212 protein-coding genes, 7 tRNA genes and 1 pseudogene (2 of these 220 running past the window's edge) are annotated in these 230686 nt (G+C 63.2%); 117 read left to right on the top strand and 103 right to left on the bottom strand.

Annotated features, from left to right (window positions below):
• Positions 1-914 carry the 5' portion of an ATP-binding cassette domain-containing protein gene (locus tag ACBG85_RS12695; protein ID WP_030535578.1) on the bottom strand. 1126 nt of this gene lie to the left of the window's left edge, so the window shows 914 of its 2040 coding nt (coding positions 1-914); its start codon is at positions 912-914; its stop codon lies beyond the left edge, outside the window.
• Positions 915-1025: 111 nt separating this feature from the next.
• On the opposite strand from ACBG85_RS12695, the gene dapB reads away from it, so the two are divergent.
• A complete protein-coding gene (dapB, locus tag ACBG85_RS12700) occupies positions 1026-1781 on the top strand; it encodes a 4-hydroxy-tetrahydrodipicolinate reductase (protein WP_007735114.1) in 756 nt (251 codons plus the stop codon).
• Positions 1778-2242 (top strand): hypothetical protein, encoded by a 465-nt coding sequence (locus ACBG85_RS12705; protein WP_003942246.1) that lies wholly within the window; start codon positions 1778-1780, stop codon positions 2240-2242. Before dapB ends, ACBG85_RS12705 begins: the two co-directional genes overlap by 4 nt.
• 34 nt (positions 2243-2276) lie before the next feature.
• Here ACBG85_RS12705 and ACBG85_RS12710 read toward each other — a convergent pair whose 3' ends face one another.
• Positions 2277-2933, bottom strand: coding sequence for a DUF3105 domain-containing protein (locus ACBG85_RS12710; RefSeq protein WP_003942235.1), 657 nt, complete (start codon positions 2931-2933; stop codon positions 2277-2279).
• Between the two features lie 48 nt (positions 2934-2981).
• The gene (locus ACBG85_RS12715; RefSeq protein ID WP_030535576.1) at positions 2982-3929 is read right to left on the bottom strand and encodes a hypothetical protein; all 948 of its coding nucleotides are present in this window, start codon (positions 3927-3929) and stop codon (positions 2982-2984) included.
• A gap of 200 nt (positions 3930-4129) precedes the next feature.
• Here ACBG85_RS12715 and ACBG85_RS12720 point away from each other — a divergent pair, with 200 nt between their 5' ends.
• The gene (locus ACBG85_RS12720) at positions 4130-4528 is read left to right on the top strand and encodes a DUF1801 domain-containing protein (RefSeq protein ID WP_007735116.1); all 399 of its coding nucleotides are present in this window, start codon (positions 4130-4132) and stop codon (positions 4526-4528) included.
• 7 nt (positions 4529-4535) lie between these two features.
• On the opposite strand, the gene ACBG85_RS12725 is transcribed toward ACBG85_RS12720, so the two are convergent.
• Positions 4536-5693 carry an isochorismate synthase MenF gene (locus ACBG85_RS12725; RefSeq protein ID WP_020969440.1) on the bottom strand — a complete coding sequence of 386 codons (1158 nt, stop codon included), beginning with the start codon at positions 5691-5693 and terminating at the stop codon, positions 4536-4538.
• Between the two features lie 200 nt (positions 5694-5893).
• On the opposite strand from ACBG85_RS12725, the gene ACBG85_RS12730 reads away from it, so the two are divergent.
• From ACBG85_RS12730 to ACBG85_RS12770, 9 genes are all read left to right on the top strand, one after another.
• Positions 5894-6124, top strand: coding sequence for a phosphopantetheine-binding protein (locus tag ACBG85_RS12730; protein ID WP_003942230.1), 231 nt, complete (start codon positions 5894-5896; stop codon positions 6122-6124).
• Positions 6112-6912 (top strand): 2,3-dihydro-2,3-dihydroxybenzoate dehydrogenase, encoded by an 801-nt coding sequence (locus ACBG85_RS12735; protein WP_003942103.1) that lies wholly within the window; start codon positions 6112-6114, stop codon positions 6910-6912. Before ACBG85_RS12730 ends, ACBG85_RS12735 begins: the two co-directional genes overlap by 13 nt.
• Before the next feature lie 41 nt (positions 6913-6953).
• Positions 6954-8618, top strand: coding sequence for a (2,3-dihydroxybenzoyl)adenylate synthase (locus ACBG85_RS12740; protein ID WP_042450693.1), 1665 nt, complete (start codon positions 6954-6956; stop codon positions 8616-8618).
• Positions 8619-8654: 36 nt separating this feature from the next.
• The gene (locus tag ACBG85_RS12745) at positions 8655-9302 is read left to right on the top strand and encodes an isochorismatase family protein (protein ID WP_003942132.1); all 648 of its coding nucleotides are present in this window, start codon (positions 8655-8657) and stop codon (positions 9300-9302) included.
• A 47-nt stretch (positions 9303-9349) separates the two neighbouring features.
• Positions 9350-9802 carry a flavodoxin family protein gene (locus ACBG85_RS12750; RefSeq protein WP_003942217.1) on the top strand — a complete coding sequence of 151 codons (453 nt, stop codon included), beginning with the start codon at positions 9350-9352 and terminating at the stop codon, positions 9800-9802.
• Between the two features lie 207 nt (positions 9803-10009).
• Positions 10010-22471: an amino acid adenylation domain-containing protein gene (locus ACBG85_RS12755; protein WP_372027641.1), complete on the top strand. Its 12462-nt coding sequence runs from the start codon at positions 10010-10012 to the stop codon at positions 22469-22471.
• A gap of 40 nt (positions 22472-22511) precedes the next feature.
• The gene (locus ACBG85_RS12760; RefSeq protein ID WP_003942170.1) at positions 22512-23525 is read left to right on the top strand and encodes a Fe2+-enterobactin ABC transporter substrate-binding protein; all 1014 of its coding nucleotides are present in this window, start codon (positions 22512-22514) and stop codon (positions 23523-23525) included.
• Complete coding sequence (gene entS / locus ACBG85_RS12765; RefSeq protein ID WP_007735127.1) at positions 23522-24823, top strand: enterobactin transporter EntS; 1302 nt, start codon at positions 23522-23524, stop codon at positions 24821-24823. Before ACBG85_RS12760 ends, entS begins: the two co-directional genes overlap by 4 nt.
• Positions 24820-25665 (top strand): siderophore-interacting protein, encoded by an 846-nt coding sequence (locus ACBG85_RS12770; protein ID WP_161120997.1) that lies wholly within the window; start codon positions 24820-24822, stop codon positions 25663-25665. Before entS ends, ACBG85_RS12770 begins: the two co-directional genes overlap by 4 nt.
• On the opposite strand, the gene ACBG85_RS12775 is transcribed toward ACBG85_RS12770, so the two are convergent.
• Complete coding sequence (locus ACBG85_RS12775) at positions 25614-27062, bottom strand: MFS transporter (protein WP_372027644.1); 1449 nt, start codon at positions 27060-27062, stop codon at positions 25614-25616. The two genes, ACBG85_RS12770 and ACBG85_RS12775, sit on opposite strands and share 52 nt — an antisense overlap.
• Before the next feature lie 522 nt (positions 27063-27584).
• Between ACBG85_RS12775 and ACBG85_RS12780 the strand changes: the two genes are divergently transcribed.
• The gene (locus ACBG85_RS12780) at positions 27585-27998 is read left to right on the top strand and encodes a hypothetical protein (RefSeq protein ID WP_372027646.1); all 414 of its coding nucleotides are present in this window, start codon (positions 27585-27587) and stop codon (positions 27996-27998) included.
• Between the two features lie 84 nt (positions 27999-28082).
• On the opposite strand, the gene ACBG85_RS12785 is transcribed toward ACBG85_RS12780, so the two are convergent.
• From ACBG85_RS12785 to ACBG85_RS12900, 24 genes are all read right to left on the bottom strand, one after another.
• Positions 28083-29708, bottom strand: a complete 1626-nt coding sequence (locus ACBG85_RS12785) for an ABC transporter permease (RefSeq protein ID WP_372027648.1) — start codon at positions 29706-29708, stop codon at positions 28083-28085.
• The gene (locus ACBG85_RS12790; protein WP_019748159.1) at positions 29705-30496 is read right to left on the bottom strand and encodes an ABC transporter ATP-binding protein; all 792 of its coding nucleotides are present in this window, start codon (positions 30494-30496) and stop codon (positions 29705-29707) included. The genes ACBG85_RS12785 and ACBG85_RS12790 overlap by 4 nt, the downstream gene beginning before the upstream one ends.
• Positions 30497-30616: 120 nt before the next feature.
• Positions 30617-30687 (bottom strand) — tRNA-Cys (locus ACBG85_RS12795).
• A gap of 103 nt (positions 30688-30790) precedes the next feature.
• Positions 30791-31417, bottom strand: a complete 627-nt coding sequence (locus ACBG85_RS12800) for a trans-aconitate 2-methyltransferase (RefSeq protein ID WP_372027650.1) — start codon at positions 31415-31417, stop codon at positions 30791-30793.
• Between the two features lie 20 nt (positions 31418-31437).
• Positions 31438-32178: a hypothetical protein gene (locus tag ACBG85_RS12805; RefSeq protein WP_372027652.1), complete on the bottom strand. Its 741-nt coding sequence runs from the start codon at positions 32176-32178 to the stop codon at positions 31438-31440.
• Positions 32175-32759, bottom strand: a complete 585-nt coding sequence (locus ACBG85_RS12810; RefSeq protein ID WP_003942139.1) for an RNA polymerase sigma factor — start codon at positions 32757-32759, stop codon at positions 32175-32177. The genes ACBG85_RS12805 and ACBG85_RS12810 overlap by 4 nt, the downstream gene beginning before the upstream one ends.
• 30 nt (positions 32760-32789) lie before the next feature.
• Positions 32790-33473: a lysoplasmalogenase gene (locus tag ACBG85_RS12815; RefSeq protein WP_054781270.1), complete on the bottom strand. Its 684-nt coding sequence runs from the start codon at positions 33471-33473 to the stop codon at positions 32790-32792.
• A 4-nt stretch (positions 33474-33477) separates the two neighbouring features.
• Positions 33478-35073 (bottom strand): NADH-quinone oxidoreductase subunit NuoN, encoded by a 1596-nt coding sequence (gene nuoN / locus ACBG85_RS12820; protein ID WP_003942161.1) that lies wholly within the window; start codon positions 35071-35073, stop codon positions 33478-33480.
• Positions 35070-36674, bottom strand: coding sequence for an NADH-quinone oxidoreductase subunit M (locus ACBG85_RS12825; protein ID WP_083057335.1), 1605 nt, complete (start codon positions 36672-36674; stop codon positions 35070-35072). Before ACBG85_RS12825 ends, nuoN begins: the two co-directional genes overlap by 4 nt.
• A complete protein-coding gene (gene nuoL, locus ACBG85_RS12830) occupies positions 36668-38560 on the bottom strand; it encodes an NADH-quinone oxidoreductase subunit L (protein WP_372027657.1) in 1893 nt (630 codons plus the stop codon). The genes ACBG85_RS12825 and nuoL overlap by 7 nt, the downstream gene beginning before the upstream one ends.
• Position 38561: 1 nt before the next feature.
• Entirely contained in the window at positions 38562-38861 is a 300-nt protein-coding gene (nuoK, locus tag ACBG85_RS12835) for an NADH-quinone oxidoreductase subunit NuoK (protein ID WP_003942238.1), read from the bottom strand.
• Positions 38858-39655, bottom strand: coding sequence for an NADH-quinone oxidoreductase subunit J (locus ACBG85_RS12840; protein ID WP_165638337.1), 798 nt, complete (start codon positions 39653-39655; stop codon positions 38858-38860). Before ACBG85_RS12840 ends, nuoK begins: the two co-directional genes overlap by 4 nt.
• Positions 39652-40209 carry an NADH-quinone oxidoreductase subunit NuoI gene (gene nuoI, locus ACBG85_RS12845; RefSeq protein WP_003942192.1) on the bottom strand — a complete coding sequence of 186 codons (558 nt, stop codon included), beginning with the start codon at positions 40207-40209 and terminating at the stop codon, positions 39652-39654. Before nuoI ends, ACBG85_RS12840 begins: the two co-directional genes overlap by 4 nt.
• Positions 40202-41542, bottom strand: coding sequence for an NADH-quinone oxidoreductase subunit NuoH (gene nuoH, locus ACBG85_RS12850; RefSeq protein ID WP_054827146.1), 1341 nt, complete (start codon positions 41540-41542; stop codon positions 40202-40204). Before nuoH ends, nuoI begins: the two co-directional genes overlap by 8 nt.
• Complete coding sequence (locus ACBG85_RS12855; protein WP_372027661.1) at positions 41539-43968, bottom strand: NADH-quinone oxidoreductase subunit G; 2430 nt, start codon at positions 43966-43968, stop codon at positions 41539-41541. The genes nuoH and ACBG85_RS12855 overlap by 4 nt, the downstream gene beginning before the upstream one ends.
• Positions 43965-45284: an NADH-quinone oxidoreductase subunit NuoF gene (gene nuoF, locus ACBG85_RS12860; protein WP_007735149.1), complete on the bottom strand. Its 1320-nt coding sequence runs from the start codon at positions 45282-45284 to the stop codon at positions 43965-43967. Before nuoF ends, ACBG85_RS12855 begins: the two co-directional genes overlap by 4 nt.
• Before the next feature lies 1 nt (position 45285).
• A complete protein-coding gene (gene nuoE, locus ACBG85_RS12865) occupies positions 45286-46110 on the bottom strand; it encodes an NADH-quinone oxidoreductase subunit NuoE (protein WP_003942123.1) in 825 nt (274 codons plus the stop codon).
• Entirely contained in the window at positions 46107-47438 is a 1332-nt protein-coding gene (gene nuoD, locus ACBG85_RS12870) for an NADH dehydrogenase (quinone) subunit D (protein WP_372027664.1), read from the bottom strand. Before nuoD ends, nuoE begins: the two co-directional genes overlap by 4 nt.
• The gene (locus ACBG85_RS12875) at positions 47438-48100 is read right to left on the bottom strand and encodes an NADH-quinone oxidoreductase subunit C (RefSeq protein ID WP_003942167.1); all 663 of its coding nucleotides are present in this window, start codon (positions 48098-48100) and stop codon (positions 47438-47440) included. Before ACBG85_RS12875 ends, nuoD begins: the two co-directional genes overlap by 1 nt.
• Positions 48097-48651: an NADH-quinone oxidoreductase subunit B family protein gene (locus ACBG85_RS12880; protein ID WP_003942234.1), complete on the bottom strand. Its 555-nt coding sequence runs from the start codon at positions 48649-48651 to the stop codon at positions 48097-48099. Before ACBG85_RS12880 ends, ACBG85_RS12875 begins: the two co-directional genes overlap by 4 nt.
• Positions 48652-48731: 80 nt before the next feature.
• A complete protein-coding gene (locus tag ACBG85_RS12885; RefSeq protein ID WP_003942165.1) occupies positions 48732-49091 on the bottom strand; it encodes an NADH-quinone oxidoreductase subunit A in 360 nt (119 codons plus the stop codon).
• 211 nt (positions 49092-49302) lie between these two features.
• A complete protein-coding gene (locus ACBG85_RS12890) occupies positions 49303-49695 on the bottom strand; it encodes a response regulator transcription factor (protein WP_042450864.1) in 393 nt (130 codons plus the stop codon).
• 180 nt (positions 49696-49875) lie between these two features.
• Positions 49876-50310 carry an SRPBCC family protein gene (locus ACBG85_RS12895; RefSeq protein ID WP_003942203.1) on the bottom strand — a complete coding sequence of 145 codons (435 nt, stop codon included), beginning with the start codon at positions 50308-50310 and terminating at the stop codon, positions 49876-49878.
• Between the two features lie 87 nt (positions 50311-50397).
• Positions 50398-50877, bottom strand: a complete 480-nt coding sequence (locus ACBG85_RS12900; RefSeq protein WP_003942206.1) for a toxin-antitoxin system HicB family antitoxin — start codon at positions 50875-50877, stop codon at positions 50398-50400.
• A gap of 154 nt (positions 50878-51031) precedes the next feature.
• Between ACBG85_RS12900 and thyX the strand changes: the two genes are divergently transcribed.
• The 6 genes from thyX (at position 51032) to ACBG85_RS12930 (ending at position 59348) form a co-directional block, all read left to right on the top strand.
• Entirely contained in the window at positions 51032-51784 is a 753-nt protein-coding gene (gene thyX, locus ACBG85_RS12905; RefSeq protein WP_003942250.1) for an FAD-dependent thymidylate synthase, read from the top strand.
• A gap of 43 nt (positions 51785-51827) precedes the next feature.
• Complete coding sequence (dapA, locus tag ACBG85_RS12910) at positions 51828-52733, top strand: 4-hydroxy-tetrahydrodipicolinate synthase (protein WP_003942142.1); 906 nt, start codon at positions 51828-51830, stop codon at positions 52731-52733.
• On the top strand, positions 52734-54743 hold the full coding sequence (locus tag ACBG85_RS12915) for a ribonuclease J (RefSeq protein ID WP_050655788.1): 2010 nt from the start codon (positions 52734-52736) through the stop codon (positions 54741-54743). It abuts the gene before it with no gap.
• Positions 54744-54802: 59 nt separating this feature from the next.
• Positions 54803-55426: a TIGR03085 family metal-binding protein gene (locus tag ACBG85_RS12920; protein ID WP_003942175.1), complete on the top strand. Its 624-nt coding sequence runs from the start codon at positions 54803-54805 to the stop codon at positions 55424-55426.
• 124 nt (positions 55427-55550) lie between these two features.
• Complete coding sequence (locus tag ACBG85_RS12925) at positions 55551-58322, top strand: DNA translocase FtsK (RefSeq protein WP_030535561.1); 2772 nt, start codon at positions 55551-55553, stop codon at positions 58320-58322.
• A 45-nt stretch (positions 58323-58367) separates the two neighbouring features.
• Entirely contained in the window at positions 58368-59348 is a 981-nt protein-coding gene (locus ACBG85_RS12930) for a TerC family protein (RefSeq protein ID WP_019748181.1), read from the top strand.
• A 16-nt stretch (positions 59349-59364) separates the two neighbouring features.
• On the opposite strand, the gene ACBG85_RS12935 is transcribed toward ACBG85_RS12930, so the two are convergent.
• Positions 59365-59649: a YciI family protein gene (locus tag ACBG85_RS12935; RefSeq protein ID WP_003942124.1), complete on the bottom strand. Its 285-nt coding sequence runs from the start codon at positions 59647-59649 to the stop codon at positions 59365-59367.
• Positions 59650-59707: 58 nt separating this feature from the next.
• Entirely contained in the window at positions 59708-60232 is a 525-nt protein-coding gene (locus ACBG85_RS12940; RefSeq protein ID WP_007735157.1) for an amino-acid N-acetyltransferase, read from the bottom strand.
• Between the two features lie 120 nt (positions 60233-60352).
• On the opposite strand from ACBG85_RS12940, the gene pgsA (ACBG85_RS12945) reads away from it, so the two are divergent.
• The 5 genes from pgsA (ACBG85_RS12945) (at position 60353) to ACBG85_RS12965 (ending at position 63805) form a co-directional block, all read left to right on the top strand.
• Complete coding sequence (gene pgsA / locus ACBG85_RS12945; protein WP_003942125.1) at positions 60353-60994, top strand: CDP-diacylglycerol--glycerol-3-phosphate 3-phosphatidyltransferase; 642 nt, start codon at positions 60353-60355, stop codon at positions 60992-60994.
• Complete coding sequence (locus ACBG85_RS12950; protein ID WP_030535560.1) at positions 60991-61488, top strand: CinA family protein; 498 nt, start codon at positions 60991-60993, stop codon at positions 61486-61488. The genes pgsA (ACBG85_RS12945) and ACBG85_RS12950 overlap by 4 nt, the downstream gene beginning before the upstream one ends.
• Positions 61489-61578: 90 nt before the next feature.
• The gene (locus ACBG85_RS12955; RefSeq protein ID WP_003942191.1) at positions 61579-61959 is read left to right on the top strand and encodes a helix-turn-helix domain-containing protein; all 381 of its coding nucleotides are present in this window, start codon (positions 61579-61581) and stop codon (positions 61957-61959) included.
• A 156-nt stretch (positions 61960-62115) separates the two neighbouring features.
• Positions 62116-62928, top strand: coding sequence for a phage shock protein PspA (gene pspA, locus ACBG85_RS12960; protein WP_003942098.1), 813 nt, complete (start codon positions 62116-62118; stop codon positions 62926-62928).
• Positions 62929-62959: 31 nt separating this feature from the next.
• A complete protein-coding gene (locus ACBG85_RS12965; RefSeq protein WP_372027672.1) occupies positions 62960-63805 on the top strand; it encodes a hypothetical protein in 846 nt (281 codons plus the stop codon).
• 38 nt (positions 63806-63843) lie between these two features.
• On the opposite strand, the gene ACBG85_RS12970 is transcribed toward ACBG85_RS12965, so the two are convergent.
• The 3 genes from ACBG85_RS12970 to ACBG85_RS12980 are packed head-to-tail and all read right to left on the bottom strand — an operon-like array spanning position 63844 to position 65729.
• Positions 63844-64449: an energy-coupling factor transporter transmembrane protein EcfT gene (locus ACBG85_RS12970; protein WP_042450682.1), complete on the bottom strand. Its 606-nt coding sequence runs from the start codon at positions 64447-64449 to the stop codon at positions 63844-63846.
• Positions 64446-65126: an energy-coupling factor ABC transporter ATP-binding protein gene (locus tag ACBG85_RS12975; RefSeq protein WP_007735161.1), complete on the bottom strand. Its 681-nt coding sequence runs from the start codon at positions 65124-65126 to the stop codon at positions 64446-64448. Before ACBG85_RS12975 ends, ACBG85_RS12970 begins: the two co-directional genes overlap by 4 nt.
• Before the next feature lie 6 nt (positions 65127-65132).
• On the bottom strand, positions 65133-65729 hold the full coding sequence (locus tag ACBG85_RS12980; RefSeq protein ID WP_007735162.1) for a biotin transporter BioY: 597 nt from the start codon (positions 65727-65729) through the stop codon (positions 65133-65135).
• Between the two features lie 237 nt (positions 65730-65966).
• On the opposite strand from ACBG85_RS12980, the gene ACBG85_RS12985 reads away from it, so the two are divergent.
• From ACBG85_RS12985 to recX, 8 genes are all read left to right on the top strand, one after another.
• Positions 65967-66143 carry a hypothetical protein gene (locus ACBG85_RS12985; protein ID WP_003942133.1) on the top strand — a complete coding sequence of 59 codons (177 nt, stop codon included), beginning with the start codon at positions 65967-65969 and terminating at the stop codon, positions 66141-66143.
• A 17-nt stretch (positions 66144-66160) separates the two neighbouring features.
• Entirely contained in the window at positions 66161-66874 is a 714-nt protein-coding gene (locus tag ACBG85_RS12990) for a PIG-L deacetylase family protein (RefSeq protein ID WP_372027675.1), read from the top strand.
• Between the two features lie 73 nt (positions 66875-66947).
• A complete protein-coding gene (locus tag ACBG85_RS12995; protein ID WP_372027678.1) occupies positions 66948-67586 on the top strand; it encodes a TetR/AcrR family transcriptional regulator in 639 nt (212 codons plus the stop codon).
• A gap of 2 nt (positions 67587-67588) precedes the next feature.
• A complete protein-coding gene (locus ACBG85_RS13000) occupies positions 67589-69124 on the top strand; it encodes a glycerol-3-phosphate dehydrogenase/oxidase (protein ID WP_372027681.1) in 1536 nt (511 codons plus the stop codon).
• A gap of 12 nt (positions 69125-69136) precedes the next feature.
• Positions 69137-70300 carry a glycosyltransferase gene (locus ACBG85_RS13005; RefSeq protein ID WP_042450679.1) on the top strand — a complete coding sequence of 388 codons (1164 nt, stop codon included), beginning with the start codon at positions 69137-69139 and terminating at the stop codon, positions 70298-70300.
• 52 nt (positions 70301-70352) lie between these two features.
• The gene (locus ACBG85_RS13010) at positions 70353-70547 is read left to right on the top strand and encodes a DUF3046 domain-containing protein (RefSeq protein WP_003942185.1); all 195 of its coding nucleotides are present in this window, start codon (positions 70353-70355) and stop codon (positions 70545-70547) included.
• A 289-nt stretch (positions 70548-70836) separates the two neighbouring features.
• On the top strand, positions 70837-71874 hold the full coding sequence (recA, locus tag ACBG85_RS13015) for a recombinase RecA (RefSeq protein ID WP_007735170.1): 1038 nt from the start codon (positions 70837-70839) through the stop codon (positions 71872-71874).
• Positions 71875-71882: 8 nt separating this feature from the next.
• The gene (gene recX / locus ACBG85_RS13020) at positions 71883-72458 is read left to right on the top strand and encodes a recombination regulator RecX (protein WP_372027685.1); all 576 of its coding nucleotides are present in this window, start codon (positions 71883-71885) and stop codon (positions 72456-72458) included.
• A 115-nt stretch (positions 72459-72573) separates the two neighbouring features.
• Here recX and ACBG85_RS13025 read toward each other — a convergent pair whose 3' ends face one another.
• From ACBG85_RS13025 to gluA, 4 genes are all read right to left on the bottom strand, one after another.
• Complete coding sequence (locus ACBG85_RS13025) at positions 72574-73470, bottom strand: amino acid ABC transporter permease (protein ID WP_007735172.1); 897 nt, start codon at positions 73468-73470, stop codon at positions 72574-72576.
• Positions 73467-74147 carry an amino acid ABC transporter permease gene (locus ACBG85_RS13030; RefSeq protein ID WP_003942105.1) on the bottom strand — a complete coding sequence of 227 codons (681 nt, stop codon included), beginning with the start codon at positions 74145-74147 and terminating at the stop codon, positions 73467-73469. Before ACBG85_RS13030 ends, ACBG85_RS13025 begins: the two co-directional genes overlap by 4 nt.
• A 98-nt stretch (positions 74148-74245) precedes the next feature.
• Positions 74246-75076: a glutamate ABC transporter substrate-binding protein gene (locus ACBG85_RS13035; RefSeq protein ID WP_003942146.1), complete on the bottom strand. Its 831-nt coding sequence runs from the start codon at positions 75074-75076 to the stop codon at positions 74246-74248.
• Between the two features lie 124 nt (positions 75077-75200).
• Positions 75201-75929 carry a glutamate ABC transporter ATP-binding protein GluA gene (gene gluA, locus ACBG85_RS13040; protein WP_007735175.1) on the bottom strand — a complete coding sequence of 243 codons (729 nt, stop codon included), beginning with the start codon at positions 75927-75929 and terminating at the stop codon, positions 75201-75203.
• Positions 75930-76160: 231 nt separating this feature from the next.
• On the opposite strand from gluA, the gene miaB reads away from it, so the two are divergent.
• Both miaB and ACBG85_RS13050 read left to right on the top strand, forming a co-directional pair.
• Entirely contained in the window at positions 76161-77708 is a 1548-nt protein-coding gene (gene miaB, locus ACBG85_RS13045) for a tRNA (N6-isopentenyl adenosine(37)-C2)-methylthiotransferase MiaB (protein ID WP_063316727.1), read from the top strand.
• Positions 77705-78295 (top strand): hypothetical protein, encoded by a 591-nt coding sequence (locus ACBG85_RS13050; RefSeq protein WP_063316728.1) that lies wholly within the window; start codon positions 77705-77707, stop codon positions 78293-78295. Before miaB ends, ACBG85_RS13050 begins: the two co-directional genes overlap by 4 nt.
• 94 nt (positions 78296-78389) lie before the next feature.
• Here ACBG85_RS13050 and ACBG85_RS13055 read toward each other — a convergent pair whose 3' ends face one another.
• The gene (locus ACBG85_RS13055) at positions 78390-79775 is read right to left on the bottom strand and encodes a DUF349 domain-containing protein (protein WP_003942193.1); all 1386 of its coding nucleotides are present in this window, start codon (positions 79773-79775) and stop codon (positions 78390-78392) included.
• A gap of 139 nt (positions 79776-79914) precedes the next feature.
• Here ACBG85_RS13055 and ACBG85_RS13060 point away from each other — a divergent pair, with 139 nt between their 5' ends.
• From ACBG85_RS13060 to ACBG85_RS13090, 7 genes are all read left to right on the top strand, one after another.
• Positions 79915-80661, top strand: coding sequence for a class III extradiol dioxygenase subunit B-like domain-containing protein (locus tag ACBG85_RS13060; protein WP_372027688.1), 747 nt, complete (start codon positions 79915-79917; stop codon positions 80659-80661).
• Positions 80649-81584, top strand: coding sequence for a tRNA (adenosine(37)-N6)-dimethylallyltransferase MiaA (gene miaA / locus ACBG85_RS13065; protein WP_372027690.1), 936 nt, complete (start codon positions 80649-80651; stop codon positions 81582-81584). Before ACBG85_RS13060 ends, miaA begins: the two co-directional genes overlap by 13 nt.
• An 84-nt stretch (positions 81585-81668) precedes the next feature.
• Positions 81669-82340 carry a class F sortase gene (locus ACBG85_RS13070; RefSeq protein ID WP_372027692.1) on the top strand — a complete coding sequence of 224 codons (672 nt, stop codon included), beginning with the start codon at positions 81669-81671 and terminating at the stop codon, positions 82338-82340.
• Between the two features lie 32 nt (positions 82341-82372).
• A complete protein-coding gene (gene dapF / locus ACBG85_RS13075) occupies positions 82373-83242 on the top strand; it encodes a diaminopimelate epimerase (protein WP_192712481.1) in 870 nt (289 codons plus the stop codon).
• 75 nt (positions 83243-83317) lie between these two features.
• Positions 83318-84793 (top strand): GTPase HflX, encoded by a 1476-nt coding sequence (gene hflX / locus ACBG85_RS13080; protein WP_372027695.1) that lies wholly within the window; start codon positions 83318-83320, stop codon positions 84791-84793.
• Positions 84786-85793 (top strand): hypothetical protein, encoded by a 1008-nt coding sequence (locus tag ACBG85_RS13085; RefSeq protein WP_372027697.1) that lies wholly within the window; start codon positions 84786-84788, stop codon positions 85791-85793. The genes hflX and ACBG85_RS13085 overlap by 8 nt, the downstream gene beginning before the upstream one ends.
• Positions 85794-85849: 56 nt before the next feature.
• A complete protein-coding gene (locus tag ACBG85_RS13090; RefSeq protein ID WP_007735188.1) occupies positions 85850-87175 on the top strand; it encodes an esterase family protein in 1326 nt (441 codons plus the stop codon).
• 39 nt (positions 87176-87214) lie between these two features.
• Here ACBG85_RS13090 and ACBG85_RS13095 read toward each other — a convergent pair whose 3' ends face one another.
• The 4 genes from ACBG85_RS13095 to ACBG85_RS13110 all read right to left on the bottom strand — a co-directional run bounded on the left by ACBG85_RS13095 (position 87215) and on the right by ACBG85_RS13110 (position 91417).
• Positions 87215-87472, bottom strand: coding sequence for an HPr family phosphocarrier protein (locus tag ACBG85_RS13095; RefSeq protein WP_003942144.1), 258 nt, complete (start codon positions 87470-87472; stop codon positions 87215-87217).
• A 97-nt stretch (positions 87473-87569) separates the two neighbouring features.
• Complete coding sequence (locus ACBG85_RS13100; protein ID WP_372027700.1) at positions 87570-89639, bottom strand: fructose-specific PTS transporter subunit EIIC; 2070 nt, start codon at positions 89637-89639, stop codon at positions 87570-87572.
• An 18-nt stretch (positions 89640-89657) separates the two neighbouring features.
• Complete coding sequence (locus ACBG85_RS13105; RefSeq protein WP_042450660.1) at positions 89658-90653, bottom strand: 1-phosphofructokinase family hexose kinase; 996 nt, start codon at positions 90651-90653, stop codon at positions 89658-89660.
• Positions 90650-91417 (bottom strand): DeoR/GlpR family DNA-binding transcription regulator, encoded by a 768-nt coding sequence (locus tag ACBG85_RS13110; protein WP_003942134.1) that lies wholly within the window; start codon positions 91415-91417, stop codon positions 90650-90652. The genes ACBG85_RS13105 and ACBG85_RS13110 overlap by 4 nt, the downstream gene beginning before the upstream one ends.
• Before the next feature lie 191 nt (positions 91418-91608).
• Between ACBG85_RS13110 and ACBG85_RS13115 the strand changes: the two genes are divergently transcribed.
• From ACBG85_RS13115 to ACBG85_RS13125, 3 genes are all read left to right on the top strand, one after another.
• Complete coding sequence (locus tag ACBG85_RS13115; RefSeq protein ID WP_064688803.1) at positions 91609-93282, top strand: putative PEP-binding protein; 1674 nt, start codon at positions 91609-91611, stop codon at positions 93280-93282.
• A gap of 75 nt (positions 93283-93357) precedes the next feature.
• Positions 93358-94638: a uracil-xanthine permease family protein gene (locus tag ACBG85_RS13120; RefSeq protein WP_372027852.1), complete on the top strand. Its 1281-nt coding sequence runs from the start codon at positions 93358-93360 to the stop codon at positions 94636-94638.
• A 189-nt stretch (positions 94639-94827) separates the two neighbouring features.
• Positions 94828-95970: an acyl-CoA dehydrogenase family protein gene (locus tag ACBG85_RS13125; protein ID WP_007735194.1), complete on the top strand. Its 1143-nt coding sequence runs from the start codon at positions 94828-94830 to the stop codon at positions 95968-95970.
• Positions 95971-96062: 92 nt separating this feature from the next.
• On the opposite strand, the gene lexA is transcribed toward ACBG85_RS13125, so the two are convergent.
• The gene (gene lexA, locus ACBG85_RS13130; RefSeq protein WP_007735195.1) at positions 96063-96791 is read right to left on the bottom strand and encodes a transcriptional repressor LexA; all 729 of its coding nucleotides are present in this window, start codon (positions 96789-96791) and stop codon (positions 96063-96065) included.
• Between the two features lie 263 nt (positions 96792-97054).
• On the opposite strand from lexA, the gene ACBG85_RS13135 reads away from it, so the two are divergent.
• Positions 97055-97768 carry a LysM peptidoglycan-binding domain-containing protein gene (locus tag ACBG85_RS13135; protein ID WP_003942242.1) on the top strand — a complete coding sequence of 238 codons (714 nt, stop codon included), beginning with the start codon at positions 97055-97057 and terminating at the stop codon, positions 97766-97768.
• A 194-nt stretch (positions 97769-97962) separates the two neighbouring features.
• On the top strand, positions 97963-98460 hold the full coding sequence (gene nrdR, locus ACBG85_RS13140; RefSeq protein ID WP_030535543.1) for a transcriptional regulator NrdR: 498 nt from the start codon (positions 97963-97965) through the stop codon (positions 98458-98460).
• 286 nt (positions 98461-98746) lie between these two features.
• Here nrdR and hrpA read toward each other — a convergent pair whose 3' ends face one another.
• Positions 98747-102652 carry an ATP-dependent RNA helicase HrpA gene (gene hrpA / locus ACBG85_RS13145; RefSeq protein WP_050655801.1) on the bottom strand — a complete coding sequence of 1302 codons (3906 nt, stop codon included), beginning with the start codon at positions 102650-102652 and terminating at the stop codon, positions 98747-98749.
• Between the two features lie 101 nt (positions 102653-102753).
• Between hrpA and ACBG85_RS13150 the strand changes: the two genes are divergently transcribed.
• A complete protein-coding gene (locus ACBG85_RS13150) occupies positions 102754-103383 on the top strand; it encodes a Pr6Pr family membrane protein (RefSeq protein WP_054188523.1) in 630 nt (209 codons plus the stop codon).
• On the opposite strand, the gene ACBG85_RS13155 is transcribed toward ACBG85_RS13150, so the two are convergent.
• Positions 103354-103671 carry a DUF2322 family protein gene (locus ACBG85_RS13155; protein WP_054188522.1) on the bottom strand — a complete coding sequence of 106 codons (318 nt, stop codon included), beginning with the start codon at positions 103669-103671 and terminating at the stop codon, positions 103354-103356. The genes ACBG85_RS13150 and ACBG85_RS13155 overlap by 30 nt on opposite strands.
• A gap of 132 nt (positions 103672-103803) precedes the next feature.
• Here ACBG85_RS13155 and ACBG85_RS13160 point away from each other — a divergent pair, with 132 nt between their 5' ends.
• A complete protein-coding gene (locus ACBG85_RS13160) occupies positions 103804-105027 on the top strand; it encodes an aspartate aminotransferase family protein (protein ID WP_197487741.1) in 1224 nt (407 codons plus the stop codon).
• Positions 105028-105029: 2 nt separating this feature from the next.
• On the opposite strand, the gene ACBG85_RS13165 is transcribed toward ACBG85_RS13160, so the two are convergent.
• Entirely contained in the window at positions 105030-105296 is a 267-nt protein-coding gene (locus ACBG85_RS13165) for a hypothetical protein (protein WP_063316512.1), read from the bottom strand.
• Between the two features lie 17 nt (positions 105297-105313).
• On the opposite strand from ACBG85_RS13165, the gene ACBG85_RS13170 reads away from it, so the two are divergent.
• Positions 105314-106012: a hypothetical protein gene (locus ACBG85_RS13170; protein ID WP_003942163.1), complete on the top strand. Its 699-nt coding sequence runs from the start codon at positions 105314-105316 to the stop codon at positions 106010-106012.
• On the opposite strand, the gene ACBG85_RS13175 is transcribed toward ACBG85_RS13170, so the two are convergent.
• From ACBG85_RS13175 to ACBG85_RS13185, 3 genes are all read right to left on the bottom strand, one after another.
• Positions 105998-106678: a PhzF family phenazine biosynthesis protein gene (locus ACBG85_RS13175; protein ID WP_054782297.1), complete on the bottom strand. Its 681-nt coding sequence runs from the start codon at positions 106676-106678 to the stop codon at positions 105998-106000. The genes ACBG85_RS13170 and ACBG85_RS13175 overlap by 15 nt on opposite strands.
• Positions 106679-106758: 80 nt before the next feature.
• The gene (locus ACBG85_RS13180) at positions 106759-107298 is read right to left on the bottom strand and encodes a carboxymuconolactone decarboxylase family protein (protein ID WP_003942122.1); all 540 of its coding nucleotides are present in this window, start codon (positions 107296-107298) and stop codon (positions 106759-106761) included.
• A gap of 2 nt (positions 107299-107300) precedes the next feature.
• A complete protein-coding gene (locus tag ACBG85_RS13185; RefSeq protein ID WP_003942119.1) occupies positions 107301-107888 on the bottom strand; it encodes a peroxiredoxin in 588 nt (195 codons plus the stop codon).
• A 229-nt stretch (positions 107889-108117) separates the two neighbouring features.
• Here ACBG85_RS13185 and ACBG85_RS13190 point away from each other — a divergent pair, with 229 nt between their 5' ends.
• Positions 108118-109038 carry a hydrogen peroxide-inducible genes activator gene (locus ACBG85_RS13190; RefSeq protein WP_047269357.1) on the top strand — a complete coding sequence of 307 codons (921 nt, stop codon included), beginning with the start codon at positions 108118-108120 and terminating at the stop codon, positions 109036-109038.
• A 28-nt stretch (positions 109039-109066) separates the two neighbouring features.
• Here ACBG85_RS13190 and ACBG85_RS13195 read toward each other — a convergent pair whose 3' ends face one another.
• Together ACBG85_RS13195 and ACBG85_RS13200 are read right to left on the bottom strand one after the other, a co-directional pair.
• The gene (locus ACBG85_RS13195; protein WP_372027705.1) at positions 109067-110467 is read right to left on the bottom strand and encodes an FAD-binding oxidoreductase; all 1401 of its coding nucleotides are present in this window, start codon (positions 110465-110467) and stop codon (positions 109067-109069) included.
• A 122-nt stretch (positions 110468-110589) separates the two neighbouring features.
• Positions 110590-111438, bottom strand: a complete 849-nt coding sequence (locus tag ACBG85_RS13200; RefSeq protein ID WP_003942255.1) for a LysR substrate-binding domain-containing protein — start codon at positions 111436-111438, stop codon at positions 110590-110592.
• A gap of 56 nt (positions 111439-111494) precedes the next feature.
• Here ACBG85_RS13200 and ACBG85_RS13205 point away from each other — a divergent pair, with 56 nt between their 5' ends.
• A complete protein-coding gene (locus tag ACBG85_RS13205) occupies positions 111495-111902 on the top strand; it encodes a DUF5997 family protein (protein ID WP_007732807.1) in 408 nt (135 codons plus the stop codon).
• 53 nt (positions 111903-111955) lie between these two features.
• On the opposite strand, the gene ACBG85_RS13210 is transcribed toward ACBG85_RS13205, so the two are convergent.
• The 3 genes from ACBG85_RS13210 to ACBG85_RS13220 all read right to left on the bottom strand — a co-directional run bounded on the left by ACBG85_RS13210 (position 111956) and on the right by ACBG85_RS13220 (position 116665).
• Positions 111956-114460 (bottom strand): RNA helicase, encoded by a 2505-nt coding sequence (locus ACBG85_RS13210; protein WP_003942173.1) that lies wholly within the window; start codon positions 114458-114460, stop codon positions 111956-111958.
• Positions 114461-114486: 26 nt separating this feature from the next.
• On the bottom strand, positions 114487-115524 hold the full coding sequence (locus ACBG85_RS13215) for an alpha/beta fold hydrolase (protein WP_007732813.1): 1038 nt from the start codon (positions 115522-115524) through the stop codon (positions 114487-114489).
• Between the two features lie 181 nt (positions 115525-115705).
• Positions 115706-116665 carry a proteasome assembly chaperone family protein gene (locus ACBG85_RS13220; RefSeq protein ID WP_003942198.1) on the bottom strand — a complete coding sequence of 320 codons (960 nt, stop codon included), beginning with the start codon at positions 116663-116665 and terminating at the stop codon, positions 115706-115708.
• 355 nt (positions 116666-117020) lie between these two features.
• Between ACBG85_RS13220 and ACBG85_RS13225 the strand changes: the two genes are divergently transcribed.
• On the top strand, positions 117021-117776 hold the full coding sequence (locus tag ACBG85_RS13225; protein ID WP_042919947.1) for a sensor domain-containing protein: 756 nt from the start codon (positions 117021-117023) through the stop codon (positions 117774-117776).
• A gap of 155 nt (positions 117777-117931) precedes the next feature.
• Positions 117932-119065: a DUF4192 domain-containing protein gene (locus ACBG85_RS13230; RefSeq protein ID WP_372027709.1), complete on the top strand. Its 1134-nt coding sequence runs from the start codon at positions 117932-117934 to the stop codon at positions 119063-119065.
• Here the strand turns inward: ACBG85_RS13230 and galE are convergent.
• Together galE and ACBG85_RS13240 are read right to left on the bottom strand one after the other, a co-directional pair.
• On the bottom strand, positions 119062-120051 hold the full coding sequence (galE, locus tag ACBG85_RS13235) for a UDP-glucose 4-epimerase GalE (RefSeq protein WP_372027711.1): 990 nt from the start codon (positions 120049-120051) through the stop codon (positions 119062-119064). The two genes, ACBG85_RS13230 and galE, sit on opposite strands and share 4 nt — an antisense overlap.
• A gap of 8 nt (positions 120052-120059) precedes the next feature.
• Entirely contained in the window at positions 120060-120746 is a 687-nt protein-coding gene (locus ACBG85_RS13240; RefSeq protein ID WP_003942150.1) for a metal-dependent transcriptional regulator, read from the bottom strand.
• Positions 120747-120922: 176 nt separating this feature from the next.
• Here ACBG85_RS13240 and ACBG85_RS13245 point away from each other — a divergent pair, with 176 nt between their 5' ends.
• Together ACBG85_RS13245 and ACBG85_RS13250 are read left to right on the top strand one after the other, a co-directional pair.
• Positions 120923-122194 (top strand): acetoin utilization protein AcuC, encoded by a 1272-nt coding sequence (locus ACBG85_RS13245; protein ID WP_165638343.1) that lies wholly within the window; start codon positions 120923-120925, stop codon positions 122192-122194.
• A complete protein-coding gene (locus ACBG85_RS13250) occupies positions 122187-124898 on the top strand; it encodes a bifunctional GNAT family N-acetyltransferase/acetate--CoA ligase family protein (protein ID WP_030536893.1) in 2712 nt (903 codons plus the stop codon). Before ACBG85_RS13245 ends, ACBG85_RS13250 begins: the two co-directional genes overlap by 8 nt.
• 124 nt (positions 124899-125022) lie before the next feature.
• Here ACBG85_RS13250 and ACBG85_RS13255 read toward each other — a convergent pair whose 3' ends face one another.
• The 3 genes from ACBG85_RS13255 to ACBG85_RS13265 form a co-directional block, all read right to left on the bottom strand.
• The gene (locus ACBG85_RS13255) at positions 125023-125994 is read right to left on the bottom strand and encodes a sigma-70 family RNA polymerase sigma factor (RefSeq protein ID WP_003942639.1); all 972 of its coding nucleotides are present in this window, start codon (positions 125992-125994) and stop codon (positions 125023-125025) included.
• 159 nt (positions 125995-126153) lie between these two features.
• Positions 126154-127653, bottom strand: a complete 1500-nt coding sequence (locus ACBG85_RS13260) for a methyltransferase (protein WP_372027714.1) — start codon at positions 127651-127653, stop codon at positions 126154-126156.
• Positions 127654-127679: 26 nt separating this feature from the next.
• Positions 127680-128039, bottom strand: a complete 360-nt coding sequence (locus tag ACBG85_RS13265) for a DUF3099 domain-containing protein (protein ID WP_003942638.1) — start codon at positions 128037-128039, stop codon at positions 127680-127682.
• Positions 128040-128122: 83 nt separating this feature from the next.
• Between ACBG85_RS13265 and ACBG85_RS13270 the strand changes: the two genes are divergently transcribed.
• Positions 128123-128359, top strand: coding sequence for a DUF3039 domain-containing protein (locus ACBG85_RS13270; protein ID WP_003942602.1), 237 nt, complete (start codon positions 128123-128125; stop codon positions 128357-128359).
• Here the strand turns inward: ACBG85_RS13270 and ACBG85_RS13275 are convergent.
• Positions 128332-129594, bottom strand: a complete 1263-nt coding sequence (locus ACBG85_RS13275) for a YihY/virulence factor BrkB family protein (RefSeq protein ID WP_030536891.1) — start codon at positions 129592-129594, stop codon at positions 128332-128334. The genes ACBG85_RS13270 and ACBG85_RS13275 overlap by 28 nt on opposite strands.
• 256 nt (positions 129595-129850) lie before the next feature.
• Here ACBG85_RS13275 and ACBG85_RS13280 point away from each other — a divergent pair, with 256 nt between their 5' ends.
• Positions 129851-131629 (top strand): DEAD/DEAH box helicase, encoded by a 1779-nt coding sequence (locus ACBG85_RS13280; protein WP_003942642.1) that lies wholly within the window; start codon positions 129851-129853, stop codon positions 131627-131629.
• A gap of 133 nt (positions 131630-131762) precedes the next feature.
• On the opposite strand, the gene ACBG85_RS13285 is transcribed toward ACBG85_RS13280, so the two are convergent.
• Entirely contained in the window at positions 131763-131954 is a 192-nt protein-coding gene (locus tag ACBG85_RS13285) for a hypothetical protein (protein ID WP_003942643.1), read from the bottom strand.
• Between the two features lie 234 nt (positions 131955-132188).
• On the opposite strand from ACBG85_RS13285, the gene ACBG85_RS13290 reads away from it, so the two are divergent.
• From ACBG85_RS13290 to ACBG85_RS13305, 4 genes are all read left to right on the top strand, one after another.
• Positions 132189-132566, top strand: a complete 378-nt coding sequence (locus ACBG85_RS13290) for a DUF952 domain-containing protein (protein ID WP_064112866.1) — start codon at positions 132189-132191, stop codon at positions 132564-132566.
• 86 nt (positions 132567-132652) lie between these two features.
• On the top strand, positions 132653-133135 hold the full coding sequence (locus ACBG85_RS13295) for a cation:proton antiporter regulatory subunit (RefSeq protein ID WP_021344116.1): 483 nt from the start codon (positions 132653-132655) through the stop codon (positions 133133-133135).
• A 7-nt stretch (positions 133136-133142) separates the two neighbouring features.
• Positions 133143-134315, top strand: a complete 1173-nt coding sequence (locus ACBG85_RS13300; RefSeq protein WP_003942634.1) for a cation:proton antiporter — start codon at positions 133143-133145, stop codon at positions 134313-134315.
• 21 nt (positions 134316-134336) lie between these two features.
• Positions 134337-135146: a tyrosine-protein phosphatase gene (locus tag ACBG85_RS13305; protein WP_042449914.1), complete on the top strand. Its 810-nt coding sequence runs from the start codon at positions 134337-134339 to the stop codon at positions 135144-135146.
• Between the two features lie 69 nt (positions 135147-135215).
• On the opposite strand, the gene ACBG85_RS13310 is transcribed toward ACBG85_RS13305, so the two are convergent.
• Entirely contained in the window at positions 135216-136640 is a 1425-nt protein-coding gene (locus ACBG85_RS13310; protein ID WP_370333980.1) for an RNA polymerase sigma factor, read from the bottom strand.
• A 112-nt stretch (positions 136641-136752) separates the two neighbouring features.
• A complete protein-coding gene (ppgK, locus tag ACBG85_RS13315; protein ID WP_064688893.1) occupies positions 136753-137520 on the bottom strand; it encodes a polyphosphate--glucose phosphotransferase in 768 nt (255 codons plus the stop codon).
• Positions 137521-137689: 169 nt separating this feature from the next.
• Here ppgK and ACBG85_RS13320 point away from each other — a divergent pair, with 169 nt between their 5' ends.
• Positions 137690-138568, top strand: coding sequence for an inositol monophosphatase family protein (locus tag ACBG85_RS13320; protein WP_007732836.1), 879 nt, complete (start codon positions 137690-137692; stop codon positions 138566-138568).
• Between the two features lie 6 nt (positions 138569-138574).
• On the opposite strand, the gene cei is transcribed toward ACBG85_RS13320, so the two are convergent.
• Positions 138575-139258 (bottom strand): envelope integrity protein Cei, encoded by a 684-nt coding sequence (gene cei, locus ACBG85_RS13325; protein ID WP_003942618.1) that lies wholly within the window; start codon positions 139256-139258, stop codon positions 138575-138577.
• A gap of 533 nt (positions 139259-139791) precedes the next feature.
• On the opposite strand from cei, the gene ACBG85_RS13330 reads away from it, so the two are divergent.
• The gene (locus tag ACBG85_RS13330) at positions 139792-140094 is read left to right on the top strand and encodes a DUF4193 domain-containing protein (protein ID WP_003942593.1); all 303 of its coding nucleotides are present in this window, start codon (positions 139792-139794) and stop codon (positions 140092-140094) included.
• A gap of 80 nt (positions 140095-140174) precedes the next feature.
• On the opposite strand, the gene ACBG85_RS13335 is transcribed toward ACBG85_RS13330, so the two are convergent.
• On the bottom strand, positions 140175-140672 hold the full coding sequence (locus tag ACBG85_RS13335; protein WP_003942596.1) for a DUF3093 domain-containing protein: 498 nt from the start codon (positions 140670-140672) through the stop codon (positions 140175-140177).
• A 41-nt stretch (positions 140673-140713) separates the two neighbouring features.
• Here ACBG85_RS13335 and dut point away from each other — a divergent pair, with 41 nt between their 5' ends.
• Together dut and ACBG85_RS13345 are read left to right on the top strand one after the other, a co-directional pair.
• A complete protein-coding gene (gene dut, locus ACBG85_RS13340; protein ID WP_003942635.1) occupies positions 140714-141208 on the top strand; it encodes a dUTP diphosphatase in 495 nt (164 codons plus the stop codon).
• A gap of 3 nt (positions 141209-141211) precedes the next feature.
• Positions 141212-142051, top strand: a complete 840-nt coding sequence (locus ACBG85_RS13345) for a DUF3710 domain-containing protein (protein ID WP_003942585.1) — start codon at positions 141212-141214, stop codon at positions 142049-142051.
• 11 nt (positions 142052-142062) lie between these two features.
• Here ACBG85_RS13345 and ACBG85_RS13350 read toward each other — a convergent pair whose 3' ends face one another.
• Complete coding sequence (locus ACBG85_RS13350) at positions 142063-142788, bottom strand: alpha/beta fold hydrolase (protein WP_065352419.1); 726 nt, start codon at positions 142786-142788, stop codon at positions 142063-142065.
• 138 nt (positions 142789-142926) lie between these two features.
• On the opposite strand from ACBG85_RS13350, the gene ACBG85_RS13355 reads away from it, so the two are divergent.
• Both ACBG85_RS13355 and ACBG85_RS13360 read left to right on the top strand, forming a co-directional pair.
• Positions 142927-143301 (top strand): OB-fold nucleic acid binding domain-containing protein, encoded by a 375-nt coding sequence (locus ACBG85_RS13355; protein ID WP_372027720.1) that lies wholly within the window; start codon positions 142927-142929, stop codon positions 143299-143301.
• 52 nt (positions 143302-143353) lie between these two features.
• Complete coding sequence (locus tag ACBG85_RS13360; protein ID WP_003942611.1) at positions 143354-144067, top strand: DUF3159 domain-containing protein; 714 nt, start codon at positions 143354-143356, stop codon at positions 144065-144067.
• On the opposite strand, the gene ACBG85_RS13365 is transcribed toward ACBG85_RS13360, so the two are convergent.
• From ACBG85_RS13365 to ACBG85_RS13375, 3 genes are all read right to left on the bottom strand, one after another.
• A complete protein-coding gene (locus ACBG85_RS13365) occupies positions 144060-144353 on the bottom strand; it encodes a GNAT family N-acetyltransferase (RefSeq protein WP_166502237.1) in 294 nt (97 codons plus the stop codon). The genes ACBG85_RS13360 and ACBG85_RS13365 overlap by 8 nt on opposite strands.
• Positions 144354-144386: 33 nt before the next feature.
• The gene (locus ACBG85_RS13370; RefSeq protein ID WP_003942632.1) at positions 144387-145049 is read right to left on the bottom strand and encodes a TrkA family potassium uptake protein; all 663 of its coding nucleotides are present in this window, start codon (positions 145047-145049) and stop codon (positions 144387-144389) included.
• A gap of 86 nt (positions 145050-145135) precedes the next feature.
• Positions 145136-145801, bottom strand: coding sequence for a TrkA family potassium uptake protein (locus ACBG85_RS13375; protein ID WP_003942587.1), 666 nt, complete (start codon positions 145799-145801; stop codon positions 145136-145138).
• Positions 145802-145972: 171 nt separating this feature from the next.
• On the opposite strand from ACBG85_RS13375, the gene ACBG85_RS13380 reads away from it, so the two are divergent.
• The 4 genes from ACBG85_RS13380 (at position 145973) to ACBG85_RS13395 (ending at position 151579) form a co-directional block, all read left to right on the top strand.
• Complete coding sequence (locus tag ACBG85_RS13380; protein ID WP_007732857.1) at positions 145973-147967, top strand: APC family permease; 1995 nt, start codon at positions 145973-145975, stop codon at positions 147965-147967.
• 48 nt (positions 147968-148015) lie between these two features.
• Positions 148016-149284: a TRAM domain-containing protein gene (locus ACBG85_RS13385; protein WP_312638464.1), complete on the top strand. Its 1269-nt coding sequence runs from the start codon at positions 148016-148018 to the stop codon at positions 149282-149284.
• A 154-nt stretch (positions 149285-149438) separates the two neighbouring features.
• Positions 149439-149927: a MarR family winged helix-turn-helix transcriptional regulator gene (locus ACBG85_RS13390; RefSeq protein ID WP_003942624.1), complete on the top strand. Its 489-nt coding sequence runs from the start codon at positions 149439-149441 to the stop codon at positions 149925-149927.
• Between the two features lie 5 nt (positions 149928-149932).
• Positions 149933-151579: an MDR family MFS transporter gene (locus ACBG85_RS13395; protein ID WP_007732863.1), complete on the top strand. Its 1647-nt coding sequence runs from the start codon at positions 149933-149935 to the stop codon at positions 151577-151579.
• A gap of 51 nt (positions 151580-151630) precedes the next feature.
• On the opposite strand, the gene ACBG85_RS13400 is transcribed toward ACBG85_RS13395, so the two are convergent.
• Both ACBG85_RS13400 and glsA read right to left on the bottom strand, forming a co-directional pair.
• Entirely contained in the window at positions 151631-152296 is a 666-nt protein-coding gene (locus ACBG85_RS13400; protein WP_283543006.1) for an SIMPL domain-containing protein, read from the bottom strand.
• A 9-nt stretch (positions 152297-152305) separates the two neighbouring features.
• A complete protein-coding gene (glsA, locus tag ACBG85_RS13405) occupies positions 152306-154132 on the bottom strand; it encodes a glutaminase A (RefSeq protein WP_054188510.1) in 1827 nt (608 codons plus the stop codon).
• Between the two features lie 252 nt (positions 154133-154384).
• On the opposite strand from glsA, the gene dxs reads away from it, so the two are divergent.
• Entirely contained in the window at positions 154385-156331 is a 1947-nt protein-coding gene (dxs, locus tag ACBG85_RS13410) for a 1-deoxy-D-xylulose-5-phosphate synthase (RefSeq protein ID WP_372027725.1), read from the top strand.
• 88 nt (positions 156332-156419) lie between these two features.
• Here the strand turns inward: dxs and ACBG85_RS13415 are convergent, their stop codons facing one another.
• Both ACBG85_RS13415 and ACBG85_RS13420 read right to left on the bottom strand, forming a co-directional pair.
• A complete protein-coding gene (locus ACBG85_RS13415; RefSeq protein ID WP_372027727.1) occupies positions 156420-157862 on the bottom strand; it encodes a sugar porter family MFS transporter in 1443 nt (480 codons plus the stop codon).
• A gap of 350 nt (positions 157863-158212) precedes the next feature.
• The gene (locus ACBG85_RS13420; RefSeq protein ID WP_054828247.1) at positions 158213-159229 is read right to left on the bottom strand and encodes an iron-siderophore ABC transporter substrate-binding protein; all 1017 of its coding nucleotides are present in this window, start codon (positions 159227-159229) and stop codon (positions 158213-158215) included.
• Between the two features lie 123 nt (positions 159230-159352).
• Here ACBG85_RS13420 and ACBG85_RS13425 point away from each other — a divergent pair, with 123 nt between their 5' ends.
• Together ACBG85_RS13425 and ACBG85_RS13430 are read left to right on the top strand one after the other, a co-directional pair.
• A complete protein-coding gene (locus tag ACBG85_RS13425) occupies positions 159353-159904 on the top strand; it encodes a TetR/AcrR family transcriptional regulator (protein WP_003942617.1) in 552 nt (183 codons plus the stop codon).
• A gap of 102 nt (positions 159905-160006) precedes the next feature.
• Positions 160007-161578: a GMC oxidoreductase gene (locus ACBG85_RS13430; protein WP_081557794.1), complete on the top strand. Its 1572-nt coding sequence runs from the start codon at positions 160007-160009 to the stop codon at positions 161576-161578.
• Positions 161579-161644: 66 nt separating this feature from the next.
• Here the strand turns inward: ACBG85_RS13430 and ACBG85_RS13435 are convergent, their stop codons facing one another.
• From ACBG85_RS13435 to ACBG85_RS13455, 5 genes are all read right to left on the bottom strand, one after another.
• Positions 161645-163750, bottom strand: a complete 2106-nt coding sequence (locus ACBG85_RS13435) for a 3-hydroxyacyl-CoA dehydrogenase NAD-binding domain-containing protein (RefSeq protein ID WP_007732875.1) — start codon at positions 163748-163750, stop codon at positions 161645-161647.
• The gene (locus ACBG85_RS13440; protein ID WP_003942598.1) at positions 163751-164971 is read right to left on the bottom strand and encodes a thiolase family protein; all 1221 of its coding nucleotides are present in this window, start codon (positions 164969-164971) and stop codon (positions 163751-163753) included.
• Positions 164972-165132: 161 nt separating this feature from the next.
• Positions 165133-166422 (bottom strand): HRDC domain-containing protein, encoded by a 1290-nt coding sequence (locus ACBG85_RS13445; RefSeq protein WP_372027732.1) that lies wholly within the window; start codon positions 166420-166422, stop codon positions 165133-165135.
• An 11-nt stretch (positions 166423-166433) separates the two neighbouring features.
• Positions 166434-167840, bottom strand: coding sequence for a wax ester/triacylglycerol synthase family O-acyltransferase (locus ACBG85_RS13450; RefSeq protein WP_003942594.1), 1407 nt, complete (start codon positions 167838-167840; stop codon positions 166434-166436).
• Positions 167841-167900: 60 nt separating this feature from the next.
• Positions 167901-168491 (bottom strand): DUF3000 domain-containing protein, encoded by a 591-nt coding sequence (locus ACBG85_RS13455; protein WP_003942604.1) that lies wholly within the window; start codon positions 168489-168491, stop codon positions 167901-167903.
• A gap of 168 nt (positions 168492-168659) precedes the next feature.
• Between ACBG85_RS13455 and hemE the strand changes: the two genes are divergently transcribed.
• The 7 genes from hemE (at position 168660) to ACBG85_RS13490 (ending at position 175926) form a co-directional block, all read left to right on the top strand.
• On the top strand, positions 168660-169757 hold the full coding sequence (hemE, locus tag ACBG85_RS13460) for a uroporphyrinogen decarboxylase (RefSeq protein ID WP_030536874.1): 1098 nt from the start codon (positions 168660-168662) through the stop codon (positions 169755-169757).
• On the top strand, positions 169754-171115 hold the full coding sequence (locus tag ACBG85_RS13465) for a protoporphyrinogen oxidase (RefSeq protein WP_372027735.1): 1362 nt from the start codon (positions 169754-169756) through the stop codon (positions 171113-171115). Before hemE ends, ACBG85_RS13465 begins: the two co-directional genes overlap by 4 nt.
• A gap of 4 nt (positions 171116-171119) precedes the next feature.
• Positions 171120-171815, top strand: a complete 696-nt coding sequence (gene hemQ, locus ACBG85_RS13470; RefSeq protein ID WP_003942644.1) for a hydrogen peroxide-dependent heme synthase — start codon at positions 171120-171122, stop codon at positions 171813-171815.
• 54 nt (positions 171816-171869) lie between these two features.
• Entirely contained in the window at positions 171870-174146 is a 2277-nt protein-coding gene (locus tag ACBG85_RS13475; protein ID WP_042449932.1) for a molybdopterin guanine dinucleotide-containing S/N-oxide reductase, read from the top strand.
• Positions 174147-174228: 82 nt separating this feature from the next.
• On the top strand, positions 174229-174702 hold the full coding sequence (locus ACBG85_RS13480; RefSeq protein WP_244993305.1) for a YbaB/EbfC family nucleoid-associated protein: 474 nt from the start codon (positions 174229-174231) through the stop codon (positions 174700-174702).
• Entirely contained in the window at positions 174695-175006 is a 312-nt protein-coding gene (locus ACBG85_RS13485) for a WXG100 family type VII secretion target (protein ID WP_165638347.1), read from the top strand. The genes ACBG85_RS13480 and ACBG85_RS13485 overlap by 8 nt, the downstream gene beginning before the upstream one ends.
• Positions 175006-175926 carry a hypothetical protein gene (locus tag ACBG85_RS13490; RefSeq protein WP_372027739.1) on the top strand — a complete coding sequence of 307 codons (921 nt, stop codon included), beginning with the start codon at positions 175006-175008 and terminating at the stop codon, positions 175924-175926. Before ACBG85_RS13485 ends, ACBG85_RS13490 begins: the two co-directional genes overlap by 1 nt.
• 54 nt (positions 175927-175980) lie before the next feature.
• Here the strand turns inward: ACBG85_RS13490 and msrB are convergent, their stop codons facing one another.
• Genes msrB through ACBG85_RS13510 form a run of 4 tightly spaced genes read right to left on the bottom strand, consistent with a single transcriptional unit; the run spans position 175981 to position 180088 of the window.
• Positions 175981-176412, bottom strand: coding sequence for a peptide-methionine (R)-S-oxide reductase MsrB (gene msrB, locus ACBG85_RS13495; protein WP_003942631.1), 432 nt, complete (start codon positions 176410-176412; stop codon positions 175981-175983).
• 9 nt (positions 176413-176421) lie between these two features.
• Positions 176422-177705 carry a glycosyltransferase family 87 protein gene (locus ACBG85_RS13500; protein ID WP_065455691.1) on the bottom strand — a complete coding sequence of 428 codons (1284 nt, stop codon included), beginning with the start codon at positions 177703-177705 and terminating at the stop codon, positions 176422-176424.
• 60 nt (positions 177706-177765) lie between these two features.
• The gene (locus ACBG85_RS13505) at positions 177766-179319 is read right to left on the bottom strand and encodes an alpha/beta fold hydrolase (protein WP_311094781.1); all 1554 of its coding nucleotides are present in this window, start codon (positions 179317-179319) and stop codon (positions 177766-177768) included.
• Between the two features lie 19 nt (positions 179320-179338).
• A complete protein-coding gene (locus tag ACBG85_RS13510; RefSeq protein ID WP_166502245.1) occupies positions 179339-180088 on the bottom strand; it encodes a pyrimidine reductase family protein in 750 nt (249 codons plus the stop codon).
• A gap of 43 nt (positions 180089-180131) precedes the next feature.
• Here ACBG85_RS13510 and zapE point away from each other — a divergent pair, with 43 nt between their 5' ends.
• A complete protein-coding gene (gene zapE / locus ACBG85_RS13515) occupies positions 180132-181148 on the top strand; it encodes a cell division protein ZapE (protein WP_003942629.1) in 1017 nt (338 codons plus the stop codon).
• Between the two features lie 12 nt (positions 181149-181160).
• Here zapE and ACBG85_RS13520 read toward each other — a convergent pair whose 3' ends face one another.
• Positions 181161-181694 (bottom strand): N-acetyltransferase, encoded by a 534-nt coding sequence (locus tag ACBG85_RS13520; RefSeq protein WP_003942603.1) that lies wholly within the window; start codon positions 181692-181694, stop codon positions 181161-181163.
• A 67-nt stretch (positions 181695-181761) separates the two neighbouring features.
• Positions 181762-182958: an MFS transporter gene (locus tag ACBG85_RS13525; protein ID WP_372027742.1), complete on the bottom strand. Its 1197-nt coding sequence runs from the start codon at positions 182956-182958 to the stop codon at positions 181762-181764.
• 116 nt (positions 182959-183074) lie between these two features.
• On the opposite strand from ACBG85_RS13525, the gene ACBG85_RS13530 reads away from it, so the two are divergent.
• Together ACBG85_RS13530 and ACBG85_RS13535 are read left to right on the top strand one after the other, a co-directional pair.
• Positions 183075-184460 (top strand): GH1 family beta-glucosidase, encoded by a 1386-nt coding sequence (locus ACBG85_RS13530; protein WP_003942640.1) that lies wholly within the window; start codon positions 183075-183077, stop codon positions 184458-184460.
• 174 nt (positions 184461-184634) lie between these two features.
• Positions 184635-185111 carry an alpha-isopropylmalate synthase regulatory domain-containing protein gene (locus tag ACBG85_RS13535; RefSeq protein ID WP_003942597.1) on the top strand — a complete coding sequence of 159 codons (477 nt, stop codon included), beginning with the start codon at positions 184635-184637 and terminating at the stop codon, positions 185109-185111.
• 146 nt (positions 185112-185257) lie between these two features.
• Here ACBG85_RS13535 and ACBG85_RS13540 read toward each other — a convergent pair.
• From ACBG85_RS13540 to ACBG85_RS13560, 5 genes are all read right to left on the bottom strand, one after another.
• Positions 185258-185332, bottom strand: a tRNA-Val gene (locus ACBG85_RS13540).
• A 16-nt stretch (positions 185333-185348) separates the two neighbouring features.
• Positions 185349-185424, bottom strand: a tRNA-Gly gene (locus ACBG85_RS13545).
• A 92-nt stretch (positions 185425-185516) separates the two neighbouring features.
• Positions 185517-185591, bottom strand: a tRNA-Val gene (locus ACBG85_RS13550).
• A 1-nt stretch (position 185592) separates the two neighbouring features.
• Positions 185593-185663, bottom strand: a tRNA-Cys gene (locus ACBG85_RS13555).
• 25 nt (positions 185664-185688) lie between these two features.
• Positions 185689-185761 (bottom strand) — tRNA-Gly (locus tag ACBG85_RS13560).
• A 293-nt stretch (positions 185762-186054) separates the two neighbouring features.
• Between ACBG85_RS13560 and ACBG85_RS13565 the strand changes: the two genes are divergently transcribed.
• From ACBG85_RS13565 to pdxS, 9 genes are all read left to right on the top strand, one after another.
• Positions 186055-186126 (top strand) — tRNA-Val (locus tag ACBG85_RS13565).
• Positions 186127-186313: 187 nt separating this feature from the next.
• Positions 186314-186766, top strand: coding sequence for a TIGR02611 family protein (locus tag ACBG85_RS13570; protein WP_030536868.1), 453 nt, complete (start codon positions 186314-186316; stop codon positions 186764-186766).
• Positions 186767-186899: 133 nt separating this feature from the next.
• Entirely contained in the window at positions 186900-188957 is a 2058-nt protein-coding gene (gene thrS / locus ACBG85_RS13575) for a threonine--tRNA ligase (RefSeq protein ID WP_007732914.1), read from the top strand.
• On the top strand, positions 188954-189508 hold the full coding sequence (locus tag ACBG85_RS13580; RefSeq protein WP_003943307.1) for an HIT domain-containing protein: 555 nt from the start codon (positions 188954-188956) through the stop codon (positions 189506-189508). Before thrS ends, ACBG85_RS13580 begins: the two co-directional genes overlap by 4 nt.
• Before the next feature lie 81 nt (positions 189509-189589).
• Positions 189590-190267, top strand: a complete 678-nt coding sequence (gene pgsA / locus ACBG85_RS13585; protein ID WP_372027745.1) for a phosphatidylinositol phosphate synthase — start codon at positions 189590-189592, stop codon at positions 190265-190267.
• The gene (locus tag ACBG85_RS13590) at positions 190264-191166 is read left to right on the top strand and encodes a phosphatidylinositol mannoside acyltransferase (protein WP_030536867.1); all 903 of its coding nucleotides are present in this window, start codon (positions 190264-190266) and stop codon (positions 191164-191166) included. The genes pgsA (ACBG85_RS13585) and ACBG85_RS13590 overlap by 4 nt, the downstream gene beginning before the upstream one ends.
• A complete protein-coding gene (locus ACBG85_RS13595) occupies positions 191163-192290 on the top strand; it encodes a glycosyltransferase family 4 protein (protein ID WP_003943332.1) in 1128 nt (375 codons plus the stop codon). The genes ACBG85_RS13590 and ACBG85_RS13595 overlap by 4 nt, the downstream gene beginning before the upstream one ends.
• Complete coding sequence (locus ACBG85_RS13600) at positions 192287-193309, top strand: NUDIX domain-containing protein (RefSeq protein ID WP_042449941.1); 1023 nt, start codon at positions 192287-192289, stop codon at positions 193307-193309. The genes ACBG85_RS13595 and ACBG85_RS13600 overlap by 4 nt, the downstream gene beginning before the upstream one ends.
• A gap of 171 nt (positions 193310-193480) precedes the next feature.
• Entirely contained in the window at positions 193481-194389 is a 909-nt protein-coding gene (gene pdxS / locus ACBG85_RS13605; RefSeq protein ID WP_003943338.1) for a pyridoxal 5'-phosphate synthase lyase subunit PdxS, read from the top strand.
• Between the two features lie 101 nt (positions 194390-194490).
• Here the strand turns inward: pdxS and ACBG85_RS13610 are convergent, their stop codons facing one another.
• Positions 194491-194967, bottom strand: a complete 477-nt coding sequence (locus tag ACBG85_RS13610) for a RidA family protein (protein WP_050656607.1) — start codon at positions 194965-194967, stop codon at positions 194491-194493.
• Positions 194968-195471: 504 nt separating this feature from the next.
• Here ACBG85_RS13610 and ACBG85_RS13615 point away from each other — a divergent pair.
• Both ACBG85_RS13615 and ACBG85_RS13620 read left to right on the top strand, forming a co-directional pair.
• A complete protein-coding gene (locus ACBG85_RS13615; RefSeq protein ID WP_372027748.1) occupies positions 195472-196983 on the top strand; it encodes a DUF222 domain-containing protein in 1512 nt (503 codons plus the stop codon).
• 113 nt (positions 196984-197096) lie between these two features.
• Positions 197097-197918, top strand: coding sequence for an acyl-CoA thioesterase II (locus ACBG85_RS13620; RefSeq protein WP_003943337.1), 822 nt, complete (start codon positions 197097-197099; stop codon positions 197916-197918).
• A 35-nt stretch (positions 197919-197953) separates the two neighbouring features.
• Here ACBG85_RS13620 and ACBG85_RS13625 read toward each other — a convergent pair.
• A pseudogene (locus ACBG85_RS13625) lies at positions 197954-198577 on the bottom strand (hypothetical protein).
• 79 nt (positions 198578-198656) lie between these two features.
• Between ACBG85_RS13625 and tesB the strand changes: the two are divergent.
• Positions 198657-199526, top strand: a complete 870-nt coding sequence (gene tesB, locus ACBG85_RS13630; RefSeq protein ID WP_007732935.1) for an acyl-CoA thioesterase II — start codon at positions 198657-198659, stop codon at positions 199524-199526.
• Positions 199526-200131, top strand: coding sequence for a pyridoxal 5'-phosphate synthase glutaminase subunit PdxT (gene pdxT, locus ACBG85_RS13635; RefSeq protein WP_007732937.1), 606 nt, complete (start codon positions 199526-199528; stop codon positions 200129-200131). The genes tesB and pdxT overlap by 1 nt, the downstream gene beginning before the upstream one ends.
• 25 nt (positions 200132-200156) lie before the next feature.
• On the opposite strand, the gene ACBG85_RS13640 is transcribed toward pdxT, so the two are convergent.
• A complete protein-coding gene (locus ACBG85_RS13640) occupies positions 200157-200834 on the bottom strand; it encodes a response regulator transcription factor (RefSeq protein WP_054826058.1) in 678 nt (225 codons plus the stop codon).
• Entirely contained in the window at positions 200789-202003 is a 1215-nt protein-coding gene (locus ACBG85_RS13645) for a sensor histidine kinase (RefSeq protein ID WP_372027752.1), read from the bottom strand. The genes ACBG85_RS13640 and ACBG85_RS13645 overlap by 46 nt, the downstream gene beginning before the upstream one ends.
• Before the next feature lie 111 nt (positions 202004-202114).
• On the opposite strand from ACBG85_RS13645, the gene ACBG85_RS13650 reads away from it, so the two are divergent.
• Entirely contained in the window at positions 202115-202315 is a 201-nt protein-coding gene (locus ACBG85_RS13650; protein WP_003943331.1) for a hypothetical protein, read from the top strand.
• Between the two features lies 1 nt (position 202316).
• The gene (locus ACBG85_RS13655; RefSeq protein WP_372027754.1) at positions 202317-203018 is read left to right on the top strand and encodes a GAP family protein; all 702 of its coding nucleotides are present in this window, start codon (positions 202317-202319) and stop codon (positions 203016-203018) included.
• Positions 203019-203048: 30 nt separating this feature from the next.
• Here ACBG85_RS13655 and ACBG85_RS13660 read toward each other — a convergent pair whose 3' ends face one another.
• Both ACBG85_RS13660 and ACBG85_RS13665 read right to left on the bottom strand, forming a co-directional pair.
• Positions 203049-203969 (bottom strand): hypothetical protein, encoded by a 921-nt coding sequence (locus ACBG85_RS13660; protein ID WP_054826060.1) that lies wholly within the window; start codon positions 203967-203969, stop codon positions 203049-203051.
• A complete protein-coding gene (locus tag ACBG85_RS13665; protein ID WP_047269313.1) occupies positions 203966-204322 on the bottom strand; it encodes a GntR family transcriptional regulator in 357 nt (118 codons plus the stop codon). Before ACBG85_RS13665 ends, ACBG85_RS13660 begins: the two co-directional genes overlap by 4 nt.
• A 145-nt stretch (positions 204323-204467) precedes the next feature.
• Here ACBG85_RS13665 and ACBG85_RS13670 point away from each other — a divergent pair, with 145 nt between their 5' ends.
• From ACBG85_RS13670 to ACBG85_RS13715, 10 genes are all read left to right on the top strand, one after another.
• The gene (locus tag ACBG85_RS13670; RefSeq protein ID WP_007732951.1) at positions 204468-205220 is read left to right on the top strand and encodes a YebC/PmpR family DNA-binding transcriptional regulator; all 753 of its coding nucleotides are present in this window, start codon (positions 204468-204470) and stop codon (positions 205218-205220) included.
• Between the two features lie 124 nt (positions 205221-205344).
• The gene (gene ruvC, locus ACBG85_RS13675; protein WP_003943325.1) at positions 205345-205914 is read left to right on the top strand and encodes a crossover junction endodeoxyribonuclease RuvC; all 570 of its coding nucleotides are present in this window, start codon (positions 205345-205347) and stop codon (positions 205912-205914) included.
• A complete protein-coding gene (ruvA, locus tag ACBG85_RS13680; RefSeq protein ID WP_007732953.1) occupies positions 205911-206510 on the top strand; it encodes a Holliday junction branch migration protein RuvA in 600 nt (199 codons plus the stop codon). The genes ruvC and ruvA overlap by 4 nt, the downstream gene beginning before the upstream one ends.
• Complete coding sequence (ruvB, locus tag ACBG85_RS13685) at positions 206507-207604, top strand: Holliday junction branch migration DNA helicase RuvB (protein ID WP_003943304.1); 1098 nt, start codon at positions 206507-206509, stop codon at positions 207602-207604. The genes ruvA and ruvB overlap by 4 nt, the downstream gene beginning before the upstream one ends.
• A gap of 138 nt (positions 207605-207742) precedes the next feature.
• Entirely contained in the window at positions 207743-208090 is a 348-nt protein-coding gene (gene yajC, locus ACBG85_RS13690) for a preprotein translocase subunit YajC (RefSeq protein WP_003943339.1), read from the top strand.
• A gap of 197 nt (positions 208091-208287) precedes the next feature.
• Positions 208288-210009 (top strand): protein translocase subunit SecD, encoded by a 1722-nt coding sequence (gene secD / locus ACBG85_RS13695; protein WP_007732956.1) that lies wholly within the window; start codon positions 208288-208290, stop codon positions 210007-210009.
• On the top strand, positions 210006-211229 hold the full coding sequence (gene secF, locus ACBG85_RS13700) for a protein translocase subunit SecF (RefSeq protein ID WP_007732958.1): 1224 nt from the start codon (positions 210006-210008) through the stop codon (positions 211227-211229). The genes secD and secF overlap by 4 nt, the downstream gene beginning before the upstream one ends.
• 2 nt (positions 211230-211231) lie before the next feature.
• Complete coding sequence (locus ACBG85_RS13705) at positions 211232-212962, top strand: ABC transporter substrate-binding protein (RefSeq protein WP_070160287.1); 1731 nt, start codon at positions 211232-211234, stop codon at positions 212960-212962.
• On the top strand, positions 212959-213537 hold the full coding sequence (locus ACBG85_RS13710; protein WP_007732962.1) for an adenine phosphoribosyltransferase: 579 nt from the start codon (positions 212959-212961) through the stop codon (positions 213535-213537). Before ACBG85_RS13705 ends, ACBG85_RS13710 begins: the two co-directional genes overlap by 4 nt.
• A gap of 98 nt (positions 213538-213635) precedes the next feature.
• Positions 213636-216047: a bifunctional (p)ppGpp synthetase/guanosine-3',5'-bis(diphosphate) 3'-pyrophosphohydrolase gene (locus ACBG85_RS13715; protein ID WP_003943344.1), complete on the top strand. Its 2412-nt coding sequence runs from the start codon at positions 213636-213638 to the stop codon at positions 216045-216047.
• 52 nt (positions 216048-216099) lie between these two features.
• On the opposite strand, the gene ACBG85_RS13720 is transcribed toward ACBG85_RS13715, so the two are convergent.
• Positions 216100-216912 carry a peptidylprolyl isomerase gene (locus ACBG85_RS13720; RefSeq protein ID WP_372027759.1) on the bottom strand — a complete coding sequence of 271 codons (813 nt, stop codon included), beginning with the start codon at positions 216910-216912 and terminating at the stop codon, positions 216100-216102.
• A complete protein-coding gene (locus ACBG85_RS13725) occupies positions 216912-217793 on the bottom strand; it encodes a peptidylprolyl isomerase (RefSeq protein ID WP_003943303.1) in 882 nt (293 codons plus the stop codon). Before ACBG85_RS13725 ends, ACBG85_RS13720 begins: the two co-directional genes overlap by 1 nt.
• A gap of 195 nt (positions 217794-217988) precedes the next feature.
• On the opposite strand from ACBG85_RS13725, the gene ACBG85_RS13730 reads away from it, so the two are divergent.
• The 4 genes from ACBG85_RS13730 (at position 217989) to ACBG85_RS13745 (ending at position 221631) form a co-directional block, all read left to right on the top strand.
• The gene (locus ACBG85_RS13730; protein WP_058227934.1) at positions 217989-218669 is read left to right on the top strand and encodes an MBL fold metallo-hydrolase; all 681 of its coding nucleotides are present in this window, start codon (positions 217989-217991) and stop codon (positions 218667-218669) included.
• A gap of 15 nt (positions 218670-218684) precedes the next feature.
• Positions 218685-219956 (top strand): histidine--tRNA ligase, encoded by a 1272-nt coding sequence (hisS, locus tag ACBG85_RS13735; protein ID WP_007732972.1) that lies wholly within the window; start codon positions 218685-218687, stop codon positions 219954-219956.
• A complete protein-coding gene (locus ACBG85_RS13740) occupies positions 219946-220575 on the top strand; it encodes a hypothetical protein (RefSeq protein ID WP_007732974.1) in 630 nt (209 codons plus the stop codon). Before hisS ends, ACBG85_RS13740 begins: the two co-directional genes overlap by 11 nt.
• Positions 220576-220641: 66 nt before the next feature.
• Positions 220642-221631, top strand: coding sequence for a malate dehydrogenase (locus tag ACBG85_RS13745; RefSeq protein ID WP_042452093.1), 990 nt, complete (start codon positions 220642-220644; stop codon positions 221629-221631).
• Between the two features lie 12 nt (positions 221632-221643).
• Here the strand turns inward: ACBG85_RS13745 and ACBG85_RS13750 are convergent, their stop codons facing one another.
• Both ACBG85_RS13750 and ACBG85_RS13755 read right to left on the bottom strand, forming a co-directional pair.
• Positions 221644-222879, bottom strand: coding sequence for a hypothetical protein (locus ACBG85_RS13750; RefSeq protein ID WP_372027764.1), 1236 nt, complete (start codon positions 222877-222879; stop codon positions 221644-221646).
• Positions 222876-223205, bottom strand: coding sequence for a type VII secretion target (locus ACBG85_RS13755; RefSeq protein ID WP_372027766.1), 330 nt, complete (start codon positions 223203-223205; stop codon positions 222876-222878). Before ACBG85_RS13755 ends, ACBG85_RS13750 begins: the two co-directional genes overlap by 4 nt.
• Before the next feature lie 173 nt (positions 223206-223378).
• Here ACBG85_RS13755 and otsB point away from each other — a divergent pair, with 173 nt between their 5' ends.
• Positions 223379-224167, top strand: coding sequence for a trehalose-phosphatase (otsB, locus tag ACBG85_RS13760; protein ID WP_372027768.1), 789 nt, complete (start codon positions 223379-223381; stop codon positions 224165-224167).
• Between the two features lie 199 nt (positions 224168-224366).
• Here the strand turns inward: otsB and ACBG85_RS13765 are convergent, their stop codons facing one another.
• The 3 genes from ACBG85_RS13765 to ACBG85_RS13775 form a co-directional block, all read right to left on the bottom strand.
• On the bottom strand, positions 224367-225158 hold the full coding sequence (locus tag ACBG85_RS13765) for an ABC transporter permease subunit (RefSeq protein WP_003943323.1): 792 nt from the start codon (positions 225156-225158) through the stop codon (positions 224367-224369).
• Positions 225158-226132 (bottom strand): ABC transporter ATP-binding protein, encoded by a 975-nt coding sequence (locus ACBG85_RS13770; protein ID WP_064075363.1) that lies wholly within the window; start codon positions 226130-226132, stop codon positions 225158-225160. The genes ACBG85_RS13765 and ACBG85_RS13770 overlap by 1 nt, the downstream gene beginning before the upstream one ends.
• An 81-nt stretch (positions 226133-226213) precedes the next feature.
• A complete protein-coding gene (locus tag ACBG85_RS13775) occupies positions 226214-227269 on the bottom strand; it encodes a serine/threonine protein phosphatase (protein WP_372027769.1) in 1056 nt (351 codons plus the stop codon).
• A gap of 466 nt (positions 227270-227735) precedes the next feature.
• Here ACBG85_RS13775 and ACBG85_RS13780 point away from each other — a divergent pair, with 466 nt between their 5' ends.
• The 3 genes in view from ACBG85_RS13780 to ACBG85_RS13790 are tightly spaced (at most 15 nt apart) and all read left to right on the top strand, a layout consistent with a single transcriptional unit that may run on beyond the window.
• Entirely contained in the window at positions 227736-228356 is a 621-nt protein-coding gene (locus tag ACBG85_RS13780) for a TetR/AcrR family transcriptional regulator (protein WP_039972893.1), read from the top strand.
• Positions 228356-230119: a 3-oxosteroid 1-dehydrogenase gene (gene kstD, locus ACBG85_RS13785; RefSeq protein ID WP_372027771.1), complete on the top strand. Its 1764-nt coding sequence runs from the start codon at positions 228356-228358 to the stop codon at positions 230117-230119. The genes ACBG85_RS13780 and kstD overlap by 1 nt, the downstream gene beginning before the upstream one ends.
• 15 nt (positions 230120-230134) lie before the next feature.
• Positions 230135-230686, top strand: the 5' portion of a protein-coding gene (locus tag ACBG85_RS13790; protein ID WP_372027773.1) for an ATP-binding cassette domain-containing protein. The gene runs 1131 nt beyond the window's last position; 552 of the gene's 1683 nt are visible here — the first part of the coding sequence; its start codon is at positions 230135-230137; its stop codon lies off the right edge, out of view.

The raw sequence follows: 230686 nt of genomic DNA on the forward strand, positions 1-230686 counted from the left end.
ACGACGGCGGTTCCGCCGTGTCGGCCGAGACCGGCGGACCCGGGTCTCGTCAGCGTCCCGACAGTCGGCGCGCGACCGGCGAGCAACCGGGTGAGTGTGGACTTGCCCGAGCCGTTGTGGCCGACGACGGTGACGAACTCTCCTCGTCGCACGGTGAAGTTGACGTCGACGAGGGCCGGTGTCGTTGCACCCGGATAGGTGAAGCCCACGTGATCGAAAGTGACCGGCAGCGGATCGATCGGACGGTCGTCGGGTGCTGTCTGGAGCGGGTCGGCCGAAGGGAGTGCAGCCAATCGGTCGAGGACGGCGCCGAGGACGAAATAGGAGACGACGGTACTGAGGACGATTCCGGAGATGATGGACACGCCGATCCACAACCACCAGTAGTCGATGATCGAGCCGATGCTGTTCTCGATCCATTCGGCTGCGCCGACCAGTGTGGGGGCACGCTTCAAGATCTCGGCCACGCCCAACGCGGTGTTCTCGAGCGAGGTCAACAACAAGGTGCGCAGCGGAGCGAGAACAAGCAACAGGACTATGGAGAACAACGCCAGCGCGGGCCCGATGACCAATGACGACAGCAATGCGGAGACGAAGCCGAGACCGCGCCGCTTGACCGTACCGATGATTCCGCCGAGGAGAGCGCTCAATGCGACCGCCGCCGCAGATCCCGAACCCGCCGCGACAAAGGCGACTGCCGTGGCCGAGATACCGGCCGTCGTCACGGCGCGGACTCGGAAGCGCTGGGCAACAATTCCCATCGGAACGGCGGCCACGAGGTTGAGGGCGCTGGCCATGGGGATGACCGTGGCAATGACGGACAACGCGACCGTGAATCCGGCCATGACGGCACCCGTTGCCAACTCGAGTGGTCGAAGGTTGCCGGTTTCGCGGACTTGCGGACGGTTGCTCACTACGTCCAGTGTGCCAGTGGTGACATAACTCCCGCCCGACTGATGGTGAGCGCATCGGGGTGATTGCGTAGGCTTCACCTCAAACAATGCATCGGACGGAGCGTGGAAGACGTGAGTGCAGCACCCATCAGGGTCGGGGTTCTGGGAGCCAAGGGCAAGGTCGGTCGAGCGATCTGCGAGGCAGTGGAAGCTGCTCCCGATCTGGAACTCGTCGCTCAGGTCGACACCGGTGATCGCATCGAGACGTTTGTCGACACCCGCACTCAGGTAGTGGTCGATTTCACGCACCCCGACGTCGTCATGGGAAATCTGGAATTCCTCGTGGCCAACGGAATTCATGCAGTGATCGGCACCACCGGTTTCGACGAGTCCAGGCTTGCGACTGTTCAGTCCTGGCTCGACGCCCAGCCGGCAACGGGTGTTCTGATCGCCCCGAACTTCGCCATCGGTGCTGTGCTGTTGATGCGCTTCTCGGCTGCCGCGGCGCGCTTCTTCGATTCCGTCGAGGTCATCGAACTCCATCACCCCAACAAGGCAGATGCTCCCTCGGGCACCGCATACCGAACGGCCGCGATGATCGCCGAGGCTCGCGCGGAAGCAGGCGTGGGACGCAGCCCTGACGCCACCACGACCGAGCTCGAGGGTGCGCGCGGAGCGGACGTCGACGGCGTCCGGGTTCACTCCGTGCGGATGGCCGGACTGGTCGCGCATCAGGAAGTGATTCTCGGAACTCAGGGCGAGACACTGACCATTCGCCACGACTCGATCGACCGGAATTCGTTCGCGCCGGGCGTTCTGCTCGGTGTCCGCCAGATCGGCTCGCGTCCGGGTCTGACGGTCGGTATCGATTCCTTTCTCGATCTATGAACAAGACCACTCGCACCGTCGCACTGATCGTCGCGATTTGCATTGCGCTCGCGGTGTACTTCGTGCTGCTCGGCCAGCGCGGAATCCAGCTCATCCAGGACGGTGGCGGCGCCGCGATCGGTCTCGGGATCGGCGTGCTGATCCTGCCGTTCCTGGGGCTGTGGCTCGTCATCGCCACGCTCCGTGCCGGCTTCACGCACCAGCGCCTCGCGCAGCAGATTCACGACGAGGGCCTCGCTGTCGATGCGTCTGCGCTTCCGAAATTGCCTTCGGGCCGGATCGAGCGAGCGGCTGCCGACGAGTTGTTCGCCCAGATCAAGGTCGACTGGGAAGCAGACCCGGACAACTGGAAGCAGAACTTCCGACTTGCTCGCGCCTACGACTATGCCGGTGACCGAAGCCGGGCTCGGGAAACCATGCGACGGGCAGTCGAACTGGAACGCCGTTCACGAGGCAAGTAGGTGTCTACGCCGCGGAGCGGGGCCTGCTGAGACGCTACCGCTCCGGAACGGTTGTGGGAGATGACGGATCCGGAGTGGTGGGGTCGAATGGCGGCGGGTTGTTCGGGTCGAAGCTCGTCACCGGCACCGAACAGGTCGCGCCCACTTCGGGATACGTGTTCGGGTTGACGCGCAGAGCCGAGACGAACTGATCGATGCGCGCGTCCGCGGCGTTGTCGAGCTTGAGCTGACGGCCCCACGACTGCAGCGAGATCGGCGAATCCAGGGTCGGATACGGCGACATCAACGTGTAGCTCATGCCCTCGACTCGCTGTGCCAAGCGAGCCTGATCCTCGCTCGAGACGAGGTCGGGGTTGTACGTGATCCACACGGCCCCGTGCTCGAGAGAATGGACCGCATTCTCGGTCCGAATCGCTTGTGGATAAACAACTCCGGTGCAGTTTGCCCAGACCGAGTCATGACGGCCGCCGAAGGGCGGTGAATATGTGTACGCCACGCGTTCGTTCGGGCGTACGTGTTGGGCTGCTGGGTAGTCGACCGTGACAACTCCGTCGATGGCTTCGGACGGATCCGGGTTGTCGATGCTCGGAACAAACGCATCCGGGCGCGGTGATCCTTCGAGGGAATTCGCACACGAAGCCAGTGCGAGAACTGCCGAGACCACCACTGTCGCTCGAAGTTGTTTGTTCACTCGGCCATGATAGCGGCGCCTGTCCGCTTTCCCGGGGACGCGAATCGACTACGACCCGAGAGAGCCGCTCGCTCCGCCCGACAGTGCGATGTCGCTGGCGCCGCGAAGAATTCGGATTGGTGGTAATGGCCCTCGGTATGCCTCGGAGCCACTGATCAGATCACCGGCAGCGTCGAACGCGATCGCCTCACCTTGTGGTTCGTCGGGAAGGGGGACGCGAATCGGGTTGGTGTTCAACGCTTTCACGACATCGCCGTCGGGAGCTGCGTACAGGTAAGCGTCGGTATACGTGCGGAGCGCTACCACCGTGCCGTCCTTGCTCACGGCGCCGCCGGTGACAGCCATCGTGCCGGCGTGGGGGACGGGCCCACCGGGTGTGAGGGTGGGAGTAAATCTGAGCTGACCTACTTTGGCCAACATGGTCGGCGAGCCCGTACTCAGATCCTGAACCTGCTGTCGCTCAGCGGTTGTGTAGACCACGCTTGCACCCAGGTAGTCCTTGGTGACGATGACGGGAACCCCGTCGCTCTGGATCAGTAGTGTCTCGGCGTCGTGCCCGCCGTCGGGATAGACCAGGGGGTAGGAGGTCGCCGCACCTGAAGCCGGATCGAGGTCGATCAGCCCGACCGACGTTCGTACCGCGTTGTTGTCGCCGATGTCTGCCAGCCACAGATGGCCGTCGGGAGTCGACGACAGATCCTCGACGTCGACACGAGGGGTGCCCACGCTGATCCAGCGCTGCACGTGGCAGTTCGAATCGAGTTCGGCGACCCGATCGTCGGAGCCGCTGTCGCCGATTGCGTACATCCCGGCCGCGGTGACGGTGAGTCCGGACAGCTCGGAAAGGCCTGCATCGGTGGGTGTGCACAGTACGTCGAAGACGCGGGCCTGTTGCGCCGCCGCAGGAACGGTGTGAACGCCGACAATCGCGGCGGCGAGAACAACCGATCCGGCAGCCCAAGCGACTGAGTGGGTGAGCGGTCGATTCCAGATCACGATGCAGTCCTCCAGGCCGAAGAATCGGGACTTAGTACCCAGAGAATACTGGACGTCCGTCTCACTTTGACCGAAACTGCAAGAAATCGCATCTGCCGAGACGCCGTGATGCGTCAGTGATTCACCGAGTGAATCCGCGTGCAGGAGGGGATACTCGACTCACCGGAGATCGGCGGCGACGAGCAGGAAGTGACGAAGCGATGGCGAAGAGTGAGTCCGACAAGCAAGGCGCAGATTCCCCGTCTCGGTTGATCGACAAGCGAATCGAGGAACTCGGAGACTGGCGGGGCGAGATGCTCGCCCGGATACGAACTCTGATCAAAGAAGTGGATCCGGATGTGGTGGAGGAATGGAAGTGGCGAGGTGTTCCCGTGTGGTACCACGCCGGAATGATCTGTACCGGTGAGACTTACAAGAGCGCAGTGAAGGTGACCTTTGCCAAAGGCGCATCACTCGACGACGCTTCAGGACTCTTCAACTCCAGCCTCGAGGGCAATACGCGACGGGCGATCGATTTCCACGAGGGCCAAGCCGTCGACGAAAAGGCGTTCAAGGCACTCGTTCACGCCGCGATTGCCCTGAACACCTCGAAGAAGTGACGCCCTGTCAGAGATGATGTTCAGCGAGGTCGAACGCACTGAGTAGCGTGCGGAATTTTGTACTGGTCTCTCTCAATTCGATTTCCGGGTCGGAAGTAGCGACGATGCCGCCGCCGGCGTAGGCCCGCGCCGAGAGGCCGTCTGCTGCGATCTCGGCGCAACGAATAGCTACCATCCACTCGCCGTCTCCAGTCCGGTCGCACCAGCCCACGGCACCGGCATAGAACCCACGATCGGCTTCGGTTGCGGTGATGTGCTCGCGTGCGGCGACCGTCGGTGTGCCGCAGACAGCGGGAGTCGGATGCAGCGCCATTGCGAGTTCGAGCGAGGTCAGGCTCGGGTCGATCAGGACACCTTCGATCTTGGTCCCGAGATGCCACAGTTGCGGTGTCCGAAGGATTTCCGGTGCGCTGGGTGCATTGAAGGACGTGCACAGTGGTCCGAGTATCGCGCTGATGGAGTCGACGACAAACGCGTGTTCGGCCAGATCTTTGGTCGACGCGCGGAGTTGCTCGGCATTCGCCTCGTCCTGATCCGAATTCGGATGGCGTGCAATCGAGCCCGCCAGCGGGTGGCAGGTGACGACGCCGCCTCGCCTTTCGATCAGAACCTCGGGCGTCGAACCGACCAGCGAACGCCCGCGGTACTTTCCTCCGGCGGGGGACAGGTCGACGCAGAAACCGTTGTGCGCGTGATCGAGTGCAATCAGTTTCTCGGCCAGAGCGGCGGGGAAGATCGTGGACTCGGCCTCGATGGTCAGGGAGCGTGCGAGGACAACTTTGTCGAGTTCGCCTGCTCGAAGTCGTTCGATGGCTCCGCGGACCCTGTCGGTGTGGATCTGCGGGCTGGGTTCGAATCCGGCTACCCGCGAAGTGGGTAATGACGGGATGTTCGAGTGATATAGATCACCGCGCACTCGTGTGAAACTCAGTGGCGCGGTGAGGGCGGACGGCGTCTCCGGGGAGAACGGCAGGGCGCCGACGACCGAGTCGATGCGCCCGGTCTTGAGGGCTTCGGCAGCGTCGAAGGCCGAGTCGAATTCTTCGACTACTCCCGAAGTGCGGATCGACGTTTGCCTACGTGAGAGCAGGAAAACGGAGTCCGTTTCATCGTCAGTCCGGTTGTTGCGCAACGGGAATTCGGAGACTTCGGCGAGTGCTGACATGGACACCCTTCCAGTTCGACAGATTGCTTGTTATGTTGAGGCTAGCCTTAGTTTGGGTGAATTTGTGTTGCGAGCGCCCGGGTTGTGTACTTCCGTACCGTTATGGTTAGGCTGGCCTAAAGTCAAGGCGTGCGGACGGGGTCGACACGAGGGTTGGGTTGGCTCGATCTGAGCGCGTCGACCACTACTCGAGGAGACCGATGAGCAACACCGTGGACCGTGACCAGATCGTGCGCGACGTCGCCGAGGTTCTGTCGATGAGGGCAGAGCAACTCGGCGACGACGCGGACCTGGGTGACGAAGGCCTTGACTCGGTTCGCTTGATGACGCTCGTCGAACGGTGGCGGGGAGCGGGCGCGGATGCCGACTTCGCGGAGTTGGCAGAAGAGCCCACGATCAATGCCTGGGTTCAGGTCCTGTGCCCGCAGTGAGCGAGCGCCGAATCGCCGTGGTCACCGGTGCTGCGGCGGGGATCGGCGCCGCAGTGGCCCGTACGCTTGCGCGCGACGGGTATTCGCTGGCGTTGCTCGATCGCGACGACGTCGAATTGAAGCGGGTAACTGCGGAATTGGCAGAAACAATCGTCGAAGGCGCCGATATCGAGAGTCACGTCGTGGACGTGACCGATCGGCAGGCAGTCGACGCTGCAGTGGCCTCGACGATGGACACGTTCGGCCGGATCGACGCGCTCGCGCACGTCGCCGGAATTCTCGACACCGGATCGGTGCTGGACTCCGATCCGGACCAGTGGCGGAAGATATTCGGCGTCAACGTCTTCGGATTGCTGAACGTGCTGCAAAGCGTGGGACTGGAAATGCGTCGCCGTCGGGCCGGGGCGATCGTGGTCGTCTCGTCGAACGCGGCCGGTGTCCCACGTATCGGGATGGGTGCTTACGGTTCGTCCAAAGCTGCTGCCACCATGTTGGTTCGAACCGCTGGACTGGAGCTGGCTACTGACGGCATTCGTGTCAACGTGGTCGCTCCTGGATCCACCGACACAGCGATGCAGCGGTCACTGTGGTCGGACCCTTCCGACGATTCGGGTGCCGACGCGGTCATCGAAGGCAATCTGGCGAGCTATCGCCTGGGTATTCCGCTCGGAAAACTGGCCACCGCAGACGATATCGCGGACTCGGTGCACTTCCTGCTGTCCGACCGGGCGGCCCACATCACCATGCAGGCGCTGTACGTCGACGGTGGAGCGACGCTCAAAGCGTGAGACGTATTTGCTGACAGTACTTTCGAACAGGAGTCACTTGCATGACCTCGAGGATCGCTCGCGAGCCCTTGGCACCCGTCGCACAGTATCCACCCGATTTGGTGACGTATTATCGGGAACGAGGCTATTGGACTGACGAGACGCTGGCCGGATTCGTCACGGCCGCGGCCGCACGGCATCCCGACAACGAAGCGGTGGTCGGCAGCGATGCCTTTGGCACACAGACACGGCTGACGTATTCCGACCTCGATCGTCGCAGCTCGGCCGTGGCCGGAGGCCTGTCCGGCTTGGGTGTTCGCGCCGGTGACCGGGTGCTTCTGCAGCTGCCGAACATCGTGGAATACGTCGAAGCATTGTTCGGTGTGTTGAAGCTCGGCGCCCTGCCGGTATTCGGGTTGCCGGCGCATCGCCGAACCGAAATCGGATACTTCTGCCAGTTCGCTGATGTCGCTGCCTATATCGTCGCCGACCGTCATGGCGGGTTCGACTACCGCGCGCTGGCGCGTGAGGTGAACGAAGGCCTCGAGACTCCGCCTGTTGTGATCGTGGCCGGTGACCCCGAAGAGTTTGTCGGTTTCGATTCGCTGCGCGGATACGAGGTTCCCGTTCTTGCCGACGTCGATCCGTTGTCGGTCGCCTTTCTTCAGCTTTCCGGTGGCACGACCGGTGTTCCGAAGCTGATTCCGCGAACGCACGCCGACTACCTCTACTCGGTGCGAGCGTCCAACCCGATCTGTGGCGTCGACGACTCGACGCGCATGTTGGTGGTTCTTCCTGCAGCGCATAATTTTCCGATGAGTTCGCCGGGCATCCTGGGCGTTCTCCACGCGGGCGGCTCCGTGGTTCTGGCGCCGGACACCATGCCCTCCACAGCTTTCGGTCTGATCGAATCAGAGCGAGTCACGCACGCTTCCTTGGTTCCACCGATCGCGTTGGCCTGGATGGCCGCCCCCAGTAAGGCAGATCACGATCTGTCGAGCTTGCGGGTTCTCGGCGTCGGCGGAGCGAAGTTCAGCGCCGAAGCCGCTGCACGCGTACCCACGGAGTTGGGCTGCACCCTCCAGCAGGTGTTCGGGATGGCCGAGGGGCTGGTCAACTACACCCGCCTCGACGACACGCAAGAATTGATCGTCAGCACTCAGGGCCGGCCCATTTCACCCGACGACGAGGTTCGTGTGGTCGACGACGAAGGCGCGCTCGTCGCGCCCGGAACCACGGGGCACTTACTGACTCGGGGTCCGTACACGATCCGCGGCTATTACCGGGCGGATGCGCACAATGCCGAGGTCTTCGACGCCGAAGGTTTCTATCGCACCGGCGATCTGGTCAGCGTCACCGATTCAGGACATCTGATAGTCGAGGGGCGCGCAAAAGACCAGATCAACCGCGGCGGTGAGAAGGTTGCGGCCGAGGAGATCGAGAACCACCTGCTCTCGCATCCGGCTGTCCACGATGCGGCCGTCGTCGCCGTTCCCGACGAGTACCTGGGCGAACGAACCTGTGCTGTTCTGGTGATTTCCGGAGATGCCCCGACCGTCGGCGAGATCAAGCGATACATACGAGGCCGAGGCGTTGCGGCGTACAAGGTTCCGGATCGAGTGGAGTTCGTGACCGAGTTCCCCGTCACCGGCGTCGGAAAGACCAGCAAGGCGGCCTTGCGCCGTGTTCTCAGCGAATCGATTGCCGCACAGACTCTGTCGAGTTGATCGGTTCCCACCCCCACATTTTCGAGGAGATTCATCATGGCGCTACCCACAGCAGTGCGATACGAGATGCCCACCGAGTTTCCGCAAAATCGGGTCGACTGGACTCTCGATCCTTCCCGAGCGGTGTTGCTTCTGCACGACATGCAGGAATATTTCGTGAACGCGTACGACCGAAGCGTCGACCCGCTCCAAACCGTGGTTCCGAACATCGACCGGCTTCGTTCGTCGGCGCGAGCTGCCGGAATCCCGATCGTCTACACCGCGCAACCCGGTGATCAGGATCCCGAGGAGCGTGCGTTGCTGTCGGATTTCTGGGGACCGGGTCTGAAGGCAGATCCCGCTCACACCGACGTGATCGCCGAGTTGGCTCCGCATTCGGACGACGTGATGCTCACAAAATGGCGCTACAGCGCCTTCATCAAGACGGATCTGCGTGAGCGGCTGCGCGAGAGTGGGCGTGACCAGCTGATCATCACCGGAATCTATGCCCACATCGGTTGCCTGACTACCGCTTTGGACGGGTTCATGCAAGACGTGCAGATCTTCTTCGTGGGCGACGCGGTAGCCGACTTCTCCCTGGACGAGCATGTCGGTGCGCTCGAGTACGCGGCCGGGCGCTGCGCCTCGGTCACCCGAACCGACGACCTGGTCAAGGCGATGAGCGCGGAAACCGTTTCGGCGTAGGCGTGAACGGCGACGGGTGCGCCACCCGTCGCCGTATTGTCAGATGTGTGAAGACTCTGTTGGTGGTTCACCACTCGCCCTCGCCGACAACCCACGAATTGTTGGATGCAGTCCTGGCCGGGGCTCGCGATCCCGAGATCGAGGGCGTCGAGGTGAAGGTGATGCCGGCGTTGGCGGCGACGGTGCCCGACGTCCTCGCTGCTGACGGCTATCTTTTCGGAACCACCGCCAATTTCGGTTACATGTCGGGCGCGCTGAAATACTTCTTCGACACCACGTACTACCAATGCCTCGGCGCGGTTTCGGATCGACCGTACGGCCTGTGGGTTCACGGCAACAACGACACTGCCGGTGCAGTGTCCTCGGTGCGCAAACTCGCCACCGGGCTCGGATTGGTCGCGGTGGCGGATCCGCTCGAAGTGACTGTGAGCGTGGACAAATCTGTCCGCGATGGTTGTTATGAACTGGGCGGAACCGTCGCGGCAACGCTGATGGACTAGCCTTCACTTTCTCGTTTCGATTCACGAAAGAGACTGTCCCGCAAGCGGTTGTAGAAGCGCGTGTCCTCTGATTAACGCGTCGGGAGCCGTCGGTTCTCGGGTCACCGGCGAGGCGGATTCCCCGATTCATTGACATTTAGTTTAGGCTACCCAAAACGACGTTAGGTCACCCTTGGGTGACGTGTGTCCACAGACGAGGGGATCAGTGTGAGCGTTCTTCCAGGTTCGAACTCCGGAGCGGCGAGCGAAGCTACGTTTGCTCTCACAGGAGCTCAACTCGGGATTTGGAACGCACAGAGGCTTGATCCCGAATCTCGGAGCTACCTCGTCGGCGAGGTGCTCGAAATCTCGGGTGACGAACCGATCGACACCGAACTGCTGACAGCCGCCATCACGGCGACGATCGGTGAAGCCGAAACCATGCGGCTGCGGATGATCGAGACGGCGGACGGCCCGCGTCAGTACATCTCCGACGAGCCGGTTGGCATCATCCCGATCACCGACGTCCGTGACGAGCGCGATCCCGTAGCCGTGGCGCACGCACTGGTCGACGCCGAGCGCAGCCGGGCGTCCGAGTACTGCCGCCTGATGGTGGAGCGTCCGCTGTACACGTACTCGCTGATCAGGCTCTCCGATCGCGAGATCTGGTGCATCCAGCTCTATCACCACTTGATCGTCGACGGCTACAGCGCAGCCATGATTTCGCGTCGTGTCGCCGCGCACTACACGGCCGCGAAGAAGGGAACCGACGTCGCACCAACGCGATTCGGTTCTATGACAGATCTGGTCAGCGAGGACGAGGCGTACCGGGCTGGCGAGCAGTTCGCGGAAGATCGTGACTACTGGCGTGATGTCCTGACGCCGTTGCCCGCGTTGGACGGACGCGGCCAGCAGGTCACCGGTCCGGCGGAACGAACGATCCAGGTTCGCGAGATCATTACCGCCGACGCCCTCAACCGCCTCAAAGACGTGGCAGACGCGACGGGAACAACGTGGGCCGAGGCACTGATCGCCTGCTACGGCGCGTTTCTCCACCGACTGCTCGGCGAGACGGATGTTGTCATCGCGATGCCACTCATGGCGCGCGTAGGTCGCACGGCACTCAAGACGCCGGCCATGGCAGTCAACGTTCTGCCTCTCCGGTTGACGATTCGCAGCCACGATCGACTCGGTGACCTGAGCAAGCAGGTGGCCGCCACGATGAAAAGCCTGCGCGCACACCAGCGCTACCGCGGTGAGAATCTTGCTCGGGACCTGGGCGTCGCCGGAACCGGCGCACTGCTTCACGGGATCGGAATCAATCTCAAGGCTTTCGACTTCGCCCTCGATTTCGCCGGCGCTGTGGGTGTACTGCGAAACGTCGCCGGGGGACCGCCGGAGGACCTGGGTTTGACGGTGACGCCCATTGCGGACGGCGAAGTTCTACTCGGATTCGAAGTGGACGCGCGTACCAATACTCGGGAATCGGTTCAGCGTCGCCTCGCCGGTTTCGTCAGCATCGTCAACGCGATGGTCGGGGAGGGAGATCCTGCCGTCGGTCAGGTGGAGATGATGCCTGCGGCCGAAGCCGCGCGGATTCTCGCCGGCCGCGAAACTGCACCGCTGCCCGGCTCGGTCGAACTCGTTCCCGACGTGTTCGACCGCATCGTTGTCGAGCACGCGGATGACACAGTCCTCGTGTGCGGTGACGAACGTTTGACAGGCGCAGAACTCGGTGGCCGCGTCCACAAGCTCGCCCGGTTGCTTCGGGCCCGCGATGTCGGCCCGGACGACATTGTCGGACTTGCGCTTCCGCGTACTTCCGAGATGGTGGTGGCTCTGCTCGCGACATTGAACGCGGGCGCAGCGTACGTGGCCCTGGATCCGCAGCACCCGGCCGAGCGGTTGCGAGATCTGATCGACGACGCGCAGCCGAAGGTCGTGATCACCACTTCCACTCTGGCCGAGCAACTCGTCCGAGGTTCTCGGCCCGACCCCCTCGTCATCGATTCCGACGCAGTCCGCGAAGAACTCCGTGCTAATTCCGAGCTTCCACTCGAACTCGGTGAACTGGCGACAGCACGGCATGGTGATCACCTGGCGTATGTCATCTACACCTCGGGATCGACAGGCAAGCCCAAGGGTGTGCTGGTCAGAGGCGGTGGATTGGCGCACCTGCTTCACCACCATCGCGCCACCATCTACCGGGACACCGCCGAGCGCGTCGGGAACCGTCAACTGCACACCGCGCACACAGCGTCGTTCGCCTTCGATGCGTCTCTCGATCAACTGTTGTGGCTGCTGTGTGGTCATCGTGTGCACGTATACGACGAGGAACTGCAGAAGGACGCGGTTGCTCTGGTCGCGGCGTTCGAGCGAGATTGCGTCGACGTGGTCGACACGACGCCGTCGATGGCGGCAGCGATGGTGGACAACGGGTTGCTGCGTACGCAGCGGTTGCAGCTCCTCGTCGTGGGTGGCGAGGCGGCACCGCCCGCACTGTGGGACGCGATCATCGAATCCGGTGTTCCGGCTCGAAACCTGTACGGCCCCACAGAAACGACGGTCGACGCGATCGCGACCACGGTCGAAGGTGCCGGACCGCATATCGGGTACCCCCTCGCGGGTACCCGTGCGTACCTTCTCGACAGCGCGCTCGAGCCGGTCGCCGACGGTGAACGAGGTGAGCTCTACCTGGCGGGACCGCAATTGGCCAGGGGCTACCTCGGCCGCGCCGGCGCGACCTCCGAGCGTTTTGTCGCAGATCCTTTCGGGGCTCCGGGAGATCTGATGTACCGCGCCGGGGACGTGGCGCGGTGGGTGCCGGGGCGGGGCTACGACTTCATCGGTCGCAGCGACAAGCAGGTGAAGATTCGCGGACATCGAGTCGAGTTGAGCGAGGTCGAGGCTGTTCTCGGATCGGTACCCCGAATCGGCGCGGCTGCCGCGCTGATCCGTACGGATGGGGGACGGCCCAGCCTCGTCGGCTACGTTGTAGCCGCCGCCGGCGCGACGCTTCCGCCGCAGGAAGAATTGCGCCGTGACCTCGCCGGTCGCGTACCGGATCATCTCGTTCCCGCCGCAATCGTCGTTCTGGACGAATTACCCGTCACGGTGAACGGAAAGCTCGATCGTGCGGCACTACCAGCCCCGGCTGCCGAATCGGCAGGTCGCGCCGCATCCACACCGCGCGAGGAAATCCTCTGTGACGTGGTGGCCGAGGTGCTCGGCCGCGAACGCGTCGGCGTGGACGAGGACTTCTTCGGCCTCGGTGGTGACAGCATCACGGCAATCAGTGTCAGCAGTCGCCTGCGGGTGCGCGGACTGATCGTTGCTCCCAAAGAACTACTGGCACAGCGAGATCTGGGAACCATCGCCGCTGTGGCACGTGAGATTGCCGATGACGCCGACGCCGTAGCCTCGGTTGCGGACGTGGCCACCGGCACCGTGATCGCCCCGCCGATCGTTCGAGCACTGATCGACAAGAATCCGACAGACGAGGCAATCGCGGGCTACGCGCAGTGGACCGCAGTGCGCATCGACGACAGCCTTTCACTGGGTGACCTGCAGTCCGGCGTGCAGACGATCCTCGATCACCATGACGCTCTACGCCTGCTCCTGCGCCGTGACAACGACAGCGGCACTACCGAATTGATCGTCCGGGACCCCGGCGCGGTGCGCAGCGAGGGACTCGTTCGCGCGGTGTCCGACACCTCCGAGCCGTCCCGGATCAGAGACCTCGCGGAGGCGTCGGCGGCGAGTCTCGACCCACGTGCCGGTGAACTCCTGCGAGTCGTACTGGTCAATACCGAGGCCGGTCGACCCGACCAATTGATCGTCGTAGCTCACCATTTGATCGTCGACGGTGTGTCCTGGCGAATTCTGCTTCCAGACCTCCACGAAGCCACCGATGCTGCACGCGAGCGTAGGTCGGCCCGGTTGGCTGCAGGCGGAAGTTCGTGGCGTCGATACGCAGGGTTGCTCGCGGAATTCGGGGCCTCTGGCAGCAGGGCGTCAGAGCTCGAGTACTGGAAGTCCGCGTCGGTGCAGGCGGACGACGAGCCGATCGGCAGTCGTCGTCTCGACCCGAAGATCGACGTGACCGCAACCGCCTCTCGCACGACAACCATTGCGCCCCCGGCCGTCACCGACGCGCTGTTGACCACGCTTCCGGCGGCGTATCGAGCCAAGGCCGACGAAGTGCTTCTCTCGGGTTTGATGCTTGCCTTGCGCTCATGGCAGCACGGCCGCGGCCTCATCGGGCTGCCCGCGCAGACAGTTACCGTCGAAGGTCATGGCCGCGACGCGCTCACCAGCGACACCGACTTCGCCGGAACCATCGGGTGGTTCACCAGTGAGTTCCCCGTCCGGGTTCCCACCGATGCACTGCTCACCGCAGACGATCTTGCCGACGCACTGAGCGGCGGAGCAGCTGCGGGACATCTCCTTCGTGCGGTGAAGGAGGCAAAACGCGCCGTACCCGGAGGCGGAGTCGGCTATGGAGTTCTGCGGCATCTGGATCCCGACACCGCACCTGACCTTTCCGCGTGCGCTACACCCGAACTGCTGCTCAACTATCTGGGCCGCTTCCCGTCCTTGCCCGGAACCGGATGGCGATTGCCGGAGCAGGATCCATTCGCGGTCATCGAGCCGGCGACGAAGGTTATGTCGGAAGTGCTGGCGCTCAACGCATTTGTCCGAGAGGACGACTCGACGACGCTGGCAGTCGAATGGACTGCGGCGGGTTCAGTGCTCGACGGCGCGACGATCGTCGAGCTGCAAGAGCATTGGGAACGTGCGCTCGCTGCCCTGACCGCGCATGCCGCGCTCTTCGAGGGTGGTTTGACGCCTTCCGATTGCTCGGCGACGATCTTCGGCCAGGGCGCGGTGGTCGATCAGGCAGGGATCAACGAACTCGAAGCCGTCCACGGACCGCTTGCCGACGTCCTTCCGCTCTCGCCGCTACAAGAAGGTCTCCTGTTCCATGCGGTCCGTGACGGAGCCGCAGACGTCTACACGCTCACTGCACGCTTCGACCTCTCCGGGCCACTGGACGAGGCGAAGTTGGCCGACGCGTTCGAGACCGTGATCGACAGGCACCCGAACCTTCGCGCAGCTTTTCACTACGAGCAGTTCGAACGGCCCGTTCAGATCATTCCGCGCGGCGCAAAAGTCGAGTGGCGTTCGGTCGATCTGACCTCCGTTCCAGCTGACACTGCATTCCGCTCTGCAGATCAGCTCGAGGACGAGGCCGCCAAGCATGTCTTCGACGTCAGTACACCGCCTCTGCTGCGTGCACTACTGGTTCGGCTGCCCGGCGGGGTGCACCGTTTGGTCCTCAACGCGCACCACCTGCTCACCGACGGTTGGTCGACTCCGATCGTCCTGCGCGAGCTGATGAACGTCTACCACGACGGCGACAGCCGCCTCCCTGCGCCGACGCCGTATCGCGACTACTTGGCATGGATCGCCGGCCGTGATCAGGACTCTGCCCGCGCAGCGTGGAGCGAGCGTTTGCGTGGGCTCACCGCGCCGACTCTCGTTGCCGATGCCGGAGCGCCGCGAAGTGTGCCCGTCGCGCTCGAGGTTCCTCTCGCGACATCGGACGCCGAAGCGCTGATCGAACTCGGCCGTGCGCGAGCGCTGACGGTCAACACCCTGGTTCAGGGTGCGTGGGCAGCAGCGCTCGCCGAAGCGACAGGACAGTGGGACGTCGTGTTCGGCGCCACGGTGTCCGGCCGACCTGCCGAACTCTCGGGGGTGGAGGGAATGGTCGGGTTGTTCAGCAACACGATTCCGGCCCGCCTCGACATCGTCGCGGACCGGCCTTTGCTCGATCAGTTCGTCGATCTCCAGAACGCCCAATTCGACATCGTGGACGTCGAACACACCAGTTTGGCCGAGATCGAACGCATCGCCGGAATCGGGCAACTGTTCGACACGCTCCTGGTGTTCGAGAACTTCCCGAACTCCGGTGCAGGACAGCCTGCATCGCACACACTGCGGGTCGAGGGATTCACCAACCGCGGAGTCACGCACTATCCGATGACGTTGATGGCGCCGCCGAGCACCGGTCTGGATCTGGTTCTGTACCACGATCCGGCAGTTGTCTCCGACGCCACGGCGGAGCGAATGGTCACACGGCTCGCGGAGATCCTGCGTGGGTTGCTGACCGAGCCGACAGCTCCCGCATCCGCGGTGCTCACGGTAGTCCGACAGGCAGCGTCCGTTGCCGATGCGGTGTCTGCCGCGAAAAATGTCGCTGTCACGAAAAAGGTGGCCGCGTCCGATCCTGCGATCGATGTCGATCCCGCGGTCGTGGATGCAGTGTGCGCCTGTGTCGCAACGGTGTTGGAGATTCCCGACGTCGATCCGGGCGACAATTTCTTCACTCTCGGCGGTCACTCGCTCACTGCGATGCGGTTGGTGGGAAGCCTGCGCAAGCTGGGAATTCGCGTCGTCGTCTCGGATGTCTTCGACACCCCGACCCCCCTCGGTCTTGCCGTGGCCGCACGCGTCGATCGGACGAAGTTCTCGCCGGATTCGGTCGTTGGCGTCGATCGACCCGTCGTGACCGTGGCGACGTTCCGCGCCCCGGCGGTGGCGGGAAATCCTGATCACGAGCGGTACTGGGTTCGCACGCTCGCGGACCTGCCCCTCGAAACGGACCTTCCGTATGACCGCCCGCGCGGCGAAGAGTACCGCCCGCACACCTACCTCCGTCAGCTACGCGATGCCCGGTTCGGTGACGAACCAGGATTCGACGCGGTGCTGTTGGCCGCCGTGGCGGCGACGCTGAACAGCTTCGGCGGTGGTCGGGACCTTGCGGTCGGACTGGTCTCGGAAGGGACTGACACCCTGATTCGGGTCGACCTGTCCGGTCGGCCTAGAATTGCCGATGTCGTTCGGCGAGTCGAAAACGCTGTCTCCGAGGCACTTGCGCATTCCGATGTCAGCCTCGACCGAATCGCCGATCTACTCGGGCGTCCGACGAGCAGCCTGTTCGCTGCCCGTGTCGGTCACTCGCCCGGAAAGAGCGTCGACCTCGAATTCGTCCGAACCGCAACAGAACTTCGATTGACGGTTGATGCCGGGCTGTTCGACGCCGCGACTGCGGACGCATTGCTCGACGGTGTGATCGCGGTCCTCGGTCACGAAATCAGCACTGTCGTCGCGGATCTGCGACTGGCGGAAAACAAGCCGGATCGCGACCCGGGCCGACGCGCGACGCCGCCGTCGGGGATCTCGCAGTTGTTCGCTCGACACGTCAGCCGCCACCCCGACGACATCGCGGTGATCTCCGGCGAGGTCGGAATTACCTACGGGGAACTGTCGGCGCGCGTCGACGAGCTGGCCCGCGAACTTCTCGCGGTCGGCGCCGGACCCGAGAAGGTAGTCGCCGTCGCGCTGGATCGAAATGCGGATCTGGTGGCCGGACTGCTCGCGGTACTGCGCATCGGCGCTGCGTACCTGCCACTCGACGTCGATTACCCGACTGAGCGGCTCGAGTTCATGATCGAGGACGCGGCTCCGGTGTGTGTCCTGACCAGTATCGACAGCGCCGGGCAACTTCCGTTGACGGTCGCCACGAGTGTCTTCGTGGACGGTGAGTTCACCAACTCGGGTGTCGTGCTTCCTCCGCCGCCCGCGGCGGGTGATCACCTCGCCTACATGATCCACACCTCCGGTTCGACGGGTCGCCCCAAGGGCGTGATGGTCTCGACGGGCAACCTCGCAGCCTTCGCGGACACGGTACTCGAGGATTGCTGGATCAGGCCGGGCGATCGCATCGTCGCGGTGACAACGGTGTCGTTCGACATCGCGGCACTCGAGTTGCTGTGCCCGCTCGCGGCGGGCGCGACTGTCGTGATCGCAGACCGCAGGACGGTTCGCGACCCGGATGCGTTGTCGGCGTTGATCATCGCAAGCGATGCGACAGTGATGCAGGCAACGCCGGCGCTGTGGCGAGTGGTCACCGAACACGAGAACGCAGTCGGACTCGCCATGGTGCGAGCCCTGGTGGGAGGGGAAGCCCTCCCGCAGGATCTGGCCGACGATCTGGTGGCCAACGCTGCTTCGGTCCGGAATGTCTATGGACCCACCGAGGCCACGGTGTGGGCGACATCTTCGGTCATCACGACCGGCGACCGAGTCACGATCGGTCAGCCCTGGACCGATGTGCACGTGCGAATCCTCGACGACGACCTGCGTGAGGTTCCGGAAGGCGTTGCGGGCGAGCTGTATCTGGGCGGTGCGCAGGTGGTCCGCGGATACCTGAACCGCCCCGATCTGACCGTCGCTCGGTTCGTCGCCGATCCTTCTCTGCCGGGGGCACGCCTCTACCGCACCGGCGATCTGGTCCGACGCCGGCGAGGGGTTTTGCACTTCCTTCGTCGTGCTGACGATCAGGTGAAGGTTCGTGGTTTCCGCATCGAGCTCGGCGAGGTCGAAGGCGCGCTCGGATCGGTGGCAGGTGTGTTCCGCGCGGCAGCCACCGTTCGCGTCGATGCGGCGGGTACCGGAAGTCTGCACGGATATGTGGTTCCCGAAGGTGCAACCACGCTCGATTCGGTACTGGTGCGCAAGGAGATTGCGCGGCTCCTACCCGAACACATGGTGCCGCAGACCATCACGGTGCTCGAAGCACTACCACTCACCCTCAACGGCAAGGTGGACCGGAAGGCATTGCCCGACACCGCGCCGGATCGTGTGCCGAGCCCACTCGTAGCCGTCGATGCGGATCGTCGGGCACGGCTCGAGTCGCTGAGCCCGGGCTGGCAGGACGTGCTGCCACTCGGTCCCTTGCAGGAAGGCATGTACTTCCAGTCGGTTCTCGACGGCGCCGGCGGCACGGATGTCTATCACATGCAGCCGCGATTCGAGTTCTCCGCCGATGCCGCCGTCGACGTTCGCTCAATCCGAGCAGCGGGGGATGCGCTCTTGCGGCGCTATCCGAACCTGCGGGCCGGCTTCACACACGCCGGTTTCGACGCTCCGGTGCAGTTCGTGCCCAGGGCAGCCGAAATGCCTTTCCGCGAAATCGATCTGAGCGCAGTCGCACCCGAGAACTTGGATATCGAGGTCCGCGCCGTCGACGAGGCTGAATTCGGCAGGCTGTTCGACTTGAGTGCGCCGCCACTCATTCGAATGGTGTTGGTCTGGTTGCCAGGTGGGGGAGCGCACCTCGTCTTCACTCAGCACCACCTGCTGACCGACGGTTGGTCGCAGACCTTGATGTACGCGGAGTTGTTTGCGCTCTACGAGTTTGCTCGCACACACGGCACGGACCCGGTTGGACTCGACGGCGCGCTCGACAAGCCTGCGGACTTCCGTGATCACCTGCGATGGATCGCCGAAGCGGATCGCACGGACGCCATCTCGTCCTGGAAGGACTACCTCGCGGATCTCGAGCAACCCACACTCGTGGGTGGTACGGGATCAGGCGGGCGCGCTCCGTTGCCGGTGTTCACCCGGGTTCAGCTCGAACAGAGCATCACCGAGCACGTACGCGAGCTGGCCAGACGTAGCGGAGTGACGCTGTCCACCGTCGTCTCTGCGGCGTGGGGCCTGGCATTGCGCGCCGTGACGGGGCGTGACGACGTGGTCTTCGGATCGACGGTTTCGGGACGTTCACCCGAGGTCGAGGGCGCCGACCGCATGGTGGGCTTGGCGCTCAACACCATTCCCGTGCGTGTCCGGGTCCGGCCAGGCGAGGAGATCTCGGCGTTGCTCGGACGCCTGTTCCGTGAACAAGGTTCGCTGCTGGGGCATCACCATCTCGGGCTCGGCGACGTGCAGCGAAGTGCAGGGTTCGCCACGCTCTTCGACACGCTCTACGTTTTCCGCAACACCCCTCGCGACGAACAGGCACGTCGAGACACGTTCGGTCGCAGTGGAATCGTCGGGTTCGATGCGGTGGACGGCACGCACTATGCGCTCACGCTCGACGTGGATCCGGGTGTCGGGGACGCGGCGATGGCGCTCACACTCGAAAACCGTCCTGACCTGATTCCGCACGACGTGGCTCAGGACATCCTGTCCCGCGCCATCACGATTCTCGAAGTGATGGCGAGTTCCGATACCGCCACGGTGGCGGACACGGCGGTTCCGCTTTCGCGCACCCCCGCGGAATTCGCTTCGGAGCACGTCGTGATGCCACGGCCGGACCAGGCCGGCGGTAGCGTGGACGCACTACTGCGCGAAAGGGCAGCGGCAACTCCGGACGAGACGGCGCTGGTCTTCGGAGACGTCACACTGAGCGCAGCCGAGATGAACTCTCGGGTGGACAGACTGGCACGGATACTCGCGTCGGCGCTGGGGCAGTCGGTACCAGGCGGGGGACCGACCCGTGTTGTCGCGCTCGCACTTCCGCGTACTGCCGATCACGTCGTCGCAATCTTCGCCGTCATGAGAACCGGAGCGGCCTACCTTCCCTTGGATCTGGCTCACCCGCCGGCACGCCTGCGCGAACTCATCCTCGACAGCGATGCGGCGCTGGTAGTCACCACGACTCAGACGCGTGACCTCGTTGTTCCCGATGGACAGGCATGTCTGGTACTCGACGACCCGGACGTGGCCGGGGTACTCGACGGGCAGTCTTCGGCACCAGTTGTCGACGAGGCTGCGGTCTGCGGGCCGACCTCACCGGACCAGCCTGCCTACGTCATCTACACCTCGGGCAGTACCGGAAAACCCAAGGGCGTCGTGGTGGGTCACCGCGGGTTGACGACGATGTATCACAATCACGAGGCCGAGATATTCACTCCGACCGAAAACAGTGTGGGTGGCCGACGTCTGCGCATCGCGCATACAGTCTCGTTCTCGTTCGACATGTCGTGGGAGGAACTGTTCTGGTTGCTCGCGGGGCACGAAGTTCACGTGATCGACGAGCAGGCGCGACTGGACCCCGCGTCTCTGGTGAAGCATTACCGCGAAGTCGGTATCGACGTCGTGAATGTAACCCCCTCGTATGCCAGGGAACTGATGGCCGCCGGTCTCCTCGACGGTGAGCGGACGCCGGTGTTGGTGATGCTCGGCGGAGAAGCTGTACCTGCCGAGTTGTGGTCGCGATTGCGCGATCAGGACGGTGTCGACGGGTACGACCTTTACGGGCCGACGGAGTTCACGATCAACGCGATGGGATCCCCGGTTCAGGGGAGCGAGACACCCTGCTTGGGTCGTCCGATTCTGAACGCGTCTGCGCGGGTACTCGATTCGGGTCTGCGGGAGGTACCGATCGGAGCGGCGGGCGAGCTGTACATGTCCGGAGACGGAACGGCGATGGGTTACCTTCACCGGACCGCGTTGACCTCCGCTGTGTTCGTTGCTGATCCCTACTCCGTCGGCAAGCGCATGTACCGCACGGGTGACGTTGTACTGCGTCGCCGCGACGGCGAACTCGAATATCTGGGTCGCGCAGACCATCAGGTCAAGATCCGAGGCATTCGGATCGAATTGGGTGAAGTCGAATCCGCGCTGGCGTCGTTGCCGGGAGTGTTGAGAGCGGCAGCGTCAGTCCGTAGCGAAGGCGGTGCGCCGCCGCGACTGGTCGGCTACGTCATCGAAGAACCCGGCGGTGATCCAGTCGATCTGCGAGCTGCGTTGCGGGAAAGCGTACCGGCACACCTGGTTCCGTCGGACATCGTCGTCGTGGATTCGATCCCGTTGACGCCCAACGGAAAACTGGACCGCGGTGCGTTGCCGGCACCCCCCGCCCGAGCAGCGGCCCGAGCACCGCGAACCGAGATGGAAAGGCAACTGTGCCAGGTCTTTGCGCGGGTACTCGGCGTCGAGGCAGTCGATCCCGAAGAGAGTTTCTTCGATCTCGGCGGCGACTCGCTTCGAGCTATGCGACTGGTGGGGGAGATGGAGCACGACCTGTCGGTGAGCGTCGGTGTGGGAACGCTGATGGCCCGTCCGACAGTTGCAGAACTTGCAGTACACCTTGACGAGTCGGCGTCCGAAATCGATCTGAGTCGTGATCGCCTCCTGACACTGCGAGCCGAAGGCAGCGGAGAACCACTGTTCTGCGTGCATCCGGCCGGTGGATTCGCTTGGCCCTTTGCGCCTTTGACCGGTGTTCTCGAGGTCGACCGTCCACTGTTCGGCCTGCAACTGCCCACAGTTGCCGGGGAGCCACTCGAACCGACGAACGTGGACCAACTGGCAGCGATGTACGTCGACACGATTCGCGGCGTGCAACCGAGCGGGCCGTACCACCTGCTCGGCTACTCGTTCGGTGGCAACGTCGTTGCCGCGATGGCGGCTCAGCTGGTCGATATCGGCGAGACAGTGGAGTTCGCCGGTCTGATCGATACTCATCCACTGGGAGATCGTGACGATCGCGGTCGCGACGATGCCGACGACCGAGATCTGGCCGCCGCCCTGCCACCCGAGATCCTCACTCAGGCACCGGGACTGGTCGACGCTGTTCGGGCGGGTTTTGATGCCACTCGTTTGCTCGTGGCCAGCTCGACCGACACAACCTACGACGGACCGGTTACTCTGATCACCGCCGACGCCGAGGCGTCCGGACAGCTGCTGGCTGATCGCTGGCGCGGAGTCCGCGGGGACCAGGACATGGCAGTACACCATCTGCCGTACGACCACGCCGGATTGGTGACCCCAGCCGGGTGGGCGGCGATTGCCCCGCTGCTCGACAGCTATTTGTCGAAACGCACGGCCACATAGTTCGAAAACCACACAGTTGAAACACAATGGGAGCTCAATGATGAAGTCCACACCGCCCCTCGCGATACGGAGTTGGCGACGTTTCGTCGCCATCGCAGGGTTGCTGATCGTCGCACTCGTGGCGATGATCGGTTGCAGTAGCGATTCGAACGACGAACCGACCAAGGCTGCAGAGCCCACGACCCGCGTGATCGAGACCGAGAAGGGCTCGGTCACCGTGCCCGCGTCGGCGGAGCGCATCGTGGTTCTGAGCGGCGGTCTCGCCGGATACCTGTACGCCCTGGACGCACCGGTGGTTGCCACCGATACCCGCGTCCTCGGTGTCACGAACCTCGACGGTGGATTCCCGCCGGCTTGGGCGGACGCCGCAAAGGCGCAGGGCACCAAGGAATTGCCGGCCGGCGAGCAGCTCAACATCGAAGCCGTCGCGGCGGCTGAGCCTGACCTGATCATCGGCGGTGGCCAGGGAATCACCTCTGTTCAGTCCGAGGAACTCTACGATCAGCTCACTGCTATCGCACCCACCGTCTTGGTCCCCAAGACGGTCGCCGCGTGGGACAAGCAGCTCGAAATCGTCGCCGACGCGGCGGGTCGTTCCGACCAGGTTCCGGCACTGATGAGCGCATACGAGGACAAGGTCAAAGAGGTCAAGGGCAAGATCAAGGTTCCCGAGGGAAACGTCGTCTACTTCCTCTCGGTCTCGAGCAACAAGCCGTACCTCGTTCCGCCGACGGCCGCGCTGCCCGCGATGCTCGCCGAGCTCGGTTTCAAGGCCGACGACGTCATGGCCAAGGCCGGCAACCCGCAGCTCTTCGGCTCGGGTGACTCGTTCGAGGTCAGCCCGGAACTGCTCTCACAGGTCGCCGATGCTCCTGTCGCCTTTGTGATTCCGGTGTCCGGTCGCCCGATGGCCGAACTTGCCACCGATCCGCTTTACTCGCAGTTGCCGTCCTTCAAGGCAGGCACGACGTTCGAGCTCCCCGCCAGCAGCTACCGTCCTGACTACGACGGCGCAATGGCTACCCTCGACCTGATCGGCCAGACCTTCGCATGACTCGATTCGGTGGGCTGGTGATCGATGTTTCACCCTTGCGGACCAGCCGTCCCTTCAGGTACGCCTTTTCCGCGCGATTGATCTCGCTGCTCGGGATCGGACTGCTCGTCGTAGCCGTCCCCGCGCAGACGTACCAGCTCACCGGCTCGACCTTGCAGGTTGCCGGAGTGTCCACGGCGATGGCCATCGCCATGTTCTTCGGCAGCCTGTTCGGCGGCGTGCTCGCTGACCGTTACGATCGGCGACGCACCATCCAGTTGGCCCGCAGTGCTGCGGGTCTCGGCTTTGTCATTCTCGGGTGCAATGCGCTCTTGCCACACCCGTCGATGTGGGTCATCTACGTCGCGGCAGCTGTCGACGGCTTGGCCGGCGGTGTCAGCAGCTCGGCCTTGATGGCTTTGATGCCGACGTTGTTGCCGCGCAACAAGATGGCTGCGGCCGGCGCTTTGGTAGCGCTGACCACCGACATCGGGACGATGATCTCGCCGGCAATCGCCGGCGTGATCATCGCCTCCGGCGGCATTCCCGCGACATACTTTGTTGCTGCGGTGGCCACCGCAGCAACTGTCACGTTGTTCCAAGCCATCGGCCCTTCTCCTGCACCGGGCACGAATCACGAAAGCCCGATGCGCGCGCTGGTGACCGGCGTGAAATTCGCCGGCACGCACACAGTCATTCGCGGCATCCTGATCAGCGGTCTGTTGGTCATGTTCGTCAGCGGGCCGATGGTGTTGCTGCCTGCCTTCGTCGACCAGGTCCTCGGCGGCGGACCCACCATGCTCGGTCTGCTCTACGGCGCCCCCGCTGTCGGCGCTGTGGTCGGTTCCCTCACCAGCGGTTGGACCGGACGAGTCCACCGCAACGGCGCCGCGATGTTGATCTCTGTTGCGCTGATGCCTCTCGGCCTGGTGGTACTGGGTGCGTCGGGAGCAGCGATTGTCGCGTTCCTGGGCCTGGCCGGATTCGGCCTCGGCCGCGCACTCAACGACATTCTGAGATTTGCAGTCCTTCAACAGAACACTCCGGACGAATTGCGCGGACGCGTGTCCAGTCTGTGGATGGTGCAAGCCGTCACGGGTACGGCGATCGGTTCGATGGCAGCCGGGTTCCTCGGGCAGTGGCTCGAGCCTGGCGCCGCGCTACTGGTCTTGGGGCTCGCCGGTGTGACACTGGGCCTGGTTCTCCTGGCAGCATTGGGTTCGGTGCGCCGGGTAACTTCGGAGATCAACGAAGTCGATCTCTCCGAAAACACTGTGCCGGTGGGGAATGCTCCGCCGGAAAAGGAAGGTAGTTCATGAACCGAGGAGACCACCTCGCGACCATCGCCGAAGTTCTGGCGGGGACCACCGGCGCAAAAGTGCCGTACCCCATCGGCATTCGCGAACTCGAAGTTGTTCGCAGCGAAATGGTCGGGACCGGACTGTTGCGTCTGACCTTGGGTGGACCGGAGTTGGCGGGCTTCGAATCGCACGCTCCCGACGAGCATGTTCGCCTGGTCTACCCGGATGCAGACGGAACTTTACGTCTACCCGAACGCGACGGATTCAGCCTGAAGTGGCCTCGTCCATTGCCGATCTCGCGTGAGTACACCGTCCGTCGATACGACGCCGAGGCGGGGGAGCTGGACCTCGACTTCGCGCTCCACGAAGGTGGGTACGCCTCTGATTGGGCTCAGGCGGCCACCGTCGGCACTCGGGTGCACGTGGCAGGTCCGCCCGGTGGCGTCGTGGTTCCGTGGACGTACGACCGCTATCTGCTGGCCGGTGACATCACCGCCCTTCCTGCCATTGCTCGTTGGCTCGAGATGATGCCCGCTGCTGCCGCCGGGTGGGTGTTCGTCGAGATCACCGACCCCTCACAGGAAATCGAACTCGCTGTTCCGGAAGGCGTCGAGGTGCGATGGCTGCACCGCGGTGACGTCCCAGCCGGTCACTCGGATCTGCTCGAACAGGCAGTACGGACGGTCACCGTGCCCGAAGGTGAGCGCCTCTACGCCTGGATCTCCGGTGAGGCCACCAGTCTCAAGCCGATTCGCAGATTCGTGCGCGACGAACTCGGCCTGAGTTCGGGCGACCACCTGATCACGGGCTACTGGAAGCGCGGAGTCGCAGACTTCGACGAGGACGAGGACGACCACTGAACATCGGTTGATGCCGGTTTCGGCATCGTCACCGCGACAACGAGTCCGACAATCGCAACGATTGCCGCCACTCCGAAAGCTGTGGCGAATGCCGAGTGCTGGGGAAGGCCGCCGGATGAAGTCGCGCTCGCGATGATCCCGGCGGCAATTTGGGTTCCCACAGCAGAACCCAGCGATCTGGCGATCGTGACTATTGCCGTCGTGACACCTACGCGGTCTGCCGGTGCGCTGTCGGCGGAGATGACGAACACTGCCGTCGACGCGGCGGCAACGCCGGTACCCGCAAGGATCAGCACCACAACGATCTGCCACATCGTTGTTGCAAAGACCCCGACGGCGCCGCTCAGGCCGAGGAAGGCAACTCCCGCCACCGCAATGGCTTTCGGGCCGACCCGTTGTGCGAGCTTTCCGGAGATCACCGACGCGATGACCGCTGCGCCGTAGCCGACGCACAGCAGGAAGCCGATGGCGCTGGTCGACGCACCGCGGCCGAATCCGCTCTCTGCCGGCACGGCGAGTTGTTGCGGAAGTAGATAGACAACAGCGCCGTAGGTGAACCCGAAAACCACGCCGACGACCACGGCGCTCCACATCGAACGATGCCGCATCATCGTCAGGTCGACCATCGGCTCGGTTGTCCGGCTCTGATACCTGGCCCAGATCGCGAACACGGCAGCGGAAGCGAGAAGCAGCAGCATCGACGTCGGTGCGCCCCACCCGTTGCTCGATGCGCTCGCCAGCCACGCCGTCAGCGTCAACAATCCCAGAGCCAATCCGCCCGCTCCCGGCCAATCGAGTCGGCCGCCGACGTTCGACATGTGATCTCGTGGTGTGCTCACGGCAAAAGTAATTGCGCCGAGCAAAACGAACGCGGTCGGAACTGCATACATCGCGGTGCGTGAGACGTTTTCCGCGACGGGCCCGGACAATACGACTCCCAGAGCGCCGCCGGCCACTACAACAGCCCCGAGCAAACCCGTGGCCGTCTTCAGTCGGTCCGAGGACAAAGTGCGTCGTAGGACCACGAAGCTCACGGGAAGCAACCCGATTCCGAATCCCTGGAGAAATTGGCCGAGGACGAACAGCGGGAAGATCTTTGCGAGAGCGGACACGCTGCCGCCCAGGACAACGATTGTCGTGATCGCGAGCAAGGTGGGGCGGGCGCCGTACACGTCGGCTATTCGCCCGGCCATCGGCGTGACGAGGACAGTGCTCAACGTCAGAGCGACGGATGCGAGCGCTCCGACGTCGGCCGTCACTCCGAAGTCTCTCTGTATCAGGGGGAGTGCGGGGACGATGATGCTTTCGAGCGCGGCCACGGCAGCGATCAGCAGGGTCAGGCTTGCGATAGTTGCTACCGGTCGCGGCTGATTGCCGAAGACGCTCTCTGTGGTCATCGTGCTCTCTTTCGATCGGGGAGTGAGGAGCTTATGGACGCGACGAAACGCCGCCCCTCCAAGAGCCCGGAAGGGTTGTGGCACTGGATATATCGGGCTGTCAAGTAGACCGTCTCTTTATTTCGTTACGCGTACCGTTATTGTGGAGAAATGTAATTGGATTCAGCGCACAAAGCAAGAGTCGGATGGGGTGGAAATGGTGTCATGTATCGCCAGATCGCAACGGGCAGACTTTTGCTGCCACCGTCGGTCGGTGTCAGGTGATGTGACGATGGGGCTCATTTCTCGATGAGCATGACGCTGGTCACCAAAATGCTTCTCCGAGCAGGGAGTTCATCTGCCGGACACATCCAAGGTCCCCGTTTGAATGCCGGGTTTGTTAGCTTTCTGCCTGTGACGCGACGTCACGGAAAGTTCACGAATCACGGAGGATCATCATGGGTTCTATTTCAACGATCATCGGAATCTTCGAGCTCTACAAGCTTCTCGAGCCGCTGCTGAGCTCGCTGAGCTGATTCAGGTGTGATTTCGCTGTTGAGCCGGGGCGCCGAGGGACTCGGCTCGACAGCGGATCTCGAGGATCCGGCGCGATCAGGACCCGTGGAACGGATGTCGGCACCGGCAGAATTCCATCGCTCCGGTGTAGTGGTCCATCACCAGGATTTCTGCACACCGAGCGGGCTGCGGTGCGAACCTGAGGCAGCGCTCGATCCAGCCGCGCTCCAGCGAAGGGGCGGGGTGCGCGCAGTTCCCGCATCGGCCGGGACGTTCGGCGACACGTACGGAACCGTGGTGTTCCGGGGACATGCCAAACATCTTGGTGGTGCGATGTTTCCAGGGCAATGGTTCGGCTCGAGCGGAAGCTATGTCACGAAAGCCCGGCGGCGATATGCGAGGACCGAACCCGTTGAGCTGCGCTACCTGGATCCCGGATAATCCGATTGCCCAGACTGAGTTTTTTGGTGCAAGTTGCGGCTACTGCGCTGACGCCCAGAAATTCTCGGACTATCTGGGCAACGATCATGCGGTGGTAACCGCGAACAGAATCCGATCCGGCTCGCGTTGCATACGGGTGATCGCGACGCGGCCCCCGATCCAAGCACCAAGTGCACCAATCGCAACAGCGACAGGGATGGCGGAATAGTTCACCGGATTCGGTAGCAGCGCCCCGAGTAGCACGCCGGGCGCCGTTGTCGCGGCGAAGATGACGATGGCGAGAATGATCAGTCCGAAGGACGAGCCGTTGAAGGATCCGCGGGTGTTGAGGGAGAACGACTTCTTCATCTCCGGGACCGGGTAGGGGGCTTTGGCGGATATCGCTACTGCCAGTCCTGCACCGACTCCCATCATCGAAATGCCGACGGCGAGCGGCACGGCCAGTCGGTCGGTCCCGAGGTCCCCGAAGATCCGTACAGCAGCTGTTGCGACGACCACGAAGGGTGTCATCACGATCGCCCACGCGAGTTGTCGGCCCCGGACGTCAGCGGCAGCGGCTTCGGGGATCATCACCAGATGCCAGATCGATGCGCCGTCGAATCCGTACAGATTCGATCCGGCTGCCATTGCCAGGTAGATCAGGAACCAGGCACCCCATGCGGCGGAGAAGGGGATCGATGACGAGATCAGCGGTCCGAAGCCGGAGACCAAGGTCATGATGGCAACGGAGAGCAGTTGTGTTCGTCGGCGCATGTCTCCGTGCCAGAGCGAAAGCTCGCGAGAGATGACGGTGCCCAGTCGGGATGCGCGCCAACCGGTTCGAATGTCGCGGCCCTGGTTCTTCAATTGCACGGAAGTGGCGCCCGCTGATTCTGCGACCTTCCCGTTGAAGTAGCGAACGACCAGGCGTTGCCATGACCACAGCAGTGCGAGATCGACCAGCACCAGGGCGAGGACTGCTCCGGCGGCGAGGAGCCAGGCGCCTCCTGCTGCTGCGTCGACACTGGTGATTCCCCACGCGAACGGGATCGAATGCGCGACCGTGAGCGGCCACGTGACGTCGCCGTCCACGACCGTGCCGAGGCGACTCTGCAGCGGAAATTGCAGCAGATACAGTCCGCCGAAGAACGTGCCGAATGCCAACAGTCCCAGTTCGCGGCTGCGACGACTCCGCAGGAGCTGCGACATCGCCAGCATCGCGACCCGTGAGGTGCCGACAATGAGCAGGACCGTTGCGGGCCAAGCGATAATGGCCAGTGGCAGTGCGGCAGGGTGGTGTGTAGCGGCATAAATTGGAATCGCTGCTGCAGCCAACGCGGTAATCGGCACGGTCATACCGACCAGCGACGTCGAGAACAGTGCTCTGGCGAGTCGGACGGGTTCCAGGGGGAGTAGTTGGAAATGTCTGGGGTGAAGATTGTCATCTGACAGACCAGACATGATCGGCATCAAGATCCACATCACGGCGATAGCCGAAAGTGCGAGACTGGTTGTGCCGCTGACGAGATCGGGAGAAACACCGTTCTTTCCCGAAGCTCGTAGGCACAGTAGCGCTGCCCCCAGAACCCCGAACAACGCTGCAATGACCTTGATTACAGCTCTTCCACCGGTGAACTGACGTTTGTAGAGGGTCATGCGCATGCGGAGAACAGTGCGCCACACAGAGACCGACGGGTTCCAGCGTGTCGGTGAAAAGCTGGTGGTGGTCATGCGCGCATCCATGACAGTCCGTCGGGATTGGGACTGCGGCTACCGACAAGGCGAACGAATGCCTCGTCGAGAGTGTTGCCTGCGCGCACCTCGTCGACCGTTCCTGAAGCCACGACGCGACCGTCTGCGATGACTCCGATGTGAGTACACAGTTGTTCGACAAGGGCCATCACGTGACTGGAAAGAATGACCGAGCCACCTGAGTGGACGAACGAGAGCAGAATGCTCCGAATTCCGGCCGAAGAAATGGGGTCGACAGCTTCGAACGGCTCATCCAGTACCAGTAAGCGAGGGCCGTGCAACAAGGCCGAGGCCAACCCGATTTTCTTCGTCATGCCCGCTGAATAATCGGCGATGACCGTTCCACCTGCATCGGCGAGATCGAGCGCGGCCAACAGTTCGTCGCGTCGTGACGCGATGACGTCCTCTGGCATACCGCGCAGTCGCCCGAAATAGGTGAGTAGTTCATGACCGGTGAACTGGGCGGGTAGCGCCAGACCGTCGGGTAGGACGCCGAGCAGACTCTTCGCTGCCACAGGGTCGTTCCACACGTCGTAGCCGTACACCAGGCTGCGACCGTAATGCGGGCGAAGCAATCCGACAGCCATCGACAATGTGGTCGTTTTTCCCGCACCATTCGGGCCCACCAGACCGAACAACGAACCTGAGGGCACCGCAAGAGAAAGGTCGTTCACAGCAACTTTCGCGCCGAACGCCATGCAGAGGTGTTCCACTTGCAAAGCCATCGGTCCGGGAGGTAACTGTCCTGTCTCGGGGAGAGGGTGCATCGATCGAGGGTAACTGTCCGGAGCCATGTGCGCGGAGACGGAGCGGAGCGATGCAGGTTGCGTGCACCGAATGTCATTCCTAGGTGGGGGTTGCGACATGAGTCGCTGGTTCGCAAGGGGAGCGGATGGCAGGAGTCGAACCTGCGTGGACGGTTTTGCAGACCGCTGCCTTGCCGCTCGGCCACACCCGCATTGATCCAATTATGTTCGTAGTGAACAACAGTCGCCACCATTGTGATCAGGGTGAGTTGATCGCCGTGTGACGGATCGCAGGGAGTGCGGGGAAGTGCCGGGTCAGGCGCGGGAGAACACCGCGACCAGGAATTCGGAATCCTCCTTGAACGGGCGAAGATCCCACGTGGAGAGCAGCAGATCAGCCTCGAGGCCACTCGCGGTCGCGTCGGCGAGAAACTCGGGGAACTCGTAGCCACGGCCGGCACCGAATCCGATGACTACTCGGCCGCTCGGAGCGAGATGACGAGCGAATCCCGCCAGTACTGCTTGCCTGGTGGACGGGGCGAGAAACGCCATCACGTTGCCTGCCGACACGATGACGTCGAAATCTGCCTCGACACCGCGGGCCGGCAGATCGAGTTCGGCGAGATCGCCGACAAGCCACGTAGGGCCGGGATGGTCCTCCTCCGCGGCAGCGATGAGGACCGGGTCGACATCGACTCCGACAACCACATGCCCGACGTCGTGCAGATAACCGCCGAGTCGGCCAGGCCCGCACCCTGCATCGAGAACCCGGCCACCGCGTCCGAGCATCGCGTCGATCAAACGTGCTTCCCCGACAATGTCCTTGCCGTCCGCTCTCATGGAACGGAAACGCTCGACATATCGTGTGGAATGCGTCGAGTCGGCTGCAGTGATCTCTTCCCACTGGCTGGGGATGCGCTCGTTCGGGGCGTGTGCAGTCATCTTTCGAGGGTACCGACAGCTCACCGGGTGCCGACGACCGTCCCGTCTGCGGCATATCCGACGAGGGTTGGACGAGGGGACGTGAGCGACAGGGGAATCCATCCGTAGAAGCGGTCTTCGGCAAGAATTGTCGGATAGATCTGGCCGTCTGCGGTGTGAAGTTCGGCTCGGACAGCACCTCCCGCCCCTGCGTCGTAGGTTGCCTCGTGTGGACCGGCAACCATGATGCCGGCTCCGCCTCCTAGTGCGAATGGTGACGCTTCCTCCGGGTACATATCGGGATCCGCAGCAGGAAAGCAACTGTCTCCAAGGTGGCTGAAATCGGAGGGTGCTCGCTGATCGAGATCTTCGGCGGACTCGAAGATCGGGGCGACGCACCTCCAGCCATTGGCGCCGTGGGCGACAAAGACGCTGAACAAGGTTCCGTCAGGTCCGGGAATGGACCCGACCCGCTCGGCGGTGGACGGATCTATTCCGCCGTTGGTTCCCGGCATCGTCTGCCAACCCGAGTACATGTCGGTGAACGCTTTCGGCATCATCCCCGTGGCAGCGGCGCAGCCCACCACCACTGCTGCGCAGATCGCCGCGACGAGAACGATGGCACCGACGCGACGGCGTGGAGCTTTGGTTGCCCCAATGTTGTTTTCGGTAGCCATGATTCGGATTCGTGCGGCATCTTGGACGTTCTCGGGCCAGAGTTCGGCGGAAACCGTATCGCTCGGCCGCAGCTTCTCGAGCGTGGTCAGCAGATCTTTGCTCATGGGGTACTCCCGTGTTCGGCGGCAGCGCAAGGTCGGGCGGTGTTCATCGGGATTACGGTGACGGACTCTGAAGTCAACCCGGCGCGCAATCGACGCCGAGCGCGAAAGAGACGAACATGCATGGCCGGAACCGAACACCCAGCGACCCGCGCGGCTTCGGTGGCGGTCAACCCGTCCCAGGCAGTCAGGAGCAGGGCTTCACGTTCGGTGACGGTGAGTGTTGCCAGTGCTTCGAGCAGTTCCGTGCGTTCGGTGACAGTGACGTCGGCGCCCGGCGTCGATGCCGCAATCTGCTCGATGCGTCCCATCTTCTCGGTGAGCGCGTCAAGGCGCCGAACGCTGCGACGGTTGTTGTTCACGGTGTTTCGAGCCACCACCAACAGCCATGGAAGTGCCTGCTCGGGCACTTCGTCCAAGCGTCGCCAGGCAACGAGGAACGTCTCGGAGACAACCTCCTGCGCGCTGTGATGATCAACGTGGCGACAGGTATACGCGAACACCCGACCGGCGTAGGCGTCCCACAGGGCGGTGAACCGCTCTTCGCCGCTCGGCGGCGGTTGTTCCTCGGATTTCGGGGTCATATGAAGAGATGTCCGGCTGGTTGCTGATCCTTACAGCCTCTGAGCTAATGGACGGTTTGGCGTCTTACTCCGGCCGAGAACTCCCACTGTCAGAAGCAACAGAGCGAGGATGTACAGCGTCATGATCCAGATGCCCGCAGCGGCGGGCTGCCACTTGTTCGCCTGGCCGAGCAGGATGAGGGCGTCAGAGGTGAGGAACAGCGCGCCGCCGATACCGGTGATCGAGTTGTACGTCAGTGCGGTTGATGCGGTTCCCACCAGTATTGCGGCGTACACGGGGACGGCAATTCGAAGTTCAGGTTCGAGACCGGTCCAGGTGTACGACACAAGAGCGATCCCAGCGACGGTGTAAGCGCACAGAAACCATGGCCGCCTTCGTATCTCCCGAAGCGCGCCGTGTGAGAGAAAGAATCGGATGAAGCAGAGGTGACCGATCGCGAAGGCTGCCATCCCGATGACAAACGTGGTTTCCCAGATCAGGAACAAATCTCCGAAAGCACAGGCAATCAGCGCAGCAGCAACAATTCGAGGTCCGCGTCGGGCGACAACCCAGGCAGCCAGAATCGGAGCGAGCATGACCTTGGTGATCCCGTCCCAGGGCGCAGCATCAGCGGCATTGAGGATCAGATGGACAATCGCTACCGCTGAAAACCCCACGAACCATGGCGACCGGATGGTGCTCGGCAGTCCGGCGTCGCAATCAGATTCACGCATCGGCTCAGTGTAGGAAGTCCGCTGCACGCTCGGCGAGGTCGAGCGCCGGCTGGGGGAGTATGCCGAGGATGAGCGTGACACCGGCGCCGAGGCCGATCACACTGCTGGTCAGTGCACTCGGTACCACGACGGTCGGAGCGTCTGCGGCCGATTCGGTGAAGAACATCAACACGATCACTCGCACGTAGAAGTACGCGGCGATCGCGCTGCACAGGACGCCGACGATCACGAGAGGTGCGGCCCCGCCCTCGGCTGCCGCGCTGAACACCGCGAACTTTCCGATGAACCCACTGGTCAACGGGATCCCGGCGAAAGCCAACAGGAACAGTGCAAACACAACTCCGACCAGCGGTGAGCGCCGGCCCAATCCGGCCCAGCGCGAGAGCGTCGCGACCTCACCGTCTGCGTCCCGAACCAGACTCACGACGGCGAACGCGCCCACGGTGCTGAATCCGTAGGCCAGAAGGTAGAACATCGCCGAGGCCAGGCCGGCATCCGAATCCGCAACCACAGCGGTCAGAATGAATCCGGTGTGCGCGATGGCCGAATACGCGAGCATCCGCTTCATATCGGTTTGCGTAACAGCGACGATCGATCCGACAACCATCGTGAGAATCGCGACTGCCCACATCAGTGGACGCCAGTTCACGTACTCGTTGGGCAGAGCCACATAGAAGACACGAAGGATGGCACCGAATGCGGCGATCTTGGTCGCGGTAGCCATGAAACTGGTGATCGGCGTCGGCGCCCCTTGATAGACATCGGGAATCCACGAATGGAACGGCACGGCACCGACTTTGAACAGTAATCCCACGGCCACGAGTGCTGTCCCGAGCCACAGGAAGGCATCGGTACCCGACCCGCTGCGTGCTGCGTCGGCGATACCGGAGAGCGTGACCGTCCCGGCATAGCCGTACAGCAATGCGATTCCGAAAACGAAGAACGCCGACGAAAATGCCCCGAGCAGAAAGTACTTGAGCGCAGCTTCCTGGGAGAGCAGGCGACGTCGGCGTGCCAGACCACACAGGAGATACAGAGGCAGTGAGAACACTTCGAGCGCAACGAACATCGTCAGCAGATCGTTGGACGCGGGAAAGAGGAGCATGCCGCCGACAGCGAAGAGGGTGAGCGGAAAGACCTCGGTCTGGGCGATACCGACCTTGACCGCTTCTTGTTCCGCAACACTTCCGGGGACGCTCGACGCTTGAGGGGTGAAACCGCCGAGCGCGTCGTGTTGCGCGATCACCTCGGCGGTGTTGCCCGAGCCTCGCTCGGCGATCAGCAGTACTGCGGGGATCGACACGAGAAGGATCGTGGCCTGCAGGAAAAGGGTCGGACCGTCGACCGCTACAGAACCCATCATCGCCGTCGACCGCGTGCCGGCGAGCAGAAGCACTGCCACGAATGCGGCCGCCAAGCCTGCGACACCGAGGACGAGTTGCACGGGGTATCGAAAACGCCGGGGTGCAAATGCCTCGATGAGTACGCCCACAACCGCAACACCGAACACGATCAACATTGGCGAGAGCAAGCTGTATTCGACACTGGGTGACGCCGTGCCGGCTGAGCCGAGGATGGTCACGTCGTTGAAGGAACTCATTTGTGGGCACCTCCTTCGTGGTCGGCGACGAGCGGGGTCGGAGCCTCGTCGACGACCGTATGGCTCACTGCAGGAGTGATGACGTCCAAGGCAGGCTTGGGGTAGATGCCGAGAAGCAACAGGAGTGCGATCAGAGGGGCGACCACCACGAGTTCGCGTCGAGCGAGGTCGCGGATCGTTCCCTGCTCTTCCTTCACAGGTCCGCCCATCATGCGCTGGTAGAGCCAGAGTATGTAGATCGCGGACAGGACAAGCGCGGCAGTCGCCGCGATAGCGGCCACGTGGTATCGCGAGTACGTCCCGATCAGCACCAGGAACTCACTGACGAACGGCGCGAGACCCGGCAGCGACAGCGTTGCCAACCCCGCAACGAGGAATGTGCAGGCAAGTACGGGTGCAACTTTCTGGACGCCGCCGTACGCCGCGATCGATCGAGTACCTCGCTGCGAGACGAGGAATCCCGCAATCAAGAACAGAGCCGCAGTGGAGACTCCGTGATTGACCATGTACAGCGCGGAACCCGCCTGGCTCTGGCTGGTCATCGCGAAGATTCCGAGAATGATGAAGCCGAAGTGCGAAATCGACGTGTAGGCGATCAGTCTCATGACGTCTGTTTGCGCGATCGCCAGTATTGCGCCGTAGACGATCCCGATAACGGCGAGCGTGATGATCCACGGTGCAAAGGTCGACGACGACTCCGGGAACAGTTGCAGGCAGTAGCGAATCATCGCGAACGTGCCCACCTTGTCCACGACCGCCATCATCAACACTGCTGTCGACGGAGTCGATTCCACCGCGGAGTCCGGCAACCAACTGTGCAGCGGCCAGAGCGGTGCTTTCACCGCGAACGCGAACATGAATCCGAGGAACAAGGCGTTGAGCACCCCGGGTCCAACACCGAGTTCACCGCTGTTTGCCGCTGAGGCGATCGCCCGGAAGTCGAAAGTGCCGCTGGCGAAGGGACTCTCGTCGCGCGTGGTGACCACATACAGGCCGATGACTGCAGCGAGCATGACCAGGCCGCCGAGGAGGTTGTAGAGCAGAAACTTCACGGCTGCGCGAGATCTGCCCACTCCGCCGAACCCGCCGATGAGGAAATACATCGGTATCAGCATTGCCTCGAAGAAAATGTAGAACAAGAGAATGTCCAAGGCGCTGAACGAAATCATCACCATGGACTCGACAACAAGGATCAGCGCGAAATAGGTGTGCGGCATTCTCTTGGGTGATGCCGGGTCTGCCGGGACGTCGTTCCAGCCCGCGATCAGTAGTAATGGCACCAGCACTGCGGTGAGAAGAACCAGAACGAGTGCGATCCCGTCGAGTCCGAGTGTGTAGCTGGTGCCGAAAGCCGGTATCCAGCTGTGGCTTTCGACAAATTGAAATTGTTCGCCGCCGCGGTCGAACGCAACTCCGAGAACGGCGGCGACCACCAGGACTGCCACGGACACAGCCAATGCGAGATACTTCGCAAATTGGTACGACCGTGCCGGCAGAGCGAGGACAACACCCGCTCCGATGAGCGGAAGCAACCAGAGCACCGTCAGCGCGGGGAAGCCGGTATTGGTCACAGAGTCGCTCACCGCCGCTTCGATCACCACAGTGTCACCGCCATCATTGTCGCGACCACGAGTGTTGCTCCGACAAACATCACCAGCGCGTACGAGCGAACAAACCCGGTCTGTAGCTTCCGCGTGAGCGCGGACAGCCCGGTGACGACCACCGCAAAGCTGCCCACGACGCCGCCTATTCCCTTGGTGTCGAACACTTCCAACGACTTGGTGAGTTGTTGTCCGGGCTTCATGAACACCGTCTCGTTGAAGGCGTCACCGTACAGATCGCGGCGAGCCGCACCGGTCAACGGTGAAACCGGAGTCGGTGCCACAAGTGGAATCTCCCGGGTGGCGTACTCGCGATACGCAATCGCGACGCCGGCGGCAACTGCGAGCAGCGCCAGCGCGGTGATCGACCATGCGGGTATCTGCGGTTCGACGTGATGTGAGCCGACAACCGGTTCGAGCCAGTTCTGCAAGCTGGACCCGATGGTCAGGAGCATCCCGGCGCCGACGGACCCCACCGCCAGGATGATCATCGGAGACGTCATCACCGCCGGAGATTCGTGAGGTTTCTGGTTCTCCCAGCGGGCCTTCCCGAAGAAGGTCATCAGCATCACGCGGCTCATGTAGAAGGCAGTGAGGGCCGCACCCAACAGGGTGACGATGCCCAGCACAACACCCTTGACGCCACCCTCGCCGATCGCAACCTCGATGATCTTGTCCTTGGAGAAGAACCCGGCAAACGGCGGAACACCGATGATGGCAAGGTATCCGAGCCCGAACGTGACAAAAGTCAGTGGCATGAACGCTCGGAGTCCGCCGTAGCGCCGCATGTCGGTTTCGTCGTTCATCGCGTGCATCACCGAACCCGCACCGAGGAACAGGCCTGCCTTGAAGAATCCGTGGGTGATCAGATGAAGGATTGCGAAGGCGTATCCAGCTGGTCCGAGACCCGCTGCCAGGACCATGTATCCGATCTGACTCATGGTCGATGCGGCGAGCGCTTTCTTGATGTCGTCCTTCGCGCAGCCGATGATCGCACCGAACAGCAGCGTCACGGCACCGACGATGACAACCACGAGCTGAGCGTCGGGTGCGAGATCGAAGATCGGATTGGAGCGCACGATCAGGTAGACGCCGGCCGTGACCATCGTGGCCGCGTGAATCAGAGCCGAGACGGGGGTGGGGCCCTCCATCGCGTCGCCGAGCCACGACTGCAGTGGCACCTGCGCCGACTTCGCGCATGCAGCGAGGAGGAGCATCAGGCCGAGCGCCGTCAGGACACCTTCGCTTGCACCAGACGCGTCGGCGAAGACGCTGCTGAACGAGAGCGAGCCGAACGTGCTGAACATCAACATCATCGCGATCATCAATCCGATGTCGCCCACCCGATTGACGACAAAAGCCTTCTTGGCAGCGGTCGCCGCCGACGGCTTGTGCTGCCAGAAACCGATCAGCAGGTACGACGCCAAACCGACGCCTTCCCAGCCGACGTAGAGCCCGAGGAAGTTGTCGGCGAGCACGAGGAGCAGCATCGCAGCGAGGAAGAGATTGAGGTAGGCGAAGAACTTACGACGCTCGGGGTCGTGCGCCATGTAGCCGACCGAGTAGATGTGGATCAGCGAACCTACACCGGTGATGAGCAGGACGAAACACATCGACAGTTGATCAAGCTGCAGTCCGAACTCGACCTGAAGACTGTCGACCGGGACCCAACTGAACAGGTGCTCGGTGACGGTGCGGTCGGCGGTGTCGCGGCCGAGCATGGCGATGAAAGACACCACTGCGACGACAAACGACGCGAGTGTCATGACGCGGGCGAATAGGTGGCCCCACGCGTTCGTGCGACGACCCGCCAGCAACAGGACAGCGGCGCCGCACAGGGGCAGGGCGGGGAGCAACCAGATGGCGGACGTGATTCCTCCTGACATGTCAGTACTTCAGCAGGTCTGCGTCGTCGACGGATACAGAACGCCGAGATCGGAAGATGATCATGATGATTGCCAAGCCGACGACTACTTCGGCCGCAGCTACCACCATCGTGAAGAAGGCGAAGATCTGGCCGTCCAGATTGCCGTGCATGCGCGCGAAGGTCACGAATGCCAGGTTCGCGGCGTTGAGCATCAATTCGATACACATGAACACCACGATGGCGTTGCGTCGCAGGAGGACTCCCGCAGCCCCGATGGTGAACAACAGGACCGACAGATACAGGTAATTCTCGGGATTCATCGCGCAGACTCCTCACCGGTACTCGGATCCGGGGAACGCGGAGTGAGTGCGCTGCTGACGGAGAGCGTCGAGAACGTTCCGTCGGGCAACAGTGCCGGCATGTCCACTGCGTTGTGACGTGCGTACACGCCGGGACTGGGGAGGGGAGTGGCCGAGCCCTTGTCGGGATTGCTCTCATCGCTGCCCAGGTACGCGAATCGTTGCTGCGAGAGTTCGCGTTGGCTGAGCGTGGATCCGATCTTCTCCCGATGCGCGAGCATCATCGCGCCAAGTGTCGCCGTGATCAGCAGTGCGCCGGTCAGTTCGAAGGCCCATACGTAGCGGATGAAGATGAGATCGGCGAGAGCGTCGATGTTGCCCTGGTCGAGTCCGGTGAATCCGGTGAACCCCGAGATCGACGCATTTCCGAGGCCGCCGATAAGGAGTAGCCCGAATCCGACGCCGATCACGATCGCGCTGACGCGTTGTCCCCGTAGCGTTTCGACCAAGGAGTCCGAAGAATCCACGCCGACCAGCATCAGGACGAACAGGAACAACATCATCACTGCGCCGGTATAGACGACGATCTGGACGACACCGAGGAACAGTGCGCCCTGCACGATGTAGAAGACGGCCAGGATGATCATCGTCATTGCAAGGAAGAGCGCAGAGTAGACGGCCTTGGGGGCGGCGACCACACCCAAAGCGCTGATCACCGCAAGGGTTCCGAGGATCCAGAACTGCACCGCCTCGCCGGTGGAGGTCGATGTCATCGTTCCCTCCGCCAGGATCGTAGTCGTGACCGCCGCGATCATTTCTCGGTCTCCGGGTTCGGCTCTTGCTCGGGTACTGCCTGTTCGGGAGCTGCTGTGATGTCGCCGCGGTAGTAGTCGTCCTGAGTTGTGCCGGGACGCAGCGCGTGTGGTGGCGCTGCCATGTCGGGTTTCAGGGGCGCGAGAAGGCGGTCCTTCTCGTAGATCAACCCGGCTCGGTTGTCGTCGGTCATCTCGTACTCGTTGGTCATGGTGAGAGCCCGAGTGGGGCAAGCCTCGACGCAGAGGCCACAGCCGATGCACCGCAGGTAGTTGATCTGATACACCCGCCCGTAACGCTCGCCGGGGGAGAACCGTTCTTCTTCGGTGTTGTCAGCACCCTCGACATAGATCGCGTCGGCGGGGCAGGCCCAGGCACACAGTTCGCAACCGATGCACTTCTCGAGTCCGTCCGCATACCGGTTGAGTTGATGGCGACCGTGGTATCCGGGCGCGGTGGGCCGCTTCTCCTCCGGATAGAACTCGGTCTCGGGTTTCTTGAACATTGTCGAGAGCGTCACTCCGAAACCCGCGATAGGTCCGAGGAAATCAGGCATGGGAGTCCTCCGATGTGTCGGAAACATCTGTCCGCCGCGGCGGTGGCACGTTCTGACCCGGTAGTTTTCGGGTCGGCAGCGTTTGACCAGGTAGGGGTGGAACCGGGAAGCCGCCCGACATTGCATCGAAAGGCCGGGTCCCCGAATCGGGCACCAACGCGGCAGTACGGCGTCGGCTGCGGTAAGTCCCGGCCAACACGATCAGGAGCGCAGCTCCGAGAACCAGTGCGACGCAGAGAAGTACGACCCAGGTGTTGTAACCCTCGTTGCGGAACGCACGAACGGTCGCGATCACCATCACCCACACCAAGGCAGCGGGGATGAGAATCTTCCATCCGAGATTCATGAACTGGTCGTAGCGCAATCGAGGAAGCGTGCTGCGCAACCAGATGAAGACGAAGAGGAAGCCCCACACCTTGGCGACAAACCACAGCACCGGCCACCAACCGGAATTGGCGCCGTCCCACAGGTTGAACGGGAACGGTGCGTGCCACCCGCCCAGGAACAGTGTCGTGGCCAGAGCGGACACCGTCACCATGTTCACGTACTCGGCCAGCATGAACATCGCGAACTTGAGTGAGGAGTACTCGGTGTGGAACCCACCCACCAGTTCACCCTCGGCCTCGGGAAGGTCGAAGGGAGCCCTGTTGGTTTCGCCGACCATGGCTGTCACGTAGATCAGGAAGGACGGCAGGAGGAGAAAGACGTACCAGGCACCTTGTTGGGCGCTGACGATGCCGGACGTGGACATCGTGCCGGCGTAGAGGAAGACTGCGGCGAAGGACAGCCCCATTGCTACTTCGTAGGAGATGACCTGCGCGGTCGATCGAAGTGCGCCCAGTAGTGGATACGTCGATCCGGACGACCAGCCGGCAAGCACGATCCCGTACACACCGATTGAAGTCACGGCGAGGATGTAGAGAACTCCGACCGGCAGATCGGTCAGTTGCAGGGGTGAAAGGGTTCCGAAGATCGACACCTGCGGACCGAACGGGATGACGGCAAAGGCCATGAACGCGGGCACGACTGCGATGACGGGCGCGAGGAGATAAATCGGTTTGTCGGCGCCGGTCGGTGTGATGCCCTCCTTGAGGGCGAGCTTGATTCCGTCAGCGAGACTCTGGAGCATTCCACGGGGGCCGACGCGGTTCGGTCCGACACGCATCTGCATGCGTGCCATGACCTTTCGTTCCGCGTAAATTGCCACCAGCGGTGTGAGTACGAGGAACACGAAAATGGCGAGAGCCTTGCCGATCACCAACCACCACGGGTCGTGCCCGAACGCCGACAGGTCGACCGGAGCTGCCACGGTCCCGTACTCGTGGGTGGTCATTGCGCTCCCGCCTTCGCAATCTTCACCACGGAACCCGCGGTAACGCAGAGCGTTTCGTAGATCGTGCTACCCGGTGAATTGAGTGGGAGCCAGACTGTTCGAGGCGGGAGTTCGGTGATCTCCAACGGTAATGTGATGGAACCGGATTCAGTCGACACCGCAACGTGATCGCCGTTGTCGGCGCCGATCTCGGCAGCGGTCTCGGCAGACAAACGCACGAGTGGGAGCCGTGCCGTACCCGCCAGGTTGGGCTCGCCGTCTTGCAATCGGCCGTTGTCGAGCAACATTCGCCAACTCGACAACACTGCCTCGCCCAGTGCCGGTGTGGGCATGGTGCCTGGCGGGACCTGAGGCGAGGTGGGGCGCGATCCGGACCGCGCGCCGAGGCGGTGTATCTCCGAGCGTGCGGAATCTGCGTCGGGTAGGCCCAGATCGATGCTCATCTCGGCTGCGATCGCGTGAAGGACGCGCTGATCCGGCATCACTCCTGTCGTTCTCAATGCGGTGTCGAACACGCGCTCGCGGCCTTCCCAATCGAGGAAGGTTCCGGGCTTCTCGGCGACCGGCGCCACAGGGAAGACGACGTCGGCGAGTTCGGTGACTCCGCTGTGACGGATCTCCAAACTCACCACGAAACCTGCTGCTTCGATCGCGGCCCTTGCCTTCGCCGGGTTCGGGAGATCACTCAATTCGACGCCGCCGACAAGAAGGGCAGCAGTCGTCTGCCCCGGATCCAGCAGACTCGCGGCGTCGCGCCCGTCGGATGCCGGGATGGAGACCCCCCACACTGATTCCACCTCCTGACGTGCTGCCGGGTCCGCAACGGGGCGTCCGCCGGGAAGCAATCCCGGTAGTGCGCCGGCCTCGACGGCGCCGCGATCACCAGCGCGGCGTGGGACCCAAGCCAAACAAGCTCCTGTCGCTTCGGCGAGACGTACCGCCGCGGCGAAGCCGCCCGCCACCTCACTGAGTCGTTCGCCCAACAGGATCACTGCACCGGGCTGCCGGAGCAGCTGGCCCTCCTCACTGCTGGGGTGAGACAACGAATCCATCAGAGCTGCTTCACTTCCGGGTACGGTCCGAAGCAAAGAGCCGCCCATCTTCTGCAGGCCGCGCGTAGCGAATGGCGCGCTGGAGAGCACCGTCGTCTTGCCGAAACGTGCGGCCTTGCGTAGCCGCAGGAAGATGATCGGTGACTCCTCCTCGGGCTCGAGAGCTACCAGCAATGCGGCCGGGGCCGACTCGAGGTCCTGGTACGTTACCGACTCTTCGAGTGTGCGGCCGGCGACGTGTGCTGAGAGGAAACCTGCCTCTTCGGCAGAATGAGCACGGATTCGGAAGTCGATGTTGTTGGTAGCGAGAGCAACTCGCGCGAACTTGCCGTAGGCGTAGGCGTCCTCCAAGGTAGAGCGTCCGCCGACGAGTACGCCTGCGTCACCGCGGGCCTGCGCGAAGGATCGCGCAACGAGGTCGAGTGCCATGGGCCACGACGCCGGAATCAATTCGCCGTCAGCGTTGCGGATCAGGGGAGTGGTGATCCGATCACCTTGGGTCGTGTACGTGAATGCGAAACGGCCCTTGTCGCAGTTCCATTCCTCGTTGATTTCGGGGTCGTCCCCGGCGAGACGGCGGAGAACCTTTCCGCGACGGTGGTCCGTGCGCTGAGCACATCCGTCGGCGCAGTGTTCACACACGCTGGGGCTGGACACCAGATCGAACGGTCGCGCCCGGAATCGGTATGCCGTACTGGTAAGCGCGCCGACCGGGCACACCTGGATGGTGTTGCCCGAGAAGTAGGACTCGAAGGGCTCGTTGGCGTAGATCCCGACCTGTTGAAGCGCGCCGCGCTCGAGGAGATCGATGAACGGGTCGCCGGCGATCTGGCCCGAAAACCGTGTGCATCTGGCGCAGAGGACGCAACGCTCGCGGTCGAGGAGGATTTCGGACGAGAGTGGGATGGGCTTGGGGTAGGTCCTTTTCTCCTCACCGAACCGGGATTCGGTGCGACCGGTCGACATCGCCTGGTTTTGAAGCGGACACTCGCCGCCCTTGTCGCACACGGGGCAGTCCAGAGGGTGGTTGATGAGCAGGAGTTCCATCACCCCGCGCTGCGCCTTCTCCGCCACCGGTGACGTGAGCTGTGTGGTGACGACCATTCCGTCCGCAACCGGTGTCGTGCAGGACGCCACCGGCTTGCGTTGACCTTCGACCTCCACGATGCACTGTCGGCACGCCCCGACCGGGTCCAGAAGAGGATGATCGCAGAACCGCGGAATCTGTGTGCCGATCATCTCTGCAGCGCGAATGATCAACGTGCCCTTGGGTACCTGGAGTTCCCGGCCGTCGATGGTGAGGGTGACCAGATCAGTGGGCGGTGCCGTGTCGGTCTTGGTGGCGTCGTTCTTGGTAGCGTCGGCTGCAGTCATGAGACGAACGCTCCTGTCGCGAGAACGGACCGGCGAGGATCGAAAGGGCATCCGTTGCCGTCGAAATGCGCTACGTATTCCTCGCGGAAGTACTTCAGGGAGGACATGATCGGGCTGGTCGCTCCGTCGCCCAACGCGCAGAAGGATTTTCCGAGGATGGTGTCCGAGATGTCGAGAAGTTTGGTGAGATCAGCTTCAGTACCTGTTCCGCCTTCGAGTCGCCGCAGGATCTGCACCAGCCAGTACGTGCCTTCGCGGCACGGCGTGCATTTACCGCAAGATTCGTGGGCGTAGAACTCGGTCCACCGCAGCACCGCGCGCACGATGCAGGTTGTGTCGTCGAATATCTGCAGTGCCTTGGTGCCGAGCATCGATCCCGCCGCGCCGACACCCTCGTAGTCGAGTGGGACATCGAGATGTTCGTCGGTGAAGATCGGAGTCGAGGATCCGCCGGGAGTCCAGAACTTGAGGGTGTGCCCGGTGCGAACGCCGCCCGCGTAGTCGAGAAGTTCTCGCAACGTGATGCCGAGCGGCGCCTCGTACTGGCCGGGAGTGGTGACATGACCAGAGAGCGAGTACAACGTGAACCCCGGCGACTTCTCGCTTCCCATCGACCGGAACCACTCCGGGCCGCCCAGGACGATCGACGGCACACTCGCGATGGACTCGACGTTGTTGACGACGGTCGGGCAGGCGTAGAGGCCGGCGACGGCGGGGAATGGCGGCCGCAGTCGAGGCTGACCGCGTCGTCCCTCCAACGAATCGAGGAGGGCTGTCTCCTCACCACAGATGTACGCGCCTGCTCCGGCGTGCACGACGAGATCCAAGTCGAATCCCGAACCGAGGATGTTGCGGCCCAGGTATCCGGCCGCGTAGGCCTCGGCCACGGCGGTCTGCAGACGTCGCAGGACCGGGACCACCTCGCCCCGGACGTAGATGAACGCCTTGGCCGCTCGAATTGCATACGCCGCGATGATGACTCCCTCGACCAACGTGTGTGGGGTCGCCATCATCAACGGCATGTCCTTGCATGTGCCCGGTTCGGACTCGTCGGCATTGACGACGAGATAGTGAGGCTTGCCGTCTCCTGGCTTGTCTTCGGTGCTCTGTGGGATGAAACTCCACTTGAGGCCCGTCGGGAAACCGGCGCCACCGCGCCCACGAAGGCCCGCGTCCTTGACCGTTTCGATCACGGCGTCGGGGGACATGGCTAGCGCTTTGCGTAGGGCTTGGTAGCCGTCGTGACGAAGGTAGCTGTCGAGAGTCCACGAGTTCGGTTGATCCCAGTAGCGACTCAGGACGGGGGCGAGTGTCATGTCACTTCCCTTCGCCGGGAGCGTCGGCTGCTGAGGCCGAGCCGGGTGGGTTGTCGTCGTGAGATCGGCTGATACGCAGTCCGGCAAGAGTTGCCCCGCCGATTGTTTGTGCTTCGGCTGCTTCGATTCGCGTATCCGGGAACCCGGCCAAGGTGCGTGCGGTCTGTCGGAACGAACACAGTGTGGCACCGCGACTGGGTGTCACGCGCTCTCCGGCGCGGAGCGCATCGACGAGTGAGCGCGCCGATTCCGGAGTCTGGTTGTCGAAGAACTCCCAGTTGATCATCATGACGGGGGCGTAGTCGCACGCCGCATTGCACTCGATGTGTTCGAGGGTGATCTTGCCGTCGGACGTCGAGATGGAGTGTCCGCCTTCGTCTCTGGAGCCTGCTGACCCGAGATGCTCTTCGAGTGCTGCGAGGATGTCGTCTCCGCCCATGATCGCGCACAGCGTGTTGGTGCAGACTCCGACCAGATACTCACCCGTCGGACCACGGCGATACATCGAGTAGAAGGTGGAAACGGCGGCAACCTCGGCGCCGGTCAAACCCAGCTTGGCACTGCAGAAATCGATCCCGGCCGGGGTGATGTACCCGTCCTCGGACTGCACGAGATGAAGGAGCGGCAGGAGGGCTGATCGACTGGTGGTCGCCGCGGCGTCAGGCTCACGGTAACGAGCGATGACGGTTTCGGCATCGGCGTCGAGTCGGGCGAGTACGTCAGGCGGATAACTCGATCGTGCGCCAGGGCGTACCAGTTGCGTGGGCTCGTCCGGGCGCGGCCCGAGTTCGATGAACACCCGTGACGAGCCGTTCGGGCCGGTCATCGGTCCACTCCGCCCATGACGGGATCGATACTGGCAACCGAGGCGATCACGTCGGACACCATGCCTCCCTCGCACATCGCCGCTACCGCTTGAAGGTTGGTGAATGACGGATCCCGGAAATGGATGCGGTACGGCCGGGTTCCCCCGTCGCTGACCATGTGCACACCCAACTCGCCACGCGGGGACTCGACGGCGACGTACACCTGGCCGGGCGGCACGCGGATTCCTTCGGTGACCAGTTTGAAATGGTGAATCAGACCCTCCATGGACGACTCCATGATCTTGGCGATGTGCTTCTGCGAATTGCCGAGGCCATCCGGTCCGACAGCGAGATCGGCAGGCCAGGCGATCTTCTTGTCGTCCACCATGACCGGCCCCGGTTGCAGTTTGTCGAGGCACTGCTCGACGATCTTGAGGGACTCCTTCATCTCCTCTACACGGATGACGTACCTTCCGTAGCAATCGGATCCGTCGTGCGTCACGACGTCGAACTCGTAGTTCTCGTAGCCGCAGTAGGGCTGCGCTCGACGCTGATCGTGGGGGAGACCCGTGGCGCGTAGGACCGGCCCCGTCACGCCGAGCGCCATGCAGCCGGTGAGATCGAGATATCCGATTCCCTGGGTGCGGGCTTTCCAGATGGAGTTGTCGCTGAGCATCAGTTCGACGTCACGCAACCGTTTCGGTAGGACCTTCAACAGTTCTCGTACCTTCGCGACCGACCCGTCGGGTAGATCCTGAGCGAGACCACCAGGCCTGATGTAGGCGTGATTCATCCGCAGTCCGGTGATCGTCTCGAACACGTCCAGAATCAATTCGCGTTCGCGGAATCCGAACAGCATCGCCGTCACGGCGCCCAGTTCCATTCCACCGGTTGCCAGGGCGACAAGGTGCGACGAGATTCGATTGAGCTCCATCATCATCACGCGAATGACGGTGGCTCGCTCGGGAATGTCGTCGGTGATGTCGAGAAGTTTTTCGACTCCGAGGCAGTACGCGGTTTCGTTGAAGAACGGTGACAGGTAGTCCATTCGAGTAACGAAAGTGACGCCCTGCGTCCAGTTCCGGTATTCGAGATTCTTTTCGATTCCGGTGTGCAGGTAGCCGATTCCACACCGAGCTTCCACGACTGTCTCACCCTCGATTTCGAGAATGAGGCGCAAGACGCCGTGAGTGGACGGATGCTGCGGGCCCATGTTGACCACGATCCGTTCGGCCTCGCCGGTTCGCTGGCGAGCGGCCGCGGTGACGATGTCGTCCCAGTCCTGACCCGATGCTGTGACGACGGTTTCCGTCGTGGCACCGGAGTTGCTTCCTGTCGTCTCGTTCATCAGTTGTACGACCTACGCTCGTCGGGTGGAGGAGTCTGGGCGCCCTTGTACTCGACCGGGATACCGCCGAGCGGATAGTCCTTGCGCTGTGGGTGGCCCTTCCAGTCGTCGGGCATCTCGATACGGGTCAGGGCCGGGTGACCGTCGAAGACGATCCCGAAGAAGTCGTAGGTCTCACGCTCGTGCCAATCGTTGGTGGGGTATATCCCGACGATGGACGGAATATGTGGATCGGAGTCCGGCACGGACACTTCCAGTCTGATCCGGCGGTTGTGCGTGATCGAAGCAAATGGATATACGGCGTGGAGCTCGCGACCGGTGTCCTGCGGATAGTGGACTCCATCGACACCCAGGCAAAGTTCGAAGCGCAGTTCCGATTCGTCGCGCAGTCTGCGCGCGACCTGCGGGAGGTGAGACCGTTCGACATGCAGCGTCATCTCGTCTCGAAAGATCACTACCCGCTCGATTGCATCGGTGAAAGTGCTGCCCGCGCTGCGCAATGCGGCATCCAAGGAGTCCGCAACTTCGTCGAAGTATCCACCGAACGGTCGAGAGGCCTTGTCCTCTACTGAGATCGGCGGGGCGAGCCGGCTGTAGCCCGAGGTGTCACCACTGCCGCGGACCCCGAACATCCCCCTCGATCCGTTGTTGCCCGCGGTCATCGCAGAAGCCCCTTCATGTCGATGGTGGGGGTGGATGCCAGTGCGGCGCGCTCGGCTGCCGCGCGTGCCTCTTCGCGGTTCACGCCGAGGGGCATCTCCTGGATCTTTCGGTGCAGTTCGATGATCGCGTTCAGGAGCATCTCCGGCCGCGGCGGACAGCCGGGCAAGTAGATGTCGACCGGCACGATGTGGTCGACGCCCTGTACCACTGCGTAGTTGTTGAACATTCCGCCGGACGACGCACACACACCCATGGCCAGAACCCATTTCGGCTCGGCCATCTGGTCGTAGACCTGACGAAGTACCGGCCCCATCTTTTGACTGACCCGCCCGGCCACGATCAGAAGGTCTGCCTGTCGCGGCGACGCGCGGAATGCCTCCATGCCGAACCGCGCCAGGTCGAAGCGACCTGACGTGGTTGCCATCATCTCGATCGCGCAGCACGCGAGCCCGAAGGTGGCAGGCCACAGTGATCCTTTGCGGGCATATCCTGCCAGGCCCTCGACAGTGGTCAGTAGAAATCCGCTGGGGAGCTTTTCTTCGAGACCCATATCCGACTCTTTTCAGTCGTAACAGCTGCGGTGTGACCGGTTTTGTCTGACGTATGTGTGCTGTACCTGTGTCCGCTGGCCTAGTCCCAACCGAGACCGCCTCGTCGCCATTCGTATGCGTATGCCACCGAGACGTTGACTATGAAAAGGCCCATCGCCGCGAGGCCGAACAATCCGAGCGAATCGAAATGCACCGCCCACGGGTAGAGGAAAACGATCTCGATGTCGAAGATGATGAACAGCATTGCCGTCAGATAGAACTTGACGGGAAACCGCCCGCCACCGGCGGTACGGGGTGCCGGTTCGATTCCGCATTCGTAGGCTTCGAGTTTCGCCCTGTTGTACCGCTTCGGGCCGACCACGGACGCGAGAACAACCGACACCACAGCGAAGGCCATCGCGATGACCCCGAGGACGAGAATGGGGATGTAAGCGTTCATGTCACCCGAACTCCTCTCCGCTGTGCGGATGTCCGCCCAGCCCGAAGGTGCCGTTCGATTTCGATACTGCCAGCAATTCGATACTTATGTGACCTGCGACACCCACACTAGGGGAGGCCTCCGACATTGGGTTCGTTTTCGGGGTGCCGAGTTTCGCTCTCGAAAGTCCGAAGTAGTCGGCGCCGCAACGAATCACCGCTGCAACGGGTGCTCACCGGCTCAGTTGTCGACGCAGAAGCGCGATGACGGTGGAAGCAAGTTCGATCGGATCTATCGGCTGCGGCACTGAGGCTTCCGCTCTCGACCACGACGCCAGCCACGCATCGTCGGGTCGACCGGTCAGTACGAGGATCGGTGGACAGTCGGCGATCTCGTCCTTGAGTTGTTTCGCGACGCCCATGCCGCCCGCCGGACTCGCCTCGCCGTCGAGAATGGCGAGGTCGATTCCGCCGGCATCGAGCTTGGCTACGACGATCGGTGCCGTCGCGACCTCGATGTAGTCGATGGTGGGCATCGACGGATGTGGGCGCTCTCCGAGAGCGAGCCGAACTTGCTCGCGCGTGTGTGCGTCGTCGCTGTAGACGAGGATGCGCACGGGTGCCATGGAGTTGGGCTCTGCGGTCTCGGCGGACACGCGGCCGACGTTACTCCGGGCGGTCCCTGGCTACCGGCGAATCTTCAACATCGGCAGGGACTTCCGCGAAAACACAGCTCGGCTTCACAGCAAACGGCCCTTACCCGGCGATGAACGCCGAAGTAAGGGCCGCCTGAATTGCGTGTGCGCTCAGAAGTTTTCGACGAACTTCGTCAGGCCCTTGCTCGCTGTTTCCAGGGCCGTCTTCTGTGCCTTCTTCACCAGGAAGCCCGGCAGCGGGATCTTGGGATCGATGGTCAGTTCGAAGGTGACTTTGGTTCCACCGTCGGTGGGAGTCAAGACGTACGAGCCGTCCTGCTGGTTCTGCTGACCGCTCTCCACGAGGGTCCAGGTCACCTTCTCGTCGCCCTCGAAGGTGTAGTCGACTACCTGCTCGTCGTTGATTCCCAGAATGGACACGGCCATGCGAACGCGATGGGGGCGACCGTCGTCGTGGGTGCTCTCGATGGTGATCTTCTTGTGTGCAGACGACCACTCCGGCAGCCGATCGACGGCTGCTACGGCCTTCATCACCGTTTCCGGATCAGCCTTGATCTCGAATTCCTTGACGCCCGAAACGGCCATGAACGTGCTCCTTCTCGCCTTGCGGCAACGGTTCGTGATTACTGCAGTTGCGCAATTAGATCATTCGGTGATCGGGTTGGCGTCGAGCTAGTCCATGCCGTTCTTGCGCATCTGGTCCCGCAATGCGCCCTGGACGGCTTGTGAAACCCACGAGTTGAGGGAGACTCCGTTCTGATTGGCGGCCTCCTCGGCGCGGGCTTTGATCTGCTCCATCATCCTCAACGTCACCCGGCTGATATCTCCGCTGACGTCATCGAACGAGTAGGTTGAGTCCTTCTTCTCGTCGTCTGCCTTCTCGTTTGCACCCTCGCCGCCGGTCGAGTTCGGCGGGCGAACGACGTCGACCAGTAATTCGCTTCCGTCGAGATTCACCTTGACCTCTCGGTCGCCCAGCTTCGCCCCGATCTCCTTGGCCAGTTCCGTCGCCGCGGCCAACAAGACCAGGCGGACCGAGGGTTCGATGGCGGCGGACAACGACGCCGCAATCCGGCGCGTGTGATCGTCGCCGAGTTCGGCTGCAGTGGCGAGGTCGTTCTGCAGCTTTGCGGTGTACTCCGAAATGTCCATGACACCACAGTGACGTCAAAAGTGACGTCAGTCAAGGATGTGATGACGTCACTCGGTATCGAGAGCGGTCGACCGCTATAGAGTTGCCCAGCACCTGAGGCGAACGGCGCCCGGGTTTCGTGCTGGTCGTTTCGTGCTTGTCGAGGAGTGGGTTGTGCCGAACACGGTGTCACTGAAAGTGCAGTTGGTGGCGAAGTCCGAGTTCTTCCCGCCCGAGGACATTCCGTGGGAGACGGACGCGGATGGTGGCGAAGCGCTGGTCGAGTTCTCCGGTCGAGCCTGCTACCAGAGTTGGTCCAAGCCGAATCCGCGAACCGCAACCAACGCCGGCTATCTGAGGCATCTGCTCGAAGTCGGACACGTTTCGGTGCTCGAGCATGCGACAGTGAGCTTCTACATCACCGGTATCTCGCGCTCGTGCACTCACGAATTGATTCGTCACCGGCACTTCTCGTACTCGCAACTCTCGCAGCGATTCGTCCGTGAGAACGATGCAAACGTCGTCGTGCCTCCTGCTGTCGAAGGTGATCCCGAGCTCGAAGCACTGTTTCTGAATGCCACCGACGAAAGCCGTCGCGCTTACGGGGAACTGCTGACTGCCCTCGAAGGGAAACTGCAATCGGTGCCCGGTGCCCCGATGCGGGGCAAGCAAGCCAGGCAGGCTGCGCGCTCGGTGCTGCCCAACGCCACCGAGACGCGCTTGGTCGTGACCGGGAACTATCGGGCCTGGCGGCACTTCGTCGAGATGCGTGCCACCGAACATGCGGATGTCGAGATCCGGCGAGTCGCGGTCGAGTGCCTGCGTCAGCTTCGTGATGTCGCGCCAAATGTGTTCGGGGACTACGAGATTCTTCGCGGAAGCGACGGATCGGAAATTGCCGTCAGCGCATTTGCGGCCGAGTCGTGACTCGTGTGCAGAAGTAAGAGCTGAACCGGGTAACCTTCTGACCATGACCTACGGTGATTCCGCTTCTCTTGTCGAGCGTCCGTTCGGCACCATTTCCGTTGCGATGGTGACCCCGTTCACTGCCGACGGGAAGTTGGACGTCGACGCGGGAGTGCGCCTCGCAGCCCATCTCGTCGACAACGGCTGTGACGGCCTCGTTCTTGCCGGTACCACCGGTGAATCTCCCACCACCACCGAGTCCGAGAAGCTCGACCTGCTCCGCGCAGTGATCGACGCCGTCGGTAACCGCGCGAAGATCGTTGCAGGCGCCGGCAGCAACGACACCGCTCACAGCGTCGAACTCGCACGTGACGCGGCTCGCGCCGGAGCGCACGGTCTGCTCGTCGTCACCCCGTATTACTCACGTCCGCCCCAGGCCGGACTGTTTGCACACTTCACCGCCGTCGCCAACGCGACCGACCTGCCCGTCATGTTGTACGACATTCCGCCCCGCTCCGTCGTTCCCATCGAGACCGAGACGATCCGCCGACTCGCCGAGCACCCGCGAATCAAGGCCGTCAAGGACGCCAAGGGCGACCTCAACGCCGGCGCAGAGTTGATCGGCACCACCGAGCTTCAGTTCTTCTCCGGCGACGACCCGCTGAATCTGCCGTGGCTCGCTGTCGGCGCCACCGGCTTCGTCAGCGTCATCGGCCATCTTGTTCCGGGTCGTCTCCGTGACCTTCACACCGCGTTCGTGTCCGGCGACATCGCCCGCGCACGCGAGATAAACCTCAGTTTGATCCCTGTGATTCGTTCCGTTGCCCGCCTCGGCGGTGTCAGCGCTTCGAAGGCGGGTCTGCGACTCATCGGAATCGATGTCGGAGAACCACGCCTTCCGCAGGTTGCACCCACTAAAGAGCAGATCGACGGTCTTGCCGCCGATCTGCATGCGGCAGGAGTTTTGTAAATGACCCGTCCCCCCCGACGTCGTAGTGCCAGTCGTCAAGCCGGTCCGCCTTCGCCTCCGGCTCCCGAAACGGCCGCAAAGGCCGCACCGGTAGAGGCACCAGCTGCGCCGGCGGCAGAAGCGGCCCCCGCCGCAGCCGCCCCGCCCAAGAAGGCCGCAGCAACCAAATCTGCAGCAACCAAGTCCGCTGCCACCAAATCTGCTGCACCCAAGAAGTCGACCGAAGAGAGGTCGCCGCGCAAATCTTCCGGCGGTAACCGACCGGCAGCATCGAAGTCGGGCAACGGGCGCGGAAACAAGCGCCCCGAGAACCGTCCGGCCGTCGATCCCACGGGTCGCCTCGGAACACCCCCGAAGGCGCCGGCATCGGGTCTGCGCATCGTCGCGCTGGGCGGCATCGGCGAAATCGGTCGCAACATGACGGTGTTCGAGCACCGTGGCAAGTTGCTGATCGTCGACTGCGGTGTGCTGTTCCCCGAGGACCAGCAGCCTGGCGTCGACCTGATCCTCCCGGACTTCCGCTACATCGAAGACCGTATGGACGACGTCGAAGCCGTCATCCTGACTCACGGACACGAGGACCACATCGGTGCTCTGCCGTTCTTGCTGCGTCTGCGCGCGGACATTCCGGTCATCGGCGCGAAGTTCACTCTCGCTCTCGTTGCCGCCAAGTGCCGCGAGCATCGCCTGCGTCCGAACCTGGTCGAGGTCGTCGAGGGAAACACCACCACCCATGGCCCGTTCGACTGCGAGTACTTCGCGGTCAACCACTCGATTCCCGACGCTCTCGCGATCGCGATTCGCACCGACGCCGGCGTCGTACTGCACACCGGTGACATCAAGCTCGATCAGCTGCCTCTCGACGGCCGCCTGACCGACCTCGCCGGATTCTCCCGCCTGGGCGACGAGGGCGTCGACCTGTTCCTCGTCGACTCGACGAACGCCGAAGTTCCGGGATTCGTCACGCCCGAGCGCGAAATCGGGGGAGTGCTCGACAACGTCATCGGCAAGGCGAAGCAGCGCGTCATCGTGGCATCGTTCGCCAGCCACGTGCATCGCATCCAGCAGGTCGTCGACGTAGCCGCTCGGTACAACCGCCGCATCGTCTTCGTCGGCCGCTCGATGGTCCGCAACATGCAGATCGCCCAGGATCTGGGCTACCTGACGGTGCCCGACGGCCTCGTCGTAGACATCGACACCGCCGCCACCCTTCCCGACGATCGCCTGGTGCTCATTTCGACGGGTTCGCAGGGTGAGCCGTTGGCAGCGCTCTCGCGGATGGCGCGCGGCGAACACCGTCAGATCAACATCCGCGCCAACGACCTGGTCGTTCTCGCGTCTTCGCTGATCCCGGGCAACGAGAACTCCGTTTTTGCCGTGGTCAACGGTTTGGCCAAGCGCGGTGCCACCGTCGTGACCCAGCAGAGCGCCAAGGTTCACGTCTCGGGCCACGCGTCCGCCGGTGAGTTGCTCTACCTGTACAACGCGGTTCGGCCCACCAATGCCATGCCCGTCCACGGTGAATGGCGGCACCTGCGTGCCAACGCCGCGCTGGCAAAGGCAACCGGCGTGCCGGAAGAGCGCATCGTATTGGCCGAGGACGGCGTCGTGGTCGACATGGTGGACGGCCTCGCCGAGATCGTCGGACGCGTACCGGTCGGACACGTCTACGTCGACGGTCTGTCCGTCGGCGACGTCGGTGAGCCGACGCTGTCCGATCGCCTCGTGCTCGGTGAGGGCGGCTTCATCGCGATCACCATCGTCATCAACGAGTCGACGGGCCGTGCGGTCAGCACCCCCGAGGTGTCCGGTCGCGGCTTCTCCGACGATCCGACAGCGCTCAAGGCTGCCGCGGATCTCGTGGAATCGGACCTGGCCCGGTTGGCGAGCGAAGGCGTCATCGACGCCCATCGCATCGCGCAGTCGGTGCGCCGCGTCGTCGGACGCTGGGTCGCGGACAAGTACCGCCGCCGTCCGATGATCATTCCGACGGTCATCGCGGTTCCGTAGATTCGGCACAGCAGGTCGCTTCCGCTCGAACCCGGTCCGGTTCGAGTACTTTGGCGAAGGTGACCTTCGCTCATGACGAACGACTCGCCCTGGTGGACAGCATGGTCGAATTCGGCCCCGATGCTCCGACACTGTGTGGGGAGTGGACCAATCGTGACCTGGCAGCACATCTGATAGTCCGGGAGCGGCGTCTCGACGCCGCTCCCGGAATCATGTTGAGCCCTCTTGCCGGTCACACCGAGAGCGTGCGTAAGGCCGCAGCGGCGCGTCCGTGGGAGGAGATCCTCGACGACGTTCGGAGTGGGCCGCCTCGGTGGTCGCCGATGTACTGGCTCGACGCGCAGGTAAATACCACGGAAATGTTCGTCCACCACGAAGATGTACGACGCGCACATCTGAACTGGGCGCCGCGTCCGTTGTCGGAGGGTCGGCAGGCTCAGCTGTGGAAGTACGCCCGGCAGATCGGCAAGATGGGTTACCGCAAAGCCGCTGTCGAGGTCATTTTCGAACTTCCGTCCGGCGAGAGTGCGGTCGTCCACAAATCCGGCTCTCGCAGTGTTGTCCTGCAGGGTGAACCCGCCGAGTTGCTGCTGCACGCTTTCGGTCGCAACGAGGTGAAGATCGAAGCCAAAGGTGAACTGGCCGACGTTCAATCCGTGATGGCGCTCGATCGCAGTTTCTGATGGCCCCCTTCTGCCGGAGCCGAGCTCGACAGACGGGTTGTGAAGATCACGTTTCGCACTCGCCACCAGTGTTGCTGGTGTTGCGGATGGTCCAGATGGGGTCGCACAGACTAGCCTGAACTCCATGGCAGGTAAGTCGAGCGCCCGGGGATCCAGTACAAGCACGTCTACGTCCAGGGCATCGACCAGGTCGTCAGCCTCTACTCCGAGCGCGCGCGCAACCGCAAAACCTCGTGCCTCGCGCACCACGCGAACCGTATCGACTCCTCGAAATGTCACGACTTCGGCCAGGGCTGGTGGGCGCCCCGCGTCGGGCAAAGGCTCCAAGCCGGCGCCCAAGAAGGCGTCCGGTACGTCGTCGGCCGCGCGCCGCCCGGTATCGAAAACCTCTCAGCGGGCCAGCCCGTTGGCCGCTGTGGGCAAGGGAATCGGAGCCGGGTGGTCCCTGGCTGCCCGCGGCGTCGGCGCCACCACACGCACCGTCAGTAAGGTCGGCGAGATCGAAGCCGGCCACCGCCGCGACGGAATAGCGCTCGGCCTGATCGCATTCAGCGTCGTCATCGCCGGTGGCGTCTGGTTCAAGGCCGGTGGTCCGATCGGCGGCGGCATCGACACCCTCGTGCGGGCGATCTTCGGCGCGGCCTCGGCCGTGCTCCCCATCGTCGGCGTCGGCCTCGCGATCCTGTTGATGCGCACCGAACCGAAACCTGAGATCCGGCCCCGACTGATCATGGGATCCTTGCTGGTCGGTCTGCCGGCGCTCGGCCTCTGGCACATCATCTCGGGTTCACCGACAGACGCCACCGGTCGCTCCAACGGCGCAGGGTTTGTCGGATACGTCGTGGGCGGCCCGCTCACCAACGGGCTCACCGTCTGGCTGTCTGCGCCGCTGCTGGTCATCGCCGCCGGATTCGGAATCCTCCTTCTGACCGGAACGACTCTGCGTGAGGTGCCGAGCAAGTTCCAGTCCTTCTTCGGCGCCTCGTATCGCTCGGACGAATACGGCGACTACGGATCCGAATTCGACGAGGACGGTGAGCACCACTACGGCGAATCTGCTTACGATCCTTCACTGTTCGACGCCGACGGCTACCCGGTCGACACCTACGCCGAGCCGCCGCTCAAGCCCGCCAAGCGGACCAGCCGACGCGCACCGATCGACAACTACCCGACGGACGAGTTCGAATCCGGAGACAAGAAGACCGAAGTCCTCGGTCTGTGGAACGCCGACGACACCGCAGTACCCGACGAGCCCGTCGCGGCTGCGGCAGCGCCCGTCGTGGAGACGCCGGCACCGCGCCCCAAGGTGCCTGCGCGTTCGGTCCCCATCGCCAAGCCCGTGCCGAAACCCGAACCGGAGCCGGAGGAGAAGGAACACTTCGTCACCGATCGGGTCACCGACGGCGACTACAACCTCCCGCCGACGACGTTGCTGATCGAGGGAGACCCGCCCAAGCTCCGCAGTTCTGCGAACGACGCGATGATCGAGGCGATCAGCGAAGTCCTCGAACAGTTCAAGATCGATGCCGCTGTTACCGGTTTCACCCGCGGACCGACGGTGACGCGCTACGAGGTCGAACTCGGCCCAGGCGTGAAGGTCGAGAAGATCACCGCGCTCGCCCGCAACATCGCGTACGCCGTGGCAACCGACAACGTCCGCCTCCTGGCCCCCATTCCGGGTAAGTCCGCGGTGGGTATCGAGGTACCGAACTCCGACCGCGAAATGGTCCGCCTCGCCGACGTTTTGAACGCGCCGAGCACCCGACGCGATCACCATCCGCTGGTGATCGGTCTGGGTAAGGACATCGAAGGTGACTTCGTCAGTGCGAACCTCGCGAAGATGCCCCACCTTCTGGTGGCAGGTTCGACCGGCTCGGGTAAGTCGAGCTTCGTGAACTCGATGCTCGTCTCGTTGCTCACCCGAGCAACGCCCGAAGAAGTACGGATGATCCTCATCGACCCCAAGATGGTCGAGCTCACGCCGTACGAAGGTATCCCGCACCTGATCACGCCGATCATCACTCAGCCGAAGAAGGCAGCGGCAGCGCTGGCCTGGTTGGTCGAGGAGATGGAACAGCGCTACCAGGACATGCAGGCCAACCGGGTGCGTCATATCGACGACTTCAACTCCAAGGTCAAGTCCGGCGAAATCACCGCCCCGCTGGGCAGCGAGCGCGTCTACCGTCCGTACCCCTACATCCTGGCGATCGTGGACGAGCTGGCAGACCTCATGATGACCGCGCCGCGCGACGTCGAAGAAGCAATCGTCCGCATCACGCAGAAAGCCCGTGCTGCCGGTATCCACCTGGTGCTGGCAACGCAGCGCCCGTCCGTCGACGTCGTCACCGGCCTGATCAAGACCAACGTGCCTTCGCGTCTGGCGTTCGCGACGTCTTCACTGACGGACTCGCGAGTCATCCTCGATCAGCCCGGAGCCGAGAAGCTCATCGGTATGGGTGACGGCCTCTTCCTGCCCATGGGCGCGGGTAAGCCGACCCGTATGCAGGGCGCGTTCATCACCGACGAGGAAATCTCGGCGGTCGTCGACTTCGCGAAGAACCAGGCCGAGCCCGAGTACACCGAAGGTGTCACCGCGCAGAAGGCAGGGGAGAAGAAAGACGTCGACCCCGACATCGGCGACGACATGGATGTCCTCCTGCAGGCCGTGGAATTGGTCATCACGAGTCAATTCGGTTCGACGTCGATGTTGCAGCGCAAGCTACGAGTCGGGTTCGCCAAGGCCGGCAGACTGATGGACCTCATGGAAAACCGCGGCGTCGTCGGCCCCAGCGAGGGCTCCAAGGCACGCGAGGTTTTGATGAAGCCTGAGGAACTCGACGGTCTGCTGTGGTCGATTCGCGGTGGCGACCCGGACGAGGCACCCGCAGACGAGTAGCGACACCTCGGCGGACAAGCCGTCGACAGACGACCGGAGGAACCCGTGCATGTGACGCCGTTGGCTTGGGGAATCACGATCGTGGTGATCCTCGGCCTGTTCGTCTTCGACTTCTTCGCCCACGTCCGCACGCCACATGCGCCCACGTTCCGGGAGTCCGCATTCTGGTCGACGGTCTACATCTCGATCGCCATCGTCTTCGGCCTCGTCGTGATGTGGATCTGGGGCACCACGTACGGCGGTGAGTACTTCGCCGGATACGTCACGGAAAAGGCGCTCTCGGTAGACAATCTGTTCGTCTTCGTGATCATCATGTCGACGTTCGCCGTCCCGCGAGAGTTCCAGCAGAAAGTCCTGCTGATAGGCATCGTCCTCGCATTGGTGATGCGCGGAATCTTCATCGGAGTCGGCGCCGCCGCCATCAATGCGTACAGCTGGGTGTTCTACCTCTTCGGAGCGTTCCTGATCTACACCGCGTACACCCTGATCCGCGATCACGGGCATGAGAAGGAAGCCGAGGAGAAGCGCGACAGTCGCATCATCTCACTCGTGAAGCGGGTGCTGCCGACAACCGAGGAATACGACGGGGACAAACTGATCACCCGGATCGACGGCAAGCGCGTCGTGACACCGTTGTTGTTGGCGCTCATCGCAATCGGGTTTGCCGACGTGCTCTTCGCGCTCGATTCGATTCCGGCGATCTACGGTCTGACCCAGGAACCGTATCTGGTGTTCACCGCCAACGCCTTCGCGCTGATGGGTCTACGGCAGCTGTACTTCCTGATCGGTGGGTTGCTCGAACGGCTGGTCTATCTCTCGTACGGGCTCTCGATAATCCTGGCGTTCATCGGTGTGAAATTGGTACTTCACGCGTTGCACGAGAACACCCTCTCGTTCGTCAACGGAGGTGAACACGTCTCCGTCCCGGAAATCTCCACGGCACTCTCACTCGGAGTGATCATCGGAGTATTGGCGGTGACGACGGTCGCGAGCCTGTTGAAGACTCGCGACCGGGCGGGGGAGTAAGCCGGGGCCGGGGCTCTCAGGCGCTGAACTGACCCAACACCGGAACCCACTCGGTGATCCGGACCTTCTCGATCAAATCGGCGATCGCGAACGGATCGTGGGTGAAGAGGAGGGAAACGGTGTCGGCGTCTGCGGCGTCGACGATGATCAGCGCGCCGTTTCCATCTGCAAACGGGCCGGATGACAAGACGATCGAGCGGGAAACCAGATCCGCGAGCCACGCGCGGTGATCGCTACGGACTTCGTCGCGCTGAGCGTTCTTCTCGGGCGCGTAGGTGTATTCGACGAGGAACAACGACATCGTGAACCGCTTTCGGGGCTGGTGATCGAGAGGGTGGTGTGTGAAGAGTCTGAACGGTTCAGAGAGTCAGGAGCATGCGAGTATTGCCGAGTGTGTTGGGTTTCACATAGCTCAGATCGAGGAACTCGGCGACGCCGGCGTCGTAGGACCGACACATTTCCGCATAGACCTCGGCGGTGACGGGGGTGCCGTCGATCTCTGCGAATCCGTGACGGTGGAAGAACTCGGTCTCGAACGTCAAAACGAACAACCGTTCCAACTCCAATTCCTTGGCGACCTCGATGAGTTTGTCGACGACGTGGAATCCTGCGCCCTGGCCTTTGGCGGTCGGATCGACTGCGACGGTGCGGATCTCACCCAGGTCCGCCCACAGCACATGCAGTGCGCCGCAAGCGATTACCTGGCCGCCTCGCTCGGCGACCCAGAACTCCTGGACTGCCTCGTACAGCGTCACGAGATTCTTCTCGAGGAGGATCTTGCCGGCGTAGATGTCGATCAGACGCTTGATTTCGGGGATGTCCGACGTTCGCGCGCGACGCACGATCAACTGGCTCTCGGTATAGGTCGGCGCGGTCGAAGTCATGTGGTGCACATTAGTCAATGGCCCTACCGATATTCTAAGTCGCGTGCCTGTCCGCCCCACGCAATTCCCGCGCCGCTCGGCTTTGTCCCGGGTTCGGCTCACCGCCTGTGCGGTGATCCGATGAGTACCCCGCGCGATCAGACCGACGCCCATCGCGCCGCCGTCGGCCCGTCCGACGGCACACCTGTCGCGGACAACCCGGTTCCGTTGCTGAACATCGCGAACATTCTCACGATGGTCCGAATGGTTCTCGTTCCGGTTTTTCTCGTTGTTCTGTTCGTCGACGGCGGACACTCGACGTGGTGGCGTCTCGGGGCAATGGGCGTGTTCATCGTCGCCGCGATCACGGATCGGATCGACGGCCAATTGGCTCGGAAGTACGGTCTGGTCACCGATTTCGGCAAACTCATGGACCCGATCGCGGACAAGGCACTGATCGGCGCCGCGCTGATCGGCCTTTCGGTTCTCGGTGACCTGTCGTGGTGGGTGACCGGAGTGATCATCGCCAGAGAACTCGGAATCACGCTGTTGCGGTTCGCGGTACTGCGGCACGCGGTCATCCCGGCGGGCAAGGGCGGCAAGCTCAAGACCCTCGTGCAGGCTGTCGCGATCGGGTTCTACCTCTGCCCGCTGCCGAGCAGTTGGGACATCGTCAGCGGATTGCTGATGGCTGCTGCCGTCGTGCTGACGGTGGCGACGGGAATCGAATACATCGTGCAGGCGATCAGGCTTCGCGCCGGAGTTCGCGCAGTCGAGTCATGACGGACCCGCTGCTCGCACTCGGAGTGGTCGAACTCGTCGACGCCCTTGGCGCCGCGAGGCATACTGTCGCCGCCGCCGAATCTCTGACGGCTGGATTGTTCACGGCTGCGGTCGCGTCCGTGCCGGGGTCGAGCGCGGTGCTGCGTGGGGGCCTGGTCGTGTACGCGACCGACTTGAAAGCGACGCTGGCGGGCGTGGATCCCGAGCGTCTGGCAACGGACGGCCCCGTGTCCGAGAGCACGGCGGTGGCGTTGGCGCTCGGCGCCCGGACGAGGTGCGGCGCCGACTGGGGTATCGGACTGACCGGAGTCGCCGGTCCGAGTGAGCAGGACGGACACCCGGTCGGAACGGTGTTTCTCGGTATCGCCGGTCCGGACGGAACCGAATGCGTACCGCTCGCGCTCGGCGGCGAACGGTGGGAGATTCGGACAACCGCAGTCGCAACTGCCGTGTCGCGGTTACGTGATCGTGTCGCAGAGCGTGCGGCACGATAGGCTCGGGAACCAATCGGATGTGTTCGGACGTTGACGATTGTGAAGACGTACGACCATGCACGATGAGGTCACGGATGAAGGAGGAGCGAGATGGCGCTGCTATTGCGTGAGGCAATCGGTGACAGTCTCCGGCGTACGCGCGTTTCGCAGAGCCGCACGCTACGTGAGGTGTCGAACAGCGCGCGTGTGAGCTTGGGCTATCTGTCCGAAGTGGAACGTGGACGTAAGGAAGCATCGAGCGAACTGTTGGCGGCGATCTGTGATGCGCTCGCAGTCCCACTGTCCGACGTGCTGGTCGACGTGAGCGAGACCCTGGCCACGAAGAAGAGCGCTCCGGTAGCTGGTCGGCAGGTCGCCGAACCCGCCGTGTCGGCTTCCGGTTCGGTCTCGGCTTCCGGTTCGCCGACAATCGCACGCGATACCCGCGTCGTGATTCCGGCACCGAACGCTCGAAGGTTGGCGGCGGCGTAGCCACTACCGGCCGTAACCGATAGATTTTGTACGTAACCGCCGGTTTCCAGCAGGTGGGGTCAGAGCAGATAGGGCGCAGCCCTTGTTTCGGTGCGCGACGGTCGCGCTCCGGGTCGCGTTCGGCGCGGCGCATCAGATGGAGGCAGGATCAAACCAATGGCTAATCCTTTCGTCAAGGGCTGGAAGTACCTGATGGCGCTCTTCAATTCGAAGATCGATGAGAAGGCAGATCCAAAGGTTCAGATTCAGCAGGCGATCGAGGACGCACAGCGCCAGCATCAGGCGTTGTCCCAGCAGGCTGCGTCGGTGATCGGTAATCAGCGTCAACTCGAGATGAAGCTCAGCCGTCAACTCGACGAGGTCGAAAAGCTCAACGCCAACGCGCGCCAGGCCGTCAACCTCGCCGATCAGGCCGCTGCTGCCGGCGACAACGACAAGGCGATCCAGTACACCAACGCTGCCGAAGCTTTTGCGGCCCAGTTGGTGACGGCCGAGCAGGGCGTCGAAGATCTGAAGGCACTGCACGACCAGTCCTTGCAGGCCGCCGCTCAGGCCAAGAAGGCTGTCGAGCAGAACGCGATGACTCTGCAGGCAAAGGTTGCCGAGCGCACCAAGCTGCTCAGCCAGCTGGAGCAGGCCAAGATGCAGGAGCGCGTGAGCGAGTCCCTTCGGTCCATGGACAGCACGCTGTCGGCTCCCGGCAACACACCCAGCCTCGATGCTGTGCGCGACAAGATCGAGCGGCGTTACGCCGACGCACTCGGCTCTGCCGAGCTCGCCCAGAACTCCGTTCAAGGCCGCATGATGGAGGTCCAGCAGGCCTCGGTCCAGATGGCAGGGCACAGTCGCCTCGAGCAGATTCGTGCTTCCATGAAGGGCGAGGCACTGCCTTCCGGCGGCGCAGCAGCCACTCCTGCGACTCCGTCCGTCGAGAAGCAGCCCCCGGCTGCCGGTCAGACCGGGCAGTAGCCGAATCCTCGATGTCGGCAGTGATGCTCTGATGTTTTCTTCACGAGACGGCCGATCTGGGCGCGAGCCCCGGTCGGCCGTTCCCGTTTCCGTATCCGGCGCCTTCGGAGCGTTGGGACGCACCGCGGACACATTGCGCGAGGTCGGACTGTCTGCGGCGGATGCCGCTCGGCGGTGGCAGGACCCGCGCGCCAAATTCGAGCGCAAACGAGCCCGTGCACGTCGACGCGCTCAGCGTTGGGGTTTCATGTCCGGCGGATCAGTGGTCGGCACGGCCGGCCTTGCGGTTGCGTCGGCCCCCGAGTGGTCGGTGGTCGTGGCAGGCGGGGGAGCGGCACTGTTCGCGGTTCCCGCCGTCATTGCGGTCGGTCGTTACCGTTCGATGAGTTCCGGCCCACCGCCGTCGGCGCCGATTCGCCGGCGCTTGCCACCGTCGTCGTCTCGCGCGTTCATCCCGATGTCTCGCCTCATCGGCGCCGAGACTTCGTTGTTCGAGATCTTGAGTGTGCTCAGGCGCGCCGACACCATCGACCCCGGTGAGTTGGACGAAATCACTGTTACCGCCGATTCGGCATTGAGAGCGATGTTCGCGGTGTCTTCGGATGTCGTCGCGATGGAACGCGCCGTGGCCGCTACACCCAAGGTGACCGAACCTCTTGATCCCACCATCGACGGCGCAGTTCGTGAGTTGCAGTCGGGGTTGGATCGGTACGAGGATCTGGTGACCTCCGCAGCTGCATTGACAGCGCCTCACAGCCCTTCGGCTCTGGTGGGATTCAACCGAGAACTCTCGGCGCTGCACGCGGCCGCCGAGCGACTCTCGGCGCTTGCCGACGCCATCGGTGAGGTGGACGACATCACCCGCAAGTACAACTGATCGGTCCTCGCGCCTGATCGATGCACCTGTTCGAAATCTCAGTCGTCGGCGCCGCGGGCCGCCAATGCTTCACCCATTGCGTCAGCGGTCATCAGGGTGCCGACGATGACCGGAACTGCGAAGGATCGCAGCGAGAATCCGAGCCCTCGCGCCTTGCGTGCCTCGGACACCTGTGTGATGACCTCGAACATCAGCGGGATGCACCGGATCGTCATTGCGAGGAGCAAAGCGATCCGTTCGGGATTGACGCCGAAGCGTCGCAAGGGTGTCAGGAACCGGGTGATCGCGTCGAGCATCTCGGAGATCCGTGTGGTCAGACCCATGATCGCCGCGAAGGCGATCGAAATGATCAGAACCCCGCACACGACGGCCGCTCGCTGCCATCCCGCGACTATCAGCTGGAACGCCCCGATGAAGAGCAACATCCACAGCGCCGGACGCAGCTGCCGGATCGCAGTCATCGGAGGAATGCGCGCAATCGCGTACAGGGCCACAACGACGATCGTGGGAGCTGCCAGTTGCCACGGCTCGCGCACGAAGATCGAGACGGCGAGGATGGCCACGACCAAGGCGAAGAGCTTGATCCCCGTCGGCATCCGGTGCAGGAGTGAGCGGCCCGGACGGTAGACGCCGAGAGTGGTCACGAGACCAACGACCGGTAGTGATCGATGGAGTCGGCGGGGGAGCCGTCAGCGACGACGCGGCCTTGGTCGACGACCAACACCCGTTCGAAGGACTCGAGGAGATCGAGTTGGTGGGTCACGACGATCAGTTGCTGATCGAGTGACTCGAATACCGAGCTGATCAGCCGAGAGTTGCGAAGGTCGAGGAGCGTGGTGGGTTCGTCGGCGACGAGTACGTTCGGTTCCGTCACCATGATGGCCGCGAGCGCGAGGAGCTGTTTCTGCCCGCCCGAAAGCTGGTGGGTGGGATGGTCGGCGTGCCCGGCGAGGCCGTAGCGTTCGAGCACCGAGGCCACCTTTGCGGCGCGCTCGGCTTTGCCCAATCCGCTACGGCGGAGCGAGAATTCGATGTCCTCGGCAACCGTCGGCATCACGATCTGGTGGTTGGGATCGGTGAAGACGAATCCGACCTGCTTGCGTACGTCGCGGCCCTTCTTCGCCGTGTCCAAGCCGTTGACGTGGACGTGTCCTTCCGTCGGAACGACCAGTCCGTTGATCATGCGAGCGAGCGTCGACTTGCCGCTTCCGTTCGCACCCACGATTCCGATTCGCTGCTCGCTCAGTCGCAGATCTATCTGCTGCAGGACCGTTCGTTCACCGAAGCTGTGTCCGACGTTCTCGAAGACGATCTCACTCATCGGAGATTAATTCGCCACCACGGTCTTGTTCGACGAGATCACCGAGTCGCGCAGTAGTGCCGGGTATGCCCGGTGAACCTGGGACGCGACCAACGCGGTGACGACTGCTTTTGCGGCGTCGAGCGGGATGAAGGCGGCGTTGGCCGACCATGCGGCAACGAAGCTCATGTGTCCGCGGACCATCATTCCAACGATGCCGAACGCGTAGAGAACGACGACGCCGCCGAGAAGGTTGATGCCGATGCCCGCGATGATCCGGTACTTGGGCAGCATCTTGGCGGTCAGCCATCCGATGACAAACGCCGTCGGGATCCAACCGATGAGGAATCCGGCTGTCGGGCTCGAGAGAGACACGAGTGCGGTGCGACCGCCGGCAAGGACCGGTAGACCGACCAATCCCAGAGCAATGACCGTCAGGACGGCGAGAACACCCTTGCGCGGTCCGAGTAGAGCGCCGGCCATCATGACGCCCATGGACTGAAGGGTGATCGGCACGCCGGAAATGCCGATGTTGATCGACCCGGGTAGGCCCAGCGCGATGATGAGTGCGGCGAAGACGGCGACATGCGCGAGATCGCGAGCGGGGAAACGGGTCGTAGACACTGCGGACGTGCTCCTTCGGCATACGGGATCGAACTTCGCGAGTTTACGCCAGGAGCAAGTTCCCATGGGTTGGACACCTGACCTGCGTGAGGGCCGGTCTCGGGGTGAACCCTGATCTTTACCTGAACTTGCCGCTGAGCTGCTGCTTTGTCACGCCAGACCTGTCAGGCTGGTTCTACGGACGACGCAGCACCTGTCCGATTCGACTGATTATTCAACGGCACGTTGGAGGTAAGCATGTTTTGGAAGATCGTTTTGGCCGTCGTACTGGTGTGGGTCGCACTCGCGGTGGTCGGTGCGCTGATCAAGGGGCTTTTCTGGGTTCTGGTGGTCGGCGCTGTCGGCTTCGGAATCTACTTCCTGGTGAAGGCGATGTCGGGAAGTGACGACAATTCGCCCGCTTCGCGGTTCTGACGGGCAAGATCTGCCCTATGGAAAACTTCCCCGAGGACTGGCAGCGCGCGATTGTCATCGTGGCGCATCCCGATGACATCGAATACGGCGCAGCCGCAGCAGTGGCGCAGTGGACCGATCGCGGCAAAGACGTGCGATATGTCCTGGCCACGCGCGGCGAGGCCGGAATCGCCTGTCTGTCGCCCGAGGAGTCCGGCCCGATCCGCGAGGAAGAAGAGCGTCGCTCGGCCGCGATCGTCGGTGTCGGTGAGGTGGAGTTCCTCGGCCTGCCCGACGGTCGTCTCGTGGAAGGCTTGGAGTTGCGCTCGACTCTCGCCGCAGCAATTCGCCGCCACCGTCCGGAATTGGTGGTGACGATGAACTTCTCCCACACCTGGGGCCCCGGCTATCTGAACAGCGCAGATCACCGTGCACTCGGGATCAGCGTTCTCGACGCAACTGCCGACGCAGCAAACGAATGGATCTTTCCCTCGTTGACGGCGCAGGGACTGGCGCCGTGGCCCGGTGTTCGGTGGGTTGCGGTCAATACGATGACTCCCACACACTGCGTCGACGTGACGTCGACGGTCGATCGCGCCGTGGATTCGCTCGCGGAACATGCGCGATATCTGGCGGCGCTGAGTTCCACGCCGATCCGGGAACAGGCGCGCGCACAGATCGACATGGTCAGCGGACCGAAGCCTGGTTTCGACGCCGAGCGAGCAGTTGGTTTCGAGTTGTACTATTTCTGATGATCTCTGAGCGAGAGAAATCGCAAGTCCCGACGGGATTACCGGTGACTTGTCCGGTATTGTGTTACACACGATGGTAATCCGTAACGCAGATGACTCACTTGCCCCTCGCAAGGCAGATGGTCAGCGCATCCCCAGCCGCGAGATCGACGACGTGATTCTCGACGCAGCAAGGTCGTGTGTCCTCGATTTCGGAATGCAGCGAACCACACTTGCCGAGATCTCGCGTCGCGCCGGCGTGAGCCGACCGACGGTCTACCGGCGATGGCCGGACACGCGAGCTGTCGTCGCGGACCTGCTCACCCGGGAGATCCGATCGGTGCTGCCCGAGGTGACCTTCAACGGGTCTGCCGGCACGTTGCTCGTGGAGGCGATCGGTGACGTCGTCGGCCAGATTCGCGACCATCCGCTCTTCGTGAAAATTCGGCAAGCTGATCAAGAATTGCTGACGACCTACATCGTGGACCGGCTCGGCGCGAGCCAGAAGTCGATTCTCGAGCTGATCACATCCGTTGTCGCGGCCGGCCAACAAGACGGTTCGATTCGCGAGGGAAGCGTCAACGAGATCGCGGCGATGGTTCTACTGATGGCTCAGTCCGTCGTCATTTCTGCGCCGACTCTCGAGCCGGAGCTTTCCTCCGATGCGTCGGTCGAGCAACTTCGATATGCGGTCGCTGCTTATCTGGCACCCGTCAAGAATTCGGGAGAATAGCTGTGAGCCCCCTAGATTCAGCAGGCAGCGATTCAGCGCTCAACGCACAACGGCGTACTCGTGAACTCGAGCAGTTGGCGAACGGCGATTCGGTCGACGTCCTGGTGATCGGCGGCGGAATCACCGGTGTCGGTGTCGCTCTCGACGCCGTGACTCGTGGGCTCAGTGTTGCGCTGGTCGAAAAGCACGACCTCGCGTTCGGCACCAGCCGCTGGAGTTCGAAACTCGCACACGGCGGCCTTCGGTACCTGGCTTCCGGCAATGTCGGTATAGCGCGTGAAAGTGCGGTCGAGCGCGGCATTCTCATGACGCGCACCGCGCCGCACCTCGTTCGCGCCATGCCCCAACTCGTACCGCTGTTGCCCGAAACGTCGTTCTTCGGGAAGGCCCTGGTGCGTACCGGTTTCCTGGCTGGTGACGCTCTGCGCATGTCGGCGCGAACCCCGGCTTCGGTGCTGCCCAGATCACGGACGGTCAGCGCTGCGCGGGCGCGCGAATTGGCTCCCGCGGTCAAGCGGGAAAACCTACGAGGCGCCTTGACCGCGTTCGACGGGCAGCTCATCGACGACGCCCGCCTCGTCGTCGGTATCGCCAGAACCGCAGCGTCGCACGGCGCGCGAATCCTGACGCGCGTCGGTGCTTACGACGTATCCGGAACGTCGGCCACCTTGCGCGACGAGTTGACCGGATCCGAGTTCTTGATGCGTGCCCGCGTCGTGGTCAATGCGACCGGTGTCTGGGCTGATCAGGTCGACTCCAGCATCACCCTGCGCCCCAGCCGCGGGACGCACCTGGTGCTCGATGCAGCGCGATTGGGGAACCCCACGGCAGCACTGACCGTGCCGATTCCCGGCGAGACCAACCGTTTCGTCTTCGCCCTGCCCGCCCAGCTCGGCCGGATCTACCTCGGGTTGACCGACGAAGCAGCGCCGGGACCGGTGCCTGACGTACCGACGGCGTCCGAGGACGAGATCGGCTTCCTGCTCGACACCGTGAACACGGCGTTGGAAGCTCCGCTGACCCGTGGGGACGTCTTGGGGACCTTCGCGGGTCTGCGTCCGCTGCTGGACACCGGTGAAGGCTCGACGGCCGACCTCTCGCGCAATCACGCTGTAGTCCGTTCGGACTCGGGCTTGGTCACGGTGGTAGGCGGAAAACTCACGACGTACCGCAAGATGGCCGAAGACGCCGTCGACGCTGCGGTCGAGGTCGGGTCGCTGAGCGCCGGGGCATGTCGGACACGCGCGTTGCCGCTGGTAGGCGCTGCATCACCGGCGGAATTGAAGAAGATCAAGGCACCCGCGTCATTGGTGGCGCGATACGGCACCGAGGCCGAGGTCGTTGCCGCGGCGAGCGGCGATCGTCTCCGGTCGGTTGCGGACTTGGAGATCTGCGGTGCCGAGTTCGATTTCGCGGTGTCGCATGAAGGCGCCCTCGACGTCGACGACGTCCTCGATCGCAGGACGAGAATCGGATTGGTGGTTTCGGATCGCGAACGCGCACTGGGTGCGGCGGAACAGGCCTTTCACTCGGTGTGACACTCTGATCCGGTGCGTGTAGCCGTTGTTGCCGGGCCGGACCCGGGTCATGCTTTTCCCGCAATAGCGTTGTCGCTGGCGTTGATCCAGGCCGGCGACGAACCGATCCTGTACACGGGGACCCGGTGGGTCGAGGCAGCGCGAGCAGCCGGCGTGGAAGCCGAGCCGCTCAAGGGCTTGGCCCCGCGGCCGGGAGACGACGATCTTGATGCAGGTGCTCGGATTCATTCGCGCGCCGCCTATATTTCCACCGAACTGCTTCCCGACCTGAAGTCCGTCTCCCCGGATCTCGTCGTTTCCGACATCCTCACTGCCGGAGGCGGATTGGCCGCCGAAAGACTTGGCATCCCCTGGGTGGAACTCTCGCCTCACCCGCTGTACTCACCTTCACGGGGGTTGCCGCCGATCGGCAGTGGGCTCGCGCCCGGCGTCGGAATTCGTGGTCGACTCCGCGATACCCTGATGCGCGCAGCGACGGGACGTTCGATCAAGCAAGGGTTGGCCCAGCGATCCCAGGCCCGTGTCGGTGTCGGACTGCCCGCTCTGGATCCCGGTCCGCAAGCGCGGCTGATCGCAACACTTCCGGCACTCGAAGTGCCTCGCCCCGACTGGCCGGAGCGCGCTCACGTCGTCGGACCGCTTCTGTGGGAGCCGACCGAGGTGATTCTGGATCCACCGCCAGGTGACGAACCGCTGGTTATGGTGGCGCCCTCCACGGCGCATACCGGCGCAGTGGGAATGTTCGAGGGCACGGTCGAAGGACTCGGCGGAGCCGGTGTGCGGCTGATCGCGTCGATGCTCGACGGGGCTGAAGGTGAGCATCCTGATTGGGTTCGTGCAGGTCTCGGACGCCAGGACGCGATGCTGCGTGACGCGTCGGTGTTGGTATGTGGCGGCGGGCACGGCATGTTGGCGAAGGCCCTGCTGGCCGGCGTGCCGACGGTCGTCGTTCCCGGGGGCGGGGACCAGTGGGAGTTGGCCAATCGCGCTGCGCGGGCAGGGACGTCGGTGATCGTGCGGCCCGCAGATGCTCAGTCGATTCGCGATGCCGTACTGCAGGTGCTCTCCGACAAACGATTCGCGGAAGCTGCGAGAGCGGCTGCCGCGACTGCGTCGCAGGTCACCGATCCGGTGGCGGTGTGCCGACAGGTGGTCAACGGAGGTGTGACGGCGTGAGCACGTTGCGCCTGAATGCAGGTGCACCGCTCTGTGGACTACGGTGGCGGCTGTGCGGTTGACCGAATTTCATGAAATGGTGCGCGAAGAGTTCGGGCAGGTACGAGGCGACTCGATGCTGATCGACCATGTACTCCAGAGTCTCGACGGAATGACTGCTGCGGAGGCCGTCGAAGCAGGTTGGGAGCCTCGCGAAGTGTGGCGTGCGCTCTGTGTGGAGTTCGACGTACCGCCCGCCCGCCGCTGATTTTTTCGGCGTGTCGAACGCCTCCCATCTTCTGTTCGAACACGTGTTCGTCTATGCTGAACCTGTTCGGTGGTGACGCTCCTTTGGTAACTGCGAACTTTCGATGTTCTACAAACGCGGTGACCTACAAACGCGGTGATCGACAAGCGCTAAAGCAAGATCGAAAAGTCTGTCGGTGGCCGGATCTACTCTGATCGCAACACACCAACAGGGTCGGCTCAGGCAGGCGCTGAAGAGACGGAGTCTGCTCAGGCAGGCACTGAAGACTGAAACAAGGATGGGGATCACGATGGCACCACAGGCACCTGATCGGGACAAGGCACTCGACCTCGCGTTGGCGCAGATCGACAAGAACTTCGGCAAGGGTTCGGTGATGCGCCTGGGTGAGGGTGTCCGCCAGCCCATCGCCGTCATTCCCACCGGTTCCATCGCGCTCGACGTCGCGCTGGGTATCGGCGGACTGCCGCGTGGCCGCGTCATCGAGATCTACGGCCCGGAGTCCTCGGGTAAGACCACCGTGGCACTGCACGCAGTTGCCAATGCTCAGGCCAACGGCGGCATCGCGGCGTTCATCGACGCGGAGCACGCACTCGATCCCGACTATGCAGCCAAGCTGGGCGTCGATACCGATGCACTCCTGGTCTCGCAGCCCGATACGGGTGAGCAGGCCCTCGAAATCACCGACATGCTGATCCGTTCAGGCGCCCTCGACATCGTCGTGATCGACTCCGTGGCCGCTCTTGTTCCTCGCGCCGAGATCGAAGGCGAGATGGGTGACAGCCACGTCGGTTTGCAGGCTCGACTGATGAGCCAGGCGCTGCGCAAGATCACCGGTGCCATGAACAACTCGGGCACCACCGTCATCTTCATCAACCAGCTTCGCGAGAAGATCGGTGTGATGTTCGGTTCTCCCGAAACCACCACCGGTGGTAAGGCACTGAAGTTCTACGCTTCGGTCCGCCTCGACATCCGTCGTATCGAAACTCTCAAGGACGGTACCGACGCAGTGGGTAACCGCACTCGCGTCAAGGTCGTCAAGAACAAGGTCGCGCCGCCGTTCAAGCAGGCCGAGTTCGACATTCTCTACGGCCAGGGCATCAGCAAGGAAGGCTCGCTCATCGACATGGGTGTCGAGCACGGGTTCATCCGCAAGTCCGGCTCCTGGTACACCTACGAAGGTGACCAGTTGGGTCAGGGCAAGGAAAATGCTCGTAAGTTCTTGCTGGAGAACACCGATATCCGTGACGAGATCGAGAAGAAGATCAAGGAAAAGCTCGGTATCGGTGCTGACGTCACTGCAACCGACGAAGCTCCCGCCGACTTCTGAGTTCAGTCATGAGCTTCGACGACGGTGACAACGGCGAGAATGCTCGTGAAGAGTACGGCGCTCCTCGGCGTCGATCCCGTCAACGATCCGAGAAGCCGTCGCAACGCGCAGAAGGTGGGACGGAGGCGCAGGCCAAAGATGCTTGCCTACGCCTCCTGACCGACCGGGCGCGCAGTCGTTCCGAGCTGGAAACAAAGCTGAGCGGGCGCGGCTTCGAGCCCGAGATCATTGCCAAGGTCCTCGATCGACTCCAAGAAATCGGGTTGATCGACGACGCAGACTTCGCGAACCAGTGGGTTCATTCGCGGCACACGTACTCGGGCAAGGGAAAGCGTGCGCTTGCAGTCGAGTTGCGGCTCAAAGGAATCGACCAGGACACCGCTTCCGAAGCGTCACAGATCGATCCGGAAGATGAACGCGAGCGAGCAGCGGAGCTGGTTCGGCGGAAGCTGAAGAACAAGCCCGTCGATGATCGTGACAAGGTCACGCGTCGACTGGTCTCGATGCTGGCACGCAAGGGATATTCAGCTGGGATGTCGTACGAGGTGGTCAAAGCCGAGATGGCGGCGGTCACCGACTCGTAGCGAAGTGCAGCATTCAGAACAACAGGGCGGGGGTACCACCGAAATTCGGTGGTACCCCCGCCCTGTTGTGTATTCGCGCTAACGCGGCCGGATTCGACTCACGGCTCCATCTGATTCACGGCTTGGTCAGGTCCATACCCGGAACCGAAACGGCTGGGTCGGCGGACGGAGCCGCGATGGGGCCCTTGCCCTTTCGCTTTCCGGAACGCAGGCGCTTCTCCACCTTGGTTGCCAGGAAGGTCAGAGCCGAGTTGAGAGCTATCATAATCGCGGCGACCACGATGAGCGCCGGCAGGAAGTTTCCGTAGAAGGTGCCGAGCTGTTGGGCCTGACGCACCAGCTCGACATACCCGATCAGGTAACCGAGGGCGGAGTCCTTCAACGCCACGACCATCTGTGAAATCAGTGCCGGGAGCATGGCGGTAACCGCCTGGGGGAGCAGGATCGTCACCATGATCTGCGTCTTGCGCATGCCTAGTGCCTTGGCGGCCTCACTTTGCCCTCGTGGGAGTGAGTTGATTCCGGCACGGACGATCTCGGCGATCACAGAACCGTTGTACAGAGTCAGACCCACGACGACTGCCGCGAGTGCGAGGTACTTGGACTTGAAGACCTCGTATTCGGCGAACACCTGATACGAGAAGATCATCAGAATCAGAACCGGTACTGCTCGGAACAATTCGACGATGACGCCGCAAATCTTCCGAATGATGTTGTGCTCGGAGAGTCGGCCGATACCCAGGGCAGAACCGAGGATGAGCGCGAAGACGATGGACATCGCAGCCGCGATCAGCGTTCCCCGGATGCCGGGTATCAGATACGTTGTCCACGACGTGGATTCGAGGAACGGATCCCACTTCGCTGCTGTCAGCTGGCCCTTTTCGTCGAGTGCGCGGTAGATGACGTAACCGATTGCGACCATGAGTGCAGCGACGACAAGGGATGCGAATCGGTAGAGATTTCGCGCTCTGGGGCCTGGCGCGTCGTAGAGGACTGTTGCGCGGTTGCTCATCGTGAAACCTCGAATCGCTTGCTCAGCTTGCCGAAGATCAAGCCCATGGGAAGTGTCAGGATCACGAAACCGACAGCAAAGATTCCACCGACGACGAAGATCGCCGCTTCGTTTTCGATCATCTTCTTCATCAGCGCTGACGCTTCGGATACGCCGATCACCGCGGCGATGGTCGAGTTCTTGGTCAGTGCGATCAGCACGCTACCCAGCGGTGCTGTGACCGCGCGAAATGCCTGAGGCAGGACGATCAGCCGAAGATTTTGTGCAAACGACAGACCGAGTGATCGGCCCGCTTCGGCCTGGCCGACCGGAACGGTATTGATTCCCGATCGAAGTGACTCACACACGAACGCGGCGGTGTAGACACTGAGGCCGAGGACGGCGAGTCGGAAGTTGTTGTCCACCAGAAATGTCGGCGAATCCGACTTGGCGAGGTTGACTCCGAGCGTCTGCGAAAGACCGAACAGACAGAACAACAGAATCAGTGTGAGGGGGGTATTGCGGAACACGGTCACGTACGCGGCGCCCAGGAATCGGGCGACCGGGACCGGTGACACGCGCATCGCCGCGATCAGCACACCGATGATGACAGCGCCGATCGCGGAGAAAAATGTCAGCTGGATCGTGGTCCAGAAGGCTTCCAGAAGCTGGTCGCCGTACTTGCTCAGAAGGTTCACTTGCCGTCTCCCCAGATCACGGGATCTCCGTTGGTGGCGTCACGCGCTGCGGCTCCCGAAGTGGGAGCCGCAGCGAGATTGACGGTGAAAAAAGCAGGTCAGTAACGATCAACGGTGGGCGGCGCCGGGATGGGGTAGCCCGAAGCGCCAACGGTGTTGTTGAAGGCTTCTTCCCATGCGCCGGTGGAGATCATCTTCTCGATGGCGTCGTTGATCTTGCCGCGGGTCTCGGAATCGTCCTTGGCCAGGCCGACGCCGTAGTTTTCCGTTGTGAACGGTTCTCCGACGACCTTCAACTGGCCGGGGTACTGTGCGGCAAAACCAGCGAGGATGATGTCATCGGTGGTGACTGCGTCGACAGCGCCGTTGCGCAGTGCTTCGACACAAGCAGAGTAGGTGTCGAACTCCTGAAGTTGGACGTCAGGTACGGAGTCCTTGACCTTCTGAGCCGGAGTGGAGCCAGTCACCGAGCAGAGCTTCTTGCCGCCGCTGAGAGAATCGCGACCTGTGATGTCGGTGTTGTCGGAGCGAACGAGCAGCGATTGGCCGGCGATGAAGTACGGACCGGCAAAGCCGACCTTTTCCTTGCGTGCGTCGGTGATCGAGTAGGTGGCCACAATGTAGTCGACCTCGCCGTTCTGGATCAGGGTCTCGCGTTGGGCTGACGGTGATTCCTTGAAGGTGATTCCTTCGGGCTTCACGCCGAGTTCGTTCGCGATGTACCGGGCTACCTCGACGTCGAAGCCGGAGAACGTCCCGTCCGGATTGCGCTGACCGAGGCCGGGCTGATCGAACTTGATACCGACGGTGAGCGTTCCGTCGGCAGCACTCTGCGATGCGCTCTTTTCTTCTCCTCCACCACAAGCCGTGGCAGCGAACGCGATAGCCATGATTCCGATTCCGAAACGGACGGAGCGATTGATCTTCATGAAGATCCTCTCAGTTGTCGACATGCAAACGGTGCAGTCGAGATGAACGGTGCAGCCGAGGTGAACGGTGCAGTCGAGCAAGTTGTCTTGTGGACGAGGACAGGACTGTCGGAGGGGACTGTGATCAGTGAGTGAGGATCTTGCCGAGGAAGTCCTTGGCCCGATCCGACTTGGGATGGGTGAAGAACTCTTCGGGCGTGGTGTCTTCGACGACCTGGCCGTCAGCCATGAACAGCACACGATCGCCGGCTTTGCGGGCGAATCCCATCTCGTGCGTGACCACGAGCATGGTCATGCCTTCCTTGGCGAGGGAAGTCATGACGTCGAGGACCTCGTTGACCATCTCGGGGTCGAGAGCGGAGGTGGGCTCGTCGAACAACATCACCTTCGGCTGCATCGCAAGAGCGCGAGCAATCGCGACACGCTGTTGCTGACCGCCGGAAAGCTGCGCCGGGTACTTGTCGGCCTGATTGGCGATACCGACGCGCTCGAGCAATGCCTGCGCCGTCTTCTTGGCTTCGTCCTTCTTCGCCTTGCGAACCTTCATCGGTGCGAGCATGACGTTCTCGAGGATCGTCTTGTGCGCGAACAGGTTGAAGGACTGAAAGACCATCCCGACGTCGGCACGAAGTGCGGCAAGTGCTTTGCCCTCCTCGGGGAGCGTCTTGCCGTCGACGGCAATGGTGCCCGAGTCGATGGGTTCCAGGCGATTGATGGTGCGGCACAGAGTCGACTTACCGGAGCCCGACGGACCGAGGACGATCACCACTTGGCCCTTGGGTACCTCGAGATTGACCTCTTGCAGGACGTGAAGTTCCCCGAAGTGTTTGTTCACCGAGGTCATCGAAATCATGGATGTGGAATCGCCGGAGGTGGTCGGCGTCGTCGCATCGTCGGCTTGGGTCATAAACGAGAACCTTAGGCGTAGTTTGCGTCGACGCCCGTGATTTCGCCATGGTTCTTGCCATATGTAATGGAAATTTTACTGTGACGACGTTTATGTCGCGTTTCGGCTGTTTATCAGGGCGTTATTACACGTCGTAGTGGACGTGAGCTAGGCTGAAGCGTGTCACTGATCGACGAAATGTCCCCTGCACTTCCGGAGCCGACTGCAGTTCCGGAGCCGACGGCGAAGTCTGTTCGCACCTACGAGGTGCGGACGTACGGCTGTCAGATGAACGTCCACGATTCCGAGCGACTGTCCGGTCTGCTCGAGGACGCCGGGTATTCGAAGGCGGAGACCGGCACCGATCCTGATCTTGTCGTCTTCAACACGTGTGCTGTCCGCGAGAACGCGGACAACAAGTTGTACGGCAACCTCAGCCAGCTCGCCCCGAACAAGGAGGCGAACCCCGACATGCAGATCGCGGTCGGCGGGTGCCTGGCGCAGAAGGATCGTGACACCGTCGTCAAGAAGGCGCCGTTCGTCGATGTCGTCTTCGGCACTCACAACATCGGCTCGCTTCCCGCGCTGCTCGACCGTGCGCGTCACAATCAGCGCGCCGAGGTCGAAATCCTCGACGCACTCGAGGCGTTTCCGTCGACACTGCCAGCCAAGCGCGAATCTGCTTATGCAGGTTGGGTTTCCATCTCGGTGGGCTGCAACAACACGTGCACGTTCTGCATCGTTCCGGCCCTGCGTGGCAAGGAAGTAGATCGACGTCCCGGCGACATCCTGGCCGAGGTGCAGGCACTCGTCGACGAGGGTGTCTCGGAAGTGACCCTGCTGGGACAGAACGTCAACGCCTACGGCGTGTCGTTCGCCGATCCGGAGCAACCGCGCGATCGCGGAGCCTTCGCCTCCCTCTTGAAGGCATGTGGACACATCGACGGCCTCGAACGGGTCAGGTTCACATCGCCGCACCCGGCAGAGTTCACCGATGACGTCATCGAAGCTATGGCAACCACTCCCAACGTCTGCCCGCAACTGCACATGCCGTTGCAGTCCGGTTCGGACAAGGTTCTCAAGGCGATGAAGCGCTCGTACCGCAAGTCGAAGTACCTCGGGATCATCGAGAAGGTGCGCGCCGCAATGCCGCACGCCGCCATCACCACGGACATCATCGTCGGGTTCCCGGGGGAGACGGAAGAGGATTTCGAGGAGACGCTGGACGTCGTGCGCAAGGCGCGATTCTCCAACGCCTACACCTTCCAGTACTCCAAGCGCCCGGGCACGCCGGCGGCGGAGATGGCCGATCAACTCCCCAAAGAGGTTGTCCAGGAACGCTACATGCGATTGCTCGCCGTTCAGGAAGAAGTGAACATCGAGGAAAATCGCAAGCTCGTCGGCACCGAGGTCGAACTCTTGGTGGCAGCGGGGGAGGGGCGGAAGAACGCGGCGACTCACCGTCTCAGTGGTCGCGCGCGAGACGGCCGCCTGGTGCATTTCCGCCCCGAGGGAAACCTCGACGGCACAATCCGACCCGGTGACGTGGTGACGGTCGTCGTCACCCACGGAGCCCCTCATCACCTCGTGGCAGATGACGGAGTGCTCACGCACCGTCGGACCCGCGCCGGTGATTCGTTCGAAAAGGGCATCACACCCAAGACCCCGCCCATCGGCGTAGGTCTCGGACTACCGAAGATCGGTGCCCCGGCCCCACAACCCGTTCAGATGGGATGCAACGCATGACCTCGCAACACGAGAACACGACACCACAGCCGGGCGACGACGCCTTCGAGGGCTACCGCAAGGACCTCGACGACGCGGAACGCAAGGTCGCGGGAGAAATTGATCCGGGTGCGCGCGCCATGGTTGTCGCGGTTGCGGTGCTCGTGCTGGTCGGCACCCTTGCACTGCCCCATGCGGGAGTGGCGAACGGCTGGGATGTGCTCGCGTACAACCAGGACGCGGAAAGTGAACGGATTGCACTGTTCTCACGCTTGTTCGTGTGGTTCGTCGTCATCTTCGGCATCGGATTCTCGATGCTCGCGCTGGTCACGCGGCGTTGGAGTCTGGCCTGGGTCGCACTCGCCGGCAGTGCCGTGGCGAGCGCTCTCGGCATGATGGCCGTCTGGTCGCGTCAGACCATTCCCGCCGGTTTCAATGTGGCAGGACCGTCGATCGGGCTGATCATCGGATGGTTTGCCGTCGTGTTCTTGACGTTCCATTGGCTCAAGGTGGTCTGGACACGAACCAACATTCAGCTCGCCGCCGAGGAGCAACGCCGGATCGCTGCGGCCGAAGCCGAGAAGCATCAGGAATGGAACGTCGGCTGACACAGCAGGCCGTCCGTCCAAAGCACAAGACAACGCCGGCTGACTCCTTTCGGAGTGAGCCGGCGTTTTTGTTGTCTTTACAGCTCGTCGTCGATTACTCGTTGACGGCGCTTTCGGCAGCTTCGGCCCACTCACGCCACTGCTTGGCCTGAGCGAGAGCCTTCTCGGCGTCCTTCGTCTTGCCGGCAGCCTGAGCCTTGGCGGCCTGCTCCTCGAACTGGCTCACCCGCTCCTTGAACTGCGCGACCCGGGCAAGTGCTTCCGGATCGGTGCGACGCCACTCGGCGTCGACCGCGTCGCGCACCTTGGTTTCGATGGCCCGGAGCTTCGCTTCGAGTTCCTGCATTCGGTCGCGCGGCACCTTGCCGATCGCGTCCCACTTCTCCTGCAGGTCGCGAAGCGCTGCGCGGGCGTTCTCGAGTCCGTGCGCCGGATCGATGTTCGCATTGGCAGCGAGCAGCTCCTCTTTTGCAACCGCGTTCTGCTCGAATTCGGCATCGCGCTCGGATGCAGCAGCGTTGCGCGCGGCGAAGAACACATCCTGAGCGCCCTTGAAGCGCTTCCACAGGTTGTCGTCGGCCTCGCGCGGTGCGCGGCCGGCAGCCTTCCACTCGCTGAGTAGATCGCGGAATTCCCCGGCGGTCTGTCCCCATTCAGTGGAGGTCGACAGCTTCTCGGCGCGCTCGACCAGTTCTTCCTTCGTCGAACGGGCGCTCGCACGATCCCGGTCGAGTTCGGCGAAGTGGGCTCCACGTCGCCGGTTGAAGGACTCACGAGCCTTCGAGTAACGCTTCCACAGTGCGTCGTCGACCTTGCGGTCGATTCCGCGAATCGTCTTCCACTCGTCGAGAATCTCGCGCAGTCGATCACCCGCGGTCTTCCACTGGGTCGACTCCGAGCCGATCTGCTCGGCCTCGACTGCGAGGGCCTCCTTGCGGGCGGTGCTTGCCGCGCGCGACTGTTCCTTCTCTTCCTTCGCGTGCGCTGCGGCCTCGTCGGAACCGGCAACGATCACGTCGAGTCGGCGAGCCAAAGCGTCGAGGTCACCGATCACTGCAGCGGTCGAGAGGGATTCGGACAGAGCGATGGCGGCAGCCTTGGTCTTCTTGGCGTCTCCGGCGCCCGACGTCAGTCGCGCCTCGAGTAGCGAGACCTCGGTCGCGAGGTCGTCGTAGCGACGACCGAAATGGGCGAGGCCCTCGGTGGCGTCGCCGGCCTGCCACGAACCGATCTGACGTTCACCGTCAGCGGTCTTCACCCAGGCGGTTCCGTCTTCCTCGACGCGTCCGAACTTGCTCGGGTCGCTGGCCGGTGCGGCGGTGACGGCATGCGAGGCTGCTGGTCCGGGGCGAGGTGCTCCGGGGCGGGGCGCACCGGGGCGTGGTCCACCAGGTTTGGGAGCGCCGGGTTTGGGTGCTGCCGGGCTCGGGCTGGCCGAACTGCTGTCGGCGCCGGTGGTGGGTTCACTGTTCTCGGTCATCGGTCCTCGTCTCTGCCGCGCGTCACGGCTGCCTGATCGCATTCCTGGCTCCATTGAACCCGGTACTCACGTTCTCCGACTATTGAATCAGGTAAGAGGGTGTGAGGTCGCCACCTCGGGGTCGACTAGCGTGGCAACTGTGTTGACTTCCGCTGTTCTCGTCCCCTCGGCGCCGTTACTCGTGCCGGAATTGTCCGGTGATTCGGCCGAGTCCGCCCACGTGCGCGCTGCGGCATCGGCCGCCGTGCGCCGGCTGTCTCACGAGGCAGTTCAATGGGTGGGCGTCGGTGTCGACTCCGAGAAAGCAGCTGACGAACTCTGGCGAACTGGCGTCGGACGTGGACAGATCGGGACTTTCGCCGGATTCGGCGCCGATGTCCGGACGTCACTGGACGCAGATGCGGCAGGCGAACCGGTACCATCACTCGAACTCTGCGCCCTCGTGGCCGGCTGGCTGCGTGGCCGAACAGACGTGGAGATAACCGTCGACATGCACGTCGTCAGTGCAAAGGCGTCGGCGAATGAATGTCGTGAATTCGGGCAGCAGCTGCGCAAGCAACTCGACAGCGACAACCGACCGCAAGGGCTTCTGATCGTTGCTGACGGTGCGTCCACGCTGACGGCAAAGGCGCCAGGAAGCTTCGACGAGCGCGCCGCGGGTGTGCAGTCGGCCATCGACGACGCCCTGACGGCCGGGGACCCGGAGGCGCTGCTTGCTCTCGATCCGCGGCTCTGCCGCAGTGTCGGAGCCCAGGGGCGCGCGGCGTGGCAGGTCCTGGCCGGTGTCTTTACGGGCTCGTCTCGGTCGGCCCATCCTCGCGCGACGGTCGACTACAGCGATGCGCCGTTCGGCGTCGGTTACCACGTCGGGACGTGGCGGCCGTGAACGTCCCTGAAGAACTTCGCCCGATCGCAGTTGTCGGTCCGACAGCGTCGGGAAAGTCCGATCTCGCGTTGGCACTGGCCGAGGAATTCGGCGGTGAAATCATCAACATCGACGCGATGCAGCTCTATCGCGGCATGGATATCGGGACCGCCAAACTGACACCGGCCGAGCGCCGTGGGATTCCGCATCACCTGCTCGACGTTCTCGATGTGAAGGAGACCGCCACCGTCGCGCGTTATCAAAGCGACGCGATCGCGATCGCCGAGGATCTGATCGCGGCGGGCAAGGTTCCGGTGATCGTCGGCGGATCCATGATGTACGTCCAGTCTCTACTCGACGAATGGTCCTTTCCGGCAACGGATCCCGAGGTTCGTGCGAAGTGGGAGGCGGTGCTGGCCGACGGTGGGGTCGGTGCGGTGCATACGGCGCTGGTGGCTGCTGATCCGGTAGCAGCGGCGTCGATACTGCCGACGGACGGCCGGCGGATGGTTCGGGCGCTCGAGGTCGTCGAGCTGACAGGTCTGCCGTTCGCGGCCTCGGCTCCGCAGATCGGTGACCCTCGATGGGGAACCCGCATTCTCGGCGTGGATCGGGATACGGAAGAACTCGACGCCCGGATTCGGTTGCGAACCGAGCTGATGTTTTCGGACGGACTTGTCGACGAAGTTGCCGTGCTCGTCGAGCAAGGCTTGCGTGATGGCGTCACCGCGCCGCGAGCCATCGGCTACGCACAGGTGCTCGCACATTTCGACGGTGAATACGATCTGGCCGAAGCACTCGAACGGACGTTCATCGGGACGCGGCGCTACGTTCGCCGCCAACGATCATGGTTCCGTCGTGACGCACGCGTGCACTGGCTCGACGGTGCCGATCCGGAGCTGGCTCGCTCGGCCTTCGCTGCCCTTGCATATCGCGGCCTGTAACACGATCGCCCCGATCAGCTATCTTACAGTTAGCTCTTTCGCGATCCATTCGTTTCGCGATCGACGGACTGGAGGACAACGAACATGGCGCAGACCGGGACACACGCGCGACCGAGAGGCCGACGCGCGGGTCGGCTACCGCTGGTTCTTCTGCTCGTCACATTTCTCATGGTCGGCGGGATACTGATCTACTTTGCGGTGAGTGCGGCCGGGAAGCCCATCAGCGCACCTGTTCCCGAAGCACCCTTCGACGTGGGAGCCCCAACCGATCCAGGGGCGAGTTGGGCGCCTGCGCCAACGGATCTGCCGCCGAACACGCTCGCGATTCCCGATCTCGATGTGCGAGCCGACATCGTGACCAGTGGGTTCGGCGCCAACCGCGGAATGATCCTTCCGCATCCTGACAAGGTTTCGCATTTCACCAACGGCGTGCAGTTCGGATCTTCGGAGGGCACCAATCTTGTTGCCGGCCACGTCGACGACGGTGACCGCACGCACGGCGCCTTGTGGGCGCTGCACCAGATGAAGCCCGGAACACCGATCTACGTGAGCGACGACACCGGAACGATGTTCACCTATCACGCAGCGAGCCTGAAGCTGTACGAAAAGGTGGCTTTGCCGGCCGAGTTCTTTTCCGAAACGGGTGCGCCCAGGCTGGTCCTCGTGACCTGCGGCGGCGCAACCGTGCCCGACCCCTCGTTGCCGTCCGGCTTCACGTACGAACAGAACGTCGTGGTCACCGCGTCACCTGCGTGAGTCGGTCGGCAGGTCCGGATAGGATGGCGACCATGGATTTCAGTAAGGGCCACGGCACGCAGAACGACTTCGTTGTTCTCCCTGACCTCGACGTTCGGGTCGATCTCGAGCCGGCGCGAGTTTCAGCGTTGTGTGATCGTCAGCGTGGCCTCGGCGCCGACGGCATCCTTCGTGTCGCCCGGGCAGGCGCACTTGCGGACGCGGGCGTGCTCGGTGCGCTGCCCGACGGCGTCGCTGCCGAAGACTGGTTCATGGACTACCGCAACAGCGACGGCTCCATCGCGGAGATGTGCGGAAACGGAGTTCGCGTATTCGCCCACTATCTCAAGGCCTCGGGCTTGGAGAGCAAGGACGAGTTCGTGGTCGGCAGCCGCGCCGGAGCGCGTCCGGTCGTGGTGGTCGGCTACGACGCCACACATGGTGACGTGACCGTGGCGATGGGCCCGATCAAGGACCTCGGCACCAGTTCGGCAACAATCGACGGCCGCGTCTTCGCCGGCGTCGGCATCGACGTCGGTAATCCGCATTTGGCGTGTGTCGACGAGCACGTGACGGCAGAAGTTTTGAGTGCGCTCGATTTGAGTGTTTCTCCGGGCTTCGATCCCGGGTTCTTCCCGCACGGGGTCAACATCGAGATCGTGACGCCGATCCACGACGGTGGGGTCCACATGCGCGTACACGAGCGTGGTGTGGGCGAGACTCGTTCCTGCGGAACCGGAACGGTCGCAGCGGCGGCCGCGGCGCTGAGGTACGACGGCCGCGATGAAGGCTCGGTACTGGTGCGCGTGCTCGGTGGCGAGGTGCAGGTCACCGTCGAAGGCGGCAAAGGGTCGTTGCGGGGGCCCTCGGTTCTGGTGGCGAACGGGACGATCAGCGATGCCTGGTGGCAATCGCTCGTGTGATATCGCCCGCGGGAAATACGCCTGCAGGAAATACGGATGCACCGTGGCCAGGTTTCGTGGGACCATGGATCTTGTATGACGAACACACATGAAAACGAAGAGTCCACCGCTCACGAGCAGTCCGAGTACGCGCAAGCCGAATACACGGCAGCGTCCGCATCGGGCAACCCGTCGACCGGTGAGATGCAACTCGCAGATCGCGGCGCCCTGCGCCGCGTGGCCGGTCTGTCGACGGAGCTCGAGGACGTCACCGAAGTCGAGTACCGCCAGCTTCGACTCGAAAGAGTTGTCCTGGTCGGCGTCTGGACGCAGGGAAGTGCCGAGCAGGCCGAGGCGAGCATGACCGAGTTGGCCGCACTTGCCGAGACGGCCGGCTCCGAGGTCCTCGAAGGACTGGTTCAGCGCCGCGACAAACCTGACGCTGCCACCTACATCGGTTCCGGCAAGGCGCAGGAACTGCGCGAAGTAGTCCTGGCGACCGGCGCCGACACCGTCGTCTGCGACGGTGAGCTGACGCCGGCGCAGCTCACGGCGCTGGAGAAGATCGTCAAGGTCAAGGTCATCGACCGGACAGCTCTCATTCTCGACATCTTTGCTCAGCACGCCACTTCGCGTGAGGGTAAGGCGCAGGTCGCTTTTGCTCAGATGGAGTACATGCTCCCGCGTCTGCGTGGTTGGGGCGAGTCGATGTCGCGCCAGGCCGGTGGCCGTGCCGGCAGTAACGGCGGTGTGGGTCTGCGTGGTCCCGGTGAAACGAAAATCGAGACGGACCGCCGCCGTATTCGTGAGCGCATGGCAAAACTACGCCGCGAGATCAAGGGCATGAAGGCCGCTCGCGACACCAAGCGCACACGTCGACTGCAGAGCGACATCCCGTCGATCGCCATCGTCGGATACACCAACGCGGGCAAATCGAGTCTGCTCAATTCGCTCACCGGATCGGGTGTGCTCGTGGAGAACGCGTTGTTCGCCACCTTGGACCCGACCACTCGCCGCGCAGCACTCGACGACGGCCGCGAGTACGTTCTCACCGACACGGTCGGCTTCGTGCGACACCTGCCGACTCAGTTGGTCGAGGCATTCCGCTCAACTCTCGAGGAAGTGACCGACGCGGATCTGCTGCTGCACGTCGTCGACGGTTCGGATCCGTTGCCGACAGAACAGATCAAGGCTGTGCGGGAAGTCGTCACCGATGTTCTGCGCGAGACGGATTCGAAGGCTCCGCCGGAGTTGATCGTGGTCAACAAGATCGACGCGGCAGATCCGGTTACGTTGACGCAACTACGTGGTCTGTTGCCTGGTGCCGTGTTCGTCTCGGCGCGGACGGGTGAGGGAATCGCCGAACTAAGAGCACATCTCAGCGAGGTGCTGGTTCGGCCGGAGGTCGAGGTCGACGTGCTGGTGCCGTACACGCGCGGTGACTTGATGGCTCGAATCCACTCGGACGGAACGATTTTGGAATCGACTCACGAAGAGGCGGGAACGCGGGTGCACGCACGCGTGCCACAGATGTTGGCCTCGGCATTGGTCGAGTACGCACCTAGTGCGTAGTTTCGGGGCCGTGGTCGCGGTGATTGCTGCGACTACGGCAACCGCACTGCTTCCCGGAGCGCTCGCACAGGCGTCGTCGTTCGAACCGAGCGAGTTCGCCCCACTCTGTACGCCTACTGATCCTGCGCTCCAGGAGTTGTCGGGGATGGTCGTCGTCGACGATCGGATCTACGCGATGGGCGACGGCGGCAGTGACGACTTCGTATTCGAAATGGACCTGAACTGTGTTGTCCAGAAACAGATTCCGGTCCCGATAGATCCTTACGACGTCGAAGATCTTGCGGTGAGTGGGCGAACGCTCGTTCTGTCGGACACCGGTGACAACCTCCGGACCCGCGAAACAGTGGCGTTCATCACGATGGACCTCGATTCCGGTGGCGGTACGTTGCACCGCCTCACGTACCCGGACGGTGCGCACGACACCGAGTCGATACTGCTCGACCCCGACGGCCACGTTTTTGTCGTGACCAAGGAATTGTTCGGCGAAAGCAGTGTCTACACACCGGTCGGGGATCAGAAACTGAGTGACTTGGCGCAGCCCGGCCCGACGCCGCTCGAGCGCGTCGGAGCCGTGTCCCTCGGACCGGAGAAGCCCGTGTCGGTGATGTTCACCGGGGGAGCGGTGTCGTCGGACGGTTCGGCGATCGCACTTCGGAGTTACTCCGACCTGTACCTGTACGAAGTCGTGGACGGCGGAATCGGCGCGACGCTCACCGGTATGGAACCGCTGCGGATCCCGCTCCCGAAGGAGCCTCAGGGTGAGGCGGTGGCATTCAACGATGCGGGCGATGTTCTGATCGGTTCTGAATCTGCCGGCGGAGCGTTGCCGCCGGTGTACGTGATGCGAGCGCTCGTGGACGCGACAGAAGCGACGGCTGACTCGTCTGACGGTTCGGTCGGTGTCGGGGTCGATCCGTGGACATTCGTGTGGGCCGGGTTGGTCGCGGCAGGATGTGCGATCGGGGGCGCGGCGTTCGTGAGATTTCGACGACGCCGCTGATTCCCAAATAATTCCACGAATTCGCAGACCGACGGTAGATGTGGATACTGGAACGAATGCACGGGCATCAACTCCTGACGCGGCTCTCGCGTATGTCACTCGAGCACGGACACATCACCGCAGCGCTGCTCGTGGGTTCCGTCATCGTCGGCGTCGGCACGTTGCTTCTGCTTCGGTGGTTGCCGCGTCGGGCCGCGTTGGTCGCGCTAGGTCTGTCAGTGCTCGGATCAGCCACCGGTGCGACGTTCGTGTGGCTCAGCTTTCGGCCGCTGCCCGCGCAGCTACCGGCGTCGAATTTTGTCTGGATAGCGCTGGCGATGTTCGGAGTCATCGGCGCCGCACTCGTTCTCCTTCGGCGCCCAGGGCTTGCGCGTGGCCTTTCGGTGACGGCATTCGCCGGGCTGGCCGCGATCGTCGCAGTAGGTCAGGTCAACGCGCAGACCGGCACCTATCCCACACTCGGCTCACTGGTCGGGCACTGGCCGGTCGGGTCGGTCGAGAACGTTGCCTTCGATTCGCTCCCCGGGGCCGAACCTTGGGTTCAACGGGGACTGCCCACCGAAACTCATTGGCAGGTTCCGGTGCGGATGCCGAGCAACGGTGTCGTGACGGAAGCGGCGATTCCAGGAAATGTTTCGGGATTCGACGCGAGGCCTGCGACGCTGTATCTCCCGCCGGCCTATCTTGCCGATCCGCGTGCCGAGTTGCCCGTACTGGTGTTGGTGGCGGGTGAGCCCGGCAGCCCCAGCGACTGGCTGGACAGTGGCCGGCTCGCGACCACCGTCGACGCCTATGCGTCGAGGCATTCCGGGCTTGCTCCCGTCGTGGTGGTGCCCGACGCGTTGGGGGACTACGACGCCAACCCCGGCTGCATGGATTCTGCGCTCGGCAACGTCGCGACGTATCTGGACCAGGACGTCCCGAACTGGATCGAATCGAACCTTCAAGTGAATCCGGACGCTGCGCAATGGGCTATCGGTGGGTTCTCCTACGGCGGGACATGCGCGATCGAGATGGCCGTGAACTTCCCGGACCGATACCCGTCGTTCCTGGACTTCTCCGGCCAGGACGAACCGTCGACCGGTGATCACGAGGACACCGTGGCGGCCATGTTCGACGGTGACGAAAGCGCGTTCGACGCGGTCAACGCCCGAGACCTGATGGCGCAGAATCGGTATCCGCAGTTGTCGGGTGTATTTGTCGCGGGTGAGGACGACGACATCTACCGCCCTCAGCAGGAGATCATGTTCGAGGCTGCACGCGCCGCCGACATGAACGTGGACTACTACACCCTTCCCGGCGGGCACTCGGGTGATGTGTGGGGCACTGCTCTGGAACTCGAAATGGACTGGCTGGGCCGGACACTCGCACTGACTCCGTGAGAGTGTCCGGCCCGCTACACAGCACCGACTGACATCAGGTCAGGCGTCGAGATCAGCGGCTACCAGCTCGGCGACCTTGGCGAGTGCGTCGGCGTCGTCGGACTCGATGGTTACTTCGGTGTCCTTGGCGGCTCCGAGCGTCATGATCATCAGTGCCGAACCTGCATCCACGGGTTCGCCGTCGGCGACTGCGAGGGTGACCGTGGCGCCGGAGGCTCCGACTGCTTCGGCGATGAGAGCGGCGGGGCGGGCGTGGAGGCCGACTGCGGAACCGACGGCAACTGTCTTGCTGGGCATGGGATCTCCTCGTTGTAGAACTGTCGTTGCGGACGTTATGGGGTGTTCGGGCAGATCTGGTGACTCAGGTGGTGACTGCAGTGTTGCCTGCTGTCGATCATGCCGCAGCGGGCACGATTTCGGGGTCGAGTTCGGCATCGGACGGCCCCTTGCGGAAGAACTCCTTGGCTCCGACGACGGCGAGCGCAGCTACCACGGTTCCCGCGGCGAGCGAGACCAGGAACCAGCCGATTCCGCCGACTGCGAAGAAGACGAAGATCCCGCCGTGCGGGGCGCTGAGAGTGACGTCGAAAGCCATGATCAGCGCGCCGGTGACCGCGCCGCCCGCCATCATCGAGGGGATCACGCGAAGCGGGTCGGCAGCGGCGAACGGAATCGCGCCCTCGGAGATGAATGCCGAACCCAGCAACCAGGCAGCCTTTCCGTTCTCCCGTTCGGCTTCGCTGAAGAGCTTGGGACGCAGCACCGTCGAGGCAAGTGCCATGGCAAGCGGCGGAACCATACCGGCAGCCATGACAGCCGCCATGATGCGCAAAGTGGCCGGGTCGTTGACGTTGAGTCCGGCGACGGCGAAGGCGTAAGCCGCCTTGTTGACCGGTCCACCGAGGTCGAAGCACATCATCAGGCCGAGAATGATGCCGAGGAAGATGGCCGAGCTGCCGGACAGTCCGTTGAGCCAGTCGGTGAGACCGGAGGTGATCGCGGCGAGCGGACGCCCGAGGACGATGAACATCAGTGCTCCGACGACCAGCGTCGCGAACAGCGGGATGATTACCACCGGCATCAGGCCTCGCAGCCACTGCGGGACGGCGATCCGGCCGATGTAGAGCGCGACGACACCGGCGATGAGACCACCGACCAAGCCGCCGATGAAACCGGCACCGACGAACACGGCGACCGCGCCGGCTGTGAAGCCGGGAGCGATGCCAGGCCGGTCGGCGATGGCGAAGGCGATGTAGCCGGCCAACGCGGGCACCAGGAAGCTGAATGCCAACGAACCGATCTGGAACAGCACTGCGCCGAGATAGGTGGCCAGACCACCGTCGGGAAGGTTGGTGATCGAGTTGTTGAGAACGATGTCCTTGGCCGGACCGGAGATCTCGTATCCGCCGAGCAGGAAGCCGAGTGCGATCAGCAGACCGCCGGCCGCGACGAACGGGATCATGTAGCTGACACCGGTCAGGAGGACCTGACGGAGGTGGGTGCCGAACCCTACGGAACCGGCATCGGAATCCGCGGCCGCTGCCGCGGTGCCGTCAACGGTGGCGGCGGCGGGATTCTCGGAGGCGCGCAACGCTTCTGCGAGCATCTTGTCCGGCTCGTTGATTGCCCGCTTCACACCGGAAGCGACGACGGGCTTACCGGCGAATCGTTCGCGGCCCTTCACGCCGACGTCGGTGGCGAAGATGACCGCGGCGGCTCCCGCGATCACCGAAGGGTCAAGGGGGGTGCTTCCGCTCGAACCTTGCGTTTCGACGTGAACCTTGATGCCGGCGCGTTCACCCGCGGCGACGAGTGAGTCCGCCGCCATGTAGGTGTGAGCGATTCCGGTCGGGCAGGCGGTGACCGCGACGATGTGACGCTCCGCGGGCGCTGGTGCCGGGGTCTCCTCGGTAGCGTGTTTCCCGGTGGAAACAGGTGCCGGGGGTGTCGCTGCCGCAGCATTTGCTGCAGGATCCTTCGGTGCGGGATTGAGTACCTCGTCGACCAGTCTCACGATCTCGTCCGGCGTCGACGCTTCACGAAGTGACGTGACGAACGCGGGCCTGACGAGTGCTCGGGCCAAGGAGGAGAGCAGCTTCATGTGCTCGGCCCCGGCGCCTTCGGGTGCCGCGATCAGGAAGACCAGATCGGCGGGGCCGTCGGGTGCACCGAAGTCGACCTTCGGATCGAGTCGAGCAAACCCCAGGGACGCGGACGAGACAGCCTCGGCGCGGCAGTGGGGAATTGCGATTCCGCCGGGCAGTCCGGTCGCGGACTGCGCTTCGCGAGCGAGTGCGGCATCGACCAATCCCGCGGCGTCGCTCGCCCGTCCCGCTGCAGTCAATCGCGCTGCGAGAGAACGAATGACATCTTCCTTGGTCGAACCCAGGTCGGTGTCGAGTGAGATCAGTTCGGGACTGATGATCTCCGGGCCGGAACTGCCGGCTGCGGTGGTATCGGACATGTCAGGTTCCTTAGGGCGTCAGGCGAGTTCGGTGGGGACGGGGATGGGAGAGGCGGCATCTGCTGCAGATACCGAAACCGCTGCCAGATCGATCTGTTCGGGTGTGGGAAGGGTTGTGCCGGGAAGGGAGGCAGCGGCGCTTCCGTAGGCGACCGCGTGACGTAGCCGCTCGGATTCCGAGCCGCCGCCCGCTTCGGCGAGGATGTAGCCGGCCAGCGACGAATCGCCTGCGCCGACGGTACTGACTGCGACAATCGGGGGAGCGGTGGCGATCCACGCGCCGTCGGCCGTGACGAGGACGGCACCGGCTGCGCCGAGCGTGGCGAGCACGCTGCCGACGCCGCGATCGACCAATCGCTGCGCCGCCGTGATTGCAGGCCCGGGATCACCGTTCTCGGCAGCACGTTCGAGGACGTGGCCGTCGACGCCGGTCAGTTGCGCGAGTTCCTCGCCGTTGGGTTTGAGCAGATCAGGTGCCGAGCCGGGGAAGCCTTCGGCGAGTGCCGTCAGCGGGGCGTCCGAGGTGTCGACCGCCACCTTGCACGGGTGATCGCGCAGCGCGGCGACCAGTTCGCCGTACCACCCCAGCGGAACGCCGGGAGGCAGTGAGCCGGACAGCGCGAACCACAGTGCGGTATCGGCGCGGGCGATCAACTCCTGTGCCAGGGCGTCGAGTGTCGAACCGGACAGCGTTGCGCCGGGTTCGTTGATCTTCGTCGTGGTCCCGTCCGGTTCCGCGATGGTGATGTTGGTGCGAGCCGGACCCGTTGTGGCGACGCCGATGTGGGGAATCCCACCGGTTGCGAGCGCCGAGAGCAGAGGGTCACCACCGTTTCCCGGCAGCACCGCGAGCACGTCGAGGTCGGCTGCGGCGAGAACACGCGCCACGTTGACCCCCTTGCCGCCGGGGTCGCTGCGAGTGGAGTGGGCGCGTAGGACGGAGCCTCGTTCGAGCCGTTGCTCGAGTTGTACGGTCCGATCGATACTCGGGTTGGCTGTCAGTGTGACGATCATGCGATCACCACCTCGATTCCGTGGTCGTGGAACTCGGATGTGTCTGTGGGACTGATCTCTTCGTCGGTGATGAGGACGTCGATGCTGTCGAGTGGTGCGAAGCTGATCAAGTGCTCGCGGCCGACTTTGCTGGAATCGGCCACCACGACAACGTGATTGGCGGCCTTGACCATCGCTCGTTTGACGGCGGCCTCTTCGCTGTCCGGGGTGGAGAGGCCGTGCCCGACGCTGATCGCGTTGGTTCCGACGAAGGCGACGTCGACCCGCAACGTGCTCAGCAGGCGCAGAGCGTCCTCGCCGACCGCGGCTTGCGTCACCCCGCGTACTCGTCCGCCGAGCAGGATCAGGGAAATCGAGTTCATCGATGCCAGTCGTGCGCCGATCGGCACGGAATTGGTCACGGCCGTGAAGTCGTTCTCGGTCGGTAGTTCGGGGATCATGCGGCCCGTAGTCGTGCCCGCGTCGAAGATGACGCTGCCGCCGGTAGGAGGGAGATAGGTGACCGCGCAGCGGGCGATCCGGTCCTTCTGTTGCGCGCGGGTCTGATCGCGTTCCGCCATGCCCGGTTCGGTCACGTGGAGGGATCCGGTCGGAACGGCGCCGCCGTGTACACGCCTGATCTGTCCGATCCGCTCGAGGAAGGCCAGATCGCGACGCACGGTCTCGGTGGTCACACCGAAGGTCTCCGACAGCGCCGCCACGGACATGCGTCCGCGCTGCGACACCATGGTGCCGATCGCTTGTTGGCGTTCTTCCGCGTACACGTGCTCTCCGATTCCGAAATGTGATCCGACGGTGCGTTGTGGATCACAGTGAATGTTGCTTTATGTTGTTTTACGCCCGAGTGTGTTGACATGTCAAGACTTGGGAGTAATCTTCGTCACAACGAAGGTGAGGGCTTTACGCGCTCGAGGTGATCCGGTGTGGCACCGGGCCCATCGCTCAAGGAGGACAGATGACCGAACAGCTCAACCGAATCACCGTGCACGGCACCCCCGTCGTGCCCGGAATTGCCTACGGCCCGGCTATCTGGCCGTCCAGCCGACCAGAACTCGTCACCGATGCGCCCGCACTCGACGAGGCCGATCGAGAGGCCGCTGCAGACGCCTTCGTCGCAGCAGCGAAGGCTGTCGAGAACCGCCTTCTCGGACGGGCTGCCGAAGCCACAGGCGCGGCCGCCGAGGTCTTGCAGGCCAACGCGGCGATGGCAGCCGATCGCGGCTGGATCGGGGCGGCAAAGAAGTCGATCGCCGGCGGAGTGCCCCCGGTGCAGGCTGCGATCGCGGCGACGGAGCAGTTCGTGGTGCTGTTCACCAAGGTCGGCGGTGTGATGGCCGAGCGCGTCACCGATCTCGAGGACATCCGCGACCGCGTGATCGCCGAACTCTCCGGATTGCCCGAACCCGGAGTTCCGATGCCCGAGACGCCGTCGGTGCTGTGCGCGGACGATCTGGCTCCTGCGGACACCGCGGGCCTCGATGCAACCAAGATCATCGGACTCGTGACCATCTTCGGCGGCCCGACCAGCCACACGGCAATCATCGCGAGGCAGTTGGGCATCCCGTGCATCGTGGCTGCGAAGGAATTGGAATCCATCGCGGCCGGAACACCGATTCTGATCGACGGAACCACCGGCGACGTGATCGCGGAGCCGGATCCCGAACAGGCGCGCGAACTGGTCGAACAATCCCGGATCGATCGCGAACGCGTCAGCACGTGGACCGGACCAGGCCGGACGTCGGACGGTCGGCCGGTAGACGTTCTCGCCAATGTTCAAGACGGCGCGGGCGCTCGCGCCGCGGCGTTGACCGCAGCGGGAGGCATCGGGCTCTTCCGGACCGAACTCTGCTTCCTCGGCCGTGAGACCGAACCGACCGTTGACGAGCAGGCGGCGATCTACGCCGAAGTTCTCGAGGCCTTCTCAGGCAAGAAGGTCATTATTCGCACGTTGGACGCGGGTTCGGACAAGCCGCTCAAATTCGCCAACCATCAAGAGGAAGCTAATCCGGCCCTCGGCGTTCGCGGGGTGCGAATCGCCTGGCAGGACATGGGGATTCTCGACCGCCAGCTGGACGCGATCGCCGCAGCTGCGGCGTCGACGAACTCGTCGCCGTGGGTGATGGCACCGATGATCGCCACCCCGGCCGAGGCGAAACGTTTTGCCGATGCGGTGCGGGCACGCGATCTCGTTCCCGGTGTGATGGTGGAGATCCCGGCGGCGGCGCTGTTGGCCGACCAGATTCTCGAACACGTCGAATTCCTCTCGATCGGTACCAACGACCTCGCTCAGTACACGATGGCCGCTGATCGGATGTCCTCCGAACTCGCCGACCTGACCGATCCGTGGCAGCCCGCGGTGCTCGCCCTTGTCGCACGTACGGCCCAGGCCGGTCAGGCGGCAGGCAAGCGCGTCGGCGTCTGCGGTGAGGCGGCCGCCGATCCACTGTTGGCGTGTGTTCTGGCCGGACTCGGAGTTTCCTCGCTGTCGTGCGCTGCGGCGTCGGTCGCGGGTGTGGGAGCGAAGGTCGGGTCAGTCACCATGGCGCAATGTGAGGCGGCTGCGGCGGCGGTGCTGGCAACCGGTGATCCGGTGGCAGCGCGCAAAGCGGCGGCCGACGCAATCAGCTGAACTGGTTTCGTTGGTCTCGGTCGGAGACCGAGCGCCTGACCTCTAGTATTTCGACCTGTGATCGAACGAGAAACAATGACCGGGGCCGGCGGAATCGGCTGGACTGTCCACGGAGACGGCAAGCGGATCGCCGACGGAGCCGTCGTGGCGCCGGACGAACGACTGAGTTGGCCGCGCACCATCGGAATCGGGATGCAACACGTCATCGCGATGTTCGGAGCGACACTGCTCGTTCCGACCATCACCGGCTTCCCCGTCACGACGACGCTGTTGTTCTCGGGTATCGGCACCGCGCTGTTCCTGCTCATCACCCGGGGCCGGATCCCGAGCTATCTCGGTTCGTCCTTCGCGTTCATCGCCCCGCTGACAGCGTCGGCAGGATCGGGCCCGGCCGCGCAGCTCGGTGCCGTCATGGCCGTCGGCATCGTGTTGATGTTGATCGGCGTCGCCGTACGTCTGATCGGCAGCCGGGTCATCGACGCCGTCATGCCGCCGGTAGTGACAGGCGCCGTCGTCGCGCTGATCGGTCTCAACCTCGCTCCGACGGCGGTCGGTTCCTTCGAATCGCAGCCGCTGATCGCCACGGTCACGCTCGTTTCGATCCTGCTGGTCACGGTCGTCGGTCCCGGGCTGCTCGGCCGGTTGGGCATTCTGGTCGGCGTAGTGATCGGCTGGGTCTTCGCCGCGGTCATCGGTGGTCTCGACAGTGAACGAGTGTCCGCTCTGCGCGAAGCCGACTGGTTCGGGCTGCCGAGTCTGCACGGACCGTCGTTCGACTGGTCGGTGATCGTGCTCGCGCTGCCCGTGGTGATCGTTCTGGTCGCCGAAAACGTCGGACACGTCAAGGCGGTGTCCGCCATGACGGGAAAGTCCCTCGATGACCTGGCCGGCAATGCGCTGTTTGCAGACGGTCTCGCCACGACCTTGGCGGGCGCCGGCGGCGGATCCGGAACCACCACGTATGCCGAGAACATCGGGGTCATGGCAGCGACGCGTGTGTACTCGACCGCGGCGTACTGGGTAGCGGCCGCCACCGCCGTGATCCTGGCATTTTCGCCCAAATTCGGTGCACTGGTCTTCACGGTTCCGAACGGCGTCATCGGCGGTGCGACGATGGTTCTCTACGGACTCATCGGCATTCTCGGTGTGCGCATCTGGATGGAAGCGAAGGTGGACTTCACCGATCCGGTCAACCTGACCGTCGCCGCTGCCGCACTGGTTGCCGGCCTCGGGAACCTGACGCTGACCATTGGTTCGGTCGAGCTGGGCGGCATCGCTTGGGGGTCGATCGGCATCCTGGTCGCCTACCCGATCATGCGATACCTCGCCAAATTCCGTACTTCGAGTAACAGATAACCGCTACAGTCACGAATCGTGATCGTTCGGGTCATCGACGGGTATCGCAACAGGTTCTACCGTCGGAGGCAGTGACGTGGGCCCGCGAACTTCGGCGTGCCCAGTCTCAGCGAAAACATCCCGACCGGGTACATCGTCCCCACCGGGTACATCACTGAAGTGCCGTATATCGAATTGCAAGGAGTCGGCGTGGAGCGCACCCTGTTCGAACCGGAACATGAACTCTTCCGGGAGTCGTACCAGAAGTTCTTGGCACAGCACGTGGCACCGAACCACGAGAAGTGGGAAGAGCAGAACATCGTCGATCGTGACGTCTGGGTCGAGGCCGGAAAGCAGGGATTCCTGGGAACCGCGGTACCTGAGGAATTCGGCGGCGGCGGTGTCAAGGATTTCCGCTACAACGCGATCATCACCGAGGAAACCACCAAGGGTGGCTTCAGTGGTATCGGCTTCACGCTGCACAACGACGTGGTGGCGCCGTACCTCCTGGAGTTGACCAACGAGGAGCAGAAGCAGCGTTGGCTACCCGGATTCGCGTCGGGTGAGCTGATCTCGGCGATCGCGATGACCGAACCGGGTACCGGTAGCGACCTGCAGGGCATCAAGACGAAAGCAGTTCGCGACGGGGACCACTGGGTACTCAACGGTTCGAAGACCTTCATCACCAACGGAATCAACGCCGACATCATCATCGTTGTCGCGTGCACCGACCCGGACAAGGGTGCTCAGGGCTTCAGCCTCCTCGTGGTCGAGCGGGACATGCCCGGCTTCGAGCGAGGACGCAATCTCGACAAGATCGGCATGAAGGCTCAGGACACCGCCGAACTCAGCTTCACCGACGTACGCGTTCCCGCTGCCAACCTGCTGGGCGAAGAGGGAATGGGCTTCTTCTACTTGATGAAGAACCTTCCCCAGGAACGACTCTCGATCGCCGTCGTTGCTGCCGCCGCAATGGAATCGGTTCTCGAGAGCACGATCCAGTACTGCCGTGACCGCAAGGCATTCGGCAAGTCGATCGGCAGCTTCCAGAACACCCGATTCGTACTGGCCGAATTGGCAACGGAGACCACGGCAGTGCGCATCCTGGTGGACAAGTTCATCGAGCAGCTCAATGCCGAGAAGCTGACCGTGCAGGAAGCTGCGATGGCGAAGTGGTGGACCACCGAAGCTCAGGTCAAGCTCATCGACCGCTGCCTCCAGCTGCACGGAGGCTACGGCTACATGAAGGAATACCCGGTTGCCAAGGCGTATATGGACTCTCGTGTGCAGACCATCTACGGTGGCACAACCGAGATCATGAAGGAGATCATCGGACGTTCGCTGAATCTCTGATTCGGGTGATGGACCGCTGATCGTCACGAAAAGACTCTGGGCCCCGGCTGATGCCGGGGCCCAGAGTTTTGTGATCGAGGGTGCGAGCGAACTCAGATCTTCCGCATGACCGTGACAACCTTGCCCAAGATGACGGCGTTGTTGCCGGGAATCGGCTCGAAGAGGTCGTTGTGCGGCATCAGCCACACCTCCTTCTTCGTACGCTTGAACGTCTTCACGGTGGCTTCGCCGTCGATCATTGCGGCCACGATGTCACCGTTCTCGGCGACGTTCTGCTGACGGACGACAACCCAGTCGCCATCGCAGATCGCTGCATCGATCATCGACTCACCGACAACCTTGAGCATGAAGAGCGAACCTTGGCCGACGAGCTCGCGGGGGAGTGGAAACACATCCTCCACAGCTTCCTCGGCGAGGATCGGTCCGCCGGCAGCGATGCGGCCCAGGATGGGGACGAACGCCGGCTCTGGCAGCGGGTCGGCACTGTTGTACTCGCCGGAATGCTTCGACACCGACGCGATGGCGGTATCGGCCGCAACCTCGTCGAGACCCCGAACATCGACTGCACGAGGGCGATTGGGATCGCGTCGAAGGAAGCCCTTGCGCTCCAACGTTCGCAGTTGATGCGCGACCGACGACGTGGAGGTAAGCCCCACCGCATCCCCGATTTCGCGAATGCTCGGCGGATACCCGCGTTCCGTCACCGAATCGCGGATCACTTCGAGAACGCGCCGCTGACGCTCGGTGAGCGTCTCGCTCGACGGAGACGGAACTGCAGATGCTCCTGCCTCCGCGGCTGTGCTGGAGCGATCGTCCTTCATGGCCTGTTGCCTCCGTGTCTGAAGAAGTCGTGTCTGAAAACTGCCTGCAAAAGTGCCTGCAAAGTGCCTGGTGCAAGTCGCGCAGAAACCTGTCGGTGCCTCCTGCCAACATTCGAGCTGTCGACAAACACGGAGGCTTTCGCAATTCCCGCTGTGTGGTCTGACACGAATCTAGCCGGATTTGCTCGCGGTTTCAAACATCTGTTCGATTCGTGTCGCTCCAAGTAGAGACATTGTCGGCCAGGCGTGGTAGAAATTCGAACATGCGTTCCATCGAACGCATGATCGAACACATCGATCGGTGTCGACCAGCGGAGGTCACGATGGGTAACGCAGCACTGAAAAGCAACAGGGTTTTCGACGACGCGATTGGTTTCGACGCGTTTGGTTTCGACGGTACGTCGGCACTGAAGTACCACCCCTCGTTCTATGGGCCCGATGCAGACGCTGTGTCCTTCGAACGGCGCGGAGCGGCCGAAATGCATGGCGTGGCCAGGGATGTCGACAACGAACCGCAGGCGGCCGTCGTTCGCCGGGTTCCGGCGGTGGGCGCGGTTTCAGGTTCGCGTTCATTGCGCGAATCTCCTCGCCGGTGGGACAGCGAGCACGATTCGTCACGCCCGTACGGAGGAAGTTTCGCGCACCGAAACAGGGTCGGTGTGTCACGGGTCGAACATGAAGTGGCCGCCGAGGATGTCGGTTGGAAGACGGTTTTCCTGGGCGCCGTATTCACCGCATTCGCAGTGTTGGCGTTGGTGGGGATCGGCGCTTTGTCGAGTGGTGACGTAGCTGCGACAAACGGCGCGACCGAAGTGGTTCGCGTTGCCGCGGGTGAATCCCTCAGTGATATTGCTGCCAAGGTTGCACCTGGCCAGGCTGTCGGTTCGGTGATCGAGCAGATCATGGATCTCAATGCGATGTCGAGTTCCGGACTGTCAGTGGGACAAACGCTGATCGTGCCGGCCTCGGGGCGCTGACCTACCCCGTACCAGGCGGGGGCGTACCGAGCGTGAGAGCAGTCCGTTCACAGCGAGTAAGCTGTCCACTTGACAGTCCCACCACCTCGGGTGGTCGCGTTGAGTACGTGGATCTGCTCTGTAAATCGTCGGAGGATTTGCAGTCGGTAGCGAATCTGAGTTGCGGCCATTTCGGCGACAACGAAGGAACCCCGATGCATTGCCCGTTCTGCCGGCACCCTGATTCCCGAGTGGTCGATTCGCGCGAGGCCGACGAGGGCCAGGCGATCAGGCGGCGCCGTTCGTGCCCCGAGTGTGGCCGCCGATTCACCACGGTCGAGACGGCAGTTCTCTCGGTCGTGAAGCGCAGCGGCGTCACGGAGCCTTTCAGCCGAGAAAAGGTTGTCAAAGGTGTGCGTCGCGCATGCCAGGGCCGCCAAGTGGACAACGATTCGCTGAATTTGCTCGCCCAGCAGGTCGAAGATGCCGTTCGAGCTTCGGGTTCTGCCGAAATTCCCAGTAACGAGGTAGGGCTCGCGATCCTCGATCCGCTTCGAAATCTCGACGAAGTCGCCTACCTGCGATTCGCATCGGTGTACAAGTCCTTCAGCTCGGCTGCGGATTTCGAACGTGAGATCACCGACATGCGCGAGCATGCAGAGACCCGTGCCGCCGAGAAGGCTCCCGGCGCCGAGACCGTTTCCGTCGACTGAGGCCTTCGCCTCAGATAACGCTGAGAGCACAGAGCGGTCTTAGGTAACGCTGAGAACACAAAGCGAACAATCGAACAAATCGGGCACGTTATTCGCTTAGTGTCTACCAGGTACGTTCGTCCGCATCTCGGATCTTCACGGAGGCGTTATGAACTTAGTTGCAGTTCTCGGAGTCGTGAACAGCCTGGTAACCCTCGGGTTCGCCAACACTGTTGCCACCTTTGGCGGTTTCCTCACCAACGTCAACATTCAGACAATCTACTGATCGCGCAATTCTCGCCGAACATCAACGCTTGATCGCTTCGATAGCTTTCAGGACTCGCTTTTCGGAAATCGGTGTGGGTGTACCGAGGGACTGCGCAAACAGGCTCACGCGCAGTTCCTCGATCATCCAACTGATCGCGTCGACATCTCGAGCAGTGCGACGCTCTTCGGGAAGTGAACTCAACAACCGGTCGTACGCTGCGTACACCCGGTCGAGGACATCCATAGCCTGCTGATCTCGTTGTGCACTTGCGGGCAGAGCTTCGAGACGGAATTTTGCTGCGGCAAGATACCGCGGTAAATCGCGTAGGCGGGCCGATCCCAGTTCGGCGACAAATCCAGGAAACAGCAGTGAGGTCAGCTGTTCTCGGACGTCGTCGGCTGCCTCGCCGCGCGAGCGGTCCAGCACGACGCTCAGTTGGTGTGCTTGTTCGAGGATCGGAACAATCATGCGCAGGATCGCGGAAACGCGTCCGGCCAGTTCGGAGCGTGCGATCTTCACCAGGGCATCGAACGCTTCAGGCGTGCGTACCGGTCCACCGTGGGCCGCAATCACTTCGTTGGCAGCTGCCACCCGGCAATCTTCGACGAGGGCCTCCAAGCCGCCGTCCGGATTCTGGCCGAGAGCCAGACGCTGAGTGTTCGACAAGCCGGCGGTCACTGCCTTGAGTTGGGTGGGAACGGCCGCGAGGAGAAGCGCCCGCGTACCTTCCCTCATCGCCTGCGCCTGCGCGGCCGGCGTACTCAGGACACGAACGGCAACTCCGCCGTTCTCCGGCACCAGAGCTGGGTAGCCGGTCACCTGCTGTCCGCCGATGGAGCGAGTGATGGTCTGTTCCAATGCGCCCAGGGTTTCGGATGTCCAGACGGTTGCCGCTGCCCGTTCGGTTCCGGTTGCCGCCTTGGCCACTTCCTTCTGCACGCGCGGGGCGAGTGTGCGTCGTAGCTGCGCCAGATCCTTGCCCTTCGCGAGAACCTTGCCCGATTCGTCCTCGACGACAAACGTCATCCGAAGATGGTCGGGCAGCGCGGCGGGATCGAAGTCCTTGGCGTCGATCTGGATCCCGCCCAAGTGCGAGAGTTCGCGGGCCATTGCGGTCATCAACGGCTCGGATCGAGGTTTGACTGCTGCCAACGCTGCGGCGGCATAATCCGGAGCCGGAACGACAGCGCGTCGAATGTTCTTGGGCAACGTCTTGATCAGAGCGGTAACGAGATCGACGCGCATACCGGGGACCAACCAGTCGAAGCCGACCGGCTGAAGTTGCGCGAGCAGGCCGACCGGGATGTGCGCGCTGACGCCGTCGTCGTCTTTTCCCGGCTCGAATTGGTAAGTGAGTGGAAACTGCATGTCGCCTTGGCGCCAGGCGTCCGGGTACTCGCCGCCCAGTACTGCAGCTGCGTCGGAGTTGACCACCGTTTCCGGTGTGAAAGTCAGCAGACTCGGATTCTTGCGCCGCTCGGTCTTCCACCACTGGTCGAAATGCTTGGCGGATACGGCTTCCTGGCCGATACGTTCGTCGTAGAACTCGTAGAGAGTTTCGTCGTCGACGAGGATGTCGCGTCGGCGCGCGCGGTTCTCGAGTTCTTCGACGTTGTCGAGGAGTGCACGGTTTTCGTGGAAGAACTTGTGGTTCGTCTGCCATTCGCCCTGCACGAGCGCATGGCGGATGAAGAGATCGCGAGAGGCCTCGGGATCGATTCGTGAGTACGTCACTGCGCGGCCGGTTACCAGAGGAACTCCGTAGAGAGTGACCCGCTCGTATGCCATCGCCGAGCCGCGCTTGGAGGACCAGTGCGGTTCGGAATAGGTCCGTTTCACCAGGTGCGGGGCGAGCTTTTCAGCCCACTCGGGTTCGATACGCGCGGACATGCGCGCCCACAGCCTCGACGTTTCCACGAGTTCGGCGGCCATGACCCAGCGTGGTGGCTTCTTGAACAGTCCCGATCCGGGGAAGATCGCGAAGTGGCTGCCCCTGGCGCCGAGGTAGTCCCGCTTCTCGCCCTCGCGTAGCCCGATATGCGAGAGCAACCCGGCAAGGAGCGACTGATGGATCGCGTTCTCGCTTGCCGGTGTCTCTCCCACTGTCCAGCCAAGACCGCGGGTGATCTGCCGGAGTTGCCCGTGCAAGTCCTGCCATTCGCGGATGCGGAGCCAGTGCAGGAACTCGTTCCGGCACATCTTGCGAAACTGGTTGGAGGACAGATCGTTACGTTGTTCGCGTAAGTAGTCCCACAGTTTCAGGTAGGCCAGGAAGTCGGAGTTCTCGACGTTGAAGCGGGCGTGCTTTTCGTCGGCGGCTTGCTGGAACTCGGCGGGCCGCTCGCGAACGTCCTGGATGGACAACGCCGCGACGATGACAAGGGTTTCGTGAAGGCAACCGTTGTTCTTGGCTTCCACCAGCATCCGTGCCATCCGCGGATCCACCGGAATCTGGGCCAGCTCGCGGCCGACCGGCGTCAGTTCGGGGTGGCTGGCCTCGGAACCTCGCGCGATGGCGCCGAGTTCTTCGAGGAGTCCGATTCCGTCCTTCACGGCGCGCTGGTCCGGCGGTTCGACGAAGGGGAATGCCGCGATGTCGCCCAGGCCGAGGGCCGTCATCTGCAAGATCACGGATGCGAGGTTGGTTCGCAGGATCTCCGGTTCGGTGAATGCCGGCCGTGACTCGAAGTCCTCCTCGGAATACAGGCGGATGCAGATTCCTTCGGCGACGCGGCCGCAACGCCCGGAACGCTGACGAGCTGACGCCTGCGAAATGGGCTCGATCGGCAACCGCTGAACCTTGGTGCGCACCGAATATCGCGAAATGCGCGCTGTGCCCGGATCGACGACGTACCGAATGCCGGGAACGGTCAGCGAGGTCTCGGCCACGTTGGTGGCAAGGACGACGCGTCGGCCGGTGTGCGGCGAGAACACTTTGTGTTGCTCGGCGGCAGACAGCCGCGCGTACAGCGGGACGATTTCGGTGTTGCGAAGACGCCGATCGCGTAAAGCATCTGCGGTGTCGCGAATTTCGCGTTCGCCGGAGAGGAAGACCAAGATGTCGCCTTCGCCCTCCGCGCTCAGCTCGTCGACCGCCTCGCAGACCGCGTCGACGGGATCGCGGTCGAAGGTGATGTCGCCGGATTCGACGGTCAGTGGCCGGTAACGCATTTCGACAGGGAATGTTCGCCCGGATACCTCGACGATCGGCGCGGGCTTACCGTCGACAGCGAAGTGCTTGGCGAAGCGCTCGGGATCGATGGTCGCCGACGTGATGATGACCTTGAGATCGGGTCGGCGGGGGAGCAGCTGAGCCAGGTAACCGAGGATGAAGTCGATGTTGAGACTGCGTTCGTGCGCTTCGTCGATGATCAGCGTGTCGTAGCGTCGGAGCATACGGTCGCGCTGAATTTCGGCGAGGAGAATGCCGTCGGTCATGAGCTTGACGTAGGTGCGGTCCGAGACCTGGTCGGTGAACCGCACGGTGTATCCGACGGCGTCGCCGAGTTCGGTGTCGAGTTCTTCGGCGATACGTTCGGCAACGGTGCGTGCTGCCAACCGGCGCGGCTGTGTGTGTCCGATCAAACCGCGGACGCCACGTCCGAGTTCGAGACAGATCTTCGGGATCTGGGTTGTCTTACCCGAGCCGGTCTCGCCGGCGACGATGACAACCTGATTCTCCGAGATCGCGGTCGCGATGTCGTCCTTGCGCTGACTGACGGGCAGAGCTTCCGGATACGAGACTGCGGGAACATTGGCGGAGCGTGCGGCCAACCGCGTGCGCGCCGTTTCGATTTCCTCGGCCAGCGCCACCAAAGCGTCTGGTGTGCGGGCACGGTCGAGTTTGCGACGGAGTCGACTCTCGTCGCGGAGTGAGACCTGCGCCAGCGCGCTCTTCAGGTCACTCCGCTTGGGGGAGAGCGGGGCCGGTGGTGTTGTAGACATGCTGATGACAGCCTATCGAACGCGTTCACAACTACCGCTCGCAGATCGTGCTGATGTGCAAATATCGACCAGTGACGACAAATACCGCAAATGAGTCATCGGTGCCTGTCTTGTCGACGCCGATCGCCGTGCGAGCCCTGAGACTGTTGTTTGCTGTGTTCGGACTTGCCGCTTTGCTGTGGATCCCGATCCGTGACGCGGCTGAGCTGTCTCTGTCGAACTATCTGAGCTACTTCACCATCGAGAGCAACATTCTTGCGGTGATCGTGTTGCTGATCGGTGCAATTCGAGATCCACAATCGCAGGCGTGGCAGTCGATCCGCGGGGCGGTGACGCTGTACATGGTGATCACCGGCATCATCTATGCCGTCCTCCTGGCAGATATCGACGTCAATTTGAACGATGCCTGGATCAACTCGGCACTGCATCGGATTCTTCCGTTGGTCATGCTGCTCGACTGGGTGTTCTTCGCCTCAAGGCACAGGATCTCCGAAGCACGTTCACTGCAGTGGTTGCTGTTCCCGGTCGTGTACGGCGTGTACACGTTGATCCGAGGTTCGATCGTCGACTGGTATCCCTATCCGTTCATGGATCCGCGCCACCAGGGCTATCTGGCCCTGTTCATCGGATTCGTCGTACTGGGCATCGCGATGGCCCTGATGGCGTTGGCAGTCAATGCCGTCGGACGGTTGGGCGCCGGGCTACGCGGACGGAACGCTGCGAAGTCCTAGGGGATTGCCGGAGGCGAGCACCTGATCGAGTCGGTCCACGTTCGGGTGCTTGCCCGGGTTCGCCCGCGCGTCCTCGGTGTGCTCGGCGAAGATCGTCAATCCTGCCGAGGCGGCTTCGGGTGTCAGCGCGCCGTAGACCTGAGCGAGATGGTTGTACACCTTGACCGAGCCGGACTTTCCGGGCTTGTTCTCCACGGTGTCGACGACGGTTCCGTCGGCGTCGAGTACCTCGATGGCGGCCAGATGATCGATGGTGGGCAGTGCGGCGAGATTGTCGGCAAAAGTCATGGTCGACAGATTACGGGTGCGCCCGGAAATGCCGGTGCCGGGCGAGCGCCGTCATGCGCGGATTCCTGGTGTCGATATAGTCGCAGCACATCGTTTGCACACCAGCATCGTTTGTATTCGAAGGGGACAATGATGGCTTCGGCATTGTGGCACGGGTTCGCGGACATGGGCGCTGTGGAGAAGAACGGCGCGTTTGTCGTCTCACGCGGTGAGGGCGCGTACATCTGGGACCGCGAGGGCACTCGGTATCTGGATGCGACGGCGGGCCTGTGGTTCACCAATGTCGGGCACGGGCGCACGGAGATCGCGGATGCGGTAGCGGCTCAGTTGTCGAAGATCGCTCATTTCTCCAACTTCGGTGATTTTGTTCCCGAAACCACGCAGGTGTTGGCCGAGCGGTTGGCGGCCATCGCGCCGGTTGCCGGGAGCAAGATCTTCTTCACCTCGGGTGGTTCGGATTCGGTGGACACTGCGGCGAAGCTGGCTCGCCGGTACTGGCACGAGGTGGGGCAGCCGGAGAAGACGATCATCGTCGGACGCCAGAAGGCGTATCACGGAATGCACGTTGCCGGAACGGCTCTGGCGGGTATTCCGGTGAACCGTGAGGGGTACGGCGAGCTGATGGCGGATGCGGCGACCGTCGGCTGGGATGATGCGAAGAGTCTGCTCGAGTTGATCGAGAAGATCGGTGCGAACAAGATCGCTGCGTTCTTCGCGGAGCCGATCATCGGTGCGGGTGGGGTGTATCTGCCGCCGGAGGGGTATCTGGCGGAGGTGCGTGACATCTGCCGTGAGCACGACATTCTGTTTGTCGTCGACGAGGTCGTGACCGGTTTCGGCCGGATCGGTGGTGAGTGGTTCGCGTCCACCCGTTTCGATTTGCAGCCCGACATGATGACCACGGCAAAGGGTTTGACGTCGGGTTACGTTCCGATGGGTGCGGTGTTCATCGCGCCGCGGGTGGCGGAGCCGTTCTATGCGGGTTCGTGGTGGCGCCATGGGTACACCTACGGCGGGCATGCCGGTGCTGCTGCTGCGGCGATGGCGAACCTCGACATTCTCGAGCGTGAGAATCTGCTCGCGGAGTCGAAGCGTTTGGAGGCGTCGTTGCATACGCATCTGCAGCCGTTGGCGGAGCATCCGCGGGTGGCGGAGGTTCGTAGTGGGCTCGGTGCGGTTGCTGCGGTGCAGTTGGTTGATCCGGCGGAGGCGTTGCCGTTTGTGAAGACGCTTCGTGAGCACGGTATTTCGGGTCGCGCCGCGGGTCAGGGTGCGATGCAGATTTCGCCGACGTTCGTCATGACCGATGATCAGGTCGCGGAGATGGCAGCAGGGATCCTCGCAGCCCTCGGCTGAAGTCAGCTGCGGCGCCGAAAGAGTTTCTCGATTCGGCGCCGCACAGCGTTGGGTGCAGGTTCGAGTTCCAGAACCTCTTGTTCCGACTGCTTGGCGTAGGCCTGGGTGTACCGCTCGTGCAGTACCGAGCGAATTTCGTCCGGAGAGTAGGCCCGACGCTGGCGTTCGTCGCGCGCAACGAGAACCCCGGTGGCGGCAACGCCCATTGCACCGGCGAGGCCGACCAGTTTCCAGACGTGCGAGGCGCGCAGAGGAGTACGGAGTTTCATCCCTCTACGCTAGAGGCATGGACCGACGATTGCTTTCGCAGGTGAGTCTCGACGAGGCCGCTGCGGCGACCCGCACGGGCGACATCTGGATCTTCCGCGGAGAGTCGACGGCGGACCGGGCCATTCAGACACTGACCAACAGCCCCGTCAACCACGTCGGAATGTCGGTCGTGATCGACGACCTCCCGCCGCTGATGTGGCATGCGGAACTCGGTCACTCGCTGCAGGACATGTGGACCGGACGCTTCCAGCGTGGTGTCCAACTGCACGATCTGCGATCGGCCGTTCAGGTCTGGGGCGCCAAGTACGGGCAGCGTGGATGGTTGCGCCAGCTCGACCACGAAGTCACCCGGGAGCAGGAAGACGCTCTGCTCGAGACGATCGCGCGGCTGGACGGTACGCCTTTCCCGTCGACGGCCAAGCTTGCTTCGCGCTGGTTCGGCGGCCGAATCCCGAAGCTGCGCAAGAAGTCCGACGTATCGGCAGTAGCCGTCGAGAGCGCCTACTGCGCCGAAGTGGTTGCCAAGACCTATGAAGCGATGGGTCTGCTCGTCGGTAATCGTCGTGTCAACTGGTTCGACCCGGGCAAGTTCTGGAGTGGAGATCAGTTGCCCCTCGCGCCGGGAGTTGCGCTCGGTGACGAGATCTCGGTATCACTGAGTGCACGTGACCTCGAGGCCGGACGCAATCCCGCCGGGTACTCACAAGGTTCGTGACGGCTCGGCGACGACGCGGCCGCCGACTTCGAGCCAACCTTCCGGAGAGAAGGTCGTGTGAAGGACCGATCCGCGTCCCTGGGTGATGAGCAATGATTTCCTCAATCGGTCCGTGATGCGCAGCGCTGCAGATCCGGTCGCCTCGTCCTCGGCGATTCCCATCACCGGTGCGAACATGCGTGCGCGGATGGCAGCTTCGAGCTTGTCCTGCCATGCCCACAGATACGAATGATCCGCCTCGTAGTCGGACGGATCTGCGTCGATGACGTCGTCCACCGTGTCCATCGGATAGATCGCGAATTCCGGTGCCCATTCGGCACGCGCGCGTACCCACGTCAAAGCGCCGGATTGGCGGACGTCAACACTGCCGGCAGGAACGTCGAGGGCGCTCACGCGACGGCCCTGTTCGCCCAGCCACCACGTGGCACCGACGGTCGGGTGTCCGGCGAAGGGGAGTTCTGCTGCCGGAGTGAAGATCTGGACCCGCGCACGCGAGGCGCCGTCATCCGGAACGTCGATGAAGATGGTCTCGCTGTAGTCGAGTTCCTTCGCGACGGCTTGTCGATCCGATTCTGCAACCGTGGACGCGTCGACGATTCCCAGCGGATTCCCGTGCTTGCCGCTCTCGTCCGTGAAGACCCGGACCACACTCACCTCGATACCCATCGGTCCACCCTAGCGCGCGAAAAGCCCTCCCCACCTTCACGGTGGGGAGGGCTCGTCGAACTGCACTCAGGTCCGAGTGATCAGACCTGTGCGGCAGAGAGGATCTCGTTGGCTTCGACAGCCTGTGCGACGCCCGCGACGATGGAACCGGCGCGGATCGCTTCGAAGATGACCTCGCGGTCGACACCTTCCTGGCGGAGGGTGTTCTCGTGAGCTTCGAGGCAGTGGTTGCAGCCGTTGATCGCGGACACTGCAAGCGACCACAATTCGAAGTCGGCCTTGTCGACGCCCGGGTTGCCGATGATGTTCATCCGCAGGCCGGCACGAAGGTCGTCGTACTTACCGTCGAGGTAGCCCTTGGTGCGGTAGAAGACGTTGTTCATGCCCATGATCGACGCTGCGCCGAGAGCGGCGTTGTATGCCTCTGCCGACAGGTTGTCGGCAGCCTCGGAAGCAATCTCCTTGAGCGTGGACGCAGACTTGGTGGCTGCGGCCGTTGCGAGGAGCGTTCCCCACAACTGCTGCTCGTTCAGGACCGTCGTGCGCGCAATGGAACTCAGGTTGAGCTTGAGGTCCTTCGCGTACTCGGGAAGCGAGTTCTTGAGGTTCTCGACGCTCATACTCAGACGCTCGCAGTCAGGAGCTCGCCGGCGTTGATGGTCGGGTCGCCCTTCTTCCAGTTGCATGCGCACAGCTCGTCGCTCTGGAGAGCGTCGAGGACGCGGAGAACCTCGTCGACGTTACGGCCGACGGAACCGGCTGTGACGGAGACGAACTGGATCTCGTTGTTGGGGTCGACGATGAACGTCGCGCGGTCTGCAACGCCGTCGGCGTTGAGGACGCCGGTGGCCTCGGCAAGCTCGCGCTTGAGGTCCGAGAGCATCGGGAAGGGGAGGGTCTTGAGCTCTTCGTGCTGTGCACGCCACTGGAAGTGCACGAACTCGTTGTCGACGGAAGCGCCGAGAACCTGAGCATCACGGTCTGCGAACTCTTCGTTGAGCTTGCCGAATGCAGCAATCTCGGTGGGGCACACGAAGGTGAAGTCCTTGGGCCAGAAGAACACGATGCGCCACTTGCCTGCGTAGTCGTCACTGGTGACGGTGGTGAAGTAGTCATCGGGCTGCTGGGCATCGACCTTGGACAGGTCGCCGCCGATGACAGCCGTGAGGTTGTAAGCGGGGAACTGGTCGCCGATTGTGAGCAGAGCCATGTGTCTCATTCTCCTACGTGTCTCGTGAACAGGAATTTCTTGCGCACACGATCCGGCTGTTCGGACTGTGACGGCCGAACGTGCTGGATCGAGAGGGTTTGTCACCGTCAGCGGGTCGGACGGTTTCGACTGGAGTGTCGAGGTTGTGACCGGCGCTTTTTGGTATGAGTCCATTCTGCATCAAATCGTTCAAAAGGTAAAGGTGATGGGTGGCACTACACTGATAGGCATGTCTGATCAGACTTATCAACCTTCCTTGTCACAGCTGCGTGCCTTCGTGTCGGTCGCCGAGTATCGGCATTTCGGTACTGCCGCAGCGCGTTCCGGTGTGAGCCAACCCACACTGTCGCAGGCGCTGGCAGCTCTAGAGGCGGGGCTGGGAGTCAGACTGATCGAACGCAGTACCCGGCGTGTGCTCGTGACCGCGGACGGACAGCGCTTGCTCGGTCAGGCCAAGCAGATTCTCGAAGCTGCCGACGGTTTCGTCGCGAGCGCGGCCGGCTCCGGCGACTCTCTGACCGGACCGCTACGCATCGGGTTGATCCCGACCGTTGCGCCCTACATTCTTCCGGGGTTGTTGCCGGAGCTGCGCGAGAAGTTACCGTCGTTGGCGCCGCAAATAGTCGAGGATCAAACGGCGCGCCTACTCGATGCACTGCGATCGGGAGCGCTCGACGTCGCGGTGTTGGCGCTTCCTGCCGGAACACCTGGCCTGGTGGAAGTTCCTGTGTACGAAGAGGATTTTGTGATGGTCGTGCCGAACGATCATTCCTTGGCCGGACGTGTCGATCTCACGGCGGACGTGCTCGACGCGCTGCCGTTGCTCTTGCTCGACGACGGCCACTGCCTGCGCGACCAGACGTTGGATCTGTGCCGTTCGGTAGACGCCCATCCGCTTGCCGGCGACACGCGGGCTACCTCTCTCGCGACAGTCGTGCAATGTGTGGCCGGGGGACTCGGGGTGACTTTGGTCCCGGAATCGGCTGTTGCCGTGGAGGTTCGACGCGGGGACTTGTCGACGGCGCATTTCGCTTCGCCGGCTCCAGGTCGCACGATCGGCGTCGTGTTCCGCTCGTCGAGTGGCCGAGCAGAGGGATTCCGTCAGCTGGCCGAGCTGGTCCGTTCGGTCAGCCCGACGGTTCCTCGATGACGTGACTCGTTCGACGTCGACGTGAAAGCTAGTCGAGGGAGCCTTCTTTCGCGGCAATGACGGCTCCGGGATTGAGAATTCCCAGCGGGTCGAGCGCATCCTTGACCTTGCGATTGAGGGCCATGACGTCTTCACCCAACTGTGACGGCAGCCAGTCGCGCTTGAGTCGACCCACCCCGTGTTCGCCGGTGATCGTGCCGCCGAGCGCGATGGCGAGATCCATCACCCGTCCGAATGCGATCTGTGCGCGTTCGGACATGTCCGGGTCTGCGGGGTCGAAGACGATGAGCGGGTGGGTGTTTCCGTCTCCGGCGTGCGCCACCGTGCAGATCAGGACGTCGAGGTCGTCTGCGATGGCTTCGACCCCGGTTACCAGCTGGGGGAGTGCGCGCATGGGAACGCCCACGTCTTCGAGAAGCAGACTTCCCATCGCGAGCACGGCCGGGAACACCGCTCGCCGTGCCGCCGCAAAAGCGTCACCTTCGGCCTGGTCATCGGTGGCGAATACTTCGGTGGCTCCGTTGTTTTCGCACGCCTGAACAATCGTCTCGATTTCCAGCACGCCTGCCGCGCCGGGTGCGTCGGACTGCGCGAGCAGTAGTGCGTGAGCCTTGCGGTTCAGACCCATGCGTACCGAATCCTCGACAGCATTGATACTGGCGTGATCCATGAACTCGAGCATCGCCGGACGCATGTTGCTGGTGATCGCCAAGACCGCGTCGGCAGCTTCTTGTACCGAGTCGAACGACGCGACGACGGTTGATGCGGGCGGCTGCGCGGGAATCAAACGCAACGTGATTTCCGTGATGATGCCGAGAGTGCCCTCGCTGCCCACGAACAGTTTGGTGAGTGAGAGTCCGGCGACGTCCTTGAGAAGGGGACCTCCGAGGCTGACAGCTGTACCGTCCGCCAGCACGACCCGGAGTCCGAGAACGTAGTCGGTGGTAACTCCGTACTTGACGCAGCAGAGCCCGCCGGCGTTGGTGGCTGCATTGCCGCCGATGGAACAGATCTCGAAGGACGACGGGTCAGGTGGGTACCAGAGTCCGTGCTCTGCGGCGGCTTTCTTGACCTCCGCATTCATCAAGCCGGGCTGAGTAACCGCCACCCGGGCGACCGGGTCGATCGTGATCTGTCGCATTCGCTCGGTGCTGACCACGATGCAACCGTCGACGGCGCTGGATCCACCGGAAAGGCCCGAGCCGGCACCTCTGGGAACCACCGGAACGCGGTGGGCGGTTGCCCATCGCATCACGGTTTGGATGTCTTCGGTGCACGTAGCGCGAACCACGGCAGCTGGACGGCCGGCGGTCGGGTCGGCGGCCCAGTCCTGGCGGTAGCCCGCGGTCACGTCCGGATCCAGCAGGACGGCTCCCTCGGGGAGTGCCGCTACCAATTCGTCGAGGGCTGAAGAACTCGCGGGAGTCATACTCTCATCATGCTCGACGGAGTTCGACGATGCGCCAATTCGCGAGACCACAGCCCGAGTCTGTCGCGCCTGATCAGTTCAGCGTTGTCCGGCAGCGATCCTCCGAGTTGCCAGTTGAAGCCCTAGCGGCCCTTCTGCTTTCCGGAGAACCGGCCACCCGAACTCTTGGTCCCACCGGACTTCCCGCTGCCTGATTTGCCGCCCGCCTTGGCCTTACCGGAACCGGCGTTGCGTCCGGATATGTTCTTCGCGGTGCCGGCGCCCTTAGCTTTCTGCCCGTTCTTGGCAGCTTCTGCGCGACGCTCGCGGGCCGCGATCTTGGCCTTGACGGAGCCCTTGATCTTCTCGGCCGGCTCGCCGTTCCGTCCGCGGGAACTCTGTGCCGTTCGGCCCCGCACGATGCCGATCAGTTCCTCGACCAGATCTGTGGTCTTGGACTCCATCCATGCCAAAGCCACAGGAGCCTCGGGCGCACCGTCCACCGGACGGAAGGTCAGGTCCTTGCGATGGTGGAACCGCGCCAGCGAATGGGGAACCACGACAACTCCGACGCCGGCGGCCACCAACTCGATGGCGTCGGCGATGGTCGCTGGTCGCTCGGCGGCGGTCTTTCCGGGACGGGTCGGCCAGTCGAGTCTGTCGTCGAGAGGATCGAGCACTATCTCGTCGGCCAGATCGTCGACGGAAATCTGATCGACAGTAGTGAATACGTGATCTTTCGGTACCACCACCACCGGGGTTTCCGCGTACAGCGAGATGGCGCTGATGCCGGTCCGGTCGATCGGCAGTCGAACCAAACCTGCATCTGCTTCACCGGCGCGAAGTGCAGCTTCGAGTTCGAGAACCGGGAACTGAACAAGTTCCAGACGCACCTCGGGGAGCCGCTCGTGCCACACCCGGACCCACTTGGTGGGCGTCACCCCCGGGGCGTACGCGAGTCGAAAAATTGCCTGACTATCCGCGTCTGTCACCAGGCAAGGCTACCGCCTTGGTAAAAGCACCCGTATCGGCTGGTTACTCTTGTTGCATGACGTCGAACAAAACTCCCCAGACGATGAAGCCGACGACGGCTGCCAAGAAGCTGGGTGTGTACCTGGAAGCAACACCTGCGCAGTTCCAGGAAGGCGACGTGACTCGTGACGAGCTGACCGCTCTGCAGACCGATCCGCCGGAGTGGCTGCTGGAGCTGCGACGCACCGGACCGCACCCTCGCCCGGTCATCGCAGCCAAGCTGGGCGTATCGATCGCCGGCCTGGCCCGCGGCGGCGTCGAAGAAGCACTCACCACGGATCAGATCGCCGCACTCCTCGAAGAGAAGCCCGAATGGCTCGAAAAGGAACGCGCTGTTCAGGCCGAGGTGCGGGCCGAGAACGTTCGCATCAAGGAAAAGCGCGCTGCTCGCCGCAACCAGCCGCGGAAGGCTCGAAGGGGCTGACGCCCCCTGTGCGCCTTTTTGGTAGCGCCGACTACCAGAAAGGCGCACAGGCGCTAGCCTTCTACGACGCTCAGCTCGTCGAACACGATTTCACCCGCGGCATCCGATTCCGGGATGTCGACGACGGCAAGCAGTGCCCATCCGTGATCGCCCTCCGGATCCTCGAGCACCTGCCGCACCCGCCAGAACTCACCCTCTTCGGTGACCTGGAAGAGCGCCGGCCCGCGCGCCGATGGCCCGGTTCCGATTGTTGCGTACTCCTCGAAGTACGGGAGTAGTTGCTCCTCCCACTCGGCGGCGTCGATACCGTCCTCGAGGTTTTCCAGCTCGTTCCACTGCCGACGCGACGCGAGGTCGATGCGTCGGAACATCGCATTGCGCACCATGACGCGGAATGCGCGCGGGTTCGCCGAGATGGGACGGGGAATGTCGGCGCCGAACGCAACCTCTTCCGTATCTGCCTCGGCTCCGGGGTCGGTGAGTGACTCCCATTCGTCGAGCAGGCTCGAGTCGACCTGACGGATCAGCTCGCCCAACCACTCGATGATGTCTTCGAGTTCCTCGGTGCGCGCTTCCGTCGGGACGGTCTGTCGCAGCGCGCGGTAGGCGTCGGCGAGGTAGCGCAGGACGAGGCCCTCGGACCGGGTGAGTCCGTAATGGCTGATCAACTCGGCAAACGTCATGGCGCGTTCGATCATGTCGCGCACCACGGACTTGGGGGAGAGGGCGAACTCGGTGATCCACGGGTGGCCACCCCGGTACATTTCGAAAGCCGGGAACAGCAAGTCCGACAACGGTTTCGGCCACGTAACCTCTTCGAGGAGTTCCATGCGCTCCTCGTACTCGATGCCGTCGGCCTTCATCTGCGCAACCGCTTCGCCACGAGCGAAGTGCTGCTGCGCCATCAGAACCTGACGCGGATCGTCGAGCGTCGACTCGATGATCGAGACGACATCGAGTGCGTAACTGTCGGATTCGACGTCGAGAAGTTCGAATGCCGCCAAGGCGAACGGTGAGAGTGGCTGGTTCAAGGCGAAGTCGCGTTGCAGGTCCATCGTCAACCGAGCCATGCGGCCGTACTCGTCGGGTTCGTCGAGGCGTTCCACGATGCCGGCGCTGAGCAATCCGCGATACAGCGAGATCGCTTTGAGGATGTGCTTGCGCTGCGCCGGACGCGATTCGTGGTTGTCCTCCAACAGGTGCCGCATCGCGTCGAAGCAGTTACCCGGGCGGGCAATGACATTGAGCAGCATCGAGTTGCTGACCGAGAATCGCGACACCAACGGTTCGGGCGATGCGGCGACCAAGCGATCGAACGTCGCTTCGCTCCAGGATACAAACCCCTCGGGAGCCTTCTTGCGTTGAATCTTCTTGATCTTCTTCGGATCGTCGCCGGCCTTGGCGACTGCCCGCAGATTCTCTACTTCGTGTTCGGGTGCCTGGACGACGACGGTGCCCATCGTGTCGTAGCCTGCACGACCCGCGCGACCGGCGATCTGATGGAACTCGCGGGCTTTCAGATGCCGAGTGCGGACGCCGTCGTACTTGGCCAGACCCGTGAGCAGCACCGTGCGGATCGGGACGTTGATGCCGACGCCGAGGGTGTCGGTACCGCAAATCACCTTGAGAAGCCCGTCCTGTGCGAGAACTTCGATGAGCCGTCGGTACTTGGGCAGCATGCCCGCATGGTGAACGCCGATGCCGTGCCGGACCAGGCGGGAGAGTGTTTTTCCGAACCCGGTGGTGAAGCGGAAACCACCCAGCGCCTCGGCGATCGCTTCCTTCTCTTCTTTGGAACAGAAGTTGACGCTCGTCAGTGCCTGGGCGCGTTCGAGCGCGGCGGCCTGCGTGAAATGCACGATGTAGACGGGGGACTGGTTGGTGGTCACCAGATCTTCGATGGTTTCGCCGACCGGCGTGGTCGCGTAGGAGAACATCAAAGGCACGGGGCGTTCTGTGCCGGAGACGACGGTGGTGGGTTTCCCGGTACGCCGCGTCAGATCTTCGGAGAAGAAGTCGACCTCACCGAGAGTTGCCGACATCAACAGGAACTGGGCGTGCGGCAACTCGATGAGCGGAACCTGCCACGCCCAACCTCGATCGGGTTCGGAGTAGAAGTGGAACTCGTCCATCACGACCTGGCCGATATCGGAGTTCGGGCCCTCGCGCAGTGCAAGATTCGCGACGATTTCGGCCGTCGCACAAATGATCGGCGCCGACGAGTTCACGGCGGCGTCGCCAGTCATCATGCCGACGTTCTCGGCACCGAAGACCTCACACAGTGCAAAGAACTTCTCGCTCACCAAGGCCTTGATCGGCGCTGTGTAGTACGTGCGCTTGCCGAGCGACATCGCATAGAAATGCGCGCCGATCGCCACCATCGATTTGCCTGACCCGGTCGGCGTCGCAAGGATCACGTTTGCACCCGAGACCAACTCCATGACGGCCTCTTCTTGGGCCGGGTAGAGCGTCAAACCTCGTTCGATGGTCCACGAAGAGAAGGCGTCGAAAACGGAATCAGGATCCGCGTTGTCGGGGAGAAGTTCCGTCAGCAGCACTCGTACAGGCTAGCCGCAACCGTGGATCAGGTTGCGCTTCGCTCGTCCGAGCCCATGGCGTCGAGCACCGCCATGCGGGTGGACGACGTTCCGGTGATGGTGTTCTCGCCGACCCCGGAGATCAGCATGTGGCGCCAGCGAGCCTCGTCGAAGACGAGTGGTGCGGTGCTGGAAAGAAAATCTTCGACGATCTGCAGGAAACGCATCGGATCGTCGCGGAACGGGAAGTGGCCCGAGCCGCGGAAGACTTCGAGGCGTGAGTTCGGCATCGCCGCGTGCGCGAGATGAGCGTGGGAGACGGGAATGACGGAGTCGTCGTCGCCCCAGATCAGTTGAACCGGCAGATTCTCGGTCAGATAACAGCGGTCGAGCATCGTGACGACCTGTCCGCGCCAGTCCACGACGGCCCGCAGCGTACGAAGGTAGGCCTCGTAGGCAGTGGGGTCGGGGAGATCAGCGAGCACGCGAATCAGGTCCGGTGTGTCATGCAACATGGTGCCGGGACGCAGATTTGAACCGTGAACTACGCCGGCAAGGTTCCCGGCCATCCGGACGAGCGGCATCGCACCAGGTATCCGGAGCAGCTTTACCACCTCGTTGACCACCGGAACGGACATGAGGCGCAGCAGCGGATGGACGTCCTTGGTGACGCCACCGGCCGAGACCAGCACGAGGCGATCCACCATGTGTGGGAATTGGTAGGAGAACTGCATCGCTACGCCGCCGCCGAGCGAGTGCCCGATGACGGTGACGTGCTCGATGCCGAGCGTCGACAGAAGATCCCGCATGCCGTTGGCGTACGCGGCTACCGAGTAATCCGCGCGTGGCTTGTCGGAACGGCCGTGACCCAACAGGTCAGGTGCGATGACTGTGTACTTCTTGGCGAGGTGGGGAATGATCTCGGTCCACGTCGACGAGTTGTCGCCGATTCCGTGCAGGAGCAGTACTGCCGGACCCTCGCCGGCTATCCGAAATGCGCGTCGGTAGCCGTGAATCGTCCGGAACATCATCCGCGGTTCCTCGTCGGGGACCGGTCGGAGCTGACGGTTCCGTGGTCTGCTCATGTCGCCTCCTGGCTCGGCGTGTGACCACGTTGACTGTCTGCTCCAGTTGTTGAGCCGTCAACGAAAATCACACAGAGTTTGAGGCTATCCGACGGATGTGTCCTGAACAACAGCCCAGGTAACGGAGGGGTTGCGGAATGCGCACAATGTCGAATTATGCGCCCCGCCCGTCACATTTTCGTCAGTTGTCGCCTCGATCGAGGTCTCCAGCTGAGCCGAAGTCGTCATTTCCTGCCTGTTCGGCCAGGAACTTTTCGAACTCTGCGCCGATCTCGTCACCGCTGGGAAGGTCGGCCTCGCCGGCCAGAAGGGACGACTGTTGTTCCTGAGCGGCGACAAAAGTGTCGTATTGACGCTCCAAAGCGTGGACTACAGTCTGAACTTCTTCGTTCCCGGCTATGTGCTCGTTAACCTGTTCCCGAACGCGCGCCGCGGCCTCACCCAGTGCCACCAAGGGCAACTCCAGATCCGAAACCTCGGAAACGTTTTCGAGCAAAGTTTCTGCGGCGCCCGGGTAGTCCGTTTGCGCGAGGTAGTGGGGGACATGCACCGAAAAGCCCATCGCCTCGTGCCCGTGCTGAGACATACGAAGCTCGAGCAGTGATGATGCGCTGCCGGGAACCTGCAGTTCACCTGACCAACGCTGATGGTCCTGGATCAGGTCCTTGTTGGTCGAATGTGCTGTCACACCGAGCGGTCGGGTGTGCGGGATTGCCATCGGAATCGCGTTGAGCCCGATGGTTCGACGCACTCCCAACTGTTCGGACAACAGTCGAACAGCTGTGGTGAACCGCTCCCACTTGAGGTCCGGTTCCATCCCGGCAAGCAGCAGGAACGGCGTGCCGGCCGTATCGCGCAGTGCGTACAGATTGAGCGCCGGAGCGTCGTAATCGGAGAAATGATCGGCCTTGAACGTCATCGTCGGTCGACGCGAGCGGTAGTCGATCAGCTCGTCGACAGCAAACGACGCGACAAGCTCGGTCTCGAGGCTTTCGCGCAGATGCGTCGTCGCCAATTTCACGGCGTGACCGGCGTCGGAGTAACCCTCGAGTCCGTGAATCAGGATCGGTCCCTGGCCGTCGGCAGCCGCCAACTGGGGCGCCGGAAATTCCAGCTCGTACATCCTCGACTGTTCGTCCATCGCAGTCCCCTTCGCTCTTCGGTCTTGATCTCAAGTGTCCACTATCGGCGCACGCGCGACAGCATCGGAGTCAGGTGCCCGACAGCACTGGATCAGACGTTCATCGACAAGAACACCGAGTCGGTGACCGATCATTCCCGATCCGACGAGACGGGCGTTCGCCGAGAGCGAAGCTGAGCGGTATCTTTCGACACTTGGCCTGGGCGTTCGCTAGATGTCGGGTGCGCGGCTTCGGACATGGCAGAGTGGAACACAAGGTCGGCACGGCCGATTTGTCCGAAATGGATTGGTCGATTGTCGGTATCGGTCGAGTGCGGAGGCTTACATGCGGGTGTGTCCACGATCGTCCAGGCGAGTGGCCGCATGCTCACTTGCTGCGGTGGCCGCCGTTGCACTACTCGCGGGCTGCTCCGGGTCGGTCCAAGGAGCACCCGTTCCGGACTCCGCGCCGGCGACTGCCGGTGCGACCGACAGCGGCACGGCGGCGCCGAGTACGACGGCTGCACCCAAATCCTCGACGCCGAAATCCACCTCTCCGAAAACGGCGGCACCGCTGTCCGAACTGCTGCTGACTCCCGAAGAATTCCCCGAGCCCTTCGGCGCTGTTGTGCTGCCCCCGCAAGCCGTTCCGATGGCAGCGCCGGATCTAGTCGGCGTCCCGCGCGGTGCCACCGTCGATCCGTCCGAATGTGAGCCACCGGAACAGGATTACGGTCCGAACGGGACCGTGATGGCGGTCGGGACCGACAATGCGACGAGGGCAACGATTTCGGTCGAACTCACGAAGGTCGATGCACCACTGGACGAGTTGGAAGCGCAGACTCGGCAGTGCCCGTCCATGACTGTCACTGCGAACGGCGTCACTACGACAGTGACGACGGAAATTCTTCCGCCGTCGCCGATCGATGCCGACAAGACGATGTCACTTCGCCGCACTGTCGTGTCCCCCAAGGCCACAGCCGGTGATCAGACGATGCTGACCTTGATCGCGCAGGTCGGCGACGTACGGGTGGCGACAACACTGATGACGTTCGGTTCTGCGACGCCCTCGACGGCACCGCTGGATCAAGCGTTCACCGCAGCCGTGCAGAAGGTCAAAGCAGGCAAGTGATTTCGCAGCACACAGGTCCGACAAGTAGCGGAGCTGCTCGGTGCGGCGCGGTACTTGGTCCCCAACAAATGCGGTAATCCACAGACGAGTTGGACGCAGCTGTTTTCCCTGGTCGAGCAGACGGCCGGGTCAGGGTGATCAGCGACGGTGTGTGCATGACGACATCACCTCTTCCGGGAGAATTCGAATTCTCCGACGACGACCTTGCCGCCCTTCTCGGATGCGTCGAACGCGTCTCCGATCCAGGCGAATTGATCGCGGCAATACCCGCACTCCTGGGCTTCCATCCGTCCAACTCTGTGGTTGCGCTGTCTCTGATGGGCGCCTCCGCCTCGACGCTCGGACCAGTGATGCGGCACGACTACTTTCCCAGTGTCAGGGGAAAGCCCGCGAGGCAGATGAGCGCGGCGCTGCGCCAGTTCGCCGCCGTCTGTGACGGGGAAGGCGCGCGTGCGGTCGTTCTCGTGGTGATCACCGATTGCTCGGCAGCTGAAACTCTGATCGATGAAACCATCGAGCTGGCCGAGGTATTCGAAGACATGCTCGGCGGAACCTGCGTCGAGCTGGCCGACGTATTGTGCACGGCCGCAATAGAATCTGGCCAGCCGTGGACGAGCGTCATGCGTTCGATTCACCGCGGCACCCTGCCAGACCCGGCATCTTCGTCGGTTGCAGCAGCACAGGTGTTGGGCGGGAGGGTCATTCGCCGTTCGCGTGAGGAACTGGTCCGGTGGGTACACGGCGCCGCTCGCAATCACGACACGATTGCCCGACTGATCGCGAGCCGACGAGAGTCGAGCGCGCACAGTGGGGAACCGAGCGGTGAAACCGCAGTTCAGTGCCGGATCGATCTGGTGTTGGAACACGTCCGCCGTGTCGAGGCAGGCGCTCACCGCCCTGACCCGCAGGAATGCGCCGATCTGGTGGTCGCATTGACGGACGTACGCGTGCGCGACGTGGTGCTGGGATTGGCGATCACGTCCGTTGCGGCACATGCTGAGCAATTGTGGCTCGTGCTCACCCATGAAGTCCCGTTGCCCGAACGAGCTTGGCCGGCAACACTTCTCGGCTTCTTTGCATACGTGCGTGGCGACGGACCTCTGGCAGGTGTTGCGCTGTCGGCCGCGCTGTCGGCCGATTCGGAACACACCTTGGCGGGATTGCTGGATCTATCGCTGCAATCCGGTATGCGCCCCGACGGAATCCGTGACCTCGCGGCCGTCGGATTGTCCATCGGGGAATCGCTCGGAATCACCGGCTTGCCGCCGGCATTGCCGAATGGAAGCTAGCGAGCAGCGTGTGAGCGGTCGCCCAGATCCTGGAGGAACTGCCATGCGTCGGCGACGATGACGTCGAGATCGGTACGCGTGGGCGTCCAACCGAGCTCGGCAATCGCCTTGTCGCTCGATGCGATCAGTACTGCCGGATCACCCAGCCGTCGTGACGCGTCCTCGACGTTGATCGGCAGGCCGGTGACCCGCGCACAGGCGGCGATCACCTCGCGCACGCTGAAGCCGGCACCGCTTCCGAGGTTGTAGATGCGGTGCTCGCCGGGAACCGAGGATTCGAGCGCCAGTAGATGTGCTTCGGCGAGGTCCAGCACGTGGATGTAGTCGCGTACCGCGGTTCCGTCCGGCGTGGGCCAGTCGGTTCCGAAGACCGAGATCTTGTCCCGCTGCTCGAGTGCGACCTGAAGGACGAGCGGAATCAGGTGGGTTTCGATCACCCGGTTCTCACCGGCGGACTTGTACGCGCCCGCGACGTTGAAGTAGCGCAAGCTCGTCGCACCGAGGCCGTGAGCGATCGAGTACGAGGTGATCGCATGATCGATCGCGAGCTTGGTCGCGCCGTACGGATTGGTGGGGCGGGTCGGAGCGGTCTCCACGATCGGGGACTGCTCCGGTTCGCCGTACGTTGCGGCGGTGGACGAGAACACGAGGCTCGGAGTACCGGAGACACGGATCGCCTCGAGCAACTCGATGGTCGTGACGACGTTTCCGCGCCAGTACTTTTCGGGGTGCAGCACCGATTCGCCGACCAGCGACTGCGCCGCGAAGTGAAGCACACCGTCGAAAACCGGTGAACCCGCACTGCCGAGGACGTCGGCAGCAAGCGCTCCCACGTCTCCTTCGATGAACTCGGCACCGGCAGGCACCGCGTCGGCATTTCCGGTGGAGAGGTCGTCGATGACGACAACCTCGTGTCCACGCTCGAGCAACACAGTGCTGCACACACTGCCGACGTAACCGGCGCCGCCGGTGACCAGGAGTTTCATCTACTTCCTCAGACCTGCTTGACCTGAACGGCGTGAGCCATTTCCTCGGACAGGTCGAACCCGCTGTGACCCGGCACGATGATCGTCACCGAGCCCGGACGGGTTTCGACCGTCACCCTGGCGTCGGGAACGACGCCGGCGTCGCGCAGCTGCGCGATCACCTCGGGATCGGACTGCACGTGCTCGGCCAGTCGCCGAACGACCACAGCTGTCTGTGCGCCGTGCGGAATATCGGTCAGGCGCACCAATGTTTCGGTGGTGGCAACCGGGCCGTCGAGTCCCAACTGGTCCAAGCCCGGAATCGGGTTGCCGTAGGGCGACGTCGTGGGGTTGTTCAGAACGACGACGAGCCGACGCTCGACCTCCTCGCTCATCACGTGCTCCCAACGGCATGCCTCGGCATGTACGTCTTCCCATTTGAGACCGATGACGTCCACCAGCAGGCGCTCTGCCAACCGGTGCTTACGCATGACAGAGATCGCGAGATCGCGACCCTTGTCGGTGAGTTCCAGATGTCGATCGCCGGCGACCATCAGCAAGCCGTCACGCTCCATACGCGCAACAGTCTGGCTGACGGTGGGTCCGCTCTGTTCGAGCCGTTCGGCGATCCGCGCCCGGAGTGGGACTACGCCCTCTTCTTCCAAGTCGTAGATCGTCCGGAGATACATCTCCGTGGTGTCGACTAGATCCTTCACACTCAACCCCTTCGTCAGTTGATCATTCTACCGTTCAGTTCGTGGTTCCGGTGCCGCCTCCACCGCGGCGAGTCCAGCGCGTGTCCGAATCGGATTCGTGTCACTCGATCTCGGTCTCCGAAGCGGGCCACGAGTGTGGTGTGCAGCACGAAACGAGAAGGAAGTAGCGTGATCCCATGACCGCGTCGATCAGATCTGACGGGGACCCCGCGGCGTCTCGAGCGAATCGAGTCGTGGTGTGGAGTCCGGAGTACCTGAGCTATCGGTGGAGCGCCGATCACCCGATGAATCCCACTCGCCTCGATCTCACGATGGCACTCTCGCGAAGCCTCGGACTTCTCGAGGGCGTCGAATTTCTCGAACCGAGTGCCGCGTCCGATGCCGACCTCCTCAGAATCCACACACCGGCATATCTTGCAGCGGTCAAAGACGCGGGTAACTCTGCGAACAACGGTGTGAGCGGCCAGGATGTTCCCCACGGGCTCGGTACCGAGGACAACCCGGTCTTCCCGCACATGCACGAAGCCAGTGCGATCCTCGCCGGCGGCTCGCTGGCCGCAGCGCAGGAAATCGCTTCGGGACGTACGAGGCGCGCGGTCAGCATCGGCGGCGGCATGCACCACGCGATGGCGGATTGGGCCTCTGGATTCTGCGTCTACAACGATGCGGCGGTTGCGATTTCGTGGCTGCTCGACAACGGCTACGACCGCATCGCCTACATCGACGTCGACGCTCACCACGGCGACGGAGTGCAACATGCGTTCCTCGGGGACCCGCGGGTGCTCACGGTCTCGCTGCATCAGCACCCGGCAACCTTGTGGCCGAACACCGGATGGTCGAGCGAGGTCGGCGACGGGGCCGCCGAAGGTACGGCGGTGAACATCCCGGTGCTGCCCGGAACCGTCGACGCGTTGTGGCTGCGTGCATTTCACGCCGTCGTCCCGGGAGCCATTGCAGCCTTCCGCCCGCAGATCATCATCAGCCAGTGCGGAGTCGACTCGCACCGCGAGGACCCGCTCGCGGATCTCGCCCTCACCGTCGACGGTCAGCGCGCCGCGTTTTTGGCGATGCGTGACCTCGCCGACCGCTACTCCGAGGGGCGGTGGCTGGCAGTCGGAGGCGGGGGATACGGACTGGTGCGCGTCGTGCCGAGGGCATGGACTCACTTGATCGCTGCAGCGCTCGATCGCGAGATCGACGTCGACACCGCTGTCCCGGAAGACTGGAAGGAATCGACGAAGCTGCGAGCGCCGAGCGTCGACCTCCCGCCGACCATGGGGGACGGCGGCGATGTCGCCTACACGCCGTGGGACGGCCCGGGTGGTACACCGGAGACAGGTGTCGCCTCGGTGGACCGTGCACTCACCCGTATCGACTCGGCGATCATCGCGACACGTCGCGCTTCGTTCCCGCTACTCGGACTCGACCCGGAGGATCCCCGTGACTGAACAGTCCGATACCGAAGCTGCAGGCGGCGAGGCGAGCGGCCAGGCGCCGAAGACCGACCCCGCTCACACCTATCCCCATTCCTGGGTAGTCGATGTTCTCGCCTCCGACGGCGGAGCGGTGGCGTTGCGACCCATCGTTCCCGAAGACGCGGACAAGCTCGTCGAATTCCACGGCAAACTCTCCGAGCGCACCCGGTATCTGCGCTACTTCGGCCCGTACCCCACGATGTCGGCGCGCGACGTCAAGAACTTCACGACGGTCGACCACCACAACCGTGTGGCGTTCGTGATGATGCTCGGCGACGAGATCATCGCGGTGGGTCGATACGAGCGACTGCTCGACGTCGGTGACGGAAAGTCTGCCGAGGTCGCCTTCGTCGTCGCCGACGCACACCAGGGGCGCGGCCTCGGCCCGATCCTGCTCGAGTACCTGGCAGCGGCAGCGGCCGAGAACGGTCTGACGATGTTCGTCGCCGAGGTCCTCTCCGAGAACCGCAACATGGTGACGGTGTTCCGTGAGGCGGGGTATCAGGTGAGCCGCTCTTTCGACGGTGGCGTGCTGAGACTCGAATTCGCGATCGACCCGACGGAAGCGCTTGTTTCAGTACGCAATTCGCGTGAGCGGGCAGCTGAGGCCCGCAGCATGGGAAACGTGCTCAGCCCGCGATCGGTGGCGGTGATCGGCGCATCAGCGGACCCGGCCAAAGTGGGTAACGCGGTGTTGACCAACCTGCTGCGCGGCGGATTCACCGGACCGGTCTATCCCGTCAACGCGGAGCATCGTTCGGTACACGGCGTTCGGGCATATCCGACGGTTCGTGACATCCCCGACGACGTCGATCTCGCCGTCGTGGCTGTACCTGCAGAATCGATCAATTCGGTACTCGACGACTGCCTCGACAAGGGCGTCAAAGCGCTGGTGGTCGTCTCGTCGGGCTTCAGTGAGAGTGGTCCGGACGGGCGCTCGTCCGAACGCAAACTGGTCCATGCAGCGCGCGCTCACGGTATGCGCCTCATCGGCCCGAATGCGCTGGGTGTCGCGAACAACGACCCGGCGATTTCGTTGAATGCGACGCTCGCGCCGGTCTTGCCGGTGGCAGGCAACGTCGGCTTCTTCTGTCAGTCCGGCGCGCTCGGTATCGCCATTCTCGACGAAGCCGCGCGCAGCCGAATCGGATTGTCCGCCTTCGTTTCCGCCGGTAACCGTGCGGACGTCTCGGGTAACGACCTTCTGCAGTACTGGGATTCCGACCAGTCCACCGAAGTGGTCCTTCTCTATCTGGAGAGCTTCGGCAACCCACGGAAGTTCTCTCGCATCGCGCGTCGAGTTGCGCGGAAGAAGCCGATCGTCGCAGTGAAGAGCGGTCGGCACGCGGTTCCGCCGGTGCTCGCCGCCACCGGAGTCGAGATCGACGATTCGATCGTCCGCGCCCTCTTCGAACAGGCGGGCGTCATTCAGGTCGGGTCCATTTCACAATTGTTCGACTGCGCCTTGCTCTTCGGATACCAACCGTTGCCCGCCGGCCCCCGGCTTGCGGTCATCGGAAACTCGACCGCGCTCGGTGTCCTCGCTGCGGACGCGGCCCGCAGTGAAGGTCTGCAGGTCAGCGACCCGGTCGACCTCGGCGCCCAGGCGAGTCCGGAACTGTTCGCCACTGCCGTGCGCGACGCTTTGGCGTCGTTCGACGTCGATGCCGTCATCGCCGTCTTCGTTCCCCCGGTTGCCATTCCGGTCGAGCCGTTCGCGAAAGCACTCAAGGACGCCGTCGCAGGCTCGGACAAGCCGATTCTCACCACGTTCCTCGCAGCTGAGGGTGTGCCGGACGTCCTGGCAGTTCGTGACGAAGTCGGTAACCCGACCCGCGGTTCGGTGCCGTCCTACCCGGGGCCGGAGCGTGCCGCCCTGGCGTTGGCGAGGGCTTGGCGATATGCGGAGTGGCGCAGCAAGCCTGCGTCGAAGGTGGTTCGTCCCGTGGGTATCGACTCCGAGCGAGCCCAGAAGATGGTGGCAGATTGGCTTGAAAACTCTCCTGGCCGTTGGCTTTCAGATGTGGAAGCGGCGGCGCTGCTCGAGTGTTACGGGGTCGCCGTCGTCGAATTCCGTTCGGTCCTGAGCGAAGACGAAGCAGTAGAGGCAGCGGATGCTGTCGGCTACCCGGTCGCGGTCAAGGCAACCGGCGAAATGTGGCGACACCGACCGGATCTGGGCGGCGTCAGGCTGGATCTGAGTGGACCGGAATCGGTGCGCCTCGCTTACCGAGATCTTGCGGCCGCGTCGGGTGAACCGCTGCTGCACGTGCAGAAAATGGCAACCAAGGGCATCGGATGTGTGGTTGGTGTCCAAGACGACCCGTCGTTCGGTTCGCTGATCTCGTTCGGGCTTGCCGGTGTGATCTCCGATCTCCTCGGTGACCGTGCCTATCGCGTACTGCCTCTCACCGAGGACGCTGCTACGGAATTGATCGACGCGCCCAAGGCCGCGCCGCTTCTCTCCGGATACCGCAACGCCGTTCCGGTCAACAAGGGTGCGTTGGTTGATCTGGTTCAGCGCATCTCGGCGCTGGCCGACGACATTCCCGAAGTCCGCGAACTGGCCTGTGAGCCGGTACTCGCTTCGGCTACCGGGGCGGAGATCACCGATTCACGTGTCCGAATCGGACCTGAGCCGAGCGCAATCGACCTGGGGCCCAGGCGGCTGCGGTAGACACAGCGAACAACACCGGCCACCGCACATTCCCGAGGGGGAGGGAAGTAGCGGTGGCCGGTGCTTTGTGCGGTGCGTCAGCGCGAGTGGTGTGGCGCGCTGACGCACGTGCTGTGTTGTTTGATCAGCTCGCGTAGGACCGCAATTTCTCGGCGCGATCGCCGACGCGGAGCTTGCCCATGACCTCACGCTCGATCTGACGAACCCGCTCACGCGAGAGGCCGAAGAGCTTGCCGATCTGATCGAGGGTGCGGGGCTGGCCGTCGTCGAGACCGTAGCGAAGTCGGATGACCTGCTGCTCCCGCTCGTCGAGCGTCCCGAGCACGCTGCGCACATCGCTGTGCAGCAGACCGGCGATGACGGCGTTCTCGGCCGAGGTCGCCTCGGAATCTTCGATGAAATCGCCCAAGGGCGCTTCTTCGTCGTTGCCCACAGGCATGTCCAGGCTTACCGGGTCGCGGCTGTGGTCGAGCAGGTCGGCAATCTTGTGCGCCGGGATGCCCGACTCTTCGGCCAACTCGTCGTCCGTGGCTTCTCGCCCGAGCTGCTGGTGCAGTTCGCGCTTGATGCGGGCGAGCTTGTTGACCTGCTCCACGAGGTGGACTGGGAGCCGGATGGTGCGGCTCTGATCAGCCATTCCGCGGGTGATCGCCTGACGGATCCACCAGGTGGCGTACGTCGAGAACTTGAAGCCCTTGGCGTAGTCGAACTTCTCCATTGCACGGATGAGTCCGAGGTTGCCTTCTTGAATCAGATCGAGGAGCGGCATGCCGCGGCCGGTGTAGCGCTTGGCCAGCGACACGACGAGTCGCAGGTTCGCTTCCAGGAGGTGGCTACGTGCCGACTGTCCCTCGCGAACGATCGTTGCGAGATCCCTCTTCTTGGCGACTGTCAGGCGCTTTCCCGTGGCAAGGACGTGGCTGGCGTACAGCCCCGCTTCGATTCGCTTCGCCAGTTCGACCTCGTCTGCTGCTGTCAGCAGTGCGGTACGACCGATCCCGTTCAGGTAGACGCGGACCAGGTCTGCGGCCGGGCTCTGGGCGTCCAGATCTGCGGCGCTCGGACGAATGCGAGTAGTGGTGCTGGGGCTTGTCATGACTTGCCTCCCTATCGGCGGTCTCTCACACAGTTCAACGTGTGAGAGTTCCGGGAAAGTTCCCGTGCCGATTTCCGCTAAATCGCCGTGACCTGCAGTTATTTCCCAGTCGTCCTGAGAAGTTGCTGAGAACACAAAAATCTGCAACTCACCGGGAACTCAGTTCGTGACGGGAAGCACCAACCCGTGTCGAACCAGCGAGACCATCATTGTGACGACGGCCTCGCGTAGCTGGTTCGGGTCTTCGCCGTTCGCCGCGGCAAGAAGTTCGATCAATTCGTCGACCACCAGTCCATCCGCTCGGAGTCCGGCCAACAGCGCAGCACCGAGCTCGTCGATCTCGTGCTGCCAGTGCGGTCCGTTGCCGCGGTGCACACGCGTGACCACTTGTTGCCATCCCTCGTCACCGGGGAGGTAGACGCGTTCGAGAGCCGTGTCCGGATCGAGGACGAAGCGTTCCTCGAGGACGTCGTGTTCACGCAACCAGGCAAGACGGTCGAAGTAAGCGAGCGCCTCGGCCCCGAGCGGGTCCGAGAAGCCGTGCATGAGGTCCTCGGCCATCAGGTCGGTGGGGGAGTCGGTGCGGCGAAGGAACACGAAACCGAAGCCGACGCCCTCGACGTCGGATTCTTCGAGGTGATCCAGCCAGGCGTTTGCTCTCGATGCCGTTTCAGGATCTCGCGGATCCTGCCCGCCGTCCTTGAGCCACGTACCGACGTACAGAGCCGGATCCGCGACATCGCGCTGGACCACCCAGGCATCGACGCCGTGGGCCGGCAGCCACGACGCGATCCGCGACCGCCAGTCCTGCCCTTCGACGTGCACCCAGGACGCCAGCAGAGCTGCCGTGCCGCCGGGGTTCAGGTAGTCGATCGATTGCGAGATCATCAATTCGCTCGCACCGTCGAGATCGAGGCCGGAATCGCGGTACGTGTGATGGACGCGTGCCTCGCCGACGACAAACGGCGGATTGGCGACCACCTGGTCGAAGGTTCGACCCTCGACGGGTTCGAACCAGGACCCTTGAAGGAGTTCGACGTCCAGTCCGTTGAGGGCCATGGTTGCTGCCGTGAGGTCGACAGCGCGTTGATTGATGTCGGTTGCGGTGACCGAATCGGCGTACGTGTTCGCGTGCAGGGCTTGGATGCCGCATCCCGTACCGAGGTCGAGCACGCTGCCGACCCTCGCGGTGGGCGTGGCCTGCAGCAAGGACAGTGACGCATGCCCGACGCCCAGCACATGATCGGCCGTGGCCTTCTTGGGACGGATTCCGCCGTCGAGATCCGAGATCACCCAACGATCGCCGTCGCCGACGTCGATGGGGCGAAGATCCACCGCGGCCCGCACGAGCGGATTCTCACTGTCGAAGTTCTCACCTTCGAGCAGACCGGCGTCGACGCACTGCGCGATTGTCAGCGGAGCCAGCGCCGCGGCGACGTCGCCCGCCGGGCAGTCATCGGCGAGAAGGAACAGTCTGATGAGAACGCCCAGGTCCCCGAGTTCTCGGGTGGCGCGGCGCACGGGCACCGGCTCACTTCGACCGAGAGCAGCGTGAACTTCGGGACCCAACGCCTCGAGCGTGGTTCCGGTGTCGAATCGATTGCGAAGCAGAGCCTCACGCAGCGCAGGGGTGATGGACAGGAGCGTTTCGCTTCTCACCCTGTCATTCTCGCAGGCGGAACTTGTCAGCCTTCGATGGTGTGGTGCGTCGCGGATTCGATCTCGCCTGCGGTCTTCTTTCGTCCGTCGTATCGACTCGGTTCGTCCTTGGTGCGCGGTGGTCGGTCGTTGGCGATCAGGACGGCGATCCAGGGAAGCGGAATGGATGCACCGATGATGAGCATCGAGATCCAGGCGTTGGCCCAGATGCCGTACGCGATCGCCGCGAGGATCAACGCCGGGAACCGGAAGGACATGATGATCATGTACTTGCGCACTCGGGCTTTGTGCTGCTCTTCGACGGACTGCTGCGCTTCGGTGATCAGTACGGGATTGTCGGGAGTCCCGGCCTCGTCGGACCTGCCGAACGCGCCATTTCGTGCCATGACTCCACTGTTCCACTCTCGGCCGACAATTGCACACGACCCGTGGGTCGCACCGCTGTGACGGAGACGGCATTATTGGAGGGGTGAGCACTCAAACCAAGGAACGTCCCGACGTCTCCACCGACGAAACGACCGACGACGACACCCCGAAGTTCTTCCACTACGTGAAGAAGAACAAGATCGCCGAGAGCGCCGTCATGGGAACCCATGTCGTCGCGCTGTGCGGTGAGGTGTTTCCCGTGACGAAGTCCGCCAAGCCGGGATCACCGGTGTGCCCGGACTGCAAGAAGATTTACGAAGGACTCCGTAAGGGCGACTGACCTCTGGTCAGGCGAGCGGGAGTACTTCCGGAGCTCGGCGGATCGACAGCCTCGACGCAGTCGGCCGCCGGGCTCTTCGCGTCTGCGTGCGGTTCATCGCAGGGATCTTGGTCGACGCACGAGTTCTGGCGCGACTCCGATTGTCTGCTCTCGGTTTGTCTGCTGCGGGGCCGCCCGTACGAGGGGACCGTGGCCGGGTCCGCTTTGTCGCCCGAGATGCGGATCGGGCTGGTGGCCAGGTGCCAGGTCAGGTTGGTGACCGGACCGGTCTTTTCGTCGGTGTTCTGAGCCGCAAGCCACTCTCGCATCTGCTCCATCCGAGTGGCACGAGCGGGCCAGAACTCCTGAACCGTCGCGTTGAACTCGGCGCCGAGCACGACGGCAAAACCGAGGAAGAACGTGAAGAGCAGAAACGCGATCGGCGTTGCCAGTGCGCCGTACGTGTAGCCGGTGCTGGTGACGAATCCCAGGTACCAGCGCAATCCGGTGCTGGCGGCCATGAAGAACACACCGGCGACCAGGGCGCCCGCGAGCAGCCGATGCCACGGCAGCGACTTCGGCAGAGCGACTTTGTAGAGCGTCGTGAGGCCGATGATCACCAGCAGACCGACAGCGGGGTAGTAGAACGTGTCGACCAGATTCGATCCGACCACGTACCAGGAGGCCGGCAGTGCTCGCCCGACGAGCGTCGGCCCCAGAGCTACTAGCGGCAGGATGAACACCGCCATCACCAGGAACATCACGTAGAGCAGCAGGGCGAAGATGCGCTGCCAGATGGGATTGCGGGCATCCTGCTGCCCGTGTGCTTCCACGATCGAGTCGACGAACGTACTGATCGCCGATGATCCCGCCCACAGGGAGAGCAGGAAGCCCACCGAGATGATCTCCGGGCGTCCGCGCTGAAGGACGTCCGTCACCGTCGGGCGGATGATCTGGTCGACGACGCTTTCGCTGAAGATCGTTCCGCTGAACGTGACGATCTTGGATTCGATGATCTCGACGGTGTTGGGTCCGAACCACCCACCGATGTAGCCGATCATTCCCAGAAGGCCGAGCAGCAGGGGAGCAAGCGACAGCGTTTGCCAGAACGCGGCCGTAGCCGCCTTTCCGAAGATGGAATCGTCCCAGGCCTTGCTCAGGGTTCGACCGATCAACTGCCCGGTGCGGCGTAGCGGATGCCATCTGCGGTGGTGCAGATCACTTCCGCTCGACTTCTCGCCTCGCGCTTCACTCATGATGTCTCCAGCATCCCTGACGACACACCCGGTTGCCCAACCATGGCGCCGACGTGTCGCACATTTCTGAGACAATTCGCGTGCAGGTCGGCAGGATGCGAGAGAAGCGAAACCTCGCCGGCCGGAGTGAGAACGGCCATGAGTACGCGCTTCGAGTGCGGCTTTCGTCGGTGGCGGCGGCTAGGCTCGTCGCCGGACATTGATGAAAATTCGAGGAGCGCGAGACAACAGTGCGATTCCAGTGGAGGCGCGGCCTATGACGTCTGAGACCGTGGCAGCCGAGTTCGGCAAGTCGCCCGAACCCGCCGGAGCTCAATCCGCGGGAACCCAACCTGGCGCCCCTACCGGTTCCCTTCGTGCATGGCAGCGCCGTGCACTGACCAAATACCTTTCCAGCAGTCCGCGTGACTTTCTGGCGGTCGCAACGCCGGGAGCAGGTAAGACCACCTTCGCTCTGCGGGTAGCTTCGGAATTGCTCCGTGACCGGACGGTCGACCAGATAACCGTCGTGGCGCCGACCGAGCACCTCAAGCACCAGTGGGCGGAGTCCGCTCAGCGCTCCGGCCTCGCATTGGACTCGCGGTTCTCCAACTCGACCGGCCAGACCTCGAGTGACTATCACGGCGTCGTGCTGACCTACGCCCAGGTTGCCTCGCACCCGTCGAAGCATCGTGTGCGGACCGAGGGCCGCAAGACGCTGGTCATCCTCGACGAGATCCACCACGGCGGCGACGCCAAGAGCTGGGGCGACGCCATTCGTGAAGCTTTCGGCGACGCGACCAGGCGTCTCGCACTGACCGGAACCCCGTTCCGCAGTGACGACAGTGCCATTCCTTTTGTCGAGTACGAGCCGGACAAGGAAGGTCTGCTCCGCTCGAAAGCCGACCACTCCTACGGATATTCGGATGCCCTCAAGGACGGCGTGGTTCGCCCCGTCGTGTTTCTCGCCTACTCGGGCGAGGCACGGTGGCGAAACAACGCCGGCGAGGAATTCACCGCTCGACTCGGCGAGCCGCTGAGCGCCGAGCAGACGACTCGGGCCTGGCGTACGGCCTTGGACCCTGCCGGCGACTGGATTCCTGCCGTGCTGCAAGCAGCAGACACCCGTTTGGCGCAGCTGCGCAGTACCGGTATGCCCGATGCCGGCGGACTTGTCATCGCGACGGACCAGACAGTGGCCCGCGAGTACGCGAAGGCCCTGACAGCGATCACCGGCGAACAGCCGGCCGTCGTGCTGTCCGATGACCCCACCGCGTCCAAGCGAATCGCCGAATTCGGTGCGAGCGACCAGAAATGGATGGTCGCGGTCCGCATGGTGTCCGAGGGTGTCGACGTTCCCCGTCTGGCGGTCGGTGTGTACGCGACCAGCGCGTCGACTCCGCTGTACTTCGCTCAGGCGATCGGGCGCTTCGTGCGCTCGCGTCGTAAGGGCGAAACTGCCAGCGTCTTCCTGCCGTCGGTGCCGGTGCTTCTCGACCTTGCCGCACAGCTCGAGGCCCAGCGTGATCACGTACTCGGCAAGCCGCATCGTGAGAAGGACGGCCTCGAAGACGACCTGCTCGCCGATGCGAACAAGCAGAAGGACGAGCTGGGCGAGGAGGAGAAGGCGTTCACGTCCCTGGGCGCCGATGCCGAACTCGACCAGGTGATCTACGACGGATCATCCTTCGGTACCGCGACATTCGCCGGAAGTGACGAGGAAGCCGACTACCTCGGTCTGCCAGGCCTACTCGACGCCGATCAGATGCGGGCATTGCTGCGTCAACGCCAGCAGACGCAGGTCGAGGCCAACTCGGCCAAGGCCGCCGCCCCGCAACCCACGGCGGCAGTGGTATCCGATCGAGCGGCCACGGCAGATCAGCTCGGTGCGCTCCGCAAGGAGCTCAACGGGTTGGTGGCGATGAACGTTCACCGCACTGGTAAGCCGCACGGCATCATTCACGCGGAACTGCGCCGGGTGTGCGGCGGTCCGCCGACGGCCATCGCTACTGTCGATCAGCTGACCGAACGCATCGCGATTCTCCGCAGCTGGTAGCAGCCGATACCGGTCCCGCACGCTTCGCGTGCTTGCGGCCCCGGAACGGCAGAACGGGCGATCACAGTGACTGTGATCGCCCGTTCTGGCGTTCATGGCGCGCCTCGTGAAGAGGCCACCCCCGGCTGACAGGTCAGATTGCGGGTTCGCTTTCGGAGACGACGGCATTCATCTCGCGAAGTCGATCCGCGTGTTCGGTTGCGTGGTGTCCGCAGAAGAGAAGCTCGCCGCCGGTGGGAAGCACGGCGCGTACGCGTGCTCCGGCACCGCACCGGTCGCACCGGTCGGCAGCGGTCAACTGTGGGCTGGTCAGTGTTCCGGGCATGACTCCTCCGTACTGGCTTTGCGGCATTCGGGCCGCGTGCCTGGGGCCTGGTCCGCCGCGTCGGAATGGCGCGGTAGATCCACTCTTACAGACGTTTGGGGTTTACGGGTTGTTCCCGAAGGCGTTTCTTAGTGTTGTGTCTCACTGGAAATGCGCTGGGCAGGCATTCTCGGGTGAAGATTGTTCGCTGACAGCTGATTCGGATCGCCGACCTCAGCCCGATATTCTGGGCGGATGAACCCGGGACGCGAACCACTTGTCGACGAGAGCGTCGAGTTGCTCCACATGTGCACGCGCGAGGAGTGGGCGCGGGCACAACAGCTCGGTGAACGTATCCCCGACGGATTCGAGGCGGAGGGATTTGTCCACATGTCGACTCCGGCGCAAGTTCATCTCCCGGCCAATCGGATCTTTGCCGGCCGTGACGACATAGTCCTTCTGGCTATCGATCCGGCCTTGCTCGTCGGTCAGGTCAAGTACGAACCGGGTGTCCCCTCGGACCCGGAATCGATGCGATTCCCGCATCTGTACGCCCCGATTCCCGTCGCAGCCGTCACCGCTGTCGTCGAGTATTTTCCGGGCGAGAACGGCGTGTTTTCGCCGGTTCGGTAGGTCGCCGGTTCGCTCGCCGCGAAGTGCTCCCCGCGGATAACGGCCCTCCCGCGATGCAGGTCACCGATCGGCGCTACCGTTGGTGTATGAACGTAGAAGTCACCCCACTACCGGGGATCGGGACGCGCAAGGATTTTGTTCTGTCTTCCGGTCGTCGCGTGGGTGTCGTCACCCATCGGGACGGTCATACCGACCTCATCGTTTCCAAGGCAGACGACCCTGACGCGTGTGCTGCCTCGCTGCCTCTGACCACCGAGGAAGCGGCAGCGCTCAGCAATCTCCTGGGTGCCCCACAGCTCGTTGCTCAGCTCGAGGAAGAGCACCGTGACCTTCCGGGCATTCGAACCAAACAGCTCTACATCAAGGACGGTTCTCGCTACGACGGACAGACCCTCGGGGACACCGGCATGCGCACGCGCACCGGAGTGTCCATCGTCGCCGTCATGCGCGCAGGACAGGTGAGCCCGTCTCCGAACCCCGACTTCACGTTCACCGGGGGAGACCTTCTCGTGGCAGTCGGAACGCCGGACGGTTTGGCTGCAGCGGCAAAAATCTTGGCCAACGGCTGACTGGCGCGTGGACACAACCACCCTCGCACTGATCGAACTCGGCGCGGTCTTCTTCGCGCTCGGACTGCTCGGACGGCTCGCTGCTCGCGTCGGCATGTCGCCGATCCCGTTCTACCTGATCGGCGGCCTGTGCTTCGGACAGGGCGGTTTCATCCAGCTCGGCGACATCGGCGAGTTCTCCCATCTGGCAAGTGAGATCGGGATCGTCCTGCTCTTGCTGCTGTTGGGGCTCGAATACACTGCGGCCGAGCTCGTCACCGGTCTCAAACGCTCGCGGGTAGCCGGCATCGTCGACATCGTCCTCAACGCCACCCCTGGCGCGGTTGTCGGCTTGATGCTCGGTTGGGGCGTCGTGGGGGCGACGGTCATGGCCGGCGTCACCTACATCTCGTCTTCGGGAATCATCGCCAAGGTGCTCAGCGACCTGGGGCGCCTCGGTAACCGCGAGACACCGGTCGTGCTTTCGATTCTGGTGTTCGAAGACCTGGCGATGGCGCTGTACCTGCCGATTCTGACCGCGATGCTCGCGGGCGTGAGCTTCATGGGCGGGCTCGAAGCGGTCGGGATCTCGTTGTTGGTCATCACCGTGGTTCTTGTCGTGGCCCTCCGATACGGACGGTACGTCTCTGCCCTCCTCGACAGTCCCGACAGTGAGACGCTCCTGCTCAAGCTGCTCGGTGCCGCACTGTTGGTCGCCGGCATCAGTTCGGCGATGCAGGTGTCGGCGGCTGTGGGCGCATTCCTCCTCGGAATCGCGATCTCGGGGTCGACGGCGCACAATGCCAGTCGCGTGCTCGAGCCCCTTCGAGATCTGTTCGCCGCAATGTTCTTCGTGGTCTTCGGTCTCAACACCGATCCCAGTTCCATTCCGCCAGTCCTCGGATGGGCCGCGATCCTGGCAGTGGTCACGGCGATCACGAAGCTGGTAACCGGCGCCTGGGCGGCCAGACGTCAGGGTGTCGCGCGAATGGGTCAGGCGCGCGCCGGTGCCGCTCTGATCGCCCGCGGTGAGTTCTCCATCATCATCGCCGGCCTCGCGGTGTCCGCAGGCGCCGTCGACGCCGAACTTGCCGCATTGGCAACTGCTTACGTGCTCCTGATGGCGGTCATCGGCCCGGTGGCGGCAAGAGTTATCGAACCGGTCGCCTCGTTGTACATCAAGGTTCGTACGAAGTCCTGATTGCGGTCCTATTCTGTCCGGATGTCGAACAGAATCGCCCGTCCCGCCGCGACCGCTCTGTGTGCGCTGATCATCTCGTGTGCACCGGTCCCGGCGCTCGCCGGTGGAATTCCCGCTCTCGACCACGCCGGACCCACAGCTGCGCAGGTTGCCGCGGATCGATCGCTGCACCTCGAGGGTGCGTCGAACGCGCGTGACATCGGTGGCTACGACGCCGCGGACGGGCAGACCGTTCGGTGGGGGAAGGTATTTCGCTCGAATGCCCTCGACAAGCTGACACCGTCGGATCTCGCGTCGTTGAGCGAACGCGGAGTGGAATCGGTCGACGACTTCCGTACGGTCGTCGAACGAACGCTCTCGCAGGATCGCCTTCCGAACGGGGCGCGAAGCAACTGGTTCGACGTCATCGGAACCAACCCCGCCAACCTCCCGGCGCTGGTGGACATGCCGACGATGTACGCGTTGATGGTGACCGATCCGGGGGCGAGCCGCGCATTCCACGACGCGCTGGTGAACGTCGCGAACACCGACGGTGCAGTCCTCTACCACTGCTCGGCGGGCAAGGACCGTACCGGTTGGATGACCGCAGTTCTCCTGACCGTCCTCGGCGTGAGTCGCACCGACGTGAACGCCGATTACATGCTCAGCAATCAGTACCTCACCGGACCCCGCACGGGGAGCGCGTTCATCGACGGCGTCGAACAGTCTTGGCTGGACACGTCTTTCGCCACGGTGGATCGGGTGTACGGCAACTTCGACAACTACGTCCGGGACGGCCTTCAGTTGAGCGAGGACGATGTCGCACAACTCCGGGACACACTCTTGGTCTGAGGCGGCAAACGCACAAGAGCCGCTCTCCGGAGATCCGGAGAGCGCCTCTTGTGTGCATAGCTGGTGTGACTAGTCGAGGTAGTCGCGCAGAACCTGCGAACGCGACGGGTGGCGCAGCTTCGACATCGTCTTCGATTCGATCTGGCGGATACGCTCACGCGTGACGCCGTAGACCTGTCCGATTTCGTCTAAAGTCCTCGGCTGACCGTCGGTGAGACCGAAGCGGAGGCGAACCACGCCGGCTTCGCGCTCGGACAGCGTCTCGAGTACCGACTGCAGCTGATCCTGCAGCAAGGTGAACGAGACGGCATCGACTGCGACAACAGCTTCGGAGTCCTCGATGAAGTCACCGAGCTGGCTGTCGCCCTCGTCGCCGATGGTCTGGTCGAGAGAGATCGGCTCACGCGCGTACTGCTGGATTTCCAGCACCTTCTCCGGCGTGATGTCCATTTCCTTGGCGAGCTCTTCCGGCGTGGGCTCACGGCCCAGGTCCTGGAGCAGCTCACGCTGGATACGGCCGAGCTTGTTGATGACCTCGACCATGTGTACCGGGATACGGATGGTGCGAGCCTGGTCGGCCATTGCGCGGGTGATGGCCTGACGGATCCACCACGTGGCGTAGGTCGAGAACTTGTAACCCTTGGTGTAGTCGAACTTCTCGACTGCACGGATCAGACCGAGGTTGCCTTCCTGGATGAGGTCCAGGAACGCCATGCCGCGGCCCGTGTAGCGCTTGGCGAGCGAGACGACCAGGCGGAGGTTGGCCTCGAGGAGGTGGTTCTTGGCGCGGTTGCCGTCGCGGCAGATCCAGCTCATGTCGCGTCGCTGAGCCGCAGGCAACTTCTCGCCCTTGTCAGCGAGGTCCTGCATGATCTGCACGGCGTAGAGGCCGGCCTCGATGCGCTTGGCCAGTTCGACTTCCTCTTCGGCGTTGAGGAGTGCGACCTTGCCGATCTGCTTGAGGTAGGCGCGAACCGAGTCGGCGGACGCCGTCAGTTCGGCATCCTTGCGTGCCTGGCGGAGAGCCTCGGACTCTTCCTCGTCCCAGACGAAGTCGCCGGAAGCCTTGTCCTTCTCGGACGGCTCTGCAGCGGTCTCTTCGTCTTCGCCGACTGCTACGACCTCGACGACATCGGACTCGACCTCGGCAAGGTCGCCGTCCGTGATGTCGATGTCTTCCAACTCGACATCGCCGTCTTCGGCGTCAGGATCGCCGGCCTTCTTGGGGCTGGCCTTCTTAGCTGCTGCCTTCTTGGCCGGAGCTTTCTTGGCCGGAGCCTTCTTTGCTGCTGCCTTCTTGGCGGGGGCCTTTTTCGCCGGAGCCTTCTTGGCTGCCGGAGCGGTGACGGTGGCCGCCTCCACGGCTGGAGATTGTGGCTCTGACTCTGATGGAGAATCAGCAGTCTGACGTGTATCGGTGGCTGCCACGTACGCCCTTTCGTGACGGTGTCGTGCGGCGTCACGCCAGAGTGGTGATCCGGCGGAGAGGTCAATGGTTGTTGGCCGGCGCGCAGCCGGACTTCACCATTGTAACGACTCTCAGGAAACTCTTACGTCACGGCGGGCCGTAACAGGTAGATTTTCCGCTTTTCACGTGCGGGTTTTCTCATCCGGCGACGGCGGCCGGCCTAGTCAGTCCGACCGATGCGAGCGCAGCTCCGGCGATTCCCGCGGTGTTGAGGAGGGTGGCGGGGACGACCTTCGTGCGGTTGGTCAGGTGCGGAATCCACTTCTCGTGCTTGCGGCTGATTCCGCCTCCGGCGATGAAGAGATCTGGCCAGAGCAGGTTCTCGAAGGTGGTCAGAACTCGCGAGACCTCGACCGCCCACTCCTTGTAGCTCCAGTCCTTCTTCTCCTTCACCGACGACGCCGCCCGGTGCTCGGCTTCCTTGCCGTCGACCTCGAGGTGGCCGAACTCGGTGTTGGGCAACAGAACTCCGTTGTGCAGCACGGCAGATCCGATTCCGGTGCCGAAGGTCAACAAGATCACGACGCCGGAGGTGTCTTTGCCCGCTCCGAACGAGTCCTCGGCGATTCCGGCAGCGTCGGCGTCGTTGAGGACGGTGACCTCGCGCCCGCCCAGTGCCTTGCCGAACAGAGCGGCGGCGTCGGTGTCGATCCAGGACTTGTCGATATTCGCGGCGCTTCGCGCGACGCCGCCGGTCACGACAGCGGGCAAGGTGATGCCGACCGGACCGGTCCACTTGGCCTGCTCGACGATCTCGGCGACAGTGCCCGCGATCGCATCGGGTGTGGACGGCTGCGGGGTCAGGATCTTGATGCGGTCACCGATCATTTCCCCGGTGCTCAGGTCGATCGTGCCGCCCTTGACGCCGCTGCCGCCGACGTCGATCCCGAAACCTGTGGTTGTCATCGTCCTGCGCTCCTGAGTGTCGAATTCGAGGTCACGATCTACCGTTGCAAACACTAACCCGAACAAGGACCCGGGCGCGTCCTCTCGAACCGCCCACCTCGAGACGTTCGAGTGGTGCCCCTCGGTAGAGATGTGTTGCGATGGTCCGGTGCGCCCTTCAGAAAGAACATTGCCCGACTTTTCCGCCGATTCTCTGGACCCCGCACAGTTGCGGGAAGTAGCCGTAGCCGTCGCCGAACGCGCAGCCGAACACGTCCGTTTGCGTCGGCCCGAGGTATTCGGCCTGGTGGGTTCCGGTGCCGCCGAGGGTGGTTCGGTTGCGGCGAAGAGCACGCCCACCGATCCCGTCACGGTGGTCGATACCGAAACCGAACAAGTGATTCGCGACCTTCTGGCGCAATTGCGCCCTGCAGATTCGATCCTGGGTGAGGAAGGTGGCGGAGACACCGACGATTCCGCGGGAGTTCGATGGGTTGTCGATCCCATCGACGGCACGGTGAATTTTCTCTACGGAATCCCCGCGTTCGCCATCTCGGTGGCCGTACAGATCGACGGGTTCTCGGTAGCCGGGGCTGTCGTCGACGTGTCGTTGGAAACCACGTACGCCGCGCATCGGGGCGGCGGTGCAACCATGACCACGGCCGACGGCGTCGTCAGCGACCTGCAAGCCAATGAGGTGACCGAGCTGTCAATGGCGCTGTTGGCCACCGGCTTCGGTTACGGAGCGGATCGCCGGAAGGTGCAGGGCACGTTGATCGGGCAGATCCTGCCGCAGGTCCGCGACATCCGACGTATCGGTTCGGCTGCGTTGGATCTGTGCATGGTTGCCACCGGCCGGGTCGACGCTCACTTCGAACACGGACTGAGTCCGTGGGACTGGGCAGCCGGCTCCTTGATCGCTTCCGAAGCGGGCGCCGTGATCAACGTCCCGTCGCCAAATTCCACGTCGGCCGACGGCGATGTCGTTTACGCGGTCGCTCCGGCGATCGCCGAGCAGTTCGCGCACATGCTCGGAGCTACCGGCGCAGATCAGCCGATTCCGAGCTGAGGCCTGTCAGCAGCGCGCCGTGCGCGCTGCTTTGAGCAGTGCGATGTCCATCGGAGCGACTTCGGCGTTTGCGGGCTGCTCGGCCAGAGCATGCAAGATCGCGGTGGCGTCGGTGTTGGGGGTCAGGGCGCCCTTGTTGTACGTGCCGAGAGCCAGGTCGACGGTGTCGTCGCCGCGGCCGTCCTGGACCAGTTCGGCGCAGGGGGCGACCAGCCAGACGGAACTGGCGGCGGCGAGGCCGTTCGCTCCGAATCGGATCTGACCCTGGCACTCCATGTTCTGGTCGACGTAGACGGGGTCGTTTCCGACCTGGACGTCCGGCGCGCTGGAGAAGCCGAACTCGCTCAGCTGCGCTGCCACCTGGGCCGCCTGACCGTGTTCACCGTTGGCGTTGAACACACGAACCTTGGTGGCGGCGAGGGGAGCGGGATCCACGTCGAGCAGCTTCGAGCGGTCGACGACGGTTCCCAGCGGTAGTGGCGCCGCTGCCGAAGGATCGGACGAAGGTTGCGGCAGGTTGCAGGCGACGGTGTCACTGACTTCCGCCTCGGCGCTCAGGATGCGGACCCACAAGACACTGCCGATCAATGCGAGTACCGCGAACACGGCGATCACCGGCCACGCGCGCCGACGGCGGAACGGACGTCCCTGGTCATCGGTAGAGCTGCCTTCGGTGATCAGAGAAACCACGGTATCCCTCGACTTTCTTGACGAAACTTCTACTTCGCCATCGGGCCGAGCGGCGCCGGCATGACGTTCGGTGCCTACCTTAGAGGGCCTGTGTGACGAGACAGCCGAAGCGAGGCTCGACGCGTCGAGTCCTTGTCGATTGCGAAACGGCAGTTGGCCGATTACCGGCCTGTTTCTACCCGGATTCGGCCCGAAAACATCGTGGAAAGGTCACAGCTTGCTCTTGCCTTGGTGACAATTCGCAGTCATTTTTCGGAAATTTCCGATTCGGTTACTACTTTCGTGCTCACGTCGGCTACTGTCTGGCGGCCCAGGTCGTTCAACTGGGCATCGGCCGGACGCCGAAATGACAACCAAATGAGGCGCAGATCACGTTCTCGGAAGGAACTTCCGGGCACTAATTCCAGTCCTGCAGCGTTATGCAGCGACAGGGAATGATCTGGATGCCACGGCGGTTTCCATGCGCATCAAGGATCTACCGGATTCTCGGCGCACACGGGACCGGGATACACGAAGAGGATGGGGTAGACGAGATGGCAACTGACTACGACGCACCGAGGCGTACAGAGTCCGACGAGGTTTCGGAGGACTCGCTCGAGGAGCTGAAGGCGCGACGCAACGAAGCGCAGTCAGCCGTCGTCGACATCGACGAGACGGACACCGCGGAGTCCTTCGAGCTGCCGGGTGCCGACCTTTCCGGCGAGGAACTCTCGGTTCGAGTTGTTCCGAAGCAGGCAGACGAGTTCACGTGTTCGAGCTGCTTCCTGGTTCATCACCGCAGCCGCCTGGCCAGTGATGCCAACGGACAGCTCGTATGCATGGACTGCGCTGCCTGATCTCCCTTCCCGGTGGTCGACCCGTCAGCGCGAGGGTCGACCAAGGGTCGGGAAGTACTGCTTTGCTGTGACCGCGCTGGTCAGAGATCCAGCGCAGCCAGCAGATCAGCGGGACGACGTGTGCTCACCAACCAGTACGGCGTGGGATCCTCCGGGTCGTCGAGCACGATCAACACCATTGTCTTGACCCATGGGCGATGCTGGACGAACGCCGACGGATCGAGTTGGCGCCCCATCGCAGCACTCTTCGCGGAAGCCGGCACTGCTGCCGCCCGTGAAATCAATTCGACCGGCAGGTGGGCTCTACCCACGTGCAGTTCCTTCACCCCTGCTGTCTCCACTACCTCGACGCGCATCCGGCTGAGCCAGAATGCCGCCCAGATCGGGATCGGGAGTAGTACGACGTACGCCAGGTACGAGAGAAGCCCCGGGCGGCCCATGTGGACCTCGGCCGCGAGGAGTCCGGCTACGGCCAACCCGGCGATCCACCACCAGATCGGCACCCACAGGCGCTCGGAGTACAGCGTCGTGGACGGGGGCGTTGTGGTGGCGACGTCAGGTCGAGATGTTTCGGGCACCTGTCAAGGATAGTCCGTCGCTACGAGTAGTCTTGGCCCACGTGAGCGACCATCTCTCCATCGCCTTGAAGCGACTGGATCCAGACCTGCCCGTTCCACAGCGTGCGCATCCCGGAGATGCGGGTGTGGATCTGTGCTCCACCAGCGACGTCACCATCGAACCCGGCCACCGAACACTGGTCGGAACGGGGATCGCGATCGCTTTGCCGGTGGGCACCGTCGGGTTGATCCATCCGCGTTCCGGACTCGCCGCCAAATCGGGACTGTCGATCGTGAATGCGCCCGGAACCGTGGACGCGGGATACCGGGGCGAACTCAAGGTCTGCTTGATCAATCTCGATCCGGCCACGGCCATCGACATCCGCCGCGGTGACCGAATCGCTCAGCTCGTGGTTCAACGAGTCGAACTTCCGGTTTTCGAGGAAGTCGAATCGCTGGACGACACGACTAGAGGAACCGGAGGCTACGGTTCCAGCGGCGGGCACGCGATACTCGATACCGATGCGCCTGGCGCGGTAGTCGGAGAGGGAGTCTGAATCATGTTCGGACGCAAGAAGAAGACAGACGTCGACGAGGAAACCACCAGCTTCTTCGGTGACGAGAACGACGAGTCGGTGGAGATCGACGAGGTCGAAGACGATCTCGAAGTCACCGGCGACGAGTTCGGTGACGAATCGGAAGGCCCTTACGACATCTCGGAGATCGATTCCGACGATCCGACGGCAGGCCGTGACGGTCAGCGTCTTGATCTCGGTTCCGTTCTGGTGCCGATGCCGACCGGCGGGCAGTTGCAGGTCGAGATGGCGCCCAACGGTTCGCCGCAGGCCGTGCACCTGGTCACCGAGCACGGCCGCATCACGGTTGCTGCCTACGCCGCCCCGAAATCGCCCGGTCAGTGGCGTGAGGTCGTTGCCGAGCTCGCGCAGTCGCTTCGCGACGACAATTCCGCGGTGAGCGTCGAGAACGGCCCGTGGGGCCGTGAACTGGCTGCTGTGACGGCCAACATGGACCTGCGGTTCATCGGCGTCGACGGTCCCCGGTGGATGGTGCGCTGCGTGGTCGCGGGTCCGAGTGGATCCACCGCCGCGAACGCTCCTCTGGTGGCAATCGCACGGGACATCTTGCGTGACACCGTCGTCAACCGAGGATCAGAGCCGCATCCGGTGCGGACACCGCTGCCCGTGGTGCTCCCGCAGGTGCTCGCCGAGCAGTTGGCGGCCGCACACGAGCAGCAGTTGGCGGCAGCGCAGCAGCAACAGGTCGCCGCCCAGCAGCAACAGCAGTCAGCACCGCCCGCTCCGCCGGCACCTCCAGCACGGCCGACCCCGCCGCCTCGTAGCGGCGAATCCGGTTCTGCCATGCAGCAATTGGGTCAGTAACAGAATTTTCTTCAGGCGCTCGCGGTGGTATCGGATTCGATCGCCGCGAGCGCTTTGATGCAGGTGGACCCGAGAACCGCGGGGTCGCGCCCGATCATGTCGAGCGTCGTCGTGGCGACTGCGCCGCGGGGGAGTGAAGCCGCCCAGGCCTGCGCCACTGACGCGGGATGAACCGGATCGTCCACCGCCGACGCAATGCCGACCGGAACGCCCACCGCCCGTAGCGCGCTCTCGCCGAGTGAGTGGTACGACGCCGCCTCGTCGAGCGCAGCCGGGAGATCGGGCCACTGAGAGCGCCAGGAGCGCTCGAGTTCGGCTCCGAGCCACGCCGGACTCGACGCGAGCATCGCAGCGATCACCGACTCCAAGCCTTCGGAGCGCAGTTGCCCGGCGGTGAACCGCGCGCTCGCTGCTGCGGGGGCGTCGTCGGCCGAGCCCGTCCAGGCCGGAAGCGCTGCCAACACACTCACCGTTCGATCGGGATTGTCGGCGGCCCACTGGAGTGCAACGGCCGCTCCGATCGAGACCCCTCCGACGATGATTCGGCCGTGCGTGTCCGCGGCTCTGTCCATCGCGTCCAGATAGCCGTCCACGACACGCCGAGGGTCCGGTTCAATTGCGATGATGCGCACACCCAGAGCCTCCAGCGGCGCCCGGAATGCGCGGTCCGCGAAGTGGGCGTCAGAGCCTGTACCTGGGAGAACGACGGCAACGGTCGCCGATTCAGAGTTCTGCATCTCTTGATCTTGCCCGGTGCCCCCGAGACGCGGACTGACCGGTGTGGTTACACGCTCGTAATGGGTCTACAGTGGCGATCACACAGCCCTTCACGTGACGCGAAACCCTTGCGTCACACATGTTCGCAGGAGCGCGCAATGGCACCCGCCGCCGCAGGATATTTTCGTCGACTGACCCAGCGTCTGACCGAGGACGTCGACCAGTTGGACGCCCAGGAGATGGTCGAGTCCAACAAGGCTTCCGGAGGTCAGAAGGCATGCGATTGTCGTCGCGGTGAAGAAGTCACGATGGTGGGCCGACTCCGCAGCGTCGACGCGTGTCCCAAGTCGGGAAATGCCAGCATCGAGGCCGAGTTCTTCGATGGCACCGAGATGATCAATCTCGTCTGGATCGGGCGTCGCCGGATCCCGGGAATCGAGACCGGTAAGACCCTGCTGATCCGCGGTCGTGTGGGCGAGCGTGACGGTCGCAAGGCGATCTTCAACCCTTACTACGAACTGCGCGGCGAATAGGCGCGTTTCCCGCATTTACCGTGCAACTCGGTGACTGTGGCACCCTCGACAGGTGACTGAAACACAACAGCGATCGGTAATCGACCAACTCGGCGGGCTGAGTGGTCTGATCTATTCGTCTTTGCCGATTCTGATTTTTGTCCCGGTCAACAGCATCTGGAATCTCACCGCGGCAATCTGGGCCGCATTGGGCGTCGCTGTCGCTATCGCGGCCTGGCGCCTCTTCCGCAAGGATTCCCTCCAACCCGCTATTTCCGGTTTTCTCGGAGTCGGAGTTTCCGCATTCATCGCCTACCGCACCGGCGACGCCAAAGGATATTTCCTCTTCGGTATCTACACGAGCCTCGCCTACGGTGCGGTCTTCCTGATTTCCATCCTCGTGCGCTGGCCCCTCGTCGGAATCATCTGGGGTTATCTCAACGGGCACGGCAATCTCTGGCGCAAGCACAGCTCCGCCGTCCGGCTCTACGACGTCGCGACGGCAGCGTGGGCGTTGGTCTTCGGTGCGCGGTATCTCGTTCAGTCACAGCTCTACGACACCGACCACACCGGATGGCTCGCAGTCGCGCGTATCGGCATGGGGTGGCCGTTGACCGGTTTGGTGCTGCTCGTGACGGTCTGGGCTGTGCGTAAGGCCGATCGCATCGTCGAGCCTGAACCGGTTGTGGAGCCCGAAAGCAGCGAGCCCACCGCCACGGACGCAGGGTCCGAAGAGGTGGGCTCGGTGAATCTGACGAAGCCGCGCGAAGACCGCGATCTCAGCTGATCAGGTCCTGGTACTCGGGGTGCTTGTCGAGGAACTTCACGACGTACGGGCACACCGGGTGAACCTTGAGGCCGCGTGCTCGTAGGTCGTCCAGAGCCTGGCGGACGAGAACCCCGGCCAATCCGAAACCTTCGAAGGCGGGGTAGATCTCGGTGTGATTGAACGAGACGACGTCACCGGAGGTGGTGTAGTCCTCGAGCCCAGCGAGGTCGCCGTCGGCATGGATCTCGTACCGGCTCTGGGCCGGATTGTCGGTGACTACGGTGTTTTCGGGCGCTTGTGCCATGTGATTCCCTTTCGTCGTCAGTGTGTTCGTCGGTCAATTCTCCAGGCGGAGTGCAACGCGCAACTGATCCTCGGCGTCGACGGCCGCAACGAAGAGCAGTTCGTCCCCGCCTTCGATGGGATCGTCCATCTGCGGGACGATCACGCGTCCGCCACGCAGGATGGTGACCAGTGCGCAGTCTCGCGGAAGTTCGAGTTTCTTGACGGCTTTTCCGGCAAGAGGTGTGTTGTCGGGCAACGTGATCTCGACGAGGTTGGCCTGTCCCTGCCGCAGTGTCATCAGTTTGACCAGGTCACCGACCGAGACGGCCTCTTCGACGAGCGAAGCGAGCATCCGCGGTGTCGAGACGGCGACGTCCACGCCCCAGGACTCGTCGAAGAGCCACTCGTTGCGGGGATCGTTGACGCGGGCGACAACTCGGCGAACACCGAACTCGGTTTTCGCGAGCAGACTGAGGACCAGGTTTGCCTTGTCGTCTCCGGTCGCGGCAATCACGACCTCGTACGACTCCATCGACGCGTCCTCGAGTCTGCTGAGTTCGCAGGCGTCCGCGTGCACCCACTTCGCCTCGGGCACCGACTCCGGTTCGATGTGATCGAGTTTGCGTTCGATCAGCATGACGTCATGTGAGCTTCGAATCAGCTCTCGCGCAATGGAACGGCCTACGGCGCCGGCTCCGGCGATGGCGACCTTCATCGAGAACTTCCAATCACGTTGTAGTGCAACACAGTCGCAGTCTTGTTGTGGGGGGCGGCGTACGGATCAGTCATCTGCGGCCTCCCTCAGTCGTCGCTCGGCGGCGGGTTGCCGGCCAGTGCGACAGCTTCGGCGACGGTTCCCGACACGGCGGCGATGTAGACCTGATCGTCGGCCTGGATGACAGTCTTGCGGTCGGGGAGAATGCCGGTCCCGAAGCGGATGATGAAGGCGACTCTCGAACTGGTCGCGCCCTCGAGGAGCGCGATCGGCTTGCCCGCCCAATCCTCGTGCAGGGCAAGTTCGGTGATGGCGACAGTGCCCGAAGGATCGCGCCACTTCGCAGTCTGACTTTCCTTGGTCAACGTGTGCAGGAAACGATCCGTCGACCACGGCACGGTGGCGACCGTGGGAATGCCGAGTCGCTCGTAAACAGCGGCACGCTTGGCGTCGTAAATACGTGCGACGACGCGTTCGACGCCGAAAGTCTCGCGTGCGACTCGCGCTGCGATGATGTTGGAATTGTCTCCCGAGGACACCGCGGCAAAGGCGTCGGCCCGCTCGATTCCCGCCCGGACCAGCACGTCACGGTCGAACCCCATTCCCAGAACCTTGGTTCCCGGGAAGTCGAGATCGAGACGCAGAAACGCACTCTGATCGCGGTCGATGACGGCGACCTCATGTCCGATCCTGGTCAGAGACGCGGCGAGGGAAGAACCCACTCGACCGCACCCCATGATGACGACATACACGCCCTACTCCGTTCATGGACCCTCATGGCGCGATTGCACGCCGAATCGAACGGTACAGCCCCTTACGGGAAGAGCAAGTACAACGGTCGCTCGCGTGCCGGTTGTCACGACAAAAGGTGAAGTTGGGGCTCTGATGACTCCGAATCGGGCGAGACGGCTTACGCTTTGCACGTGTCTAAGCTCTCGACCGCTACCAAGCGGCTCCTGCTCGGTCGGCCGTTCCGAAGCGACAAACTCGGGCACACGCTGCTACCCAAGCGAATTGCACTACCGGTCTTCGCGTCCGACGCGATGTCGTCCGTCGCGTATGCCCCCGAAGAAATCTTCCTGGTTCTCTCCGTCGCGGGTATTTCCGCGTATGCGTACACCCCCTGGATCGGATTGTCCGTCGCCATCGTCATGGCTGTGGTGGTGGCGAGCTACCGCCAGAACGTCCACGCATACCCCTCCGGTGGCGGCGACTACGAGGTCGCGACGGTCAACCTCGGCCCGACCGCCGGTCTGACCGTCGGTAGTGCGCTGATGGTCGACTACGTGCTGACGGTCGCCGTGTCGATCTCGTCGGCGGCGTCGAACATCGGCTCGGCTCTGCCGTTCGTCGCGCAGCACAAGGTGTTGTTCGCGGTTGCGGCGATCGTGTTGCTGACCGCGGTCAACCTTCGCGGTATCCGTGAATCGGGGACCGCGTTCGCAATTCCGACCTACGCATTCATCGTCGGCATGTTCCTGATGCTCGGGTGGGGATTCTTCCGGATCTACGTCCTCGGTGAGGATGTGCACGCGGAATCGTCGTCGTTCACGCTCAACGCCGAGGATTCGCATCTGTACGGAATTGCCTTCGCGTTCCTGATCGCCCGCGCATTCTCCTCGGGCTGTGCCGCACTGACCGGCGTCGAGGCCATCAGCAACGGCGTACCGGCGTTCCAGAAGCCGAAGTCGCGCAACGCTGCCACGACCTTGCTGCTGCTCGGGTCGATCGCCATCGTCCTGCTGATGGGCATCATCATCCTGGCTCAGAAGATCGGCATCGTCTACGCACACAATCCGCAGGAACAGCTGGTCGGAGCGCCGGAGGGCTACCATCAGAAGACCTTGATCGCGCAGATCGCCGAAGCCGTCTTCAGTGGTTTCCCGATCGGTTTCTTCTTCATGGCGATCGTCACGGCACTGATCCTGGTTCTGGCCGCGAACACCGCGTTCAACGGATTTCCGGTACTCGGATCGATCCTGGCGCAGGATCGGTACCTACCGCGTCAGCTGCACACGCGCGGCGACCGACTGGCATTCAGCAACGGAATCCTCTTCCTCTCCGGTGCTGCCATCGCATTCGTCGTGGTGTTCGGCGCCGAGGTCACCAAGCTCATCCAGTTGTACATCGTCGGCGTCTTCGTCTCGTTCGTGCTCAGCCAGACGGGCATGATCAAGCACTGGACTCGGCATCTGAAGTCCGAGACCGACAAGGCGCAACGGGCCCGTATGCAGCGCTCGCGAGTGATCAATTCGATCGGTCTGGCAATGACCGCCACCGTCTTGATCATCGTTCTGATCACCAAGTTCGCTGCCGGCGCATGGATCGCCATCGTCGCGATGGTCGCGATCTTCATCGTGATGAAGATGATCCGCAAGCACTACGACAGCGTCGCAGCCGAGCTCGAGGAGCAGGAGTGGGACGGCGTACTGCCCAGCCGCACGCACTCGATCGTGCTCGTCTCGAAGTTGCACATGCCGACGATGCGAGCTCTCGCCTACGCGCGAGCCACGCGACCGGACACCCTCGAAGCCATCACGGTCAACGTCGACGAGCCGGACACCCGTGCACTCGTGCGTGAGTGGGAGAAGAGCGACGTGACGGTTCCGCTCAAGGTGATCGAGTCGCCGTACCGCGAAATCACCAAGCCGGTTCTCGATTACGTCAAGCGTGTACGACGCGATGCTCCGCGTGACGTCGTCACCGTCTTCATTCCCGAGTACGTCGTCGGACACTGGTGGGAGCAGATCCTGCACAATCAGAGCGCGCTTCGTCTGAAGAGTCGTCTGCTTTTCCAGCCCGGCGTGATGGTGACCAGCGTTCCGTGGCAGCTGAGTTCGTCGGCAAAGGCGAAGCCGCTCGACATCGAGAAGACCGCAGGTGCCACGCGTCGCGGTTACGACACCGGCGAGAAATGATCACCGGCGAAAAATGATCGGCAACATCGAAATGGCAGGCGTAGTTCGTTGAGTGAGAATTGGACCGGACAGACCTTCGAGGTCGATCTGGGCAACCCCGGTCACGGCGGGTTCGTCGTCGCCCGGCACGAGGGGCGGGTCGTGTTCGTCCGTCACGGTTTGCCGGGGGAGCGTGCGCTGGTCCGGGTGACCGAGGACAAGGGCGGATCGTTCTGCCGCGCCGACGCGATCACCGTTCTCGACGCTTCTCCGCATCGGATCGATCCGACATGCCCGATCTCCGGCCCGGGCGGGGCGGGCTGCTGCGACTACTCGCATGCGGATCTGAGCGTCCAACGTGAGATGAAGACCTCGGTCGTGCGGGAGCAGCTTCTGCGACTGGCTCGTGTCGAATCGGACGTCGAGGTAGAGGAACTGCCCGGAACCGGAGGCGGAACGGGTTGGCGCACGCGAGTCCGGTTGGCGGTGGACGGGCACGGTGTCGCCGGATACCACGCGTACCGCAGCAACCGGATCGTCACAGACCTGCGGTGCACCCAGATCGATCAGAGCGCGTACGACGGTCTCGGCGGTGCGCAGTGGGCGCCAGGTAGCGAGCTGCAGGTCGTTCTCGACGCTGCGGGCGAGCGGCACGTCGTGGAAATCGCGGCACCCGCGGTGTCCAAGACGGGACGGCGGACGCCCGGGCGACGCGGCGCGATGGCACGCCGAGCGGCAAGCGGCGGCCCGCGAAAGACCCGAGTTGCCATCGGATCGGACACAGTGACCGAGCGCGTCGGCAGTCGAGAATGGGCGCTGGCCGCGACCGGTTTCTGGCAGGCCCATCGCGGCGCTGCGGCCGCGTACTCACAGGTGGTCGGGGAGTGGGCCGGAGCCGCTACCGCGGACACGGCCTGGGATCTCTACGGCGGTGTCGGCGTGTTCGCAGCTGTGCTCGCCGAGCTTGTCGGGCCGTCCGGCGTGGTGGAGTCCGTCGAATCTTCGGCGCGTGCAGTCGCGGACGGGCAGGCAGCGCTGTCCGATCTCGGTCAGGTGCGCTTCCACAGCGCCCGCGTCGAGAACATCATCGCGGATCTGGAGCGTTCGCCTGCTGTCATCGTGCTCGACCCGCCACGTGCGGGGGCCGGCCGGCCGGTCGTGGAAGCTCTCGCCTCAACGGGCGCTGAGCGGATAGTCCACATCGGGTGCGACCCGGCGTCGTTCGGTCGCGATATCGGCCTCTACCTGGAGCAGGGCTTCAGAATCGGTGGCCTCCGGGCGTTCGACGCGTTCCCCCAGACTCACCACATGGAGTGCATCGCGCTCCTCGAACGCTGAGACGTCCCGAAATCTTTCCCTGAAACGGTGTGACGCTTCTCGCGTTCACAACAGTTGCTTGCATTACGCAACTAATCGTATAGTTTCGTTCTGCAAGTAGTTTTCCGTTTTCAAGTCACGGCTCGTTCGGGCCACTCGAATTCAGGGGTAGGCAATGTCGGTACAGCCGGAGACGGCCCAAGCGCTCGTCGACACGATCTTCATGTTCGGCAGATCGCTGCGAGCCGCGGTCACCACCGGTGCAGACAGCCTGCTGCCGCCTGCGCTGGTCAGTGTGTTGTTCATGCTGGCGGCGCGTGGGGAGTGCCGACAGAACGAATTGGCCGTCGATCTGTGTGTCAGTCAGTCGTCGCTCAGCCGACAAATGTCGGATCTGGTCGACGCTGGGTATGTCGAGAGAAATCCCGATCCGGCTGACAAGCGGGCGTTCCGCATCCGAGTATCGGAAGAGGGACACGACGTTTTACGGAGAACCACGCAGCGGCGTGCGGCGCGTTTGCGCAACATGCTCGAAGACTGGAGCCAGGAAGAGGCCATGGCCGCAGTGACATCGCTGCAACGTCTCAACGAGACGTTCGGCGCATCGAATCGGCAGGCCTCACCGGCAGTTCCGCACACGGGCGTAGAAAGTATTGGGAGATAAGGCACATGGCAGCAACAGTAGGAGAAACCCGGGCAAGTACCGGAGGTGACGGATCGGCTCGCGAAGCGGGCGCGATGACTCACCGCGAAATTCTCGAAGCACTCACCGGACTCATCGCAGCGCTGTTCACCGCGCTGCTCAGTAGCACCATCGTTTCCACAGCGCTTCCCACGATCATCGGTGAACTGCACGGAACTCAGACGCAGTACGCCTGGATCATCACGACAGCGTTGCTCGCCACCGCGGCGTCGACGCCGATCTGGGGCAAGCTTGCCGACCTCTACAACAAGAAGGTCCTGGTCCAGACCGCGATCGTCATCTTCGTGATCGGCTCGGTCATCGCCGGCGCGGCGCACAACGTTCCGTTGCTGCTCGGTGCGCGTGTCATCCAGGGCATCGGTATGGGCGGTCTGACCGCTCTCGTCGTAGCCATCATCGGCACGATCATCCCGCCGCGAGATCGCGGTCGCTACTCCGGATACATGGGTGCGGCCATGGCCGTCTCGATGTCCGGTGGACCGATCCTCGGCGGCGTCCTCGTGGACACTGCCGGCTGGCGCTGGTGCTTCTACGTATGTGTTCCGCTGGCAGTCATCGCATTGTTCCTGCTTCAGCGCACACTGCACGTCGAGACCGTGAAGAAGGACAACGTCTCCATCGACTGGATGGGCGCCACCTTGCTCACCGCCGGTGTCAGCGTCCTGCTGATCTGGGTTTCGTTTGCCGGTCAGGACGACTACTACGCCTGGTTCTCGAAGGAGTCGGCCTTCTTCGTCATCGGTGGTCTGGCCCTGCTCGGCCTGACGATGTTCGTCGAATCCAAGGTCAAGGATCCGATCCTGCCGATCAAGATCATCACCGAGCGCACAACGGCTCTCGCGATCATCGCCTCGATCGCAGTTGGTGTCGGCCTCTTCGGCGCGACGACGTTCCTGACGCAGTACTTCCAGACCGCACGCGGATTCGATCCCACCGAAGCCGGATTGCTCACCATTCCGATGGTCGCAGGCATGCTCGTCGCCTCGGTCGGCTCGGGCCAGCTGATCACCAAGTTCGGTCAGTGGAAGCCCTTCATCGTCGCCGGCGCAGTTCTGCTGCTGGTCGGTTTCGGGCTGCTGTCGACGATCGACCACGCAACCAGCCTGTGGACAATCGGAATCTTCATCGCCATCGTGGGTCTCGGTACCGGCATGCTGATGCAGAACATCGTTCTCGCCGTGCAGAACACGGTCAGCGTCGAGAACATCGGCGCGGCCAGCAGTATCGTGGCGTTCTTCCGCACCTTCGGCGGCGCGATCGGCGTGTCGGTGCTCGGTTCGATTCTTGCGACCCGCGTCAAGACACTGACAGTCGATTCGGTCTCCACCTTGCCGCCCGAGCAGCAGGCAGTAGCTGGAAAGAGCCTCCAGGACGGCCTCGACCTGAGCAATATGCCTGACTTCGTCTCGCAGATCGTTCGGTTCGCCTACGGCGACGCAACAGGACGGATCTTCCTGGTCGCAGCCGTCGTCGCCGTGGTCACGCTCGTGTCGGTCATCTTCATCCCGAACCGTCCGTTGCGCACCACCATCGACATGGCAACCCCCGACGCCGAGCAGAAGTTCGAAGAAGAACGCGAAGAGAAGAACGAGGAGAAGAACCTCACTCGCTGATCCGCAAGCCCGGCTGGTCTACTGCCGGCCGCGTCTTCTGAATTACTGTTGTCACGCCATAGCCCATCGAACGCGGACCGAGATCGATTCTTCGATCTCTCCGCGTTCGACGGCTATCGGGGCCGAATCCGCTTTCATCGCCGCGACACGTCCGCGCATCGGCACGATCTGGTCGAAGTCCTCGAGCACCTCGAGGACTTCGACCAGATCTTTGTCTGCCAGGTCTGCGAACTGTCTGGCCTTCGATTCGGCTGCCGTCCAGGCCAATTCGCGTGCTCTTGTCGCCAGATCGCTGCGGTCGTCGAGATCGAACTCCAGTCCGTCGAGCCGAATCGCGTCGCCACCCACCGATACACATGCCGCGATAACGGCAGCGGGGGAGTTCGCCGCTTCCGGCTCCAGCTCTCGCAGTACGACTCGGAAAGTTGTCGATGCCGTGAATCCTGTTGTCTCCTGGCGGCCTCCGTCGCTCCAGTGAGTCTGCGGATGGACGCTCAGCCCGGCGGTGGTGAGGTCCGCTCCGCGCACACCGCGCGCGTGCAGGGTCTCGGTCAGGGCAGTGGACAGACGCGCGACGGCGTCGAACGCGTCGGAAACGGCCGTCTGTGTCACCGATACTCCGATCGTCAATCGCACGATGTCGGGAACAGCTGTTGCAGTGGCGGCTCCGGTCACCGTGACAGTGGACGGCTCCGAGGTGAAGGCGGTGGTGGGCACGTGTGGTTCCTATCCGATTCGTCCGGCGGATATGACACTCCGCAACATCAGGTCCAATTGCTCGTAGGCGCCCGCCGCCAGTCGTTCGAGAAGCGCAAGTTTCAACTCGGGTGCCTGCGCGGTCAGTTCTGCATATCGCTCCGGAGTCAGGACGGCCACGGTGACCGTGGAATCGGCGCGGATGTCGTTGAGGAACGGAGTGTCGAGGAACATCGTCATCTCGCCGAACGTCATTCCGGCGGAGAGCGTCGTGATGCGGTGCTCGACCCCGTGCGCGTCGGTGAACATGGTGCTGACCTGGCCGCTGAGAATCAGATAGAACCCCGAGGCCGCTTCGCCTCGGCGGGCGATCTTCTCGCCGCGGGCATAGGTTCGCGTCTCCAGTTCTGCGGAGAATCCCTCGATCTGCGCCGCGGACAGAGCATCGAGAACTGGGTGGTCCTCGATCGAGATCGTCGACGCCTGCCGATCGGCCTCACAATGCACCGCAAGCAGCGTGTCTTCGCACCACTGCATGGCGGAATCGAGATCGGCAAAAACCCGACCACTTCGTCTGGCGGGGTCGATGCTCGAACTTCGTTGTCCCAGCAGTCCTTGCGGATCGACGACGGCCACAGCACAAGCCTGCTCGGCCAGTTGAACCTGCAGCGCGGTGATCATGCGTACTGCGACGTCGCTGGCGTCGTCGACGCGGCGGACGTCGATGACGACAACTTCGAGGCCCTCGTCCACCGAGCCGATTTCGCGGACCGCCGATTCGGCACCGGTGAAGAGGAGATCGCCGTGCAGTTCGTAGACCCGGCTGCGCTTGCCGACGTCGTCGAGCACGGCTTGTTCGGTCGGGGTGCGTCGTACTCGCGACGGTGCTTCGATGACGCTGTATCTGGCCCGGATCGACGAGCGTGACGCCCGCGTCACGTGGAGGAAGTGCAGTTCGAGTTCCTTCGACAGTGCCCGGGCAGACGCAACTCCGCGAACACTGTTGCCGTGAACGTCGAGCCTGGGGGAGTACACGGCGATCCCGATCTGGCCCGGCAGAACCGCCAGCACTCCGCCGCCGACACCGCTCTTGGCCGGCAATCCGACCTCTACCAGCCACTTGCCGGCGCCGTCGTACATCCCGCAGGTTGCCATGACACTGAGGACCTGTTCGACGCCTGCGGGTGCCAGCGCACGCTCGTGGGTGAGCGGATTGACGCCGTTGTTCGCCATCGTCGCAGCCATCAGACTCAGATCACGGCAGGTCACGTCGATCGAACACTGACGGAAGTACAGGTCGACGGCCTCGTCGGGATTGCCGGTGATGACGTCGAAGGATCGCAGCATGTGGCCGATCGCACGGTTGCGGTGACCGGTGCGGGCCTCGGAGGTGTAGACGGCTTCGTTGAAGGTCAGCTCGCGGCCTGCGTATCGCGAGTACGCCGAGCGGATGCGCTCGAAGCGGGCCTCGGGATTCGGTCCGGCAACCAGTGATGCAGCGGTGATCGCCCCGGCATTGATCATGGGGTTTCGTGGCCGTTCGGTGAGCGGGTCGAGGCTGATTTCGTTGAACGGCTCGCCGGATGGTTCGACGTCGATTTTCGCGGCAACCGCCTCGCTTCCTCGATCGGCGAGAGCCAAGGCGTAGGTGAAGGGCTTCGAGATCGACTGAATGGTGAACGGGATTCGCGAGTCACCGATCTCGTAGACGTAACCGTCTACGGTGGCGATGCAGATTCCGAACGAATCGGGGGCGACCGCCGCGAGTTCGGGGATGTAGTCGGCCAACTCGCCTTCGTCGAGTGATCGGACTTCGTCGAACACTCGCGTTATCAGGTCGTCGACCACAGTTCCCATACGTCGACCTTAAGCTGACATGGCGGTCGTTTTGTGGAAGAAGAGTTGCCGAGTCGATCGCGACGGATCCCATTTGTCTGTGATTGCGATCACGAGCGATCCGCGGGATTTCGCTGTTACGCGAAGTCACACCGGAATCGGGCCGAGTCCGCGTGTCGGTTCGCCGGAACGCTCCGTAGACTGGCAGCACTGTCGCGAAGACAGCCGCGGCGCGCACCGGTGCAGCTGTGAAGCACGGAGGGAGCGATCTCGTTGGGTGTTCTTGCCCGCATTCAGGGTCCTGACGATCTACGTCAGTTGAGCCACGCCGAGATGACGGAGTTGGCCGACGAGATTCGTGAGTTCCTCGTGCTGAAGGTCGCTGCGACCGGTGGTCACCTCGGGCCCAACTTGGGCGTCGTGGAGTTGACCCTCGCACTGCACCGAATTTTCGACTCGCCGCAGGACGCGATCATCTTCGACACGGGCCATCAGGCCTACGTACACAAGATCCTCACCGGTCGTCAGGATCAGTTCGACACTCTGCGTAAGCAGGGCGGACTGTCCGGGTATCCGTGCCGCGCCGAGAGCGAACACGACTGGGTCGAGTCCTCTCACGCTTCCGCCGCGCTGTCCTATGCCGACGGCCTCGCGAAGGCCTTCGCGCTGACGGGTCAGAATCGCCACGTAGTTGCCGTCGTCGGTGACGGTGCGCTGACCGGCGGAATGTGTTGGGAAGCTCTCAACAACATCGCGGCAGGCAAGGACCGTTCGGTGGTGATCGTCGTCAACGACAACGGCCGCTCCTACGCACCGACCATCGGCGGACTCGCCGACCATCTTTCGGCACTGCGAACCGCACCGAGTTACGAGCGCGCCCTCGACAGTGGCCGACGCATGGTCAAGAGACTGCCCTGGGTGGGGCGCACCGCGTACTCCGTCCTGCACGGAATGAAGGCGGGTCTCAAAGACGCGGTCAGCCCTCAGGTCATGTTCACCGATCTCGGTATCAAATACCTCGGACCGGTGGACGGACACGACGAAGCCGCCATGGAATCGGCATTGCGCCGGGCGAAGGCCTACGGCGGACCGGTCATCGTGCATGCCGTCACTCGAAAGGGCAACGGTTACGCACACGCCGAGAACGACGTGGCCGACCAGATGCATGCCACCGGTGTCATCGATCCCGTCACCGGTCGCGGCACCAAGTCGTCCGCGCCGGACTGGACGTCGGTCTTCTCGGCCGCGTTGATCGAGCAGGCTTCGCGTCGTGAGGACATCGTCGCCATCACCGCGGCGATGGCCGGGCCCACCGGCCTCGCGGCCTTCGGTGAGAAGTTCCCCGATCGGATCTTCGACGTCGGTATCGCCGAGCAGCATGCGATGACCTCGGCCGCCGGTCTTGCACTTGGCGGACTTCACCCCGTCGTTGCTATCTACTCGACCTTCCTCAATCGGGCTTTCGACCAGTTGTTGATGGACGTCGCTCTGCTCAAGCAACCGGTGACAGTCGTGCTCGACCGCGCCGGGGTCACCGGAGTCGACGGCGCCAGCCACAACGGCGTCTGGGATCTTTCGCTGCTCGGAATCATCCCGGGGATCCGCGTCGCGGCACCGCGTGACGCCGACACGCTGCGGGAAGAACTGGACGAGGCGCTTCTCGTCGACGACGGCCCAACCGTCGTTCGTTTCCCGAAGGGCGCTGTACCCGAAGCGATTCCGGCCGTGAAGCGACTCGACGGAATTGTCGACGTTCTCAAGTCCAGCGAGGGTGAGCGCGGCGACGTGCTCCTCGTCGCGGTGGGCCCGTTTGCATCCCTGGCACTCGAGATTGCCGAGCGGCTCGACAAGCAGGGCATCTCGGTTGCCGTCGTCGATCCGCGGTGGGTTCTGCCGGTCGCGGATTCCCTGGTGAAGATGGCGGACAAGTACGCCCTCGTGGTCACCATCGAAGACGGTGGTCTGCACGGCGGCATCGGTTCGACGGTCTCGGCGGCGATGCGGGCAGCCGGAGTGCACACGTCGTGCCGCGACATGGGCGTTCCCCAGCAGTTCCTCGATCACGCCAGCCGCGAAGCCATCCACAAGGAACTCGGACTCACGGCTCAGGACCTCTCCCGCAAGATCACCGGCTGGGTGGCGGGGATGGGCAGCGTCGGCGTCCACGTCCAGGAAGACGCGTCCTCGGCTTCGGCTCAGGGCGAAGTCGCGCAAGGCTGACGGCTCGTCTCACGATAATCTCGAAAAGCGGTGGCCCACGGATCAATACGAGGGCCCCCGCGTTTCGGTGTGAAACCGTGAGATCTCGCTACTGGACGGATTCGAGTGTGCTGCCTCGCGTTTCCTTCACGAATCGCAGGACGACGAACAGTGACAACGCTGCCATGACGGCGTAGCCGGCGTAGGTGAACGACAGATTCCAATCGGCCAGTGCCGGGAACGTCCAGGACACCAGGAAGTTCGCGACCCAGTTGGTGGCGGTCGCAATTCCGACTGCTGCAGCACGCACGCGGTTGGGGAACATTTCGGAGATCAACACCCAGACGACCGGGCCCCAGGACAGAGCGAAGAAGAACACGAATGCGTTCGCCCCGATAAGAGCGATAGTGGCATTGGCTCCGGTCAGCGTGGCCACGGATTCGCCGATCTCGTTCTTGGTCACTGTTGCCGAATGGAAACAGAACGCTGCGGTGCCCAGTGAGATGGCCATACCGGCGGAACCGACCAGCAACAACGGCTTTCGACCGACCCGGTCGATGACGGCGATGGCGACGAACGTACCGACGATGTTGACCAAGGCGCTCACGACGCTGATCAGCAGGGACCGGTCGGCGCCGAATCCGACCGCCTGCCAGAGGGTGCTCGAGTAGTAGAAGATCACGTTGATACCGACGAACTGCTGCAATGCGGCGAGTGCAATACCGACCCACACCAGATGGGAGACCCCGAGCCGCTTCGAGAAGAGTTGGCGGACTGTGGTCTTGGCTTGCTTCTCCGTCAGAGATTCGCGGATCTCGTTCATGCGTTCGGTGACGGCGTCGTGATCTCCACCTTCGAGATCGGAGATGATCTTGCGAGCACGATCGTCCTTGCCCTGCGCCACGAGGAACCGTGGAGATTCGGGAATCGTGGTTGTCATGATCAGGTACAGGACTGCGGGAACCGCCTCGAGCATCAGCATCCACTGCCAGGCTTCGAGGCCTGCGATCTGATTGCGATCACCACCGGCCGCGGCCTGGAGGGCGTAATTGACCAACTGCGACACGGCGATTCCGAGAACGATCGCCAGTTGGTACATCGAGCCGAGACGTCCGCGAATCGCGGCGGGGGAGATCTCCGCGATATAGGCCGGGGCGATGACTGACGCGAAACCCACTGCCAGGCCGCCGACCACGCGCCAGAACGTGAGGTCGTAGACGCTGAACGGAATTGCGGAGCCTACGGCGCCGATGATGAACAACACCGCGGCTATCTGCATGACGCGGATGCGGCCGAGTCGGTCGGCGAGTGTGCCTGCGATCCAGGCGCCGAGTGCTGCGCCGAGCAGAGTCAGTGAGACCGTGAGCCCGGTGCCCGAGGCGCCGATGTCGTACTTGTCTCGGATCGCACCGACCGCCCCGTTGATGACGGCGGTGTCGTATCCGAACAGAAAACCGCCGAGCGCGGCGGCGCCGGCGAAGAGCACTGCATGTCCGACGTCGGCGCGAGTAGCGCCTGATCCTCCGCCGGAGGCGGTTCCGCTGAATGCCATTCCTGCCCCCTCAAAGGCCCTACGGTCGACACCCCGATGCGCCGATCCATCCGCGAGCACTCTGCACGCTACGCCCACCGGGACAGATTTGGCGGGGACTCACGCGCCGTTACCCAGCTGAGTCCATTCCCGCAGAGAATCAGCTTGACACAGTAATGTCGTATTGATTGCAGTTAGTATGCAAACAATATGGTAAGTGCAGGTGAGGGCGCTTTACTCGCCCGAGAGACGCTCGGCTTTTGCTGCGATGTCTTCGAGATCCTTCGCCATGAATTTCCGGGTCACCCGCCTCTCCGGCGAGCCGTTCAATACAGATCACGCCGGAGAGGGTTGTCGGGAAAATCTCGTTTCTAGGCGGAGGCGCGCTTTGCGGCTTCGCTCAACGTCGGTGTGATCTGGCCGAGGACCCACGGCGTGCTCAGGACGTTGACGTTGCTCAGTCCGCCGATGACCCGGGTGTCGCTGAGGAATGCGGTGGATCCACGCTTGACCGCGCCGAGTCCACCGACTGCGGGTATGCCGGACGGATCACCGGAGCCGTCGGTGAAGCCGACGATCACATCGGCGTCGATGTCGGCGATGTTCTCGTAGGAGATCGTCTTGAAGAACGATCCACCTGCATTGTCCGCGGCTAGCTTCTCGACGCCCGGTGCGTTGACGAACCCGAGTTCGGTCAGCACCTGGACCCGCGGATCAGTGGGCAGATAGACGTTGATGTTGCTCGAATCGGTGTCGAAGTTGACCACTGCCAATGTCTTTCCGGCGAACTCCGGGTGGGCTGTGGCGGTATCGGCGAGAGTCGCGTCGAGGCCGTCGACGAGCTTGTCGGCCTCTTCGCTCTTGCCGACTGCCTTGCCGACGATGCGGGTCTGGTCCTGCCAGGATGTCTGCCAGGCCGCGCCGGGGTAAGCGGCCGTCGGTGCGATCTTGCTCAGTTGGTTGTAGACGGATTCCTCGAAGCCCTCGTACGGCGCGAGGATGACGTCGGGGGTCAACGACGCGATGGACTCGATCGGCGGTTCTCCGCTGGCCGGCATGTCGAAGAGCGTTGTCTTGTCCGCGTCGAAGTAGTCCTGCGCCCAGGGCATGACGCCGTTGTCGTCCGCACCGTAGGTGTACTTGGGCTGTCCGACCGGAGTCAGATCGAGTGCGTACAGGATGTCCTGCGCGTTCCATCCGAGGGTGACGAGGCGCTCGGGCTTCGAGTCGATGGTCGTGGTGCCGAAGGTGTTCTCGATGCTGACGGGGAATCCGCCCGTACCTTGGGATGGCGTGGATGTGCCTGAATCCGAGGAGCACGAGACAAGTGCGGTGACCGCGATTGCAGCCGCACCGAGGGCAGTGAAGCCCCGAACAGAAGTTTTCATGAAGGGCAGCCTAACCTACTGAATTTCGGCAGCCAAACGAAACCGATTGTGCCGTTTATGCAGGTGGGAGTCGGATCTGGACCGCGTTCTCAGTGCACCGTTTCGGTGGGCAATACTTTCCTCGTGCGATCACAGCAGAAGATTCTCGGCGCCGCCCTCGGACTGATCGAAGGTGGCGGATTCGAGGCTGTGAACATTGCCGCAGTTGCCACCGCGGCCGGTGTCTCGCGCCAGACGGTGTACTCGATTTTCGGCACACGTGAAGAGGTCGTCTCTCAGGCGATGGGCGGTCTCGCTGTCGAGGTTCTCGGGGAGATCACGGCACAGGTGGAGTCGGTCGATACGGCGTGTGACTACGTCGTCGAATTCATCGTTGCCGCGCGAACTGCCGTGCGTGCTCACCCGGTGCTCGCGACTCTGCTCCTCGCCGAGCGGGGAAACCCTGTCTTCGATCTCGAAATGATGAGTCGAGCAATACCTTTCGCTGGTCAGATGCTCACCCCTATGGTCGAACGTGGCCTCGCCACGGAGGCGGAGTTGGATGAGATAGTGGAAATCGCCGTGCGACTGGGGCTTTCGGTTGTTGCATTCGACAGTGACCTCGTACATTCCGACGACTCCTTGCGGGCCTTTCTCTCGAGGTGGCTCGGGCCCGCAATCCGGTCGACCTCGTAGTTCCTTGCCTGCTCCGCCAAAACCTTGACACTCGAGCGTCAGAGTGTCTAGTTTTGGCGTGCCCGGAATTCTCTGGCGACATTCTTCGAGGGAGCACCAGTCATGTCCGGAGTGAAACGTAGATCGTTCTTGGCCGGTACGGCCGCCGTGGGAGTCGCGATGATGGCGCCACGCACGGCCAGGGCTGCAACAGGGATTCCGCTGACACGTGAAGTGCACCGTGTCGTGGTTATCGGATCGGGGTTCGGCGGCGGGGTGACGGCACTTCGCCTGGCCGAGGCGGGGGTTCCGGTCACTTTGCTGGAGAGAGGGATTCGGTGGCAGACCGGGCCGAATGCCGAAACTTTCCCGCACCCCGCCAGCCCGGACAAGCGCATCCTCTGGCATCAGTCCAACCCGACTCTGTTCGGCAGGCCGGCGATCTTCGAGCCATACGCGGGTTTGTTGGAGACGGTGACCGGTGAGAACATGACCGCGATCTGCGCAGCCGGTGTGGGCGGCGGATCGCTTGTGTACCAAGGGATGACGCTGCAACCGGAAGAAGCGGTCTTCAACACGCACTTTCCGGAGGAGCTCGATTACGCACGAATGGGCCGCGTCCATTACCCGCGGGTGGCGCGGATGCTGCAAGTGGAAACTGCACCAGACGAACTGATTTCCAGCCCGAACTACGAGGCGGCACGTGTATTCGCGCGTAACGCAGCGCGTTCCGGTCTACCCGTGTCGAAGATTCCGATGCCGATCGACTGGAACTTCGCGTTGGCCGAATTGAGGGGTGAGATGAAGCCGTCTTACACCAACGGTGACGGCGCGCTCGGTGTCAACAACGGTGGCAAGCATTCGGTGGATGTCACCTACATTGCGGCTGCGGAAGCGACCGGATTGGTGAATGTGGAGACTCTGCACCAGGTCACCGATGTCGAGCGGGCCGCCGACGGACGGTGGCGCGTGTACGTGGACCGGACCGACATTTCCGGCAAGATTCTCGAGAACAAGATCTTGACGACGGATGCGCTCGTGATGGCTGCAGGCAGCATGAACACCACCAAACTCCTGGTCCGCGCCGCGGCAACGGGGCGGATCAGGGATCTACCGGACGAGCTCGGCGCAGGGTGGGGGACCAATGCCGATCGGATCTACATCTGGTCGGATCTCGCCGAGAACTTCGGTGCGACGCAGGGCGGGCCGGTCGTCTACGGCAGCCGGAACTGGGACGACCCGCATAATGCGTTCACCGTCATTCAGGCGTCGTTCCCGCCCGTTGCGTTCGACGCTCACAGCACGGTGATGGTCGGATTCGGTGTGAGCGGCGACCGAGGTCGGTTCGTGTACGACTCGGCGCGGGGTGAGGCGGTGCTCCGTTGGCCGAAGGACGGGGATTCGGCGATCCAGCAAGGCCACATCGGGCCGGCCGCCCAGCGGATCGCGGCAGGAGGACTGCTCACCGACACGAACGCGATACTGCCCTCCACGTGGCATCCCCTCGGCGGTGCCTGCATGAACTCGGTGTGCGATCTTGATGGGCGGGTTCTGGGCCAGCGGGGGTTGTACGTGCTCGACGGCGCTCTGCTGCCGGGAAACTCCGCTGCGTGCAATCCGTCGATGACCATCGCCGCCGTCGCGGAGCGTGCGCTCGAGAACATCGTGAAAGACGATGTGGGAACACTATTCTGAACCTGCGCAAACGCCACGGACGGCGTACCCGAAGGCACGCCGTCCGTGACGGGTCGATCGACTGACTCAGACGCTGGCAACACCAGGCGCGAGGAAGCGCTTGCCGTTGACAGCCTCGGAGGTACCGGTGCGGTCCAGGTACGGCGTGATGCCGCCGTTCCAGAATCCGAATCCTCCGCCGAGCAGCAGGCAGAGGTCGATGTCCTCGGCTGCCGCTACGACGCCCTCGTCGAGCATGATCTGAATTTCCTCGGCAAATGCACGACGTGTGCGCTCGAGGACCTCTTCCGAGGTGGACACCTTGTCACCCTGCGGCCACAGTGCGGCGACCTCGGGGTCGACGGCCTGACCGTTCTCGCCCCAGGTCCACACGCCGGGCTTGCGGGCCTCGACGAGTGCTTCGAGTCCGGGTGAGCTCTTGAACCGGTCCGGGTACGACTCCTGCAGGGTCTCACCGGTGTGCAGTGCCACTGCGGGTCCGACGAGGGCCAGCAAGGTGAACGGCGACATGGGCATGCCGAGTTCGGCGATGGCATTGTCTGCGACGTCGAAGGGGGTGCCTTCGTCGACGGCGGACATGACCTCACCCAAGGTGCGGGTGACGAGGCGGTTGAAGACGAAGCCGGCCTTGTCGCCGCAGAGGACGGCGGACTTCTTCAGCGACTTCGCGGTGGCGAAAGCCGTTGCCAGAGTGGCATCATCGGTCTTGCTGCCCTTGATGATCTCGAGGAGGGGAAGAACGGCCACCGGGTTGAAGAAGTGGAAGCCGACCACACGCTCGGGATGTTCGAGGCCGGACGCCATCTCCGTGATGGAGAGCGAAGACGTGTTGGTGGCGAGGATGGTTTCGGGAGCGATGAACTGCTCGAGTTCCGCGAAGACCTTCTTCTTGACGTCCATGTTCTCGAAGACGGCTTCGATGACGAAGTCGGTCTTGGCGAACGCGGCCTTGTCGAGGGAGCCGGAGACGAGCGCCTTGAGGCGGTTCGCAGCGTCGGGGGACAGGCGTCCCTTGCCCTGGAGCTTCTCGATCTCGGTGTGGACGTAGCCGACACCCTTGTCGATGCGTTCCTGGTCGATGTCGGTCAGGATGACCGGCACCTTGAGCTGGCGGACGAAGAGCAGCGCGAGCTGGCTGGCCATGAGGCCGGCGCCGACGATGCCGACGCCGCTGACCTTACGAGCGAGCGAGCGGTCGGGTGCTCCGGCGGGACGCTTGGCGCGCTTGTTCACCAGATCGAAGGCGTACAGACCAGCCCGGAGCTCGTCCGTTAGCAGAAGATCGGCAAGAGCCTCGTCCTCGGCCGCGAAGCCCTTGTCGAGCGAGGCGGCATCGGTGATGTCGGTGCTGCGAGCCAGTTCGAGCAACTCGACGGCCTTGACGGCGCCGGGAGCGTTGCCCTTGGTCTTGCCGTCGACGATCGCCTTCGCACGAGCAATCGCGTCGTCCCAGCCCTGGCCACGATCGATCTCGGGGCGAGCGGGGGTCACTGTGCCGGCGAGGACCTGCGACGCCCAGGCGAGGGACTGCTCGATGAAGTCGGCAGAGTCGAGAACGACGTCGACGACGCCGAGTTCGAGTGCCTTCTTGGGGGAGAGCACCTTGTTCTGGTTCAGCGAGTTCTCGATAACCACGGTGACGGCGTTCGACGGGCCGACGAGGTTGGGGAGCAACTGCGTTCCGCCCCAACCGGGGACCAGACCGAGGAATGCTTCCGGAAGACCCAGTGCGCCCGCATTGGCGGCAACCGTGCGGTAGTGGCTGTGCAGTCCGACCTCGAGGCCGCCGCCCAGAGCGACACCGTTGATGAAGGCGAACGTGGGAACGGACGACTCACGCAGGCGTCGGAACACCTTGTGACCCAAGCGGCCCAGCTCGAGTCCCTGCTCACGAGAGGTGATCGCGGGAACACCCTTGAGATCCGCGCCGGCGGCGAAGATGAAGGGCTTGCCGGTGACGGCGATGGCAACCGGGTTGGCGGCAAAGGCTTCGTCGAGGGCGGCGTCGAATGCTGCGAGTCCGCCGGGACCGAAGGACGACGGCTTGGTGTGGTCGAAGCCGTTGTCGAGGGTGATCAGTGCAAACGGGCCCTCGATGCCGGGGACCGAGATGATCTTCGTGTAGGCGTTCGTCACGACCTCGTCGGCGAATGCTGTTGCAATATCAGACATTTAGTTGACTCCTGCCTGGTAGTCAGCGTGGTTCGGGTTCTCCCAGATGACGGTGCCGCCCATGCCGAGGCCGATGCACATGGTGGTCAAGCCGTAGCGCACGTCGGGGCGTGTCGCGAACTGGCGGGAGAGCTGCGTCATCAGGCGAACGCCCGAGGAAGCGAGGGGGTGGCCACACGCGATGGCGCCGCCCCACTGGTTGACGCGCGGGTCGTCGTCGGCGATTCCGTAGTGCTCGAGGAACGCGAGGACCTGAACGGCGAACGCCTCGTTGATCTCGAAGAGTCCGATGTCCTCGATCTTGAGGCCGGTGCGTGCCAGCAGCTTCTCGGTGGCGGGAACCGGGCCGATGCCCATGACGGCGGGGTCGACGCCCTGGTAGGCGAAGCCCACCATGCGCATGCCGACCGGCAGGCCGAGCTCGGCTGCGGTGTCCTCACCGGCGAGCAGTGCTGCGGTGGCACCGTCGTTGAGTCCGGCTGCGTTACCGGCGGTGATGCGTCCGGCCGGTCGGAACGGCGTCTTGAGCTTCGCGAGATCTTCGACGGTGGTTCCGGGGCGCGGCGGCTCGTCTTCGGTGGCCAGACCCCAGCCCGCGGAACTGCGGGTGGCGACGGGGACCAGGGTGTCGGCGATGAAGCCGGCCTTCTTGGCAGCGTCGTACTTGTTCTGGCTGTTGACGGCGTAGGCGTCCGTGCGGTCCTTGGTGATGGTCGGGAACCGGTCGTGCAGGTTCTCGGCGGTGTTACCCATCACGAGGGCGCTCGGGTCGACCAGGCGGTCGGCGAGGAAACGCGGGTTGGGGTCTGCGCCCTCACCCATCGGGTGGTGACCCATGTGCTCGACGCCACCGGCGATCACGACGTCGTACTGGCCGAAGCCGATGCCCGACGCGGTCGTGGTGACGGCGGTCATCGCGCCGGCACACATGCGGTCGATGGCGAATCCGGGAACGGTTTCGGGGAGACCGGCGAGGATCGCAGCGGTGCGGCCGATGGTCAGGCCCTGGTCACCGGTCTGCGTGGTGGCTGCGACGGCAACTTCGTCGATCCGTGCGGGATCGAGCTGCGGGTTGCGGCGAAGCAGCTCACGAATCGCCTTGACGACGAGATCGTCTGCGCGCGTGTCGGCGTACATGCCTTTCGGGCCGGCCTTGCCGAACGGGGTGCGAATGCCGTCGACGAAGACGACGTTGCGTTGGTTGTTTGTGGATGGAGCCACGCGAATTCCTCCTGATGGAGCTGCCCACCGCACCGAAGGGCGGTGAGACGTTGGTTCGGCGATCACGGCCAGGCGTCCGGCCTCGTATCGAGCGTACTACTGCCCATTACTGACCGGTAACTTAACGTGCCGAATTGCTCCAACCTCACACCGGGGTCAGGTCAGGATTCCGGCTCTTCCACTTCGGGCTCGGCCGGGACCACGGAGTTCAGTGCCTCGGCGAGGACGGGAACGGTCAAAGTGCGTTGCCAGCCACGTGCGCCACCGGAAGTGAGCTTGGTCTCGATCGCACTCTCGACTTCGGCGATGTCCGAGTCGGGTTCCAGTTTCCAGTCCCAGCACAGGCGCCTGACCAGGTCGGGTTGGAGCAGATTCTCCACGGGCACCGAAACCTCTTTGCTCAGGTCCGACAGTGCTGCGCGCGCCGCGGTCAACCGATCAGCCGCCGCTGGATCCTGGCGGGCCCAGCGGCCGGCAGCGGGCGGCCCGACGATGGGCGGGGTTTTCGGCGGAAGCTCGCTGTCGGGGAGCCTGCGCGCGGCTTCCAGTGCGTCCATCCAAATACGCGAATACCGGCGTTGACGTGGTCCGCCGAAGACGGGAAGCGAGCGGAGCGCATCCAGCGACCGAGGATCTTTGAGAGCGGCATCGATGATCGCGGAGTCAGGAAGAACCCGACTCGGAGACACGTCGCGCTTGCGTGCGAGATCCTCGCGCGCCTGCCACAGCGCCCGTACTGCCGCCAACTGACGGGTGGTCTTGAGTGAGGTGATGTGCGACGTACGACGCCAGCGGTCCGGTTTGGGCTTGGGCGGGCCGGCCAGACGGATGTACTCGAACTCTTCCTTCGCCCACTCGAGCTTGCCTTGGGATTCGAGTTCGGCTTCCATTGCGTCGCGCAGTTCGAGAAGCACTTCGACGTCGAGGGCAGCGTAGTTCAACCAGGCGTCCGGCAGCGGACGTGTCGACCAGTCCGCAGCCCCGTGACCCTTGCGAAGTTCCACTCGCAGGGTTCGTTCCACGATCGCGGCGAGTCCGACTCGCTCGAACCCGGCCAGTCGTCCGGCCAGTTCGGTGTCGAACAGCTCGGCCGGCGTCAGGCTCAGTTCGGCGAGGCCGGGGAGATCCTGATCGGCAGAGTGCAGCACCCATTGCAACGGGTTGATCACCTCGGCCAACGGCTGCAGGTCTTGCGCTGTCGGAATCGGGTCGAGCAGGAACGATCCTGCTCCTTCGCGTCGAAGCTGGATCAGGTACGCCCGTGCCGAATAGCGGAATCCGGATGCGCGCTCGGCGTCCACGGCGAGCGGGCCGTGGCCGGAGGCCAGCGCGGCCGCGGCGTCGGCGACACCGGCGGCAGTGGTGATGACGTCCGGAACTCCGTCACGCGGAACGAGCAGCGGAATTACGTCGGAGGTGGGCTCGGTTGCATCATCGGTGACTTCGGACATGGTCACTGACTCTACGTCGCAGTCGGGGCCGGGGTTGTCACCTCAGCGTCGAACAGTTCGTCGAGTGCGGCTCCGAAACCTTGCGCGAGCTGGTCCAATTCGGGGGCCAGATCGGAGCAACTGACGATGCCGACGTCGAGTTTTCCGTCGAGAGACATCACCGTCACGTTGAGACCTGCTCCGTGAAAGATCGGGCCGAGCGGGAACATTCCCTTGATCTGGGCACCGAGGAAGTAGAGCGGGACCGGCGGTCCAGGCACATTCGACACGACCAGGTTGGACACGACGGGGTGACGCTCGGCGAGTTTGAGCGACGAGTACACGCGCATGGCGGCGCCGAACACCGCCGGCGAAGCGAACTGCGACCAGTCCTGGAGCATGTTCGCGCCCAGAGCCTCGTTGTGGTTCTTCGAGGTGGCGTTGTAATCGCTGATTGCGTGCAGGCGTTCGACCGGATCGGCGATCTGGGTGCCGAGTTGCGTGAACATGCCCGAGATCTGGTTCGTGCCCGGACGATCGGATTTGCCGTGGACCGACACCGGCACCATGGCGACGAGGGAGTCCTCCGGCAGTTCGTCCCGGTCCTCCAGATACTTACGCAGTGCCCCGGCGCAGAGCGCGAGAACCACGTCGTTGACCTTGACGCCGTGACGGTCCTTGACGGCTTTGACCTTCGCGAGATCGAGTTGGCTGAACGCGACGTTGCGGTGACCGGTGATCGCGCCGTTGAACGAGGTCCGCGGCGCGGTGAACGGAGCAGGCATCGCTTCACCCTTTCGCGCACGCGTCACCCACTTCGGGAGCATGGCGATTCCGCCGGGGACCAGACGGGCAATTCTTGCGGGTCGGGCGATGACGGCCATGAGTCCGCCGATCGCGATGTCCAGCGTTCCCGCGTCGCCCGCACCCTGTGCTGTGGGATCCACGAGCGCCGGTGAATCCGGTTCGAGACTGCACAGCTGAGCCAGGATGTTCGCGCCGGTGACACCGTCGGCAGCGCTGTGATGGATCTTCGACATGACGGCGATCTGTCCGTCGGCAAGTCCCTCGATGACCCACATCTCCCACAGCGGTCGGGAACGATCCAGCGGTTGGCTCGCGATGTGTCCGGCGAGCTCTGCCAGTTCCGCGTGTGTGCCGGGAGCAGGTACCGCGGTCCGATGGCAGTGCCGCTCGATGTCGAAATCGTGATCGTCGACCCACACGGGGTAGTCGAGATTGAGACGGGAATCTTTGAGTTTGCGCCGGAAGGTCGGCATGGTGGCCATTCGCGAGTCCAACTCGCGAAGCAGCTTCCGGTAGTCGTAGCCGCCCGGGATGGTCGTGGGGTCGAGCAGGACAAGTCCACAAACGTGCAATAGCTGGGTCGGTGTTTCCAAGTAGAGGAAGGTCGCGTCGAGTCCGCTGAGACGTTGCATGACTCATTCTAGAACAGGTTCTAGTATTTTTCCGGGGGAATGCTCAAACGAGTGACAGAGTCAGTCGTTCTGCCGCGACAGCGTGGTTATCCCGGCAGGCGGAAGCCCCGCCGCGTACGCGAGAACCTCGCAGAAAGCCTCGACGTGGTGAGCCAATTCGGACGAAGTTGCAGTCCAGGACGCTCGCAACTCCAGTTGATGGGCTCGCGGAGGCCCGGCGATGTCGCCGTACCGCACGGAAGTTGTAGCTGTGACCGTACCGCCCAGGGCCACAAAAGGTTCCGGTCCGGCCTCCAAAGCGTCCACCAGCCAACTCCAGGCTACTTCGGGAAGTAGTGGATCCGCGGCGACGGCTTCGTCGAGATCGGCCTGGATGTACGCCACCAACCGCATGGTGCCGTTCCACGCCTCGTCGCCGTCCGGATCGAACAACAGGATCAGGCGGCCGAAAGCGTCACCTTCGGACTGCTCGGCCACGACGTCGGAGTCCGGGTGGAGAACCTCGGCCCCCACCGCGTGGCTGTACGGAGCGAGACGCTGCGGCGGGCGGATGGGGCCGACCTCTATCTCGGGCCGAACCCGCGCAGCGGTCATCGCCTCCACGGCGGCACGGAACTCGGCCGGGTCGGCTGTCGATCCGGATGTCGTCACAGGTCAGGACGTTAGTCGGGGATGCGGGCGGGGAGGTGGAGGCGCGCCGACCGAGTGTGGCTCGGGTGTGTGGCCGCTCACGAACCGCTCGGGTGTCCGATCCCGAGTGTGGGACGTGGCAGCATTGAGTCGATCGAAGACACACGTTGGCGGAGAGCGCGAGGACTGATGAGCGGGTTGGACAACATGAATTCAGGCATTACCGGGTCGGCGGAGTACAGCGCTCGGCGAGTCTTGCCCGACGCACCGTTGCTTGCCGCGGCGACCGGACGCACTCCGAGTCGACGGCCGGTGTGGTTCATGCGTCAGGCCGGGCGTTCGTTGCCGGAGTACCGCGAGATCCGCGCCGGGATCGGCATGTTGGAATCTTGTTTCGATCCGGCGCTGGTCTGTGAGATCACGATGCAGCCGGTGCGCCGTCACGACGTGGACGCGGCAATCCTGTTCTCGGACATCGTCGTTCCACTCAAAGCCGCGGGAATCGATCTCGACATCGTTGCCGGCGTCGGACCGGTGGTCGCCAATCCGATTCGCTCCATCGCCGACGTTGCAGCACTTCCGCGACTGGTCCCCGAAGAGGTAGGCGCAATCGCGCAGGCCGTTCGGCTTCTCACTACCGAGTTGGGCTCCACGCCGCTGATCGGCTTTGCCGGAGCGCCGTTCACTCTGGCGTCGTATCTGGTCGAGGGTGGTCCGAGCCGGAACCACGAGAAGACCAAAGCGCTCATGCACTCCGATCCGAAGACCTGGCACGCGTTGCTCGGAAGTTTGGCCGACACCACGATCTGCTTCCTGCAGGCGCAGCTCAAGGCGGGCGTCGACGCGGTCCAGCTGTTCGACTCGTGGGCCGGCGCGCTCTCGCTGGCCGATTACCGGGAATTTGTTCTCCCGCATTCCGAGCGAGTGTTCGCCGAGGTTGCCGCTGCCGGCGTCCCGCGTATCCACTTCGGTGTCGGCACCGGTGAACTTCTCGGCGCGATGGGGGAGGCAGGCGCCGACGTCGTGGGTGTCGACTGGCGGATTCCGCTCGACGTCGCGGCTGGTCGTGTCGGTCCGGGTAAGGCGCTGCAGGGCAATCTCGATCCCGCCGTACTGTTCGCGGGCCCCGAGGTGATCGATCGTGAGGTGCGCCGGATCGCCGCCGAAGGGGACCGCGCGATCGAGGCCGGTGCCATCGGCCACATCTTCAACCTCGGCCACGGAGTTCTTCCCGACACCGATCCCACGGCGATCACCTCGGCGGTGGAGCTGGTGCACTCGCTGTGACAACGACTCGGCCGTCGGTCGCGGTGATCGGAGGCGGAATCTCCGGTCTGGTTGCCGCGTACCGGCTTCGGCGCAGTCTGGGCTCCGAAGCGGACATCACGATCGTCGACGACTCACCGCGGCTGGGCGGGAAGCTGCGAACGATTGATCTGGGCGGTGGCCCGATCGACATCGGTGCCGAGGCTTTCATCGCCCGTCGGCCGGAAGTTCCTGCGCTTCTCGCCGAGCTGGGACTGACCGATCAGATCGTCTATCCCGCGGGCCTGAGTCCGTTGATCTGGTCTCAGGGCTCACTGAATCGGTTGCCGACCGGAACCCTGATGGGAATCCCGGCTTCGGCGGAGTCGGTTCGAGATCTTGTCGACGAGCAGACCCTGGCGCGCATAGCGGCCGAGGCCGGCGTCCCGCTGGAGTGGACCCGCGGTTCCGATTGCAGTGTTGCCGAACTGGTTTCGCAGCGATTCGGTGATCAGGTGGTCAGCCGATCGGTGGATCCGCTTCTCGGTGGGGTGTACTCGGGGCTGGCGGAGACCATCGGCGTGCGTGCAGCTTTGCCGACACTCGCTGCGGCCCTCGATGCGGGCTCTCGGAGCCTCACGGATGCAGTCGCAGCCGCATTGCCGACGCCTGCACCGGGGCCGGTGTTCGGAGCGCTCAGAGACGGGTACGGCATCCTGCTCGATGCGCTGCAGCAGGCCGCCGACGCGACCTTCGTCCGTGGCGAGGCTTCTGGGTTGCGCAGCGACGGGGCTGGTTGGAAGGTCGATCCGCTCGGAAGCGTCGACGCGGTGATTCTGGCCGTCCCGGCGCCGCGCGCAGCGGCGCTGTTGGCCGGAGTCGATGCGGATGTTGCGAGTACCGTCGCTCGGATCGAACTGGCGTCGTCCGCGGTGGTGGCGCTCCGGTTGTCCGGGCAGGTCGAACTTCCGCAGAATTCAGGGATCCTGGTAGCCACCGACGCCGACCTGACCGCCAAGGCGTTCACGCTGTCGAGCCGAAAGTGGACACACCTCGCTGATCGCGGTGAGCACCTCGTTCGGGTGTCGTTCGGTCGATTCGGTGCATCGGAGATCGTCGACCGGCCGGATGGTGAGTTGATCGACTTCGCGCGCGCCGATCTCGAGACCGTGACCGGAATCACCGAGGAGCCAGGCGCGACCTTCGTACAGCGGTGGCACGGAGGTCTTCCCCAATACGCCCCAGGTCACACGAAAATCGTGGCTGAAATCGAGTCCGGGATGACGCAGTTCGACGGCCTCGCCCTGGCCGGGTCGTGGCTGCACGGCGTCGGGGTTCCGGCGTGTGTCGCAGTCGGCACGACGGCGGCTACACGGATATTCGAGCGAGTGGCACGATAGACCCATGGCACGCCTTGATTTCGACAAACTGAACTCTGAAATCCGTTACCTCATGTTCTCCGTGTTCCAGGTGGAACCCGGTGTGCTGGGCGATGATCGGGAAGCTGCGGTCAAGGACGCCCGCTTGTTCTTCGAGGGTCTCGAAGACAAGGGCGTCGTGGTTCGCGGGATCTACGACGTCGCCGGCCTGCGCGCCGACGCGGACTTCATGATCTGGACCCACGCGGCCACCATCGAGGAACTGCAGGCCGCGTACGCGGATTTTCGTCGCACCACGGTCCTCGGACAGGCCAGTGCTCCCATCTGGAGCAACTCGGCGGTGCACCGCCCCGCGGAGTTCAACAAGAGCCACGTGCCCTCGTTCATCGCGGGTGAGGATCCGGGCGACTACATCTGCGTCTACCCGTTCGTCCGCTCGTACGAGTGGTACCTGCTCCCCGACGAGGAGCGTCGCAAGATGCTCGCCGATCACGGTATGGCTGCTCGTTCGTACAAGGACGTTCGCGCCAACACGGTCCCGGCCTTCGCCCTGGGGGACTACGAGTGGATTCTCGCGTTCGAAGCACCCGAGCTCATTCGTATCGTCGATCTGATGCGCGATCTACGTGCCACCGAAGCTCGCTTGCACGTTCGCGAAGAGGTGCCGTTCTTCACCGGCCCGCGCGTGGACATCGAGAAGCTGGTTCTTTCCCTTCCCTGATCTGCTTCGAAAGTAGTTCCTGTGACAACTGCACCGAACCGGCGTCGTCAACACATGTCCCATTGGGGAATGTTCACCGCCGAATCGGTCGCCGGCGAGGTGACCGCCGTGCATCCGTACGAGGGTGATGCGAATCCTTCGCCGATGCTCGGGAACCTCGCCGGTTCGGTGCGCAGTCGGGCTCGTGTTTCGGGCCCGGCGGTGCGTCGGGGTTGGCTCGAGAACGGGCCGGGTCCCAGCGACCGACGTGGAGCCGACGAATTCGTCTCGGTCTCCTGGGACGAACTGACCGAACTCCTCTCGCGTGAACTGCGTCGCGTGGTCGACGCGCACGGAAACAACGCGATCTTCGGCGGCTCGTACGGCTGGGCCAGCGCCGGCCGATTCCATCACGCGCAGAGCCAAGTTCACCGATTTCTGAATCAGCTGGGTGGATACACCAAGTCAGTTCACAGCTACTCGCTCGGTGCCACCGGTGTCATCATGCCGCGTGTGGTCGGAACGCACTGGAAGTTGTTCGCGCGCTCCACGTCGTGGGACGTCATCGCGAAGCACTCCGAACTCCTCGTCTCGTTCGGGGGAGTGCCGATCAAGAACACCGGAGTCAATGCCGGTGGTACGAGTGATCATCCGACGCGCGGGGCGCTCGACGCGTTTCGTGCCCGCGGCGGAAAGATCGTCTCCTTCAGTCCGTTGCGTGACGACGTCGAGGGTGACTGCGAGTGGATCGCACCCGTTCCGGGAACCGACGTTGCAATCATGCTTGCCCTGGCGTTTGTCCTGGCATCGGAGGACCTGCACGATCGCGATTTCCTGGGCCGTTTCTGCGTCGGTTACGAACGCTTCGAGGATTACCTGCTCGGACGTTCCGACGGTGTACCGAAGGATCCGCGCTGGGCGCAGAAGATCTCCGGTGTGTCGGCGGAGTTCATCACCGACCTGGCTCGGAGAATGGCGTCTGGCCGGACGCTGGTGACCGTCACGTGGTCGTTGCAACGCATCAAACACGGTGAACAGGCACCGTGGATGGGCGTGACACTCGCAGCGATGCTCGGCCAATTCGGGCTTCCGGGTGGAGGTTTCGGGCACGGCTACGGTTCGATGAACGAGCCGGGTCTGGCTCCGGTGCCGTATCCCTTGCCGACCTTCTCGCAAGGTGTGAATCCGGTGTCGGATTTCATTCCGGTAGCCGCGATTTCCGACCTGCTGCTTTCGCCCGGGGAGGAGTTCGACTACGACGGCCGACGCCTGACCTATCCTGACATCCGGTTGGTCTATTGGGCCGGTGGCAATCCGTTTCACCACCATCAGGATCTCCCGAGGCTGCGACGGGCATTTGCGCGTCCGGACACGATCGTCGTTCACGATCCGTACTGGACGCCGATGGCCCGCAACGCCGACATCGTGGTCCCGTCGACCACCTCGCTCGAACGAAATGACCTGAGCTGCACTCGAAACGACCCGCTTCTGGTCGCGATGCAGCAGGTCGTTCCACCTTTCGAGAACTCGCGTGACGACTACGACACGTTTGCCGCTCTGGCTTCTGCGCTCGGATTCGGGGAACAGTTCACAGAGGGGCGATCCTCACAGGAGTGGATCGAGCATCTCTACGGTCAATGGCGGCCGTTCGTCGATGCAGACGGCGGCAACACACCGACGTTCGAGGACTTCTGGGCAGAAGGGCACTACCGGATGCGAACCGAAGACAACCTCGTGCTCTTCGGTGACTTCCGTGAGAATCCCGAGAAATATCCGCTCTCGACTCCGAGTGGGAAGATCGAGATCTTCTCCGAGACCATCGAGTCCTTCGGCTACGACGACTGCGCCGGCCATCCGCGCTGGTACGAGCCCGACGAGTGGCTGGGTGGACCGCGAGCCTCGCAATTCCCGCTTCACTTGATCGCCAATCAGCCCAAGACGCGTCTGCACAGCCAACTCGATCACGGCGCTGCGAGCCAGGCGTCGAAGATTCAGGGACGCGAGCCGATTCGTATGCACCCCGATGCAGCGGCCGCGCGCGGCGTCTCGGCAGGAGACGTGGTGCGGGTGTTCAACGATCGCGGAGCGTGCCTTGCTGGTGTGATCGTCGACTCGGACTTGCGGAGCGACGTCGTCCAACTTTCCACCGGTGCCTGGTACGACCCGCTCGATCCTGCCGATCCCGACTCTCTGTGCGTGCACGGCAATCCCAACGTTCTGACACCGGACATCGGTACGTCGTCACTCTCGCACGGGTGCACCGGCCAGCACGTTCTGGTGCAGATCGAGAAATTCGACGGGGCCCTGCCGCCGGTCAAGGCGTTCGATCCGCCCGTGCTTCGTTCACGCTGACGGAACCGATCGGCCACCTCTCGCGTCGAACCTCGTGAGCGCCTGAATCAGGTGTCACGATCTATCGAAGGTGGGGGCCATCGTGAGTGCAGCGGATGTTGGTTCGATGCGGGGGCAAGTCGAAGTACTTCGGGCTCAGATCGGTTCGATGCAGCACGTTCTGTTGGAGCGGACTCGATCGCTGGCGGACTTGCAGGAGAGGATCGCTCGAGCGACGGCGAGCGCGCGTTCGAGTGACGGCAGCGTGGAAATCGTCGTCGACGCCTCGGGGGCGGTGGTGGGAGTCGATCTCTCGGGGAGTTCTTACGCCAAGCATTCGCCGGCAGCGTTGGGGAATCTGATCCTGGCTACGGCCGCGTCTGCGGCAGAAGACATACGCCGACAGGTTGCCGAGATGACGAAGCCGCTCACGGAGGCGGCCGGAATCGACTTGCCGGACCTGGTTCCGGGCGTGCTCGGATTGCGCGAGATTCTCGAACCTCGTCCGAGCTCCACACCGGCTTCCTGCGACGAGAACTGGGACCGCACCGTTCTGAGGAGCTCCGGCAATGTCTGAACTGGGCGTGAATGTGGCCGCGATGAAAAGTGCTGCACCAGCCTTCGCGGTGGTCGCTGGCGATCTCGACGAGGCGCGGAGCGCTCTCGACGCGGTGGTCGCCGCCGAAGAGGGTTGCTGGGGCACTGACCAGTTCGGATCCGCATTCTCAGGCGCATATGTTCCCGGTGCTGAGTCAGCAGTCGGTGGGATGACGCTGGTCGCGGGCGCGCTGCGCGAATTGACCGCCACGCTGATCGAGATCACCGATCGTTTCGAATCGATCGACACCTCGCTTGCCGACGACATGGCGGGTGGGCTCTGATGGGACTCGAGATTCCAGGCTGGTTACAGGCGGTTGCGTCGGTCGCGGTGGGCAGTGACTGGCCGCAAGGAGACGAAACGGCGCTGTGGAGGTTGGGTGATGCCTGGTCAGGCGCGGCTGATCGGATCGAGGCTTCGGCCGCTGCCGGTGGTTACGGATTGCAGGCAGTACTGGCATCGATCGACGGTCGAGCCGGCGACTCGTTGTCTCGGTATTGGTCCGAGGCCGGGGGAGTTGCGGAGGTCTTCGAGCGGTTGTCCTCTGCCGCGGCCGAACTGGGTCAGTCATGCACCGATACCGGCACGGACATCGAGTACACCAAACTGTCGATCCTCGCGGCGCTGGGCGCACTGGCGCTCGAGATTGCCGCCATGGTGGCGGCTGCTGTCCCGACACTGGGCGTCAGTACCGCCGGGGTCGTGGCGGCTGAGGTCGCAACAACACTCACGGTCCGAATGTTGTTGCAGCAATTGTTGATACGAGTGATCGAGGCTGCGGCAGTGGAAGCTGCCGCTGCCGTCTTCTCCGGCCTCGCCATTCAACTCGGGCAGATGACGATGGATCATCGCCAGTCGATCGACGGTGGCAAGGTCGTGACCGAGGGGCGCGACGGTTTCATCAAGGGACTTGCGAACGGAGGGTTGAAGACGACGCCGGATCGTGTCGGCCCTGACCCGAACCCGCTCCCGACCGGTTCGAGAGTGCAGGAGATCGCGCGAGGTGCCTTCGACGACGCGGTCTCGGGAGCGTCCGCTGCGATCGTGACGAAGGAAGTCACGGGCGGCGACGCCGCGTTGACGGACATCACTTCCGGCGCGATCGGTGGCGGGATCGGTTCCGTCAAAGACGGACTTGTCGCTCGAAACGAGGACCTGAATGCGGCTGGTCTGAGCCCGACTGCGCTGAACTGGGACTTCTGAGTGGAAAGTCTCGAATCGTGGGCTACCAGTGACACGGGGTAGCCCACGACCTGGCTACTGAGCGGGCTTGAGAACCAGCGAGATCGAGTTGATGCAGTACCGCTGATCGGTCGGCGTCGGGTATCCCTCGCCCTCGAAGACGTGACCGAGGTGGCTGTGGCACTTCTTGCAGATGACCTCGACCCGGCGCATTCCGAGTGAGCTGTCTTCTTTCAGGATCACGGCATCCGAATCCGCCGGATCGAAGAAGGACGGCCACCCGCAGTGCGATTCGAACTTCTCGGTGCTGCGGAACAGTTCGGCTCCGCAGGCCCGGCAGGAGTAGACACCTTCCGTGGTGGTGTCGGTGTACTCGCCGACGAAGGGGCGTTCGGTGCCGGCTTGGCGCAGGACGGCGAACTCCTCCGGCGTCAGTTTTTCGCGCCACTCGCTCTCGGTGTACGTGACCTCAGGTGTGCTGTCGATGCCATCGTGTGAAGAACTCATGCCTCCACGCTAATGCTTTGTCGCCGTTTCGGCTTCGTGGGCAGGTGAGACGGTATCGAGTGGGGGATCGAGGAGGTACGCGGGATCGATTCCCCGATCCAAGCGGCCCTCTCGACGCGCGACCAGATACCGGTATCCGAGGACACAGAAGATCACGATCAGCAGAAGGCTCCAGCCGAGGGTGCTCTTGGTGTATTCGGCCGCCCGGCCGAAGGTCGGCCAGCGGTTCGACCACCAGCTGTCGAACGTCATGAAGCCGTAGACGGCGAGCCAGGCCGGCCAGTTCCGCATGACCGAGTTCTTGAGCACCACGGACATCAGGAGCGGGAGCAGCATCATCGAGTAGTACATCTGGCCGAGCGAGGGCAGCAGGAACGACGCGGTCATGATCACACCGGTCGCGGTGGTGAGGAAGAAAAGTTCGTCGTTGCGGTAGTAGCGGTACAGAAGCCACAGCGAGACGACGACCATGGCGACCAACACGACGCGCAAGAGCAGGATCAACCATTCGGGCAGACCGAAGTAAGCGCCGTTTCCGACAATCGAACTGTTGAAGTAGTCACGAGATTCGAGCAGGTACGGCACGGTGCGGCGGACGAAGTCCATCGGATCCGACGCCAGCGGCCATGCCACGACCGTGAGAATGAACGGGATACCCAGGGCGGTGACGAACACCTTCCACTGACCGCGAACGAGTGGCAGCAGGAGCAGCGGCGCGAGAGTGGGTTTCACTGCGATGGTGAGACCGATCGCGGCGCCGGCCCACAGATCCTTCTTGCGCATCAGCAACAGGAGGAAGGCAACTTCGCCGAGCAGGACGAGGCCGTTGATGTTGGTGAACACCAACGTGTTGGTGACCGTCTCCGACATGAACGCGCCGAGCACCAGAATCGGCGCCGCGATGGAACTGATCGTCAGGTCGAACAAGCGCAACAGCAGGTAGAGAGCCACGAGAATGGCGACGGCATTGACACCGATGAACAGCCACCGTGAGCGCTCGGGATCGAGGATCGCCAGGGGTGCCATCAACAAGGAACCCGATGGTGGGTACAGGTAATGGGGGTCTACGGAGTTGAAATCTGCGGTGTAGACGTCGCGCCCGTTCCAGAACGCCAGCGCGGCGTTGTAGACCGGTCGGAAGTCATCGGTGATGGCGCCGTTGACTGCTGTGACGATGACACGATTGAGCACTGTCATCACGGCGATCGGCCACAAAACGAAGTTGACGACTTGTTGGGTTGTCCGCCCGGTACGCGGCTCGAGCTGTCGAAGGAACACTTCGGCACGGTACACCGGAGCAGGGTGTGATCGGGGGATGCACCCCTTTTCGGTCGTGGTGGACGAGCGCCCGAGTCAGGCCGGGCACACGCTTCCGTTACTGGGCAGGGAGGCGTCGCTGAGGTAGAGGCGCATCGCCTGTTGAGCGCAGGTGGATTGTGCCGCGGGGTGACCCGCACCTTGCCAGTCCAGAGTTGCGAAGCGCGATCCTGCATTGGTCACGACGCCGGTGACGGTCGAGAGTCCGGAGTTCCCGACGGCCGGGTCACCCTGACCGCTCAGCACGAGGACTGGGGGCTTCAACTGATTCGGCAGGGGGGAGTTGGCGGTCGACGGCCAGCTGGCGCACGCCAGCAACCCGAGCGCGGCTTCTCGCCCGAACACCGGATAGTTGGTGCCCCAGGTGTCCGCAAGCACGCGCGCACGCCCGATGCCCGGCCATTGCATGCCGTCGGTGCACCGTCCGATGAACTGGCCGTCGCCGTCCACCTCGTTCTCCGCCCGGGCGGCGCGCTCTCGAATCGGCGAAGCGTTGCCGGTACCGAGCGCGGACAGAGCGTCGGACAGTGAGCGGGTCTCCTGCTCACGGTTGGTTCCGGCAGTCCACAGGCTGGCCGAAATCGCGTTCGACACCGCAGCGGCGGACAGCGGCTGGAATTCATCGGCTCGAGCGCGCTCCATCAAGTCCGTGACCGATTTCTTCGGATCAGGTCCGAGCGAGCACCCCAGCGCCACACATCGCTGAGCGAACGCGGTCAACGCGTCTTCTTCGCCCTGCACGCGACTCTCTGCCTCGGTGGCAGCGTCGGTGGCCACCGGAGCGGGAGAATCGAGGATCAACCTCGCGAGGTTGTTCGGGTGGGCCGCCGCATAGCTCAGCGCGATGTCCGAGCCGGACCCTGCCGACCACAGAGCGATGGTCTCGACGCCCCACCGTGTACGTAGAGCGTCGATGTCCTCGGCTGCGGAGTCGGCGCCGAACTTCAGTTCTTGAGGGTCGAGGTAGTCGGTGCAGGCAATGGTGGCGTCGTGACCGAGGGCCGCGACCGCATCGGCGGCGTCGCCGGTGGAATCCGCGTCGAACTGGCCCAGATCGTGAAGGCCGCGCCGAATCTCCGGCGTCATGCAGTCGATTGCGGTGGACCTGTCGATTCCGCGGCGATCGAGGGCAACCACGGGATGTTCGGCGAGAACCGTGTTCAAGCCGGATGCGGCGAGCATGGCCAGAGAGTTTCCCGACGAACGATCGGTGCCCGATGTGAACACGATCGGATACGCGCCGGCAGGCGTCGACGAGGTCCGAGCGCGGGTCAAGCCGGCAGTGAAGTTGCCGTCGATGGCGCCGGTCACGTCGATGGGGGCATTGAATTCCGCGCATTCGAGAATGACGCCAGCGCTCGACGCCGCGAGAGCCTGGTCGGCGAGTGACGTGCCGGTGCAGTCTCGCCACGGTATGTCATCGGTCGGGACGCCAGGGTCAACCGGCGGCGCATCGGGCGACGGTCCCTCGCTCTGGGCAGGGCTGCCGTCGGTGCGGCCTTCGACCGCGACGGCGGGCCGAAGCGACGGACCGGCGCCGCACGCACAACACGTCGCGAGGACGACGGCCATCAAAGCAACTCTGCGCATGCCGACCAGAGTGCCAGGTTCACCGACGTGGCTGCTGACGAACCCATCGAGTGAGGATCGTGCCGTCCGTATCACCGAGAATGTGCGCGGGACGCATGGCTGTGGGCATTGCGTTGGGGGAGAGTGAGATTCGGCCGACTTTGCTCCCCACCAGTTGAGGTGACGTGGTGATGCAGAGTTCGTCGACGGCATTGTCCTCGATCAACTGCCCGAAAAGTGACGGTCCGCCCTCGCACAGCACGCGACGGAGCTTGCGAGCCGACAAGGCCCTGTCGATGTCGCCGCTGGTGACGTTCGGTGAGTCCGTCACCTCCACCTGCGCTCCGGCAGATCTCAGCGCCGAAATTGCCGCGGAGTCCGCGTCGCGACCGACAACAAGGATCGGTGGAACTTCGGTATCGCGAAGGAGTCGGCTTTCGGGGTCGATCGACGCGTGCGCCGAGACGACGAGGATCGGTGGGACCGGAGCGAGGCCGCTCGCCTTTCGTCGCGCCCGGGCTTCGTCCGAGACCTGCACACCCCCGTAGTTCTCGGCTCGCGCTGTGCCTGCGCCGACCACGACGACGTCACAAAGTTCGCGCATGATCCCGAATACCGACTTGTCTGCCGGTGTGCCCAGTCCACCGCTCACTCCGTCGACGGCGACGCACCCGTCGATGCTGGAAACGAAGTTCACGCGCATCCAGGGTTGCGAGAGGTTCTCCGGATAGGCGTACAAGCCGCGGAGTTCGTCGTCGTGGCCTGGTGTGAAGTAGGTCGCAATATCCATACGGTGCACATGAGAGATCACATCACGTAGATACCCTTGACGGATGCATGAACGTCTTGTCGATCGCAGCCCGGTGGTACCCGCCGATCAACTGGTAGCTCAAATGGTGCCTCCCGCAATGTTCGACGAGGTGAGTTTTGCGTCCTACATTCCTGATCCGAAGGAACCGAGCCAGGCAGCTGCTGTCGCCAAGGCCGAGGAATTCTCCAAGCGCGTCACCAAGATCCGTAGTGGTGGACGCCGCGGACTGTTCGGCAAGAAGACCCAGGCGACCGGCGCCGGCCTGTACCTCGACGGCGGGTTCGGTGTCGGTAAGACTCACTTGCTGGCGTCGATCTTCCACAGCGTTCCGTCGCCGAAGGCTTTCGGAACCTTCGTCGAGCTGACACACGTCGTCGGCGCTCTCGGCTTCAACAAGGCGGTCGAAGCGCTCGCCGACCACAGCGTTCTCTGCATCGACGAGTTCGAGCTCGACGATCCGGGCGACACCATGCTCGTATCCCGCCTCCTCTCGGAGCTTTCCGCGCGCGGCGTGTCCATCGTCGCGACGTCGAACACGCTTCCCGGCCAGCTCGGTGAGGGTCGCTTCGCGGCTCAGGACTTCCTGCGTGAGATCAAGAAGCTCGGCTCGATCTTCGAGACGATTCGCGTCGACGGCCCCGACTACCGTCACCGCGATCTCCCGCCCGCACCCGAGCCCATCTCCTCGGAGGAGTTGGTTTCTCGGGCCGACGCCATCGACGGCGCCACGCTCGACAACTTCGACGAGCTGTGCAAGCACCTCAGCACCCTGCACCCGTCTCGGTACAACAAGCTGGTCGAGGGTGTGAAGGCCGTGTTCATCGACGGTGTCCACCCGGCAACGGATCAGTCCGTTGCACTGCGCATCGTGGTTCTCGCCGACCGCCTGTACGACGCGAGCATCCCGGTCACCGTTTCCGGCGCACGCCTCGACGAGATCTTCACTCCCGAGATGCTCGCCGGTGGGTACAAGAAGAAGTACTTGCGCGCGACCTCGCGCCTGCTCGCACTTTCTCGTTTCGAGGTCGCGGCCGGCTAGTCTGCACGCCTGTCAGCTGACGGGGCGCTCCATCACGAAATCGTGGTGGAGTTGTGCGCCCACGAGGAAAGTCTTCGTGCCGACCTGTGTGAAACCGTGCTTTGCGTAGAACTTCTGGGCGCGCAGGTTCTCCTGATTGACGCCCAGCCAGATCCCGGCACTTCCGCTGCGTCGTGCGTGGTCGACAACCGCGTCCATCAAGGATGCTGCCGCGCCGGTTCCGTGGTTACCCGGAAGCACGTACAACTTGCTGAGTTCTGTTGTCGGGCGAAGTGTCACAGCAGCTTTGACGTCCGGGTCGGCGGGCTCGTCGTCGACAAGCATCGCGTAGCCGACGATCGAACCGTCGCGAATGACCTTGAGAACGGTTCGCGTCGGATCGGTCAGGTACTCGGAGAACTTGTCGACGGAGAGAACGTTGTCGATGAAGGCACTGATGTCGTCGTCGGATGCGTCCGGCGGACACGCCAGTGGAAATGTCACCGCTGCCACGTCGGCGATTGCTTCGGAATCCCAGATCCCGGCCCGGTCAACGGTGATCGTCACGTCAGTTTCTGCCTCTCGCGCACACAATTCGGTCGATCAAGTACACCACTTTCCTCGGGCGCAATGCTCAAGCGGCGTTCTCGGCGACCGGAGTTGTGGCTCGTTTCGGTGCGAACGCGGGAGCAAGAACTGTCAAGATCGCGCAGAACGCCAGCGGAATCAGGAACCCGATTCGAAGGTCACTGAAGGCGGCGACCGCGCCGACGATGCCGCCGCCGACTACTGTGCCGACGTAGTTGAAGAGGTTGATGCGTGCGATCACCGCATCGACCTGATCCGGGGGAGCCATCCTGCCGGCAGCGCTGAAGCAGATCGGAGCGATCACCGGTACCCCGAGCCCGACGATGAGGAACCCGGCGATGGCAACGGCGGGAGATTGCGCGAGGACGACAACTGTCATGCCGACTACGCCGATGAGAGAGCCGATCCGCACGACGGTGGTCTCACCGAATTTCCCGACCCAGTAGTCCCCGGTCAGTCGTGCGACAAGTGCCGCGATCTGATACGCCGCCACGGAAAGGGCAGCGGTCCCGGCGTCGGCGAGCAGTTCGTCCTTGACGTACAGAGTCGACCAGTTTCCGACGCTGAAGTCGACCGCGTAGAACAATGCCATCGCGACGCCGAGGAGGACGAAGGCGCGGGTGGGTACCGCGAATTTCGCGGTGCTCGTGATGTTTGCCTCGGCAACCGGAGACTCGGACCGATCGAGCAGTTGCGGGCCGAAGGCCAGAAGCATCAGTCCGACAACAACTCCCGCGATCACCTGCGTGACGCGGATCGAAATGTCGAGGCCTGCGGTAGCAGAGATGAACAGGGCACCGACAATCGCTCCGACGCTCCAGGAAGCATGGAACGAGGAGAGGATGAAGCGGCCCTTGGCGTGTTGGATCGAGACTGCCTGCATGTTGGCGGCCGCGTCGACCATGCCGAGTCCGATGCCGTAGATCGCCAGGAAGACGAAGAACATCGCTGCGTTGGGCGCAATTCCGGTTGCCCCGCCGAAGACTGCGATGACGGCGAGCCCAGTTCGCAGGGTCATCTTGCTCGACGTTCTCACGGCCAGCATCTCGGCGAGCACGCTGCCGAGCCCGGCGATGACGGACACGGTGACAACCGCAACCACAACCAGTGTCTCGCTCAGCTCGAACAAGTCCTTGTACTGCGGCAGCTGCGTCAGAATGGCGGCGAGCAGAAATCCTTGAAGTCCGAAGGCCACCGAAGTCGCGATCCGAGCCCTCGTCAGGGTGCGGGTGTTATCCGTCATCAAGCAGGGCCTTTGTCTCGTTCGTTCGGTTAGGCCGAACGGTACTGGATCTTGATACTGGTCGAGTGTCCAACAAAGCTGCGTGTTTTGCACGGTTCTTTGATTAACTGACCGACATGACTCGGCAGCCGACACCAGAATTTCCGACTTCCTTCGTCTGGGGAACCGCCACTGCGGCCTATCAAATCGAAGGAGCTGTGGCCGAAGACGGTCGCGGACCGTCGATCTGGGACGAGTTCTGTGACCGTCCCGGTGTTGTCGTCGGGGGCGACACCGGGACGGTCGCTGCCGATCATTATCACCGCTGGGAGTCGGACATCGAGCTGATGAATCAGCTCGGGCTCGACGCTTATCGGCTGTCTCTGTCGTGGTCGCGCATTCTGCCCACCGGATCGGGGGCAGTGAATGCGAAGGGGCTCGACTTCTACGACCGCCTGATCGACCGACTGTGTTCGGCGGGAATTACTGCCGCTGTCACGCTCTTTCACTGGGATCTGCCCCTTGCCTTGCAGGAGCAGGGCGGCTGGATGAACCGCGACACCTCGTATCGGCTGGGGGAGTATGCGCAGGTCGTCGGCGAGCGGCTGTCGGATCGGGTCGGAATGTGGATGCCGCTCAACGAACCAGTTGTGCACACGCTTTACGGGCATGCCCTCGGAGTTCACGCCCCCGGACTGGCCTTGGGGTTCGAGGCTTTCCAAGCCGCACATCACCAGCTGCTCGGGCATGGCCTCGCTGTCGAAGCGCTTCGGGCAACCGGATGCACGAACATCGGAATCGCCTCGAACCATGCTCCGGTGCGTGCCGCTTCGGATTCGCCGGAAGACGTGATGGCTGCCGACATCTACGACCACGTCGTCAATTGGATGTTCGCCGACCCGGTTCTGGTCGGGAAGTACCCGGCCGACGAATTCGCTCAGCTGCTCAGCGGTCCTGTCGACGAGGACTTGAAAATCATCGGGGCGCCGCTCGACTGGTACGGGATCAACTACTACGAGCCGACGATGATTGCCGCTCCGGTGGAAGGCCAGGGGACCGAAGGTGTGCTCGAAGTCGACCTGCCTCCGGGCCTGCCCTTTGCCCCTGTAGCGATTACCGGTTATCCCACAACCGATTTCGGTTGGCCGATCGTTCCCGAGGGGCTGGGCGAGATCTTGCGGACGTTCCACGCCCGCTTCGGTGACGCACTGCCGCCGATCTACATCACCGAAAGCGGATGTTCATTCCACGACGCCCCGGATGCCGCAGGCGTCGTCGACGACGAAGCACGAATCGACTACCACGATGCGCACCTTCGCGCCCTCCGATCGGCAATGGACGACGGTGTCGACGTCCGCGGTTATTTTGTGTGGTCACTTCTCGACAACTTCGAATGGGCTGCGGGATACAAGGAGCGTTTCGGCCTGGTGCACGTCGATTTCGACACCCAGAAGCGCACACCGAAGACCTCGTTCGAGTGGTATCGCGCCCTGATCGCCGAGCACAAAGCGGCTCAGGTCTGACCTGTGCGGCGGCGGTCTGGGTTGCATTCTCGAACCGGGCCGCCTAGCCTCGTCTCTCATGAAGCGAATTCTCGTAGTAAGCCGCCGTAGCGGGGTCTGAATCGGACCGACCCCTCGCTGCGGGTCGTCTTGCTACCAGTTGGTCCTCCACTTCATTCCAGGAAGACCACGATCATGACTTACAATTTCGCTTTCGCTTCTGATTCGTCTTCTGCTGCTGATCCCTTTGCGGCGCGTCACGGCAAATCTCTGCCCGCTGGCTTGCGTGCCGAATGCTCAGCGATGTCGTGGACCGAGTTCGAGTCCACGTATGCGGCTATGAGCGGCCCGATCCGTCTGGGTGCGTGGTCCTCCGAGAAGATTGCGCCGGGTCGTTGGACCTTCGAAGCGACTCTCGGTCTGGGGGAGCGTATCCAGAAAGCGTCCGCCACCTCGACCGGCGCGATCTCAGCCATGACGTCGATGCTGCACGACGCGGGAATCTCGCTCGAGATCCTGTCTTTCCATCAGCACCAGATCGGCCACCGCACTGCGACGTTCATCTTCACCGAGTGCGACGGCCGTCGGAGCTGGGCGATGGGTATTGCGGAGTCGTCGACGGAGTCCTCGCTGCGCGCGATGACTTCGGCAGCGAACCGCTTCTCTCACTGAGCAGTTACAACAATCTGATCAGCTACATCAACCGCAGTACTGACGTGGATGCCCGAGGGGGCTTGCGTCAGTACTGCGGCCCGTGTGTTCGGCGCTCGAACGCAAAAAGCCGGAACCCTGAGGTTCCGGCTTCTTGCATTCTCAAATGGTGCGCGATACTGGGATTGAACCAGTGACCTCTTCCGTGTCAGGGAAGCGCTCTCCCGCTGAGCTAATCGCGCGGGTTCTGGAGAAAAATGGAGCGGACGACGGGATTCGAACCCGCGACCCCAACCTTGGCAAGGTTGTGCGCTACCAGCTGCGCCACGTCCGCATGAGCAATGAACTCCGTTACCGGAACTCAGTACTTTTCTAACTTATCAGACCTGCAAGCAGGTCTTGACCATCAGGCCCTAGGGCCTGACGTGGTGCGCGATACTGGGATTGAACCAGTGACCTCTTCCGTGTCAGGGAAGCGCTCTCCCGCTGAGCTAATCGCGCGAGGTGGAGACGGGAATCGAACCCGTGTGCACGGCTTTGCAGGCCGTTGCCTCACCACTCGGCCACTCCACCGTAAAAGGTTGAGTCACACCTCTCGAGCGGACGACGGGATTCGAACCCGCGACCCCAACCTTGGCAAGGTTGTGCGCTACCAGCTGCGCCACGTCCGCATCGCACCGTGTTGCTTGGGGAGCTGCTCGCTCTCCTCGGTGCGTTGGAAACATTAGCCGACCGTGTCGGATACACACAAATCACCAGCTCAGTGGCGTGTTCGGAGTCGAATCGGCCCGTCGCGCGCGTTGCAACTGTCCGTCTTGGCGATGAATACGGTCTGAAATCAGTTCGAATTCGTAGATTTCGGGGCGGCCTGGAGCAAAACGAATGCCAACCTGGTGATTCGTATTCATCGCGCAGCCGTGTTAATGTTCCAACTCGTTCGAGCGCATGCGTTCGGATGACTTACGGTCCCGTGGCTCAGTGGGAGAGCGTCCGCTTCACACGCGGAAGGTCGCTGGTTCGATCCCAGCCGGGACCACAGAAAAACACTGAAGGCGTTCCCGATCATCGGGGACGCCTTTAGTCGTTTGAGAGCACAGCTGGTCGAGGGCACAGCTGTTCGAGGGCACGGCTATTTCGGGATGCAGACCGTCGTCGCAGGTCGCCGGGCGACGATTTCGGTAGCCTGGTCGAAGAGACATTTCGCGACCGAAAAGGTGACTGCTTTGAGTACCGAAAAGGTCGATTCTTCCGTCGACGATTCAGACCTGTCCGTCTTCCAGGACGCAGAGTCCCGCTGGGAGCGGTGGCGCGCGGGAATCGCCGCGCGGCCCACCCTCAATCTTGCGTACCGCATCGGCGTCGGAGTCGTGGGCACGATCGTGTTCGCCGCCGGCATCGTGGCTATTCCGTACCCCGGGCCCGGTTGGCTCATCGTTTTCGCCGGCCTCGGCATCCTGGCGTCGGAGTTCGCGTGGGCACATCGACTCCTTCATTTCGCGAAGGCTCGATACGACCGGTTCATGGAATGGTTCGGCAAGCAGTCGCTGTTCGTCAAAGGGTTGGGCGTTCTGTTCACCACAGTGATCGTCCTGGCGACTTTGTGGGTGCTCGGCACTTTCGGCCTGATCGGGACATGGGTGGGCCTGGACTACTCGTGGCTCGAGTCGCCGCTGTGAGTTGAACGCGGCCCGGTTTCCTTCACTCGGTTGTCTCACCATGTCGGTAGGGCCGATAACATGATCGTGCGCGTGCTCGCAGTGGGTACGACGCCTGTCTAACTTGTCGCAATACCTTTAGGAGCACATCGCCGTGACCAGTCCCGCGCCAGAGCACTCAGCCGCCCCACTTCGGGTGCCCGCGGGGACGACCGCCGGGACTGCAGTGCGCGAAGCCGGATACCCCACGAAGGGGCCCGACGTGATCGTCGTTGTCCGCGATGGCGAGGGAACGCTCAAGGATCTGTCGTGGACACCTGAGGTCGATGTCGACGTCGAGCCGGTGGCAGCATCCACCGAGGACGGCCGCAGCGTCATCCGGCACTCCGCGGCCCACGTCCTCGCGCAGGCGGTTCAGAAAGAATTCCCCGACGCGAAGCTCGGCATCGGTCCGCCGATCAAGGACGGCTTCTACTACGACTTCGCGGTGGACCGCCCGTTCACTCCGGAAGATCTGGCCAAGCTCGAAAAGCGTATGAAGCAGATCATCAAGGGATCACAGCGCTTTTCGCGTCGAGTCGTCGATTCGATCGAGGACGCTCGGGTCGAGTTGGCCGACGAGCCCTTCAAGCTCGAATTGATCGACGACAAGTCCGGTATCGACGATCCCGAGATCATGGAGGTGGGCGGCAACGAGCTGACCATCTACGACAATCTCGATCCTCGTACCGGCGACAAGATCTGGTCCGATCTGTGCCGCGGCCCGCACATTCCGACCACCAAGCACATCCCGGCCTTCAAGTTGACCCGAAGCTCCGCCGCCTACTGGCGTGGCAACCAGGACAACGCCGATCTTCAGCGTGTCTACGGCACCGCGTGGGAGTCCACCGAGGCTCAGGACGAATACCTCGAACTGCTCGCCGAGGCCGAGCGTCGTGATCACCGCAAGCTCGGTACCGAACTGGACCTCTTCAGCTTCCCCGACGAGCTCGGTTCGGGTCTGCCGGTGTTCCATCCCAAGGGCGGCATCATCCGCACCGAGATGGAGAACTACTCGCGCAGCCGCCACATCGAGGCGGGCTACGAGTTCGTCAACACTCCGCACATCACCAAGGGGCATCTGTACGAGGTTTCCGGTCACCTCGACTGGTACCGCGACGGCATGTTCCCGGCGATGCACGTCGACGAGGAACTGAACGAGGACGGCACCGTGCGCAAGCCGGGCCAGGACTACTACCTCAAGCCGATGAACTGCCCGATGCACAACCTGATCTTCCGTGCTCGCGGACGCTCGTACCGTGAATTGCCGTTGCGGCTCTTCGAATTCGGCTCGGTCTACCGCTACGAGAAGTCCGGCGTCATCCACGGCCTGACCCGCGTGCGCGGCATGACCCAGGACGACGCTCACATCTACTGCACCCGTGAGCAGATGCGCGACGAGCTGACCACCACCCTGCAGTTCGTGCTGAACCTGCTCAAGGACTACGGCCTCGACGACTTCTACCTCGAACTGTCCACCAAAAACCCGGACAAGTTCGTCGGTAGCGACGACGTCTGGGAAGAGGCGACCGCAACGCTCGCCGAGGTCGGCGAAGCTTCCGGCCTGACTCTGGTGCCGGATCCGGGCGGAGCCGCGTTCTACGGTCCCAAGATCTCCGTTCAGGTCAAGGACGCACTCGGCCGCACCTGGCAGATGTCGACCATCCAGCTCGACTTCAACCTGCCCGAGCGGTTCGAGCTCGAATACACCGGCAACGACGGCGTCAAGACTCGTCCGGTCATGATCCACCGCGCGCTGTTCGGCTCGATCGAGCGGTTCTTCGGTGTCCTGACCGAGCACTACGCGGGCGCGTTCCCGGCGTGGCTGGCGCCGGTGCAGGTCGTCGGAATCCCGGTGGCCGAGGCCTTCGCCGATCACCTGTTCGACGTCACGAAGAAGCTCAAGGCAGCCGGTGTTCGCGCCGAGGTCGACTTCAGTGACGACCGTATGCAGAAGAAGATCCGTAACCACACCACGCAAAAGGTCCCGTTCATGCTCCTCGCGGGCGAGCGTGACGTGGAGGCCGGCGCGGTCAGCTTCCGTTTCCGCGACGGCACCCAGATTAACGGCATTCCCGTCGACGACGCCGTCCGGATCATCACCGAGTGGATCGGCCGCCGCGAGAACGCCTCGCCGACAGCCGAACTGGTGCAGCCAAGCGTGGCGCAGTGAGCGCCCCCGGTGACGACGGTCCGGGTTCGCTGATCGACCACGGCGTCGGTGACCCTGACCATTTGCAGCGCATTTGGTCGCCGCATCGGATGTCGTACATCACCGAGGCGCCCAACACCCCGGGCACGACAGGTGAACCGTTCATCGACATTCCGAAGATGTCGGACGAAGAAGGACTGATCGTTGCCCGCGGTGAGCATGTCTATGCGGTTCTGAACCTGTATCCGTACAACCCGGGGCACCTGATGGTGGTTCCGTACCGCAAGGTCGCGGCACTCGAAGACCTGACGCCGGAGGAGAGCGCCGAGTTGATGGCGTTCACCCAGCAGGCGTTGCGGGTGATCAAGAGCGTGTCGAATCCTCACGGATTCAACGTCGGCCTGAATCTCGGTGCCGCTGCGGGCGGTTCGCTGTCCGAGCACCTTCACCAACACGTAGTGCCACGTTGGGGCGGCGACGCCAACTTCATCACCGTGCTCGGTGGGGTCAAGGTGATGCCGCAATTGCTGCGGGAGACCAGGGGACTACTCGCCGGTGCCTGGCAACAATAGGTTGACGCATCCGGCTTCATGGCAGGATGCATTGCTGCAACGAGTTCCGAACCGGAACTCACGACGGGGAGGGTTCCTGCGGTGTTGAGCTTCTTCGGGCGCGCATCGGTGTCCAAGGTGACGGCACCTATGGGGAAGGCGCTGGTCAAGACCGGTCTGACGCCGGACTCGGTGACGGTGATCGGCACGGTGGCAAGCGTCGCCGGTGCGGTGACGCTGTTTCCGTCCGGACATCTGTTCTGGGGAACCATGTTCATCTGGTTCTTCGTCATGTTCGACATGCTCGACGGCGCAATGGCTCGTGCTCGCGGCGGCGGAACGCGGTACGGGGCGGTACTGGACGCGACCTGCGACCGCGTCGCCGACGGCGCGATTTTTGCCGGCCTGGCCTGGTGGGTGGTCTACCACGAGAACAGCAAGTGGCTGCTCGTCGCGACGCTCATCTGCCTCGTCACCTCGCAGGTCATCTCGTACGCGAAGGCGCGCGCGGAGGCGAGCGGGCTGACTGCGGACGGCGGGTGGATCGAGCGCCCGGACCGATTGATCATCGTGTTGGTCGGATCCGGCCTGACGGGTATGGGTCTTCCGTGGGCAATCCACATCGCGATGTGGGTACTTGCCGCCGGAAGCATCGTGACGGTCTTCCAGCGAGTGCTCGCGGTGCGCAATTCCCCTGGCGCCCGGGAACTTCTGCCGATCGCCCCGGCCGCATCGACGGTCGAAGGTGCGCCGAACACGGACGGCGAGGCAGAGAAATGAGCTTTGCCGAGCGTGCAACCGACCTGGGATACGCCGCGGGTTGGCGTCTGGTGCGAAGCCTGCCGGAATCGGTGGCGGTCAAGCTGTTCGACGCCGGAGCGGATTTCGCGGTACGCAAGGGCGGACCCGAACAACTCAGGAAGAACCTCGCGAGAGTTCTGGGCACGACGCCGGAGCAAGTTCCGGATCAGTTGATCAAGGATTCGATGCGCTCGTACGCCCGGTATTGGCGTGAGGCGTTTCGTCTTCCGTCGATGGACCTGGTCGCGACAGGTAAGGCGCTGCATGCGCTGGTCGAGGGCCAAGAACATCTGGAAAAGGCAATGGCGGCAGGTCATGGCGCGGTATTGGCGTTGCCTCACAGCGGTAATTGGGACATGGCCGGCGTGTGGTGCGTTCAGCAGTGGGGCGGGTTGACCTCCGTTGCCGAGCGGCTCAAGCCCGAATCCCTGTACGAACGGTTCGTCGACTATCGCGAGAGTCTCGGCTTCGAGATCTTCCCGCTCAGCGGCGGGGAGCATCCTCCGTTCGTCGAACTCTCCAAGCATCTGCGTGAGAACAAGATCGTGTGCCTGTTGGGGGAGCGCGATCTGGCGAAGAAGGGTGTGCCCGTCACGTTCTTCGGAGAACCCACTCGCATGCCCGCCGGCCCGGCGAAGCTCGCGATCGACACCGGCGCGCCGCTGCTACCGGTCCACTGCTGGTTCACACCCGACGGATGGGGCTTCAAGATCGACCCGCCGATCGACGTATCCGGCGGAGTCGGCCCGGCCACGCAAGCACTTGCCGACCGTTTCGCGGTCAACATCGCAGCGCACCCCGCTGACTGGCACATGCTTCAACCGCTGTGGCGCTCGGACCTTTCCGAATCGCGGCTCGCCCGCATGGAGGGTGAATGAAAATCGGCATGATCTGCCCGTACTCCTTCGACGTCCCCGGCGGCGTCCAGGCGCACGTGGTGGATCTGGCCGAGGTGCTGATCGAACGTGGTCACAAAGTGAGTGTGCTTGCGCCGTCGTCCGATGACGACGAGTTGCCGGATTTTGTGGTTTCCGCAGGTAAAGCCGTCGCGATTCCCTACAACGGTTCTGTTGCGCGGTTGTCTTTCGGCCCGACGGCGAACAACCGCCTCCGCAAGTTCATCGCGGAAGGTGACTTCGACGTTCTACATATCCACGAACCCAATGCGCCGAGTCTGTCCATGCTCGCGTTGCGCATCGCGGAAGGCCCGATCGTCGCCACCTTCCACACGTCGACCACGAAGTCGTTGGTGCTGAGCACGTTTCAGGGTGTCTTGGCTCCGTATCTCGAGAAGATCAGCGGCCGGATCGCAGTCTCGGAGTTGGCGCGTCGTTGGCAGGTCGAGTCTCTCGGATCCGACGCGGTCGAGATCCCCAACGGCGTCGATGTCGCAGCGTTTGCCGAGGCCGATCTGTTGCCCGGCTACCCGCGCGAAGGTGGAACCATTCTGTTCCTCGGTCGCTACGACGAACCGCGCAAGGGGATGGCCGTCCTCCTCGGCGCACTGCCGGAGTTGGTCGAGCGTCACCCGGATCTCGAAGTGATCGTGGTCGGACGCGGCGACGAGGAGAAACTCCGCAAAGAGGCGGGCAAGTACTTCAAGCATCTCCGCCTGCTCGGGCAGGTCAGTGACGAGGAGAAAGCGTCGGCGCTTCGCAGTGCGGACGTCTACTGCGCGCCCAATCTCGGCGGTGAGAGCTTCGGGATCGTGCTGGTCGAGGCCATGGCGGCTGGCACTGCCGTCGTGGCCAGTGAGTTGGACGCTTTTCGCCGTGTTCTTCGCGACGGTCAGGCCGGCTTGCTGGTCCCCATCGGGAACTCCGATGCCTTGGCAGAGGCAATCGATTCCGTTCTCGGTGACCCGGATCGACGACGCGCGCTGGTCAACACCGCGACAAGTGTTGTTGCCGAATACGACTGGCCGGTGGTGGCCGAACAGATCCTGCGTGTCTACGAGACCGTCACGGTTGGCGGCACCGGCGTACGCGTGGTGGGTTCATGACCTTCTCCGCTCTGACAATCTTCATTCTCGGGCTCGTCGCTGCCGTCGTCCTGGTCGTCGGACTGTGGGCGTACGGGACGGCGAACCGACTCGATCGACTGCATGTGCGTTCGGATCAGTCGTGGTTGGCGCTCGATGCGGCTCTGTCCCGTCGTGCCGCGGTTGTCCGCGCGGCGGCTGTGGACATGAGCGCCGACGACGCCCGCAGATTCGTCACCTTGGCGGACGCCGCCGAACGTGCGGATCGTCAGGATCGCGAGCTTGCCGAGAACCGGCTGTCCAATGCTCTCGCTGCCTACGGCACGACGTCGCTGCGACCTCAACTGGTGGCCGAGTTGGCCGATGCCGAGGCGAGGGTCCTGATCGCTCGGCGGTTCCACAACGACGCGGTGCGCGACACTCTCGCGTTGCGTACGCGTCGACTTGTTCGCTGGCTGCACCTCGGGGGAACGGCACCGCTACCTCAGTACTTCGAGATATCGGAGCGCACGACCGCGGCGGCGGTGCCCGAGGGCATCACCGTGGATACGTCACGGACCTCTGCCCGCGTGGTGATGCTGGACGAGGAAGATCGGGTGCTGCTGTTGCGCGGGCACGATCCCAAGATCCCGAACACTTACTTCTGGTTCACCGTCGGCGGCGGGCTCGAACGCGGCGAACACCTACGGGCGGCTGCCGTTCGTGAGATCGAGGAGGAGACCGGATTCGTCGTGGCTCCGGAGAATCTGCGAGGTCCGCTCTGGCGTCGTGTGGCGATTTTCCCGTTCGACGGTGAGCTGATCCGTTCGGAAGAGCTGTTCTTCGCTACGCGCACTCACGGCTTCGAGCCGGTCTTCCAAGGCCACACGGAATTGGAGCAGCGTGCCATCACCGGCCATCGCTGGTGCAGCGCCGACGAGATCCGCCAATTGGCCAAGTCCGGTGAGCCGGTCTACCCGTTGGATCTGGCAAACCTCCTGGTGGAAGCGGCGACGATCGCGGACGGTACCGAGGATCCGGAAGTGCGTTCCATCCGCTGATCCTTCGGTCGTTCAGTTCTCGCGGGCAGTTTAAGGCCAGCAATGGCAAATTGGATACGGAATCGAAGGCCGGTTCGTCCTAGAGTTCTGGCCAGAGGCCTCCGCGCGAATGAACTCGTGTGTTCGCCGTGCCTTGTTTCTTTCGTCACGCCACTACTGCAGGAGTTTGCTGTGAGCACCCCCGACTCTGCCCCCACCACCGCCATCGGCACCGCCCGCGTCAAGCGCGGCATGGCTGAAATGCTCAAGGGCGGTGTGATCATGGACGTGGTCACCGCTGAGCAGGCCAAGATCGCCGAAGACGCCGGCGCCGTCGCCGTCATGGCACTCGAGCGGGTCCCCGCAGACATTCGCGCACAGGGCGGCGTCTCGCGCATGAGTGACCCGGACATGATCGACAGCATCATCTCCACCGTCAGCATCCCCGTCATGGCGAAGGCACGCATCGGTCACTTCGTCGAAGCGCAGATCCTGCAGAGCCTCGGCGTCGACTACATCGACGAGTCCGAGGTCCTGACCCCGGCCGACTACGCCAACCACATCGACAAGTGGAAGTTCACCGCTCCCTTCGTCTGTGGCGCCACCAACCTCGGCGAAGCGCTCCGTCGCATCAACGAAGGCGCGGCCATGATCCGCTCGAAGGGTGAAGCAGGCACCGGAGACGTCTCCAACGCCACCACCCACATGCGCACCATCCGCGGCGAGATCCGCCGGTTGACCTCGCTGAGCGAAGACGAACTGTACGTAGCCGCCAAGGAACTGCAGGCCCCGTACGAACTGGTCGTCGAGGTCGCCAAGGCCGGCAAGCTGCCGGTCACCATGTTCACCGCCGGCGGCATCGCCACGCCGGCAGACGCTGCGATGATGATGCAGCTCGGCGCCGAGGGCGTGTTCGTCGGATCGGGCATCTTCAAGTCCGGCAATCCGAAGCAGCGCGCCGAGGCAATCGTCAAGGCCACCACGTTCTACGACGACCCGGACGTGCTCGCCAAGGTCTCGCGCGGACTCGGCGAGGCAATGGTCGGCATCAACGTCGACGACCTGCCTGTCGGACACCGCCTCGCAGAGCGCGGTTGGTGACAGCAGGTTCGACGACCGGGCCCAATTCCTGAAAGTCCTCACAGACGAAGGGGCGGCGGTTGCGTTGGCAACCGCCGCCCCTTCGGGGTGTGGCAGACCGATCAGATGCTGTCCGATACCTCGAACACGAACTCGACCTCGACGGCACTGTTTCGGGGTAGTTCGGCGACGCCGATCGCTGAGCGGGCGTGTTGTCCAGCCGAACCGAAGATCTCGGCCAGCAGGTCGGACGCACCGTTGATCACCTGGGGTTGCTGCGAAAATCCCGATCCGGAAGCAACAAATCCAACGACCTTGACGACCCGAACGATGCGATCGAGCCCGACTAAGGCATCGACTGCCGCGAGTCCGTTGAGAGTGCACAACCGCGCCGCCTGGGCGGCGTCTTCGACGGAGACGCCCTCGCCCAACTTACCGATGCACGTCGTAGTGCCGTCGACGAGCGGCAATTGCCCCGACGTGTAGACGTATGACCCCGTCTGAACGGCGGGGAGGTATGAGCCTGCGGGGGTGGCAACAGGCGGGAGGGTCAGGTCGAGTGCGGCGAGTCGTGCGGTCCAGGTACTTGCGTCGTTCATCGGTTCCTCAATGGGTTCTTTTGTCCGGGAATGGTGTTCGAGTCTGTCATCGGGAGTCTCGGCAAGTCCAAGTCGTATTTGCGCCCACCCCATCACTTTTGGTGATATTCGCCTGTCCGGTCGCGTACTGGTGCTCGACGGCAAGGACACTGTCACGGAGGTCGTCGAGAATATCTTCGAGTTCGAGGGGCGGCCTGGGCATGAGATTGTCCATGTCTTTGCAGTCGACTCAGCTGACATCGATGCGTTTCCGCTCGACGTGCAATTCCGAGTCCTAGACGAAGGTAGTCCAGTCCACTGGGTATTGAGTGGTGGGTCCGACCGCCCTATCTACCCGGCCGAAGCTGCCCGCATTATCAACGCCCTGGTTCAGTAGGGGAATCCGTTGCCGGAACACGAGTGGCAGCAAAGGTTGCTCCGCAACAATTTTCGGTCAATCGGGATTGTTCGGACTGATTCCTGGAAATCATGGATGTCGAACGTATATTCGAATAATGTTGAGGAATGTTCGATGACGGAGTAGGAAGTTCGGGTACCGCAGCGCAGCTGTCCGGTGCTGAATCCGACTGCGCCCTCATCGATCTCATCGCCGATCTGCATGCGCGCGAATCGATGCTCGTGGAACGGAAACTGGCTGCCATTGCCGAGTTTTTCGAGCGTCGCAGCGCTGACCACACTGATAACGGTGCTTGGTCGTCTACCGCTCACGAACTGGCTGAGGCCGAGCTCGGCGCGGCATTGACCATGGGCCGTGCCGCAGCGGGAAAGTTGATCGGTCTCGGCTTTTCTCTCAAGACTCGCCTCCATCGCACGCGTGCCGCCATGGCGCGCGGAGAACTGGATTTGTATCGAGTCGGATTGGTCGACTCCGCTACAGCCAACGTCGATGACGATTTGATAGACGAGGTGGAACGGCAACTCCTCGAAAAGATTTCAGCACCACCGATACATGGCGGTACCGGCATGACGGGCCGCCGATTGACGGCGGCCATCGACCGTATCGTCGCCGTGGTGGATCCGGAGGGGATGCGCGAGCGTCGACGCCGCGCCCTCGCTGACCGGTTCGCGGGTGTGAGCGCTGCCGAAGACGGAATGGCGCGGATTTTGGGGAGCATCCCGGCGGAGGACGCACGGGCTTTCGATAGTCGGTTACGTGAGTTGGCGATGTCGGTGTGTCGACACGATTCCCGTAAGTACGAGCAGAGACGAGCCGACGCATTGGGAGCGTTGGTAGCCGGGTCGACGATTCTGCCGTGCGATTGCGGCCGGGCCGACTGCCCACAAGACCGTAGCGGGATTGTTGTGGTGCGTCGGCCGTTGGTTCACGTGGTCATGCTGGAATCCACGCTTCAGGGCGGTGACGCACCAGGTGGACACGAACCCGCTCATCTCGACGGTAATGGCGTGATCAGCGCAGAGCATGCGCGTGACATCGCCGCGGGTGCGCTGATTCGGAATGTGAAGGTACCAGCCGACGCCGCGCTCGAGGCTGCCGGTATGGGCGAGCCAGTACCTTCGCCCGTCGTTCCTTCTGCGTTCGTGTACCGCCCGGGCGCTGTCCTCGACACGTGGGTGCGGGTGATCGCAGGAAGCTGTCAGTGGCTGCACTGCGATGTCGCGGCATGGAATTCCGATCTCGATCACACTGAACCCTTTGATCATCGCGATCCCACTCGTGGTGGAAAGACGGTGGCCTCGAACTTGAGTGCCTATTGTCGAAACCATCACCGCCTCAAGCACTCCGGTCAGTGGGTGCACACCTCGAACCCGGACCGCAGCGTCATGCTGACCTCGCCGACCGGACATTGCTACCGAACGAGGCCGTCAGGTCTGCTGGCGGGAAGGCTCGAGCCTGTACTGCCCGAGGGTGGTCGGCGTCGGCGCACACGTCTGGAAAACAAGGCCGCTCGTGTGCGGGGTGAACGCCGGCGGCAGCGGTTACGAATGCACCTCCGAATGAAGAAGAAGGTCCGGAGGAGGACCTTCGACGGCGGAGGCGATCCACCCCCATTCTGAGTAGGGCGGCGTGCAGCTCCATGATTTTGTATGCCCACTTTGGTGGCCGGGGGTGCGTCAGGCATTGTGTGAAGGTCGGTAGACGTCGGTACACGGGAAGATGTGGAGCATCGATGGCGAGGATCGAAGAAATTCTGGAGTTGGAACGCCTCGAGCGGGACATCTTTCGAGGAATCATCGCGGAGACCACCCTGACCCGCACTTTCGGCGGCCAGGTCGCCGGACAGGCATTGGTGTCGGCGGTACGCACGGTCGATCCGGCCTACTCGGTTCATTCGTTGCACGGATATTTCCTGCGTCCGGGAAATCCGATGGAGCCGACGGTTTTTCTGGTTGATCGTGTTCGGGACGGTCGATCGTTCGCGACCCGCTTGGTCACCGGAATTCAAGACGGGCAAGCCATTTTCACGATGTCGGCGTCCTTCCACGTCCAAGACGAAGGCATCGAGCACCAGGACGAGATGCCACCCGTTCCTGACCCCGAGACCTTGGCCATCGCCCAGGATTCGGAGGATCCCGAGACTGCGTGGCTGGCGCGTGAGTGGTCCGATTGGGACCTTCGAATGGTGCCGAAGGCCGACATCGACAAACGTCCGGGCGCTGCCGCGCAGCAGCAAGTGTGGTTCCGTTCCCGCGAGGCACTCCCGGACGACCCGGTATTTCACGTGTGCACGCTTGCCTACATGAGCGACATGACGCTGCTCGGATCTTCTCGCGGCCCCCACATGGACGTCGCCATGCAAAGCGCTTCGCTCGATCACGCCATGTGGTTCCTGCGGCCGTTCCGCGCCGACGAGTGGCTGTTGTACGACCAGACGTCGCCGTCAGCGGGCTTCGGTCGCGCACTGACGCAGGGACGAATCTTCGACAGCCGAGGAAATATGGTTGCTGCAGTCGTCCAGGAGGGTCTGACCAGGCTGTATCGCCCGAAGTGAGGTCGGCCGACGTGACATCAATCGCAGTGAGACCTTCACTGGCGAGACCGCACCGCAGGCCGGGCCGGATGGTCGTATCTGACCTCGAAATCGACCTCCTCGGACACTTCTGATCGGTGTTCGAGGAGTGCCTCGACGGTCCACAGATCTGCCTCCGGTGTGTGCCGCCGCATGGCAGGTTCGCTCATGTCCAGGCGGACGCTGACGTCGAACTCCAGCCCGCGCCCGAGCAACATCGGACCGGCGATCACGATGACCGCGCGCTCATGGACGGGGATACGGGTCGAACTAGCCGATCGATCGGTGGGTTCGTCCCAGAGTTTCGGCAAGAACGCCCGTTTGGTGCGGGCTGCGGTGATCACTTCACGATCGAGTGCCGGATAGTCGAACTAGATAGTGCGGTAACTCAGCGCATCCTCGTGGCCGAACTCGTATCGCAGCGAAGCCGGCCGCACGTAGTCGTGCAGTGACACAACAGCACTCGGCCTGTTGCGCGACTCGACGGCGGTGCCGACCAGTTCCGCGAGCCGAGACGGCTGTGCACAATCAGGTCCGTCGATCGCTACTACCGCCACCGACGGAAACGATCCGCTAAGCGTTGCAATCTGCTCGGCCAAGGCGAGGGGACTGGACGGGATGAATGTACTCACGCCCACCATGGTGCCGTGCCCGCTCGCCGAGGCGATATTGTGAACCGTCATCGCGCCCAGTGCGGCGGTCTATGTTTTCGGAGGACTCATGGTTGGTATCGAGGAGATCCTCGCGCTCGAACACCTGGAGAAGGACATCTTCCGTGGTGCGGTCCATCCCACCGCACTTCAACGGACGTTCGGCGGGCAGGTTGCCGGGCAGTCGTTGGTTTCTGCCGTGAGCACCGTTGACGAGAGCTACCACGTGCACTCGTTGCACGGATATTTCCTGCGCCCGGGCAATCCGAAGATTCCGACGGTCTACCTGGTGGACCGCATCCGCGACGGGCGCTCGTTCTGCACCCGCCGGGTGAATGCAGTTCAGGACGGCAAGACGATCTTCACGATGTCGGCCTCGTTCCACGTCGACGACGAAGGTATCGAGCACCAGGACCGGATGCCCTCCGTTCCGGCGCCGGAGGACTTGCCGGACGCGCAGACCGTTCCGAAGTTGGCTGAATCGCAGTTCTATCAGGAGTGGAAGAACTGGGACATCAGAATTGTGCCCGCTGAGCAGAGCGCGTCAGCGCCGGATCTCGCCGCGCAGCAACGCGTGTGGATGCGCTACCGCGAGGCTCTGCCGGATCGTCCGCTGCTGCACATCTGCACGCTTGCGTATCTCAGTGACATGACCCTGCTCGGAACTTCGAAAGTCCCGCACCGCGGCGTGAAGACGCAGACTGCTTCGCTCGATCACGCGATGTGGTTCCTGCGTCCGTTCCGGGCCGACGAGTGGTTGCTCTACGACCAGACGTCGCCGTCGGCAGGTTTCGGTCGCGCGCTCACTCAGGGGCGTATCTACGATCGCGATGGCAACATGGTGGCAGCGGTGGTTCAGGAGGGTTTGACGCGTCTCGAACGCGAACCCGACAGCCATGAGAGCAAGAACAGCCGTGAGAACAAGACAGGAACTGTGTGATGACGCGTCCGTTGATCGGTGTACTCGCCCTCCAAGGTGATGTTCGCGAACACCTTGCCGCACTCGATGATTCGGGAGCGGATGCGGTGGGTATCCGGCGCCCGGAGGAACTCGACAAGGTCGACGGCATCGTGATCCCCGGTGGCGAATCCACCACGATGAGCCGGCTTCTGCAGGTATTCGAGCTGCTGGAACCGCTTCGTGAGCGACTCCGCGGCGGGCTGCCGGCTTACGGATCGTGTGCGGGCATGATTCTGCTCGCCAGCGAGGTACTAGACACCCGGCCGGACGCCGAGCATCTCGGCGCCATCGACATGACGGTGCGCCGCAACGCTTTCGGTCGGCAGGTCGATTCTTTCGAGTCCGACCTGGAGTTCGAGGGCATCATCGGTGATCCCATTCGCGCCGTCTTCATCCGCGCGCCGTGGGTGGAGCGAGTTGGGCCGGGCGTTGAGGTCCTTGCGCAGGTTCCCGCCGCCGCGGGGGAGGCCGCAGGCCGGATCGTCGCGGTTCGGCAGGGCTCGGTGATCGCCACTTCTTTCCATCCCGAGGTTACCGGGGACCGTCGAGTGCACGAGATGTTCGTCGATCTGGTTCGCGGATAACTGGAGTAGTCAGCCTCGGCCGAACCTACAGCTCCAGTTCGCGGGCAAGGATCGCCGCCTGGACGCGTGAGGTGAGGTGCAACTTCGACAGAACTCGCGACACGTGCGACTTCACCGTCGGAGCACCGACTCCGAGTTCACGCGACAGTTCGGCGTTGGACATACCCGTCCCCAACAGCGCGAGGACCTCGCGTTCACGGTCGGTGAGCTCGCTCAATCCCAGCGGTTCGGTGGGTTTGGGTGCGCGCTGCACGAACTCGCCGATCAGGACACGCGCCGCGCGCGGAGCGAGCACTGCATCTCCGGCCGCGACGTTGCGGATAGCGCTGGTCAGCTCGTCCGCGGTCGCAGTCTTGAGCAGGAATCCCGAAGCACCGGCGCGCAGGGCCGCGAAGACGTATTCGTCGAGGTCGAAGGTGGTCAACACCAGAACCCGGCTGCGGGTCGTCCCGATGATCTGACGCGTCGCCTCGATGCCGTCGGTGCCTGGCATCCGGACGTCCATGAGTACGACGTCGGGTTGATGCGTGCGGGTGACGGTGATCGCCGACGCTCCGTCACCGGCTTCTGCGACGACATCGATGTCGTCGTGCTGCCGCAGGATCATCGCGAGTCCCGACCGGATCGCGGCGTGGTCGTCGACCAGGGCGACGGTGATCACCGATCCGTTCCGTTCGGCGCGGGGACCGGTATCTGTGCGCATACCGTCCATTCTCCGTCGACCGGAAGTGCGTCGAGTGAACCGCCCAGCAGTTCGGCGCGGTGACGCATGTTTGCAAGTCCGTGCGTTCCCGCCCGAAAACTGGATGTGTCGCGACCGATGGGGTTTCGGATCTCGATCTGTAATGCATTGTGCTGGAGAGAGATCGACATCGAGATCGGTGCACCAGGCGCATGCTTGAGCGCATTGGTCAACGCCTCCTGGGTGATCCGGTACGCCGTGTGATCGACCACGCTCGGCAGGTCGGCAGTATCGATGTCGATCGCAACGTGCACGGCGGCGCCGGCTGCCCGAACTGCGTCCAGGACGACGGGCAACTCGGTCAGCCGCGGGGGAGAGGAACGCGGGTCCGGGGTCTCGTCGTCCCCGGCGTGGAGCAGTTCGATCATCGAGCGCATCTCGGAAAGGCCCGCGAGACTGCTCGATCTGATCGCCCCGATCATCTCCCGCAAGCCGTCGTCTGGTTCGCCCCGTTCACCGGAGAGAGCTGAGGTGGACAGTGCCGCCTCCGAGTGGATGGCGATGGCGGAGAGGTGGCTTGCGATCACGTCGTGCAGATCGCGCGCCATGGTCGCGCGTTCGTGAGCGACCGCGGCCTCGCGGTCCAGAGCGGCGAGTGCTTCGTGGACTCTGGAACGCTCGCGTTCGGCCTCGGTCAGTTCGACTTGTCGACGGATGACCAGTGCCCACCACACCGGCGTACCGAAGAACAGAGCGGTCACGACGCCCGCCCCAGCCGCAGCGCGGACGTCCTGGGTGGACAGGTAGACGAGTGCGGTGAGCGCGGCAACCGTCACCGCGGTCAGAGAACACACCACTCGGCCCAGCCGCGCCGTCCCGTACAGAACTGCGGCGTAGGTGAGATCCGAGAGGACCAGCCACATCGGCAGAGTGGGTCCCAGGGCAGCGTCGACCGCGACGATGACGGCCCCCGCCGCCAAAGCTGTTGCCGGACGCACCCGCCGGAACGAGTCGATCGCACACAGCAGAGCCAGCATCCCGATCCGAACCCCGGCGGGAACGTCGGCGACACCTCCGACATCGGTCCACATTTGGTACAGGCCGACCAGGTAGAGGAGTACCCCGATCGCGAACAGGCCGAAGGCGATGAGCGGATCGTTCCACTTGCCGACACTCCGACTTCTGGTCACCACAGACTTATCAGAGCACATCGGGGCGCCTGACTTGTCATACCAAATGATGAGGTCGGCGTTGTTCCGATGGCTGATGTGCGGATTCGATAGAGAAGACAGGCTCGACGTATGAAAATTCGCTTCGAGTTGATGATCGGCATTCTCTTGGTCGTCGGTGGCGGCTGTCTGTGGCTGTTCGCGCGTGACGCCGAGTTCTTCTGGTTTCGCGGCGGACCACTCGGCGTGATCCTCGCGATCATCGGTGCCTTCGACATCGTGAATGCAGTCCGAACGAGGGAGACAGCGATACCCGAGCGCCGAAACGACTGACGTGGAACTCGTCCTGCTCACCACGCTGGGCGGGCTCGCCCTGCTGGACAGTACGAGCATCGGAACATTGGTCGTCCCGGTCTGGATGTTGTTGATGCCGGGACGACCGCAGGTTCGCAGGCTGCTGACGTATCTGGTGGTCATCACGACGTTCTATTTTGTTGTCGGGGTGGCAGTCTGGACGACGGCACGGGCAGGCATGCCTATCGTCGCCCCGCTGCTCGAAACCCCCGCAGCCCGCGGTGTGCAGTTGATTCTCGGTATCGCGTTGTTCGCGTGGAGCTTTCGATTCGATTCCGAGAAGAGGCGCACATCCGGTCAGGCCGATCGAACTCATGTTTGGCGAGAGCGGGTGCTCGGCTCGGCCATTTCCGCGAGAAGTGTTGTACTTCTGGCGATTGCTGCCGGAACCGCCGAATTGGTGACGATGCTGCCCTACTTGGCGGCGATCGCGATGATCACCGCTGCTGGGCTGTCCGCAGTCACGTCTGCGTCGATACTTGCCGGATACTGCCTGATCATGGCCGTGCCCGCAGTGCTTCTGTTGTGCGGGCGGGTCGTGGCCGGCGACCGACTGGACAAGCCGCTGCGCCGAGTGGACTCGCTGATGTCTCGCTACGGCGACAGCGCAATGGGTTGGGTATTCGGCATTGCCGGTTTCTACCTCGCCGGCAATGCCGCTGCCGTGTTGTTCGTGAGTTGACGTTGTTCGTGAGTTGACGTTGTTCGTGAATCAACCAGCCTGAACCAACGAATTGATCAGCTTCACACCGTCTTCCGGGTGATCGACGGTTACGGCGAACAGTCGTCCGCTCTCGAGAGTGACCACGATGGCCTCACCCGAGCGGAGAGTGACGGCTGTTCCGCGCGGTGTCATTCGGTAACCCCATCCGCCCCATTCGGCTGGACGTATCGCGTCGACTGATGCGGACTTCACCTTCGAGATGGGGATCTTCTTCCATCGAACGCCCCAGGAACTGATGCCGACACCGTGACGGTCGACGCGCACGGTGATCGACGCGAATGCTGTGACGGCGAGTGTGGACACACCCAGGATCACGGCAACCCACCAATCCGAGTACGCGGCAGTCGCGATCACGAGAACTACGAGGCCGGCGGTAACGATCCACGGCCAGACGCTGCGGACCTGCCCGACCCACACTGCACGTTCGGAGGCCGTCAGCGGAGTGTCGAGCGTCGGGGTCGGCAGTGCCGACTCCGGGCCGCTTCGTTGCTGGTCAGGCAGCGCGTATGCCAGAACTCCTACGAGTACCGCCGCGATCGGCGCAAGAATCCACCAGCCGATACGCGCGTCTTCCGGCGACCCGGCGTCGATCGTCAGGGCGACGCTCAGAATCCAGATCGTCGCCAGTGTCGCACTCGAGATCGAGGTGACGGCCAGAAACAGGGGCGCGTTGTCGCTCGAACGGGCCGCGACGACACAGGCGCAAACGACAGCCACCAGTGAAATCACCAGCGCGATGGCGAAAAACGTCGTCGTGGTGCTGAACCCGTCCGGGGTCGATCCGGACCAATGGCTCGCGACGGTTTCGGGCAGGCGTTCATCCCACGCGAAGCGCGCGAGAACCAGGATCAGGGTCGGGATCAACGTCAGTGAAGCTGCTGTCCAGAGTCGGATCTTGCTGGTCGTCATTGTGTGCTGGTCTCCTTGATGAGGTCGAGCATGTGCGCGGTGTCGAGTCCGAGATTTCGGGCCTGCCGCACGAACTCGCGCGCAGATTCGTTGAGAGCTGTTCTTCCCGAGTCGAACTCGGCGCGAATAACGGCGCCACGTCCGCGTCGGAGGTCGATCAGGCCTTCGTCGCGGAGTGTTGCGTACGCCCGAAGAACCGTGTGGAGATTGACGTCGATCGAGTCGGCGAGAGCGCGAGCGGACGGCAGACGGTCACCGGGACCGATCTCACCGCGGATGACCGAGCCACGAACCCCGGCCGCAATCTGCTCCGCGAGTGGAGTTGTGGAGGCGTGATCTATTCGCACCAACATGTTTGCATTCTATGCAAACAATGCGTGGTTTGACTAATTCGTGTCGGGGGATGCAGCGAGTTGTGACGTGGGACGGGTAACATCGGCAGAGCTGAAAGACGCGCATTCGGCGTGCGCAACGCAGCAGGAAAGGGGCTTGAATCGCATGAGCGGCCACTCAAAATGGGCCACCACCAAGCACAAGAAGGCTGTGATCGACGCACGTCGTGGCAAATCCTTCGCGAAGCTGATCAAGAACATCGAGGTGGCGGCACGAACCGGCGGTGGCGATCCCACGGGCAACCCCACCTTGTACGACGCCATCCAGAAGGCGAAGAAGACGTCTGTTCCCAATGACAACATCGAGCGTGCGCGCAAGCGCGGCGCCGGTGAAGAAGCGGGCGGCGCAGACTGGCAGACCATCATGTACGAGGGCTACGGACCCAACGGCGTCGCCGTTCTGATCGAGTGCCTCACCGACAACCGCAACCGCGCAGCCGGTGAAGTTCGCACCGCGATGACCCGTAACGGTGGCAACCTCGCTGACCCGGGTTCCGTCTCCTACCTGTTTGCTCGCAAGGGTGTCGTCACGCTCGAGAAGAACGGCCAGTCGGAGGACGACGTCCTGATGGCTGTGCTCGACGCCGGTGCCGAGGAAGTCACCGATCTCGGTGAAACCTTCGAAATCGTCAGTGAGCCACAGGATCTGGTTGCCGTACGGTCGGCACTTCAGGAAGCCGGCATCGACTACGACTCCGCTGAGGCCGATTTCCGCGCTTCCGTCGAGGTTCCCTTGGATGTCGACGGCGCACGCAAGATCTTCAAGCTCGTCGACGCGCTCGAAGATTCTGACGACGTGCAGAACGTCTACACCAACATCGATCTTTCCGACGAGGTTCTCGCGGCTCTCGAAGACTGATTGCTTTTCAACTCAACCCGGTCCTGACGTCCGCGTCCGGGCCGGGTTGCGTGTTGATGCGGGGTAGTAGTCCCGCGCACCGCTAAGCTATCGAACAGCTGTTCGGTATGGAGAGGTGTGACAAGTGCGCGTGCTCGGAGTGGACCCAGGCTTGACTCGCTGCGGGTTGGGAGTGGTCGACGGGAGCAACGGCAGGAAAGTGCGCCCCATTGCGGTCGACGTGGTGCGGACTCCGGCCGAGATGGACCTCGGTTCTCGGCTTCTGCGGATCTCTGATGCGGCTGAACTGTGGATCGAGCAGTACAAGCCGGAGGTCGTCGCGATCGAGCGCGTGTTCGCGCAACACAACGTCAGTACCGCGATGGGGACGGCGCAAGCAGGCGGAGTTGTCGCGCTCGCTGCCGCCAGACGCGGCATTCCGGTGTGTTTCCACACGCCCAGCGAGGTGAAGGCCGCCGTCACCGGCAGCGGTAACGCCGACAAGGCGCAGGTCACTGCGATGGTGACGCGAATTCTGAATTTGAAGACGGCGCCGAAACCTGCTGATGCCGCCGACGCGCTGGCGCTGGCGATCTGTCACTGCTGGCGAGCTCCCATGATCGAGCGAATGGCCCGAGCCGAGGCGATGGCCGCCGAACAAATGCGTAAGTATCAGGCAAAATTGGCCGAGACGAAGAAGGCAGGTTCACGATGATCGCGTCGGTACGCGGCGAGGTACTCGATATTGCGCTCGACCATGCGGTCATCGAAGCGTCGGGCGTCGGATATCGGGTCAATGCCACCCCGGTGACCCTCGGTGCGCTGCATCGGGGAAGCGAAGCACGACTGTTTACGACGATGATCGTTCGCGAAGACTCGATGACGTTGTACGGCTTTTCCGATACCGAGTCGAAGGATCTGTTCAGCCTTTTGCAAACGGTCTCGGGTGTCGGGCCGCGCCTGGCGATGGCAACTCTTGCAGTTCTCGAACCGGACGCGCTGCGGCGGGCGCTCTCGGAAGGCAACCTGACGGCGTTGACGAGGGTCCCCGGTATCGGAAAACGCGGCGCCGAGCGCATGGTTGTCGAACTGCGCGACAAGGTCGACGCCGTCGCGACGACGGCCGGCGCGGCGTCCGGTGTCGTCGTCGGCAGTTCGATCCGTGATCAGATCGTCGAGGCTCTCGAAGGTCTGGGCTTCCCGATCAAGCAGGCTGAGCAGGCCACGGATTCGGTTCTGGCGGAATCGCCCGAGGCCACCACGTCGGTCGCACTGCGTTCTGCTCTGTCGCTGCTCGGTAAGACTCGATGAACTTCGACCCGATCGACGATTTCGACGACGAGTCGCAGGTCTCTGCCGAATTGGTGGCGGGAGACGGTGATGTCGAAGCGAGTCTGCGCCCCAAGAGTCTCGACGACTTCATCGGGCAACCTCGTGTTCGCGAACAACTGCAGCTCGTGCTCACCGGAGCAAAACTTCGTGGCAGCACGCCTGATCACATCCTGATGTCCGGTCCCCCCGGGCTCGGCAAGACGTCGATGGCGATGATCATCGCGGGGGAGTTGGGCTCTTCTCTGCGGTTGACGTCCGGACCGGCGCTCGAACGCGCCGGAGACCTGGCCGCGATGCTGAGCAACCTCGTCGAGGGCGACGTGTTGTTCATCGACGAGATTCACCGAATCGCTCGTCCGGCCGAGGAGATGTTGTACCTGGCGATGGAAGACTTCCGTGTCGACGTCGTCGTCGGTAAGGGGCCGGGTGCCACGTCGATTCCTCTGGAGGTTGCACCGTTCACGCTGGTCGGTGCGACTACGCGGTCGGGTGCGCTGACCGGTCCGTTGCGCGACCGCTTCGGGTTCACCGCTCACATGGATTTCTACGAACCCGAAGAGCTGCAACAGATTCTGATGCGTTCGGCCGGAATTCTGGGCGTCGATCTCGAAGTTGACGCCGGCGCCGAAATCGCACGACGCTCGCGGGGGACACCGCGTATCGCGAACCGATTGCTGCGCCGGGTTCGCGACTTCGCCGAGGTGCGCGCCGACGGAATCGTCACCATGGACGTCGCTCAGGCGGCCTTGGCCGTCTACGACGTGGACCAGTTGGGCTTGGACCGTCTCGACCGATCCGTACTGAGTGCGTTGGTGCGGTCGTTCGGCGGCGGGCCCGTCGGCGTGTCGACGCTTGCGGTGGCCGTCGGCGAGGAACCGTCGACGGTGGAAGAAGTGTGCGAGCCGTTCCTGGTCCGGGCCGGGATGATCGCCCGGACGCCGCGAGGACGTGTGGCTACCGCCGCTGCCTGGACTCAACTCGGAATGACACCGCCGCCGGATGCCGCAGCGGGCGGTATCGAGGTTCGTGTCAACGAACCGCAGGCCACGTTGTTCGATCCGAACGGCGAGTGAATTTCGACTGGAAAGGCCTACTTGAACGGCCGATCTGTCAGGAATCCTCAGCAACTAATGGCACACTGGTGTATTGCGTAGGTCCATCCGGGACCATCGCGGCGTAAAACGTGCAACACAACCGAGGTTGATCAACACATGTCGAGTTTGCTTTTCCCCCTCTTGATCCTCGCACTGCTGGTGCCCATGTTCCTGGGCATGCGCAAGCAGAAGAAGGCCTTGGCCGCGACTTCCGAGATGCAGGACTCGCTGCAGGTCGGCGATCGGGTGCAGACCACGGCCGGGCTCTACGCCACGATCGCTTCCCTGGACGACGACACCGTGGACCTCGAGATCGCGGACGGTGTCATCACCACCTGGTCGCGTCTGGTCATCCGTGAGCGCGTCGTCGAGACGACCGAGACCGACGAGTACGACGACGACTCGATTTCCGAGATCGAAGAGTCTGCTGCCGACACCGAAATCCGGCTCACCAAGGAGTCCTGACTTCGTCGACCTGGTACGTGTTCTAGAGTTGTGAACTCGGACACACGTCCAGATTGTCTTGTCCGCTCTTACACCAGCAGCTCAGTTCACCCCGTTGATCAATCGTTGCAGTTCGAACGCCGCAGCTCGGGTGGTCGTCGACCACCCGAGCCGTGCACTTACTGAAGCTCTGCACCTACCGAGGAGACTTAAAGATCGTGGCACCTTCCACCGGAACGGTGCATCCGGTCCGCTACCTGGCCCTTTTCGGGGTCCTGGTAGTGGCACTGTATGCCCTGGTGTTCTTCACTGGAGACAAGTCGGCCACGCCGAAACTCGGCATCGACCTGCAGGGTGGAACGCGCGTCACGTTGACCGCTCGTACCCCGGACGGCAGCGCTCCCAGTCAGGACAGTCTCAAGCAGGCTCAGGAAATCATCGAGACCCGCGTCAACGGTCTCGGCGTTTCCGGTTCCGAGGTCGTTGTCGACGGTGACAACCTCGTCATCACCGTTCCCGGCGACGACAGTGCGCAGGCTCGCTCGCTCGGCCAGACCGCTCGTCTGTACATCCGCCCGGTGACGGGTTCGATCGACGTCGCCACCCGTGACGCGAATCGGACAGCTACGCCTGAGGCGCCGGCGGCCGAAACTCCGGCCACTGATGCACCGGCCCCCGAAGCACCCGCTGACGGGACGCAGACGCCGCAGAACCGTCCGTTCCTGGCTCAGGACCCGACTACTCCCGAGGCAACGCCCGCGCCGCAGACAACGACTCCGGCCCCCACCGGGGACGCTCCGAGCGACGGCACCGACGAAGGCGACGCAGCAGCAGCGGAAATCGCCGCAGCGCGCGCCCTCCGGCAGAGCAGCGATCCGACAGTGCAGCAGCAAGCAGTGGCGAACCTCGACTGCTCCGTCGCGGATCCGCTCCGTGGAAACGACGACCCGACCCTGCCGCTGGTCGCCTGCTCGCAAGACGGACTGAACATCTATCTCCTCGGTCCTTCGATCATCGACGGACAGGAGATTGCCGACGCGTCTTCGGTCTTCAACTCGCAGCAGTCGCGCCACGAGATCAGCCTCTCGTTCAAGACGACCGGCAGCAACACCTGGGCCGAGTTCACCTCAGCCAACATCGGCAAGCAGGCAGCGTTCACGCTCGACTCGAAGGTCGTCAGCGCTCCCACGATTCAAGGTGCAACGCCTGCGGGTAGCGCCACCTCGATCACGGGCAGTTTCACTGCCGAGAGTGCCAAAGAACTTGCCAACACACTGAAGTACGGTTCGCTTCCGCTCTCGTTCGCAGCCTCTGAGGCCGAGACGGTCTCGGCCACGCTCGGCCTGGCCTCACTGCAGGCGGCATTGATCGCCGGCGCGGTCGGTCTCGTTCTCGTTCTGCTGTACTGCCTCGTCTACTACCGCATGCTCGGCGTCCTGACGGCGTTGTCGCTGATTCTCTCCGGAGTCATGGTCTACGCGATCATGGTTCTGCTCGGCAGATACATCGGCTTCACGCTCGACTTGGCCGGCATGGCTGGTCTGATCATCGGTATCGGTATGACCGCCGACTCGTTCGTCGTGTTCTTCGAACGCATCAAGGACGAAATGCGTGAGGGCCGTAGCTTCCGCTCGGCGGTGCCACGCGGTTGGGCAAGAGCACGCCGAACAATTCTTTCCGGCAACGCGGTGAGCTTCATCGCCGCCGCAGTTCTGTACGTGCTTGCGGTCGGACAGGTGCGCGGCTTCGCCTTCACCTTGGGTCTGACGACCATTCTCGACGTGATTGTCGTGTTCCTCGTGACGTGGCCACTGGTCAGCATGGCGTCCCGTTCGGCGTTCTGGTCCAAGCCCAGCGTCAACGGTCTCGGCGCAGTGCAAGAGGTTGCCCGCGAACGTAAGGTTGCCGCCGCTGCGTCGGCTAAGGAGACACGAGCATGAGCGAGTCCAACAACTCCCCGGTGGGGTCCACCAACAGTTCCGCCGCCGAGTCCGCCGATGCGGCGGCCCGGTCGGAGATCACCGACTCAGGCGTCGATCAGGGCGCGATGCCCAAGCACAGCTGGCTCTCGCGGTTGTACACCGGAACGGGTGCGTTCGAGGTCGTCGGCAAGCGTCGCTTCTACTACGGACTGACCGGCGCTCTGGTCGCCATTGCGCTGCTGAGCATCATTCTGCGCGGCTTCACCTTCGGTATCGATTTCGAAGGCGGATCACGCATTCAGTTCCCGGCCGAGGGCGGAGTCGAGACGTCGGCGGTGGAAACCGTCTACTCCGACACACTCGGGTTCGAACCGGTCAGCGTGCAGACAGTCGGCTCGGGTGCCAGCGCAACCGTGCAGATCCGGTCGGAGACGTTGAACGCGACGCAGATCAACGATCTTCAGTCGGCTCTCTTCGACGAGTTCCAGCCCAAGGACAAGAACGGGAACCCGTCGGCGCAAGCCATCAGTTTTGCGGACGTGAGTGAAACCTGGGGTGGCCAGATCACCAAGAAGGCGCTGATCGCGCTGATTGTGTTCCTGGTGATCGTGAGTATCTACATCGCCATCCGCTTCGAGCGGGACATGGCGGTAGCTGCGATCGTTGCGTTGTTCTTCGACATCATCGTCACTGCCGGCGTCTACTCGCTCGTCGGTTTCGAGGTGACGCCCGCGACGGTGATCGGTTTGCTCACCATTCTCGGTTTCTCGCTGTACGACACCGTGGTGGTGTTCGACAAGGTCGAAGAGAACACCCGCGGTGTTCTGCATCTGACGCGCCGGACGTACGGCGAGCAGGCCAACCTCGCGGTGAATCAGACCTTGATGCGATCGATCAACACGACCGTCATCAGCGTGCTCCCGGTGATCGCTCTGATGGTTGTCGCGGTCTGGATGCTCGGCGTCGGCACACTCAAGGACCTTGCGCTCGTTCAGCTCGTCGGCATCATCGTGGGTGCGTACTCCTCGATTTTCTTCGCGACGCCGCTCCTGGTGTCGATGAAGGAACGCTGGGGACCCGTTGCCGCGCACACTCGTAAGGTGCTCTCGCGCCGGGCTACGCTGGCCGAGAAGGGTACGCAGACGGTTGCCGTCGGCGCACCAGTTGCACGCCGTGCGCCGGTTGCTCCGCAGCCGGGTGCGCGGCCGACCGGAAAGCGAAACAAGAAGGGGCACTGAACATGCTCCCAAGAACACGCACACTGGTTCGATCGATGACGTTCGTTGCGGCCACGGCTGTGGCTGCGGGTTCGTTGGCGGCCTGCTCGGAAAGCGCCGAGCAGGTTCCGTCCATCGGATATGCCATCGACAACTCCATCTCCACGTACAACGCCAACACGACAGCTGGATCGGTGTCCGGGGCGATGGCCGCGTTCGGCCGGGTGCTTCCCGGCTTCACGTTCACCGGCCCGGCCGGAGCACCTGTCTCCGACACCGACATCGGAACGGCGTCTGAGTTGCCCGGTGACGTGCTCACGGTCTCGTACAAGCTCAATCCGGCGTCCGTGTACTCCGACGGGATTCCGATGTCCTGTGACGATCTCGTCCTCACCTGGGCGGCGTCGAGTGGCAAGTTCACCGAAGACGTCGATGGTGCCGTGAAGCCCATGTTCGACACGGCGAACAATCTCGGATACGCGGACATCGACCGGATCGACTGCCAGAGCGGGGCGAAGGACGCGACGGTGTTCTTCAAACCCGGGCGATCGTTCACCGATTGGCGGTCGTTGTTCGGTGCGACTGCGTTGATGCCTTCACACGTCGTGACGCAGCGCACGGGTGTCAGCGACGTGGTGAGCGCGGTGAATGCCGGTGACACCGAAGCGTTGTCGAAGATCGCGGACTTCTGGAACACCGGGTGGAACCTGACTCCAGGTCAGGTGGACACCTCCGTACTGCCCTCCGCTGGTCCGTATCGAATCGACTCGTACAGTACCGACGACGGCCTGGTGCTGGTCGCGAACGAGCGGTGGTGGGGCAACAAGCCTGCGACCGATCGCATCGTCGTCTGGCCACGTGGTGTGAATCTGACCGAGGATCTCGACAAGAACTCGATCGAGGTAGTCGACGTCGCTTCCGGCTCGGCTGGCGAACTCGGTACTCCGTCCGGGTTCGACGTCCAACAGATTCCGTCGCGGTCGATCGAGCAGTTCGTTCTCGCGACGTCTGGTTCGCTGGGCGACGAAGCCGCCCGTCGAGCGTTCGCGCATTGTGTTCCGCGGACAACTCTGTTCGAGAAGTTCGGGCAGACGGATAACGCGCCGCAGGCTGGTCTGGGTTCCGGCGTGGTCGATTCGCGACTGATGGCGCCGGATTCACTCGTGTACAGCGACGCCGCTGCGGTCGACGGTGACCGGTACGCCAATGCCGACGTCGATGCCGCGAAGACGTCGTTGTCGGAAGCCGATCTCGACCAGTTGACCGTCCGTGTCGGGTACCTCGCACCGGACCCGGTGCGGGCGCAGATCGTCTCCGAAGCGAAAGCCGCGTGTGCTCCGGCGGGAATTACGATCGAGGACGCGAGTACCGACAGCTTCGATCCTGCGAGTCTGCAGTCCGGGGGAGTCGACGCTGTGCTTTCCGGCATGGCAGGCAAAGTCGGGGCAGGCGGAACAGCGAGCATGATCGACGCGCGCGGAGCGCTGCGATCGGGCAACGGCGCAAACCTCGGTACGTACGGAAATGCCAGGATCGATCAGATCATCGATCAGTTGAACGTGGATGCGAGCACGAGTGCGCAATTGGGACTCTCGGTGGAGGCGGAGAACATCCTGTGGACCCAGGTGCCTACGATTCCACTGTTCAATCAACTACGAACTGTCGCTGTAGCTCCAGGCATGTCGGCAGTGTTGGTCAATCCGACTCGGGCCGCTACCGGCTGGAACATGGACAGATGGGTACTACGCAGATGAGCGTCTCGAATGGTGTTGCCTTGCACACGACTGAAGAATTGATCGCAATCCACCGGGCTGCCGGGGACGCCGTTGTTCGGCTGACCCGCTGGGCGGACAACTTTCCCGGTCCCGGTGTTCGGTTCGCCGATCTGACTCCGGTGTTCGCCGACGCCGAGGGGTTCGGGGCCGTGCTCGATGCCCTTGTCGCCTGTGCTCCGGACGCCGACACGATCGCCGCCGTCGATGCTCGCGGTTTCCTGCTCGGTGCCGGTGCGGCCGCGAAGATGGGTGCGGGAGTCGTTGCCGTGCGGAAGGTCGGCAAACTGCCGCCGCCGGTGCTCTCTCGTTCGTACAGCCTCGAGTACGGATCCTCGACTCTCGAGATTCCCGCAAACGGCTTCGATCTCACGGGGCGGAATGTTCTGGTGATCGACGACGTTCTGGCTACCGGAGGGACACTCGAGGCGGCTGTACAGTTGGTCGAGTTGGGTGGAGCGAACGTCGTCGGCGTCGCAGTGGTGCTCGAGATCGAGGAACTGCGCGGTCGAGATCGCTTCTTGAAGTACCCACTGACATCACTGGTGAAGGTCTGAGTATTAAAGTTGTCTCCTGGGGGTCGAGTTAGACCTCCAGGGCAATTACCCGATGCAGGGCGGTTGCCTCAACCAACTCGGTGGTAGGAGGTGGCGACATGACGTCGAATCTTGATCGATCACAGAACTCGGGTGCAGTGTCGCAGGAGACGGGTGCAGTTCCGGCTCCGGAGACGACACCATCGAAGTCCGCGGTGCCCGACGATTCGGGATCTGCGCAAACTACCGGCAATCGGGGTGGGCAGAATCTGGCCGTGCCCGCTTCCGCCTCCCGTAGGGTGCGCGCTCGGCTTGCTCGACGCATCACCGGTCAGCGCAACGCCACCATCCGCCCGGTGCTCGAGCCGTTGGTCAGCCTCCACCGTGAGCTGTATCCGAAGGCCGACCTCGCGCTGCTCCAGCGTGCGTACGACGTCGCCGAGGACAGACATTCGAGCCAGCGGCGCAAGTCCGGCGATCCGTACATCACGCATCCGTTGGCCGTCGCAAGCATTCTGGCCGAGTTGGGTATGGACACCACCACCCTCGTCGCAGCCCTGCTGCACGACACCGTCGAGGACACCGGGTACTCACTCGAAGAGTTGACCAAGGACTTCGGTGACGAGGTCGCTCACCTCGTCGACGGCGTCACCAAACTCGACAAGGTCGTTCTGGGCACCGCCGCCGAGGGCGAAACCATCCGCAAGATGATCATCGCGATGGCGCGGGACCCGCGCGTGCTCGTGATCAAGGTCGCGGATCGTCTGCACAACATGCGCACGATGCGATTCCTGCCGCCAGAAAAGCAGGCACGTAAGGCGCGAGAGACTCTCGAAGTCATTGCGCCACTTGCACATCGACTCGGAATGGCGACCGTCAAGTGGGAACTCGAGGACCTTTCGTTCGCCATCTTGCACCCGAAGAAGTATGACGAGATCGTTCGACTGGTCGCCGATCGCGCGCCTTCTCGTGACACCTATCTGGCCAAGGTTCGCGCCGAGATCAACTCGACCCTGTCCGCCTCGCGGATCAACGCCATCGTCGAAGGCAGGCCCAAGCATTACTGGTCGATCTATCAGAAGATGATCGTCAAGGGCCGCGATTTCGACGACATCCACGATCTGGTCGGCGTCCGCATCCTGTGTGAAGAAGTGCGTGACTGTTACGCCGCGGTCGGCGTTGTCCACTCACTGTGGCAGCCGATGGCCGGACGCTTCAAGGACTACATCGCACAGCCGCGCTACGGCGTCTACCAGTCGCTGCACACCACCGTCGTGGGACCGGAAGGCAAGCCCCTGGAGGTCCAGATCCGGACCCAGGACATGCACCGGACCGCGGAGTTCGGTATCGCCGCGCACTGGCGGTACAAGGAGACCAAGGGCAAGCACGCGGGCGACATCGCCGAGGTCGACGACATGGCGTGGATGCGTCAGCTACTCGACTGGCAACGTGAAGCGGCCGATCCGGGGGAGTTCCTCGAATCGTTGCGTTACGACCTCGCGGTCAAGGAGATCTTCGTCTTCACGCCAAAGGGTGACGTGATCACGTTGCCTGCCGGATCGACTCCCGTCGATTTCGCGTATGCGGTGCACACCGAGGTCGGGCACCGATGCATCGGTGCCAGGGTCAACGGCCGACTGGTCGCGCTGGAACGAACTCTCGAAAACGGCGAAGTGGTGGAGGTCTTCACGTCGAAGGCTGCCACCGCCGGGCCGAGCCGAGATTGGCAGACGTTTGTCGTCTCGCCGCGTGCCAAGGCGAAGATCCGTCAGTGGTTCGCGAAGGAACGCCGCGAGGAGGCGCTCGAGTCCGGCAAGGATCAGATCGCGAAGGAGGTCCGCCGTGTGGGACTTCCGTTGCAGCGGTTGATGAACGCCGAATCGATGAGCACGATCGCGCACGAACTTCGCTATCCCGACGTCTCGGCGTTGTACACGGCCGTAGGCGAGAGTCAGGTGTCGGCGCACCACGTCGTGCAGCGACTGGTTGCTCATCTGGGCGGCGTCGGCGCAGTCGAGGAGGAACTGGCCGAGCGTTCGACACCGTCGACCATGCCGGTGCGCACCCGCAGTACGGGTGACTCCGGAATTCTGGTTCCCGGAGCGCCGGGCACGGTGGCAAAACTCGCGAAGTGTTGCACGCCGGTTCCGGGCGATTCGATTCTGGGCTTCGTCACGCGTGGCGGCGCGGTCAGCGTGCACCGTACCGACTGCACCAACGCCAACTCGCTCCACGATCAGTCCGAGCGAATCATCGACGTCGAATGGGCACCGTCAGCGACATCGGTGTTCCTGGTCGCGATCCAGATCGAGGCACTCGATCGTCATCGGTTGCTTTCCGACGTCACCAAGGCGTTGGCAGACGAGAAGGTGAACATCCTGTCGGCCTCGGTCACCACCTCAGGTGACCGAGTGGCGATCAGCAAGTTCACCTTCGAGATGGGCGACCCGAAGCACTTGGGTCATGTTCTCAACGTGGTTCGTAACGTGGAAGGCGTCTACGACGTCTACCGCGTGACCTCTGCTTCGTAAACTGCTGTGCGCCTTTATTAACCGCGGGCGGTTAATAAAGGCGCACAGGGGGTCAGGCGACTACTGCAGTCTCGATGGTGATCGGGGTGTTGGGTGCACCGCCGCCGGTTGCTCCCATGCCACCGTCGTCGCCGTCGGCCGCGATCTTCTCGATCGTCGCCAGGCCGGCGTCGTCGATCTTTCCGAAGACCGTGTAGTTGGGCGGCAAGACCGAATCCTCGTAGACGAGGAAGAACTGACTGCCGTTGCTGCCCGGTTTACCCGAGTTGGCCATTGCCAGCGTGCCGCGGGGGTAGACGGCAGGCAAGGAGAGTGCCGGATCGTTAGCCGGGTAGGCAGTGGTCGGGTACTCGTTGTCGAAGCCATAGCCTGGTCCGCCCGTGCCCTTGCCCGAGGGATCGCCGCACTGCAGGATCTGTAGACCGGGTGTGGTGACGAGTCGATGGCACGGGGTGTTGTCGAAGTACTTCTGCTCGGTCAAGCTCACGATGCTGTTGACCGTGCAGGGGGCTTCCGCCCGGTTCAGTTCCATCCCGATCGGGCCGGCCGTAGTCGTGAGCGCGACGTTGACGGTTCCCTCGGTGGACACACCCGTGGAGTTCGGCGGATTGACGGTTTTTGCTGCACCCGCCGCGCTCGGGTACGAGCAGTCGACGGTCGCCGAGGCCGGAGTCGGGACAGGCGGGAGTGCGTCGAACTGTGACATGTCGAGCGGCGGCATGGCAGCCGTTGTCGTCTTCGCCTTGGAGGTGCTGGACGGCGAGTCCGAGCTACCGGAATCACTGGAACAACCAGCCAGAAGCAGCGCCGCGGCGCTGGCGGCGGCAATAACTACAGGAAAGCGCATCACAGGATTACGTCGCATCAGTCGAGCCTTACTGTCTTGATGTCGGTGGTCAGATTCGGCTTGCCGTCACCCTCTGGCGTCGATCCGCCGGCCGCGACCTTGTCCAAAGTGGCGAGCCCGGTTTCGTCGATCGTGCCGAAAACCGTGTACTGCGGGGGGAGTTGTGAGTCGCCGTAGACGAGGAAGAACTGGCTGCCGTTGCTACCGGGTGCCCCGGTGTTGGCCATCGCAACCGTGCCGCGCGCGTAGGTGACGGGCTCCTGCGCTGCCGGGTCGGTGGTGGAATACGCCGTGGTGGGGAATTCGTTGTCGAAGCCGTAGCCCGGTCCGCCGGTGCCGGTGCCCGACGGGTCACCGCACTGCAGCACCTGGAGCGAGGGGCTCGTCGTCATGCGGTGGCAGGTGGTGTCGTTGAAGTAGTCCTGCTGCGCCAAGCTCACGAAGCTGTTGACGGTGCACGGAGACTTCGTTCCGTCGAGTGTGAGCCCGATGTTTCCCTGCGAGGTCTCGACGCTGATGCTCGGCGTCGCGTCCGGCGCGGTGGTGGGAATCCCGTCGGTACGAGGAGGGTTGTTGGCCTTGGACGCGGTAGCGCCGTCGGCTGGATACGAGCAGGAGACCGTGTCGGCCAGTGGCGTCGACAGACCGGCCGGCATTGCACCCGCGGTCTGTGGCGTGAGGCTCGAGTCGTCGGCAGCAGTGTTGGTGGTGTTCGCGTCGTCGTCACTGCGATTGCTCAGCCAGATGAGTCCACCGACGACGCCGACTACGACGACCACGCCGAGCGCAGTTCCGGCTATCGTCATCTGCTTGCGCTTGCGGGCACGTTCTGCGCGACGTTCGAGCTGACGCTCGAGCTTGCGTTTCGCCGCCTCGCGGCGTTGCTCGTTACTCGGCACTGCTGTAGTCCTCCGTATCGCGGGTGGATCGTGGTCGGCCGGCCGAGCGACACCCTGGGGGTCGGCTTCGGCAAGCGGCTCTACTCGTCGTCAGAGTCTCCCATTGCAACCTGAGAACTTACTGGCGGGGCAGCAGCTTAGGCTGTAACCGACAGCGTGTTGTTCGTTTCCACCCTTCGAAGAGGAGTTGCCCCCGTGCTCGTCACTGGTTTTCCGGCCGGGATGTTCCAAACCAACTGCTACATACTCGCTCAGAACGACGCGTGCGAGTGCGTAGTCGTAGATCCGGGTCAGGATGCAGCTGAGCCGCTCTTCGAATATCTGGACTCCAAGGACATGTCGGTCACGGCGGTCCTCCTGACGCACGGTCATCTCGATCACGTGTGGTCGGCCCGCGAGGTCTGTGAGCGGTATTCCGTACCCGCGTACATCCATCCCGAGGATCGCTACATGCTCAGCGATCCGGCACGGGGGATCGGCCCGACGATGAAGGAATTCATTCAAGGCATGACGTTCGTGGAGCCGGACGAGGTGATCGAACTGGCCGACGGAGACAAGATCACCGAGGCCGGAATGACGTTCGTCGTGGACCACACACCCGGGCACACGCAGGGATCGGTGGTGTTTCGCACCCAGGCGAACACCGAGAGCGGGCCCGTGGATTTGGCGTTCACCGGTGACACCCTGTTCCAGGGTTCCATCGGGCGCAGCGACCTGCCCGGCGGAAATCACGAGCAGTTGCTCGCTTCGATCGCCCGCAAGCTATTGGTACTCGGTGACGAGACAGTGGTCCTGCCCGGGCACGGCGGCAACAGTTCGATCGGCGCCGAGCGAAGCTCGAATCCGTTTCTCGTTGGACTCAGCGCACAAGAATAAGGAAAAGTACCTCTCGTGAGTAAAGCCAGCACCTTCTCTGCACCCAAGGGCATTCCGGACTACGTTCCGCCGCAGTCAGCCGAATTCGTCGCCGTTCGTGACGGTTTGACGCGCGCCGCGAGGTTGGCCGGATACGGCCACATCGAATTGCCGATCTTCGAGGACACCGGCCTGTTCGCTCGCGGTGTCGGTGAGTCGACCGACGTCGTCAGCAAAGAGATGTACACATTCGCCGACCGCGGTGACCGTTCGGTGACGTTGCGTCCCGAGGGAACCGCCGGAGTCATGCGTGCGGTCATCGAGCACAGCCTCGATCGTGGACAGTTGCCGGTCAAGGTCAGCTACGCGGGCCCGTTCTTCCGCTACGAGCGCCCGCAGGCCGGTCGCTACCGCCAGTTGCAGCAGGTCGGCGTCGAAGCCATCGGGATCGACGACCCCGCGCTCGACGCTGAGGTCATCGCGATCGCCGACGCCGGATTCCGGTCGTTGGGGCTCGACGGCTTCCGCCTCGAAATCACCTCTCTCGGTGACGACACCTGCCGGCCGCAGTACCGCGAACTGCTGCAGGAGTTTCTCTTTGCACTCCCGCTCGACGAAGACACGCGTCGACGCGCCGAGATCAACCCGCTCCGCGTGCTCGACGACAAGCGCCCGGATGTACGCGAGATGACTGCGGGCGCACCGCTCATGCTCGATCACCTGTCCGAGAGCTGCAAGGCGCACTTCGACGAGGTGCTAGCGCACCTGGACGCATTGGGCGTTCCGTACGTCGTCAACCCGCGCATGGTCCGCGGTCTCGACTACTACACCAAGACAACCTTCGAATTCGTGCACGACGGACTGGGTGCGCAGTCCGGAATCGGTGGTGGTGGTCGTTACGACGGTCTGATGGAACAGCTGGGTGGACAGCCGCTCTCGGGCATCGGGTTCGGAATCGGCGTCGACCGCACGGTTCTCGCGCTCGAGGCCGAGGGCAAGTCCGTTGCGCCACCGGCGCGTGTCGACGTCTTCTGTGTACCGATGGGTGCCGAGGCGAAGGCTGCACTGGTGAAGATCGCACATCAGTTGCGTGCCAATGGGATTCGCGTCGACCTGGCGTACGGAAACCGTGGCGTGAAGGGCTCGATGAAGGCAGCTGATCGTTCGGGTGCCGCGATCGCTTTGGTTCTCGGCGAGCGTGAACTCGAAGAGGGCGTTGTCGTTGTCAAACAGTTGGCAACAGGTGAGCAGGAGACAGTGGCGCTCGACCAGGTTGTCGACAAGCTCGGGGAACTCGTTGAGCACTGAGGCCGAACCGGTTTCGCTCGATCTGGTTCCCGTGGCATTGATCGCGCCGCGGCTGAAGAAGTTCGCCGTTGTTGTCGTGGTGTTCGGTGTGGTCGTCGGGTTGATCGTCAGTGTGTTCTCGACGGCGACCGTTGGAGTGATCGTCGGTGCCGTCATCGCGGTGCCGACGTCACTGGCGATCCTGATGACGCTGCGCCGGCACATCACGTTGTACGGCAACAGAGTTCGTGCGCAAGCTGGTTTTCGAACCAACGTCGTCGACGTGGCCGAGGTACTCACGGCGGCATTGACGGTGAGATCCGGCCGGATCAGCGAAGTCAGCTTGACGCTCGGCGACGGACGGTCCACCGTGCGGATCCCGCTCGCGCTGTATACCGCGGGGGGTGGGCGCGAGTTGGAGATCCTTGCACTCCGCAAGCTCGCCGACGCGCTGGCGGCCAGCGAGTTGGTACCGGCTGCCGCGTTGTCCTCGGTGCTGATCGAACAGTTGCGTGCCGAAGCCCGCGGCGCCGGACTCGCCGAGCGTCCGCTCTACCGCGCCGTCGAACTCGTGACGGCGGAGGGACGAGTGCCGAGAACCACACTGACAGACCACGAAGTGGCCGGTTTACTCGACTAGCGTGGAAACCGTTCTTACAGCGTTGTAGAACGGACAGTCGTGAAAACGGCAGGTGAGGAGTCGGCAATGAGTATTGCGCCCGTAACCGTCACGGTAACCGGAGCGTCGGGTCAGATCGCATACGGAATGCTTTTCCGCATAGCTGCGGGGGAGATGCTCGGCGCTGACGTCCCGATCAAACTTCGACTGCTCGAGATTCCTGCCGCCGTGTCCGCTGCCGAAGGCGTTGCGATGGAACTCGAAGACGGCGCATTTCCGTTGCTGAGTTCCATCGACATCACCGACGATCCCGATGTCGCCTTCTCCGGCGCGAACGTCGGGATGCTGGTCGGCGCACGTCCGCGGAGCAAGGGGATGGAGCGTGCCGACTTGCTGAGTGCGAACGGCGCGATATTCACAGCCCACGGGAAGGCGATCAACAACAACGCAGCCTCGGACGTCAAGGTGCTGGTCGTGGGAAATCCGGCCAACACCAACGCGCTCATCGCGATGAACAATGCACCGGATGTGCCCGATACTCGGTTCAGTGCACTGACGCGTCTCGACCACAACCGAGCGATCGCGCAGGTGGTGAAGAAGACCGGGGTTCGTGCGTCGTCGGTGCGCAAGGTGTCCGTCTGGGGAAACCATTCGGCGACGCAGTACCCGGACCTGTCCCACGCGACTGTCGCAGGTGAGCCTGCACTCGCGGTGATCGACGACCGCGACTGGGTGGAGAACGATTTCATCCCGACTGTGCAGGTGCGAGGCACCGCCATCATCGCTGCGCGTGGATCGTCCTCTGCGGCGAGTGCGGCCAGCGCGTCGATCGACCACGTCCGCGACTGGGTGATCGGTACCGCCGAGGACGACTGGGTATCCATGGCCGTCTGTTCGGACGGTTCCTACGGAGTGCCCGAAGGATTGATCTCTTCCTTCCCGGTGACCTGTGCCGATGGCGAGTTCGCTATCGTTCCCGACCTCGCGATCGACGACTTCTCACGCGAACGGATCGACCTGTCCGTCAGCGAACTGGAGCAGGAGCGTGCGGCGGTGCGGGAGTTGGGCTTCGTCTGAGGTTTGTCTTGATCAGTGATCTCGGAACAGGTACTGATCGGGATCGTCAGCCCCGAGCACGGGCGGCGACACCATCGGCAGATCGTCGACCATCGAATTCTCGTCGCCGGCAGTGACGAGATACCTCGGGGTAGTGCGTGACGACTCGTCGTCCCGAGATCCGCGGGGTCCACCGCCCAGCATGCCGCCCGGCGACATGCCGCTACTGCCGACTGTCGACGATGGTGCACCCAGGCCGGGCGTTGCTACCGGAACCGGTTGAACTGCAGCAACTCCCGCTGCACCCCTCACCATTCCGCCGGTAGTGCCACCGCTTCCGCTCACCCATGCTCCGCCAGAGCTTGCCGTCGCACTGGGTGACGGCGACGCGCCGGCTGCGAGTGACGTCGACGGATTGCCTGCGCCCCACAGCTTGTCGACGCCGGTCGGAAGCCCGGCGCCGGCCTGTGCAGCCGAGGTTCGAACAGCCTCGGTGCCTGGCTGAGTGGAGTCCGGGTGGGTGGAGTACGGCGCATCACCGGCATCGGTTGAGGCAGAAAGAGGTTGGGCGATCTGACGGGCGGCGTTGTTGATTGCCTCCGCACTGACCAGGTTGGAGAGTGCCTCACTGGTCGGTGGGGTCGGCACGGGGATCGGTCCGGCAAGGGCGTTCATGGCTGCGGTGTGCCCGAGCATCTCCCCACGCGTCCGAGTCACCGCCGCGACGGCTGCCTGCATGTGTTCAGCTGCCGAGGCAAGCAACATCGCCTGTCCTGGTGGTGTCCACGCGATGGGCGCGGCAGCTGCAACCGTGGTGGCGAAGGACTGCGCGATTGCCGCGAGATTCGCGTTGCCTCGCTGCACCGATTCCGCGGCGGCGGCAGCAGTTTTCGATATCGCGGTTCCGCGTTCGCTCAATTCTGCGCCGCTGTTCTGGGCGGATCGCGACAGTTCGGTCGCGGCGTCACTGCCGGTGCTGTTCCAGGTCTGGCCCACGTCGGCGACCGCGCTTCGGGACAGTCCCATGGCGTGGTCGATGAGAGTGGACGCCTGATCGAAGATGCCGACGGGATCGATGCCCGCAAAAGTGCCTGTGCCGAGACTCTTCCCGAGTTCGATCAAGGGCGCGAACAGATCTTCGATTCCGGGGAGTGCCGGTACCGGTATGCCGGCGAGCATCGATTCGACCACATTGTTCGGCAGTACCGGGGCAGGAGCGCCACCGTGAAGGAATTCGATGACGGTCGTCGAGTCGTCTTCGGTGCTCACGCGGTCGCGCCCGTCGATCCGGCCGCAGCGGTCAGATCTGTTGCGATTGCATGATCTGTGGTGTCGTAGGCCTGCGCGGCTGCACCGGCCGTCGCGGCGTTGCCGGCGTAGAACCTGGCGAGTGCTGCAACATCTTTGGTGTGTGTGGCCTGAGCGCGCGCGAATGCTTCGAGAAATTCGATCCCGACGGGGCCCACGGCCGGTGCGACTGCTGCGATGTTTGCACCCAGATCGACGGCGGCGGCCTGCACGATGCGTCCTGCCGCTTCGGTCGACGTCGAGCCGTACTTTCGGATGCCGTCAGTGGCGACCGTCAATTCGCTCATCATTACCCCCCAGTTGGTAAGCGTCGTGAGAACTTTAGCGGACCACTGTGGGCCCTTACAGGGAGACGACGCGACCTACTCAGCGGTTCCGGACAACCTGGACGAAGTGGCAGAGATTACATTCGGCTCCGGTGTTGGTATTGCGAGTGCGATCGATTTGGCACACTCGAACCATGCGAACCGCTTCGGACGTCATCCTCCGACTCACGTCCGATCCAGCTCGCTGTGGACTGGTGATGGATTTCGACGGTGTGCTTGCACCCATCGTCGATGATCCGTCGGCGAGTGCACTCCTGCCCGGCGCCGAAGACGTGCTCGCGACTCTGACGAAACACCTCGGTGTAGTCGGCCTGCTTTCGGGGCGGCCGGTGTCGTTTCTGCGAGAACGGCTGAGTCTGGATTCGGTTGTACTCATGGGTTCCTACGGTGTCGAGACCTGGACGGACAACGGAATCGAGGTGCTTCCGGCCGTCGCGGCGTTCAGTGATGCCGTCGCTGAAGCAGAAGCCGACCTGCGCCGCTTGTTCGATTCTCAGGCAGTTCCTGGCATCCATGTCGAGAGCAAAGGCCTTGCGGTGGCCGTGCATTGGCGTCGGGCTGCAGATCGAGCGGCCGCGCAGCGTCTGGTGGAAGCAGCGACAACTGAAATCGCGAGCCGGACCGGGTTGCGGCGTGAGCCCGGGAAGTTGGTCGAGGAATTGCGCCCACCCGTTGAGGAGGACAAGGGGACAGGCCTCCTTCGCGCGATCGCGGCCGCAGGGGTCGACGTCGTCGCGTACGCGGGCGACGACCGGGGTGACCTACCGGCCTTTGCCGCTGTCCTTGCCTCGGGTGGAGAAGCGTTGGTGGTCAAGGGCGACGACATCGCACCGGAAGTGGCTGCTGTCGACGGCGTCCAGTTCGACGGCCCGCAGGCATTCCTCGATTGGATGAAAGAGCTTGCCGCGCAACTGGAACGCTGACGCGTAAGGTCAGTCTGCCAGGAACTCGACCAGGTCTTATTTCGAGGTGCCGCGTCCGCGGGGCAGAGTGACGCGAACCCGCGCGTGCCCTGTTCCTTGGCGTGATCGACAAGCGCTGCGGGTTCTGTCAACGCGAAACTGGCCGCACCGGAAGGGCTCCGGTGCGGCCAGTTTTGGTCTTGGTCGGTTTGCGACTCGGTCAGGCGTCGCGCTTGTTGACGACGGCGATGCTGATTCCGAATATCACCAGCACAAACGCTGCGAAGTAGAACAAGCTTCCCCAAGGGCCCCAATGGAAATTGGTGCTCGAACCCGAAGAGAGGAAGTGGTCGGCGTTGGCGAACGGGAGGAACGGTGTGACGTTTCTGCCGAAGGATCCGAACATGCCGAACAGGCTCTCGATGAGCAGTGGCCACAGCAGCAGTAGTGCAATGGCGCCGGCGGACTGACGAAGGAGTGCTCCGACGGCGATGGCAAGGGCGACGCAGAGGAACGCGAAGATCGGTACGCCGTAAACGGCACGCCAGGCATCGGCGTTGTCCAGTGCCAGATTGGTGGAACCTTCAGAGCCTGCCGCAGCTTTGGTGATGAATACCGCGCCGAGCATGAGAACGAAGGACAGTACCGCGCCGAAAGCCCCGATCAGGCCGGCTTTGGCGATCAGAACCGAAGCCCGACTCGGGATGGCCTGGAAGGTGGTACGGATGATGCCGAAGCGGTACTCGCTGGTGATCGCGAGCGCCGCCATGATCATCAGGACCATGACGCCGAATCCGGATACTCCTAGCCCCGCGTCGTTGAACGTGGGGAGGAATTTCTCGAAATCAGGAGTTCCTGATGCGGCTTCGTCGTTGTACGCCTGAATGCTCGAACTCGACGAACGCCCGATCATCCAGGCGACGCCCAACCCTAGGACGATGATTGTGATCGTGCACCACAGCGGCGACTTGGTCGTGGTGATCTTGATACGTTCAGCACTGAGAACAGCCATTACAGTGCACCTCCCATAGCGTGCTGTGTGTTTGCGTGGTGGGTTCCGGCGCCCGGATCGATACCGGATGCGTGGTACTGGACATCGTCCCCGGTCAACTTCATGAACGCATCCTCAAGCGATCCCTGCACAGAAGCTAACTCGTGCAACACGATTCCCTGCGAACCAGCCAAACCACCGATCACATCGGTGGTCGAATCCACGACCACCAACACCGGCTCCGATCCTGAATGTTCCTCGCGGACAGTCAGTCCCTGGGCAGTCAATGCGGCATGGAGAGCGTCCAATTGTGGGCTGCGCACGCGCACCGTCGACTCCGACGAACGATCCACGAACTCCGCGACCGTCGAATCCGAAATCAACCGACCCCGACCGATCACCACCAACTGCTCCGCCGTGAGCGCCATCTCCGACAGGAGGTGACTCGACACCAGCACCGTGCGGCCCTCGGCCGCCAACCGCTGCATGAACTTACGAATCCAGACGATGCCCTCCGGATCGAGACCGTTGACCGGCTCGTCGAACAACAACACCTTCGGATCCCCCAGCAGCGCACCCGCCAACCCCAGACGCTGCGACATACCGAGCGAGAACCCGCCGGCCTTCTTGCCCGCCACCTCGGACAATCCGACCAACCCGAGCACCTCGTCGACGCGGGACTTCGGGATCCCGTTCGAAGCAGCCATCCACTGCAGATGTGCACGCGCACTGCGATTGGGGTGCACCCACTTCGCATCCAGCAACGCACCCACCGTCCGCAACGGCGTCTTGAGCTCGCGGTACGGCTTGCCCTCGATCAACGCCGCACCCGACGTCGGCTGATCCAAACCCAGGATCATCCGCATCGTCGTCGACTTGCCTGCACCGTTCGGGCCCAGGAAGCCCGTCACGATGCCCGGCTTGACCGTGAACGACAAGTCGTCCACCGCTTTCGTCGGTCCGTAAACCTTGGTCAATCCCCTCAGTTCAATCATGAGGAGAACTGTGCCCTACCGGCACTGACCAGCACATCGGTCCCGAGGATGACATGAACCCTGAGATGTGAATACGGCAGTTCAGGGAAAACCCTGTGCTCGACCGGAAGTCGGAACTGGCGCGGCATGCGGGTAGGGCGCATCGAAGTCGCCGTCGAACAATCGCCAGTAGAAGTCGTTCATCCTCGCAGCGGCGGGCGCGTGCCGTGTCACGATCGCGGCCACCTCTGGTGTCACATCACCTGGAATATGACCTGTGGCGCATCGTCGTACGTACTGGTTGCGGGCGACTGGTCCGCCGCTCGTCGGCCTCGGTACCCCGCAGACCTCGGTCACCAGCCAGTTGACCAGAAGCATGGCGGCGTAGTCGGCGTCATGAGTGGCGTGGCGCCGGACGAAGTCGTGCTCGGCAGTCGACAGGTCGAAGTGTGGGGATGTGGCCAGTCCGAAGTCGGTGAGATAGATCCGCTCCATGTCGGTGCGCATGTTGCCGAAATGTCCGTCCATGTGCAGCAACTGTCGATCGCGCAAGAATGCCACGATCTCCGAAAACTGTCGCTCGACTTCGGCAGCTTTGGCGGACGGGTTGTCTTCCAGCCAATTCGAGATCGGGTGTTCGATGTACTCGCAGAACAGTACGAGGCTGCACGGCGCAGCGGCAAGCGCTTCGAGACGGGTCCGCACTTCACGGCTGGCGCCGGCGGTGTGAACGGAATCGATGTCGGCGTGTTCGGCCGCAACGGGCGAACGTCCGGGAAGTATCCGCCAGTGGTAAAGCATTGGGAACGACTGTGTTTCGCCGGCCAGAACGGCATCGGTGACCACGATGTTCGCGGCCAGTTCTCGCCAGGCGTTGAAGCTTGGGCCACCAATGCCGTACTGGCAGAACGTCGGCAGATCGAAATGGTTGGAAGTAGAGCCCACCTCGGCGATTTCCCGCACGCTCAGTGGGATGCGTTTGGTGAATACCGGAACGCCGTTGAGCCTGTTGTCATAGACCCTGATCACTCCTGCGGCGCCACCTACGCCGACACTCGAGATTTGAACGGTGTCGACCAGTCGGGCCAGTTCGACATCGTTCTGGGAAGACAGGAACGCCGACAGCTTTCGGTGACGGTCAATCCTGACGTCTGTCATCCCACGACTGTGCCACAGGCTCGTCCGGCTTCGATTTCGCGGAGCCGCCTGTCGAAGTCACCGATTCTGGCGGTGTCCTCGTAGTAGTCCTCTTGCTCGATGATCTTTCCCACTTGGTCCGAACGAGAAGCACTGTTCGATTTCGATAGATGACGGCGCCGTCGGGGCCAAGGGCTCGGTCGTCGAAACGGGCGAGCAGGGTCATGCGCCAGAGTGGACCACCGAAATACGCTTCGGTGACCGCGCCTTGAAGCCCCGCATCGACAAATTGTTGGAGAAACGTCTCAATTCGGTCCCCATCGCTTCATCTTCGAAGCTTGTCGTGGCATCGAATGCCCTGTCAACGATGTGCCCGGGTCTGCTGATATCTGACAGAGAATTGGATATTGACAGTAACTGTCACAATAGGTGAGACTCGCATTATCGAGAATGGCCGGATCTCGGCCGAGGCGGGAGGACGTTGCTGATGTCACTACGGGAGAGACAGCGGTTGCAGGTGCGAGCAGACATTCAACGTGCGGCATTCGATCTGTTCGCGCGTGACGGTTTCGAGGATGTGACCACCGAGCAGATTGCGGCGGCAGCGGGGGTATCGGCGAGTACGTACTTCCGGCACGTTCGTAACAAGGAGGATCTGCTGTTGGATCCGGTCAGGCAGGGCGGTGCCGGAATCGTGACGTTGCTCGAGGATCGCCCACCGACCGAGTCGGCTGATCTTGCGATATCACGGGCAATCCTCGAGCGTTCCAATGCTTTCGAGTCCGCGGAGATCGATCAGTGGCGATCGGCGTTCCGTACCGCGCCGCACCTGATGGATCGTGTCGCTCTGATCGCGCCCGAGCATCGTGATCGGTTGGTCGAGTTGGTGGCGCAACGTATGCAACTCGATCCGGAAAACGACAGCCGCCCAGGACTTCTCGTTCATTTGATGTTGGCAGCGGCGGAGTTCGGTTATCGGCAATGGATACGTAACCCTCACAAGCGCGGGGCATCACTTCCCGTGTGCGTCGAGGGGGCGCTCGACGCTGTTCGAGGATCCCGGTGGCACACGCAGGACGAAGATGACACGAAAGGTCGTGACCAGTGATGAACGAGAACCCTCAGGGCGCCGTGCCGCCCGTAGTAGATGTGCCCGTAGTGGATGTCGTTGTTGTCGGATCGGGGGCTGCCGGCATGTCTGCAGCCATCACCGCAGCCCGCAACGGACTCTCGACGATACTCGTGGAGAAGTCCGAATACTGGGGCGGTTCGTCGTCCCGGTCCGGGGGCGGCGTGTGGATTCCGGGAAACTCGATACTTCGCCGCGAGGCACCGACAGATGATATCGACGCTGCGCGAACATATCTGAAGAGCATTGTCGGAGAGGATGCAGACGCCGACCGAATCGACACGTATATCGATCGGGGTCCGGAAGCCCTCGATTTCCTGATTCGTCACTCTGCGTTGGAGCTCGAATGGGTGAAGGGGTACTCCGACTACTTTCCCGAGGCACCTGGCGGACGTGCAAGCGGCCGCTCGTGCGAGCCGCGCCCGTTCGACGCGCGAGCTCTGGGCGACGATCTTGCGACACTTCATCCGCCGTACATGAAGGTTCCGCTCAACATGGTTGTCCAACAATCTGATTACCGTTGGTTGAGCACGGGGATCCGGCATTGGCGGGGTCCGGTGCGGATGCTTCGGGTAGGAATGAGATCCCTGGCCGCAAGAGCTCGGAAGAAGAAGCTGATCGGGCTCGGGCCGGCGCTCATGGCCGAACTGATGCTCGGAGTTCGGGACGCCGGAGTGACGGTGGAGCTCGGGACGAGGCTTGTGGATTTGGTGACCGACAGTGATCGTGTCGTGGGTGTGCGACTCGAGTCCGGGGGAGTGCAGACCACCATGCACGCTCGATGCGGTGTCATCCTCGCGTGTGGCGGGTTCGACAACAACGACGACATGCGAGGCGAGTACCAGCGACGGCCGAGTAGCGCGCAGTGGACTCTCGGGGCACCGACCAATACCGGGGATGGCATCCGTGCAGCTCTACGCGTCGACGCCGCAATTTCGGACATGGACGACGCGTGGTGGGCCCCGTCGATTCCACTGCCCAAAGGCCCGTGGTTCGCCTTGGCGGAACGCTCGTTGCCTCGCAGCCTCATGGTCAACGCCAGCGGTCAGCGCTTCATGAACGAGTCACTTCCCTATGTCGAAGCGGCACACGCCATGTTCGGCGGAAAGTACGGCCGAGGTGTAGGACCCGCTGAGAACATCCCGGCTTGGCTGATCTTCGATCAGACGTACCGTGACCGTTACCTGTTCGCGGGGGTTCCGGCGCGCAGGCCCATACCTCGGTCGTGGATCGAATCGGGTGCGATCGTGCGAGCTGGATCGATTGCCGAACTCGCTGCCGAGATCGGAGTGCCGGGCGATGCGCTGTCCGCGACCATCACGCGATTCAACAGTCACGCGCGCGACGGAGTCGATCGCGACTTCGGCCGTGGGACAAGCAGATACGACCACTACTACGGCGACTGCACCAACAAGCCCAACCCCAGCCTCGGAGAACTCACGAAGGGTCCGTTCTATGCCGCGAAGATGGTGCCTGGAGACCTGGGGACCAAAGGCGGCATCAACACGGACGCTCGCGCGCGAGCGTTGCGCGCCGACGGTTCGGTCATCGACGGGCTCTATGCAGCAGGTAACACCAGCTCACCGGTGATGGGTCATACCTATGCCGGTCCAGGTGCAACTATCGGTCCCGCAATGGTTTTCGGATATCTGGCGGCGCTCGATGCGGTCGGACGATCCCACGACGGTAGTGAGCTCGAGACCGAAGGCAGGAATAATGGTTTGGCAGATCACCGTGGGTAGGGTTCTCTTGACAGCGTGACCCACCTCAACATCGCCGACGTCGACTACTTTCTCCCTGATGGTCGGCAACTGCTCAGCGGTGTCAGCTTTCGGGTCGGCAACGGTGCAAAAACTGCACTGATAGGCCCCAACGGGACTGGTAAGACGACGTTGCTCCGCATTGTCGCCGGAGACGTCGTCGCCGACGAGGGCGCTGTCACTCGATCCGGAACACTGGGCGTGATGCGGCAATTCGTCGGCCAGGTTCGCGACGAGTCCACCGTGCGCGATCTTCTGTTGTCCGTCTCGCCGGCACGGATCCGGGACGCAGCACTGGCGCTCGATACGGCAGAAAACGCGATGATCGAGCGCGACGAGGAATCAACTCAAATGAAGTATTCGCATGCGCTGGCCGATTGGGCCGACGTGGGCGGCTACGAGACCGAAGACTTCTGGGACAAGGTCACTACCGCGGCTCTCGGTGTTCCCTATGACCGTGCGAAGTGGCGCGCGGCCAACTCCCTCAGTGGTGGCGAGCAGAAACGGTTGGTTCTCGAAGCACTGTTCGCTGGGCCCGACGACGCACTC

The organism is Rhodococcus sp. NyZ502, assembly GCF_041464245.1.
In the GTDB taxonomy this organism is placed as follows: domain Bacteria; phylum Actinomycetota; class Actinomycetes; order Mycobacteriales; family Mycobacteriaceae; genus Rhodococcus_F; species Rhodococcus_F qingshengii.

Coding starts and splice junctions, on each gene's coding strand:
- ACBG85_RS12725 (WP_020969440.1), bottom strand. CDS start 5,693: ATGTCAGCACTCGCCGAAGTCTCCGAATTCCCGTTGCGCAACAACCGG.
- recA (WP_007735170.1), top strand. CDS start 70,837: ATGGCACCACAGGCACCTGATCGGGACAAGGCACTCGACCTCGCGTTG.
- ACBG85_RS13765 (WP_003943323.1), bottom strand. CDS start 225,158: ATGGCTGTTCTCAGTGCTGAACGTATCAAGATCACCACGACCAAGTCG.
- ACBG85_RS12975 (WP_007735161.1), bottom strand. CDS start 65,126: ATGAGTGAGATCGTCTTCGAGAACGTCGGACACAGCTTCGGTGAACGA.
- ACBG85_RS12855 (WP_372027661.1), bottom strand. CDS start 43,968: ATGACTGCAGCCGACGCTACCAAGAACGACGCCACCAAGACCGACACG.
- ACBG85_RS13095 (WP_003942144.1), bottom strand. CDS start 87,472: ATGCCCAGCAAGACAGTTGCCGTCGGTTCCGCAGTCGGCCTCCACGCC.
- ACBG85_RS13090 (WP_007735188.1), top strand. CDS start 85,850: ATGCACGGGCATCAACTCCTGACGCGGCTCTCGCGTATGTCACTCGAG.
- ACBG85_RS12890 (WP_042450864.1), bottom strand. CDS start 49,695: ATGGCACCCGTGCGCATCCTCGTCTACAGCGACGACGCACACACGCGC.
- hemE (WP_030536874.1), top strand. CDS start 168,660: ATGAGCGGGTTGGACAACATGAATTCAGGCATTACCGGGTCGGCGGAG.
- ACBG85_RS13430 (WP_081557794.1), top strand. CDS start 160,007: ATGTCCGGAGTGAAACGTAGATCGTTCTTGGCCGGTACGGCCGCCGTG.
- ACBG85_RS12840 (WP_165638337.1), bottom strand. CDS start 39,655: ATGATCGCGGCGGTCACGACTACGATCCTGGCGGAGGGAACGATGACA.
- tesB (WP_007732935.1), top strand. CDS start 198,657: ATGGTTGGTATCGAGGAGATCCTCGCGCTCGAACACCTGGAGAAGGAC.
- ACBG85_RS13120 (WP_372027852.1), top strand. CDS start 93,358: ATGACCGGGGCCGGCGGAATCGGCTGGACTGTCCACGGAGACGGCAAG.
- ACBG85_RS13170 (WP_003942163.1), top strand. CDS start 105,314: ATGGACCGACGATTGCTTTCGCAGGTGAGTCTCGACGAGGCCGCTGCG.
- msrB (WP_003942631.1), bottom strand. CDS start 176,412: ATGAGTTCTTCACACGATGGCATCGACAGCACACCTGAGGTCACGTAC.
- miaB (WP_063316727.1), top strand. CDS start 76,161: ATGTCCCCTGCACTTCCGGAGCCGACTGCAGTTCCGGAGCCGACGGCG.
- nuoN (WP_003942161.1), bottom strand. CDS start 35,073: ATGAGTTCCTTCAACGACGTGACCATCCTCGGCTCAGCCGGCACGGCG.
- ACBG85_RS13055 (WP_003942193.1), bottom strand. CDS start 79,775: ATGACCGAGAACAGTGAACCCACCACCGGCGCCGACAGCAGTTCGGCC.
- nuoK (WP_003942238.1), bottom strand. CDS start 38,861: ATGAATCCCGAGAATTACCTGTATCTGTCGGTCCTGTTGTTCACCATC.
- ACBG85_RS13755 (WP_372027766.1), bottom strand. CDS start 223,205: ATGAGCGAATTGACGGTCGCCACTGACGGCATCCGAAAGTACGGCTCG.
- ACBG85_RS12940 (WP_007735157.1), bottom strand. CDS start 60,232: ATGACTTCGACCGCGCCGACCTATACCGAGAGCCAGTTGATCGTGCGT.
- ACBG85_RS12990 (WP_372027675.1), top strand. CDS start 66,161: ATGGAAAACTTCCCCGAGGACTGGCAGCGCGCGATTGTCATCGTGGCG.
- nuoE (WP_003942123.1), bottom strand. CDS start 46,110: ATGACCGGCCCGAACGGCTCGTCACGGGTGTTCATCGAACTCGGGCCG.
- ACBG85_RS12815 (WP_054781270.1), bottom strand. CDS start 33,473: ATGCGTGAATCTGATTGCGACGCCGGACTGCCGAGCACCATCCGGTCG.
- ACBG85_RS13185 (WP_003942119.1), bottom strand. CDS start 107,888: ATGGCTCTGCTCACAATCGGCGACCAGTTCCCCGCTTACAACCTCACG.
- ACBG85_RS13705 (WP_070160287.1), top strand. CDS start 211,232: ATGCTCCCAAGAACACGCACACTGGTTCGATCGATGACGTTCGTTGCG.
- pspA (WP_003942098.1), top strand. CDS start 62,116: ATGGCTAATCCTTTCGTCAAGGGCTGGAAGTACCTGATGGCGCTCTTC.
- ACBG85_RS13265 (WP_003942638.1), bottom strand. CDS start 128,039: ATGGCACGAAATGGCGCGTTCGGCAGGTCCGACGAGGCCGGGACTCCC.
- ACBG85_RS13475 (WP_042449932.1), top strand. CDS start 171,870: ATGTCCCATTGGGGAATGTTCACCGCCGAATCGGTCGCCGGCGAGGTG.
- ACBG85_RS13350 (WP_065352419.1), bottom strand. CDS start 142,788: ATGCAGAACTCTGAATCGGCGACCGTTGCCGTCGTTCTCCCAGGTACA.
- nuoD (WP_372027664.1), bottom strand. CDS start 47,438: ATGAACGAGACGACAGGAAGCAACTCCGGTGCCACGACGGAAACCGTC.
- ACBG85_RS12995 (WP_372027678.1), top strand. CDS start 66,948: ATGGTAATCCGTAACGCAGATGACTCACTTGCCCCTCGCAAGGCAGAT.
- recX (WP_372027685.1), top strand. CDS start 71,883: ATGAGCTTCGACGACGGTGACAACGGCGAGAATGCTCGTGAAGAGTAC.
- ACBG85_RS12790 (WP_019748159.1), bottom strand. CDS start 30,496: ATGCACCCTCTCCCCGAGACAGGACAGTTACCTCCCGGACCGATGGCT.
- ACBG85_RS13710 (WP_007732962.1), top strand. CDS start 212,959: ATGAGCGTCTCGAATGGTGTTGCCTTGCACACGACTGAAGAATTGATC.
- ACBG85_RS12785 (WP_372027648.1), bottom strand. CDS start 29,708: ATGACCACCACCAGCTTTTCACCGACACGCTGGAACCCGTCGGTCTCT.
- ACBG85_RS13530 (WP_003942640.1), top strand. CDS start 183,075: ATGACTCGGCAGCCGACACCAGAATTTCCGACTTCCTTCGTCTGGGGA.
- ACBG85_RS13510 (WP_166502245.1), bottom strand. CDS start 180,088: ATGGATATTGCGACCTACTTCACACCAGGCCACGACGACGAACTCCGC.
- ACBG85_RS13115 (WP_064688803.1), top strand. CDS start 91,609: ATGACCGAACAGCTCAACCGAATCACCGTGCACGGCACCCCCGTCGTG.
- ACBG85_RS13230 (WP_372027709.1), top strand. CDS start 117,932: ATGACGACATCACCTCTTCCGGGAGAATTCGAATTCTCCGACGACGAC.
- yajC (WP_003943339.1), top strand. CDS start 207,743: ATGTCGAGTTTGCTTTTCCCCCTCTTGATCCTCGCACTGCTGGTGCCC.
- nuoL (WP_372027657.1), bottom strand. CDS start 38,560: ATGTCAGGAGGAATCACGTCCGCCATCTGGTTGCTCCCCGCCCTGCCC.
- ACBG85_RS13445 (WP_372027732.1), bottom strand. CDS start 166,422: ATGTCCGAAGTCACCGATGATGCAACCGAGCCCACCTCCGACGTAATT.
- ACBG85_RS13365 (WP_166502237.1), bottom strand. CDS start 144,353: ATGGCACAAGCGCCCGAAAACACCGTAGTCACCGACAATCCGGCCCAG.
- ACBG85_RS13485 (WP_165638347.1), top strand. CDS start 174,695: ATGTCTGAACTGGGCGTGAATGTGGCCGCGATGAAAAGTGCTGCACCA.
- ACBG85_RS13175 (WP_054782297.1), bottom strand. CDS start 106,678: ATGGGTATCGAGGTGAGTGTGGTCCGGGTCTTCACGGACGAGAGCGGC.
- ACBG85_RS13205 (WP_007732807.1), top strand. CDS start 111,495: ATGACGTCGAACAAAACTCCCCAGACGATGAAGCCGACGACGGCTGCC.
- ACBG85_RS13275 (WP_030536891.1), bottom strand. CDS start 129,594: ATGAGTGAAGCGCGAGGCGAGAAGTCGAGCGGAAGTGATCTGCACCAC.
- ACBG85_RS13180 (WP_003942122.1), bottom strand. CDS start 107,298: ATGAGCGTCGAGAACCTCAAGAACTCGCTTCCCGAGTACGCGAAGGAC.
- ACBG85_RS13135 (WP_003942242.1), top strand. CDS start 97,055: ATGCGTTCCATCGAACGCATGATCGAACACATCGATCGGTGTCGACCA.
- ACBG85_RS13395 (WP_007732863.1), top strand. CDS start 149,933: ATGGCAGCAACAGTAGGAGAAACCCGGGCAAGTACCGGAGGTGACGGA.
- ACBG85_RS13615 (WP_372027748.1), top strand. CDS start 195,472: ATGTTCGATGACGGAGTAGGAAGTTCGGGTACCGCAGCGCAGCTGTCC.
- hrpA (WP_050655801.1), bottom strand. CDS start 102,652: ATGTCTACAACACCACCGGCCCCGCTCTCCCCCAAGCGGAGTGACCTG.
- ACBG85_RS12810 (WP_003942139.1), bottom strand. CDS start 32,759: ATGACCCCGAAATCCGAGGAACAACCGCCGCCGAGCGGCGAAGAGCGG.
- ACBG85_RS13190 (WP_047269357.1), top strand. CDS start 108,118: ATGTCTGATCAGACTTATCAACCTTCCTTGTCACAGCTGCGTGCCTTC.
- ACBG85_RS13650 (WP_003943331.1), top strand. CDS start 202,115: ATGAAAATTCGCTTCGAGTTGATGATCGGCATTCTCTTGGTCGTCGGT.
- ACBG85_RS12775 (WP_372027644.1), bottom strand. CDS start 27,062: ATGACCACAGAGAGCGTCTTCGGCAATCAGCCGCGACCGGTAGCAACT.
- ACBG85_RS13720 (WP_372027759.1), bottom strand. CDS start 216,912: ATGCGACGTAATCCTGTGATGCGCTTTCCTGTAGTTATTGCCGCCGCC.
- zapE (WP_003942629.1), top strand. CDS start 180,132: ATGCATGAACGTCTTGTCGATCGCAGCCCGGTGGTACCCGCCGATCAA.
- ACBG85_RS13450 (WP_003942594.1), bottom strand. CDS start 167,840: ATGCAACGTCTCAGCGGACTCGACGCGACCTTCCTCTACTTGGAAACA.
- ACBG85_RS13535 (WP_003942597.1), top strand. CDS start 184,635: ATGACTTACAATTTCGCTTTCGCTTCTGATTCGTCTTCTGCTGCTGAT.
- ACBG85_RS12935 (WP_003942124.1), bottom strand. CDS start 59,649: ATGTCGTTGTTCCTCGTCGAATACACCTACGCGCCCGAGAAGAACGCT.
- ACBG85_RS12745 (WP_003942132.1), top strand. CDS start 8,655: ATGGCGCTACCCACAGCAGTGCGATACGAGATGCCCACCGAGTTTCCG.
- ACBG85_RS13220 (WP_003942198.1), bottom strand. CDS start 116,665: ATGGACGAACAGTCGAGGATGTACGAGCTGGAATTTCCGGCGCCCCAG.
- nuoI (WP_003942192.1), bottom strand. CDS start 40,209: ATGCCTGATTTCCTCGGACCTATCGCGGGTTTCGGAGTGACGCTCTCG.
- entS (WP_007735127.1), top strand. CDS start 23,522: ATGACTCGATTCGGTGGGCTGGTGATCGATGTTTCACCCTTGCGGACC.
- ACBG85_RS13505 (WP_311094781.1), bottom strand. CDS start 179,319: ATGCGCAGAGTTGCTTTGATGGCCGTCGTCCTCGCGACGTGTTGTGCG.
- ACBG85_RS13195 (WP_372027705.1), bottom strand. CDS start 110,467: ATGACTCCCGCGAGTTCTTCAGCCCTCGACGAATTGGTAGCGGCACTC.
- ACBG85_RS13330 (WP_003942593.1), top strand. CDS start 139,792: ATGGCAACTGACTACGACGCACCGAGGCGTACAGAGTCCGACGAGGTT.
- ACBG85_RS12915 (WP_050655788.1), top strand. CDS start 52,734: ATGACCCGTCCCCCCCGACGTCGTAGTGCCAGTCGTCAAGCCGGTCCG.
- ACBG85_RS13295 (WP_021344116.1), top strand. CDS start 132,653: ATGAACGTAGAAGTCACCCCACTACCGGGGATCGGGACGCGCAAGGAT.
- pgsA (WP_003942125.1), top strand. CDS start 60,353: ATGAGTACCCCGCGCGATCAGACCGACGCCCATCGCGCCGCCGTCGGC.
- ACBG85_RS12885 (WP_003942165.1), bottom strand. CDS start 49,091: ATGAACGCTTACATCCCCATTCTCGTCCTCGGGGTCATCGCGATGGCC.
- secF (WP_007732958.1), top strand. CDS start 210,006: ATGAGCGAGTCCAACAACTCCCCGGTGGGGTCCACCAACAGTTCCGCC.
- ACBG85_RS13165 (WP_063316512.1), bottom strand. CDS start 105,296: ATGAAACTCCGTACTCCTCTGCGCGCCTCGCACGTCTGGAAACTGGTC.
- ACBG85_RS13245 (WP_165638343.1), top strand. CDS start 120,923: ATGACCGCGTCGATCAGATCTGACGGGGACCCCGCGGCGTCTCGAGCG.
- ACBG85_RS13770 (WP_064075363.1), bottom strand. CDS start 226,132: ATGATTGAACTGAGGGGATTGACCAAGGTTTACGGACCGACGAAAGCG.
- ACBG85_RS13390 (WP_003942624.1), top strand. CDS start 149,439: ATGTCGGTACAGCCGGAGACGGCCCAAGCGCTCGTCGACACGATCTTC.
- nuoF (WP_007735149.1), bottom strand. CDS start 45,284: ATGACACTCGCCCCCGTCCTGAGTCGCTACTGGGATCAACCGAACTCG.
- ACBG85_RS12760 (WP_003942170.1), top strand. CDS start 22,512: ATGAAGTCCACACCGCCCCTCGCGATACGGAGTTGGCGACGTTTCGTC.
- ACBG85_RS12800 (WP_372027650.1), bottom strand. CDS start 31,417: ATGACTGCACACGCCCCGAACGAGCGCATCCCCAGCCAGTGGGAAGAG.
- ACBG85_RS12875 (WP_003942167.1), bottom strand. CDS start 48,100: ATGACCGCGGGCAACAACGGATCGAGGGGGATGTTCGGGGTCCGCGGC.
- ACBG85_RS13435 (WP_007732875.1), bottom strand. CDS start 163,750: ATGTCTGATATTGCAACAGCATTCGCCGACGAGGTCGTGACGAACGCC.
- ACBG85_RS13590 (WP_030536867.1), top strand. CDS start 190,264: ATGAGCTTTGCCGAGCGTGCAACCGACCTGGGATACGCCGCGGGTTGG.
- ACBG85_RS12730 (WP_003942230.1), top strand. CDS start 5,894: ATGAGCAACACCGTGGACCGTGACCAGATCGTGCGCGACGTCGCCGAG.
- ACBG85_RS13050 (WP_063316728.1), top strand. CDS start 77,705: ATGACCTCGCAACACGAGAACACGACACCACAGCCGGGCGACGACGCC.
- ppgK (WP_064688893.1), bottom strand. CDS start 137,520: ATGACAACCACAGGTTTCGGGATCGACGTCGGCGGCAGCGGCGTCAAG.
- ACBG85_RS13775 (WP_372027769.1), bottom strand. CDS start 227,269: ATGACAGACGTCAGGATTGACCGTCACCGAAAGCTGTCGGCGTTCCTG.
- ACBG85_RS13670 (WP_007732951.1), top strand. CDS start 204,468: ATGAGCGGCCACTCAAAATGGGCCACCACCAAGCACAAGAAGGCTGTG.
- dapF (WP_192712481.1), top strand. CDS start 82,373: ATGGATTTCAGTAAGGGCCACGGCACGCAGAACGACTTCGTTGTTCTC.
- ACBG85_RS13355 (WP_372027720.1), top strand. CDS start 142,927: ATGGCACCCGCCGCCGCAGGATATTTTCGTCGACTGACCCAGCGTCTG.
- ACBG85_RS13600 (WP_042449941.1), top strand. CDS start 192,287: ATGACCTTCTCCGCTCTGACAATCTTCATTCTCGGGCTCGTCGCTGCC.
- ACBG85_RS13345 (WP_003942585.1), top strand. CDS start 141,212: ATGTTCGGACGCAAGAAGAAGACAGACGTCGACGAGGAAACCACCAGC.
- ACBG85_RS13290 (WP_064112866.1), top strand. CDS start 132,189: ATGAACCCGGGACGCGAACCACTTGTCGACGAGAGCGTCGAGTTGCTC.
- ACBG85_RS12985 (WP_003942133.1), top strand. CDS start 65,967: ATGTTTTGGAAGATCGTTTTGGCCGTCGTACTGGTGTGGGTCGCACTC.
- ACBG85_RS12740 (WP_042450693.1), top strand. CDS start 6,954: ATGACCTCGAGGATCGCTCGCGAGCCCTTGGCACCCGTCGCACAGTAT.
- ACBG85_RS13780 (WP_039972893.1), top strand. CDS start 227,736: ATGTCACTACGGGAGAGACAGCGGTTGCAGGTGCGAGCAGACATTCAA.
- hemQ (WP_003942644.1), top strand. CDS start 171,120: ATGGCACGCCTTGATTTCGACAAACTGAACTCTGAAATCCGTTACCTC.
- ACBG85_RS13100 (WP_372027700.1), bottom strand. CDS start 89,639: ATGTCCGATACCACCGCAGCCGGCAGTTCCGGCCCGGAGATCATCAGT.
- ACBG85_RS13525 (WP_372027742.1), bottom strand. CDS start 182,958: ATGACGGATAACACCCGCACCCTGACGAGGGCTCGGATCGCGACTTCG.
- ACBG85_RS13305 (WP_042449914.1), top strand. CDS start 134,337: ATGTCGAACAGAATCGCCCGTCCCGCCGCGACCGCTCTGTGTGCGCTG.
- ACBG85_RS13745 (WP_042452093.1), top strand. CDS start 220,642: ATGAGTATTGCGCCCGTAACCGTCACGGTAACCGGAGCGTCGGGTCAG.
- ACBG85_RS13415 (WP_372027727.1), bottom strand. CDS start 157,862: ATGGCATTCAGCGGAACCGCCTCCGGCGGAGGATCAGGCGCTACTCGC.
- nuoH (WP_054827146.1), bottom strand. CDS start 41,542: ATGACCACCCACGAGTACGGGACCGTGGCAGCTCCGGTCGACCTGTCG.
- ACBG85_RS13285 (WP_003942643.1), bottom strand. CDS start 131,954: ATGCCCGGAACACTGACCAGCCCACAGTTGACCGCTGCCGACCGGTGC.
- ACBG85_RS12950 (WP_030535560.1), top strand. CDS start 60,991: ATGACGGACCCGCTGCTCGCACTCGGAGTGGTCGAACTCGTCGACGCC.
- ACBG85_RS12965 (WP_372027672.1), top strand. CDS start 62,960: ATGTTTTCTTCACGAGACGGCCGATCTGGGCGCGAGCCCCGGTCGGCC.
- ACBG85_RS13160 (WP_197487741.1), top strand. CDS start 103,804: ATGGCTTCGGCATTGTGGCACGGGTTCGCGGACATGGGCGCTGTGGAG.
- kstD (WP_372027771.1), top strand. CDS start 228,356: ATGAACGAGAACCCTCAGGGCGCCGTGCCGCCCGTAGTAGATGTGCCC.
- ACBG85_RS13490 (WP_372027739.1), top strand. CDS start 175,006: ATGGGACTCGAGATTCCAGGCTGGTTACAGGCGGTTGCGTCGGTCGCG.
- ruvA (WP_007732953.1), top strand. CDS start 205,911: ATGATCGCGTCGGTACGCGGCGAGGTACTCGATATTGCGCTCGACCAT.
- ACBG85_RS13025 (WP_007735172.1), bottom strand. CDS start 73,470: ATGAGCAACCGCGCAACAGTCCTCTACGACGCGCCAGGCCCCAGAGCG.
- ACBG85_RS13610 (WP_050656607.1), bottom strand. CDS start 194,967: ATGAACGACGCAAGTACCTGGACCGCACGACTCGCCGCACTCGACCTG.
- ACBG85_RS13035 (WP_003942146.1), bottom strand. CDS start 75,076: ATGAAGATCAATCGCTCCGTCCGTTTCGGAATCGGAATCATGGCTATC.
- ACBG85_RS12805 (WP_372027652.1), bottom strand. CDS start 32,178: ATGAGCAAAGATCTGCTGACCACGCTCGAGAAGCTGCGGCCGAGCGAT.
- pdxT (WP_007732937.1), top strand. CDS start 199,526: ATGACGCGTCCGTTGATCGGTGTACTCGCCCTCCAAGGTGATGTTCGC.
- ACBG85_RS12955 (WP_003942191.1), top strand. CDS start 61,579: ATGGCGCTGCTATTGCGTGAGGCAATCGGTGACAGTCTCCGGCGTACG.
- ACBG85_RS13660 (WP_054826060.1), bottom strand. CDS start 203,969: ATGACGACCAGCAAGATCCGACTCTGGACAGCAGCTTCACTGACGTTG.
- ACBG85_RS12900 (WP_003942206.1), bottom strand. CDS start 50,877: ATGGACATTTCGGAGTACACCGCAAAGCTGCAGAACGACCTCGCCACT.
- ACBG85_RS13155 (WP_054188522.1), bottom strand. CDS start 103,671: ATGACTTTTGCCGACAATCTCGCCGCACTGCCCACCATCGATCATCTG.
- ACBG85_RS12770 (WP_161120997.1), top strand. CDS start 24,820: ATGAACCGAGGAGACCACCTCGCGACCATCGCCGAAGTTCTGGCGGGG.
- lexA (WP_007735195.1), bottom strand. CDS start 96,791: ATGAAGGACGATCGCTCCAGCACAGCCGCGGAGGCAGGAGCATCTGCA.
- ACBG85_RS12925 (WP_030535561.1), top strand. CDS start 55,551: ATGGCAGGTAAGTCGAGCGCCCGGGGATCCAGTACAAGCACGTCTACG.
- otsB (WP_372027768.1), top strand. CDS start 223,379: ATGCGAACCGCTTCGGACGTCATCCTCCGACTCACGTCCGATCCAGCT.
- ACBG85_RS12880 (WP_003942234.1), bottom strand. CDS start 48,651: ATGGGTCTCGAAGAAAAGCTCCCCAGCGGATTTCTACTGACCACTGTC.
- nrdR (WP_030535543.1), top strand. CDS start 97,963: ATGCATTGCCCGTTCTGCCGGCACCCTGATTCCCGAGTGGTCGATTCG.
- gluA (WP_007735175.1), bottom strand. CDS start 75,929: ATGATTTCGATGACCTCGGTGAACAAACACTTCGGGGAACTTCACGTC.
- ACBG85_RS13715 (WP_003943344.1), top strand. CDS start 213,636: ATGACGTCGAATCTTGATCGATCACAGAACTCGGGTGCAGTGTCGCAG.
- ACBG85_RS13665 (WP_047269313.1), bottom strand. CDS start 204,322: ATGTTGGTGCGAATAGATCACGCCTCCACAACTCCACTCGCGGAGCAG.
- ACBG85_RS12895 (WP_003942203.1), bottom strand. CDS start 50,310: ATGGCCGTTTCGGGCGTCAAGGAATTCGAGATCAAGGCTGATCCGGAA.
- ACBG85_RS13070 (WP_372027692.1), top strand. CDS start 81,669: ATGGCGCAGACCGGGACACACGCGCGACCGAGAGGCCGACGCGCGGGT.
- ACBG85_RS12720 (WP_007735116.1), top strand. CDS start 4,130: ATGGCGAAGAGTGAGTCCGACAAGCAAGGCGCAGATTCCCCGTCTCGG.
- glsA (WP_054188510.1), bottom strand. CDS start 154,132: ATGGGAACTGTGGTCGACGACCTGATAACGCGAGTGTTCGACGAAGTC.
- ACBG85_RS13105 (WP_042450660.1), bottom strand. CDS start 90,653: ATGATCGTCACACTGACAGCCAACCCGAGTATCGATCGGACCGTACAA.
- galE (WP_372027711.1), bottom strand. CDS start 120,051: ATGAAACTCCTGGTCACCGGCGGCGCCGGTTACGTCGGCAGTGTGTGC.
- ACBG85_RS13620 (WP_003943337.1), top strand. CDS start 197,097: ATGGCGAGGATCGAAGAAATTCTGGAGTTGGAACGCCTCGAGCGGGAC.
- ACBG85_RS12705 (WP_003942246.1), top strand. CDS start 1,778: ATGAACAAGACCACTCGCACCGTCGCACTGATCGTCGCGATTTGCATT.
- ACBG85_RS13370 (WP_003942632.1), bottom strand. CDS start 145,049: ATGAAGGTCGCCATCGCCGGAGCCGGCGCCGTAGGCCGTTCCATTGCG.
- ACBG85_RS13595 (WP_003943332.1), top strand. CDS start 191,163: ATGAAAATCGGCATGATCTGCCCGTACTCCTTCGACGTCCCCGGCGGC.
- ACBG85_RS13215 (WP_007732813.1), bottom strand. CDS start 115,524: ATGAGCAGACCACGGAACCGTCAGCTCCGACCGGTCCCCGACGAGGAA.
- ruvB (WP_003943304.1), top strand. CDS start 206,507: ATGAACTTCGACCCGATCGACGATTTCGACGACGAGTCGCAGGTCTCT.
- ACBG85_RS13420 (WP_054828247.1), bottom strand. CDS start 159,229: ATGAAAACTTCTGTTCGGGGCTTCACTGCCCTCGGTGCGGCTGCAATC.
- ACBG85_RS13640 (WP_054826058.1), bottom strand. CDS start 200,834: ATGCGCACAGATACCGGTCCCCGCGCCGAACGGAACGGATCGGTGATC.
- dapA (WP_003942142.1), top strand. CDS start 51,828: ATGACCTACGGTGATTCCGCTTCTCTTGTCGAGCGTCCGTTCGGCACC.
- ACBG85_RS13255 (WP_003942639.1), bottom strand. CDS start 125,994: ATGACAAGCCCCAGCACCACTACTCGCATTCGTCCGAGCGCCGCAGAT.
- ACBG85_RS13280 (WP_003942642.1), top strand. CDS start 129,851: ATGACGTCTGAGACCGTGGCAGCCGAGTTCGGCAAGTCGCCCGAACCC.
- hflX (WP_372027695.1), top strand. CDS start 83,318: ATGACGAACACACATGAAAACGAAGAGTCCACCGCTCACGAGCAGTCC.